The organism is Phenylobacterium sp., assembly GCF_036677185.1.
GTDB lineage: Bacteria > Pseudomonadota > Alphaproteobacteria > Caulobacterales > Caulobacteraceae > Phenylobacterium.
The window spans coordinates 1-226,176 of record NZ_JAKFEN010000015.1 but is presented as its reverse complement, the minus strand read 5'-3'; the positions used below and the strand labels follow the sequence as shown (position 1 = coordinate 226,176).

Genomic DNA, 226,176 nt, shown 5'->3' with positions numbered 1-226,176 from the left:
CACGGTGGAGACCTCCGACATCGAGGCCCTGACCCCCTGGCTCGACTGGGCCTTCGCTTCGACCCTCGAAGCGCTCCAGACCGCCTAAGCCCTAAACCCCCTCAGTCGCTTCGCGACAGCTCCCCCAGAGGGGGAGCATCCGGGCCCAAGATCCTCCCCCATTGGGGGAGGGGGACCGCGAAGCGGTGGAGGGGGCCTTCACCGATATCTCCGTAAGGACACCGCCCCATGCCCCGCGTACTGATCGCCGACAAACTCAGCCCCGCCGCCATCGAGATCTTCAAGCAGCGCGGCGTCGACGCCGACGTGAAAACCGGCCTCACCAAGGACGAACTGCTCAAGATCATCGGCGACTATGACGGCCTGGCCGTCCGCTCGGCCACCAAGGCCGACAAGGACGTCATCGCCGCCGCCGGAAACCTCAAGGTCATAGGCCGCGCCGGCATCGGCGTGGACAATGTCGACATCCCCGCGGCGACCTCCAAGGGGATCGTGGTGATGAACACCCCCTTCGGGAACTCGATCACCACCGCCGAGCACGCCATCGCCATGATGTTCGCGCTCGCCCGCCAACTCCCCGCCGCCGATGTCTCCACCCAGGCCGGCAAGTGGGAGAAGAACCGCTTCATGGGCGTGGAGCTCTACGCCAAGACGCTCGGCCTGATCGGGGCCGGCAATATCGGTGGCATCGTCGCCGACCGCGCCAACGGCCTGAAAATGAAGGTCGTGGCCTACGACCCGTTCCTCTCGGCTGAGCGCGCCGTGGAGATCGGGGTCGAGAAGGTCGAGCTGGAAGAGCTGCTGGCCCGCGCCGACATCATCACCCTGCATACCCCGCTCACCGACAAGACCCGCAACATCCTGTCGGCCGAGAACCTCGCGAAGACCAAGAAAGGCGTGCTGATCGTCAACTGCGCCCGTGGCGGCCTGGTGGACGAGGCGGCCCTGCGCAAGGGTCTGGACGACGGCCATATCGGCGGCGCGGCCTTCGACGTCTTCATCGAGGAGCCGGCCAAGGACAACGTGCTGTTCGGCGCGGCCAATTTCATCGCCACCCCGCACCTGGGCGCCTCGACCATGGAGGCCCAGGAGAACGTGGCCCTGCAGGTGGCCGAGCAGATGAGCGACTACCTGCTCACCGGCGCGGTCTCCAATGCGCTGAACTCGCCGTCGGTCACCGCCGACGAAGCGCCGAAGCTGAAGCCGTTCATCGCGCTGGCCGAACGCCTGGGCGCCTTCGCCGGCCAGATGGTCGATGTCGAGGTCAAGGCCGTGGACATCGCCTATGAGGGCGAGGTCGCCAACCTCAACACCCGCCCGCTCACCGCCGCGGCCCTGGCGGGCGCGCTGCGCCCGATGCTGGAGGACGTCAACATGGTCTCGGCCCCGGCCGTGGCCAAGGATCGGGGCATCACCGTCTCCGAGAGCAAGCAGGACGACAGCCCGATCTATGAGAGCCTGGTTCGGATCACCATCACCACCTCGCTGGGCAAGCGATCCTTCGCCGGTTCGGTCATGGCCGGAACGCCGCGGGTGATCGAGGTCAAGGGCATGGACCTGGACGCGCCGTTCGGCTCGACCATGCTCTATGTGAACAACCTCGATAAGCCGGGCTTCATCGGCGCGCTGGGCGCCCTGCTGGCCGATGCGGGCGTCAACATCGCCACCTTCAACCTGGGCCGGGTCTCGGCCGGCGAGGACGCCATCGCCCTCGTGGGTGTCGACCAGGATCCCACCGACAACCTGATCGCCAAGATCCGCGCCCTGCCCCACGTCAAGGAAGCCCGCACCCTGCGGTTCTAGGTCTGTTTTGCTTTTCCCTCCCCTTCATGGGGAGGGAAAAGGCGGTTAGCCCCCGGACAGCGCCCCGAAGATCAGCACCTCGTCGCCCTCGCCCACCACGGCGCGGACGTCCTGGGCGCGGTCGCCGTTCTTGAAGATGCGCATGTGGCGGCGGATGCGGTCCTGCTCATCGACCACGCGGAACTTCAGCCCCGGAAACCGGCGGTCGAGGTCGTCCAGCACCGCCTCGATGCTACCCCCCGCCGCCGTCAGCCGGCTGACCCCGTCCGTGTAGGAGGTGAGCTGGGAGGGGATGAAGACCGCGATCATGGCAGGGGCGCCGCGCTGACCGAATAGATTTCCGGCAGATGGGCGGCGATCGGCCGCCAGGCCTGGCCCTCGTCGTCGCTCATCCAGAGCTCGCCGCCGGTGGTCCCAAGATAGAGCCCCACCGAGGCGTCCCGGTCGGCGCAGAAGGCCTGGCGCTTGACGGTGAACCAGCCCTGTTCGGTGGGGAAGCCCCGATCCTGACGCTCCCAGCTCCGCCCCGCGTCGCGGGTCCGGTACACCGCCGGCTTGCCGCCCGGACTGGTGCGCGGCCAGACCTCGGTGCCGTCCATGGGGAAGACCCAGGCGGTGTCGGCGGCGCGCGGGTGGGGGACGATGGTGAAGCCGATGTCGCCGATCTCCTTGGGCATGGCCTCGCCGATCCGGTCCCAGCGCTCGGCGGGACGGTCCAGCCGGTAGATGCCGCAGTGATTCTGCTGCCAGAGGCGGTCGGGCATGGCCGGGGCGATGGCGATGTAGTGAGAGTCCTGGCCGTATTCCGGATAGGGATCGGGCATGAAATTGGCCTCCACCCCCTGGTTCAGCGGGGCCCAGTCGCCGCCTTGATCATGGCTCTCGAACACCCCGCCGCAGGAGGTGGCCAGGTACATGTGGCGCGGGTCGCGGGGGTCGATCTGGATCTGGTTCAGCAGCGTCCCGTCCGGGGTGCCCTCTCCCTCCGGACACCATTTCCAGTACATGGGATGGTCGTTGAAGCCGGCGACCCCGTCCCAGGTCGCGCCGCCGTCGGCGCTGCGGAACAGGCCGGGGGGCGAGGTCCCCGCCCACCAGACGCCGGGCTCGCTGGCATGGCCCGGTTCCAGCCAGAAGCTGTGGTCCACCGATCGCGCCGGCCCGTCCGCGCCCTCGACCTTCGGGAAGGCCGGCGGCCGCTCGGCCTCGGCCCAGGTCGCCCCGCCGTCGACGGAGCGGAAGATGGTCGGGCCCAGGTGGCCGGTGGACGCCGCCATCAGCAGGGTCTTGCCGTCGCGCGGGTCGAGCACCAGGTGGTTGACGATGTGGCCGAGGAAGATCGGGCCCTGCACGGACCAGGCCTTGCGGGCCGTGTCGCTGCGATAGATCCAGGCGCCCTTGCGGGTGCCCACGAGAAGCTGGGTGGCGGCCATGGCGTGCCCCTTTCTTCCAGGCCCCCAGGATTCGTCCGGGCGCGGCCGGGGTCAAGCCAACAGACTCCACCGCAAGGTGCTTGACTCTTTTGAGTCCAAAACTAGAACAAAGTAGGAACAGGAGAACAGAAGGCCATGTCCGGTTTTCGCGAGGTGCGGCTGGCCGCGCTCAAGGCGAAGATCGCCGCCCTCGAGGCGGGCGGACGGGCGGACTCTGAGTCCCTGCCGTTCGGCGATCCCCGGCTGGACGGCTGCTTCCTGGGCCAGGGCCTGCCGCTGGGCCAATGGCACGAATTCACCGGCGTGGGGATGGAGGTCGAGACCGGGGCCTCCCCTGCCGCCTTCGCCGCCCTTGTCGCCGCGCCCCTGGCCCGGCGGGGCGAGGCGGTCTGGGTGCTGCGGCGCGACGACCTGTTCGCGCCGGGCCTGTCGGGGTTGGGTTTTCCGGCGCAGCGGCTGATCCAGGTCTGCGCCCGCGACGAGGCCGAGGCCCTGGCCGTGGCCGAGGACGCGCTCGCCACCGCCGGCGTCACCACGGTCTTCGCCGAGGTGGAGGCCGTGGACCTCACCGCCGGGCGGCGGCTGCAACTGGCCTGCGAGAAACACGGCGCCACGGGGTTCGTGATCCGCCGCCGGCCCTATGGGGGGCTTGGCCGGCAGACGGCGAGCGGCACGGCGGCGGCCTCCCGCTGGAAGATCGCGCCCGCGGCCAGCGAGCCCGCGCCGGGCGAATTCGGCCTGGGCCCGCCGCGTTGGCGGGTCGAACTGGAACGGTGCCGGGGCGGGCGGCCCGGCGCCTGGCTGATGGAGGCGCAAGCCGCTTTTACCTGGGAGGCCCAAGATGGCCCGCATCCTCTGCGCCTGGTCGCCGAACTGGGCGATCGCCAACTGGCGCCGGCGGAATCCGTCCGACTCTCAGCCTAGCCCGTTCGGCCTGATCGAGACGGTGAAGGCCGTACGGCGGCTGTCGGCGGTGGACAAGGCCGCCGCGGCCGCGGGCCTGTTCCCCGGTCAGAAGGCCACCGACGCCGCGGCCCTGGTCCCCAACCTGGTCACCGCGGAGGCGGAGACCGAGGCCGACGCCGCGGCGCTGACCGCCCTGGTCGACTGGTCGGTGCGGTTCTCCCATGCGGTGGCGGCCGCTCCGCCCGACGGCCTGTTCCTGGACATCACCGGGGTCGACCATCTGTGGGGCGGCGAGGCCGAACTGGTCGCCGACTTCCGCACCCGCCTGGCCCGCAACGACCTCTTCTTCCGCTGCGCCGTGGCCGACACTCCGGGCGCGGCCTGGGCGCTCGCCCACTACGGCAAGGGCGCGGAGATCATCGCCCCGCCGAACGGACAGGCCGACCTGCTGGCCTATCTGCCGCCCGCGGCCCTGCGCCTGGAGCCCGAGGCCGCCGCCCAGATCGAGCGGCTGGGCCTGCGCTACCTGTTCCAGATCATCGGACTGCCGCGCGCGCCCTTCGCCCGGCGGTTCGGCAAGCAGGCCCTGCTGCGGCTGGACCAGGCCATGGGCCGCGCCGAGGAGGCGCTGACCTTCCGCCGCCCGCCCAATCCCTGGTTCGCGCGGCTGGCCTTCTTCGAACCGATCAGCGTGCTGGAGGACCTGCAGCGGGTGAGCCGCGACGTGGCCGCCAAGCTCTGCGCGCGGCTGGAGCTGGAGAGCCGTGGCGCCAAGCGCTTCGAGCTCACCTTCCACCGGCTGGACGGCAAGGCCTATCCGCTGACCATCGGCCTCTCCATCCCCGGCCGCGACCCGGCCCGGATCGCCAAGCTGTTCGCGCCCAAGCTGGAGACCGTCGATCCGGGCTTCGGGATCGAGGTGGTGACGATCACCGCCGAGGCGGTCGAGGTTCTTTCCGGCCGCCAGGCGCGGCTGGACGCCGCCCGCGAGGCCGCTCTGGAGGAAGGCCTGGCGCCTCTGGTGGACCGTCTCGTCAACCGCCTGGGCGAGGACCGGGTCTGGAAGAGCGCCCCGGTGGAGAGCCACGTCCCCGAGCAGAGCGCCCGGCCCGACGCCCCGCTCGGCGCCACGGTGGGATGGAACCCTGAGACTCCGCGACCCCTACGCCTCTTCCGCCGCCCCGAGCCCCTGGACCTCGTCCTGGCGCTCACCCCCGACGACCCGCCCCGCCAGTTCCAATGGCGCAAGCAGACCCACCGCGTGCGCCACGCCGAGGGACCCGAGCGCATCGGCGCCGAATGGTGGCGCGGCGAGATCGACGAGGTGCGGACCGATCAGGTCCGCGACTATTACCGGGTTGAGGACCAGGAGGGCGGCCGCTTCTGGGTCTATCGCGAGGGGCTCTACGAGGCCGGCGTCCCGGCGAAGTGGTTCCTGCACGGACTGTTCGGATGACCCGCTACGCCGAACTCCAGGCCACCACCAACTTCTCGTTCCTGCGCGGGGCGTCGCATCCGGACGAGCTGGTCTTCACCGCCGCCGGCCTGGGCATGGAGGCCATCGGGATCGTCGACCGCAACTCCCTGGCCGGGGTCGTCCGGGCCTGGTCGGAGATGCGGCGGCTGAAGGGCGCGGTCCGCGCCCTTACCGGCTGCCGCCTGGATTTCGCCGACGGGTCGCCGTCCCTGCTCTGCTATCCCTCCGACCGCGAGGCCTATGGCCGCCTGACCCGGCTGCTCACCGTCGGCCAGCGCCGTTCGGAGAAGGGCGCGTGCGAGCTGCACTGGGAGGACTTCGCCCAGCATTCGCAGGGCCAGCTGGTCCTGGTCGTCCCCCCCGCCCGCCTGGACGAGGCCTTCGAATGCGAGCTGAAGCGGATCGCCGGAGAGCTGCGCGGCGATGTTTGGCTGGCCGCCTCGCGGCCCTATGGCGCCCGCGACCTGCACCGGCTGTCGAAGCTGGCCGCACTCGCCGAGCGTTCGGGCGCGGCGATGGTCGCCACCAACGACGTGCTCTACCACGCTCCCGAACGCCGCCCGCTGCAGGATGTGGTCACCTGCATCCGCGAGACCTGCACCATCCATGACGCAGGCCTGAAGCTGGAGGCCAACGCCGAGCGGCACCTGAAGTCCCCCGCCGAGATGGCGCGCCTCTTCGCCCGCTTCCCCGGCGCGGTGGAGCGCGGCCTGGAGGTCGTCGAACGGATCGGCTTCGATCTCTCCCAGCTCAAATACGAATATCCCGACGAGCCGGTGCCGCCGGGCAAGACCGCCATCCAGCACTTGCGCGACCTGACCTGGGAAGGCGCCAAGACCCGCTTCGAGAAGGGCATGGGGGAGAAGGAGCGCCGGACGATCCAGCACGAACTGGACCTGATCGAGAAGCTCGACTTCGCCAACTATTTCCTCACCGTCCACGACATCGTCGCCTGGGCGCGCGAGCAGGAGATCCTCTGCCAGGGCCGGGGCTCGGCGGCCAATTCCTGCGTCTGCTTCTGCCTGGGCGTGACGGCGGTCGACCCGACCAAGGAGGACCAGGATCTGCTGTTCTCGCGCTTCATCTCCGAGAAGCGGGGCGAGCCGCCCGACATCGACGTGGATTTCGAGCACGAGCGGCGCGAGGAGGTGATGCAATACGTCTATCGCCGCTATGGCCGCCACCGCGCCGCCATCGTGGCCACCGTCATCCATTACCGCCCGCGCATGGCCATCCGCCAGGTGGGCAAGGCGCTGGGCCTGACCGAGGATGTCACCGCGGCCCTGGCCGGCACCATCTGGGGGAGCTGGGGGGAGGAGGTGCCGGACGGCCATGTGCGCCAGGCGGGGCTCGACCCGACCAATCCGGAGGTCCGCCGGGCGGTGAGCCTGGCCACCCAGCTGCTCAAGTTCCCGCGCCACCTGTCGCAGCACGTGGGCGGCTATGTCCTGACTAAGCGGCGGCTGGACGAGACCGTCCCCATCGGCAACGCCGCCATGGACGACCGCACCTTCATCGAGTGGGACAAGGACGACATCGACGCTCTGGGCCTGATGAAGGTCGATGTCCTGGCGCTCGGCATGCTGACCGCGCTGAAGCGGGGCTTCGAGATGATCCCGGCGGACGATGTCGGCCGCAAGATCACCGACATCTCCCACATCCCCCAGGAGGTCCCCGAGGTCTATGACATGCTGTGCAAGGCCGATTCCGTGGGCGTGTTCCAGGTGGAGAGCCGGGCCCAGATGTCGATGCTGCCCAGGCTCAAGCCCCGCAAGTTCTACGACCTGGTGGTGGAGGTGGCGATCGTCCGGCCGGGCCCGATCCAGGGCGACATGGTCCACCCCTATCTGAAGCGCCGCAACGATCCGACCCTGATCGACTATCCGCGCCCGGCCCCGCCCCATCCCCAGGACGAGCTCAAGGCCATACTGGGCAAGACCCACGGCGTGCCGCTGTTCCAGGAACAGGCCATGCGCATCGCCATCGAGGCCGCCAAGTTCTCGGACGACGACGCCGACGGCCTGCGCCGCTCCATGGCCACCTTCCGCCACCACGGCAATGTCGGGGAATACGAGGCCAAGTTCATCAACGGGATGGAGTCGCGCGGCTACGACCCGGAGTTCGTCCGCCGCTGCTTCAAGCAGATCGAGGGCTTCGGCTCCTACGGCTTCCCGGAGAGCCACGCGATCAGCTTCGCCCTCTTGGTCTACGCCTCGGCCTGGGTGAAGTGGCGCTGGCCCGACGCCTTCTGCGCCGCCCTGCTGAACAGCCAGCCCATGGGCTTCTACCAGCCGGCCCAGCTGGTCCGCGACGCGCGCGAGCATGGGGTGGAGATACGCTCCCCCGACGTGCTGGAGAGCGGCTGGGACTGCACCCTGGAGCCGGCGGCCAAGCCCGGCCGGCTGCGCGCCGTGCGGCTGGGCCTGCGCCAGGTCAAGGGGTTCAGCAAGGAAGAGGCCGAGCGACTGATCGCAGCGCGCCAGGCCGGGGTGCGCACCCTCGACGACTTCGCCGTCCGGGCCGGGCTCTCGCGGCGGTCGCTGGAGCTGCTGGCCGAGGCCGACGCCTTCGCCGGCCTCGGGCTCTCGCGCCGCCAGGCCCTGTGGGCGGTGAAGGGCCTTGCCGACGAGACCGGCAGCCTGAAAACCGCGCCCCTGCTGGCCGCCATGGGGGTTAAGGAGCGCCAGGTGGAGCTGCCCCTGATGCACCTGCCCCAGGAGGTGATGGAGGACTACCGGACCACCAGCCTCTCCCTGAAGGCCCATCCCATCGGCTTCTTCCGCGAGACCCTGAAGAGCTACGGCGCCATCCCCTGCAAGGATCTGGCCCGGACCTCCGACCGGCGGCTGGTGACGGTGGGCGGGCTGGTCCTGGTGCGCCAGCGGCCGGGCACCGCCAAGGGCGTCACCTTCCTGACCCTCGAGGACGAGACCGGCATCGCCAATATCGTGGTCTGGAAGGACGCCTTCGACGCCAATCGCCGCCTGGTGATGAGCGCCTCGTTCCTTGTGGTCCACGGCCAGGTGCAGAGCGAGAGCAATGTGGTCCACATCGTCGCCCGTCGTTTCACCGACCTCTCCGACCGCCTGGCCCAGATGCGGGACGACGACGGCCCGGCCCCCAGGCTCCACGACCGCGTCACCGGCGCCCTGGTCCGTAGCCGCGACTTCCACTGAGGCTTGACCCGGAAGCGTTGCAGGCAAATCCTCCCGCACAACCAACGGGCGGGGGGAAACGCCATGCTTCGGTGCTGCGCGACGGTCTTGGGCGCCTTGATGCTGGCCGGGTCGGCCCAGGCGCAGGTCAAGGTTACGGTCGAGAGCGGGGTGCTGGCGGGGACGTCCGGCGAGACCGCTGAGGTCTTCCGCAACATCCCCTTCGCCGCCCCGCCGGTGGGCAAGCTGCGCTGGGCGCCGCCCGCGCCGCCCGTGGCCTGGACCGGAGAGCGCGACGCCACCGCCAACGGCCCGTCCTGCATGCAGCCGATGAATGCCGACGGCTCGCCCAATGTCGGCGGCGCCAACGGGCCGATGAGCGAGGATTGTCTTCAGCTCAACATCTTCACACCCAAGGCCGCGAAGAAGGCTCCGGTCATGGTCTGGATCCATGGCGGCGGTCACCGTACCGGCGCCGGCTGGGTCTATGACGGCTCGAACTTCGCCCGCGACGGGGTCGTGCTGGTCTCGATCAACTACCGCCTGGGGCCGCTGGGCTATTTCGCCCATCCGTCCCTGACCCGCGAGGCCGGCGCCGAGCCCACCGGCAACTATGGCCTGATGGACCAGATCGCGGCCCTGGAATGGGTCCAGCGCAATATCGCGGCCTTCGGGGGCGATCCGAAGAACGTCACCGTGTTCGGCGAGAGCGCCGGGGGCATGAGCACGCTGGCCTTGCTCTCCACACCCAAGGCCAAGCCGCTGTTCAAAAAGGCCATCGTCCAGTCGGGGGGCGGCTGGTTCCCGGTCTCGACCCTGGCGGACGAGGAGGCCAAGGGCGCCAGGGCCGCCGAAAGCCTGCGCCTGGCCGGCGCCGACGCGAGCGTGGGTGACCTGCGCAAGCTGCCGGCCGCCACCCTGATCGCCAAGGTTGGTGGCGACTACGGCCCCTTCGTCGACGGCAAGCTGCTGGCCGAGACCCCCAGCCAGGCCTTCGCCGCCGGCCGCGCCGCCGACGTGCCGCTGATCATCGGCGCCAATTCGGGCGAGGATTCGCTGCTGGGCCCGTGGAAGCCGGAGATGGCCGCCATGATCCCGACCGCAGCGCGGACGGTCTATGCGGAGGAGGCCGCGGCCGGCGACGAGGCCCTCGGCCGCGCCATCTTCACCGATCGGATCATGGTGGGCCCGGCCCGCTGGGTGGCGGCCAAGGCCGCGGGCGGCAAGCCCGCCTGGCTCTACCACTTCTCCTATGTCGGGAACCGGTTCCGGCCGGTGATGACCCGGGCCTTCCACGCCGCCGAGATCCAGTACGTCTTCGAATACTGGGGCCGTCGCACGCCGATGAGCGTGGTCAGCGACGAGGACCGCGCCATGGCCACCCTCATGCACGCCTGCTGGGTCGCCTTCGCCAAGGGCGGGGCTCCGAAGTGCGGGACCCAGCCCTGGCCGGCCTACACGCCCAAGGGCGACCAGCTCATGGAATTCGGGGCCGGGAACGGCGTGCGCGCCGGCTTCCGCAAGAGCCGGCTGGACGCCCAGGAGGCCGTGACCCTGCCGACCCTGGCCCTGCCGGCGAACTGAATCGGCCCGCGCGGCGTTCCACGGACTTCTGAAGCTTCGGAGTCCGCGTCATGGCCACTCGTCCGACCTGGCAGGGCTATCTGCGCCTGTCCCTGGTGAGCTGCCCCGTGGCCCTACACACCGCCACTTCGCGCAGCGGCGATGTCTCCTTCAGCATGCTGCACAAGGAGACCCACAACCGTATCCGCATGATCCCCACCGATCCGGAGACCGGGCCGGTGGCGCGCGCCGACATCGTCAAGGGCTACGAGATCGAGAAGGGCCGCTACGTCGTGGTCACCGACGAGGAGATCAGGAACGTCCGGCTGGAGACCACCCGCACCATCGACATCGAGCGCTTCGTCGACGAGTCGGAGATCGACCGGCTCTATTGGAACGACCCCTATTTCCTGGCCCCTGACGGCGACATGGCCGTCGAGGCCTACAGCGTGATCCGCGAGGCCATGGAAGGAGCCGCCAAGGTGGCCCTGGCCCGGGTGGTCATGCACCAGCGCGAGCGGGTCCTGGCCCTGGAGCCGCGCGACCGCGGGATCCTCGCCTATACGATCCGCTCGAAGAACGAGGTCCGCGACCCGAAGGAGGTCTTCGGCCACATCCCCGGTGTGAAGCCCGACGCCAAGATGGTGGCCATCGCCGAGAAGATCATCGAGCAGCTGGAAGGCCCCTTCGATCCGTCGGAGTTCAACGACCGCTACGAGGACGCCCTGCGGCGGCTGATCAAGGAGAAGGAAAAGAACCACGGTCGGGTCGCCAAGGTCGAGGAACCCAGGGAGGCCGAGGTCATCGATCTCATGGAGGCTCTGCGCCGCAGCCTGGGCGAGGGCGGCGGATCGCGCCGAAGGCCCCCGGCCCGCAGGGTTCCCGCCAAGGCCTCCCCGGCCCGCAAGCCGGCGGCCAAGAAGCGGGCCTGACACGCAAACGCCCCCGCCTCTCGCCGCGACGCAGCTAAACCGCGGTGTTTCAGCCCAGGCGCTTGATCGCCGTCTCCAGCGGTCGCTCGCTGTCGGCGTAGTCCGCCCAGGCGGCTATCGTCTTCAGCAGGCCGGGCGCGGTGCGGATCGTGAAGCGCTTCGGGTCGAGCCCCGCCTTCACCTGGCTCCAGGTCAGGGGGAAGGACACCGTCGCCCCCTCCCGCGCCCGAGGCGACAGCGGCGCCACGGCCGTGGAGAGCCGGTCATTGCGCAGATAGTCGAGGAAGATCCGGCCGCCGCGCAGCGTCTTGGACATCTTGACCACGTACCTGTCCGGTGCGTCGGCGGCCGTGTGTTCGCAAAGGGTGCGGGCGAAGGCCTTGGCGGTCGGCCAGTCGAGCTTGCCCCTGGGCTTGGCCAGGGGCGTGACCACGTGCAGGCCCTTGCCGCCGGTGGTCTTGCAGAAGGCGACCAAGCCCAGCGCCTCCAGCCGGTCGCGCACGTCGCGGGCCGCGGCGACCACGTCGTCGAATGTGACGTCGGGCCCGGGATCCAGGTCGAAGATCAGCCGGCCGGGGACCTCCGGCTCATGCGGCCGGCAGTTCCAGGGATGGTATTCGGTCGCCCCGGTCTGGGCGAAGGCGATCAGGCCCTCGATGCGGTCGATCTGCTGGTAGGGCTTGTGGTCGCCCAGCACCTTGACCTGCTCGATCAGGTTCGAGGCGCCCTTGCCCACATGGCGCTGGAAGAACTGCTCGCCGCCGATTCCGTCGGGGGTGCGGATCACCGAGCAGGGCCGGCCCTCGATATGCGGCATCATCCAGGGCCCGACGGCCTCCAGATAGTGGGCGAGATCGAGCTTGGTCACCGGCCGGGGATCGTCGGCGGAGTTGGGCCACAGCGCCTTGTCGGGGCTGGAGATCCGCACCCCCAGAACCATCGCCTCGCCCATCCTGACGCCTCCCCTCGTGGGCTTGGGCTGCGCCAGTTCGGCCTTCTCCGCCGGAACGGGAACCTCGGCCTCCACCTCCCGCGCCGGCTTGTCGGCGCGCAGGCCCTTGAAGGCGGCCTGGCGGACATTGCCGTCGCCCGTGAAGCCCGCGAACTCGATCTCCGCCACCAGCTCCGGCTTGACCCAGTGGATGTTGGCGTCCTTCCGCGGGGCGCCCGGTCCGGCGAACGGGCTCTTCCCGCTGGCGACCGCTTCCAGGGCCGGTAGGAGGCGGGCGACCACGTCGCGGCCGAAGCCCGTGCCGACCCGGCCCACATGGACCAGCTTGCCGCCACGGTTGACCCCCACCAGCAGCGAGCGGAGCTGGCCCTTCTCGCCGGTCCAGCCGCCGATCACCACCTCATGGCCCGCCCGGCACTTGGCCTTGGTCCAGGCCTCGCCGCGGCCGGAGCGGTAGGGGGCGTCCAGGCGCTTGGAGACGATCCCCTCAAGGCTCATGCGGCAGGCCGACCGCAGCACCGCGTCGCCGGACCTCTCGAAGTGGTCGACATAGCGCAGCCGCGGACCGCGGTCGGAGAGCAGGGTCTTCAGCGCCGCCTTGCGGTCGCGCAGGGCCAGCGGGCGTAGGTCCCTGCCGTTCGCGAACAGCAGGTCGAAGGCGAAATAGATCAGGTCGCCTGTGTCGCCGTCAGACAGGGCCGCCTGCAGGCCGTGGAAGCTGGGCGCGCCGTCGTGGTCCAAGGCCACGGCCTCGCCGTCCAGCATGCAGTCGGGCAGCTCGGCCGCCGCCGCCGCGATGGCCTTGAACTTTGCCGTCCAGTCCAGGCCCTTGCGGGTGCGGATCACCGCCTCGCCGCCCGCCACCCGCACCTGCAGCCGGTAGCCGTCGAACTTCACCTCGTGGCCCCATCCCGGACCCTGTGGCGGGCGGTCGACGGACTTGCAGAATTGCGGCTCGATGAAGGACGGCATGGACCCGGCCTCAAGCTTCGGCGCGGGCGCGGCCTTCAACGGCGTGGCGGTCGCCTTCGTCTTGCGCGGCTTCATGAACGGCTTGGGCGCCTTGCCCTCGCCCGCCGCGATAGCCTCCATGTCGCGGCCGGAAGCCACGGAGCTGGTGTTGTCTTCCAGCAAGGCGTCGGCGTCGCCTTCCTTGGCGAACGGGTCCCGATGCTTGATCAGCAGCCAGTTGTTACGCTTGCCGCCCTCGCGGTCGTTCTTCATCCGCACCAGGACGAAACCGCCGTGCAGGCGCTCGCCCTCCAGTACGATCTTCAGGTCGCCCTTCTTCAGGCCCTCATGCGCGTCGGTCCCCGGCTCGGGCGCCCAATAGCCGCGGTCCCAAAGCATGACCGAGCCGCCGCCGTACTCGCCCTTGGGGATGACGCCCTCGAAGTCGCCATAGTCGAGCGGGTGGTCCTCGACCTCGACCGCCAGCCTACGGTCGCGTGGGTCGAGCGAGGGTCCCCTGGTCACGGCCCAGGACTTGAAGACCCCGTCCAGTTCCAGTCTGAAGTCGTAGTGGAGGCGGGTCGCCGCGTGCTTCTGGATCACGTAGCGCAGGCGCTCCGAAGGTGCGGTCGCCTGCTTCCCGCTCGGCTCCGAGGTCCTGGAGAAGTCTCTCATCGACTGATAGCGGGCGAGCTTGTTCGCCATAGTGTCGACCTTCGGCTGGCTTGCGCGGTTCTTCTTCCCCGGCGAGCGCCTTGACGAAGGCGTCCCGCCAGGCCGTGACGTCGTCGCGTTGAACGCCCTCGTTGAGAGCGCCCCAGCGGCGGATTCGCTCCGCCAGCCCCATGCTCAGGGCCCGCTTCAGGGCGTCGGCGATTTCTTCGGGGCTGTTGGGATTGACGATCAGGGCCTCGCCCATCTGGTTGGCGGCGCCGGCGAACTTCGACAGCACCAGCACGCCGGGATCGTCCGGATCCTGGGCGGCGACGAATTCCTTGGCCACCAGGTTCATGCCGTCGCGCATGGGGGTGACCAGGCCGACCTTGGCGGCGCGATAGACCCCCGCCAGCTCGTCGCGGCGATAGTTTCGGTTCACATAGCGGACCGGATTCCAGTCGATGTCGGCATATTCGCCGTTGATCCGGCCCGACAGGGCGTCCAGCCGCGCGCGGATCTCCTGGTAGGAATCGACACCCTCGCGGCTCACCGGGGCGATCTGCAGCATCAGCACCTCGCGGCGCAGGTGCGGATTGTCGGCCAGCAGGCGCTCGAAGCCCAGGAACCGTTCCTCCAGGCCCTTGGAATAGTCCAGGCGGTCGACGCCCACGATCATCTTGCGGAAGGCCGTGTGGGCCGCCATCACCCCGAAGGTGCGCTCGGCCCGCTGGCCCGCCACCATCTCGGCGAATTCGACCGCGTCGATGCCGATGGGGAAGTCGCCCACCTGGACGGTCTTGCCGAACGCCCGCAGCCTCGTCTCGTCGACGATGTCGCCGCCCGCCTCGCTCAGCACGTATTCCTCGAAGGCCTGGCGGTATTCCGGCGTCTGGAAGCCGACCACGTCGTAGTCGAACAGGGCCTCCACCAGCTTCCTGTGGCGCGGCAGGGTCGCCACCAGCTGGTGGGCGGGCCATGGGATGTGCAGGAAGAATCCGATCCGGTTCTCGATCCCCAGCGCCCGCAGCTCTCGGCCGAGCGGGATCAGGTGGTAATCGTGGATCCAGATCAGGTCACCCTCCTCGATGAGGGGGCGCAGGGTCTCGGCGAACCGGCGGTTCACCCGCTGATAGCCCTCGTCGAACGAGCGGTCGTAGGCGGTCAGGTCCTGGCGGTAGTGGAACAGCGGCCAGAGCGTCTTGTTGGCGTAGCCGTTGTAATATTCGCTGACGTCGGCTTCCTCGAGATCGACCGTGGCCACCGTCACACCGTCCGCGATCTGCATCGAGAGCTGGCCGGTGAATTCCGGCGCGGTCTTGCCGCTCCAGCCGAACCACAGGCCGGAATATTCGCGCAGGGCCGCCGAGAGCGCCATGGCCAGGCCGCCCACGCTCTCGTCGCCCTTGCCGCTGGGCGGGTTGACCCGATTGGAGACCACGATCAGGCGGTTCATGACGCGGCCTCCAGCCAGACCAGGGCGGCCTCGACGTCGACCAGTTGGTAGCGCGCCACCGTGCGGCGCCGGGGCCCCACGAGGACTCCGTAGCCGCCCAGGGTATTGACGGCGAAGAAGCCGTGCTCGTCGGTCAGGTCGTCGCCCAGGAAGACCGGTACGGCGCCGGTGAAGGGCGGTTCGGTCATGAAGGCGCGAATGGAGTCGCCCTTGCTGGCGCCGGGGGTGCGCAGCTCCACCACCATGTCGCCGGGCTGGCACGCCAAGCCGGTCTCGTCGGCGATCGCCTGGGCCAGGTCGCGGGCCGCCTGGGCCAGGTGCGGCGCCTGGCGATAGTGCAGGGCGAGGCTGAGCGCCTTGTCCTCGATAAGCAGGTTCGGGTCGCGGACGGCGAACTCGGCGAGCCGCGCCGCGGCCTGGCCCAGGGCCGGATGCGCCGCGGCCTGGCCCACCACGCCGCGGGCGTCGCGGCGGACCAGGCCGTGGATGGCGGCGACGGTGGTCACCCGGCCTTCCAGGATGTGGTCGATATCCTCCAGCGAGCGGCCGCTGACCACGGCTAGGCGGCCGTCCAGTCCCAGCAGCAGGCGCTCGATCAGGTTGGTGCGGCGCGGATCGGGGCGCACGTCCTCAGGACGCTCGGCGATGGTCGCCAGGGTGCCATCCAGGTCCAGGAACAGGGCCGTACCCGCGAGCGTCAGGCGCGCCGGGGGGGCTTCGAGCCCGATCTGCAATTCCGCGATGCTCATGAATTCCTTTGGATGCGCCCACCGGCAAGGAAACGCTCGCCAGCGTGGATCGATCCATTTCCTCCCGTTCCAGGTGGTGAACTACGGACCAGGGCTTGACGTTGCGTCCCCGAACACGGCTATGCGCATTTCGAGCGCAATCTCTCGAAAAGGTGACTTCGATGGCCGAGCAGCCTCTCGCCGATGTGATCGTCCTGTTCGGCGGCACGGGCGACCTCGCCCAGAAGATGCTGTTCCCGTCGTTGTACTTCCTGGACGCCGACGGATTCCTCGCCGAAGGCTTCCGGGTCATCGCCACCGCGCGCGCCGAAATGAGCCCCGAGGCCTTCAAGGCCTTGGTCAAGGAGGCGGTGGGCGACCGCGCGGGCCCCTCGGGACTCGATGACAAGGTCTGGGCCCGGTTCGAGGCTCGGCTGGACTATGTGGGCGCCGACGCCACCACCCCGGACGGCGCCGCGGAGCTGAAGGCCGTCATCGGCCCGGCCAAGACCCCGATCTTCTATCTGGCCGTTTCGCCCAGCATCTATGGTCGCGTCTGCGCCGCCCTGGCGGCCGCGGGCCTGGCCACGCCCCAGACCCGTATCGTGCTGGAAAAGCCCATCGGCCGCGACCTGGCCAGCTCCAAGGTGATCAACGGCGCGGTGGCCCAGGTCTTCGCCGAGGAGAGCATCTTCCGGATCGACCACTATCTCGGCAAGGAGACGGTGCAGAACCTGCTGGCCCTGCGCTTCGCCAATGTCCTGTTCGAGCCGCTATGGAACAACCTGACCATCGACCACGTGCAGATCACCGTGGCCGAGACGGAAGGCGTGGGCGATCGCTGGCCCTATTACGACGAGTACGGCGCCCTGCGCGACATGGTGCAGAACCACATGCTGCAGCTCCTGTGCCTGGTGGCCATGGAGCCGCCGTCGGACATGGAGCCGGACTCGGTCCGCGACGAGAAGGTCAAGGTGCTGCGCTCCCTGCGCCCGGTGACCCGCGCCGACGTCCAGGCGGTCAGCGTGCGCGGCCAGTACACGGCCGGGGTGGTGGGCGGCGAGAGCGCCGCGGGCTACGCGACCGAGCGCGGCCAGCCGTCGGAGACCGACACCTTCGTCGCCCTGCGGGCCGATATCGACAACTGGCGCTGGGCCGGGGTGCCGTTCTTCCTGCGCACCGGAAAGCGGCTCCCCGAGCGACGCACCCAGATCGCCATCCAGTTCAAGGCGGTGCCGCATTCGATCTTCGACGCCGCGGCCGAGGCCGACCTGCAGGCCAACCGGCTGGTCATCGACCTGCAGCCCGACGAGGACATCGAACTGCTGATGATGAACAAGGCGCCGGGCCTCTCGGAGGGCGGCATGCGGCTGCAGTCCCTGCCGCTCTCGCTGTCCCTGGCCAAGGCCTATTCCGGCCCCAACGCCCGCCGCCGCATCGCCTATGAGCGGTTGATCCTGGACGTGATCGCCGGCAACCGCACGCTGTTCGTCCGCCGCGACGAGGTGGAGCGGGCCTGGGAATGGATCGACGGCGTGGCCGACGCCTGGCGGGAATCCGGCATGGCGCCGAAGCCCTATGCGGCCGGATCCTGGGGCCCCTCGGGCGCCTTCGCTCTGATCGAGCGCTCGGAGCGGGCCTGGTACGATTGAGCCGCCCGCGAGCCCGGTGCGCGAAAAGGATTCATCGCACCGAGGCCCAGGGTTTCGACAGCATGGTCGCGCAGTTGATCAGCCCCACCAGGGAATAGGTCTGCGGATAGTTGCCCCACAGCTCGCCGCCGTCGAAGGCGATGTCCTCCGACAGCAGCCCCGCCGCCGTGCGGCGGCCCAGCATCTCGGTGAACAGCGCGCGGGCCTCGGCCGCGCGGCCCGACAGATGCAACACCTCGATGAGCCAGAAAGTGCAGATGTTGAAGGCGGTCTTGGGTTCGCCGAAGTCGTCGGGTTGGGCGTAGCGCAGCATGAAGGACCCCCGGCGCAGACCCGTCTCCACCGCCGCTATGGTGGCGGCCATGCGCGGGTCGTCGGGGCTGACGAAGCGGACATCGACCAGTTGCAGCAGGCTGGCGTCCAGCTCGTCGCCGCCGAAGGTCGCGGCGAACCGGCCGAGCTCGGCGTTCCAGGCGCGGGTCTCGATGGTCAGGCGCACCTTGGCGGCCCGTTCGTTCCAGAAATCGGCCCGTTCCAGCAAGCCGAGCTTGGCCGCCGCGTTGCCCAGCCGGTCGCAGGCCGCCCAGCACATCACCGCCGAATAGGTGTGCACCGCCTCGCGGCCGCGGAACTCCCAGAGGCTGGCGTCGGGCTTGTCGTGCAGTTCGAAGGCCCGGTCGCCCACCGGCTCCAGGCTGCAGAAATCGTCGACCGTGGCCGGCCGGAACAGCCGCTCGTCGAAGAAGGCCTGCACCGTGGAGAGCACGATCTGTCCGTAGACGTCATGCTGCAGGTGTTCGTGCGCCTGGTTGCCCAGCCGCACCGGGCCCATGCCGCGATAGCCCGGCAGGTGCTCGGCGAAACGCTCGGTAAGAGAAGGCTCCAGCCCCACGCCGTAGAGCGGCTGGACGTGGCCGCCCTTGGAGCGGTCGACGATGTTGCGCAGGTAGCCGAGATAGTTCTCCAGCATGTCGGCGGCGCCCAGCCGGTTCAGGGCCTGGACCACGTAATAGGCGTCCCGCAGCCAGCAGTAGCGGTAGTCCCAGTTGCGGCCCTGCTGGCCGTCATGGGGCGGGTGCTCGGGGATCGAGGTGGTCAGGGCCGCGACGATGGCGCCGGTCTCCTCGTGGGCGCAGAGCTTCAGCGTGATCGCCGCGCGGATCACCGCCTCCTGCCACTCCAGCGGCACCGAGAGCGTCCGCACCCAGCCGCGCCAATAGTCGGTGGTCTCCTTCAGCATCCGCTCGGCGGTGGTGGCGAGGTCGGAATCGAAGCCCTCGTCGGGGCCGAGGAACATGGCGATCGGCTCTTCCAGCCGAAACAGCCGCTCGTGTTCGATATGCCCCACCGGGGCGTCGGTGGTCATCCGCAGGGTCATCTCCCCGCCCACATAGCGGATGTGGTTGGAGCCGGAGGTCCGCGCGAGCGGCGTCTGGCCCCAGTTGACCGTCGGACGCAGGCGCACCCGGATACTGGCCGTGCCGGTCAGCGGCCGCACGATGCGGATGAAGGCCATCGGCCGGTAGACCCGTCCGAACTGGCGATAGCGCGGGCAGAAGTCGATCACCTGGACCACGGCGCCCGACTTGTCGGTGATCTCGGTCGAGAGGATCGGGGTGTTGCGCAGGTAGCTCTGGCGGACGCTGGCCTGGTGCTCCAGCTCCACCGCCCAGAGTCCCTGGGCCTCGGGGTCCTCGTCAGGATCGCGCCCGCCCAGCAGGGCCGAGAACATCGGATCCCCGTCGACCCGCGGCGCGCAGGCCCAGACGAACCGCCCGGCGCGGTCGATCAAGGCGCTTGCCGCGCAGTTGCCGATAGGGAACAGGTCGAGGGTCTGGGTCATTGGTCAGGAATCCGCGAGCGGCATGAACGGTTCAAGGGAGACACCATGCGTGCGTGGTTTGATAGTCTGCGATCCGAATCGTCTCGTGCTACCTGTGCGTCATGACACCGGTTACCATCCCCAAGGAGCCTAGGATGATCCGCGACCGCCGAGCCCGCATTGTCGCGACCCTCGGCCCCGCCAGTCGGGGGGTGGCGAAGATCGCCGAACTCGCCCGCGCCGGCGCCGATGTGTTCCGGGTCAATTTCAGCCACGGCGCCCATGGCGACCACGCCCGGACCATCGCCGACGTCCGCGCGGCCGAGGCCGTGGTCGGCCGGCCGCTGGCGGTGCTGGCCGATTTGCAAGGCCCGAAGATCCGCCTGGGCGAGTTCGCGGACAGGACGGTGCGGCTGAAGCCCGGCCAGGACTTCCGCCTCGATCTGTCCGACGTCCCCGGCGACGCCAGCCGCGTGGGCGTGCCCCTGGCCGAGGTGTTCGCCGCCCTGCGGCCGGACGCCGACATCCTGCTGGATGACGGCAAGGTGCGGCTGAAGGTCCGCCGCTGCGGGCGCGACTTCGCCGATACGGTGGTGGTCTCGGGCGACAGCCTTTCCGACCACAAGGGCCTCAACCTGCCGGGCCTGGCCATCCCGATCCCGGCCCTGACCCCCAAGGACCGCGAGGACCTCGCCTTCGCGCTCAATGAGGGCGTTGACTGGGTGGCGCTCTCCTTCGTCCAGCGAGCCTCCGACATGGCCGAGTTGCGCCAGATCGTCCAGGGCCGCGCCAGCGTGCTGGCCAAGATCGAAAAGCCCGCCGCGCTGGAGGCCCTCGATGAGATCCTCGACCTCTGCCAGGCGGTGATGGTGGCCCGCGGCGACCTGGGGGTGGAGCTCAATCCCGAGGACGTGCCGGTGGTGCAGAAGGCCCTGATCCGGGCGGCGCGCACCCGCGGCATCCCGGTGATCGTGGCCACCCAGATGCTGGAATCGATGATCCACTCGCCGACGCCAACGCGCGCCGAGGCCTCCGACGTGGCCGGCGCGGTCTATGAGGGCGCCGACGCGGTCATGCTCTCGGCCGAGAGCGCGGTGGGCGACTATCCGGTGGAAGCCGTGACCATCATGGACCGCATCCTGACCCGGGTGGAGCATGACCCGCGCTGGAGCGAGCTGATGCGGGCCGAGTATCCGGTGGAGGACGCCGACGCCGACGCCCTGGTGGCCGCCGCCCGCCGCGCCGCGGAGGCCGCCTCCACCGCCTGCCTGGTCACCTTCACCACAACCGGCCAGACTGCGCTCAGGATGGCGCGCGAACGGCCGCTGCAGCCGATCCTGGCCTTGACCCCGTACGTGGCGGCGGCGCGCAAGCTGGCCCTGGTCTGGGGCGTGGAGTCCAAGGTGACCGAGTCGATCCTTGATCCCGAGGATCTCACCAAGGCGGCGGTGGAGCAGGCCGTGGCGATGGGCCTGGCCGGCCCGGGCCAGCGGGTGCTGATCCTGGCGGGCCTGCCCATGGGCTCGCCCGGCGCGGCCAATATCCTGCGGCTCGCCCATACCCCGCGCCGCTAGCGCACCCTGACGGGCACGCCCGCGCCGCCGCGGGCGTGGACCTCGATGCGAGGGCCGACGCGCTCGAAGCCCAGATCGATCCTGGCGTCGCCGACCCTAAGGCCCTCGATCCAGAACCGATCGATGCCGATCGGCAGGTGCGGGTCGCGGACATCGACCTCGCCCTTGGCGCCGTCGATGTGGATGCCCAGACACGCCTGGACCATCATGAACACCGAACCCGCCGCCCAGGCCTGGGGCAGGCAGGCCACGGGGTAGGCCACCGGCGGCTCGCCGGCCATGCGTGGGAAGCCGCAGAACAGCTCGGGCAGGCGCATCTCGTAGTTGGCGGCCGTTTCGAACAGGCTCGAGGTCAGGGACACCACCCCCTCGCGCTCGCCGTAGAGCGACAGCCCCATGGCGCAGAGCGCGGTGTCGTGCGGCCAGACCGATCCGTTGTGATAGCTCATCGGGTTGAAGCGCGGCTGGCCGGTGCCGAGCGTCCGCACCCCCCAGCCGGAATCGAACGCCGCCGACAGGATCCGCTTGGTCACCCGGCGCGCCCGGTCGGGGGACGGCAGGCCGGAGAACAGCAGGTGGCCGGGGTTGGAGGACAGCACCTCGCAGAGCGCGCCCTCGCCGTCGATGGCGATGCCATAATAGCCCTGGTCCTCCATCCAGAACAGCCGCTCGACCGCCTCGCGGATCTGCTCGGCGCGGGCCGCCCAGCGCTCGGCGCTCGGGATGTCGTCCTTGCGGCGGGCGAAGCCGGCCATGGTCCGGAAGGCGCTGAAGGCGTAGCCCTGCACCTCCACCAGGGCGATCGGACCGTCGGGAAACCGGCCGTCCTTGTGGAAGACGCTGTCCTCCGAATCCTTCCAGCCTTGGTTGGAGAGGCCGGAGTCCTGGCCGCGCTTGTAGTCGATCAGCCCGTCGGCGTTGGTGTCGCCATAGTGCTCCATCCAGGCGGTCGCCGCCTTCAGGGCCGGCCACAGATCGTCGATCAGGGCGAAGTCGCCGGTGCGCTCGGCATAGGCGCCGGCCAGGGCCACGAACAGCGGCGTGGTGTCGACCCCGCCGTAATAGCGGCCGAATGGCACCTCGCCCAAGGCCGGCATCTCGCCCTTGCGGGTTTCGTGCATGATCTTGCCCGGGGCGGAGTCGCGGAACGAGGAGACTTCCTCGGCCTGGTGGGCGGCGAGGTAGGTCAGCACCCCCTTGGCCAGGCCGGGCTCGAACCACAGGATCTGCCAGGCGGTGATGATCGCGTCGCGACCGAAGGCGGTCGAGAACCAGGGGATGCCGGCATAGGGATAGGGACCGGTCTCCATGCGCGTGGTGAGCAGGGCGAGGTCGGCCTTGGACTTCTCCAGCCACTCGTTGAACAGTCGCCCGGAGGTCCGCAGCCGCGCCCCGTGCCGCCGCCGGGCTCGCATGTCCCAGCGCGCGCGGGCCGCGGCGTCGCGGAAGCGCTCCTTGCTGGGGATATGGCCGCCGTCCGATCCGATCTCCAGATAGAGCTCCAGCCGGCCCTCAGGCTGGAGGGAGTACATGTAGTCGGCCCGGTGCGGTCCCAGCCGCCCGGGCGGGTCGGAGAAGGTGATGACGCTGGTCCGCTCGACGGCGTCCAGCCCCTCGTAGCGGTAGCGCACCGAGCGGCCGTCCACCTCGGCCGCCCGCTGGTAGCCCCGCTTGGGGCGTTTCATGCCGCGCACCTCGAACATGTCGTGGAAGTCCGCGCCGAACTCCAGCGACAGGGGCAGCAGCACGACGTCGCGGCTGTAGTTGAAGCAACTGATCCGTTCGTACAGCCGCTCCGCCCACAGGAACCGCTTGCGCTCCACGTGCAGCACGCCCGGCGGACCCATGGGACCGCCGGGATAGGGCAGGGCCTGGTTGGCGCCGTTGGAGGTGAAGAAGACGTTGTCCTGGGCGATCGCCGCCGACAGCAGGGACGGCGGCTGCCCGGCCAGCAGCAGCCGGAACCGCGACAGGATGCGGGTGTCGTTGTGGAACAGGCCGTCGCCGGCGCCCAGGATGTCGCCAAAGGCGTCGCACACCACGAAGGTGTCCTTGTCCTTCAGCGCGAACATCCGGTGCGGGACGCGGGGCTCGCGGGTTTCGCCGTGCTCGACGGGCGCGTCCGGGGCCGGCGCGAGGTCGTCCATATGCCTCTGTCCTCAGCCGTTCGCGTTCCGACCATTTTCCGACGAAGTGGCCACCGGTTCGTCGAAGAAAATGGTCAAGCTCAAAGACTCAGCGAAATTCGATCCAAGCGGATCGAATTTCGCTCCGGCGCGACGTTCGGCGGAGCGGAGGTCCTGGCGTCCGCATAGAGATCGAGATACCGCCGGGCCATGGCCGTCGCCGAGAACCGATGCTCGAATCTGCGCCTCACCTCGCGGCGGTTCAAGCCCATGGCGCGCGTCACCGCCGTCACGGCCTGATCCTCGTCATGGACGATGTAGCCGGTGACTCCGTCCTCGATCACCTCGGGCACCGAGCCGCAGGCATAGGCCACCACCGGCGTCCCGCAGGCCATGGCCTCGATCATCACCAGGCCGAAGGGTTCTGGCCAGTCGATGGGGAACAGCAGGGCCGCGGCCCCGCCCAGGAAGGCCGACTTCTCCGCGTCGCCGATCTCGCCGATGTATTCGACCAGGGGCTCGGACAGGATCAGCGGCTCGATCTTTTCCTGGTAGTAGCGCAGGTCGGCGGCGTCGACCTTGGCGGCGATCTTCAGGCGCATGCCCAGCCGCTTGGCGATGGCGATGGCGCGATCGGGACGTTTTTCCGGGGAGATCCGTCCGAGGAAGGCCAGGTAGTCGCCGGGCTCGTAGCTCGGCTGGTAGAGTTCGGCGCTCATGCCGTGGTGAACCGTACCCGCCCAGTTGGCGAAGGGGATCGGCCGCCTCTGGTCGTCGGAGATCGAGACCAGTGGGAACTGCCGCCAGCGCCGGTAGACGTCGGGCAGGTCCTTCAGGTCCAGGCGACCGTGCAGGGTGGTGAGCGTCTTGCCTGGCGTGGCCTCGAAGAACGGGAAGTGCATCATGTCGGTGTGGAAGTGGATGACGTCGAACTCCGCCGCGCGCCGGCGCACTTCGGTGAGCTGGGTGATGTGGGCGGCGAGGTCCGACTTCAGGGTCGCCGGGTCCAGGCGGATCGCCTGGTCGCGGACCGACACCAGCCGCGCCTTGGTCTGGGCCTCGGCGCTGGCGAACAGGGTGACCTCGTGACCCAGCTCCACCAGGGCGTCGGTCAGGTGCGCCACCACCCGCTCCGTGCCGCCATAGAACTTCGGCGGGACGGCCTCATAGAGCGGCGGAACCTGAGCGATCCTCATGGTGTGCTCCTGGCGATGTGGGCAAGCCCCCTCAACAGGCCGCGCGGTTTGGAGGCGGGCCATAGGCATAGCTCCCAACCTGGGGGGATTGTTCCGCATTGCGGCGCCGAATTCTCGCCCGACAGGCGAATTGCGGCGGCGTTTGTCGCCCACAGGCGTTAAGGGCGGAGCATGATCGAGACCTTCCCGACTTCCGCCGCCCTCGCCGCCGCCGCGACCGCCGCCTGCCATGCGGCCCTGATCTCGGCCATCGACCACCGCGGCGGCGCCAGCCTGGTGGCCACCGGCGGCCGTTCGCCCGCCCCGGTCTATGACCAACTCTGCCGGTCGCGGCTGGATTGGAGCCGGGTGGCCGTCACCTTGTCGGACGACCGTTTCGTGCCCTCGACCTCGCCGGACTCCAACGAACGCCTGGTGCGCGAGCGGCTGCTGGTCGAGGCCGCCGCCGCGGCGCGCTTCGTGTCGCTCTCGCGGCCGGCCGACAGCCCCCAGGCCGCGGCCGACCTGGCCGAGCCCGAGATCGTGGCCCTGGGCTCCTACGACGTGCTGCTGCTGGGCATGGGCGAGGACGGCCACGTGGCCTCGCTGATCCCCGGCAGCCCGGTGCTCGAGGCCGGCATGGATCCGGCCGGGGACCGCCTGCTGCTGGGGGTTCCGGCCGGAGTCGGCTCGCCGCCGGTGGCGCGGATCACCATGACGATGCCCGCCCTGCTGCGCGCGCGTGCGACCCTGATCCTGATCTCGGGCGAGACGAAGCGGGCGATCGTCGAGGACGGCGCCGGTCTTCCCGTGCACGCCCTGCTGGAACAGGCTAAAGCGCCGATGCGCATCCTCTGGACGCCGTGAGTTCGAGAGCCCCCATGTCCCTCCATCCCGTCACCGCCGCCGTCACCGAACGCATCATCGAGCGCAGCCGCGAAGCGCGCGCCGACTATCTGGCCCGCATGGAGGCCGCCCGTCACCAGGGCCCCGGCCGCGCCAAGCTCTCCTGCGCGAACTGGGCCCACGCCTTCGCCGCCTCGCCGGACGAGGACAAGCAGCGGATGCGCAACCCCACCGCGCCCAACGTGGCCATCGTCTCGGCCTATAATGACATGCTCTCGGCCCACCAGCCGATGGAGCGCTTCCCCGCTCTGATCAAGGCCGGGGCGGAGGAGGTGGGCGCCACGGCCCAGTTCGCCGGCGGGGTGCCCGCCATGTGCGATGGGGTGACGCAAGGCCGCCCCGGGATGGAGCTGTCGCTGTTCTCCCGCGACGTCATCGCCATGTCGACGGCCGTCGCCCTGACCCACGACGCCTTCGACGCCGCCCTGCTGCTGGGCATCTGCGACAAGATCGTGCCCGGCCTGACCATCGGCGCCCTGGCCTTCGGCCACCTGCCGGTGATCTTCGTGCCCGGCGGACCCATGAGCAGCGGCCTCTCGAACGCCGAGAAGGCCCGTGTGCGCGGCCTGTTCGCCGAGGGCAAGGCCACCCGCGACGAGCTGCTCGAGGTCGAGATGAAGTCCTACCACGGACCGGGCACCTGCACCTTCTATGGCACGGCCAACTCCAACCAGATGATGATGGAGATGATGGGCCTGCACCTGCCGGGTTCGGCCTTCATCCATCCCAACACGCCCCTGCGCGACGCCCTGGTGGCCTACGCTCCCAAGCGCGCCGTCGAGATCGCCCAGGGGACCAACGCCTACACGCCGATGGCCGCGGTGGTGGACGCCAAGGCCATCGTCAACGCCCTGGCGGGCTTGCTGGCCACCGGCGGCTCGACCAACCACACCCTGCATCTGGTCGCCATGGCTCGGGCCGCGGGCGTGCTGATCGACTGGTCGGACTTCGACGAGCTCTCGGCTGTGACACCGCTGCTGGCGCGGGTCTATCCGAACGGCAGCGAGGACGTGAACGCCTTCCACGCCGCCGGCGGCATGGCCTTCGTGGTGCGCGAACTGCTGGACGCCGGCCTGGCGCATGACGATGTGGCCACCGTCGCCGGGCCCGGCCTGCGCCGCTACCAGCAGGAACCCTTCCTGGAGCATGGTGAACTGGTCTGGCGCGACGGGACCGCCCAGAGCCTGAACCCCGACATCCTGCGCCCGGTCTCTGACCCCTTCCAGCCGGAGGGCGGCCTACGCCTGCTGAAGGGGGGGCTCGGCCGGGCGGTCATCAAGACCTCGGCGGTCAAGCCCGAAAACCTGGTGGTCGAGGCGCCGGCCCTGGTGTTCGACGACCAGGACGATCTGCTGGCCGCCCACAAACGCGGCGAGCTCAATCGCGATTTCATCGCCGTGGTCCGCTTCCAGGGCCCGCGCGCCAACGGCATGCCGGAACTGCACAGCCTGACCCCGGTGCTGGGCGTGCTGCAGGACAAGGGCTTCAAGGTGGCCCTGGTCACCGACGGGCGGATGTCGGGCGCCTCGGGCAAGGTGCCGGCCGCCATCCACGTGACCCCCGAGGCCGCGATGGGCGGCGTGCTGGCCAATGTGCGGGACGGCGACGTCATCCGGCTAAACGGCCACACCGGCGAACTTGAGATCCTGGTCGATCCGCCGGAGCTCTCGGCCCGCGCCGCCGCGCCCACCCCGCCCGCCGGATTCGGCTATGGCCGCGAGCTGTTCGGCTGGATGCGCCGGGCCGCAGGCCCCGCCGAGGCCGGCGCCTGCGCCCTGTTCGGAGACGCCGCGTGAAGACCGTCTATACCGGCCTGGTCGGCGATGTCGGCGGCACCAACGCCCGCCTGGCCCTGGTCGACAACACCGGCCGCATTCGCAATCCGAAGACCTATCCGGCGGCGGAGTACGGCGCCCTCAGCGAGGTGATCGCCGAATATCTGGAGACCACCGCCGGTCGCCAGCGGCCCGACAAGGCGGTGCTGGCCGTGGCCGGACCCGTGGTCGACGGCGAGATCGAGTTCACCAACCTCGACTGGCGGGTCTCGGAGGGCGAGCTGATCGGGACCTTCGAGTTCCATGCCGCCAAGCTGATCAACGACTTCGCCGCCCAGGCCCTGGCCGCCCCGGTGATGGACGCCGACGATCTGCGGGTGATCGGCCCGGCGCTGAAGGGCGCGGAGGGCGCGCCGGTGGTGGTGCTGGGGGCCGGCACCGGCTTCGGTGTCTCCATGGTGGTGCGCACCGAGCGCGGCGACATCCCGATCTCCAGCGAGGGCGGGCACGCCGGCTTCGCCCCCTATGACGGGATCGAGGCCGCCATCTGGGCCAGCCTGCGCCGCACCCACGGGCGGGTCTCCATCGAGCGCATCCTGTCGGGCCCGGGGCTCCATGCCCTCTATCGCGGCCTGGCCGACGTGCGTGGCGTGGCCGCCGATCTGCGGGACGAGAAGGCCGTGCTGGCCGCCGGCCAGTCGGGCGGCGACCTGCTGGCCGAGGAGACCCTGGACCGCTTCTGTGAGATCCTCGGCTCGGTGGCCGGGGACCTAGCGCTCACCTGCGGCGCGCGCGGCGGGGTCTATGTCTCGGGCGGCATCGCCCCGCGCATGGCCGATCGCCTGGCCTCGGGCGGTTTCCGCCGCCGGTTCGAGGACAAGGGCCGGCTTTCGGACTATACCCGCGATATCCCGACCTCGTTGATCGTGCATCCCTATGCGGCCTTGGTCGGGGCGGCTCGCGTCCTGGAACAACTGGAAGGAAACCGCCTTTGACCCTCGCCGAGATCCTGAAGTTGGCGCCCGTGGTGCCGGTCCTGATCATCGAGGAGGAGGCGCACGCCGTGCCCCTCGCCAAGGCCCTGGTGGCGGGCGGGCTCTACGCCCTGGAGGTCACCCTGCGCACCCCGGTGGCCCTGGACTGCGTGCGGCGTATCGCCGGCGAGGTCCCCGAGGCCGTTGTCGGAGTCGGCACCGTGACCACGGCCGCGATGCGCCAGGCCGCGGCCGACAACGGCGCCCGGTTCGGGGTCAGCCCCGGGTTGATCGAGGGCGAGGGCGCCGACGGCCCCCTGCCGCTGCTGCCGGGCATCGCCACGGCCACCGAGCTGATGTGGGGCCTGCGGGCCGGCTTCACCCACTTCAAGCTCTTCCCGGCCAATATCGTCGGTGGCGTGGGCGCCTTGAAGGCCTTCGCCAGCCCCTTCCCGCAGGCGACCTTCTGCCCGACCGGCGGGGTCGACCTGAACAACGCCCCGGACTACCTGGCCCAGCCCAACGTGATCTGCGTGGGCGGTAGCTGGGTCGCGCCCCGGGCCGCGGTCCTGGCCGGCGACTGGGGCCGCATCACCGCCCTGGCCAAGGCAGCCTCCCAGCTCGGCAAGACGCCGGTTGCGGTCACTTAGAGCGCCTTGTCGAGCGGCTTCAGGACCGTTATCGACCCTGGAAGTTCCCCGCCCGGCGTTCCTGCACCGCTCGAACCCCTTCGGCGAAGTCCTCGGTGGCCCGCAGGATAGTCTGCTCGGCGTGTTCGTGATTGGTCCGGGCGCGGACTGCGGCGGCCAGTTCTCCGCGCAGGGTCTTGCGAGTGGCGATCACCGCCAGCGGCGCGTTCTCGGCGATCTCCCCGGCCAGGCGCTGGGCGGCGGCCAGCAGGCGCTCCTGTGGAACCACCTCGTCCACCAGGCCCCAGGCCAGGCCCTCCTCGGCGGGCACACGGCGGCCGGTGAGGAACATCAGGCTCGCACGCTGCTCGCCGACCAGCCGGGGCAGGGTGTGGGTCAGGCCGAAGCCCGGATGGAAGCCCAGCTTGACGAAATTGGCGGAGAACTTGGCCTCCGGCGCGGCCACCCGGAAGTCGGCCACCAGGGCCAGGCCCAGGCCTGCGCCGACTGCGGCGCCCTGCACCGCGGCGACGATCGGGGTCTCCACCGAGAACAGCCGCACCGCCTGGTCATAGAGGGCGCTGATCCCGCCCATGCCGTTGTTGGCGATGCCGTCGGACGAGACCAGGTCGGCGCCGGCGCAGAAGGCCTTGCCGGCCGAGGCCAGCACGATGGCGCGGATGTTGTTGTCGCGGTCGGCGTCCTCCAGGGCGTCGGCCAGGTCGCGCATCAGCCCCACCGAGACGTGGTTGTAAGGCGGCCGGTCGATGGTGACCGTGGCCACATGGCCTTCGGTGGTCACGGTCAGGCTGTCGCCGTAAGCGGTCTTCATCGTCTGGTCCCCAACAGGTTGCGGGCCACCACCCATTTGTGGACTTCGGTGGGGCCGTCGTAGATTCGCATGGTCCGCAGCTTGGCGGCCATCAGTTGCAGCGGCAGTTCCTTGGTCATGCCCATGGCCCCGAAGGTCTGCATGGCCCGGTCGACCACCTCCCACGCCATCTCGGTGGCGTAGGCCTTGATCATCGAGATCTCCTGGCGGACGTCGCGGCCCTGGTCCAGCTTCCAGGCGCAGTCATAGGTCATCAGCCGCGCGGCGTGGATGCGGGTGGCGGCGTCGGCCACCCAGAACTGGATCGCCTGGCGCTCCGACAGCGGCAGGCCGAAGGTCTTCCGCTGCGGGGCATATTCGCAGATCATGTCCAGGGCGCGCTGGGCCATGCCGATCGACCACGACGCCATCTCGATCCGCCGGGTGCCCAGCCGGAGCTGCATCGGCGCGAAGCCGTTCCCCTCCTGGCCCAGCAGCTTCCAGCCCTCGACCCGGCAGTCGTCGAGCGCGATCTCATAGGTCGCCGCCCCGCCGATCATCGGGATCCTGCGCAGGACGTTGAAGCCCGGTGTCCCCTTGTCGACCAGGAAGGCGCTCATGCCGCCGCGGGCGCCCTTTTCCTTGTTGCTCACCGCCATGACGATGGTGAAGTCGGCGTCCTCGGCCCGGCTGATCCAGATCTTGCGGCCGCGCAGGATCCAGTCCTCGCCGTCGCGCTCGGCGGTGGTCAGCATGCCGGCCGGATCGGCCCCGGCCCCGGGTTCGGAGATGCCGATGGCGCTGATCGTCTCGCCGCGTACATAGGGGGCCAGATAGGCTTCGCGCTGGCGCTCGTTCACCGTGGCCATCAGCATGCGCAGGTTCGGGCTGTCGGGCGGCAGGGTGTAGGGGGTGACCGTGCGGCCCAGCTCCTCATTGACCCCGACCATGGCCACGGCGGGCAGGTCGACCCCGCCCACGTCCTCCGGAGCGTCGAGGCCCCAGAGGCCGAGCGAGCGGGACACTTCGTCCAGCCGCTTGTGCTCCGCCGGGCCGATGCCGAGCCCGCCGCCCGAGGCTTCGCGCGCCAGGACGCCGGCCTCCAGGGGCATGAGCTCGTCCTTGACGAACCGCGCCACCAGCTCCTTGAGCATCCGGTGTTCGTCGGAAAGTGCGAAGTCCATGGCGTCCTCTCGGAGTTCTATGTGCGCCGCCGTGCGTAACGGCAGTCAAGCCAGTGTTTGAGCCGCAGCCCGTAGGGTCTCCACATGTTCGTCCAGCCGGGCGTCCAGCCGCGCGACGGGACCTCCGAGGCCGATGGCGAATCGCCGGCCGAACGGCGCGACGGGCAGCAGGACCGCCACCAGGCCGACCCCGTCGGTGACCAGGTTGCGGGTGTAGACATAGCCCTGGCGTCGTATCGCCGAGATGTCCTTCATGACCTCGGCCAGGGCGATCCGGTCGCCGTCCTCGGCGATGTTGATCCGGCGGATCAGAAGGTCGATATCGCCGTCCGGCAGCGCGCTCAGCAGCAGCTGGCCGACGCCGCTGCGCGCCAGGGGCCGAACGATGCCGGGCGACGGCGTGTAGTGCAGTGGCTCGGTCGAATGGACCACATGCACATACTGGGCGAAGAGATCGCTCTGGGTGCCGAGGATCACCGTCTCTCCCGTCCGGTTGCGCAGCTCCTCCATCATCGGAAGCATGTCGATCTCGCCGAACAGGGTGGCCGGGACCCAGCTGCCAAGAACGGCGATCCTCATGGTCGGGAGATAGGTTCGGCTGCGGCGGTCGTACTCAAGATATCCAAGTAGAACGAGACTCTTGAGCAGGGTGGCGCCGCTGGATACCGGATACGATAGATGATCGCAGATCTCCTTGAGCGAAAGCGGCCGGCGGACCCGGTCGAAATACTCCATGATTTCTATGACGCGTCGGGCCGATTTCACTGTGGAAGCGGTCATGTGTCGAGGGTCCCGGAAGATTTCCACATATATGGAACCGTCCTGCGGCGATGTGAAATTGTTGTTGGCGCCCGTAACGGCGCCTAGGGCAGGCGAGGCTAGTGTGGCGCGCTCGCTTTGCGCCATGATGGCCGGGATCGGCACGCCTCGGGAGGGCGCTTGATGGAACCTAAGACCTTGGCGGCCGCCGCGACGGGCCCTCTCAAGGGAATCCGTATCCTGGATCTCACCAGCGTGGTGTTCGGGGCCTACGCCACACAGATGCTGGGCGACCAGGGCGCCGAGGTGATCAAGCTTGAGGACCCGGGTTCGGGCCGCGGCGACGGCGGCGATATCATGCGCTGGGCCGGCCACGTGCCGAAGGGCGCTCCGCGCGACCTTGGCCCCATCTTCCTGACCATCAACCGCAACAAGCGCTCGGTCCTGTTGGACATGAAGGACCCCGAGGCCCGGCCGCTGCTGGAGGCCCTGATCAAGAGCTGCGACGTGTTCGCCACCTCCATCCGCTATGATGGGCTCAAGCGCCTGGGCCTAGCCTATGAGGACGTGAAGGCCCTGCGCCCCGACGTGGTCTATGTCCACGCCGCAGGCTACGGCTCGGAAGGGCCCTATGCCGGGGAGCCGGCCTATGACGACCTGATCCAGTCCGCCTCGGGAATGGCCGACCTGCTGCCGCGCACCGACGGCAATCCCACCCCGCGCATCCTGCCCAGCCTCATCGCCGACAAGGTCTCCGGCCTGTTCATGTCCCAGGCGATCACCGCGGGCCTGCTGCACCGCGAACGCACCGGCGAGGGCCAGTTCATCGAGGTGCCGATGCTGGAATGCATCACCAGCTTCACCCTGGTGGAGCACCTCTATGACCACACCTTCGAGCCGCCCACCGGCCAGTGGGCCTATCAGCGGGTGGCCAATCCCAACCGCAAGCCCTACCAGACCAAGGACGGCTACATCGGCCTGCTGCCGTACACGGACAAACAGTGGGACCAGTTCTTCGCCGCCGCCGGCATGGCCGAGACCTTCGGCAAGGACCCGCGCTTCTCCGACTATTCGACCCGGGGCAAGCACATCCACGAGCTCTACGCCCTGGTGGGCGAGGTCACTCAGACCAAGACCACCGACGAGTGGCTGGCCCTGCTGAAGCCGCTGTCGATCCCGGTGGTGAAGACCGCCCGGCTGGACGACCTGCCCGACGATCCGCACCTCAAGGCCGTGGGCTTCTTCGAGCGTTACGAGCACCCCCATTCGGGCCCCTACAACGCCATGAAGCCGCCGGTGAAGTTCACCGGCTCGCCCAGCAACATCCGCCGCCACGCCCCACGTCTCGGCGAGAACACCGAGGAAGTTCGCGCCGAGCTGGGGCTCAAGACCGACTGATGTGATCCGCCAGGGCCTCCGCGAGCGCCACGGGATTGTCTTCCTGGACGTTGTGGCCGGCGTCCGGGATCACGCACCAGCGGCCATCGGGGAAACGGCTGGCGAAGGTCGCGGCGGTGTCGTCGGTGACGATCCGGCTGCGCGCGCCGCGCACCACCAAGACCGGACAGGCGACGGTTGGAGCCAGGCCTTCCAGGTCGGCGAGCTTACCGAGGATGTGCGGGAAGTCCGGCGGGCGGCGGCGGTCCTGCCGTAGCCCGAAGCCGTCCGGCCCGGCCTTCATCAGGGCCTGGTAGCGGTAGAGCATCAGGTCGGGATCGGTCTGCGGGCTCACCGCCAGGGCCCTGGTGACCATCTCCTCGACGCTGGCCGTGCTGGTGATCGCGCCCATGAAGCCGCGCAGGCTGGCGCTGGCGGCGAAGTCCACGTGATCGACGACATCGACGAAGGTCAGGCTCGCCACCCGCCCGCCCAGGGCCGCCGCGGAATGCCCCGCCACACAGCCGCCCAGGGACATGCCCACCAGATGCGGCCGCGCCACGCCCAGATGTTCCGCCAGGGCCAGGACGTCGCCGACCGAGGCGGCGATCCGGTAGTCGTCAGCCCAGCCGCTGTCCCCATGGCCGCGCAGATCCATGGCCACGCAGCGCAGGCGCGGCCGGAGCGCCGAGCAGACCAGGTCCCAGGTGCGGGCGCTCAGCGATCCGCCGTGCAGGAAGATCGCCGTGGGGCCCTCGCCGCCCCAGTCGAGATAGGAGAGCTCGAGATCGCCGTTGCGCGCCCGGCCCACGGCGGGCGGATCTCCGACGGCGATGCCGCGGGCGGCGCCCAGCTTGCGCAACAGGTCGTGGTCCATCCGGCGCCCTCCGCCTCGCGGCAGGCAGGACGCCGGATGTCACCTAGCGGCAGTCAATCAGGCCGCCTTTCAATCAGGCCGGCGCGAACACCGGGACGGGCGGGCCGCCCTCGGTCTCCTGGAACCTGACCTTCACCTTCTGGCCGATGGAGAGCCCGTCGGGCGCTACGTCGACGAAGTTGGTCATCACCGCCGGGCCCTCATTGAGCGTCACATAGCCGATGGCGTAGGGGCCGGTCGGGGAGCGGTGCATGACGCTGTAGGTGTAGATCACCCCCTCGCCGGGGCTCTCCTCCCAGACCGTGTCCTCCGAGAAGCAGAACGGGCAGACCGCGCGGGGATACCAATGGGCCTGACCGCAGCCGTTGCAGCGCTTGATGAGGAACCGGCCCTCGGCCGCCGCGTCCCAGAAGGGCTTGCTCTCGATGGTCACCGCCGGGGCGGGGATCTTGCGGGTCATGACGGCGGGCGCTTCTTGAACGTCGCTCATGTCTAAGCCTCCCGTTCCATGATGAGGGTCGCCGCCCCGTGGCGGACGCCGAGCGAGCCGCCCGTGCCGTGGGCGAGCGCGATGTCGCAGTTGGGCACCTGGACCTTGGGGTGGGCCTCGCCGCGGAGCTGGCGCACCGCCTCGATCACCTTGGTGATGCCGCCGCGGTTGGTCGGGTGGTTGTTGCAGAGCCCGCCGCCGTCGGTGTTGAAGGGCAGCTTGCCGACGCCCGAGATCAGGTTGCCGTCGGAAACGAACTTCCCGCCCTCGCCCTTCTTGCAGAAGCCGAGGTCCTCCAGCTGCATCAGCACCGTGATCGTGAAGCTGTCATAGATCGAGGCGTACTTGATGTCGGCCGGCGTCACGCCCGCCTCGCCGAAGGCGATGGGGCCGGACCAGACCGCGCCGGAATGGGTGAGGTCCAGATCGCGCCCGCCCATGGGGCCCTTGGGGGACTCGCCGGCGCCCATGATCTTCACCCTGGGCCGGTTCAGGCTCTTGGCGATCTCGGGGGCGACGACGATCAGGGCGCCGCCGCCGTCGGTGACCACGCAGCAGTCCAGCAGGTGCAGCGGGTCGGAGATCATGCGCGAGTTCACCACCTGCTCGACCGTGACCACGTCCTTCAGGAAGGCGTGCTCGTTCCACTGGGCGTGATGGCTGGCGGCCACCTTGATCCAGGCGAGCTGTTCCGAGGTCGTGCCGTACTCGTGCATGTGGCGCATGGCGCACATGCCATAGGTGTTGTGGGTCGAGCCGCCGTAGATGCTCTCGTAGCCGGCCTCGGGCGGGCCGTCGGAGAGCTGGCCGGGCTTGCCGCCGCCGCCGCCCCAGCCGCCCTTGTTCTGGCGCGGACGGCCGGCCAGGGTGATCAGCGCCACCTTGCACTTGCCTTCGGCGATCGCCTGGGCCGCGTGGCCCACATGCAGCAGGTAGGACGAGCCGCCGGTCTCGGTGGAGTCCATGTGCCGGACGTTGCGCAGGCCCATATAGTCGATCATCGACATGGCCCCGAAGCCGGGCGCGTCACCGGCGCAGAAATAGCCGTCGATGTCGTCCTTGGTCAGGCCGGCGTCGGCCAGGGCGCCCTTGGCGCACTCGGCGTGAAGCTGCGGTGTCGACTTGTCGGGCGCGTCACGGAGCGGATGCTCGTACGCCCCCATGATGTAGGCCTTGCCTCTTATGCTCATGCGTTTCCCCGGAAATATCTTTGAAGAATGGATTTGGCTTATCGCAGCGCAGCAAGGGCGACAATCGCGATCGCCACCCCCTCGTCATCCTCCGGTCGTCTGAAAGACGAGCCGGGGGACCCAAGCCGAGTCGCCGAACTTGCCACGGCGCTTGGGTCCCCCGGATCTCGCTTCGCGAACCTGGAGGATGACGAAGGTGGGGTGAGCTACGCCAGGGTTTTCAGCTTCGCGATCCGTTCGTCCCGCAGCGCCGTGCGGCGGACCTTGCCGGCGTCGTCGCGCAGGGGCTCGTCGATGAACTCGTAGGTGCGGGGCTGCTTGTAGGTGACCAGGCGTGACGCCAGGTGGGCTCGGATGCTCTCCTCGTCGCGGGGCCCCTTGGTCTGGACGATGGCGTGGATCTTGTTCCCCAGGTCGTCGTCGGGGATGCCGATCACCGCGCAGGACTGCACGTCGGGGTGCTCCTCGAGAGCCGCCTCGATCTCGGCAGGATAGACGTTGGAGCCGCCCACCAGGATCATGTCGGTGCGCCGGTCGGCCAGGTAGAGATAGCCGTCCTCGTCGAACCAGCCGATGTCGCCCAGGCTCTCCCAGCCGCCTGGCAGGGTCTTGGCCGTGGCGCCAAGGTACTTGTAGGTCGGCGGCGCCCCTTCCGGCGGGCGCATATAGATCTCGCCCACCTCGCGCGGCGGCAGGGGCTGGCCGTCCTCGCCCACCGCCATCATCTCGCCGGCGGTGACCTTGCCCACCGAGCCGCGATGCTCCAGCCACTCGGCGCCGGAGATGATGGTCACCGCCTGGGCCTCGGTGCCGGCATAGAGCTCCATCACCGTCTCGGGGCCGACCCAGTGGATGAAGGCCTCCTTCAGCCAGGCGGGGCAGGGGGCGGCCAGGTGCCAGAGGGTCTCCAGGGACGAGAGGTCGTAGCGGTCGCGCACCGCCTGCGGCAGGTGCCAGATGCGGTTCATCATGGTGGGGACCAGATAGACCCAGGTGGCCCGGTGCTTCTCGATGGCGGCCAGGGTCGCCTCGGCCTCGAACCTCGGCAGCAGCACCATGTGCGCGCCCATGGCGAAGGCGGCCATCATCATGCCGAAGCCGGCGTTGTGGTAGAGCGGCGCAGGCAGCAGGGCGATGGAATCCGCCTTCAGCCGCCAGCCGCCGACCTCGGGAATGTCCTTGGTGCTGACCCCCGGCTGGCCGGCCAGGATCAGCTTTGGCCGTCCCGTGGAGCCGCCGCTGGTGGGCGCCTTGGAGACCGGCGCGGTGACGTCGGGCAGGTCGCTGTCGTCGTCGGAGAGCGCCAGCAGGTCGGAGACCGACAGCAGCGGCCGGTCGATCTGGTGCTCGAACTCGGCGATCACCACGGGGGTCTTGGCCAGCTCCATGATCGCTTCCAGCTCAGCCTTGGGCAGGCGGAAGGCCACGGGCTGGGGCGTCGCGCCCACCTTCCACATGGCCCAGCAGGCCACGGCGAAATCGGTGGAATTGGGCAGACCCAGGGTCACCAGGTCGCCCAGCTTCACCCCGTGGGCGAGCAGGCCGCGCGCCGCGCGGTTGGTGAGCCTGTGGAACTCCAGATAGGTGAGGGTGACATCCCCGCAGCTCACCGCCGGGGCGTCGGGCTTCAGCTCGGCCAGCAGTTTCAGCTTGGCGCCGAGCGAGATCATCTCGTCAGACATATGGGTTCCGTCCCTGGAAATGGATCGGGCTCTGGCGGCCCGCTGATCTTGAATGGGATGCGCCGCCGAAATGCCGGAGGCGGGCGTGACGAGTTTCCTTCGCGGCAGGCTTGGATGGCAAGCGTCGATTGCGGCGCCGGCCAATTCGGGCTTTAGGACGTCGTACAAGCGTTTGAGTGGGAGATGGTCATGTCCGTGGAAGAGCTGCTCACCCAGGAGTTCGGCACGCTGGAGCAGGTGGTCCGCGCGCAGGCCAAGGAGCGCGGCGCCAAGCCCGCCCTGGTCGACGCCAATCGCACCATCTCCTACGCCGAGCTGGACGAGCTGATGGACCGCATCGCCGCGGCCCTGCAGCGCGAAGGGGTGAAGACCGGCGACGTGGTCGCCGCCTGCGCCACTACCTCGGCAGAGTATGGGGCTGCCTTCTTCGGCGTCCTGCGGGCAGGAGCGATCGTCGCGCCCCTGGCCCCGTCCTCCACCCCGGAGAGCCTGGTGATGATGCTCCAGGATAGCGGCGCCAAGGTCTTCTTTCTGGACGCCGGCGTCGCCAAACAACTCGAGGGGGTCGCCGACCAGATCACCGCCCAGCGGGTGGCGCTCGACGGCTCATCGGCAGGCGTCGCCTTCGAGGCCTGGCTGGCCCCGAAGGGCGCGACGCCGGCCCCGGTCAGCGTCGATCCCGACCAGGGCTTCAACATCATCTATTCGTCGGGCACCACCGGGGCTCCCAAGGGCATCGTCCAGCCGCACCGCATGCGCTGGGGCCAGATCCGCCGCGGGGTCTATCCGGCCGACGCCGTGACCATGATCTCCACCCCGCTCTATTCGAACACCACCCTGGTCTCCTACCTGCCGACCATCTCCAACGGCGGCACGGCGGTGCTGATGCCCAAGTTCGACGCCGAGCAGTTCCTGAAGCTGGCCGAGAAGCACCGCGCCACCCACGCCATGCTGGTGCCGGTCCAGTACCGCCGGATCATGGAGCGGGCCGATTTCGACAGCTACGACCTGTCCAGCTTCAAGATGAAGTTCTCGACCAGCGCGCCCTTCTCCCCGGAGATCAAGGCCGACGTCCTGAAGCGCTGGCCTGGCGGGCTGATCGAATATTACGGCATGACCGAGGGCGGCGGCTCCTGCGGCCTGGTCGCCCACGAATATCCCGACAAGCTGCACACGGTGGGCAAGCCCTTGCCGGGCCACGACATCCGGCTGATCGACGAGGACGGTAAGGAAGTGGCGCAAGGCGAGATCGGCGAGGTGGTGGGCCGTTCCGGCGCCATGATGGTCGGCTACCACAACCAGCCGGGCAAGACCTCCGAGGCCGAGTGGTGGTCCCCCGACGGCCTGCGCTTCATCCGCACCGGCGATGTCGGCCGCTTCGACGAGGACGGCTTCCTGACCCTCATGGACCGCAAGAAGGACATGATCATCTCCGGCGGCTTCAACGTCTATCCCAGCGATCTGGAGGCCGAGATCGTCAAGCACGACGGCGTGCTGGAGGCCGCAGTGGTGGGCGTGCCGTCCGACAAGTGGGGCGAGACCCCGGTGGCCTTCGTGGCGCTGAAGCCCGGCCAGTCCCTGACCGCCGAAGCCCTGAAGACCTGGGTCAACGACAAGCTGGGCAAGACCCAGCGCCTCGCCGACCTGCAGCTCGTCGACCACCTGCCGCGCAGCCATATCGGCAAGGTGCTGAAGCGCGATCTGCGCGACGCCTATAAGGGGTCGGCCTCGTGAGCTCGGTGGCCGATCTCTGCGACGAGCACGAGGAGACCATCGAGGTCTGCGAGATCCAGTTCCGCGACTTCGGCGGAAACACCGCCTTCGCCGGCCCCATCCGCACGGTCCGCTGCTACGAGGACAACAGCGTGGTGAAGGCCCTGCTGGCCGAGCCCGGCGAGGGCTGCGTCCTGGTGGTCGACGGCGGCGGCTCCCTGCGCCGGGCCCTGGTGGGCGACATGCTGGCCGGCGACGCGGTGAAGAACGGCTGGGCCGGGATCGTGGTCTTCGGCGCCGTGCGCGACAGCGTGGTCCTGTCCACCCTCGACATCGGCATCAAGGCGCTGGGGACCATCCCCATGCGCGGGATCAAGCGCGGCGAGGGGGTGGTCGACACCCCGGTGGCCTTCGGCGGCGTGGTCTTCGTGCCCGGCGACATGCTGCACGCCGACGAGGACGGGATCGCCGTGCTGGCCGCCGATTCCGGCGACTGAACGCCTGCCAAAACGCCCGCTTGATCTGGCGGGGCCGGATGAGTAGGTTCCGCGCCTCGCTCAGCGGGCCCTTTCAACGGGGCCCGATGTCGTCTCTGGAGAGGTGGCTGAGTGGTCGAAAGCACCGCACTCGAAATGCGGCGTACCTGGAAGGGTACCGTGGGTTCGAATCCCACCCTCTCCGCCATCCTGTTTCGCGCCTCAGGCTAGCCATAGCGCGGGTGCGCGGGGGCATTTGTCGATGTCTGGATCGATCGAAAGTTCCCAGCCGGCGGCCCGTCCTTCGTCAAGTGCTTGATCGTGTTCCGCCAGCAAGAGCAAGAACGCGCCCAACGACGACCCAGCGGCCCAACGCGGGCGCGCGAACTCGTCTTCATGATCGAAGAAATAGACACCGGGCGTGGATTCGCCGACGGTGAGATCCAACCCGTATAGGCTGCCGCAGCCGTCCCAGAATAGTGGAACTGCCTGCGCGTGAAGCAGGCGCGTGACAAGGCTGTCGTCGGTCCGCCAGCCAACGTGGTCGTTCCATATCGGCGAAACCGCCAGAAAATCAGCAACCTGATAGATGCGCTCCTTGTAGAATTCCTCCAGATCGGCGGGCATGACACCGCCGATCAAGTCATTCACGTGCTCGATGATGCGAGCTGAGTGATCCTGCCGGTGGCGTTTGAGGACACCGCGGTCATCCAGAACCTGGCAGGCTTCGGACGGTGGGATTTTCACCGTGGTCCTCCGAGTCGTGGGGCCGGCGGGGGTTTTGGGACGCCCGCCCGAAGAATGTAGGGCTCGATCAGTTTGTCGACCTTGATGATGTGGGCAAGTATCTCTGCTTGGCTCGGAATTCGCCCCCCTAGGCCGCGAATGAACGCTGACGTCGCTTGCGTCGCGAGATTGTGGGCTTCAGCTTCCAGCGCAACCAGGTTCGCCAGCCGGTTCGGATCGGCCTTCGGGAACAGGTGACGAAACCGGAGGTCAACACGGTGGTGAACCTGACCCTCCCAGTCGCTTGCACGACGTCCGCTCGCGCGAGCGTACCTGGCCCGTCCCGCATCGCGAAGAGTGGTGACCTCGTTGTCCACTGAACGAGGGTTGGGGCGCTGGGTTGCACTGGGACGAGGCTTAGGCCCCCTTGGCGCAAAGCCGGCCTCTCGCTCGAAAAAGCTCAACGGAGTTCGCTTGAGTTGGGAACTGGCCGCCCGGCCAGCCATCAAGAGACCGGCGCCTTCAGCAAGCAGAACGGCCCCCGCAGGAGCGAGCGCAGGGATTGCCATCCAACTGTTGCGCTGAGATTCTTTTAGAACGACTTCCTTGAAGGCTGCCTGCTCCCGCCGAAGCTTCGTCATTTCGTCTTCTTGCGCTGACGGTCGGGCGGCTCTTGCGGTGGGCGCCGGCGGCGGTGCGGCTGGGATCGCTCGGTAGGCAACCGGAGTGGCCAGGGCTCGTGCAGGAGTCCAGCTCGTCGGGGTCCGATCGGCCGGTGCAAGGACGGCTAGAGTGCTGGCAGCCGGGTAGCCGTGCGCGGAGCCACCGCGCTGTTGCAGCGTCCGAACCCCTAATGTCACGACATCGGCAGGTCTCGGTGCGAAGGGAAATTCACCTGAGGCCCCGCAGGTCGCCTAGGTGGCCCGACCCGCCAGCTCTGTTTCAAGGTTTCTCGCCGCGACTTCGCGACGCCTACGATCCATCCATTCCGCAATGCTTTCAGCGCGCACGCCGTCGCGCGCCGGCTGGAACCCAGCCATGCCGATCTCTCCTCACACTGTTCAAGTGATTTGGTGTGCGGCTTGGTCCAGGCCGTGCGGACGTCCCCACCTCAAGCTCTACCTTACATCAAGCAGGGCTGGCTGTCGAGAACAAAGAGAGAACATTTCGCTCGCGGGGACCGGCTTGTTACAACACCTGCTTAGCCCGCAACACCCCGCCCCGTACGCCAAGCCAACCCCAGCGCCGCGACCGTCGCCACCGCCGCCAGGAACAGTGGCAATCCCGGCAGGACCTCGTGCCGCACCGCCCAGGCGAAGCTGAGCCCAAAGAGGCTCGGACCCACCACGGACGCCAATCCCATCAGCGCCTGGTTAGCCCCTTGGAGCTGGCCCTGTTCGCTTGGCCCCACGCGGCGGGTCATCAGGCCTTGCAGGCCCGGCGTCAGCAGGCCGGCCAGGCAGGAGATCGGCAAGCAGGCCATGTAGATCAGGCTGGTGGGCGCCAGACCGTACCAGATGAAGGCGACGACGCTGACGCTGGCGCCGATCAGCATGGCGCCGCGCTCCCCGAGGCGGGCGACCACCGGGCCGACCAGGAAGCTCTGCACCGCCACCCCCAGGACCCCGCCGGCCATCATGTAGAGGCCGGTGACCACGGGCGACCAGCCGTAGCGATAGCTGGTGTAGAGCACGAAGATGCTGGGCCAGACCATCTGGGCCAGCTGGTTGAGGAAGTGGATCCCGGCCAGGCCGAACAGCTCGTGATGCGAGCGCAGCAGCTTGAGGGAGCCGATGGGATTGGCCTTGCGCCAGTCGAACCGCGCCACCCGTTTTTCCGGCGGCAGGGACTCCGGCAGCACCAGGGCTCCGTAGAGCACATTGGCCAGGGTGAGCGCGGCGGCGGCCAGGAAGGGCAGGCGCAGGTTGACCTCGCCCAGCAGGCCGCCGATCGCCGGCCCCGCCAGGAAGCCGAAGGAGAAGGCCGCGCCCATCCAACCGAAGGCCCGCGCCCGGCCCTCCGGCGGGGTGACGTCGGCCACATAGGCGTTCGCGGTGGAGAAGGCGCCCGAGGTCGCCCCGCTGATCATCCGCCCGACCAGCAGCCAGGTCAGACTTGGGGCCAGGGCCATGAGCAGGAAGTCGACACCGAGGCCGCAGAGCGAGACCAGCAGCACCGGCCGGCGTCCCAACCGGTCGGAGACCAGGCCCAGGATCGGACCGGCGAACAGGCTCATCACGCCGCCGACCGTGGCGAACACCACGTTCCATTCCGAGGCCGCCGCGGTGTCGCCACCGGTGAACTGCTTCAGCAGGGCCGGCATGATCGGGATCATCAGGCCGAACGACATGGCCGTGGTGATCGCGCTGACGAAGATGAAGCCGAAGGCCGCGCGTCCGGCGGCCGGCGGCGCCCCTAGCGCGACATCCACGGTTTCGATTTGGCCGAGGATTGGGCCGCGGCGGCCTGTTCGCGCTGGAACTTGCCGCCCCGAGGCGGCTTGGGCTTGGCGGCGATGGCGGCCTTTTTCAGCCGCAAGGCCTTCTGGATCGGGGTCTCGGAGGGCGGTGCGTCGTCGGCCATGGTCATCGTCCTCGTGCTAGGGGGAGTCTAACGCCTGGGCGCCGCCTCTGTCCGACGAAAAGCGCGCGCGGCCGGATTCCAGCCACGCTGTGATTTCATTCCGGAAAACATGGTTAACGAGGTGGCGTCATGCGCAGGGACACCAAGCGTGGCAATAAATTTCCGTTGCCGGACGAAATCGACTGTGTTTCGCTCGAAATTGTTAAGGGTCGTTAAGCATCCCGAGGGGCGAAAAGCGTCGGGATACTGCGTGGTCTGTGTCCTCAGGAGGGGCGTATGAGGAAGCTTGTGTTGTCCGCGGTCATGGCGCTGGCCATGGGCGGGATTTCGACGCCGGCGTCGTCGGCGACGATCGTGTTGAACAATCTGGGGGGCGTGGATTCCGGCAGCCAGGCGTTGTTCGGTTTCACCGCCGCGGCCGAGTTCTGGTCCAAGCGCCTCACCAACGACGTCACCATCAATCTGGATGTGCGCTTCCAGTCCCTGGGTCCCGGCATACTGGGCCAGGCCGGCAGCCGGTCGTTCGTGGTCGACACCGAGACCATCCAAAGCCAACTCGCCGCGGTCGGCACGACCTCCCTCGACGCCATCGCGGTGGCCAATCTGCCGACCCTGACTCCGGGCGACTACGGGGTGGGCGCGCTGAGCGTGATCACGCCGGGCGACCTCGGCGGCGGCCTGGGCTCCGACGCGCTCACGCGGGTGCTGGACGCCGATGGCAGCGCCAACAATTCCTTCCTCGACGCCAACAGCGCCAATCTGAAGGCCCTGGGCTTCACCGGGTTTGGCGACGTCGCCGACGGCACGATCCAGTTCAGCAGCGACTTTAATTTCGACTTCGACCCGTCGAACGGGATCGCCAACAACGCCATCGACTTCATCAGCGTCGCGGTCCACGAGATCGGCCACGTCCTGGGCTTCGTGAGCGGCGTCGACATCTATGACGTCCTGGGCTTCCCGGATGGCCCCCTGCTGGGCGACCCAGACCTGGGCATGCTGCCGCTGGACGACTTCGCCATTGGCTCGGTGCTGGATCTCTACCGCTACAGCGCCGCCAACAGCGGCGCGGTGCTCGACTGGTCGGTGGGCGGCTCGCCGTTCTTCTCCATCGACGGCAAGACCATCTATGGCGGCGGCTATTTCTCGACGGGCGCGTACAATGGCGACGGCCGCCAGGCCTCGCACTGGAAGGACAATCTGGTCGGCATGCCGCAGCTGGGCGCCCTGGACCCCACGGTGTCCTATGGCCAGGCGGGCAAGGTGACGTCGCTGGACCTGGCGGCTTTCGACGCCATCGGCTGGAACATCGACTATGATGTGCTGAACTCGACCAGGTCCTTCACCACCCGCGACATCTATTATGCGGCCATTCCGGAACCCACCACATGGGCGCTGACGATCACCGGCTTCTTCCTGATCGGCGGCGCCTTGCGCAGGACCCGGCGGCTCCCGGCCTTCGCGCAGACCTAACGGGGCGGCGCCTGGTGCTGCTGGCCGCGGTCCTCGGGATCGCGGCCAGCAGCCCGGCCTTCGCCCAGACCTCCGACTACCTGTTCGAGGCGGTCGATCCCTATCCGCGCCGCCAGGTGGGTGTGGTGTTGCGGGTGCGCATCCGCGACGCCGCCGGCCGGCCGCAGCACGGCGCCGCCATCCTGGGCGCCAGCCTCGACAAGTCGCCGGACGGCCAGCCGGGCGCCTATGCCCCGGTCACCGTCCTGCCGACCGCCGACTACGGGGTCTATGGCTTCAAGACCGACCTCAACACCGACGGGCGCTACCTGCTGACGCTCCGCGCGAAGCTGATGGGGGTGGCCCAGCCGGTCACCGGCACGGTGCTCTTCACCACGCCCGCGCCGAAGCCGCCGCCGCCGCTGGTGGCGCCGGCCAAGGCGCCGGTCCGTAAGCCCCGGACTTAACCGTTTCGTATTCGGAATGGGCCATGGTGCCGCTCGAACGGGAGCAAGGGTTCTGACCTCATGGTCGACTTCCAGATCGTCCGCTGGCGGGAGCTGACGCCGGCCGACCGCCAGGCCTGGACGACCTTTCGCGCCGCGCAGTCCTTCCTCTCCAGCCCCTATTTCGACCTCGGCTGGTTCGACGCGGTGGACCGCGCGCGGGGCGACCTGTTCGTCTCGCGCGGAACCCGTCGCGGCGGCGCGGTCGCGTTCCTGCCCTTCCATCCCGGCGTGTTCGGCGTCGCGCGTCCAGCGGGCGGTACGTTCTGTGACTGGCATGGGTTCGTCGCCGAGCCCGGTCTGGCGCTGGACGTCGGCGCGGCCCTGGCGCGCGGGCCGGCGGGCTACCGGTTCGAGGGCGCTCCGGCCGCCGATCCGGGCCTCGCCGTCCATGCCGACGACCGCGATGTCTCGCACATGGTCGATATCGCCGACGGCTTCGAAGCCTATGCCCGGCCGCAGGGCCGCGCCGCGCCCAAGGCGCTTTCGAACCACCGTGGCGCCATGCGCAAGCTGGAGGCCGACGGCCGTCGGGTCGAGTTCGTGATCGACGACCGCTCGCCGGAGACCCTGGCCACCCTCATGGCGCTGAAGTCGGCGCAGTATCGCCGCTCACGCCATCCCGACGCCCTCTCTTGGTCCTGGAGCCGTCGCCTGATCGCGGCCCTGCCGGAATCGACGCCGGAGTCCTTCGGCGGCCTGCTGTCGTCCATGCGCGTCGACGGCGAGCTGGCGGCGGCCCATCTGGGCCTGCGCAGCGGCGGCGCGCTGCACTACTGGCTGACCACCTATGAGCCCAGGTTCGCCAACTATGCGCCGGGCAATGTCCTGGCCCTGGAGGTGGTGCGCGGCAAGTCGGCCGACGGCGTGCGCGAGGTCGACCTCGGACCGGGCGACTATCCGTGGAAGCGGCAACTGGGCAACGGCGGGACGGAGCTGGTCCGGGGCCTGGCCTATGCGGCCTCGCCTATCGGACGCGCCACAGGCGCCATGGCGCGCGCCGGCCGTCAATGGGCCGCCCTGCCGGTGGGGCCGGCCGCCAGCCTGCCGCGGCGGGTGGTGGGCCGGCTCGAGCGCACGGCCGCCCAGTGGGCGGCCGCTCCGGTCTAGCTCGGATAGGGCACGGACTGGTTGACCACCGTGCGCACGCGGCCCGTCTGTTTCTTCGGACGGTTCACCGCCACCTGGATCGGATTGTCGATCGCGTAGTGGAAGGCGGTGGCGAAGGCGAGGGCGAGAGCCACGCCCATGCCCCACAGGGTCCATTGGACGGGTTCGCTCAGGCCGAACCGGGCGATGAGCTGGTTGACCACCCCGAACCAGGCGATGCGCACCACTTCGTTCGTGATGAAGACCGAGAAAGAGATCACCGCGGCCTTCTCCACCAGCCAGGACTTGCGACGCACCGGGATCGCGCCCGACGCCATGATCATGGCGCAGATCAGGGCGAGCGAGATCAGGCTGAACTCTCCGAAGGCCTGCACCCCGATGAAGCCGGCCAGGGCGACCAGGCCCAGGCCCACGGCGATCTTTTCCGGCACGTAGACCTTCTGGGCGAAGCGGGCGAGCGCCATGCCCAGCATGAACAGGGGCAGGGCCCGGAAGACGCCGAACTTCAGGGGCATCTGGTAGACCGGGTAGTCTAGGATCGCCCAGGTCGCCAGGTTGCAGGCCGTGAAGGCCGCGATCCCCAAGCCGAGCATGACGAACGGGTTGAACCGGGACATGCCGCGCAGCAGCAGCGGGAACATCAGATAGCAGCCGAGCAGGGCCGACAGCGACCAGCTGGGCGCGTTCCAGCCGCGCCCGCCGGGGACGCCGTAGGACTGGACGAGGAAGAACTGGGCCGGAAGCTCCTTCCAGTCGAACCATTCCGGATTACGCGGCATGACGCCGAGCAGGCCGCTCAGCACGACCAGGGAGATCAGGGTCACCTGCATGATGAGGTGGGCCGGCACGACCCGCAGGAAGCGCTTCTTGAAGAAGTCGGAGAGCGACATGCCGCCGGCCAGCACCCGCTCGCCATAGACGCGCGCCAGGACGTAGCCGGAGTCGATCAGGAAGAAGTCGGTGAGCAGGTAGCCCCGCTCGAAGAACGGGATGAAATCGGACGTCGGGCTGGGACCGGCGAGTTCGTAATGGTGCAGGATCATCAAGGTCGCGACGACGATGCGCATGGCGTCGAGCCAGCCGCCCCGCTCGATCGGCGGGACGCTCGTCCGCGTCTCAATCCCAAACCACGACATCGCCCACCTCCTGCGGTCCATCGGGAGGCGGGATTGCAAGGGCCAAGCCATCCCAAAACGGGACAGTTTCAGGCATGGGCGGGGGTCCAGGTCATGGGGTGCGGTGGGCCCGCCCGCTGCGGCTCCGGCGCCTTGGCTCGGGCCGGAGCGGGTCCCAGGATCCGGGCCATGGCGGCGACGGCGAACACCCAGGAGAGGTTGTTGTGCACCAGGATGATGCTCTCCGACATGGTCTGCAGGCTGTAGACCGCCAGGAACAGGGTCGCCCAATAGCCGTCGCCCAGCCTCTGGTGGCGCACCACGGCGGTCAGCAGGCTGATGGCGAAGATCGCCGCGAAGATGCCGACCCCGACCAGGCCGAGCTGGATCAGCAGGTCCAGCCAGCCGTTGTGGGCGCTAGGGACCCGCCATTGCAGGGCGTCGCGGATCCAGTTGGCGATGTCGGATTGCCGGCCCCAGAAGGCCGCATAGCCGTAGCCCAGCATGGGCTCGGCCTCGCTGGCGCGCAGCACCGCGTTCCATATGTCGGTTCGGCCGGTGAAGGTCGCGTCCTTGCCGAGCGCCGCATAGAACATGGTCGGGGCGAACATGTAGAGGCCGGCCAGGGCCGCCATGCCGGTCACCCCCAGCCAGATCGCCACCACCGAAGCCGCTCGCCCCAGGCGCATGAAGGCGAACACCGTGGCCCCGCCCAGCACGATCAGCAGGCTGAGGAACGAGGTCGCCGACCGGGTCATGACGATCAAGCCGATGAACAGCACCAAGGCGCCGCCCCACAGCAGTCGCCGACGCGGATTGGTCAGGAAGGCCGCCACGGCCGCGAGTGAGGCGTAGACCATCATCGCCCCCATCTCGTTCTTCTCGTACCAGAGCCCGCGCCAGGTCCCGGCGTTGATGTCCTGGCTGACCCCCATCTTCGGCACGGCCAGGCAGACGAAATAGCTGCCCAGGGCCAGTAACAGCATGGTCAGGGCCACGAGTTCGGCGAACCGCCGCCCGCCCAGGCTGGAGGCGAGATAGAGCCCCATCAGGGTGGTGGCGGCGAGCGCGATGGCCCGGCGCAGGGTGACGTCCGGCTCGATGGACCATAGGACCGAGGCGCCGGCCCAGCCCACCAGGGCGAGGAAGGCCAGGGCAGGGCCCCAGAACTTGAACAGCTGCGGCAAGCGGAAGGCCGCCAGGGCCGCGATCAGGGCGTAGACCGGCAGCCACATCAGCCGAAGGATCGGAACTTCGTCGCCGCCGGTCTGCAGGGGATCGAACAGGGGGCCGATCAGGGCGCCGGACATCAGCGCCACCACCAGGACTGTCAGGCTCGCCTCGACCAGCCGAACGACCGTCAGCCGCTCATAGGGTTCGGCGAGCTGGTCGGGGCTGATCACGCCGCCGCTGCTTGCTGTCGCTCGCCGTTGACGATCAAGTCGACGGCCTCGTTGACCGGCAGGATCTCGATGCCATGGTCGGCGATGCGCTGCAGCACCCACTCCAGGCGCTCGGGCAGGACGCCGAAATCGAGCGGGGCCGCGCCGACGTCATGGGTGAAGAATGTGATCCAGCCGCCGCTCGCCTTGGCCCGGGCGATCGAAGCCTCGATCTCGTCAGGCCGCCAGCGGCGATGCTCCAGGACGATGGAATGGACCATGGCCAGGTCGATCATGCCCGTATTGACCCGGCGCGAGATGCCGCGCGCGCTCTTGAAGGCGCCGCCCAGCAGAGTCTTGGTGCGCGGCGAGACGTCGCCATAGGGATAGGCGTAGCTGTCGATGGCGATGTCGCCCAGGTGCTTGCGCAGGAAGGCTGCGTTACGCTCGATCTCGTGCAACAGCGTCCCGCTGTCGGTCTTCGAGGCGAAGCCGTGGGAATAGCTGTGGCAGCCGATCTCGTGCCCGGCGGCGGCCACGGCCTTGAGGTCGGTCAGGTCGAAATACTCGATGCCATCCTCGGTGATCCCGCAGAAGCGGCCGGCGACGTAGTAGGTCGCCCGCACCCCGAACTTCGCCATGATCGGGCCGGCCACGGTCCAGGCGCTCTTGGGGAAGTCGTCATAGGTGATGCTGGCGATCGCCCGCGGGGCGCGCGAGCGCACGGTGTTGACCGGCAGGCGGCGGGTCAGGACGTTGTTGACCTTGCGATAGATGCCCATCGATCCGGAATCCAAGCTGCGGCGGCGCAGCCGGAATCCTGACAGTTCAATCCTAACAAACGCCTGCTAGAGCCGAGCGGCGTGCCACGCCAGGTGGTCGTCGATGAAGCTGGTCATGAAGAAGTAGGAGTGGTCGTAGCCCTCCCGCCGTCTCAGGGTCAGCTTCTGGCCCGCCTTGGCGGCGGCGGCCTCCAGCAGTTCGGGCTTGAGCTGCGACTCCAGGAAGCTGTCGGCCAGGCCCTGGTCGACCAGGATGTCGTCGAACCGGCCGTGCGCGGCGCCGGCCTCCAGCAACAGGGCCGCGTCGTGCTCGCACCAAGCCGCTTCGTCCTCGCCCAGATAGGCGCCGAAGGCCTTGTGGCCCCAGTCGCAGCGGGTCGGCGAGCAGATCGGGGCGAAGGCCGACACCGACTTGAACAGCTCCGGATGGCGCAGGGCGAGGGTGAGCGCCCCGTGCCCGCCCATGGAATGGCCGAACACGCCCAGCCGCGCCGGATCGACCGGGCAGCTCTCGCTCACCACCTCGATCAGGTCGCGGGTGACATAGGTCTCCATGCGGAAGTGCGGCGTCCAGGGCGCCTCCGTCGCGTCCAGGTAGAAGCCCGCGCCCTGGCCCAGGTCGTAGGCGGGATCGTCGGCGACGCCCTCGCCGCGGGGGCTGGTGTCGGGCGCCACGACGGCGAGCCCCAGCCGGGCGGCCGCGGCATAGGCTCCGGCCTTGGTGGTGAAGTTGTCCTCGGTGCAGGTCAGGCCCGACAACCAGATCACCCAGGGGACGGGGCCCTCGACGGGCGGCAGGAAGACGCTGAACCGCATGGGCGTGCCGGTGGCGGCGCTGGCGTGGCGGCGATAGCTGAGCGTCCCGCCATGGACGCGGTGCTGTTGCAGGATTTCCAGGCTCATGGGGTCTTCTAACCTGGATTCCTCGCGGGGGGCCGCCTCGGCGCGCAAAATCTCGCCGTGGGGCCTTCGCGGCCGTTCGATTCCGTGTCCCCCTGTCGCCTCAGGTTTCGAGGGGGTCTCCATGAGGACGTTTCTGCCAGCCCTGGCGCTCGCCGGTCTGCTCGCCGCCACCGCGCCGGCGGCGCTCGCCCAGGGTTATTCCGCCGGCAAGGTCACGGCGCTGAAGGGCCAGGCGATGGCCGGCGTGGAATCGCGCGCCAAGCTCGCCCAGGTAATGAACGATCAGATCTTCTCGTACGGCGAACTGGCCTTCCAGGAGGTCGAGACCTCGAAATACGTCACTGGCGTGCTGGAGAAGAACGGCTTCGCCATCCAGCGCGGCGTTGCGGGCCTACCCACCGGGTGGACGGCGACCTGGACCAACGGGAAGGGTGGTCCGGTCATCGCGCTGGGCAGCGATATCGACGGCATTCCCAAGGCTTCGCAGAAGCCCGGCGTGCCCTGGCACGAGCCGTTGGTCGAGGGCGCTCCTGGCCATGGCGAGGGCCACAATTCCGGCCAGGCGCTCAATGTCGTCGCCGCCCTGACGGTCAAGGAGATCATGGAGAAGGAGGGGATCGCCGGGACCCTGGTCCTCTGGCCCGGCGTCGCCGAGGAGCTGCTGGGCGGCAAGGCCTACATGGTCCGCGACGGGGTGTTCAAAGACGTCGACGCCGCGGTCTTCACCCACGTTGGAAACAACCTGCAGACCGCCTGGGGCCAGCCTCAGGGCACCGGCTTGGTCTCGGTGGAATATACCTTCAGCGGCTCGGCGGCCCATGCGGCCGGGGCGCCTTGGCGCGGCAAGAGCGCGCTCGACGCCGTCGAGCTGATGAACATGGGCTGGAACATGCGCCGCGAGCATCTGCGGCCGGAGCAGCGCTCGCACTATGTGATCACCGACGGCGGCGACCAGCCCAATGTCGTCCCATCGGTGGCCACGGTCTGGTACTATTTCCGCGAGCAGAACTTCGCCGACATCCGCAAGAGCTTCGAGATCGGCAACACCATCGCCGAGGCCGCGGCCAAGATGACCGACACCACCGTCGAGCGGCGGGTGGTCGGCACGGCCGCCCCGCAGCACTTCAACAAGCCCCTGGCCGAGGCCGCCAAGGCCAATATCGACAAGGTCGGCCTGCCCAAGTGGACGCCCCAGGAGCAGGCCTTCGCCAGGGCGGTGCAGAAGAACCTGGGCGCCAAGGAAAAGGGACTCGCCACCGAACTGGAAGTGCTGAAGACCCCGGTCGAGAAGCCCGAGAGCGGCGGGTCGGACGACATCGGCGACATCTCGTGGACCGTGCCGACCGTCTCGATCTACTACCCGTCCAACATCCCGGAACTGCCGGGGCACCACTGGTCCAACGCCATCTCCATGGCGACGCCGGTGGCGCACAAGGGGGTGGTCGCGGGATCGAAGGTGGTGGCCATGACCCTGCTGGACATCCTGACCCGGCCGGCCCTGCGCACCGCCGCCGGCGACTATTTCAACAAGGTCCAGACCAAGGACCAGAAGTACCAGCCGATGCTCTCGGCCACGGACAAGCCGCCGATCGAGATCAATACCGGGACCATGGCCCGGTTCCGGCCGGACATGGCCAAGTTCTATTACGACCCCGAGAAATACCCGACCTACCTGGACCAGCTCGGAATCAAGTGGCCGCCCACAGAGCTGACACCGCCGAAGGGGAACTAGGCTTGGAGAAAATGGCCGGGGGCGCGGAAACCTCCGCCGCCCCCTGGCCGAGTCAGGCCGCGACCGGGGGAAGGTCCTGCGAAGCGGCCACCGCCGGGTGGACAACCCGCCCACCGGCGATATTCAGTCCGGCGGCGAAGCCGGGGTCCTCGGCGAAGGCGCGTTCCATCCCCTTGTCGGCCAGGGCCAGGACATAGGGGGTGGTCGCCGCGCCGAGCGCGTAGGTCGAGGTGAGCGGGGCGGCGCCCGGCATGTTGGCCACGCAGTAGTGGACCACCCCGTCGACAACGTAGGTCGGCTCGTCATGGGTGGTGGGGTGTGAGGTCTCGAAGCAGCCGCCCTGGTCGATGGCGACGTCCACCAGCACCGAACCCTTGCGCATGAGCTTCAGGTCCTCGCGCTTGATCAGCTTGGGGGCCGAGGCGCCGGCCACCAGCACGCAACCGATGATCAGGTCCGCCGTGGGCAGCAGTTCCAGCAGGGCGCCGCGCGACGACAGCACCGTGCGGGCGCGGCCCTCGAAGTGGGCGTCCAGCGCAGCGAGGCGTTCCGGCGAGATGTCCATGATGGTCACGTCGGCGCGCATGCCGACGGCGATCTCCGCGGCGTTGAAGCCCGAAACCCCGCCGCCCAGGATGATCACCTTGGCCGGGGCCACGCCGGGCACGCCGCCCATCAGCAGGCCGCGTCCGCCGGCCGGGGCCAGCAGATAGGCCGCGCCGACCTGGGCGGCCATGCGCCCCGCCACCTGGCTCATGGGGGTGAGCAGCGGCAGGTCGCCCTTGCGGCCCAGAATGGTCTCGTAGGCGATGGCCGTGCAGCCCGAAGCCATCAGGCCCCGGGTCTGCTCAGGATCGGGCGCCAGGTGCAGGTAGGTGAACAGGGTGTGGCGCGGGGTGAGGTGCGCGATCTCCTGAGCCTGCGGCTCCTTCACCTTCACGACCAGGTCGGCGGCGGCGAAGACGGCGGCGGCGTCGGAGACGATCTTGCCACCCGCGGCGGCGTAGTCGGCGTCGCTGAGGCCCACCCCGGCGCCCGCGCCCGACTGCACGAAGACCTCATGGCCGTGGGCGGTCAGGGTGGCGACGACAGCGGGGACGAGGCCCACGCGGCGTTCGAGAGGCTTGATCTCGGTGACGGTGCCGATGCGCATGCGTTTTTCCTCCGCTCTATAGTGCGAAGGCTAGTCGAAGGTTGCGGATGAAACCTTGAAATTTGACGCGCCGCAGATCACTGATTTGCAAGTTCCATGTTCGAAAGGCGCATGAATCGGTGAAATCTTCAGCTCACGACCTCGATATCACCGATAAGCGCCTGCTGACCCATTTGCAGGCGCACGGTCGGGCGACCAATGTGGAGCTCGCCGAGGCGGCGCGCCTCTCGGAGTCCGCCTGCTTCCGCCGGGTCCGGGCCCTGGAGGCGGAGGGCGTGATCACCGGCTATGCGGCGACGGTCGATCCGCGCGCCGTGGGTCTGGGCCTGTCGGTCTTCGTGTCCATCACCCTGGCCAGCCAGGCCCAGGACGTGCTGGCCGCCTTCGAGGCCGCGGTGGTCGAGGCGCCCGAGATCATGGAATGCCACCTGATGACCGGTCAGGCCGACTATGTCCTGCGGGTGGTCGCCGCCGACATGGACGACCTGGAGCGGGTGCACGCCACCCGCCTGACCCGCCTGCCCGGGGTGGCGCGGATCAACTCGTCCATCGCCCTGCGCACGGTGGTCCGGCGCACGGCCCTACCGCTCCGCTAGGGCCAATTTTCGCCATGGGCCGAGGGCAGCTTCCCGCCGCACCAAGGAGTTCCCCCATGCGCGTCACCGCTCTCATCGCCCTGGCCCTCGCCGCCTGCGCCTCGACCGCGCTCGCCGCCCCCGGGCGCTTCATCCACCCGGCCGACACCAGCAAGGACGACCGGATCGATAAGGCCGAATGGGTCGCCTACAAGCTGTCGGCCGCCGAGTTCGCCAAGGCCGACAAGGACGGCGACGGCAAGATCGACGGGCCTGAATTCGTGGCCTGGGACACCGCGCAGAAGGCCAAGCACGCGGGGCGCTGACAATCCCCGCTCATCCCGGCGAAGGCCGGGACCCAGGTGAAGTCCACCAAGCGCTCAGGATGAATCTGGGTCCCGGCCTTCGCCGGGATGAGCGGAAGTTGGACGCCCCTATCCCAGCGCCTGGTCCAGATCGGCGATCAGGTCGTCGGCGTCCTCGATGCCCACCGACAGTCGGATCAGGCCGTCGGCGATGCCGATGCGGGCGCGGGTCTCCGCCGGAATCGAGGCGTGGGTCATGATCGCCGGATGCTCGATCAGGCTCTCCACCCCGCCCAGGCTTTCGGCCAGGGTGAACAGCCGGGTGCGCTCCAGCATCCGCACGGTCCCGGCCAGGTCGCGGTCGAGCACCGCCGAGATCATGCCGCCGAAGCCGCCGGTCATCTGGCGCTTGGCCAGCTCATGCTGCGGATGGCTCGGCAGGCCCGGATAGACCACCTGAGCCACGTCGGACCGCGCCTCCAGCCAGCGGGCGATCTTCAGGCCGGTCTCGCAGTGGCGCTGCATGCGCAGGGCCAAGGTCTTCACCCCGCGCAGCGCCAGGAACGAATCGAAGGGCGAGGCCACCGCGCCGACGGCGTTCTGCAGAAAGCCCACCTGGTCGGCGAGATCCTTGTTGCTCCCCACGATCAGGCAGCCGCCGACGATGTCGGAATGGCCCGAGAGGTACTTGGTGGTGGAATGCATCACCACGTCGAAGCCGAACTCCAGCGGCCGCTGGCAGTAGGGGCTGGCGAAGGTGTTGTCGGCCGCGGCCAGCAAGCCGTGTTTCTTGGCCAGGGTGGCGATGGCATCGAGGTCGGCCAGGCGCAGCATCGGGTTGGTGGGCGTCTCCACCCAGATCAGCTTGGTGTTGGGCCGGATCGCCGCCTCGACGGCGGCCAGGTCGGCCAGGTCGACGAAGCTGAATTCCAACCCGGCCGAGCGCTTGCGCACCTTGTCGAACAGCCGAAACGAGCCGCCATAGAGGTCCTCGCTGGCGATCACGTGGTCGCCGGCGTCGAGCACCTCCAGGAACGTCGAGATCGCCGCTAGGCCCGAGGCGAAGGCGTAGCCCCGCGTCCCGCTCTCCAGGTCGGCCACCGCGCGTTCGAAGGCGAAGCGAGTGGGGTTCTGGCTGCGGGAATATTCGAAACCCTTGTGCTCGCCCGGGCTGGTCTGGGCGTAGGTCGAGGTGGCGTAGATCGGCGGCATCACCGCCCCGGTGGTGGGGTCGTGGAACTGGCCGCCATGGATCGCGCGGGTGGCGAACTCCAGCCGGTTCTTGCCCTTGGTTTCTTCGGTCACGCCGCGCGCCTGAGATAGTTGATGAGATCGATGCGGGTGATCAGCCCGAGGAATTCGCGGCCGTCCAGCACGATGGCCACCTGGTCCTTCTCGAACACCGGCAGCAGGGCGTCCAGCGAGTCGCCGGCCTGCAGGGTGTTGAGCTTGGCGGTCATGGCCGTGGCCACGTCCTGGGCGAAGCGGCGGTCTGGCTTGCTGTCCTCCACCGCGTCCAGCAGGTCGCTCTCGTCGATCAGGCCAATCAGCCGGCCATCGTCGAGCACCGGGAGCTGGCTGACATCGGCCTGGCGCATTCGGTTATAGGCGGTGAGCAAGGTGTCCTGCGGGCCCACGGTGATCGCCCCTCCGTCGGAGGGCGCGCGGGCGATCAGGTCGCGCAGGTCGCCGTGCAGGTGGCGCTCGGTCAGGCCCTGCTCGGCCAGCCAGGAGTCGTTGTAGACCTTCGACAGGTAGCGCGAGCCGGTGTCGCAGACGAGGGTCACCACCCGCTTGGGCTCGGTCTGTTCGCGGCAATAGCGCAGGGCCGCGGCCAGCAGGGTGCCCGACGAGGAGCCGGCCAGGACGCCGGCCTTGGCCAGCAACTCGCGGGCGGCGGCGATGCTCTCGGAGTCGGTGATGGAATAGGCCTTCGCCACCAGCTTGAGATCGCAATTGTCGGGGATGAAGTCCTCGCCGATGCCCTCGACCACCCAGGAGCCGGGTTCGATGGTCTTGCCGGTATTGATCAGCGGCGCGAGGATCGAGCCCAGCGGATCGGCCAGCACCATCTTGGTCTTGGGCGAGGCCTTGGCGAAGTAGCGGCCGAGGCCCGTGAGCGTGCCGCCGGAACCCACGCCCACCACCACGGCGTCCAGGTCGCCTTCCATCTGCTCCAGGATCTCGGGACCGGTGGTGGTCTCGTGGGCCTTGGGATTGGCCGGGTTGGAGAACTGGTTGATGAAGAAGCCGCCCGGAATGTCTGCGGCCAGGCGCAGGGCCATGTCCTGGTAGTATTCCGGGTGCCCCTTGCCGACGTCGGAGCGGGTGATGCGAACGTCCACGCCCATGGCCCGCAGGTGCTGGATCTTCTCGCGGCTCATCTTGTCGGGGACCACCAGCAGGATGCGGTAGCCCTTCAGGACCCCCACCTGGGCCAGGCCCAGCCCGGTGTTGCCCGCGGTGGCCTCGACGATCGTCCCGCCCGGCTTCAGGTTACCGTCGGCCTCGGCGGCCTCGATCATCGAGAGCGCGATGCGGTCCTTGATGGAGCCGCCGGGATTGGCATTCTCCAGCTTGACGAACAGGCGGCAGGGCCCGGTGTCGAAGCCGGTCAATTCCAGCATCGGGGTGTTGCCGATCAGGTCCAGGGCGGACCCGACCGGTGGGGAAAGCGGCGGATGGGCGTTCATTGGGTTCTCGTCGTCGAAGGGGGACAGACGGGGAAACGCCCAAGGGTCCGTTTCCGCGCCATCCGTCCGGGCGCATGGGAGATTTTACCCCAATAGCCCGCTTCGACCGCCACAGGAACCGCGCCCGTCGAACGAGATCGCGCGAAATCGCGCCCGTACCTACTCGCTCACCGGATCCCTAGCGCCAGGCGTTCCGGAATCGACATCGCTATGGAACTGCCAGCGAATATTGCTGAAGCGCGGATCGCCGGCCAATGCGCCATTCAGCCGCGTCAACATCTCGGGGTAGATGTCGTCGCTATTCTTTTTGAACAGACCGAAACCGGGGAAGTATCTGGTTATCAGGATAAAATCTCCAAGATCGGAGATCTGCATCCAGACTCGGTCTGTCTTGACCTTAATTTCGAAATCCCAGCCATGCTCGTGCTGGTGTTCGGGGGGCGACACATCATAGCCCAGATGCTGAAGCATGACCGCGACGGCCTCAGCGACCCCGCGCCCGCCGAACTGCACGATCTCACCGTCTTCCTCGATCATATCGTCGGGGAAGTCCGCGCTGAACTCCGCGCAAGGTCTGATCCTCATTGTTGGCCCTCCGCCGGTTCGTGTATCAACCCGCCGACGCCGGCCGGAAGCCCGCCGACGCGTGCCTTGAGCGGAGCTGGACTTCCAAACCAGATGCGACCCGGTAGGCCGTATTTCTCGAAGCCCAGCGCCTTGCCCTTCCAACGCTCGCCGCCGACCCTCGCCGGCAACGTCGTGCCTTTGAAGTCCGGATCGATGCGGAAGTGACGCTCGTAAAAGTCACCGCGAGTCATGCCATCGGGCTTGAGAACGTTAAAAGGTCCATCGCTGATTTTGCGTGGAAGCGGGCCGCCGCCCAACCAAAGGGGGAGCCTATAACTTCGCGGTACGAAGTGGTGTCCCATCCCCACATATGGCTCCGCGAGATATGCAGCCCCTTCGGGATTGAAGCCCTGAGCGAGGTACTTCGCACTTGTGGCCTTGGACACTGCGCCAAGCCGGCTAGCGGTTTTGGGAAGCGGACCGCCGATCGCCAGGGTTCCAACATCAAAAGCCAACTCGCCCTGGTTCTGGCCGATATCGAAGTTGCGACGAATTTCCGCGGAAAACGCAGGGGCTGGCGGCGTCGCCGTTGGATCGAGATCGATGCGCATCCGGTGCGCCTTATCTCGAACGTCGCGCGCCACGCCCTGCGGGTCTGAAACGCCTTTCTTCACGTACTCACCAATCTCGCGGCCGACAGCGATCAGTTGCTCCCTCGCCGATTCACCAGGCGGACTCATCAAGCTGTCGAAGGGGCTGGCTAAGCGGTGCAAGAAGGCCGCGCCGTCATAGAGGCCCTCGGCCGCGTGCCAACCGCCCCTTAGCGCGCCGGTCACATTGCCGACTTCGCGCGCCAACTCGCCGCCGACGGCTTTCGCCGTAGGGTGATCGAGCCAGCCGGTGCGGCTCGGCTGCTCGCGGCGAGGGCCAGTCGCCGTTTGGCTCACGGGGGCCGGCGGCTTGGTCGCCACCGGGCCCACAGTGCTTGGCCGTTGTGACTTCGCACCGACCGGGCCGGATCTAGCCCCTGGCGCCGGCTCCTCAGCCATCAGCTTGGCGCCGTATCGCATGACATCGCCACGCGTCTTCAGAACGAGGTCTTCGCCGGCTCTGATCGCATTGCCAAAGGCCAGGTGCGCCCTTGCCACCGCTTCTTGGCCATCATGCTGCTTTTCTCGCCACCTGCGTTCCAAGAACTCCGCCATGGTCTCGCGCCCAGCCATGCAATCTCCTCTTGATGACCCAGAAGCCCGTGTGGATTGCGGCCTGCCACTGAGGCGTCTCCACGGCAATGAAATCTCTACCATAGAGCGAGCGGCAACTCGAACAAAAGTAGAACATTTTCCGGACGGGCTGGCGACTTGTCGTCGGCGGGCTCCGAGCGTCGGCCGTCGCTCAGGGGACTCGACAAGCCCGCGCCCCTCGGTTGAATTGCCCGCGCACAAGTTCCGGGGTCCCCATGATTGTTCGCCGTCTGCTCGCCGCAGCCCTCGTCGCCGCGCTGTCCGCGCCGGCCTTCGCCCAGGCCCCGCCGGCTCCGACGCCGCCGCCGGTTCCCACCGAGGCGGGCAAGGCCGAGAGCGAGCCCCGGCCGAACACCTCGGAACTGAACAGGCCCGTGGCCACGCCGTCGCTCGAGAAGGCCGCCGACAAGCCCAAGTGGGACGTCAACGCGCCGCCCGGACCGACCCGCGAGGTTCCCATCGACGTGACCTCTGGCACCTGGCTGAGCCTGGATGTCAGCCCCGACGGCCGCGAGGTGATCTTCGATCTGCTGGGCGATCTCTATGTGATCCCGATCGGCGGCGGCGAGGCCCGCGCGCTGACCACCGGCATGGCCTGGGACATGCACCCGGCCTATTCGCCCAACGGTCGCTGGATCGCCTTCACCTCGGATCGGGGCGGCGGCGACAATATCTGGATCGTCGACCGCGACGGGTCGAACCCGCGCCAGGTGACCAAGGAGACCTTCCGCCTGCTGAGCCAGCCCGACTGGACGCCGGACTCCGAATACATCGTGGCGCGCAAGCACTTCACCTCGACCCGCTCGCTGGGGGCCGGCGAAATGTGGCTCTACCACCGCTCGGGCGGCGAGGGCCTGCAGCTGACCAAGAAGCGCACCGAGCAGAAGGATTCCGGCGAACCGGCCTTCAGCCCCGATGGCCGCTATCTCTATTTCAGCGATGACGCCACGCCCGGCGGGATCTTCGAATATTCCAAGGACGTCAACGGCCAGATCTATGTGATCCAGCGCCTGGACCGCGAGAAGGGCGAGGTCGAGCCCTTCGTCACTGGCCCCGGCGGCTCGATCCGCCCGACCCCCTCGCCGGACGGCAAGGCCTTGGCCTTCATCCGGCGGGTCCGGTACAAATCCACGCTCTTTGTCCTGGACCTGGCCTCGGGCCGCGAGACCGCGATCTTCGACGGCCTCGACCGCGATATGCAGGAGACCTGGGCCGTCCACGGGGTCTATCCGTCCATGGCCTGGACCCCCGACAACAGGGCCCTGGTGGTCTGGGCGGGTGGCAAGATCAAGCGGGTCGAGGTGGCCTCCAAGGCCGTGACCGAGATCCCGTTCCACGTGAAGGCCAGCCGCTCCATCCAGGAGGCCGTGCGCTTCCCGGTGGAGGTGGCGCCCAAGGACTTCAAGGTGAAGATGCTGCGCTGGACCGAGGTCAATCCGGCCGGTGACAAGGTCGTCTACCAGGCGCTCGGCCACCTCTGGATCAAGGACCTGAAGTCGGGCGCCGCGCCGCGCCGCCTGACCCGCCAGAGCGACCATTTCGAGTTCTATCCGGCCTGGAGCCGCGACGGCCGATCCATCGTCTACACCACCTGGAACGACCAGGACTTCGCCACGATCCGGGTGGTCCCGGCGGGCGGCGGCGAGGGGCGCGTGGTCTCGGGCCAGCCCGGCCACTATCTGGAGCCGGCCTTCAGCCCCGACGGCGCGACCATCGTCTATCGCGCGGTCTCGGACGGCTTCCTGACCTCGGCCATGTGGGGCCGCGAGCCCGGCCTCTACGCCATATCCGCCAAGGGCGGCGGCAAGCCGGCCCTGGTGTCGAAGGGCGGGGTGCAGCCGCAGTTCGGCGCGACGAGCGACCGCGTATTCTTCATGACCTTCGAGGCGGAGAACAAGCGCGCGCTCAAGTCGGCCAAGCTGGACGGCTCGGAGGAGCGCAGCCACCTGCTGAGCGAGTTCGCCGCCGAGTACGCCATCAGTCCCGACGAGAAGTGGGTGGCCTGGACCGAGCGGTTCAACGCCTATGTCATGCCCTTCGCGCGCACCGGCAAGTCGGTGGACATCTCCCCCAAGGCCGCGGCCCTGCCGGTCACCAAGGTGACCCAGGACGCCGGCTACTTCCTGCATTGGTCGGGCGACGCCCGGAAGCTCTGGTGGTCGGAAGGCCCCGAGCTCTTCTCCCGCGACCTGAAGGACGCCTTCGCCTTCGTCGACGGCGCGCCCAAGGAGCTGCCCAAGCCGGCCGAGCACGGGACCGACATCTCGTTCACCCAGGCCTATGCGGCGCCGAGCGGCCGCACGGCGCTCACCGGCGCCCGCATCGTCACCATGAAGGGCGACGAGGTGATCGAGGACGGCGTGATCGTGCTGAACGGCAATCGCATCGAGGCCGTCGGCCCGCGCGGCTCGGTGAGCGTCCCGGCCGGCGCGAAGGTGATCGACGTGGCCGGCAAGACCATCATGCCCGGCATCATCGACGTGCACTGGCACGGCTCCATGGGCAGCGACCAGATCATCCCGCAGCAGAGCTGGGTGAACTATGTCTCCCTGGCCTTCGGGGTCACCACCATCCACGACCCGTCGAACGATTCGGGCGAGATCTTCGCCCACTCCGAGCTGGCCAAGGCCGGCGCGGTGGCGGGGCCGCGGATCTTCTCCACCGGCACCATCCTCTATGGGGCCAAGGCGCCGTTCACCGCCCAGATCGACAGCCTGGACGACGCCCGCTCGACCCTGCGGCGGATGGCGGCCATCGGGGCGTTCAGCGTCAAGAGCTACAACCAGCCCCGCCGCGAGCAGCGCCAGCAGATCCTGGCCGCCGCCCGCGAGCTGAAGATGATGGTGGTGCCGGAGGGCGGCTCGCTGTTCGAGCACGACATGACCTTTGTGGTCGACGGCCATACCGGGGTGGAGCACTCGATCCCGCCGGCGGCCATCTATGACGACGTGCTGCAGCTCTGGCCGGCCACCAAGGTGGGCTATACCCCCACCCTGATCGTCGCCTACGGGGGTCCGTTCGGGGAGAACTACTGGTACGCCCACACCGATGTCTGGGCCGATCCGCGGCTCTCGAAATATGTGCCCCGCCGTATCCTCGACGCGCGCGCGCGTCGCCCGGTCAAGGCGCCGGAGGAGGAGTACAACCACATCAACATCGCCCGGATGGTGAAGGCCCTCGCCGACAAGGGCGTCTCGGTCCAGCTCGGCGCGCACGGCCAGCGCGAGGGCCTGGGCGCGCATTGGGAGATGTGGATGATGGCCCAGGGCGGGATGACCCCGATGCAGGTGTTGAAGGCCGCCACCCTCGGCGGCGCGGCCTATCTCGGAATGGACCGCGACCTGGGCTCCCTGGAGCCCGGCAAGCTGGCCGATCTGCTGGTGCTGGACGCCGACCCGCTGGCGGACATCCGCAACTCGACCTCGATCCGTTACACGGTCGCCAACGGCCGGGTCTACGACGCCATGTCGATGGAAGAGCTGGGCGGCAAGGCCAAGAAGCCGTTCTGGTTCGAGTTGCCAGGCGCGGAGGGCTGGGGCGTCGGCTCCGCCGCCGCGGCCAGCCACCAGGACGACTAGGTGGCCAAGACGACCCCCGCGACGCTCGCGCTGGACAAGGCGGGCGTTGTCTATGGCCTGGCGACCTACGACTACGATCCCGAGGCGCCCAGGGTCGGGCTGCAGGCCGCCGAGAGCTTGGGGGTCGCGCCGGAGCGTGTCCTGAAGACCCTGATGACCCTCGTGGATGGCAGGCCGGTCTGCGCGGTCCTGGCCTCGGACCAGGAGGTGGCCATGAAGAAGCTGGCCGCCGCGGTCGGCGGCAAGTCGGCCGGCATGATGAAGCCCGCGGACGCCGAGCGGATCACCGGCTACCGGGTGGGCGGGGTCAGCCCCTTCGGCCAGAAGAAACCGGTCCCCACGGTGGTGGACGCCGCCGCCATGGTCCACGCAAAGGTCTATGTGAACGGCGGCCAGCGGGGCCTGCAGGTGGAGCTCTCGCCCGCCGACCTAGCAACCGCCCTGGGCGCAAAGGTCGCGCCCCTGACCTGATTGCGGGCGCCTTCACGCATCGGTTGCGATTTGGGCGCAGGTTTCGTTGGCGGGCGCCCTCTGAGCCGGATAGGTTACCATTGATAATTTGGCGCCCGCGAGGCGAGATGAGCGTGACGGTGTCGCAGGGTGTGCGCCCTGCTTGCGAATGGGCGGCATGACCCCGGCGCGGCTCGCCCGGCGGGGGACCTATCATGTCGGCAACGTGCGCGGTCAGCTGCTGGCCGCGGCGCGCGACATCCTGGCCGAAAGCGGTCGCGCCGCGCTCAGCCTGCGCGCCATCGCCGAGCGGGCGGGGGTCGCGCCCGGCACGGTCTACTACCACTACGTCGACAAGGCCGCCCTGTTGGCGGGCCTGGCGGTCGATGGATTCCGGCAACTGGCCCTGGCCATGCGCGAGGCCTATGAGGCCGACCCGACGGGCGGGGGCCTGCGCACCACGGGTGGCGCCTATCTCGCCTTCCTGCGGGAGAGGCGGGAGCTCTACGAACTGATGTATGAGGCGCGCGACTCGGGTCGGGCCGACGTCGCCGATGCCGAGGCCGAGGCCATCGCCGTGTCCCGCGGCGCGATCATGGCCGACTTCCAGGGCCTCTATCCCGAAGACATCGCTCACGACATGGCCGAGGCGATCTGGGCCTGGGGGCGCGGCATCGCCGCCGTCGGGCTGGCGCGCGGCGCGGACGGCGCCGAGCGGGGCGACGAGGCGGTCCAGGCCGCGGTGCGGGGTCTGACGGCGCTCATCGCCCGCGCGTGACGAAAGACACACCTCGCGCAGGAAAGCCGGACGCGGCGCATTTCCCTCTATTCGAACGGCGTTCGAGACCGCCAGCCTCAATCCATTAAGCACTCGCGACGGGCGGCATAACGCCCGCGTCTGGCTGGGAGGTAACATTGCTGCATCAACCCCTGCGTCTTCGCAGTCTTTTCGTCATGGGCGCGTCTGTCGCCGCCCTCACCGCCGCGGCCGCGCCGGCCATGGCTCAGGACACCGCCTTCACCATCGAAGAGCTGGTGGTCACCGCCGAAAAGCGGGAACAGAGCCTGCAGGACGTGCCGGTGGCCGTCACCGCCTACACCAGTGAAAAGCGCGACCTGCTCGGGGTCGCCACCGTCGAGGATCTGGCGCGGGTCACGCCCAGCGTCGCCTACACCAACAATGACCGCCTCTCGATCCGCGGCTTCGGACGCCTGACCAACGCGATCGGCACCGACCCCTCGGTAGCGCTCTATTCCGACGGTATTTTCTCCAACTCTATGGCCGACAGTTCGACGCCGTCGCTGTTCATCGAGCGGACCGAGATCCTACGGGGCCCGCAGGGCACCCTCTACGGCCGCAACTCCATCGGCGGCGCGCTCAACATCATCGGCAAGCGGCCGAGCGACGAATTCAACGGCGAAGTCCGCGCGGCGATCGGCAACTATGGCAGCTGGCGCACCGACGCCCTGGTCACCGGCCCGGTCACCGAAGGTCTGCGCTTCCTGCTCGGCGGGTCGCTGGAGCGCCGCGACAAGGGCTTCATCAAGAATATCGGCCCGGCCGGCGACACCAGCGGTGTCGAGCGCTACGTCATCGAGGCCCAGGTCGAGGCCGACCTCGGCGAGAACATCACCGCGCGTCTGCGCTATACGAAGTTCGACTGGGACGACAGCTACGGGGTCGGCAACGTCCACGAGGCGGTCATTTCGCCCTACGACACCGTGTCAGTCACGGGCCTGGGCAATGCGGCGCTCTACTACAACCCGACGCTGGGCTACGGCACGGCGAACATCACTGGGTCCGACCCGTTCAAGATCGACACCAACCAGACGATGGAGGGCAAGCTCTCCAACCACAACCGTCTGCACTTCGACCTGACCTGGGACCTCGGCGACATCAGCGTGAAGTACCTCGCCGGGTACCAGGCCTATGTCTACAACACCAACGGCGACGAGGACCGTTCGTCGCGGAGCGGCAATTTCAGCATCAATGCGGCGACCCCGTTCGGCGCCTACACCGCCACGGGCGTCTCGCCCAACGAGCGCTTCTTCTATCAGGAGAAGCAGAAGTGGTGGTCGAACGAGATCAACATCTCGTCCAACACCGATGACCCGCTGCAATGGATCGTCGGCGCCTTCCAGTACCACCAGGTCTATTCGCAGCCGCAGGGCCTGCGCGTGCTGGGCGATCCGTCGATGCTGTCGCCGATCAACCTGGCCACCGGCGGCCTGGCGGCCCCGAACCCGAACGGCAACTTCCTGTTGGTGGACGGGACCCTCGAGGTCGACTCTTTCGCCGCCTTCGGCCAGATCGACTGGGCGTTCACCGACACCCTCACCCTGACCGCCGGCCTGCGCTGGACCAAGGATGAGAAGACCGGCACCGACTTCGCCCGCTATGTGTCGCGGACCAACACCACGACCACCATCCTTCGCTCGGTCGGCATTCCGCTGGCGGCGGCTCAAGGCATGGCGGTGGATTTCACCACCTTCGTGGTCTGTGGCGGCCCGACCATCGCCACCTGCGCGGCCAACCCGCTCTATTCCAACCTGCGGCAGGACCCGAACGGCGGCCTGGTTCGTGACCTGGCGGCCGATTACGACGCCTGGACGGGAACGTTGGGCCTGCAGTGGCAGCCGGACGACGACACCAACGCCTATGCCCGCTACAGCCGCGGCTACAAGTCGGGCGGTTGGCTGGCCTCCAACGGCCTGACGCCGTTCCCCTACGCCGACCCCGAGTATGTCGACAACTACGAGCTCGGCTTGAAGAAGACCTTCGGCGGCCGCTTCCAGCTCAACGCGGCGGTGTTCTACGCCGACTACAAGGGCTTCCAGGCGCCGCTCACCGTGGTTCTCAATGCGACCACCGGCTCCACCGGCTCGCAATTCCTGAACCTCGACGCCCGCAACTACGGCCTGGAACTCGAGGCCCAGTGGGCGCCGCTCGACAACCTGTCGATCTTCGGCAGCTATTCCTACATCAACGCCGAGATCGAGAAAGGCTGCTGCTTCGTCGACGCCAACGACCCGCGGGCTCTCCAGCCCGGGGCCAAGCCGAGCGGCCCGGCCCTGCCCAACGGCAGCCAGCCGCAGACCCTTGTCGGCAACCGCCTGCCCATGACCGGCGAGAACAAGCTGAACCTCGGTGCGAACTACACCTTCGACTTCGCGGCCGGCAGCCTGACCCTGGGCGGCACCTACACCTATACCGACGACATGCAGACCACCGTCTTCATGCAACCCAACTCGACCGCGCCGTCGAACGAGATCGTCGACTTCCGCGCTTTGTGGAAGGACGGCGATAGCCGCTTCACGATCATCGGCTATGTGAAGAACGCCTTCGACGAGACGGCCTATCAGAGCTCCACGACCACCGCCGTCACCGCGGCCAACACCTTCCGCCGCACGGTGAAGCTGAACTTCCCGCGCACCTTCGGCATGGAGTTCCAGTACCGCTTCTAGGGGCTTCTGGACCCGCACAATGGAGGGCGCCGCGGGAAACCGCGGCGCCCTCTTTCGTTTCATAGTCTGGATGGATCATGCGCCGGACGCGGGGCGGCGCCAGTCTCCAGGCGTAGTCGGCGGGGCATGTCCTCGCCGCATGCGGCGCCTTCCGGCGTCGTTGCCTGCGAGTCCAGCCGCCACAGAACCCTCCCCGGTCCGCGGCGGCTGGACGTCGCTTAGGCCTAGCTGTCGAGGGTCGCGCGCAGCATCCAGGCATGCTTCTCGTGGGCCGTCAGCCGGTCGGTGAGCAGGCCCGCGGTGACTTCGTCGCCGGCCTCCTGGGCGGCGGGCAAGGTCGCATAGAGCGTGCCGATCAGGGCCTCGTGGCTGGAGATCAGGTCCTTGACCATTCCCTCGGCCTTGTTGGCCGGGTCGCCGTCCTTGATCGCCGACAGCTTGCCGAACGATGCGTAGCCTTGCGGGGCCAGTTCGCCCAGGGCGCGGATGCGTTCGGCCACCGCGTCGATGGCGGTCCACATCTCGGTGTACTGGTCCATGAACAGGGTGTGGAGCTGGGCGAAGTTCGAGCCCCGTACGTTCCAGTGATAGCCGTGGGTCTTCAGATAGACCGCGTAGGAATCGGCCAGCAGCCTGGCCAGGCCGTCGGCGGCCGCCTTGCGGGCGGCGGGGTTGGGTCCGGCGTGGGTCATGTCTTCAAATCTCCGTGGCTGTCAGGCGGTTGCGGAACGCCGCCGCGTCGGTTCTGCGGCCGATCCGTTCCCAGATCCTCTCATGCACTGCGAAGGCGACAGTCTGGAAGAGGGGTTCGATCAGGCCGATGGCCAGGGCCGCCCGCCAGTTCTGCGTCAGGGCGAAGGCGACCCCGATCGCCACCGTCATGTGCATCAGGCTGTAGCTCAAGGTCTTCTTGGCGGCGTGCATGGCGGGCATCCAGTTAAGAATAGTTCTCAATATAGCTCAAGGACGCCTTATTGGAAGCCTCTCCGCGATCAGTTTTTCTTCCGCCCGAGGTCGTTTGCTGATCGCCCGAAGTCGCTTGGCGCCAGGGGCATTTTGGTTATCGTCGTTCACATGACCGCCCGACAGAGGCGGCCCAGCATGGCGTCCTGCGGACGTCACGCAGGAGAACCTAGAAACGGACCATCGCAAGCGATGGTCTGGGGAGGAGCGACCCATGAAGTTCACTTGGTTCAACCTGATGCCGTGGCCGTATCTGCCGGACGATTTCCGGGAGAAAAACCGCTCCGTCTGGGTCGATATCGACCAGAAGCTGTTCGATCCGGCCAAGAGCCACGAGGTCTACAACACCTATATGGACCTGCTGGAGTACGCCGATACCCTCGGCTTCGATGGCGTCGGGGTGAACGAGCACCACCAGAACGGCTACGGCATCATGCCCAGCCCCAATATCATCGCAGCGGGCCTGGCCCGGCGGACCAAGGACGCGGCCATCGTGGTCCTGGGCAACTCCATCGCGCTCTACAATCCGCCGATCCGTGTGGCCGAGGAGTTCGCCATGCTGGACTGCATCTCGGGCGGGCGGCTGGTGGCCGGGTTCCCGGTCGGGACCTCCATGGACACCAATTACTGCTACGGCCAAATCCCGTCCCTGACGCGGGAGAAGTACCAGGAAGCCCACGACCTGATCATCAAGGCCTGGACCACGCGGGAGCCCTTCGCCTGGAACGGCCGCTACAACAAGCTGCGGCACGTCAATATCTGGCCGCGCCCGATCCAGGACAAGCCGCACCCGCCCGTCCACATTCCCGGCGGCGGGTCGGTGGAGACCTACGACTTCTGCATCGACAACACCTATTCCTATTCCTACCTCAGCTTCTCCGGCTATCTGCGCGCCCAGGCGCTGATGAACGGCTACTGGAAGCGGGTCGAGGAGCGGGGCGTCGACAAGAGCCCCTATCGGGCCGGCTTCGCCCAGACGATCCTGGTGGCCGACACCGACGAAGAGGCCGAGCGGCTCTATTCCGAGCACGTCAGCTACTTCTACAATCGCTGCCTGCACGTCTATCCGGGCTTCGCCGACGCGCCCGGCTACCGGACGATTAAGACCATCCAGACCGGCGCGCTGAGCCAGTACGCCCCGCCGCGCGGCAGCTATACCCAGCTCACCTGGAAGGAGCTGACCGAGCAAGGCCACGTGATCGCCGGCTCACCGGAGACTGTCCGCCAGCGGATGGAAGAACTGATCAAGGGCCTCAACGTCGGCAACATCTTCTGCCTGATGCATGTGGGGAACATGCCGGCCGACAAGTGCATGTATTCCACCAAGCTGTTCGCCGAGAAGGTGATGCCCAAGCTTCGGAACATGTTCCCCGACTGGGATCACGACAACCGCTTCTGGACCAGCCCGCTGGACAAGCGCGTGACCGCCGGCCGCCTGCCGAAGGAGGCGCCCACCGGCGCCGACCTCGCCAAGACCTACGCGTAAGGGACAGCGATCATGGAACTGAAGACCGTCCGGACCCGCCACGTCCCCGTCCGCTACCTGGAAGGCGGCTCCGGCCCCGACCTGGTGTTCCTGCATGGCGCGGGCGGGGTCACGGCCGAGGACCCGTTCCTGGGCGCGCTGGCGCGGACGCATCACGTCTACGCTCCCCTGATCCCGGGCTATGGCGACAGCGAGGAATGCCCTGAGATCCGCGACATGCTGGATTTCACCCTGCATGGCTGGGACGTGGTCGAGGCCTTGGGCCTGAAGGATCCGATCCTCGTGGGCCACTCCATGGGCGGCATGATCGCCGCCGAGATGGCCGCCCTCGCGCCCAACGACGTGTCGCGCCTGGCCCTGATCTGTCCGGCGGGCCTGTGGGACGACGACCATCCGATCACGGATCTCTTCTCGCTGATGCCCTACGAGATGCCGCAGATGCTGTTCCACGACGTGGAGGCCGGCGCAGCCATGCTGACCGCCGGCCGCGATGTCGAGGACCCGAACTTCCTGCAGACCTATCTGGTGACCAATGCGCGCCAGCTGGGCATGGCCGGCCGTATCCTGTTCCCAATCCCCGAGCGGGGGCTTTCCCAGCGGCTTTACCGGATCAAGGCCAAGACGGTGGTGGTCTGGGGCGATAGCGACAGGCTGATCCCGCCCTTCTACGCCCACGGCTTCAAGAAGGCGATTACCGGCGCCGAGCTGGTCTCGATCCCCGAGGCCGGCCACATGGTGATCCTGGAGAAGACCGGCGCGGTGGTGGAGGCGGTGGGCCGGCTGGGCTGAGCCGTCGCACTGCTTGCCGTTGCGTCAATTGCGGCGCTCAATGACGGCCGGGGGATGCAAGGGAGAAGCCAATGAGCGTCTACCGTGTCACCGAGATCATCGGCACGAGCGAAACCGGCTGGGAGGACGCGGCCAAGCAGGCCCTGGCCGCGGCGGCGGGGTCCTTGCGCGAGCTGCGCGTCGCGGAGGTGACCAAGCTCGACATCGCTCTGGGCGCCGACGGGAAGATCGAGTCCTTCCGCACCAAGCTCAGCGTCAGCTTCAAGTACGACCCGAGTTAGGGCTCCCGGCGCGAGACTTCGCTGGGGACTCAAGGCTAAGCTGAGCCGGGCGGCGAACGCTGCGGGAGGGACTCTTTGCACCATCTGGCGTTGCTCGCGCTCGCGGGCCTGATCCTCTGCGCCTGCGGGCCAAAGCCCGGGCCGCCGGCCGACCCCGCCAGCCTCGCCCCGACCGACGTTCGGCTGGCGGGCCTGTACGAGGACTCGTGCAAGGCCTGCCACGTCAATCCGCAGTCGGGCGCGCCCCTCGCCCACGACGCCAAGGCCTGGGCTCCGCGCTGGAAGCAGGGGGAGGAGGTGCTGATGGACCACGTGATCCAGGGCTACAAGGCCATGCCCGCCACCGGGCAATGCGCCGCCTGCACGCCCGACGACTTCCAGGCCCTGACCCGGTTCATGGCGGGCAAGTCGTGATCTCGCGGCGCGCGACCTTGGCTGCCGGCGCCGCCGGCGTTGTGGCCGTGGGGGCGGGCGGGGTCTTCCTGGCGACCCGCGACAAGCCCGAGCCGCCGTCCCCACCGAGCCTGGACGCCGACAAGCGCCTGCTGTGGCGCAACTGGTCGGGGATCGAGCACGCCTATCCCGCCGCCCGCCTGGCCCCCAAATCCGAGGCCGAGGTCGCCCAGGCGCTCAAGACCGCCGTCGCGCCAGTGCGCGCCGTCGGGGCCGGCCATTCCTTCACCGCCCTCGTGCCTACCTCGGGCAGCCTGATGACCCTCGACGGCCTGGCCGGCGTCGAGCGCTGGGAAGGCGAGGAAGCCGTGGTCTGGGCCGGTACCCGCCTGGGCGCCCTCGGCCCGGCCCTGGCCGAGCGCGGCCGGGCGATGGCCAACCTGCCCGACATCAACAAGCAGTCCCTGGGCGGCTGCCTGGGCACCGCCACCCACGGCACGGGCAAGGCGCTGAAGGCCATCCACGGCGACGTCACCGCTCTACGCCTGGCCACCGTCTCGGGCGAGGTCCTGGACTGCGACGCCAATCAGAACGCGGACGTCTTTCAGGCCGCCAAGGTCTCGCTGGGCGCTCTAGGCGTCATCACCCGGGCGCGGCTCGCCACCACCTCCAACCGCCGCCTGCATCGCCGGGTCTGGATCGAGCCGTTCGAAGCGATGATCGAGGGGGCCGAGGCGCGCTGGGACAGGCATCGCAACTTCGAGTTCTTCGCCGTGCCGTTCACCGACCTGGCCGCCGGGATCAGCCATGACGAGACCGACGCCGCGGCCACACCGCGGGCGGCGTCGACCGACGACGCTTTCCTCGATGTGCTGAAGCAGCTCCGCAACCTGACCCGGTTCTCCACTCCGTTACGCAAGGCCGCCGCCAAGGCCTTGTTGGGGTCCGTCGAGCCGGAGGAGGCGATCGACGAAGGTTGGAAACTGCTCTCCACCGAGCGGCCCGTGCGGTTCAATGAGATGGAGTTCCACCTGCCGGTCGCCAACCATCTGGCGGCGCTGAAGGAGGTGGTGTCCGCCATCGAGGCCCATCGCCGCGACGTCTTCTTCCCCATCGAAGCGCGCCGCATCGCGGCCGACGAGGCCTGGCTCTCGCCGTTCCAGGGCGGGCCGCGCGGCTCAATCGCCATACATTGTCATTACAAGGACGAGTACGCCTTCCTGTTCAGCCTGATCCAGCCGATCCTGCGCAAGCACGGCGGCCGGCCGCACTGGGGCAAGCTGCACAGCCTGAAGGCCGCAGACCTCGCCGCCCTCTATCCGAACTGGAACGACTTCCTGGAGGTCCGCCGTCGACTCGACCCGGAAGGGCGGCTGCTGAATCCGTACTTGAAGGGCCTGTTCGGGGTTTAGGATCTCTTGGCCCTTGCCAAGCGCGGGGGCGGGGTTGACGCTCGATCCAAGGCAAATCCGCCGGGAGGAACCCGCCATGCAACGCGTCGAGGCCGTCGAATATACCGACGCCGTCTGCTCCACCGCCTGGGGCGCCGAGCCGCTGCTGCGGTTGCTGGACTGGCGGTTCGGCGACCACATCGCCTGGCGCAAGGTGATGGGCGGTCTGGTGGGGAACGCCGCGACCGGCAAGGAGGGATGGGATCGGGTCAGCGCCGCCGAGCCGATGCGGGCCTATTGGAAGCGGGTCTGGCATCTCACGGGCATGCCCTATCCCAACCCCATGCGCCTGATGCTGCAGTCAACGGACCCCATGGGCCAGGCGGTGAAGGCCGCCGAGCTGCAGGGCCAGGACGTGGCCCACGCGGTGCTGCGCCGGTTCCGCGAGCAGATCTTCATCTTCGGCCTGGGGCCGCAGACCCCCGACGAGTTCGATGCGGCGACGCTAGGGGTCCCCGGCCTCGACCATGCCCGCTGGCGCGCCGACCAGGCCCGGGCCGAGGTCGCCTCCGCCTATCGCGCCGACTGGGAGGAGACCCGCGCGCCGAACGACTATGTGCGCAACCTCAAGCACGACAGCCCGATGAACGGTGAGCTGAAGCACTCCGAGGGCCACGACCGCTACGCCCTGCCCACGGTGATATTCAAGGGGCCGGGCGGCGAGCACACGGTGGCGGGCTGGGTTCCCTATGAGGACTACGAAGCGGGCCTGGAGGCCGCCTCGCCCGGCGTGACCGCCAAGCCGCGTCCCGATCCGACGCCGGCGCAGGCCTTCGCCCGCTGGGGCATGCTGACGGCCAAGGAGCTGGCCGTGCTGTGCGGCGAGCAGGCCAAGCCGCCGGCCGGGATCGTCACCCACGACTGGGGCGACGGTGTCGTCTACTTCACCGCCGCCGAGGCCCAGGCCCGGGGACTGGCCGTCCCCGCCTAGATCCGCTCGATGATCGCGGCCGGGGCCATGCCGCCGGCCGCGCAGAGGGTGGCCATGCCGACCGTCAGGTCGCGGCGTTCCATTTCGTCCAGCAGGGTGCCCAGGATCATGGCCCCGGTGGCCCCGATCGGGTGGCCGAGCGCGATGGCCCCGCCATTGACATTGACGATGTCCGGATTGACGTCGAGGTCGCGCATGAACTTCAGCGGCACCACGGCGAAGGCCTCGTTGATCTCGACGAGCTGGATGTCCTTCATCGACATGCCGGCCTTGCGCAGCGCCTTGCGGGCCGCCGGGCCGGGGGCGTTCAGCATCAGCTCCGGGGAATCGCCGGCCGTGGCGATGGAGACGATCCGCGCCCGCGGCTTCAGGCCGTGCGCGCGAGCGTAGTCCGGCGAGGCGATGACCACCGCCCCGGCGCCGTCCACCACGCCCGACGAATTGCCGGCATGGTGCACGTGGTTGATCTTCAGATCCGGATAGGTGGCTTCCACCAGCCGGCGGAAGGAGAGGCCTTCCTCGTCCAGCGGCATGTCGTAGAGGGCGGCGAAAGCGGCCTTGAGCTGGCCCAGGCCTTCCAGCGTCGTCTGGGGCCGCGGATATTCCTCGTTGTCGAGGGCCAGCGAACCGTCGTCGTTGTAGACCGGGATCAGGCTCTTGGAGAAATAGCCGTTGGCCATGGCATGGGCCGCGCGCCGCTGGCTCTCCACCGCCAGCTTGTCCACGTCATCGCGGGTGAAGCCCTCCAGAGTCGCCACCACGTCGCCGCACACGCCCTGGTGAGGCTGCGGGTGGATCGCGCGCAGGTGGGTGTTCAGCGAGTCCAGGGTCGGGCCGGCCTGCCGCTTCAGGGTCGAGCCGTGCGACATGCTCTCCACGCCGCCGGCGATCACCAGGTCCTGGGCGCCGGACATGACGCCCATGGCCGCCAGGTTCACCGCCGTCAGGCCCGAGCCGCAGAAGCGATCCAGGCTCATGCCGGGCGCCTCCACCGAATAGCCGGCGTCCAGCGCCGCCATCCGGGCGATGCAGGAGCCCTGCTTACCGCTCTGGGTGCCGCAGCCGGCGATGACGTCGTCCACGTCGGCGGTGTTCAGCCCGTTCCGCTCGGCCAGCGCCTTCAGCACCGTCGAGAGGATCCGCTGCGGGTGGACATTCGCCAGCCCGCCCTTGTCCACCTTGCCCACGCCCCGCGGCGTGCGCGCCGTATCGATGATCCAGGCCTCGCCCATCGGAATATCCTCGCCTTGTCGCACCGCCTCGCGGGCGGAATTCGCCAGGACATTGGCCCCCCGTACGCCACGGCAGGCCAGCGAAAAATCGTCACCAAACGAGGCGCCTTGTCTCAGGCGCCAACCGCTAGTCGTTTAAGGTTGAACGAGATTCGTTCGCGGGGTCGCGTTGTCCGGGGGATCTAGTCGTCAAGGCGACCCACGGCGTCGCGATCACGGTCGTATCGGCTGGTGAACGAAAACGGCGGCAGCCAGGATTCGCGGCGAATGGTCCAGCTTTCGTAGGTCGGCGTCAGTTGGTCGGGGGAGTCCAAGGCTCCCAGGTGCACTTCGATCTCGTTTCCGCTGCGGGCGAAGACCGACGAGCCGCAGCGGGGACAGAAGTGGCGGCCCAGGTAGTCGTGGGTCTCGCCGTCGATCTTGACGGCGTCCTGAGAGAACACCGCGGCGGCGTAGAAGAGCGCTCCGTGATGCTTGCGGCAGTCGAGGCAGTGACAGATGCCGACCCGGTCCGGGCGTCCCGACGCCACAAGCCGGACGTCGCCGCACACGCAGCCGCCCGAGAACTTGTCCATGCCGCGCCTCCTCAGTGGCCCAGACGTCACCCTGGCCGGATAGGTCCCCGCCGCCTAGCCTCGCCGGGCAAGTGGTCAAGACGAAGAAGGGCCGCCCCATCGGGACGGCCCTGCCGCGTTTCTGCTTCTGAAGCCTGAGTGGCCTAGAAGATTTCGAACAGACCGGCCGCGCCCATCCCGCCGCCGACACACATGGTGACGACGCCATACTTGGCGCCGCGACGCTTGCCTTCGTGCAGGATGTGGCCGGTCGCACGGGCGCCGGTCATGCCATAGGGGTGGCCGATGGAGATGGCGCCGCCCGAGACATTGTACTTTTCGGGATCGATGCCGAGGTGGTCACGGCAGTAGAGGCATTGCGAGGCGAAGGCCTCGTTCAGCTCCCACATGTCGATGTCGTCGATCTTCAGGCCGTTGCGCTCCAGCAGCTTGGGGATCGCGAACACCGGGCCGATGCCCATTTCTTCCGGGCCGCAGCCGGCCACGGCCATGCCGCGATAGGCGCCCAGCGGGGTCAGGCCGCGACGCTCGGCTTCCTTGCGCTCCATCAGCACCACGGCGGCGGCGCCGTCGGAGAGCTGGCTGGCGTTGCCGGCGGTGATGAACCGGCCTTCCTTGACGTACTGGCCGCCCTTGAACACGGGGGCCAGCTTCTGCAGGTCGGCCAGGGTGGTCTGGGGCCGGTTGCCCTCGTCCTGGGTCAGGCGGACTTCCTTTTCGGAGAACTCGCCGGTCTCCTTGTTCTGCACCATCATGATCGAGGTCAGCGGCGCGATCTCGGCGTTGAAATAGCCGGCGGCCTGGGCCGCGGCGGTGCGCTGCTGGGACTGGTAGGCGTACTCGTCCTGGGCTTCGCGGCTGACATTGTAGCGATCGGCCACGATCTCGGCGGTCTCGAGCATCGAGGTGTGGATTTCCGGAACGTGCTCGTTCAGCCACTTATCGCTGGTGCGGTAGCGGTTCATCTTGTCGTTCTGAACCAGGCTGATGCTTTCCAACCCGCCGCCGACGGCGACGCTCGCCCCGTCGTTGATGATGTACTTGGCGGCCGTGGCGATGCCCATCAGGCCCGAAGAGCACTGGCGGTCGAGGGTCATGCCCGAGACGGTGTTCGGAAGGCCCGCGCGCAGGGCGGCCTGGCGGGCGATGTTGTTGCCGGTCGAGCCCTGCTGCAGGGCGGCGCCCATGACCACGTCGTCGATTTCGCCCGGATCGACGCCGGCGCGGGCCACCGCCTCGGCGATCACGTGGCCGCCGAGTTCGGCGCCGGAAGTGTTGTTGAACGCGCCGCGATAGGCCTTGCCGATCGGGGTGCGGGCGGTGGAGACGATGACGGCTTCACGCATGAAGGTGTGTTCCTAGGAGTTGGGAGGAAGGTGTCCTGCTCTACCGCCCGGCGCGAGGCCGGGCGGCTGTCTCTGGATGATGTTCCGCCTTAGAGGTCGGCGAACTTCTTGTTTTCGGAAACGAGCTTTTCCAGCAGCGGTGCGGGCTTGAACTGGTCGCCCATCTTGGCCTGGAATTCCTGCATCTTGGCCAGCACCTTGGCGGGGCCGATCTGGTCGCCATAGTGCATCGGACCGCCGCGATAGACCGGCCAGCCGTAGCCGTTCTGCCAGACCACGTCGATGTCGGAGGCGCGGATGGCCTTGCCCTCTTCGAGGATCTTCACCCCCTCGTTGATCATCGGATAGATGCAGCGCTCCAGGATCTCCTCGTCGCTGATCTTGCGCGGGTTGGCGCCCGACTTGACGATGAAGTCGTTGATCACCTTTTCGGTGAAAGGGCTGGGCTTGGCGTTGCGGTTCTCGTCGTAGTCGTAATAGCCGGCGCCGGTCTTCTGGCCGCGGCGGTCGGCTTCGCAGAGCACGTCGCGGATGCTCTCGCCGTTGGACTTCTCCTTCACCCAGCCGATGTCCAGGCCGGCCAGGTCACTCATGGCGAAGGGGCCCATGGGGAAGCCGAAGTCGTAGAGCACGCGGTCCACGTCCCAGGGCATGGCGCCTTCCATGACCAGCTTCTGCGCCTCGCGCTGGCGCTGGCCCAGGATGCGGTTGCCGACGAAGCCGGGGCAGACCCCGACCAGGACGGCGACCTTGCCGATCTGCTTGGCCAGCTTCATCGAGGTGGCGATGACGCTGTCGGAGGTGTGGTCGGCGCGGACGATCTCCAGCAGCTTCATCACATTGGCCGGCGAGAAGAAGTGCAGGCCGATGACGCTCTCCGGCCGCTTGGTCACCGAGGCGATCTCGTCGATGTTCAGGCCCGAGGTGTTGGTGGCCAGGATCGCGCCCGGCTTACAGATGGCGTCCAGCTTGGCGAAGATGTCCTTCTTGATGTCCATGCGCTCGAACACCGCCTCGATCACCAGGTCGACGTCGCCGAAGGAGTCCTCCATCGACAGCGAGCCGGTGATCAGGGCGCAGCGGTCCTCGACCTGCTGGGCGGTGATGCCGCCGCGCGAGGCGGTGCGCTCGTAGTTCTTGCGGATGGTGGCCAGGCCCCGGTCCAGCGGCTCCTGCTTCTGCTCGACGATCACCACCGGAATGCCGGCGTTGGCGAAGTTCATGGCGATGCCGCCGCCCATGGTGCCGGCGCCGATGATCCCGACCTTCTTGATGGGGATCAGCGGGGTGTCGTCCGGCACGTCGGGGATCTTGTTGGCGGTGCGTTCGGCGAAGAACGAGTAGCGCTGGGCCGCCGATTGCGGGCCGCTCATCAGCTCGCCGAACAGCTTGCGCTCGACCTTCAGCCCCTCGTCGAAGGGCAGGTTCACCGCCGCCTCGATGGTCTGGATGTTGTATTCCGGGGCGAGGAAACCGCGGAACTTGCGCGCATTGGCCTTGCGGAACTCGGCGAAGATCTCGGGCTTGCCGCGGGCGGCCTCGACCTTTTCGTTCTGGTCGCGGATGCGGGTCAGCGGGCGGTTCTCGGCCAGCACCTTCTTGGCGAAGGCCAGGGCGCCTTCGCGCAGCTTGCCTTCCTCCACCAGCTCGTCGGCGAGGCCGCCGGCCAGGGCTTCCTTGGCCGGGACGTGACGGCCGGAGGTCATCATCTCCAGGGCGCGCTCGGGGCCGACCACGCGGGGCAGTCGCTGGGTGCCGCCGGCGCCGGGCAGCAGGCCCAGGTTCACTTCTGGCAGGCCGAACTTCGCGGACGGAACCGCAACCCGATAGTGGGCGCACAGGGCCACTTCCAGGCCGCCGCCCAGGACGGTGCCGTGGATGGCGGCGATCACCGGCTTGGGCGAGTTCTCCATCATGCCTTGAACGTCGAACAGGCTGGGACCGGCCATGGCGCCGCCGAACTCGGTGATGTCGGCGCCGGCGATGAAGGTGCGGCCTTCGCAGATCAGCACGATGGCCTTGGCCGCGTCATTCGCGCCGGCCGCCTTGAAGCCCTCGAACAGGCCCTCGCGGACCTTGGCCGACAGGGCGTTCACGGGCGGGGAGTTGAGCGTGATGACGGCGACGTCGCCTTCCAGCGAAAGGTCGGTCACCGAATTGATCTCGGCCATGGGGCGCATCCTCGACTGATGGAAGGGGCGGCTCGTAATAGCTGGCCGCGCTCGGATTCAAACGGTTGTTTATAGGCCTGATCGGGCGCGCGCGAGTCAAAAATCCGTTGGGTTTGCGAGCTCCGAACTCGGGTCTATGAGCGTTGGGAACGATCACCTTAGGGAAAGGCGCCACATGGCTCAGGGACTGTTTTCGTTGGAGGGCCGCGTGGCCCTCGTCACCGGCGGCTCGCGCGGCATCGGCAAGATGATCGCCAAGGGCTTCATCGACCAGGGCGCCAAGGTCTACATCTCCTCGCGCAAGCCCGGCGCCTGCGACGAGACGGCGGCCGAGCTCGGCGCCCAATGCATCTCCTTGCCGCAGGACGTCTCGACGGTGGAGGGCTGCCAGGCGCTGGCCAAGCGGTTCACCGACCTGGAGCCCAAGCTCGACATCCTGGTCAACAACGCCGGCGCCGCCTGGGGCGCGCCCTTCGACGAGTTCCCGGAGAGCGGCTGGGACAAGGTGATGGACCTGAACCTCAAGTCGCCCTTCTTCCTGACCCAGGCCCTGCACAAGACGCTGAAGGCCGCGGCCAGCCACGACCAGCCGGCCAAGGTGATCAACATCTGCTCGATCGACGGCATCCGCCTCAATCCGCAGGAGACCTATTCCTACCACGCCTCGAAGTCGGGCCTGATCTACCTGACCCGCCGCATGGCCGCCGAGCTGATCAAGGACTCCATCAACGTCACCGGCATCGCGCCCGGCGCCTTCGCCTCGGAGATGAACCGGGTGGCGCGCGACCAGGGCGACGAGATCGCCAAGCGCATCCCCTCGCGCCGCATCGGTCGCGACGACGATATGGCCGCGGCCGCCATCTACCTGGCCAGCCGGGCCGGCGATTACGTGGTGGGCGAGACCATCGCGGTGGACGGCGGGGTCGCCATGGCGACGACCGGCGGGCTCTGACGGCCACGCTTTGGGCGGTTTTGCGTTATGACCTGACGATCCTTCTCTGAGCGTCGTCCCGATTGACCGAAGCCGCCCCACCACCGCCCGTCAGAAAAGCCCCGTCGCGGGCCTATGCCCGATGGGCTGTCGGGGTGCTGGTCGTGGCCGTCATCCTGGCCCTGGCCGCCGCCTACGCCGCGCGCCGGGCCCTGGCCCGCGAGGCCCTGGTCGGCTGGCTGGAGGCCCGTGGCGTGCCGGCCTCGGTGGAGTTCCGCGACTTCGAGCTGGGGGCCTTCGCCGCGCGCCTGCGGCTGGGGCCCGAGCGCGACGCCGATGTCACGGCCGAGCTGGCCGAGGTCCGCTACGGCTTCACCGGCTTCTGGTCGGGCGAACCCTTCGGCGTGCGGATCACCTCGGTGGTCCTGCACCGGCCGGTGATCAAGGCCAGCCTCAAGGGGGGCAAGCTCAGCCTGGGCTCGCTCGATCCCGTCATCGAGGAACTCACCCGCCGCCCGCCGCGGCCCGACGTCCGCCAGCCTGAGATCCGGGTTCGCGAGGGCGTTCTGCGACTGGCCACCGACTACGGCCCCGTCCAGGCCCGCCTCAACGCCCAGCTCGCCGACGGCCGACTCATGGCCCTCGAGGGAAAGGTCGGAGCGACCGCCCTCCGCGGCCGGGGTCTCTCTCTGCTGACCGGCCCCGGCGACGTGAAGCTTGTCACCACCCGCGACCGCCTCGACCTGGCGCTCAACCTGCCGGTCCGGCGCGTCGAGGCCAAGGGTCTCTCGGCCAGCGACGCCGAGCTCAAGGCCTCGCTCCGCGCGCCCTATCCTGATCTCGACCGCCGGCGGGCCGACGGCGAGGTGAGCGCCCGGATCGACCTGGCGGGACGGCGGATCGTCTCCGGCGGGACGGCGTTGCAGACCCCCCGTCTCGAGGTCGTGTTCGGCGGTCGCCTCAGCGGCGCGCTGCAGACCCTGGTCCTGCGGGGCGACGCGGAAACCCGATTGATCGCCAAGGCCGCGGAGGCTCCCGGAGCCAAGGCGCGCAACCTCGACCTCAACCTGCACGCCCACGAAATAAAATGGACCCGGTCCGGCGGCGAGGCGGTCTCCGCCAACCTGTTCGCCGAGGCCAGGGCGGCGGCCATCGACTCCGGCGAGACACGGCTCTCGCGGGCCGTGGCCAAGTTCCAGGGGCCGGGGCGTCTCGCGGCAGGCGTCGTCGGGATGGAACTGGAGGGCGGATTGACGGCCGACGGCGCCTGGACCGGCCTCGGCGCGCCCCGCGCCGATGATCCGGCCCAGACGGCGGCCCTCAAGAAGGCGTTTCGCGGCTTCCAGTTGGAGGCCGGCCAGGTCTCCCTGCGGATCAAGGGCCAGGACGTGGCGGTCGCCCTCGGCGCCCCGGCGACCATGACCACCAACACCGGCGGTCGGGCGATCCTGGCCGCCCATGGCGGGCCGCTCTACGCCGCCGGCCAGGGCGCGTTCCGGCTCAATGTCGGCGGCGGCGGCCTGCCCAAGGCCGAGCTGCTCGTGCCGCGCTATCGCCTGACCCCGACCGGCCTGGTGGCGACAACCGGCCTCAGGGCCAGCGGCGATTTCGGGCCGGTCGAGGCCGGAACCCTCGACACCGCCGGTGAGCTGCGCGTGGCGGGCGGGGCGACCAGCTTCGTCGCCAGCCGCTGCACAGCGGTCACCGCCCGGCGGCTCGAGCTCGGCGAGAACGACATCGAAGCCATCGACGGCAAGGTCTGTCCGACAGGCGCGCCGCTGCTCACCCTGGCCAAGAGCGGCTGGCGGCTGCGCGGCCAGGCCCAGGGCCTGAGCGCCCGGGCGCCCTTCCTGGAGGCCAGGATCTCCGAGGCGGCCAGCGACCTCGACTTCCGGGGCGTGGGCGAAGCCCTGACGGGCCGCGCCCTGATCACCGCCGCGCGGATCGATGACACGGCTGTGGAGACAAGGTTCCAGCCGGTGCGCGCCACGGGCGAAGCCTCGACGGCCGATGGCGGGTGGACCGGCGGGTTCATCGTCACCGATCTCGCTCGTCGCCGGCTCGGCCAGGCCCAGCTTCGCCACGCGGCCGACGGCCACGGCGGCCTCGACTTCGACACCGGCCTGCTGGCCTTCGAGGAGGGCGGGCTGCAGCCGGTCAACCTCTCGCCCATGGCCACCATGGTCGCCTCGCCCGCCACCGGACGTGCGCGGTTCCAGGGCCAGATCGCCTGGACGCCCGAAACCTCGTCGAGCCACGGGACCCTGAGCGTCGAGCGGATGGACTTCGTAAGCCCGCTCGGACCGTTGAGCGGCCTGACCGGCCAGGTCGCGTTCAACAGCCTGATCCCGCTGACGGCCGCGCCGGGCCAGAGCCTCAAGGCGGAAAGCGTCGCGACACTGGTCCCGCTGACCGACGTGGAGGCGCGGTTCGGGCTGCAGGGCGAGGCCTTGACCGTCGAGGGCGCGAAGCTGGCGGTCGGCGGCGGGACCCTGATCTTCGAGCCCTTCACCCTGCCGTTCAAGCCGGGCGCGACCTGGACGGGCGTGGTCAATTTCAAGGGCGTGCAGGTGTCGGACCTGATTGAGGCCTCGCCCTTCGGCGACCGTGTCGACCTCGACGCCCGGCTGAGCGGTCGCGTGCCCTTCGAGGTGACGCCGGAGGGGGTGCGGGTCTCGAACGGCAAGCTGGCGGCGGTCCAGCCCGGCCGGGTGTCCATCCGGCGCGAGGCCCTGATCCCGGTCGCACAGGAGGGCGGCGCCGCCACGGTCGAAGCGCCGGGTGCGCCCCCCGGCGCGGCCGAGGGGATGGCCGACGCGCTCAACGCCGCGACCGCGCCCGGCCAGGTCAACGCCTTCAGCGAATTCGCCTACCAGGCCATGGAGCACCTGGCCTTCGACTCTCTGGACGCCGAGGTGAACAGCCTGCCGAACGGCCGCCTGGGCGTCCTGCTGCATGTGAAGGGCGAGCACACCCCGCCGAAGAAGCAGGAAATCCGGCTGTCGATCATCGACCTGATCACCCGGCGGTTCCTCAACAAGGCCCTGCCGCTGCCGTCGGGCACCAAGGTGGACTTGACGCTGGACACGTCCTTGAACCTGGATCAGCTGTTGAAGGACTTCGCCGACTATCAGTCGCTGCGCGGTTCACAAGCCGTTCAGCCGTGAAGCGCCACCTTCGCCGTGAAATTGGAGACGATGGAATGATAAGAGCCCCAGCCGCCGCGGCCGCCCTGATCGGCGTCTTCCTCCTGGGGGCCTGCGCCACCGTCAGGGTGGAGGTGGCGCCCATCACCATCTACGCCAAGCTTGACGCCGACGTCCGGCTGCGCCTCGACGACGACGTCAAGGCGCTGATCAAGCAGAACCCGAACCTGTTCTAGGAAATGACCATGACCTTCAATCAATGGCTGGCGCCGGTCGCCGTGGCGGTCGGAAGCATCACCTGCGCGGGCGGCGCCTATGCCGACGTCGCCGCCTCCAAGGCTGTCGTGGACGCCGCCAAGGCCGCCGGAATCGTGGGCGAGCAGAACGACGGCTATCTGGGTTTCGTGAAGCCTGGCGACGCGGCGACCAAGGCCGCCGTGGCCGAGATCAACGCCGGCCGCCGGCAGGTCTACGCCCAGGCCGCCGCCAAGAACGGCGTCACCGTCGAAGCCGCTGGAGCCTCCGCCTTCAAGACCGTTGTCCAGGAACGCCTGAAGCCCGGCGAATCCTACCAGGACGCTGCTGGGAACTGGGCGCGGAAGTAGGACTGGGCCTCAAAGATGCTCCCCCTCTGGGGGAGCTGTCAGCGAAGCTGACTGAGGGGGACTTTGACTCATCCCGCCGTGGATGAAGCCCCCTCCGTCTCGACGCTGCGCATCGATCCACCTCCCCCAAATCGCGCTGCGCGCTGGGGGAGGATCTAGGCCGCCCTACCGCGCCTTCTCCGCCGCTACCCAGGCGTCGATGCGGCGCTCCAGCATGTCCAGGGGCAGGGGGCCGGCCAGCAGCACCGCGTCGTGGAAGCGGCGGATGTCGAACTTCTCCCCCAGTTCGGCCTTCGCCTTTTCGCGCAAGGCGACGATCTTCATCTCGCCGGTCTTGTAGGCCAGCGCCTGGGCCGGCCAGGAGACGTAGCGGGCCAGCTCCACCTCGATATTGAGCGGCGACAGGGCCGAGTTCTCGGCGAAGCACTTGCGGGCCTCGTCCAGGGTCCAGCCCTTCCAGTGGATGCCGGTGTCGGCCACCAGCCGGCAGGCGCGCCACATCTCGTAGCTGAGCCGCCCGAACCGCTCATAGGCGTCGCGATAGATGCCCATCTCCCCGCCCAGCTTCTCGGAATAGAGGCCCCAGCCCTCGGTGAAGGCGGTGACGCCGGCCTCGCGGCGGAAGGTCGGCACGCCCTCGGCTTCCTGGCCCAGCGCGATCTGCAGGTGGTGGCCGGGAACCGCCTCATGCAGGGTCAGGGCCGGAAGTTCGTAGAGCCCGCGCTGGTCCAGGCTGGCGGTGTTGACCATGTAGCCCCCGGCGACCCCCAGCTTGGGATTGCCCTGGAAATAGCGCCCAGTGGTGTAGTTGGCTTCGATGTCGGCGGGCACCGGCCGCACGCCGTAGGTCAGGCGGGGCAGGGTGGCGAACCAGGCCGGCAGCTTGTCGTCGATCCGCTTGGCGATTTCCGAGGCTTTTTCCAGCAGATCCTGGCGTGAGGTCGCGTAGAATCGCGGGTCCTTGCGCAGGAAGGCCTGGAACTCCGGGAAGCTGCCCTTGAAGCCGGTCTCGGCGATGACCCCATCCATCTCCTTGCGGATGCGGGCGACCTCGTCGAGGCCGTTCTGGTGGATCTGGTCGGGGGTGAGCTTGGTGGTGGTGTGGTCCTGCACGAGCCACGCGTAATAGCGCTCGCCGTCTGGCAACGCGCGGGCCCCCAGCGCCTTGCGGCTCTTGGGCAGGTACTCTTTTTCCAGGAATACGACGAAGCCGGCCTGAGCCGGCCGGACCTTGTCGCGGACGATGGCGGTGGCCTCGGCCAGCAAGGCGTCGCGCTGCGCCTGCGGGATGGAGGCGGGCAGGGCCTTCAGCGGACTGAGCATTGGATCGGTCTCAAGCGAGGCCGCGGCCTGTTCCCGGGCGAAGGCCAGCACCTTCTCGGTGGTGGAGACCGGCTGGGTGAAGCCGCTCTTGGCGCCGCGCCGGGCATTGTCGATCTCGACGGCGTAATAGGCCGGCACGGCGTTCAGCCGGTCGATCCAGGCCTTGCCGTCGGCCAGGCTGCGCATCGGTGTCGAGGACGCGAGATAGCCCATCGTCCAGTGGAAGCCGCCGTCCGAATTGAACGGCATCCGCGCCTCGTCGAAGGCCAGGCTCGACAGCCGCCGCTCGACCAGCCAGGTGAGGAACTCGCGGTTGATCCTGGCCTCGCCCGACAGCTCGCCCGGGTCGATGGCCGCCAGCCGCGCCTTGAAGCCCGAGAGCGTCACCTTGCGCGCCGCGTCGGCCTTGGGGCTGTCGTCGGGCAGGCGGGAGAGGGCGGCTCGGTCACCCTGGCCAGCGGCCTCGATGGGATCGTCGGTCAGGCGGAAGGCCTCATAGTCGGCGACCACCCTGTTGAGGGCCGTATCGTCGGCCAGGGCCGGGCTCGCGGCGAGGGTCAGGGCGAGGACGGCGAGCGCGCGGCGCATGAGGTCACCTTCAAGGTTGGAGCGGCGCCAAGCTGGAGCAGGCAGCGGCCGGCGCCAAGGGCATTTTCGGCTAACGTCATTCGCCCAAGAGCGAAGAATCACCCCACTTCATGTCGTTCGCGATTAAGGCCATGCTCGCCGCGCCAAACCCGGGGGTCCCGTCATGAGTTTCGTCACACGCCGCAGAGCCATGGAGGCCCCGCAGCACGAGGGCGGCCATAAGCTGAAGGCCACCCTGGGCTGGCCCCACCTGATGGCGCTCGGCATCGGCGCGATCATCGGCACCGGCATCTACACCCTGACTGGCGTGGCGGCGGGCCTGGCCGGCCCGGCGGTGATCCTGTCCTTCGCGGTGGCCGGCGCGGTCTGCGCCTGCGCGGCGCTCTGCTACGCCGAGATGGCCACCCTCATGCCCCAGGCGGGCAGCGCCTATACCTATTCCTATGTCACCCTGGGCGAGATGGCCGCCTGGGTGATCGGCTGGAGCCTGATCCTCGAATACACCCTGGTCTGCAGCGCCGTGGCCGTGGGCTGGGCGGGGTACGCCTCAGGCCTGATCCAGCAGGCGGGCTGGCCGGTGCCGGCCTATCTGCTTTCGGGACCGGAAGCCGGCGGCCTGGTCAACCTGCCGGCGGTGTTCATCGCCCTGCTGGTCACCAGCCTGCTGCTGGTGGGCACCCGCGAGAGCGCCACGGTCAACTTCATCCTGGTCTGCGTGAAGCTGGTGGCCCTGGCGGCCTTCGTGGTCATCACCCTGCCCAGCTTCGACGCCAGCCATTTCACCCCCTTCGCGCCGTTCGGCTTCGGCGCTCAGGACGTCGACGGGACGAAGTTCGGGGTGATGGGCGCCGCGGCGATCATCTTCTTCGCCTTCTATGGGTTCGACGCGATCTCCACCGCCGCCGAGGAGGCCAAGAACCCCCGCCGCGACCTGACCATCGGCATCGTCGGCTCGATGGTGGCCTGCACCCTGATCTATATGATCGTCGCAGCCGTCGCCCTGGGCGCCTCGCCCTACGACGTCTTCTCCAAGAGCGAGGAGCCGCTGGCCTTTATCCTGCGCGAGCTGAACCGGCCCTTGGCCGCCTCGCTGATCGCCGGCGCCGCGGTGATCGCCATGCCGACCGTCATCATGGTGTTCATGTTCGGCCAGAGCCGGGTGTTCTTCGCCATGGCCCGCGACGGACTGCTGCCGCGCGGCCTGTCCAGGGTGAACGCCCGCGGCGTGCCCTCGGCGGTGACGATCCTGACCGGGGTCATCGCCGCGATCATCGCCGGCGCCCTGCCGCTGTCGCAGATCGCCGCCCTGGCCAACGCCGGAACCTTGGCGGCCTTCATCGCCACCATCCTGGCCGTGATGGTCCTGCGCCGCCGTGCGCCGACCCTGGAGCGGCTGTTCAAGACCCCGGCGATCTGGCTGATCGGCCCCCTGGGCCTGGTCGGCTGCGTCTATCTGTTCTCCAGCCTGACCGCGAAGACGATCACCTTCTTCTTCATCTGGAACGCCGTCGGCGTGGTGGTCTACCTGCTCTACGGCCGGGCCAGGAGCCGGCTCGCCTAGTCTCTTTTCCTCCCACATCGCGTAGCGAATGGGGGAGGGGGACCGCGCCGCAGGCGTGGTGGAGGGGGCGAGGCTGGGCTCGGCGCTTGAGGCCGCCCCCTCCACCGCCCATCGGCGGTCCCCCTCCCCCGTAAACGGGTGAGGAAAAGAGGGAGCTCGTCGGCCTAGGCCTCGGGCGCTGCGAACTGCTCCAGGGTGTCCTCCATCGCCTCTTCCCAGGGGCGGAGCTGGACGCCGAACACGCGCTGCAGCCGGCTGGAGTCGAGCACGCAGTTGAGCGCGCGCTTCGCCGGGGTCGGGAAGGCGCTGGTGGGCACGGGCTCGATCGGCGGCGGCTCGCGGCCGGGGAAGGCCGCGGCGAAGATGGTCTTGCCCATGTCGTAGCGGCTGGCCACGCCGTCGTTGACCACGTGCAGCAGGCCCCATTCCGGGGCGCCGGCCGGGGCGCGGGCCAGGCGGTCGGCCTGGGAGAGGATGAAGGCCGCCAGGTCGCCGCTGGCGGTCGGCCGGGCCTTCTGGTCGTCCACCAGACGCATCGGGGTTCCGGCCTGGGAGGCCTTCAGGAACCACTGCAGGAAATTCTGGCCATAGGCGGAGAACAGCCAGGACACCCGCGCCACCAGGGCCCGGTCGCAGCCTCCAAGCACCGCCTGCTCGCCGGCCAACTTCGACGCGCCATAGACGTGCAGGGGATTGGTCGCGTCGTCCTCCACATAGGCGCCGGCCTTCTCGCCATCGAACACCATGTCGGTGGAGATCTGGATCAGCGGCAGGCCGCGCGCCTGGCAGGCCCTGGCCATGGCCTCCGGCGCCCGGGCGTTGACCGCATAGGCCAGGTCAGGCTCGCTCTCGGCCTTGTCGACGGCGGTGTAGGCCGCGGCGTTCAGCACCAGGTCGATCGCGCCGGCGGTCTCGATCGCGCGCGTCACAGTGGCCGGATCAGTCAGGTCGACCTGGGCCCGTGACAGGGCGACCACCTCGATGGGGCCCTCCTGGCGGTCCAGCATCTCTCGCGCGAGTTGGCCGGTGGCGCCGAATTGCAGGATGCGGGTCATGCGAAACTCACCTTGGTCATGGCCGTCTTCCTAAGCGACCGCGCCGAACTTGCCACCCCCGTTTCGGCCGCGACGCTTTTTCGTCTGGCCTGCGGACGACCGCCTTGTAAACTTGCCGCGCCGTCTCCCCAGGCGATCATGCCAAGGAACGTCGCACCCTTATTCTGGGGATGCGATCAGGGTGAGCGGTGGCGCGTATTCTTCCGCGCCTTGGGGAGCGACGTGGATACTTCGGACAAGCGCGCCGCGCCGGCCGCGAGCGGCGGCCCGCACAGGGGGATGCAGGACCTCACCACCGGTCCGATCGGCAAGACCCTGATCCTGTTCGCCCTGCCGGTGCTGGGCTCCAACATCCTGCAGTCGCTGAACGGCACGGCCAACGCCATCTGGGTGAGCCACATCCTGGGCGAGGCGGCGCTGACCGCCACGGTCAACGCCAACAACATCTTCTTCCTCATGCTGGGGGCGGTGTTCGGCATCTCGATGGCCGCCAACCTGCTGATCTCGCAGTCGGTGGGGGCCAAGGACCTGGACATGGTCAAGCGGGTCGTGGGCTCGTCCACCAGCTTCTTCCTGGTGCTGTCCCTGGCCGTGGGCGCCGCCGGTTACATGCTGACGCCGGCGGTCCTGCGGATCATGCAGACGCCGCCGGACGCCACCCAGGACGCGATCACCTATCTGCGGGTGATCTTCCTGGCCATGCCGTTCATGTACTTCTTCTCGTTCGTGATGATGGCCCAGCGCGGCGCGGGCGACTCGCGCACTCCGTTCTATTTCTCGCTGGTGGCGGTCGGTCTGGACGTGATCCTCAACCCGCTGTTGATGATCGGCGTCGGCCCCTTGCCGCGCATGGGGATCGCCGGCTCGGCCACCGCCACCCTGATCAGCCAGACGCTCACCCTCATCGCGATGATCGTCTATCTCTACCGCACCAAGTCGGTGCTGATCCTGCGCCCCGGTGAATGGACCCTGCTGAAGCCGCAGTTCGAGATCATCAAGACCCTGGTGGTGAAGGGCTTCCCCATGGCCCTGCAGATGCTGGTCATCTCGGGCGCGGCGGTGGTGATGATCTCCTTCGTCAACGGCTACGGCTCGCAGACGGCGGCCGGCTACGGAGCGGCGATCCAACTCTGGACCTATATCCAGATGCCGGCCATGGCGCTGGGCGCGGCGGTCTCCTCCATGGCCGCCCAGAACGTCGGGGCGGGCCGCATGGACCGGGTGAACCAGGTTGCGGGCCGCGGCGTGCTGATCGCCGCGGTCATGACCGGCGCCCCCGTGCTGCTGATCTATCTGGTCGAGCCCTATGTGCTGCGGCTGTTCCTGCCGGCGACCAGCCCGTCCCTGCCGATCGCCATGCACATCAACGCCTATGTTCTGTGGGGTTTCATCCCCTTCGGCATGGCCTTCGTCCTGAACGGCGTCATCCGCGCCACCGGCTCGGTCTGGCCGCCGCTGCTGGGCCTGCTGGTCTCCATGTGGGTGGTGCGCATCCCCTTCGCCCAGGCGCTGGAGCCCTATCTGGGCGCCGACGCGATCTGGTGGAGCTTCCCGCTGGGCTCGATGACCTCCCTGCTCCTGGCGGCGGGCTATTACAGCTTCGGCGGCTGGCGCAAGGCCAGGCTGATGGGGGGCATCCCGCGCGGCGCGGCGCCCGACACCGGCCTCGGTCCCCCGTCCCTGGCCGAGGAGAGCGAGGCGGTCGAGGCCGCCAGTCACCTGCAGGACGAGCCTAGGCCTCCGTCAGAGCTGAATAGATCAAGGTCCGAAGCTCCCGCCGAATAGGATAGGTGCTGGAGGGCAGGACCTGGGTCATGAACACCACCTGGATGTCCTCGACCGGGTCGATCCAGAAGGCCGTCGAGGCGGCTCCCCCCCAGTAGTATTCGCCGGGACTGGAGGTCAGCATGGCTGCGACCGGGTCGAAAGTGACCGCGAAGCCGAGGCCGAATCCGACGCCGGCGTTGGTGGCCTCCGAGAACAGCGACCGCGAGAGCTTGGTCAGGTCCTGGCCGCCCGGCAGATGGTTGGACGCCATCAGCTTAAGCGTCCTGGGCGCGATCAGGCGCTGGCCGTCCAGGGCGCCGCCCGCTCCCAGCATCCTGCAGAAGGCCATGTAATCCTTGGCGGTGGAGACAAGCCCGCCGCCGCCGGAATGGAAGTCGGGCGCCTTGAGATAGGGGCTGGTCTCCGGATCGTCCTGCAGGTCCAGGCCGCCGGCGGGGGTGGCGTTGTAGCAGGCCGCGAAGCGGGGCCGCTGGTCCTCACGGACGTGGAAACCCGTGTCGCCCATGCCCAGGGGATCGAAGATCCGCTGCTGCAGGAAGGCCTGGAACGGCTGGCCCGAGATGCGCTCGATCAGCACGCCCAGCACATCGGTGGAGACGGAATAGTTCCAGGCCTCCCCCGGGGAGAACTCCAGGGGCAGCTTGGCCAAATGGCTCACGAACGCTTCCATGTCGCCGTCGCCGGTGGTCCCGCCGATCTTGAGCTTGCGATAGGCGGCGTCGACATTGGTGCGGTTCTGGAAGCCGTAGGTCAGGCCCGAGGTGTGGCGCAGCAGGTCGACCATCTGCATGGGTCGCGTCGGCGGCGTGGTCATGAACTGCGGCGTCACCCCGGCGGCGAAGACGCCGAGGTTCTTCCATTCCGGGATGAACTTCGCCACCGGATCGTCCAGGGCGACCAGGCCCTCCTCGACCAGCATCATGAAGGCGACGCTCGTGATCGGCTTGGTCATCGAATAGATTCGGAAGACCGTGTCGGTGGCGATCGGCTTGCCGCGCTCGCGATCGGCCATGCCCACCAGACCCTCATGGACCAGTTCGCCGCGCCGGGAAATCTGCACCTGCGCGCCGGGAAGACGGCCGGAGTCGATATAGCGGGTCTGCAGGAAGCGATCGAGCTTCGCCAGGCGCTCGCTGGAAAAGCCAAGCTTCTCGGGCCGGGTCATGCGGTTTCTCTCCGTGGATGTCTCGCCTCCACCGTGCCGGGTCGGAGGCCCTTGTTTCAACAGCAAGTTCGCGGCGAGCCTCAAAGGGGGCAGGGCGCGCCCTAGAAAAATCGTCGCCGCCTACGAAGCGGACGTTGCGTCATGCAAACAGGCGTTTGATACTATCCTCAGGCGCGACGACCTAAGAGGCTGTCACGGCGCGATATTTCCGGATGGCGGCGACCGTAGCCATACCGACTATTTGAAAAATACCCGCGCAAGGCGGGCATATGGGAGGCCCTAGATGGCTTGGGACTTTGAAACCGACCCCGAATTCCAGAAAAAACTCGACTGGATCGAGGACTTCATGCGCGAGGAGGTCGAACCCCTCAGCCACCTGGGCATGGCCGCCCACGGCCCGCTCGGCCGCGAGAAGTTCATCAAGCCGCTGCAGCAGAAGGTGAAGGACCAGGGCCTGTGGGCCTGCCACCTGGGCCCCGAGCTGGGCGGTCAGGGCTATGGCCAGCTCAAGCTGGGCCTCATGAACGAGAAGCTGGGTCGCAACGGCATGGCGCCCACCGTGTTCGGCTGCCAGGCGCCCGACACGGGCAATGCCGAGATCATCGCCCACTACGGCACCGAGAAGCAGAAGGAGCAGTACCTCTGGCCGCTGCTGAACGGCGAGATCCGCTCGGCCTTCTCCATGTCCGAGCCCACCGGCGGCTCCGACCCGCTGACCTTCAAGACCCGCGCCGTGCTGGACGGCGATGAGTGGGTGATCAACGGCGAGAAGTGGTTCTCCACCAACGCCCGCTGGTCGAAGGTGCTGGTGCTCTATGCGGTGACCGATCCCGACGCCAAGGACCCCTATCGCCGGACCTCGATCTTCCTGGTCCCCACCGACACTCCCGGCGTGGAGATCATCCGCAATGTCGGCGTGGGCGGCGGCGGCGAGATCGGCGGCGGATCGGAGGGCTATGTCCGCTACAACGACGTGCGCCTGCCTTATGACGCCCTGCTGGGTGATCGCGGCGCGGCCTTCGTCATCGCCCAGGTCCGTCTGGGCGGCGGCCGGGTCCACCACGCCATGCGCACGGTGGGCGCCTGCAAGCACGCTCTGGACCTGATGTGCCAGCGGGCGGTCTCGCGCAACACCCGCGACGGCAAGCTCGCCGACCTGCAGATGGTCCAGGCCGACATCGCTGATTCGTGGATCGCCCTGGAGAGTTTCCGCCTGCTGGTGCTGCGCACCGCCTGGCTGATCGACAAGCACAAGGACTACAACCTGGTGCGCAAGGACATCGCCGCCATCAAGGTGATGATGCCCAAGGTCTATAACGACATCGCCATGAAGGCCGCCCACCTGCACGGGGCGCTGGGGGTCTCCAACGAGATGCCGTTCATGCACATGGTCACCAGTTCGCTGGTCATGGGCATCGCCGATGGCCCCACCGAGGTCCACAAGGTGACGCTGGCCAAGCAGGTGCTGAAGGACTACCGGCCCGACAACGACCTCTTCCCGAAATACCACATCCCCCGCCTGCGCGAGGCGGCCGAGGAGAAGTACGGGGCCGAGCTGGCCGAGATCAAGGAAGGCTACGCCAAGCTGCGCCGCGAAAACGCGCCGGCCTAGCGTTTGCTCACGCGCCTTGCTTTCCGCGGGGCGCGCCTTGGCTCTAGTGTGGGGCGGCCCCGGGTTTTCGGGGCCGCCCTTCCTATTTGATTTCCAGATTCCAGAGACCGCATGTCCAATATTCCAGTTCCCGTCTGGCCCGTGATGTCCATCGCCCAGGCCCACGCCGCCCTGACCGCCCCCGGCGCTCGTTTCGAGATCGAGGCGAAGCCGATCCGGGGCGTGGTGACGCGGACCTGGAAGAACGCCCCGCCCACCCTGCGCGACGTGTTCGTCAACGGCCGCGCGTTCAAGGACCGCGAATTCCTGGTCTATGAGAACGACCGCGCGACCTTCGAGGCCTTCGCCCGCGCGACCCTGACCTTGGCCCACCGCCTGGCGGCCGACGGCGTGAAGAAGGGCGACCGGGTCGCCGTCGTCATGCGCAACCTGCCGGAATGGCCGGTGGCCTTCTGGGCAGGGATCCTGATCGGCGCCATCGTCACCCCGCTGAACGCCTGGTGGACCGGGCCGGAGCTGGAATACGGCCTGGCCGATTCCGGGACGAAGGTCGCCATCGTCGATGACGAGCGCCTGGCGCGCATCCAGGAGTCCCTGCCGAACCTGCCGGCCCTCGAGAAGATCTACGTCCCGCGGCTGGCGGACGGCCCGACCGATCCCATGGTCGTTCGCCTGGAGGACGTGATCGGGCCGGTGAATTCCTGGGGCGCCCTGCCCGACCTTCCCCTGCCCGATGTGGCCCTGGAGCCGGAGGACGACGCCACCATCCTCTACACCTCGGGCACCACCGGAAAGCCCAAGGGCGCGCTGGGCACCCACCGCAACATGACCTCCAACATAATGGCCGGCGGCATCTCGGCGGCGCGCAACTTCCTGCGCGCCGGCCAGCCCCTGCCGGAGTCCGATCCGCACAAGCTGCCGCAGCGCTGCTCCCTGCTGGTGGTGCCGCTGTTCCACGCCACCGGCCTGTCGGCCAACCTATCGCCGAGCCTGAACGCCGGCGGCAAGATCGTCCTGATGCGCCGCTGGGAGCCCGAGCAGGCCATGCAGCTGATCGAGCGCGAGAAGGTCAACGCCACGGGCGGGGTGCCGACTATCGCCTGGCAGCTCATCGAGCATCCGGCGCGGTCGAAATACGACCTCTCGTCCCTGCAGTCGGTTTCCTATGGCGGCGCGCCATCCGCGCCGGAACTCGTGCGCAAGATCGTCGAGGTCTTCCCGGCCTCTCAGCCCGGCAACGGGTGGGGCATGACCGAGACCACCGCCACCTTCACCAGCCACCTGGGCAAGGACTACGAGAACCGCCCCGACAGCGCCGGCCCCGCCGCCCCGGTGGGCGAGATGCACGTCCGCGACCCGGCCGACGGGGTCAGCATCCTGCCGGAGGGCTCGGTGGGCGAGCTCTGGTGCAAGGGCCCGCAGGTGGTGAAGGGCTATTGGAACAAGCCGGAGGCCACCGCCGAGACCTTCCAGGACGGCTGGCTGCGCACCGGCGACCTGGCGCGGATCGATGAGGAGGGCTTCCTGTTCATCATCGACCGGGCCAAGGACATGCTGATCCGCGGCGGCGAAAACATCTACTGCGTCGAGGTGGAGAATGTGCTGTACGACCACCCGGACGTGATGGACGCCGCCCTGGTCGGCATCCCCCACAAGACGTTGGGAGAGGAGCCCGCGGCCGTGGTGCACCTGAAGCCGGGCGGAACGGCGGATGAAGCGGAGCTGCGGGCCTTCGTGCGCGAGCGGCTGGCGGGCTTCAAGGTGCCGGTGAAGGTCGTGTTCTGGCCCGAAACCCTGCCGCGCAACGCCAATGGGAAGATCGTGAAGACCGAACTGAAGAAGATCTTCGAGACGGTCGCATGAGCGACCGCAAACCCCTGATCCTGGGTATCGGCGGCACCATCCGGTCGGGTTCTTCCACGGAGCGGGCCCTGCAGTGCGCGCTGCGCGCCGTCGAGGCCCGGGGCGGGGAGACCCGCCTGCTGGGCGGTGAGTTCCTGGCCAAGCTGCCGATCTTCAATCCCGCGACCCTCGAGCCCACGGCCGAGCAGCAGATCCTCGCCGACGCCGTGCGCGCCGCCGATGGGGTGATCGTCGCCAGCCCGGGCTATCACGGCTCGATCTCCGGAGTGATCAAGAACGCCCTCGACAGCCTCGAGGTCCTTCGCGACGACGCGCGGCCGTATTTCACCGACCGGGCGGTGGGGGCGATCATCACCGCCGACGGCTGGCAGGCGGCGGGCACCACTTTGACCACGCTGCGATCGATCATACATGCGCTCAGGGGCTGGCCGACGCCGTTCGGCGCGGCCCTGAACGCGACGTCGAACCTGTTCGACGCCGACGGGGCCTGCCTCGAGGCGAAGGACGCCTGGCAACTCAGCACCGTCGGCGAGCAGGTCTTCGACTTCGCCCAGATGAAGGTCGGCAAATGACAGGTCCCCGCCTGGTGACACCCTCCAACGGTTCCGGCTCTGGCGAGGCGGCGCACGAATCCGCGATCTCGCCGATCGAGGACATCATCGAGGACGCCCGCAACGGCCGCCCCTACATCCTGGTCGACGCCGAGGATCGGGAGAACGAGGGCGATGTCATCATCCCGGCCCAGTTCGCCACCCCAGACCAGATCAACTTCATGGCCAAGCACGCTCGCGGCTTGATCTGCCTCTCCATCACCGCCGAGCGCGCGCGCACCCTGCGCCTGCCGCCCATGGCCATGGACAACCAGTCGGGCCACGGCACGGCCTTCACCGTCTCGGTGGAGGCCCGCGAAGGGGTGACCACCGGCATCTCGGCCCACGACCGGGCCCACACCATCGCCGTGGCGGTCGACCCGACCAAGGGCGCCGATGACATCGTTTCGCCGGGCCACGTCTTCCCGCTGGTGGCCAAGGACGGCGGGGTCCTGGTCCGCGCCGGCCACACCGAGGCCGCCGTCGATATCAGCCGCATGGCCGGCCTCAACCCGGCGGGCGTGATCTGCGAGATCATGAAGGACGACGGGTCGATGGCGCGGCTGCCCGACCTGATCGGCTTCGCCCAGCTGCATGGCCTGAAGATCGGCACCATCGCCGACCTGATCGCCTATCGCCGCCGCACCGAGCGCCAGGTGGAGCGGGTGTTGGAGACGCCGTTCGACTCGACCTTTGGCGGCCGGTTCCGGATGGTCATCTACCGCAACATCATCGACAAGACCGAGCACGTGGTCCTGACCAAGGGCAAGATCGATCCCGACAAGCCGACCCTGGTGCGCATGCATCGGGTCGACTTCGCCGCCGACATGCTGGGTCACAAGGAACAACGCCGCGACTATGTCCCTCGCGCGCTCAAGGCCATCGCTGACTATGACGGGGCCGGGGTGGCGGTGTTCATCCGCGACTCCAATCCGTCGTGGCTGTCCGAACGCTACGGGGCCGAGCCGGGCGCCGACCACGGGGCCAACGTCCTGCGCGACTACGGCGTGGGGGCCCAGATCTTGCTCGACCTCGGCGTGCGCGACATGGAGCTGTTGTCGAACTCCGCCACCGTTCTGCCGGGCTCCGGCGGCTACGGCCTGAAGATCGTCGGCCGGCGCCCGCTCTAGCCCAGCAATCTCAGCAGCCGCTGGCCCAGGGTCGGCGGCTGGGCGCGGAACACCCAGTGCGGCCAGACCTGTTCGGAATGCAGGCGCCGCGCCATGACCAGCTCCTCCACCGCCTCGGTGGCCCCGATGCACGAGGGTGTGTCGGCGTCGTCATAGGCGACGTAGCCGCCTGGGGTCATGAACGGCCAGACCGCGTCCTGAGCATATTTCACGCCGGAATAGATATCGCAGTCGATATGGGCCAGGCCGAAGCTCGGCCTGGTCTTGGCGATACCCGGGAAGGTGTCCTGGAACAGGCCTTTGACCACCACCAGGTTCTTGAGGCCCAGCGCGTCGCGCCGCGCGACAAGGGCCTCGTAGGAGCTGTCGCCGAAGTCGCCCTTGCCGTGCAGGTCGCGGGCGGCGTCGGTCGCCGGCATGCCCTCATAGGTGTCCAGCGCATAGACCTTGGCCCCCGGCGCCACGTCGTTGAGCACCCGGGCCATGAACAGCGCATTGCCGCCGCGGTACGAGCCGAACTCGATGACGTCCTTGCCCGCCAGGCCCTCGAAGAACGAGGTCAGGATGAGGAACAGGTTCATCCGCTTGGCGTCGAGCATCACCGACCAGCCGTCGGCGGCCTCCAGGCTCGCCTGGTAGAGCGGATGGTGCGCGATCAGGTCGGCCACCCCTGCATGCATCAGGCCCCAGCCGCGCTGGTAGCCGTCGCGCGCGCTGCGCCCGCCCTTGAGGGTCGCCGGCGTGCCGATCTCAGGTAGCGGAATGAGGCCCATCTCGCCTTGCTATGGGCCGTCGTCTTTTGGCGCAACCCCCGAAGGGGCGTCAGGCGGTGGCGCTGCGCAGGGTGACGCTGGCGCAGCGTTTCGCGCGCGAGGCCCGCTGCAGATCCTCCAGCCGCTTGGAAAGCCGGGTGGCCTGGGCGGTGGGCGCGCGGTTCAGGGAGATCGGCGTGTAGTAGCTCGCCACCGCCTCGCCGCCGCGCATCTGGCGTTGGGCCGCGGCATAGGCTCGCTGGGTGCGGGCCACCTCAAGCGCGAGCTGGCCGCAGGTCAGCCGGCGATAGTCGGGGACGGCGGCGGTCGCGGAGGTGAGCGGCGCCGGCGGAGGCGCCGACGCGCAAGCGCCGACCAGCAGCGCCACGGTCGTGGACAGGATCGCCCCCCGCATTTCAGCCCTCCCTGAAGGGTCTTCGTTGGGAGGAGCTTGCCCCGTCTTCGGGCGAGCCTCAAGCGCCACCACGCCCAAGAGGAATTCCCGCATTACTGTACAGCTCAGTCATAAAATTTTTGAATATGGTTAACAAAATTCCGAGGAACCAACCTCAACGCCCCGCGTTGTGGGCCATTCACGCCGCAGTGTGGTTAATGAGGTCATTTTTTATACAGCGAAGTATATTGCATATCGTGACCAAGAAACTTGGTTGACACGGCCTGATTGAGGCGACTTCTTGTGGCGCGTCGGGGGATTGGCGATTCAACGCCCAAGCCTGGAGTGAGATACATCATGACGATGAAGCTAAGCTTGTTGGCCGTGGCTGCAGGTCTATCGATTGCAACTTCCGCGAACGCCCTGACGGTCATCTCCTCACCGATCGACACGCCGCCGCCGGCCGGCCAGTCCGTGGTCTATGATTTCGATGGCTATGTGGCGCCGGGCTTCTCGCTCATCCTGAGCGGTCTGGCCGGGGTCTTCGACGGTTCGTTGGGTCTCGTCCCCGGAGTCGCAGCGCCTCCGCCTGGCACGACCACCGACTATCTGGCCATCCAAACGGGCGGCTCGGCGACCTTGAATACGCCGCTGATCAGTGCGCTCAGCGTCTACATCGGCTCGCCGGACTCCTACAACAGCATCCGGTTCATCGGCCTGGATGGCTATGACGTGACCCTCACCGGCGCGGCCCTGGCCGACGGCTCGTTCGGCGGCAACCAGGCGATCGGCCGGCGGATGACCTACAATTTCGGATCTGACCGGGTCACCCAGGTCATCTTCTCGTCCAGCGGGAACTCGTTCGAACTGGACAATATCGCGGTCGCCTCGATCGTCCCCGAGCCGGCGACCTGGGCGATGATGATCACCGGCTTCGGCCTGCTGGGCGGCGCAGCCCGCCGACGGCGCGCCAACTCCGCCGTCTTCGCCTAGGACTTCAGCGCCGCGCTGACGACAGAGGGTCGTCGCGCGGCGCGCCTGGCAGTGGCGCAGCCGCAGGCCGTTGACCACGCGCCGCTTCGGGTGCGAGCGACGACGGACAGGAAGATCGCCCCATCCTGGACCCGGACCTCGATATGGGAGGCGTCCAGGCGCCTGGCCCGCTCCAGCCGCTCGCGGCCTCAAATGTCCCTATGCGTCGGCGTGTCCTTCCCGGTTGTCGGTGCCCAGTTGTCGGTGATTGAACCGTGTCGCGGCCACGCGGTTCGGTCCGGCAGGCCTGCGCGGCGCGGAGTCGCGAACGACTTCGTTGATTGTCGTTTTCTTGGACTTCGAACGCGCCTATAGGAGGTGCTGCTCTATGCACCGCCCGGCCGAAAGGCCGGGCGCCGTCATTTTAGGAATACCGTCATGACCGACATCCTGATGCCGAAGGCGACCGCTGTCTGGCTGGTGGACAACACTTCGCTGACCTTCGAGCAGATCGCCGATTTCTGCGGCCTGCACCCGCTGGAAGTCAAAGGCATCGCCGACGGCGAGGTGGCGCGCGACATCCGCGGCGCCGACCCGATCGCCAACGGCCAGCTCAACCGCGAAGAACTGGACGCCGCCCAGAAGAGCGACAAGTACCGCATGAAGGCCCAGAAGAGCCGGCACGCCGAACTGCTGAAGCCGGTGAAGAAGGCCCCGCGCTACACCCCGGTGTCGCGCCGCCAGGACCGTCCGGACGCCATCGCCTGGTTTATCCGCAACCATCCGGAAGTGGCCGACAGCCAGATCGCGCGCCTACTGGGCACCACCAAGGCCACCATCGACCAGGTGCGCAACCGTCAGCACTGGAACGCCGCCAACATCAAGCCGGTCGATCCGGTGACGCTCGGCCTTTCGACCCAGATGGAACTGGACGCGGTGGTCCGCAAGGCGGCCGACAAGAAGGCCAAGGACGACGCCAAGCGCGGCATCGTCGAGCCCGAGGGCGCGACCCTGGCGCCGGCTTCGGAGACCGGCGTGCTGGTGGAGGACGACGACCATCACGTCGCCGAGCAACCGCACTTCGACGACGAAGACGCCGATGACGAGGACTAGGACCGGCGAACCGGGCGACACGGCCCAATAGGTTCGTCCGGCGATTGGCTCAGACAACCCTGTCGACCGCCTCCGGGGACCTTCGAGGGGCGGTCGACCAGGGTCGCCTGGCGTCCGGCCCCCCTCGGACGAGGAAGAGATGGGGCGAGCCGAGACCCTCGCGGGTCGCGGCCGCAAAGCGTCAGTGGGCGCGAGCGCCCAGGGCTTGGATCTCTTCCTTCAGCTTGAGCTTTTGTCGCTTGAGTTCCTGTAGCTTCACGGCGTCGGCGGCGGGCCTGTTCATCTCGTCTTGGATCGCCCTCTCAAGATTTTGGTGACGGGATCCGAGTTCGCGGATGCGGGCTTCAACGGCCATGTCGTGTCGTCTCCTGCATGAACCTAGGCGCCTGAGTGAACACCCGCTGGCCTGCTCTGTCAGATCACATATGTTTGCGATCCGACATCCACCGGCGGCCCCCGGCCGCGGAGACCTGACCCTATGAGCAGCAGCGCACGCCTGGTTGTCGGCGTCTCGGGCGCCAGCGGCGCGGCCTACGGCTTGCGGGTGCTCGACGCCTGCCGCGAACTCGGGGTCGAAAGCCACCTGATCTTCTCCCGCGCCGCCGCCCTCACCCTCGCCCAGGAGACCACCCTGACCGTCGCCGACGTCCAGGCCCGCGCCGACGTGGTCCACAAGGTCGGGGATGTGGGCGCCTCGGTGGCCTCCGGCTCATTCCCGACGCTGGGCATGATCATCGCGCCCTGCTCGGTGCGCACCATGAGCGAGATCGCCACCGGCGTGACCTCCTCCCTGCTGACCCGCGCCGCCGACGTGACGCTGAAGGAGCGCCGGCCCCTGGTGCTGATGGTCCGCGAGACGCCCCTGCACCTGGGCCATCTGCGCACCATGGTCCGGCTGGCGGAGATGGGGGCGATCATCGCCCCGCCCATGCCGGCCTTTTACGCCAAGCCTGCCAGCCTTGAAGAGATGGTCGACCAGTCCGTCGGCCGGGCGCTGGACCTCTTTGGCCTGTCCTGGAAGCCGGTGAAACGCTGGGGCCAGGACGTCGGGCCGCTGCAGGGCGAGGGCTGATGTCGCTCTGGGACTGGACGCTGGAAGTATATTCCCTGGCCGGCGTGCCGGAGGCGACGCTGGACCTGCAGGACCGGCATGGCCAGAACACCTCCTTCCTGTTGTGGGCGATCTGGGCCGAGGGGCCTTCGGCAGAGGCGCTCGCCGACGGCGCGGCGGCGGCCAAGGCCTGGGACGCGACAGTGCTGAAGCCTATCCGCCAGGTGCGCCGCGCGCTCAAACCGGCCTTCCCGCCGGTGGACGATGGCGCGCGGGAGGCCCTGCGCGAGGACGTCAAGGCCGCCGAACTGCGCGCCGAGCGGGTGCTGATGGAAACCCTAGAGACCCTGGCGCCGGCCTCGAGCGGCGGACATCCGGCCCTGGAGAGCCTGCGCGCGGCCTCAGCAGCCTGGGGGAGCCCGGCTCCGGACGAGGCCCTGGCTCGCCTGGCGCGCGCCCTCGTCTAGACGAGGGCCGCCAGGGTGCGCATCATCTGAGTCGGGCGGCGAGGCGTAGCGTATGAACGACGACGATATCGACGATGCGGAGGCGAGGTTCCGCGCCCACCTGGGCTCGGTGATCCAGGAACATTCCGACCTGGACGCCGCGGTGGAGGCCCTTGCCCTGCAGCCGGTCCCCGACATGATGGTGATCGCCCGGCTGAAGCGGAAGAAGCTGGCCTTGAAGGACGAGATCTCCCGCCTGCGCAACCAGCTTATCCCCGACATCATCGCCTGAGGCGTGACGACCGCCAGCTAGCCCATCTTGAAGGCGCAGACCTTGTTTCCGTCGAGGTCGCGGAAATAGGCGCCGTAGAAAGTCTCGCCCCGCAGGCCGGGCGGGCCGTCGCAAGTTGCGCCCTGGGCCAGGGCCGCGGCGTGGACGGCGTCGACCATTTCCCGAGACTCCGCCGCGAGCGCGACCATCGTGCCGTTACCGGGCGTGGCGGGCTGCTTGTCATAGGGTTCGCACAGCGCCAGGCCGCCGGCGCCGAACTTCCCGTAGAACAGGATGCGGCCTCCATCATAGCCGCGCCGAACGCCCATCGGCGCCAGGACGGCGTCGTAGAAGGTCTTGGCCTTCTCCAGGTCGTTGCTGCCGATTGTGGTGTAGCCGATCATGGTCGTTCTCCCTTTAGAGGGCCGACCTTAGCCGCGTGACGCGAACGTCAGGAAAGCGGAATCGACTAGCGCGGCGCCTGGCGCGGTTCGATGATCCCACGCCGTTCGCGCTTGCGAATGAACATGGCCGCGTCGGCCTCGGCGACCAGCGCCTCGGGATCGATCTCCGAAGAGATCTCGCGCACCCCATAGGAGATGTGCAGGGGCGCCGACCAGTCGCCGAACTGGATGGGAGAGCCCTCGATGGCGTCGGCCAGGGCCTCGGCCTTGGCCTCGGCGGTGGGCTTGTCGGCCTGGACCAGGATCACGGCGAACTCGTCGCCGCCCATGCGGCCCACGATGTCGCTCTCGCGCACATGGGCCAGCAGTCGCTCGGCCACGGCGCGCAGGGCCGCGTCACCGGCGGCATGGCCGAAGCGGTCGTTGACGTGCTTGAAGCCGTCCAGGTCGAAATAGACCACGCTGGCGGGCGAGCCGTAGCGCTGGGAGAAGGTTCGGATGCGCGACAGCTCGCGTACGAAGGCCCGGCGGTTGAGCAGCGGGGTCAGGGCGTCGCGGTCGGCCAGGTTCTCGACCTCGGCCAGCTTGGCCTTCAGGCGGGTGACCTCGCCACGCAGCTCGTCGATCTCGGTCAGCAGGGTCTTCACCGCCCCCTGGACGGCCGGCGTCAGATCGCCCTCGGCCAGGCCCAGGAAGGCGGTCTTGTCGGTGGGCCCGGTGGCCGCCGCGGTCGCCTGGGCGCCGGCGCGCACCAGGGCGCTCTTGCGGATGGCCGAGAAGGATTCGGAGCGGGCGCCGGTGATCTTCATGGGGCTTTCATCGAACGAGAATCGCTGAAGTCCTAGCGAGTTAAGAATCCTGAACGTCCTTGGTTGCGGGCGCAAGACCGGCGCCTATACTCCGCGCCTTTCCGCCGCAGGGGCATCCAAGGATATGAGCGCAACGACCGCGCCGGTCGCCATCATCATGGGCAGCCGGTCCGACTGGCCCACCATGAAGGGCGCCGCCGAGAGCCTCGACGCCCTGGGCGTGGCCTATGAGGCCAAGGTGGTCTCCGCCCACCGCACGCCCGACCGAATGTATGAATTCGCCAAGGGGGCCAAGGCGGCGGGCTTCAAGGTCATCATCGCCGGGGCCGGGGGCGCGGCACACCTGCCAGGCATGACCGCCTCCATGACCGAACTGCCGGTGCTGGGCGTGCCCGTGGAGTCCAAGGCGCTCAAGGGAATGGATAGCCTGCTCTCCATCGTCCAGATGCCCGCCGGCATCGCCGTGGCGACCCTGGCGATCGGCGAGGCCGGGGCCCGTAACGCCGGCCTGCTGGCCGCCCAGATCCTGGCCCTGTCCGATCCGGCCCTGGCCGAGCGGCTGGTCGCCTATCGCGCTCAGCACACGGCCGGCGTCGCCGAAACCGTCGAGGACGTCTGAGCATGGCTGCCTCCCTGCCGATGCCGCCGGGATCGACGCTCGGCATACTGGGCGGGGGACAGCTTGGCCGGATGCTGGCCCAGGCCGCCGCGCGGCTCGGCTTCGACGTGGCGATCCTGGAGCGCGAAACCGACGCCCCGGCCGGGCGGGTGGCCGCCCACGCCATCGTCGGCGCCTATGACGACCCTTCCGCCCTGAAGGCCCTGGCCGATCTGGCCGACATCGTCACCTTCGAGTTCGAGAACGTGCCGGCGGCTTCGGTCGAGGCTCTGATGGCGCTCGGCGTCGAGGTCGCGCCCGGACCGCAGGCCCTGGCCGTGGCCCAGGATAGGGTGGACGAGAAGAGCTTCCTCAACGCCAATGGCGTGGCGACCGTGGCTTTCGCCGCCGCCGACAGCGCCGAGAGCTGCGTCGAGGCCGCCGGCCGGATCGGGGCCCCCTGCCTGATGAAGACCCGCCGCGAGGGCTACGACGGCAAGGGCCAGGTCTGGGTCGAGCACGCCGCCGGCGCGGCGCAGGCCTTCGAGGACCTGGGCGGCCGGCCGGTGATCCTGGAGGCGCCCGCCGACTTCGTGCGCGAGCTCTCGATCATCGCCGCCCGCGGTCGCGACGGCGCCATCGCGGTCTATCCCCTGGCCGAGAACCATCACGAGAAGGGCGTCCTGCGCCGCAGTGTCGCCCCGGCCCGCGCCAGCGCCGCCACCACCGCCCAGGCCGAGCGGATCGCCGCCAAGATCCTCACCGGCCTGGCCTATGTCGGCGTGATCGGCATCGAGCTGTTCGAGATGAAGGACGGGTCGCTGCTGGTCAACGAGATCGCGCCCCGGGTGCACAATACCGGCCACTGGACCCAGGACGGCTGCGAGGTCGACCAGTTCGAACAGCATATCCGCGCCGTCGCCGGCTGGCCGCTGGGGCCCACGACGGCCCGAGCCCAGGTGGAGATGCTGAACCTGCTTGGCGACGAGGTCGACGGCTGGGCGAGGTACGCCGCCGAACCCGAGACCCGCGTCCACCTCTACGGCAAGCGCGAGGCCAAGCCCGGCCGCAAGATGGGCCACGTGAACCGGCTGAGAGGGCCGGTCTAGGCTTCGTTCGGGATGGCCGAGAGGGCCTCTTCCAGCTCCAGGAAGCTGGGCTGGGCGCCCGAGGGGACGCTGCCGCGGCCGATCTCGACGGAGATCTGGGCGGCGTTGCCGTGCAGGTGGGCCACCAGCACCGACTGGATGATCTTGTAGAAGGAGCCCTCTTCCTCGATGACCTCCTTCAGGCGCACCGCCATGGGGCCGACCAGGCCGTAGGCCAGGAACACGCCGAGGAAGGTGCCGACCAGGGCCGAGCCGATCATCTCGCCCAAGACTTCCGGCGGCTCGGTGATCGCGCCCATGGTCTTGATGACGCCCAGCACGGCGGCGACGATGCCCAGGGCGGGCAGGGCGTCGGCCAGGTTGGTCAGGGCGCCGGCGGGGCCGAGCGCCTCGTGGTGGTGCTTCTCGAGCTGCTTTTCCATGGCGTCCTCGACCTGGTGCGGGTCCTCGAGGTTCATGGTCATCATGCGCAGCGTGTCGCAGATGAAGTCGACGGCGAAGTGGTCCTTCATCACCCGCGGGAAGCGCGAGAAGATCGAGGAGTCCTTCGGGTTCTCGATGTGGCTTTCCAGGGCGATGACGCCCTTGGACTTCATGGTCTTGGTCAGCAGGAACAGCAGCGACAGCAGGTCGCGATAGTCGCTGGCCTTCCATTTCGGCCCGGCGAACACCTTGCCGAAGCCCGAGAGCGTGCCCTTGATGACCGGCATGGAGTTGGAGATCAGGAAGGCCGCGACGCCGGCGCCGCCGATCGCCATCATCTCATGGGGCAGGGCGTGCAGGATGACGCCCAGATTGCCGCCTGAGATGATGTAGCTGCCGAACACCAGGCCGAACAGCAACACGATGCCGATAATCTGAAACATGGTGGTGTTCGGTCCCCGGGATGTCAGCCGGAAGCATCACCATTAATGCTTAATGTCGCGTGAGCATTTCGGGGTTTGCGCAAGGGATCGGCGCGCCTTAACAGCGCACCATGCCCAAGCCAGCTTCCGCCATGGACGGCCTGCCCAAGGGATCGTTCGCGATCATCTTCGGCGTCTCGCTTGTCACCGCCATGGGCAATACAGGGATGATCTCGGTCCTGCCGGCCATCGGCCGCTCGATCGGCATTCCCGACCCGATGGTGGCGGCGATCTTCTCGCTCTCGGCGCTGCTCTGGGCGTTTTCCTCGCCCTGGTGGGCCAGGGCCTCGGACGCCCATGGCCGCAAGCCGCTGATGTTGATCGGCCTGACCGGCTTCATGATGTCGATGATCGCCTGCGGCCTGGTGGTCAGCGCCGGGCTCTACAAGCTCGCCACGCCCATGGTGATCTTCGTCTGCTTCCTGTTCGCGCGCGCGCTGTTCGGGCTGTTCGGCGCGGCCTCGAACCCCGCGACCCAGGCCTATCTGGCCGAACACACCCCGCCGGAGAAACGCACCCAGTCGATGTCGAGCCTGGCCGGCGCCTTCGGCCTCGGCACCGTCATAGGGCCGTTCATCGCCCCGCTGTTCGTGTTGCCCTTCACCGGGGGCCTTGCGGGCCCGCTGTTCGGCTTCGCGGTGCTGGCCGGCCTGATGCTGCTGGTGGTCTGGAAGCGGCTGCCGGAAAGCCAGAACATGCCGGTCGCGCCGGTGAAGGTTGCGCCCGTCAAGGGCGGCCCGGTGGTGAAGGACAAGCCCATGTGGCGCGACCCGCGCGTCACCCCCTTCCTGATCTACGGCTTCATCGTCGCGGTCTGCCAGACGGCCCAGGGCCAGACCCTGGGCTTCCTGATCATCGACCAGCTCGACCTGTCGCCCATGAAGGCCCAGGGTTTCATCGCCATCGCCATGATGTTCGGCGCGGTGGCCGGCCTGCTCGCCCAGTGGGGCATCATCCGCATGTTCGAGATGACCCCGCGCCAGCTCCTGCGTTGGGGCGTGGGCGTCGCGGCCGTGGGCAATGTCATCGTGGCCTTCCAGCCGACCTATGCCGCGGTGGTGGCGGGCTACGCCATCTCCAGCCTGGGCTTCGGACTGGCGCGGCCGGGCTTCACGGCGGGCTCCTCCCTGGCGGTCGACATGCACGAACAGGCCCGGGTGGCCGGCGCCATCGCCGCGGTGAACGGGGTCAATGTGGTGCTCGCCCCGGCCTTCGTCTGGCTCTACCAGGCCGTGGCGCCCGCGCCCTTCATCCTGTGCGCCGTGCTGATGGTGGCCATGCTGATCTACGCCTTCCAGAACCAGCAGCTGAAGAACGCCGCCCCCTCGCCCACCACCCGCGCCGACGCGGCCAAGGCCACCCTGGAAAAGGGCGACGAAGGCGGCGGCTAGCCCGCGGGGGACAGGGCGCCGACCTCGACGTTCAACCGCCGCACCATGTCCATCGACAGATAGCCGTCAGCGGTGATCCCGCGGGCCTTCTGCCAGGCGCGCAGGGCCGTGCGGGTGTTGACGCCTACTACTCCGTCCGGCTCGCCCGGACTGAAGCCCAGTCGCGCCAGAGCCGTCTGGGCGGCGATGCGGTCGCCGATGCCGAGCGGGATCTCCATGGGCCAGGCTCGCGCCAGCGGGCCGCCGCCGGCGAACCGATCGGCCAGCACTCCGATCCCCAGGGCATAGGCTGTGGAGTTGTTGTACTTGCGGATCGCGAAATGGTTGGGGAACAGCAGGAAGATCGGCCCCTCCGCCCCCGAGGGCGCAGCCAGCATGGCCTTGGCCATGGTGTCGGCGGACGACCACCCCCGGCCGTCGGCGGGCTTCAGGCCCAAGCCCGCCCACCAGTTCGGCGTCTCGCGCGGGCCCTCGGTCAGGCTGTAGTCGAAGCCCGGTGGGGCGATCACCTCGCGGGCCCAGCCCTCGCCGCGCGTCCAGCCGCCCTTGGCCAGCAGGTTGGCCGCCGAGGCCAGGGCGTCATTGCTTGAGCCCCAGATGTCGCGCCGCCCGTCGCCGTCGCCGTCCACGGCGGTGGCCAGGTAGTTGGAGGGAAGGAACTGGGTCTGGCCCATGGCTCCGGCCCAGGACCCCTTCAGCCGGCCGCGGTCGGCCTCGCCCGACTCGATGATCTTGAGCGCCGCGATCAGTTCGCCCTCGGCGAAGGCCCGGCGGCGGCCGTGGAAGGCCAGGCTGGCCATGCAGCGGATCACGTCGAAGTCGCCCTGGATCGCCCCGAAGCCGCTCTCCATGGCCCAGACGGCGATCAGGATGTCGCGCGGCACGCCGAAGCGCTGCTCGACCTCGCCCCAGAACGGCAGCTCGGCCCGGTAGCGCTGGCCGCGCGCGATGCGGTCGTCGCTGACCGTGCCCTTGATGTAGTCGCCCACGGGCTTGGAGAATTCCGGTTGGGCGGAATCCAGGCTGATCACCCGCGGATTGGGCGTCAGGCCGGCAAGTTCGCGGTCCAGCAGGGCAGGCGCCAGGCCCGCGGCCAGGGCGCGGTTGCGGAACTGGCCGCGCCACTCGTCGAAACTGGCGTCGCCCGAAGACGTGGGAGCGGGCGGTGCGGAAGGCAGATCCGGTCGCGGCGGGTGCGGCTCGGGCGTCGGGAAGGGTGAGCCGGTCACCGGCTTGAATTCGGTGGAGGTGTCGGCGCAACCGGCCACGAGCAGGAGGAGGAAGAGGCGACGGTCCATGGGCCAAGCCTAGCGGCGCCCGCGCTCTTCCCCAATCACAAGGCCGTCAGCCGTTGACTCAAAAGCCGTCCGCCCGTATACGCGCCCGCTCTGTAGATAACCCCGGTGCTTTCCAAGCCGGCGCCCGAGATAGGTCCATGAAGGTCAGAAGCTCGCTCAAGACGCTCAAGACTCGCCACCGCGATTGCAAGCTGGTGCGTCGCAAGGGCGTGATTTTCGTCATCAACAAGACGAACCCCCGCTTCAAGGCCAAGCAAGGCTGAGGCGCCGGAGCCCCTTAGGGGCTCCTCTCCAAAAAGCTGATCGCGATGGCCGCCGAAACCGGTTCCCACTTTCAGCCATCGCGATCAAGGATGGCTGTGAGAGCCGTCCTCTGGGACATCGGCAATGTCATCGTGCGCTGGGACCCGCGCACGCTCTACGCCAAGTTTTTCAAGGAACCGGCCGAATGCGACCGGTTCCTTTCGCATGTCTGCACCATGGAATGGCATATCGCCCACGACCTGGGTGTGACCTTCGCGGACAACCGCGCGCCGCTGCTGGAGCGCTTCCCCGATTACGCCGACGCCATCCACGCCTGGGAGACCCGGTGGTGGGATATGTTCTCCGGGCCGATCGCCGAGACCGAGGCCGCCATCGAGGCGCTGCATGCGGCCGGCGTGCCGCAGTTCGCGCTCTCGAACATGTCGCACGAGGTCTTCGACGGCATTACGGCCATGAGCCCGGCCTTTGAGCGCCTGAGCGGCTATGTCATCTCCGCCGAGATCGCCAAGATGAAGCCCGACCCGTCGATCTACGCCCTGGCTTGCGAGCGGTTCGGCTTCGCGCCGGGCGACTTCCTCTTCGTCGACGACAGCGCGCGCAATATCGATGGGGCGCGGGCCCTGGGCTTCGACGCCCACCATTTCACCGATCCGGCGGCCCTGCGCCCGGCGCTGGAAGCCCGCGGGCTGCTCTAGCCGTTCCGCACGAGCTCGAAGAACTCCTGCCGCGTGCGCGCATCGTCGCGCACCTCGCCCGTCAGATGGCTGGTGGTCAGGCGCGAGCCTGGCGTGTTCACCCCCCGCATGGTCATACAGCTGTGCTCGGAGACGATCACCACCCCCACGCCCTTGGGCTTGAGGACACTGTCGATGGCGCCGGCGATGTCGGCGGTCAGCTTCTCCTGGATCTGCAGGCGCCGGGCGAAGCCGTGGACCACCCGGGCCAGCTTGGAGATCCCCACCACCCGGTCGCGCGGCAGGTAGCCCACATGGGCCCTGCCCAGGAACGGCAGCATGTGGTGCTCGCAGAAGCTCACCACCCGGATGTCCTTCAGCACCACCAGCTCGTCATAACCCCCGACCTCCTCGAAGGTCCGGGCCAGATAGTCGGTGGGATCGGTCTCGTAGCCGGAGAACAGCTCCTTGTAAGACCGCGCCACCCGCGCCGGGGTCTCCAGCAGGCCTTCGCGGTCGGGATCGTCGCCGGCCCATTCGATCAAGGTGCGGACGGCCGCCTCGGCCTCCGACTGGGTGGGCCGGCGCCGGGGCCCGCCGTGGGATTCGGTCATGGGAAAACTCCGCCTGCGTGCGTCATGAACGGCTTCCCCGCGGCGAAGGTTCAGCAGGCGGATGACAGGCGCGGGCCGCGCCGCTAGGGTCCCGCGCTTTCCGACCTCCCCGACTTGTGAGACGCTTTGCCCATGTCCGACGACAACGCCCACGGCGACATCCTGAACCAGGCCGCCCAGGGCCAGCTGAAGAGCATCATCGAGCGCATCGAGCGCCTGGAGCAGGAGAAGTCCGAGATCTCCGAGCAGATCAAGGAGGTCTTCGCCGAGGCCAAGGGCAACGGCTTCGACGTCAAGATCCTCCGCAAGGTCGTTCGTATCCGCAAGCAGGACCGGGCCAAGCGCTTGGAGGAAGAGGCCATCCTCGACCTCTATCTCGCGGCCATGGGAGAGATTTGAAGCGAACCCCGCCAGACCGGAAGGCGCAGGCCAAGCGGGCCGCGCTGAACGCCTTGAAGCGCGTCCGTCGCCAGGCGGACCGCGCGGAGGTCAAGCTCTCCGACTGGGAGGGCGAATTCCTGGGTTCGGTGGAAGAGCGGGTGAAGACCTATGGCCGCGCCTTCGCCGACCCAGAGAAGGGCGGCCCGGGCGAGGCCTTCTCGGCCCTGCAGGCGGTGAAGCTCAAGGAGATCGCCGCCAAGGCCAAGGGCGAGAAGAAGGACATGACCCGCAAGCCGTTCAAGCGGCGGGTGAAGCCCTATTCGGAGGATTGAATTCCGTCAGTTGCTCCCTTCTGGGGGAGCTGTCTGCGAGGCTGACTGAGGGGGACTTCGACCCGCTTTCGAGCGCTTCAACCCCCTGTCTGTTGTGGCGGCGCTAGTTTGACGGTGTCGTCCGGGACGTCCGCCTGACGCGCCACCGCCGCCAGAAGGGGAGGAACTGATCTGCCCGGAAACGAAAAAGCCGCCGCGGGCGGGCCGCGACGGCTTCGGTTCGTTGGACGAAGTTCGCCGATCAGGCGGCGACGAGATTCTTGGCTTCCGCCGCGGCCTTCATCGACTTCTGCAGCTTCTCGAAGGCCCGGACCTCGATCTGACGCACCCGTTCGCGGCTGACGCCGTACTCGGAGGCCAGCTCTTCCAGCGTGGTCGGATTGTCCTTCAACCGGCGCTCGGTCAGGATATGACGCTCGCGGTCGGTGAGTTCGGTCATCGCCGCCTCGAGCAGGCTCATGCGGATGGTCCGCTCCTGGTTCTCGGCGACATAGGTCTCCTGGCTGACGGCGGTCTCGTCCTCCAGCCAGTCCTGCCACTCGCTTTCGCCGTCCACGCGCAGGGGCGCGTTCAGCGAGGCGTCGGGGCCCGACAGCCGGCGGTTCATCGAGATCACCTCGGAGTCGAGCACGCCCAGCTTGGTGGCGATCTCGCTGACCTGTTCGGGACGCAGGTCGCCCTCCTGGAAGGCGCTGATCTGGCTCTTGGCCTTGCGCAGATTGAAGAACAGCTTCTTCTGCGCCGCGGTCGTGCCCATCTTCACCAGCGACCACGAGCGCAGGATGTACTCCTGGATCGAGGCGCGGATCCACCACATGGCGTAGGTGGCCAGGCGGAAGCCCTTGTCGGGCTCGAACTTCTTCACCGCCTGCATTAGGCCGACATTGCCCTCGGAGATCACTTCCCCGATCGGCAGGCCGTAGCCGCGATAGCCCATGGCGATCTTGGCCACCAGGCGCAGGTGGCTGGTGACGAGCCGATGGGCGGCTTCGGAATCCTCATGCTCTTTCCAGGCCTTGGCGAGCATGAACTCCTCGTCCTTGGCCAGCATGGGAAACTTGCGAATTTCAGTCAGATACCGGCTGAGGCCGCCTTCCGGCGACATCACGGCAAGCGCATTGGCTGCGGCCATGGAAGATCCCCTCATATTTAGCGGACTTTCGGGTCGCTCAGCGCAAGCGCGCGCGAAACCGTCCGCCCCTCCAATCCTTAGATAGGAATTGGTCGTCACGGGCGTAAGGCCATGGCCTGGGAGAAACCAACGGCCCGGAATAATCCGACTGCTCAACTCAGGTATTTCTAGACCCCGATGGCGGCGGCATCAAGGCGAACGCCTCGCAAGCTTTCTCACAGCGCTGAGAGAAGCGCTTCCAGCGCGGCCATGTCGGGGGGCAGGGCGCTCTCGAATTTCAGGGTTTCCCCCGTCACCGGATGAACGAAGCCCAGGATCGCCGCGTGCAGGGCCTGGCGCATCAAACCGGCTTGCGCCATGGCCTCGCGGACCGGGGCGGCCGGCGGGCCGGAGCCGTAGGTCGGGTCGCCCAGGCAGGGGGCGCCCTTGGACGCCATGTGCACACGGATCTGGTGGGTGCGGCCGGTCTCCAGCCGACAGGAGACCCGCGCGGCGAGGGGCTTGCCCTCCGGGCCGAAGGCGCGCTCGACGGCGTAGTGGGTGATCGCCTCGCGACCGCCGGTCTTCAGTATCGCCATCTTCTTGCGGTCGCTGCTGGAGCGGCCCAGTCGGGTGATGATGGTGTCCTTGGCCGGCTTCGGTGCGCCCCGCACCAGGGCGACATAGGCCCGCTTGATATCGTGGGCGGCGAACAGGGCCGAGAGCCCCTGATGGGCGGCGTCGGTCTTGGCGGCGACCAGGATCCCCGAGGTCTCCTTGTCGATGCGGTGGACGATGCCGGGCCGGGCGACACCGCCAATACCCGACAGGCTCGCGCCGCAATGGGCCAGCAGGGCGTTGACCAGGGTGCCGGTCTCATTGCCCGGCGCCGGGTGGGCGGCCATGCCGGCCGGCTTGTCCACCACGATCAGATAGGCGTCCTCATAGAGCACGCTGAGCGGGATCGCCTCCGGCTGCGGGTCGGCCGGCAGAGGGGCGGGGATCAGCAGGCGATAGTCGCCGGGCTGGGCCTTGGACGAGGCGTCGGTGAGGATCGCGCCGTCGCGACTGACCTGGCCCTGGGCCAGCAGGGCCTGGATGCGGGCGCGCGACAGGTCGGGCAGGGCCTCGGCCAGGGTCTTGTCGAGGCGTCCGCCGGCCTCGGTCAGGGTCACCAGGCGCGTCGAGGCGTCGTCGAAGGCGATTTCCTCGTCTTCGGGATCGACGGTGGGGATCGTCACCCTTGCAGGTGTCCGCCCGAACTCAGGCCCTTGGAGAGACTGTTGGCCCAGCTCGACAGCAGGAACATCTCGCCGGTGCCGGCCGCGGCGGGGCCCGGTCCGATGTCACGGATCAGGTGGTCGTGCATGGCCTGGCTCACCGTCTCAGCGGTGGCGGCGGTGTCGCGGGTCAGCAGTTCGGCATATTCGGCGTTGTCGGCCTCGACGTCGCCGCTCAGGTCGCCCAGCCGCTCCAGCACCACCGGATAGGCCGAGGGGGTGCGCGCGGCGTTGAGCGCGGCGGCCAGGATCAGGCCGTCCAGCTGCACGGCCTTGTGCAGGGACACGCCGTTGAAGATCAGGAACACGGGGGTCTGGCCGACCGTGTCGAACAGGATGGCGAAGAGCTGGCCCTCGACCGGCAGCATCCAGCCGTCGAACAACAGGCCTGAGCCGCCCATCTTGAATTCCAGCAGGCCCTCCGGGCCGCGGCGGATCATTCCGTAGTCGTGGAAAATCTTCCCCGGCATGGCGATGGAGGGCCGGGTGCTGCGCCAGAAGCCCTCATAGGTCGCGGCGCGCCGTTCGGTGACCATGCGCACCAGGTCGAGGCCCGGCAGCGGCAGGCCCACATGGGCGCCGTTGGTCTTGGCCAGCACCGCGTGGCCGTTGGTGGGCTCCAGGCCGAATACCCGGGCCAGGCCGTCGATGTCGCGGTCCCAGTCCAGCATGGTGAAGCCGTCGCGCTTGGTGGCCACCAGCTTGGTGAGGTTTTCCAGGTTGTGCGCCGATGGCGTCACGGCTCCGGAGGCCCAGCGGCCCACAAGCGACTTGTCAACGCCAAGGTCCGCGGCGAGACGCCCCCGACTCATGGAGAGCGCCTTCAAGACCAGGTCCAGTTTCTCAGAGAAGGGCGTGGAGACGTGCATGACGTTCCTATGATTCCACACCTGCGCCGAAATGCAACTCGCCATGCAACTGTTGCGCAACCGTGTGCAACCCGTTGCGTGATTGTTGTGCGTCCGTTGCGCAGGGGTTGAATTTCGAGGCTGCAACCGTTGCGCACGCCGTCGCGCGCCGCTGCACCTGCGCGTTGTCGTCGCACCCTTCTACATATCGTCTCAACGAAACGGCGGCGCAGACCGTCGGGATCGGAAGGAAACAGTCGATGAGGTACTTGCCCTTGGCCCTGGCGTTCGCCTGCCTCGCGGGCGCGTTGACCGCAATCAATGTCGCGCCTGCCCAGGCCGAGCTTACTTCCGTTTCCAACGATGCTTCGAAAACCTTTCCCGCGTGGTTCCACGCGGGTCCAGCCGAAATCAGGACTGCGGACCCGGCCAAGACGCCGGGGTGACGCCTTCGGGCCTAGAGCAGTTCTGCGGTGATCCGGTACCCCACGACGGATCATCTTCACCGGAGGCGACGGCGGCGTCTAGCGCCACCGCGGGCGTCGTCGTCGTCCTCCGCGTGTCTCGATCGAACCGATCGGGGCGGTATTCGAGAGCGCCGATGTCCTGGGGGGTGTCGGCGCGGAGCGGATCGACGGCGCGCCATGCGCCGTTCGCACGGGCGCCGCTCGTGACCGACCCCGACATCCAACACCGAGTCAGCCTTCGGTTCGCCGGAGTCTGGTCCGGGGAACCCAGGCCATGGGGGTGGCTGTCGGGTTCCCCGGATTTTCTATTTGGTCGCGTCTTCCTCGCGGCCGGTGATCGAGCCCTCGGTGAACAGGTATTCCCTGAGTTGGGCGCCGAACTCCCCGTCGTTTCGCCGGATCCATTCCAGCGCCATCGAGGCGTGCTCGATCTCCTCGCGGGCGTTGTGCAGCAGGATCTTCTTCAGCTCGGGATCGTCGCAGTCGTCGGCCCGTTGGCGGTACCAGTCCACCGCCTCCAGCTCCTCGATCAGGGAGGAGATGGCGTAGTGCATGTTGAGGGTCTGGCGAGACAGTTTCTCGCGCGGGATGTGTAGGCCTTCGCTGGACATGTGGGCGTCATCCTCCTCCACTAGGTTCGATTTGGAGCTTAGCCGGAACGCGCGGGGGATGAACGGGATGCGGATCGATCGACGTCGGGTGCTTACCCTGTTGGGTTTCGGCGCGGCGGCGACGCCCGCCATGGCGCAGGGCGCCTATTCGGGCGCTGTGGAATTCAAGCACGGGGTGGCCTCGGGCGATCCGTTGGCCGACCGGGTGATTCTGTGGACCCGGATCACGCCGGTCGATCCCGCCGCCGGCGAGATCGCCTATCGCTGGAGGCTGAACCCCATCGACCGCCGGGCGGGCGGAGCCAAGTCCGGGGAGGGCAGGACCGGACCGGGCCGCGACTGGACGGTCAAGGTCGATGTGACCGGTCTGGACGCGGGCCGCGCCTACACGTTCGAGTTCGAGGCCAATGGCGCGACCTCACCCATGGGCCGCACGCGCACCCTGCCCAGCGGACCGACCAAGGACGTGGTCCTGGCCGTGGCCTCCTGCACTCTCTACCCGAACGGCTACTTCAACGCCTATGAGGCCATAGCCAAGCTGCCGCGGGTCGACGCCGTGCTGCACCTTGGCGACTACATCTACGAGTATGGCGGACCCGGCTCCTACGGCATGAACTCCGCGGTGGCCGGGGAGCGGCCGCACGATCCGCCGCACGAGATCCTCAGCCTGGCCGACTACCGGACCCGTCACGCGCAGTACAAGTCCGACCCATTGAGCCAGGCGGCCCACGCCCGCGCGCCCTGGATCGTGGTCTGGGACGACCACGAGACGGCCAACGACAGCTTCTCCACCGGCGCCCAGAACCACAGCCCCGACAGCGAGGGCGATTGGGCCGAGCGCAAGGCGCGGGCGGTGAAGGTCTATTACGAGTGGATGCCGATCCGCGAGCCGGCCGACGGCGGCCCGGCCATCCATCGCAGCTTCCAGTTCGGCGACCTGGCCAGCCTGTTCATGCTGGAGACCCGCCTGACCGCCCGCGTGAAGCAACTCAACTACGACAGGGACCTGCCGGAGCCGGGCGGCCCGGCCGAGGTGGCCGCCTTCAAGGCCAAGCTCGCCGATCCGGCCCGGATGATGATGAGCCCGGCCCAGGAGGCCTGGCTCGGCGCCGGGCTGAAGGACTCGGTGAAGGCCGGACGCGCCTGGCAGATCCTCGGCAACGAGGTGGTGATGGGCCGGCTGATGGCCCCCAGCCTCAAGAAGGAGCTGGGCGAGGCCAAGCTGGCCGAGGTGATGGCCAAGGAGACCCCCAACGGCCGCACCCGGCTCCAGCGGCTGGAGCGGCTGGCGGGGCTCGGCCTGCCCTACGGCCTCGACATGTGGGACGGCTATCCCGCCGCCCGCGAGCGGCTCTATGGCCTGGTCAAGGACGCCGGGGCTCACGCCATCGTCGTCTCGGGCGACAGCCACGCCTTCTGGGCCAATGAATTATCCGACGACGCCGGGGTCCGCAGGGCCGTGGAATTCGGGACCACCGGAATAACCAGTCCCGGCGGCGGCGACGCCATCAAGACCTTCCCCGTCGGCGAGGTGTTCGCCGCGGCCAATCCGGAGGTGGTGTTCTGTGACCAGGCGGCCAAGGGCTTCGTCCTGCTGACCCTGACCCGCGACGAGGCCAAGGCTGAGCTGATGGCGGTCTCCACCATCCTGGCCAAGACCTACGAGACCAAGGTGCTGAAGACCTTCCGGGTGACGCGCGAGGCCAGCGGGGTCTCGGCCCTGAGCGAAACCTAGCGCCGCTCCAAGGCCAGCTTCAGCCCGAAGGCGATGAACACCCCGCCGGTCACCCGGTCCAGCCAGCGCACGACCGCGGCCTGTCTCAAGACCCGGGCGAGGGGCTGGGTGGCGGCGATCAGCAACCCCAGCCAGATCACGCCCAGCAGGACGTGGATCGCGGTGAGCAGCAGCATGAACGGGGCGGCTGAGACCCCCTGCGGCAGGAACTGGGGCAGGAACGAGACGTAGAAGACCCCCATCTTCGGATTGAGCAGGTTCGAGAGGAAGCCACGCCGCATCCAGGCGGTGTCGCCGCTCGAAGGGGCCGGCGCGGCGCCCACCTCGAACCGGTCCCGGGGCTTGAGGATCAGGCCGATCCCGAGCCAGAGCAGATAGGCCGCGCCGATCCACTTGAGGACGGTGAAGGCCAGGGTCGAGGCCGCCAGCACGGCTCCGAGCCCGAACGCCACCAGGCCGCCCCAGACGAAGCAGCCCGCCAAAATCCCGACCATCGCCAGGACGGCGCGCTTGGGCCCTTCCGCCGCCGCGGTGCGCAGGATGAGCGCGGTGTCGAGGCCAGGGGTCAGGGTCAACAGGCCCGCGGCCAGGGTGAAGGCGACCAGGGCTTCGACGACGCTCACGGACGCTCCTTCAGCTTGCCGTTCTCGACCACCCGGTAGAAGCAGGTGCGCGCGCCGGTGTGGCAGGCCCCGCCGTCGCCCTCGGGCGTGACCTTGAGCAGGATGGTGTCCTGGTCGCAGTCGATGCGGATCTCCTCGACCAGCTGGATCTGGCCGCTGGTGGCGCCCTTGTGCCAGAGCTCGTTGCGGGAGCGGCTGAAATAGTGGGCCTCGCCGGTGGCCAGGGTGCGCTCTAGGGCCTTGGCGTTCATATAGGCGAGCATCAGCACCTCGCCGGTCTCGGCGTGGACGGCGATGGCGGGGATCAGCCCGGCGGCGTCGAACCGGGGGGCGAGGACGTCGCCCTTTTCGAGGATGTCCTTGGTGCTGGCGGTGGGGAATAGGGGCTGGGTCATGCCTTGCTATAGCCCTGGTTGCGGGCGAGGGGGAGGCGAACCGTTCGAGCGCGCGAGAGAAGCATGACCGCCAGCCGTAGAACCGTGATCGTCGCCGCCGCGGCCCTGGCGCTTCCGAGCCTGGTTTCCGCCGCGCCGAAGAAGCCTAAGCCGCCCAAGCCCTGCACGGCGCGGGTCGCCTATGCGGGTCCGCCGCTGCGCGCCCAGCTGGGCGCCTGGCAATTCGACGCGGCGGCCCGGGCGGGAAGCTCGCGGCTGGCGCCGGTGACCAGCGACAAGCTCGAGGCGGCCTTCGAACAGGCGGCCGGCAAGATGCAGACCAAGGCGCTGACCGCCGCCCTGGCGACCGCCGATGGGGCGATCTGGACCCAGACCCTGGCGGGAAAGCCCGGCGAGCCCCTGCCTAGCCGCTTCTTCTGGGCCAGCGTCGGCAAGGCCTATACCGCTACGGCGATCCTGCAGATGGTGGAGGAGGGCAAGCTCAGCCTGGAGGCGACGCTGAACCGCTGGGCGCCGGAGGCGCCGAACGCCGCCTGGATCACCGTGGAGGACCTGCTGGGCCACACCGGCGGGCTCTACAGCTTCCAGAACGACCCGGTCCTGCGCGCCGAGCCGGGCTACAAGCCGCCCGAGCGGCTGCTCGCGGCGGCCAACGCCCAGCCGGCTGGTTTCTGCCCGGGCGCGGCCTGGAGCTACAGCAACACCGGCTATGTCCACCTCGGCCGGATCATCGAGGCGGTGGACGCCAGGCCCTATCACGAGGCCCTGCGCGGTCGGATCGTTGAACGGCTGGACCTGCGCGAGACCGACATCCTGGCGCCGCGCGAGGTCCTGGCGGGGATGGCCCCGCTGGCGCCGACCGGACCGTCCGGCGGGACCGATGACGACGTCACCACGCCCTATGCGGCAGGCGCGGTGGCGGCCTCGGCGGGTGACGCGGTGAAGTTCTGGCGGGCGCTGATGTCCAACAGGCTGCACGGGGCCGAGCAGACCCGGCGGCGGTTCATGCGGCTCTATCCGATGACCGGCGTCGGGCCGTCGCACTACGGCCTGGGGGTGATGGTCAGCGACCTGGCCGCCGCGGATCCGCGCGCCAGCGACACCTGGCTCGGCCATGCCGGCGGCCTGCCCGGCGCGAAGGCCGTCGTCGCCTATTCCCTGGAGAAGCAGGCCTATGTGGCCGTGGCGCTCACGGGCGAAGGCTCGCCCGAGGCCACGGCCAACCTGCTGCTGTCGACCCTTCCGAAGAAGGTCTAGCGGTTCACGAAGTCCAGGAAGCGCTGGCGCAGGGTCGCGTCGGTCTTGAACACCCCGGTGAACTGGGTGGTGATGGTGGTCACGTGGCGGTGGTGGACGCCGCGGGTGGTCATGCACTGGTGGGCCGCGTCGATCAGCACGGCGACGCCGGCGGGACGCAGGCTGTCGGTGATGGCGTCGGCGATCTGCTGGGTCATGGTCTCCTGGGTCTGGAGACGGCGGGCGAAGATCTCGACCACCTTGGCCAGCTTGGAGATGCCCACCACCCGGTTCGTCGGCATGTAGGCCACATAGGCCTTGCCCAGGAACGGGGCCATGTGGTGCTCGCAATGGCTCTCCACCTCGATCTCGCGCAGCATGACGATGTCGTCATAGCCCTGCACGTCCTCGAAGGTGCGCGACAGCTCCTTGGCCGGATCGAGGTTGTAGCCCTCGAACCATTCGCCATAGGCGTCGACCACCCGCTTGGGGGTGTCGATCACGCCTTCGCGGCGCGGGTCGTCGCCGGCCCACGCGATCAGCGTGCGCACGGCCTCCATAGCCTCTTCGCGCGTCGGGCGCTTCACGGCTTCAAGATCAAGATCGGCGCCGCCGATCAGGGTTCGGTCGCGACTAGGAGCGTCCATGTGTGAGCGGTTCTTTCCCGGGCCTGAGTTGCGCCGGGACGATGGTCCCGGAAATGACGCGTGTCACCCATAGGTCAGGACGTGAGAAGGGCCGCTATCGCCCCATGGCCTCCCGTCCGAGCGCTCTGTATATGGGGCCAAGGCCCAGTCCGGCAATCGTCACGCAGCGTCACCTTGAAAAAGAGTCCTATGACCCTCGCTCTCTACGACACCATGGCCCGCGAAAAGCGGACCTTTGTCCCCAAGGATCCGAGCCGGGTGACGATGTATGTCTGCGGGCCGACGGTCTACAACTACGCCCACATCGGCAACGCCCGGCCGGTGGTGGTGTTCGACGTGCTGTTCCGGCTGCTGCGCCGCCTCTATGGCGAGGATTCGGTGGTCTATGCGGCCAACGTCACGGACGTGGACGACAAGATCAACAAGAAGGCCGCCGAGGAAGGCGTGCCGATCGACACGATCACCGATCGCTACCTGGCGATCTATAACGAGGACATGGCGGTCCTGGGCGCCCTGCGCCCGACCGAGCAGCCGCGCGCCACCCAGACCATGGACGCCATCATCGCCATGATCGGCCGCCTGGTTCAGAACGGCGCGGCCTACGCCGCCGAAGGCCATGTCCTGTTTAACACCCAGGCCTATGCCGACTACGGCAAGCTCTCGCGCCAGCCGATGGACGACATGATCGCCGGCGCCCGGGTGGACGTGGCTCCCTACAAGCAGCACCCCGCCGACTTCGTGCTGTGGAAGCCGTCCAAGGAGAACGAACCGGTCTGGGAGAGCCCCTGGGGGCCCGGCCGTCCCGGCTGGCACATCGAGTGCTCGGCCATGATCGAGCAGAGCCTGGGCCTGCCCATCGACATCCATGGCGGCGGCATCGACCTGCTCTTCCCGCACCATGAGAACGAGATGGCCCAGGGCCTGTGCGCCGGTCACGACCACAGCGTCGGCTACGCCAACTACTGGATGCACAACGGCTTCCTGAACTTCGGCGACGAGAAGATGTCGAAGAGCCTGGGCAATGTGGTCCTGGTTCATGAGCTGGTGAAGCAGGCGCCCGGAGAGGCCCTGCGCTGGGCCCTTCTGGTCGGCCACTACCGCGCGCCGCTGGAATGGACCGGCGAGCTGATCGAACAGGCGAAGAAGGCCCTCGACCGGCTCTATGGCGCCGTCCAGGACGCCAACCGCTTCCTGGGCGACACCGCCACGGCGCCCGAGGCCAAGGGCTATGATGCGGGGGTCAATCCCGACACCGAGCGGTTCATGGCGGCGCTGAACGACGACCTGAACACGCCGGCGGCCTTCGCGGCCTTGTTCGAGCTGGCCGACCGCCTGCGTCTGGCCATCCGCGACGCGGCCGAGGGCGAGGCGCGCTACCACCGCCAGGTGCTGCTGGAGGCGGCCAACCTGATCGGCTTCCTGGCCGGCGATCCCGAGGCCTGGTTCCAGGGTGGCGTCGACGAGGGCATGAAGGATCGCATCGACGGCCTGATCGCCCAGCGCATCGAAGCCCGCGCCGCCAAGGATTGGGCCGCCGCCGACCGCATCCGCGACGAGCTTACGGCGTTGAATGTAGAGGTGATGGACGGGCCGACGGGGGCGACCTGGCGGATCAAGGAGCCGAGCTAGCGACGGCCGATATCCCATAGCCCCTAGTGACAAGCGTAGGGCGCCATTTGTTCTCGTTTTGTTCTAGACAATCTGAGGTTGCTTCGATAGCTTCAGATTGCGGCCTGGCGGCTCCGACCCAGCGGCGTGCGGAGCGCTCCGGCCAGTTTCATCAAGACGAGAAGGGATCGGTGTGGCCGGGCAGCAATTTGCGCGAAGCAATTACGACGATGAAACCACCGCAGAGTGGATGGCGCGGCGGCAGAGGATCGTCGATGAGCGCAACGGAGTGCGGCGGGCTGAGCCTGCGCAAGCAGCACGGCCTGCCGACGACCTGACTGACCTTCGTCGTGAGCAGGAGGCGTTTCGGAAAGTCGTTCACGCGGAAAGCCAAAAGGACAGTTGGATGGCGATCCCGGCGCTTGCTCCGGCGGCTGTGATCCTCGCGGCGGAAGGGGCCGGGGCCCTGGCCTTGCGGCCCCTGGTTCGCGAGGCGCGGAAAATCCCGCATCGATTTGTAGAGCGTGATCTATTTCTACGAGTCGGGGACAATTGGGCGACGCGTGCAGGGCGGCGGGCTCACGACGCGCTTGAGGATCGCTTGGCGAGCAAGCCCGGGTGGGATTATGAACCCACGCTGACCGGCGAGAGCGGACGGATGCTCAAGCCTGACGTGGGGCGCCCGCGCGCAATCCACTATCCAACAGGCGGCGCCTCATGGAGCTGAAACCGAACACGCCGAGCGGCAGGGCCGCGGCCGCCAGAGCTGCGAAGAAATATGAAACCGAGACGGGCAACAAGACGCGCTCGATCTACTATGATCCCAAGGATTTCTTGTGAGTTCGAAATCCTACCTCGGCGCGTTGGACAGCGTGCTTCGACCCGCCGGTTTCGCCCGCACCGGGCGAAACTGGATCCGGTTTCGTGACGGCTTCGAAGACTGTGTGAACTTGCAAGTCAGCTCGAGAGCGGGGACCACCGCGAACATTTCGTCCAAGGATCTGGCAACCGACGCGATATGGAAGGAGGCCGTTCCGCCTGGTTCGCCTGGATTATATTATCATACGACGGTTCGTATCGGGCAGCTCATGGATCGAACCGACCATTGGTGGCGGCGGGATCCCAACGGACCTGAAGAACTGTCGCAGGCGATCTTGACCTACGCCCTTCCGTATCTCGACAGTCGACGGTCCTTGGAAAATCAGGCCCTTGGCTTCGGGCGATATGACACAAGTGGGTTCAACGCCCGCCTTCGAATTGGCCTCGCCATCACCCTGCATAGGATGGACGAGCACGACGAAGCCTGTGCGGCGCTCGCAAATCCTCCCAAGCGCCTGCTGCCATCCTGGCTCACTCAGATCGAAGCGGTGAGGCGGCGGCTAGGCTGCGGCGACTGACATCTGCTGGCGTATGGCGTGGCTATACACGCACCTGAAACATCGAACCGATTGCGCGTGTCCGCCGGAAGGCTCTAGGAGGTGCGGAGCCTGGTTGGATTGCTCTGTGTGGTCTCGACAATCTGGCCGCCCTATATTCGAGGCGGGCGGAGAATGGGCGACCAAGGAGCAGGCCTGATGCCTGGATTGAACCAGAACAGACCCAAGACCTTCACCCCAGCCGCGGGGTTCACGTTCAATGTCACGCCCAAGGCGGCGGGACCCAGCGGCGTGCGGGTGGAGCATCGGATCGGGGTGCAGGCGCCGGCCGAGGTGATCTGGGACCTGATCTACGACCTTGAGGGCTGGGCCGACTGGAATCCGCTCTATGTGAAGGCCGAGGGCCAGGTGCGGATCGGCTCGGAGCTCACCCTGACCATGGCGCTCGAGGGCGAGCCCCTACAGGTCATCAAGCCGGTGGTCCTGGAATGGGTGCCCAACGACCAGCTCCATTGGAAGCTCAAGATGATGGGCGGGCTGGTGAACAATACCCGCTTCATCGAGATCGAGATCCTGGATGTGGCCAGCTGCATCGTTTCCAACGGCGAGCTGTTCGGCGGCCTGCTGGGTCCTCGCGTGGTCAAGCGCATCGGCCGCAAGGTCCATCACGGCTTCCAGGCCATGAACGAGGCGCTGAAGGCCCAGGCCGAGGCGCGGTGGCGCGCCCAGGGCGGGGCGCCTACATCAGCCACATGATCGACGACCTCTATTCGGCGAAATTGCTCAAGCTGGCCGCCAACCTGCCGCACGCGGGGCGCCTGGCCGCGCCCCACGCCAGCTCGGAGAAGATATCCAAGCTGTGCGGCAGCCGGGTGGTGGTCGACGTGGTGCTGGAGGGCGACGTCGTCAGCGATTTCGCCCAGGAGGTAAAGGCCTGCGCGCTGGGCCAGGCCTCGGCCTCGGTGCTGGGCGCCAACGTCATGGGCGCGAGTCTGGCGGAGCTGGAGTTGGCCCGCCAGGACTTCCGGGCTATGCTGAAGGAAGGCGGACCTCCGCCTGCAGGACGCTTTTCGGATCTCTCGATGCTCGCCCCGGTCAAGGACTATCCCGCCCGACATGCCTCGACGCTGCTGGCGTTCGAGGCCGTCGTCGACGCTGTCCGAAAGGCCACGGCCCGAACTAGCCCCGCCGGCGCGGCTTGATCGCCGACCTAGCACGGCGTAATCGCTGCGATTGAATCGCACGACCGCGAGCCGGCATGACCCTCTATGAAACCTGCGTCAGGGGCGCGCTCCGCGCCTACAAGCTGACGCTCTCGCCCCTGATCGGGCGCCAATGCCGGTTTCTTCCGACCTGTTCGGAATATGCGGCGGACGCCCTGATCGGTCACGGCCCCTGGCGCGGCTCCTGGCTCGCGGCCCGGCGGCTGTGTCGCTGTCATCCCTGGGGAGGCTCGGGCTACGACCCGGTCCCCCAACCGCGAGACAAGACCCCCAAAGGACCGGGGTCGGCCGCGCGGAACTGGATATGTGAATCATGATCGACCTGGTTTTCCCCGACGGCTCCCAACGCCAATACGACGACGGCGTCACGGGCCGTGACGTCGCCGCCTCCATCGCCAAGTCGCTGGAGAAGCGCGCCCTGCTGATCAAGCTGGACGGCGCCCTCTACGACCTCGACCGGCCCCTGCCCGCGGGCGGCGCCTTCGAGATCCTGACGCGCGAGAGCCCCGAGGCCCTGGACACCATCCGCCACGACGCCAGCCACGTGATGGCCGAGGCGGTGCAGGAACTGTTCCCCGGCACGCAGGTGACCATCGGCCCGGCCATCGAGGACGGCTTCTATTACGACTTCGCCCGCGAGACGCCGTTCAGCCTGGACGACCTGGCGACGATCGAGCAGCGCATGAAGGAGATCGTCGATCGCGACGAGAAGATCGTGCGCGAGGTCTGGGACCGCGACGAGGCCATCAAGCACTTCAAGGCGATCGGCGAGGCTTACAAGGCCGAGATCATCTCCGACCTGCCGGCCGGTGAGGAGATCAGCGTCTATCGCCAGGGCCAATGGAAGGACCTGTGCCTGGGCCCGCACCTGCCGTCCACGAAGCATGTGGGCAAAGCCTTCAAGCTGACCAAGCTGGCCGGCGCCTATTGGCGTGGCGACCACCGCAACGCCCAGCTCCAGCGGATCTACGGCACGGCCTGGGCCAGCGAGGCCGACCTGGCCGCCCACCTCCTGCGCCTGGAGGAGGCCGAGAAGCGCGACCACCGCAAGATCGGCCGCGCCATGGACCTCTTCCACCTGCAGGAAGAGGCCAAGGGGATGATCTTCTGGCACCCCAAGGGCTGGACCTTCTACCGCACGGTGGAGGCCTATATGCGCCGCCGCCTGGACGCCGACGGCTATGTGGAGGTCAAGGCGCCCCAGATCATGGACCGGAACCTCTGGGAGAAGTCCGGCCACTGGGAGAAGTTCGGCGCGGCGATGTTCACGTGTGAAACGACGGAAGGCGAGGAGCTGGCCGTTAAACCGATGAACTGTCCGGGACACGTGCAGATTTTCAACTTCGGCCAGAAATCCTATCGCGACCTGCCGCTGCGGATGGCGGAGTTCGGCGCGTGCCACCGCTACGAGCCCTCCGGGGCCCTGCACGGCATCATGCGCCTGCGCGCCTTCACCCAGGACGACGCCCACATCTTCTGCCGCGAGGAGCAGATCGAGGAGGAGACGACGAAGTTCGTCCGCCTGCTGAACTCGGTCTATGCCGACTTCGGCCTGGAACTGCACAGCGTGAAGCTGGCCCTGCGGCCCGACCTGCGCGCCGGGTCCGACGAGGTCTGGGACATCGCCGAGGAGAAGCTGGACCGCGCGGCGCGCCAGGCGATCAACATGCCGATCGAACGCTTGCCCGGCGAAGGCGCCTTCTACGGCCCGAAGCTGGAGTTCCACCTGCGCGACGCCATCGGCCGGACCTGGCAGTGCGGCACGCTGCAACTCGACTTCGTCCTGCCCGAGCGGCTGGAGGCGGAGTACATCGCCGAGGACGGTTCCAAGCAGCGGCCGGTGATGCTCCACCGAGCCATCTGCGGCTCCATGGAGCGGTTCATGGGGGTGGTGATCGAGAACTATGCGGGGTCGTTCCCGCTGTGGCTGGCGCCCACCCAGGTGGTCGTCGCCACAATTACGTCAGACGCCAATGATTATGCCTTGCAGGTCGCTCAAGAATTGAGCGCGGCGGGCCTGCGCGTCGAAACCGACCTGCGGAACGAAAAGATCAACTACAAGGTGCGTGAGCACAGCCTCGCCAAGACGCCGGTCATCGCCGTCGTCGGCCGGCGCGAGGCCGAGGAGGGCAAGGTGGCTTTGAGGCGCCTCGGATCGGACGGGCAGCAGATCCTGTCTCTGGCTGACGCGGTGAAGGTGCTTGCCTTGGACGCCGACGCGCCTGATGTTGCTCGACACGCCATGGGCCAGACCGCTGCGGCTCGCGGCGCGGTCGGGGCCAGGGAGGCTGGATGAACGGCATAGCCGCACCGATCGTCGCCTACGAGCCCTCGCCGACGCAGGACTTCCTGAAGCCCCGCCGCAAGGTGTCGGTGGTGATGGTCGTCTACATGACTGGCGAGGCCCTCGAGCAGAGCCTGCATTGCGTCCTGGCCGATCCCCTGGTCGATGAACTCGTGGTCGTCGACAACGGGTCGACCCGGATGGAGGCGGCGCGCCTGAAGGGCCTGGCCGAACGCGACGGCCGGGTTCGTCTGGTCAGCGGCCACGGCAATGTGGGTTTCGCGCGCGGGGCCAATCTGGGGGCCAACCAGGCGCACGGCGACGTGCTGGTGTTCCTCAATCCGGACGCCTTCCTGCAGCCCGGCGCCATCGCCGAACTGATCCGCGCCATCGAGGGCCGGCCGGCGCCCTGCATCGTCGGCGGCCGGGTGCTGAACGCAGACCGCACCGAGCAGCGCGGCGCCCGGCGCGGCGATATCACGCTCACCAGCGCCCTGCTCAGCCTCTCGCACCTGGCCCAGCACGTGCCGGCCTGGCGCCGCTACGAGGTGCACTGGGAGAACGAGGCCGCGCCCGACGCTGTGGCGGCGGTGCCGACCATCTCCGGCGCCTGCTTCTGCATGCGTCGTGAGGATTTCGCCGCCCTGCGGGGGTTCGACGAAGGCTATTTCCTGCACGTCGAGGACGTGGACCTGTGCTGGCGCGTGCGCGAGGCAGGGGGCGAGGTGCTCTTCCAGCCCAAGGCCGAGGTGATCCACCTGGGCCACACCAGCCACGCCAGCCCGCTGAAGGTGGAGTTCCACAAGGGCGTGGGCCTGGCCCGCTACTTCCGCAAACGCGCCGTCAGCCTCACCGACCGGGTGACCGCCTGGCTGCTGTCGCCGCTGATCGTCTGCACGGCCGTTGTGCGCCCGGTGATGTGGCGCGTCCGCGGACGGGCGGCCTAAAAATCCGCTCATCCCGGCGAAGGCCGGGACCCAGGCTCATCTACCGAACTCGGGGTATCGCCACCACTCATCGCCCTATGATCTGGGCCCCGGCCTTCGCCGGGGTGAGCGGTGATTCTTGGTTTACTGCGGAAACACGCCCGCGCGGCTGACCGAGGCGGCGGGCGGCTTGCCGAGGATTCCCGACATCCACTTGGCGGTCTCGATCAGCTTGCCGATGTCGTAGCGGGTCTCGAACCCGGCGCGTTCCAGCATGTAGACCAAATCCTCGGTGCCGATATTGCCGGTGGCGTCCGGCGCGAACGGGCAGCCGCCCAGGCCACCGCAGCTGGCGTCCAGGATATCGACCCCGGCCTCGACCCCGGCATAGGCGTTGGCCAGCCCCGTATTGCGAGTGTCGTGGAAATGCAGGCGCAGGGGGATGTCGCCAGTCACCTTGCGCACCGCCTCGATTCGGGCGCGGACCATCCAGGGATCGGCCACGCCGATCGTGTCGGCCAGTGCGATCTCGTCGACCTTGGCGGCGGCGGCCTCGGCGGCGAGCGCCACCACCTGGTCCTGCGGCACCTCCCCGTCGAAGGGGCAGCCGAAGGCCGTGGAGAACGTGACCGAGATCGGCGGACCGCCCTCGGCGGCCTTGCGTTGGGCGATCGTGTGCATGGCGGCGATCTGTTCGGCCACCGAGGCGCCCTGGTTGCGGATGCCGAAGCCGTCCGAGCAGCAGACGACCACATTGGCCTCGTCGCAGGCGGCGGCCACGGCGCGTTCCCAGCCACGCATGTTCAGCACCAGGCCGATGCGCGAGAGGGCGGATTCATGAACCACGCGCGCCATCACCTCCTCGGCGCCAGCCATCTGCGGCACGCGCTTGGGATTGACGAAGGACACCACCTCCATGCGCTTGGCGCCGGCGGCGTCCAGGCGGGCGATGAACTCGAGCTTCTGTTCGGTGTTGAGCACCGTGCTCTCGTTCTGCAGCCCGTCGCGCGGGCCGACCTCGACGATCTCTATAAAGCGGCTCATGGACTCACAGATGGGATCGGAGCGTAGAGCCGTAAAGACGTCTCGTCGCCGTTGGAATAGTCCAGGCCGTCGATCTTGGCGATTTCCCGGGCCCTGACCCGGCTGGCCTTCAAGGCGGCCTCGAAGGCGGCCTGCTCGCGGCCCTCGATCACCGCCGGGCGCTGCTCGGCCAGGGCCTCCACGGCCTGATCGACTCCGCCCAGGTCGGTGGGGGTGCCCAGGGCGAAGACCAGGCTAGGCTCGGCGTAGCCGGCCACGGCCACCGGCGCCGGGGCGATGCCCTGGCGCGGCAGCAGGCGGGCGTCGGACAGGGCCTGTTCCGTGCGGGCCGACAGCCAGAGCGGCGCCAGCCGAGGCGCGAAAAGCGCGGCGAAGGCGCCGTGGCCGAGAACGGTCAGCACACCGGCCGCGGCGATGGCCTTGCCCGCCTGGCCGCGCCACAGCAGCCAGGCGCCGCAGACCCCGGCCCCGGCCAGCAGCAGGGCGGTGAGGACGGCGGCGGGCCAGTCCGTCGGATCGCCGTAGAGGGTGGTCAGGTAGACGACCCCGATCGCCAGCACGCCTCCGGCCAGCACCGACAGTGCGATCCCCGTCCAGCGGACCACGGACCCGAGCGGCGCGCGCAACACCGCGGCGGCCATCAGCCAGGCGAGGGCCCCATAGGTCGGCAGGGTGTAGTGCACCAGCTTGGTCGGGGTGGCCTCGAACACGATCCAGGCCGGGATCAGCCAGCAGAGGGCGAACTTGACGCCGGGTTCGCCGCGCTGGCGCCAGCCAAGCGCCAGGGCCGCCGGCAGCAGCAGGGCGCCCGGGAAGATCAGGAACGGGGTCAGCAGGGTGTGGTAGCCGGGCGGGGCGCCATGGCTCTCCTGGCCGCCGACGAGCTTCGGCGCGAAGTCGGCGCCGAAGGCGGTGGTCCAGAAGCCGCCGTCGGTGGCGACCGTCACCGCGCCGGCCCAGGGCCCGACGACGGCGGCCAGTATGATCAGGCCCCAGACCCAGCCCAGGTCCTTCAGCCACCGCCACTTGCGGTCCCAGAGGCTGAGCGACAGGGCGCACAGCACCACCACCATCAGCCCCACCGGGCCCTTGACCAGGATCGCGCCCGACAGACCCAGCCAGAACAGCAGCCGGGTGACGCGGCCTGCCTTTCCGCCCTCGCGGCCGGCGGCGTAGATCCGCGCCAGGGCGGCCATGGCCAGGGTCGTGGTTCCCGCCAACACCGCGTCGGTCTTGGCGATGAAAGCCTCGGTGGAGAGCAGGAAGGTCGAGCCCAGGATCGCCCCGGCGAGCAGGCCTGTCGGGCCGCCGAAGAAGACGCTCGCCCCCCAGGCGCAGGCCGCCGCCGCCAGCATGGCGCCCAGCAGCGAGGGCAGGCGATAGGCCCAGATCTCGCGGGCCTCGGCCTCCGAGAAGGCCGCCACGCTGGCGGCCTGCAGCCAGTGGATGCCCACGGGCTTCTTGAAGCGCGGCTCGTCCTGGAACCGGATGACGATGAACTCGCCGGTCTCCAGCATCTGGGCGGTGGCCTGGGCGAAGCGGCTCTCGTCGCGGTCCAGCGGCGGCATGGCGAAGACGCCGGGCAGGCCGGCCAGGAAGGCGATCAGGGCGGCGATGGCGGGACCCCGCCAGCCGCGGCCGTACCTCTCAAGGACCGCTTCGAGACTCATGGCCGCGTTGATAGCACGATCCTTTCGCGCGCCGACTTTTCCGCTATGGAGAGACATGGCCGACATCAAGCCCGACATTTCCGTGGTCGTCCCCGTCTTCGACGAGGAGGGCGCGGCCCCGGAACTCGCCCGCGAGATCGCCCAGGCCTTCGCCGGCCGAAGTTTCGAGATCGTCTTCGTCGACGACCGCAGCCGCGACGCGACCCGCGCGGCCCTGATGGCGCTGAAGCCCTCGATCCCGCAGCTGCGGGTGCTGACCCACGGCGCCAATTCAGGCCAGAGCCGTTCGATTCGCACCGGCGTCCTGGCGGCGCGCGGCGACGTCATCGTCACCCTGGACGGCGATGGCCAGAACGATCCGGCCGATGGTCCGCAACTGGTCGACGCCCTGCTGGCCGGTCCCGCCGACCTCGTCCTGGTGGGCGGCGAGCGGGTCAAGCGCCAGGACAGCCAGGCCAAGAAGCTCGCCTCGCGGTTCGGCAACGGCGTGCGCAAATCGCTGCTCAAGGACACCGCCAACGACACCGGTTGCGGGCTGAAGGCCTTCCGCCGCGAGGCATTCCTGCGGCTCCCCTATTTCGACCACATCCACCGCTACCTGCCGGCCTTGATGATGCGCGAGGGCTACCGGGTCGAGTTCCGGCCGGTGAACCATCGCCACCGCCAGACGGGGGTGTCGAAATACACCAATCTCGGCCGGCTCTGGGCCTCGCTCTCCGACCTGCTGGGCGTCATGTGGCTGCAGTCCCGCGCGCGCCTGCCGGGGGCGGTGGAGGAGCTGTAGCGGCGCCAGCTTGCCGCGCGGGCCGAAACAGCGGAATTTCGGGACTGTCCCAATCGGGGAGGGATCACCGATGTTCGCCGCCTTGCCGCTGCTGGCCCTGCCGGTGCTCGCCTACAATCTGGTCGCCCTGACCCTGGCGGGCGGGTTCTCGTCGGTGGAGGCCAATATCCGCATGGCCGAGCCGCTGTTCAACATCGCCATGACATCGACGGCGCAATGGCCGGTGAACCTGGGCGACATCCTGATCGCCGCGGGCCTGATCGTGCTGTTCATCGAACTGCTGAAGTCCACCACCAGCCGGCGGACGGCCATCGTCAACCACGCCTTGTCGATGCTGCTGTTCGTGGCCTGCCTGGTGGAGTTCCTGCTGGCCCCGGCCTTCGCGACCTCGACCTTCTTCCTGCTGACCCTGATGGTGCTGCTGGACGTGCTGGCCGGGTTCATCGTCACCATCGTCACCGCCCGCCGCGACGTGGGCTTCGGCGTCGATCCCGACTAGGTGAGCGCCGAGAAGATCAGGGTGACCACGGCGACGTCGAGGAAGCGGATGGCGAGCGCGATCATGAAACGTCCGGTCCAGGCGGGATTCACCAGTGGTTAAGCAAGACCGGCGCCAGGACGGGCGGGACTGATGGCGCTGTTCTTCGACGCCGCCTGGTTCGAGGAAAGGCTGGCCGAACGCGGCCTGACGCGGCGTGTCATGGCCGCCGCCGCCGGCATGGGCGAAGCCGAGCTGGCCCTGGTCTTTAAGGACCAGAGGGAACTTTCCGCCGAGGAGGTGGGCATTTTCGCCGACCTGCTGGGCGTGCCGGCCGCCGAGGTGGCGCGCAATGCTGGGGTCTCGACGCCCGTGCCCGGCCAGGAGGACCTGACCGGGCGGGTCGCGGCCCTGGAGCGGCGGGTCGCGAGCCTGGAGGCGGAGCTGGCCCGGCTGAAGGGGCGATGAGGCCCGCGCCGATGGATCATCAACAATAGTCGTCATCCTCCGGTCGTCGGAACGACGATCCGGGGGACCCAAGCGGCGGTACGAGTTCTGCAACTCAGCTTGGGTCCCCCGGATCAGGCTGCGGCTGACCGGAGGATGACGAGCTTTTGAGTCAGGCGGTGGTCAGCGCTTTCTGCATGAAGACGCGCGGAAAGATCGGCGCCGCGCCGTCGATCTGTCCGAACACCGAGAATCCGAGCCGCTCGTAGAACGGCCGCGCCTGGAAGGCGTAGGTGTCCAGCCACATCTGGCGGCAGCCGCGGCCGGTCGCCTCGGCCTCCGCCCGCGCCATCAGCTCGGAGCCCAGTCCCCGGCCGCGCGTGCTTTCGGGTACGACCAAGAGGCCGACATAGAACGAACCCCAGAGTGACAGCCCCCAGAGTCCGCCCAGCACCTCGCCGCTGTCCGGTTGGGTGATGGTGAGCGCGAACGGAACGCCTTGGGCGTCACCGACTGCCTTCTGGTTGAAGGCGAGCAACGGCGCCCAGATGGGCATGTAGGCGTCGTCAGGCCGGTCGGCCTGTTGGATGACAAGGTTCATGATGATGTCCTGAACGGCGACCTCGAGGGCCGCTTGGAGGGGATTGACGAGTCGAACGACATCGCGCGGGCGCTTGGCGCCTCGCTTGCGGCCTCAGCCCACGACGTCAGCGGCGAGGCGCGGCGTCAGACGGCGACGAATCCCTTCATGGGTGCGACCCTATCAGATCTCGGTCTTGGTCACGCCGCCCTTGCGGGCGCGGCGGTCGGCGGGGCCGGACCATTCGGTCTTGGTGTAGACGCTGCGCGCCGCGCCCAGGGTCTCGGGACCGCCTCGCAGGCCGCGCTTCTGGCCGTCCTGGCCCATCAGATGGGCGTTGAAAGTCGAGGCTCCTTCGGCCGCGCCGCCGGGCGGCGGCGTCGGGGCCGGATCGTAGATCGCCGGCACGCTGCGGTCCTCGATGTCCGGGGTGTCCTCGCGGTCGGACGTGTGCGGCCGCTGGGCGCGGCGCACCAGGTTGGATCGGCGAATGGGATCGATGGGCGAACTCATGACGGCCTGCAGTCTAGGGCCCACGGGTTAAGCTAGCGTTTGGCGAGCTTCTCGATCTGGGCCTGCATCTCTTCCATCTGTTTTTTCAGCACGTTCAGCGTCTCGTCGGCGGCCGCGGGCGGCGCGTCCGGCTTGGCCGCGGGCGCGACCTCCTCGCCGCGAGCGGCATAGGCGAACGGCGAGAACATCTTCATCGCCCGGTCGAACATGGCCAGGTTCTGGCGGATGGTTTCGTCATAGGCCCCCATGCCGGTTCCGATCGGCAGGGCCGAGAACTGAGTGCGCAGGCGCTCCTGCTGTTCGGCGAAGGTGGCCAGGGACAGCTCCAGATAGCTGGGCAGGAAGGCCTGCATGGAGTTGCCGTAGAACCCGATCAGCTGGCGCAGGAACTGGATCGGCAACAGGTTCTGCCCGTCGCGCCCCTCTTCCTCGAAGATGATCTGGGTCAGGACCGTCCGCGTGATCTCCTCGCCGGTCTTGGCGTCATAGACCACGAAATCGACGCCTTGCTTCACCATCTCCGAGAGGTGGTCCAGCGTGACGTACGAGGAAGAGGCGGTGTTGTAGAGCCGCCGGTTCGCATATTTCTTGATGACGACACGTGTGTCGTCGGCCTTCCCATGTTGGGTGTCGACCATATCAAACCCTTTGCCGGGCTCCCTCCCCACGAGGCGCGCCGCACTCTTGCACCGCAGTATCGCGGATGCGAGGGCGTTGGGAAAGCGGGCGCGCCAATCAGGCGAGCGATTTCACCCCCTTGCCCATCATCCGACGTTTACCGATAGATAGAACCGCTTATCCAGAAGGAGCCTCGCCATGACCGACGTCGTCATCGTCTCGGCCGCCCGCACGCCGGTCGGATCGTTCAATGGGGCGCTTTCCAGCCTGCCCGCCCATGAACTGGGCAAGATCGCCATCCTCGCCGCCCTGGAGCGCGCCGGCGTCGCGGCGGCCGATGTGGACGAGGTCATCATGGGTCAGGTGCTGCAGGCCGGCATGGGGCAAGGCCCCGCCCGCCAGGCCGCGGTCAACGCCGGCATCCCCGTGGAGAGCCCGGCCTGGAGCCTGAACCAGCTGTGCGGCTCGGGCCTGCGGGCCGTGGCGCTCGGCGCCCAGCAGATCGCCGACGGCTCGGTGGAAATCGTCATCGCCGGCGGCCAGGAAAGCATGAGCCAGGCGCCCCACGCCGCCCACCTGCGCACCGGGACCAAGATGGGCGACGTCTCGTTCACCGACACCATGACCAAGGACGGCCTGATCGACGCCTTCCACGGCTACCACATGGGCCAGACCGCCGAGAACATCGCCGCCCGCTGGCAGATCACCCGCGAAGACCAGGACCAGTTCGCCGTCGCCAGCCAGAACAAGGCCGAGGCAGCCCAGAAGGCCGGCAAGTTCACCGGCGAGATCGCGCCGGTCACCATCAAGGGCCGCAAGGGCGACACGGTGGTCGATCAGGACGAATATATCCGCCACGGCGCGACCCTGGAGAGCGTTTCGGGCCTGCGCCCGGCCTTCAACAAGGAAGGCTCGGTCACCGCGGCCAACGCCTCGGGCCTCAATGACGGGGCCGCGGCCCTGGTGCTGATGAGCGCCGACGAGGCCAAGAAGCGCGGCCTGAAGCCGCTGGCCCGCATCGCCTCCTGGGCCTCGGCCGGGGTGGACCCCGAGATCATGGGCACCGGCCCCATCCCCGCCAGCCGCAAGGCGCTGGAAAAGGCGGGCTGGGCGATCGGCGACCTCGACCTCATCGAGTCCAACGAAGCCTTCGCCGCCCAGTCGATCTGCGTGGTGCGCGACCTGGGCCTCGATCCGGCGAAAGTGAATGTGAACGGGGGCGCCATCGCCATCGGCCATCCCATCGGCGCCTCGGGCGCCCGGATCCTGACCACGCTCGTCCACGAGATGAAGCGCTCGGGAGCCAAGAAGGGCCTGGCGACGTTGTGTGTCGGCGGGGGCATGGGCGTGGCCATGTGCGTCGAAGCGGTTTGACCTGAGCGCCGGATCAACCGACGCCGATTCTAGAAAGCGGGAGGCGACTATGGCCAGAGTGGCGTTCGTCACGGGCGGGACACGCGGCATCGGCAGGGCGATCTGCGAACGGCTCAAGGCCGATGGCATGAAGGTCGCCGCCGGCTATTCCGGCAATGAGGAGGCGGCCGTCGCCTGCGCCAAGGAACTTGGCGTCATGGTCGTGAAGGGCAATGTCGGGGTGTTCGACGACTGCAGGCGCGCGGTCGAGGACGTCAGCGCCGAGCTCGGCCCCATCGACATCCTGGTCAACAACGCCGGCATCACCCGCGACGGGGTGTTCCACAAGATGTCGCCGGAACAGTGGTCGGACGTGGTCCGGGTCAACATGGACTCGGTGTTCAACATGACCCGCCAGGTGATCGAGGGGATGCGCGAGCGCTCCTGGGGCCGGATCATCAACATCTCGTCGATCAACGGCCAGAAGGGCCAGATGGGCCAGACCAACTACTCCGCCGCCAAGGCCGGGGTGATCGGCTTCACCAAGGCGCTCGCCCTGGAGAACGCCCGCAAGGGCGTCACCGTGAACTGCATCGCTCCCGGCTATATCGACACCGAGATGGTGCAGGCGGTGCCTGAGAACGTGCTGGCCAGCATCATCGCCCAGATCCCGGTCGGACGCCTGGGCAAGGGCGAGGAAATCGCCGACATGGTGGCCTTCCTGGCCGGCGAACACGCCGGCTACGTGACGGGTTCGACCCTCTCGCTCAATGGCGGCCAGTACATGGCGGGCTAAAGCTTGGCGGTCCTAGTCCAAAAAGAGCCGCAGTCGCGGAGCATCTGCTTCCCGTGATGGCGAGCGATAGACCGGCGCATGCGTACCTGCCCTTCGTCGTCGCGGCGCTCGCCGCGGCGGGAAGCCTTGCGTGCGCCTCGCCCGCCCTGGCCGGACCCGAGGTTCTGCGCCAGGGCCTGTTCGGCGATCGGCCGTCTTCTGGCCGCAGCGTCAGTCCGCCTGTGGCGCGGTATGTCAGCCAGGACGGCGACGGCTTCGTCCTGGACCGCAGCCAGCCCCGCGCCTTCCTGAAATTCGACGACAGTCCCGAGGTCTGGGCCCTGCACCCGCAGCCCGCTCCGCGCGGCGACGTGATCTACAAGAACGACCTGGGCGAGCCGATGCTGCGGGCCACCCGCCTGGGCGGCCTCACCGTCTTCACACCGGAGCGGCCCGGCGGCTCGCCCGCGGCCCTGTCCGGCGGCGGCCCAACCCTGCGCCTGCCCGCCCTGGGGCCGCAGGCCCTGCTGGAGCGCCTGGCCCAGGCCAGCGCCAAGGCCACCCGCGCGGCGCGGCGCCTGATCCCCTTCGAGGCCGACGCGTCGCCGGCCTCCTCGGCGGTGGTCGCTGACGCCGCCATGGTCGCGGCCGAGGCCGTGGTGCGCATGTCGCGCCGCCCGGATGGCAAGGGCCTGCTGTCGCGCCTGAAGAAGGTGAAGCTGGTCGAAGGCCGCAAGCCGTCGGCCGTGCTGCACGGGAACGAAATGCGCATCACCGTTTCGCCGGCCGACGGGCTGGCCGGTCGTCCGTCGTCGGACAAGATCATGATGGCGGCGGGATCGCGATAGCGCGACCGCCGGTCACATTTCGTCTTACGTCGGCGCGCGCAGCGCCTAAGGTCGACCGGGAAACGGGCGACGGGAGCGGGTCAGGGTTGGGGAAGTCCGAGACGTCGCCGATCATGGCCGGTCCGCCGTTCCGGGCGCTCGCCGACGGCCTGCCCCCCACCGTCGCCGGGTGATCCCGCGATGCTGACCCTGCTCGCCTTCGCCATGGTGGCGAGCTTCATGACCCTGATCATGACCGGCCGGGTCTCGGCCCTGGTGGCGCTGATCGTCACCCCTGTCGCCTTCGGCCTGCTGGCGGGGTTCGGGACCGAACTGGGGCCGATGATGCTGGAGGGGGTCAGGAGCCTGGCCCCCACCGGGGTCATGCTGGCCTTCGCCATCCTCTATTTCGGCCTGATGACCGATGCGGGCCTGTTCGATCCCCTGGTCCGGCTGATCGTGCGCCTGGTGCACGGCGACCCGGTGCGGATCGTAGTCGGCTCGGCCGTCCTCGCCCTGCTGGTCTCCATGGATGGCGACGGCTCGACCACCTACCTGATCTGCTGCACGGCGATGATTCCGCTTTATCGTCGGATGGGTCTCAACCCGCTGATCCTGGCCTGCCTGCTGATGCTGGCCTGCGGGGTGACCAACATCACGCCCTGGGGCGGACCGACCGCGCGGGCGGCCAGCGCCCTCGGCCTGGAACCCGCCGCCATCTTCGTCCCGATGATCCCGGCCATGCTGGCCGGGGCGGCCTTCGTCCTGGTCGTGGCCTGGATGCTGGGGCGCGGTGAGCGTCGGCGCCTGCAGCATCTCTCCGCCGACGGTCGGATCCATGCTCCGGGCGACGCCGAGCTGGCCGAGGATCTGGTCCGCGCCAACGACCTGACCGAGCGGCCAAGGCTGATCTGGCTGAACGCCGCGCTGACGCTCGGCCTGCTCGCCGCCCTGGTGGCCGGTCTGCTCCCCCTGCCGGTGCTGTTCATGATCGCCAGCGCGCTCGCCCTGCTGCTGAACTATCCGTCCCTGGACGCCCAGAAAGCGCGGATCGCCGCTCACGCCCCGAACATCCTGCCGGTGATCGTGCTGATCTTCGCCGCGGGCATATTCACCGGCGTCCTGAACGGCACGGGCATGACGCAGGCCATGGCCGCCAGCGTGGTGGGCGCCGTCCCGCCTGGCCTCGGCCCCTACATGGCGCCGATCACCGCCTTGATCTCGATGCCCTTCACCTTCTTCATCTCCAACGACGCCTTCTTCTTCGGCATCCTGCCGATCCTCAGCCAGGCGGCCGGCGCCTATGGGATCGCGCCCGAGGAGATGGCGCGGGCGGCGCTCACCAGCCAGGCCGTGCACCTGCTCTCGCCCCTGGTGCCTTCGACCTATCTGCTGGTGGGGTTGGTGCGGGTCGAACTCGCCCAGCATCAGAGGTTCACCCTGCCCTGGGCGGCGGCGCTGAGCCTGGTCCTGCTTGCCGCGGCGATCACGACGGGCGTGACGCCATTTTCACGCTAGGCTGACCCGATGGTCGCACGCTCCCGCCTGATCTTGGTCCTTGTCGCCGGCCTCGCCAGCCTGGCGGTGACCGGTTGCAAGGCCGCCGCCCCGGCGCGCGACCCGCAGGCCCATCCCGGACAACTGGTGCGGTTGGCCGATGGCCGGCGGCTGAACCTGCGCTGTTCGGGCAAGGGCGGCCCCACCGTCCTGCTGGAAAGCGGTTTCGCGGCGACCTCGCTCGCCTGGTGGAAGGTCCAGCCGAAGATCGCCAAGACCCACCGCGTCTGTTCCTATGACCGCGCCGGCTACGGCTTCAGCGACGAAGGTCCCGCGCCGCGCGACGGCGCGGCCACGGCGCGCGACCTCGACCACGCCCTGAGGGTCGCCAAGATCCGGGGACCCTTCATCCTGGTCGGCCACTCCGCCGGCGGGCTCTATGTGCGCCTGTTCGCCGACCGCCAGCCGCGCGACGTGGTGGGCATGGTGCTGGTCGACACCTCCGTCGAATTCCAGGAGCAGAGGTTCGCCGCGGCTTTCGGAGCGGGCGCCGGCAGCCTGGAGGGCATCCGCCAGCGCGCCGTCCGCTGCCTTGAGGCCGCCGAGCGCAAGGCCTTGCCGTCCGACGATCCCGCCCTGGTCCGCTGCACGCCCAAGCCCCGCGACGGCGAGGCCGCCGAGGCCGCCGATGCGCGCATGGCCGAGGCGGTGAACCCCGCCAACTGGCGCACCCAGATCTCCGAACTCGACAGCCTGTGGACCACGACCTCGCGGGCGGTGGCGGCCGGCCGCGGCGCCTATGGCGACATGCCGTTGATCGTGCTGACGGCGGGCGACGCTTATGGTGACGCGCCCGAACCCGGAAGGGCGATGGTCCGGGCTTTCTGGACGGGCCTGCACCGGGAGGTGGCGGCGCGTTCGACCCGCGGCGCGCAGCGGTCGGTGGCGAACGCCTCGCACATGATGATGTTCGACCAGCCCGACGCCGTGGTGGAGGCCGTCGCCGAGGTGTCGGCGATGTCCAAGGCCGGACGCCCTTAGAATTCCTCCGCTTGCGGCCGCACTGCGCGACCCTCTAGGATTCCGGCAACAGATAGGGGAGGGCGCTTGATGGCCTTCAAGCTCAACGTCAACGGCAAGTCGCTGTCGGCCGATGTGGACGGCGACACGCCGCTGCTGTGGGTGCTGCGCGACAGCCTCGGCATCCTGGGGCCCAAGTACGGATGCGGGATCGGCCAGTGCGGCGCCTGCACCGTGCATGTGGACGGCGCGCCGGTGCGCTCCTGCTCCTTGCCGGTCGAGAGCGTCGGCGCCGGCAAGGTGGTGACCATCGAAGGCATCGGCGCCGACCCGGTGGGCAAGAAGGTGCAGGCCGCCTGGAGCGCGCTGGACGTGGCCCAATGCGGTTACTGCCAGCCCGGCCAGATCATGTCGGCCACCGCCCTGCTGAAGGGCAAGGCCAAGCCCAGCGACGAGGACATCGACGCGGCGATGAGCGGCAACATCTGTCGCTGCGCCACCTACACCCGCATCCGGGCGGCCATCAAACAGGCCTCCGGCCAGAAGGCGGGAGCCTAGTCATGGCCGACGGAACCTTCCTCCCCTCCGCCTCGCGGCGCGACGTCCTCAGGACTGGCATGGCGGCCGGCGGCGGCCTGCTGCTGGGCTTCGCCGTGGCCGGCAAGGGCGCGGCCCAGGCCGCGAGCGCCAAGCTCAACACCTATGTCTCCATCGCCCCCGACGGGGCGGTGTCGATCATGGCCAAGAACCCGGAGATCGGTCAGGGCATCAAGACCTCGCTGCCGATGATCATCGCCGAGGAGCTGGACGTCGACTGGAGCCAGGTGAAGAGCGTCCAGGCGCCGTCCGATCCCGCGCTCTACGGTCGCCAGTTCGCCGGCGGCAGCGCCGCGACGCCGCTGCACTGGGACGAGCTGCGCCGGGTGGGCGCCGCGGGCCGCGCCATGCTGGTGGCCGCCGCGGCCCAGGGCTGGGGCGTGCCGGCCTCTGAGTGCACGACCGCCTCGGGCGTGGTGCATCACAAGGCCTCGGGCCGCAAGGCGACCTACGGCTCGCTGGCCGCCAAGGCCGCGACCCTGCCGGCCCCGGACCTGAAGACCCTGACCCTCAAGGATCCCAAGGACTACAGAATCATCGGGCGTTCGATCGCTCAGGTGGACACGCCTTCCATCGTCACCGGCAAGCCGCTGTTCGGCATCGACGTGGTCGTGCCCGGCATGCTGTTCGCCACCTTCGAGAAGGCCCCGGTGTTCGGCGCCAAGGTGGCCAGCGCGAATCTCGAGGCCGCCAAGGCGGTCAAGGGCGTGCGCCACGCCTTCGTGGTCGAGGGCGGAACGGCGCTGGACGGCCTCCTGCCCGGGGTGGCGGTGGTGGCCGACAGCTGGTGGGCCGCGCGCAAGGGGCGCGACAGGTTGGACATCAAGTGGGCGGCGCACCCGACCTCGGGCCAGTCCTCGGCCGGTTTCGCGGCCAAGGCCGTGGAACTCTCCAAGGGCGCGCCGCTGCGCACCGAGCGCAATGACGGCGACGTCGACGGCGCCCTGAAGGGCGCGGTCAAGACGGTGGAGGCGGCCTACGCCTATCCCTTCATCTCGCACGCCAATCTGGAGCCGCAGAACTGCACGGCCCAGGTCAAGGACGGCAAGGTGGAGATCTGGGCGCCGACCCAGAACCCGCAGCCCGGCCGTGAGCTGGTCGCCAAGGCGCTCGGCGTCACCAATGACGACGTCCACATCCACATGATCCGCTGCGGCGGCGGGTTCGGGCGGCGTCTGAACAACGACTACATGGTCGAGGCCGCCTTCATCGCCAAGCAGGTCGGCGCGCCGGTCAAGCTCTTGTGGACGCGCGAAGACGACATGCGCCACGACTTCTACCGCCCGGCCGGCTGGCACTTCCTGCAGGGCGGCGTCGACGCCAAGGGCGATATCGTCGGCTGGAAGAACCATTTCGTGTCGCTGGGCGAGAACGGCCAGTTCGCGCGCTCGGCCGGCATGGCGGCGCACGAGTTCCCGGCCCGCTTCGTGCCCAACTATCGCTACGACCTGTCCCTGATGCCCTGCGGCGTGCCGACCGGTCCCCTGCGGGCGCCGGGCTCCAACGCCATCGCCTTCGTGGTGCAGTCCTTCATCGACGAACTGGCCCATGCGGCCGGCGCCGATCCGGTGGCCTTCCGCCTGAAGCTGCTGGGCGACAAGGGCATGGTCGGGACCTTGGGGCGCGACGCCTATGACGCCGGGCGCATGGCCGGGGTGCTGAAGCTGGTGGCCGAGAAGTCCGGCTGGGGCCGCAAGCTGCCCGCGGGTTCGGGCCTGGGCGTCGCCTTCCACTTCAGCCACCTGGGTTATTTCGCCGAAGTGGTGGAGGTCAAGGTGGCCGGCGATGGCGCCGTGGAGTTGGTCAAGGTCTGGGTGGGGGTCGATGTGGGCCGCCAGATCATCAATCCGTTCGGGGCGCTGAACCAGATCGAAGGCTCGGTCCTGGACGGCCTCTCCGGAGCCATGACCCAGCAGATCGTCATCGAGAATGGCGCGGCCGTGCAGGCCAATTTCAATGACTATCCGCTGATGCGGATCGACGCCGCGCCGCCGATCGAGACCCACTTCATCAAGTCGGACAACTCGCCGACCGGGCTCGGCGAACCGGCCATGCCGCCAGTGATCCCGGCCCTGTGCAATGCGATCTTCGCGGCGACGGGAAAGCGCATTCGCCAGCTGCCCATCGACACGGGGCTGCTCAAGAGCGTCTAGAGAGCCATAGACGGAGGCGCATGCGAGCGGGCAGTATCCAATCAAACAAGCGTTTGATGGGATGGATCCGTGAAGAAGCTTCTGATCGCCAATCGTGGCGAGATCGCCGTCCGGATCGCCCGCACCGCCGCCGAGATGGGGATCGCCACCATGGCGGTCTATTCGCAGGACGACGCGGCCTCGCTGCACACTCGCAAGGCCGACGAGGCCTTGGCGCTCAAGGGCTCCGGACCGGCGGCCTATCTCGACGGGGCGCAGATCCTGGCGGCGGCCAAGGCGGCGGGCTGCGACGCCATCCATCCCGGCTACGGCTTCCTGTCGGAGAACGCCGCCTTCGCCCGCGCCTGCGCCGAGGCGGGCATGACCTTCGTCGGGCCGTCCCCCGAGACCCTGGAGTTGTTCGGCGATAAGGGCGCCGCCCGCGCCCTGGCGGCCCGCTGCGACGTGCCGATCCTGCCCGGCACCTCCGGCGCCACAACCCTGGCCGAAGCCCAGACCTTCCTCGCCGGCCTGGGCGAGGGCGGGGCGGTGATGGTCAAGGCGGTGTCCGGTGGCGGCGGGCGCGGCATGCGTCCGGCGCGATCTGCCGCGGAACTGGCCGAAGCCTTCGAGCGCTGCGCCTCGGAGGCCCAGGCGGCGTTCGGCGACGGCTCGCTCTATGTCGAGGCCTTCATGGCCCGCGCCCGCCACATCGAGGTGCAGATCGTCGGCGATGGCCAGGTGGTCTCCCACCTCTGGGACCGCGAGTGCAGCCTGCAGCGCCAGCGCCAGAAGGTCATCGAGATCGCCCCGGCCGACACCTTGCCCATGGAGACCCGCGAGCGGCTGTTCGAGGCCGCCGTGGTCCTGGGTCGGGCGGCCCGCTACCGCAACCTCGGCACCGTGGAGTTCCTGGTGGAGGGCGAGCGCATCGTCTTCATCGAGGCCAATCCGCGCCTGCAGGTCGAGCACACGGTGACCGAGGAGGTCACTGGCCTCGACCTCGTCCGTATACAGATCGAAGTGGCGCGCGGCCGCTCCCTGGCCGACCTTGGCCTGACCCAGGCGCAGGTCCCCAACCCGCGTGGCGTGGCGGTCCAGGCGCGGGTCAATCTCGAGACCATGTCCGCCGACGGCTCGGCCAAGCCGTCCGGCGGCCTGCTCACGGCGTTCGAGCCGCCCTCGGGTCCGGGGGTCCGCGTCGACGGGTTCGGCTACGCCGGCTACCGCACCAGCGCCCGGTTCGACAGCCTGCTGGCCAAGCTGATCGTCCATGTCGGCTCCGGCGGCCTGCCGGTCGCCGTGGCCAAGGCGCGCCGGGCGCTCTCAGAATTCAAGATTGTCGGCGCGGCCACCAATATCGGCTTCCTTCAGAGCCTGCTGGCGCACCCCGCCGTCGCCGCGGGCGAGGTCCACACGCGGCTCATCGAAGAGGCGATGGGCGAGCTCGCCGCTGCGTCCGAGGCGCCCAGGCTCTATTTCGAAGCCGCCGCGGGAGTGGTCCAGGCCAAGCGCGCCGGGGCGGCGGTGGACGCCAGCGACCCCCTGGCGGTCTTGCACCACGGCAAGGCCGAGGCCATTGTCGAGGACGAGGAGGAGGAGCGGGAAGGCCCCGAGGGAACCCAGGCCCTGCGCGCGCCGCTCCAGGGCACGGTGATCAGCCTATCGGTGGCGGTGGGCGACACGGTGCTGGCCGGCCAGCCGCTGTTCGTCATGGAAGCCATGAAGATGGAGCACGTCATCGCCGCGGACGTCTCCGGCGTGGTGCGCGAAATCACGGTCGCCGAGGGCGACACGGTGTTTGAGGACCACCCCCTGGCCTTCCTGGAGCCTGTGGAGATCGAGGGCGGCGGCCGGGTGGAGGAGGAGGTCGTCGACCTCGACTTCATTCGCCCCGACCTGGCCGAGGTGCTGGACCGCCACGCGCGGACCCTGGACGCCGCCCGGCCCGAGGCGACGGCTCGGCGGCGCAAGACCAAGCAGCGGACCACGCGCGAGAATGTCGAGGACCTGCTCGATCCCGGCAGCTTCACGGAATACGGCTCGCTGGTGGTGGCCGCGCGGCGGCGTCGCAACACCCTGGAAGAACTGATCGCCCAGACCCCGGCCGACGGCATGATCATGGGCCTGGGCTCGGTCAATGGCGCGATCTTCCCGGAGGACAGGGCCCGGGTCGCGGTCATGGCCTATGACTACACGGTGCTGGCCGGCACCCAGGGCGGGCACAACCACGAGAAGCTCGACCGGATGAGCGAGATCGCCCTGCGCTGGCGGGTGCCGACGGTGTTCTTCACCGAGGGTGGCGGCGGCCGGCCGGGCGACACCGAGGGCGGCGGCTTCGTCCGCGGGTTCGAGTTCTGGGGCCGGCTCTCCGGCGCCGTGCCGCTGGTGGGGATCAGTTCCGGCCGCTGCTTCGCCGGCAACGCCGCCATCCTCGGCTGCTGCGACGTGATCATCGCCACCAAGGATTCGGCGCTGGGCATGGGCGGACCGGCCATGGTGGAGGGCGGCGGTCTCGGCGTGTTCCGGCCCGAGGAGATCGGCCCGATCAAGGTCATGCAGGCCAACGGCACCATCGACGTCCTGGCCGAGGACGAGGCCGACGCCGTGCGGCTGGCCAAGCAGTACATCTCCTATTTCCAGGGGCCGCTGGCGGAGTGGTCCTGCGCCGACCAGCGCCTGCTGCGCCGCTCGATTCCGGAGAACCGCCTGCGGGTCTACGACGTCCGCAAGGTCATCGAGCTGATCGCCGACACCGGCTCGGTGCTGGAGCTGCGGCCCAGGTTCGGCCTGGCCATGGTGACCGCTTTCATCCGCATCGAGGGACGCCCGGTCGGGGTCTTCGCCAACAATCCGCACCATATCGGCGGGGCCATCGATTCCGACGCCTCGGACAAGGCCGCGCGCTTCCTGCAGCTCTGCGAGGCCTTCGACATCCCGGTCCTGTCCCTGTCGGACACGCCCGGCAACATGGTCGGCCCCGAGGCGGAGAAGACCGGCCTGATCCGCCACTGCTCGCGGCTGTTCGTGATCGGGGCCAACCTTACCGTGCCGCTGTTCTCGGTGATCCTGCGCAAGAGCTACGGCCTGGGCGCCATCGCCATGACCGGCGGCAGCTATCAGGCGGCGATGTTCTGCGTCTCCTGGCCAACCGGCGAGTTCGGCGGCATGGGCCTGGAGGGTTCGGTCAAGCTGGGCTACCGCAACGAGTTGGCGGCTATCACCGACCCCGCCGCCCGGAAGGCCAAGTTCGACGAGATGGTCGCCGCGGCCTATGCGCGGGGCAAGGCCATGTCCCAGGCCACCAGCCCGTCCCTCGACGACGTCATCGACCCCGCCGACACACGCCGCTGGATCGTCTCGGGCCTGAAGGCCCTGCCGCCCGTACCTGCAAGGACGGAGAAGAAGCTGCGCTGGATCGACAGCTGGTGAGTCTATTTCCCTCCCCTTTATGGGGAGGGACAGGCGGCGAAGCCGCCAGGGTGGGGAGGTCCGGCAATCTGCGCGGAAGCTTCAGAAAGCCCCACCCTCGACCGCTGCGCGGTCTGCCCTCCCCATGTAGGGGAGGGAAAAGGCAGTCAGTGCGGGACGTAGGTTCGCAGGACGTCCTCGATGATCCGCTCCAGCTGGCCGAGCGTGTTGCAGGTCTTCGCCACGTGGCAGAAGCGTTCGTAGCGGTGCATGACGCTGTCGCCCTGGCTCCAGTAGCTCTCCGGCTCGGGATTGAGCCAGATAACCGAGCGGGCGCGCTTGTGGATCGTGGCCATCAGGTCCATGCGCGGGTCGGCGTAGTTCGACCGGCCGTCGCCCAGGAAGATCACCGTGGTGTGGCGGTCCACGTGGTCCAGATGGTTCTCGCAGAAGTCCTCCAGAGACTTGCCATAGTCGGTCTGCTGGAAGCCGATCTTGCGCAGGACCTGGAAGATCGCCTGGTCCACGTGCTCGTCGTCGAGGATGTCGTTGACGCTGATCAGCCGGCCCGAGAAGGCGTAGGCCTCCAGCCGGTCGACCACTTCGTTCAGCGAATAGAGGAAGCTCAGCAGGAACTGGGCCGCCGCCGCCACCGACTTGGACACGTCGCAGATGCAGACGATCGACGGCTTATCGATCTTCTCGGTCTTCCAGAGGATCTCGAAGGGCATGCCGCCATAGGGCATGGATTTCCGCAGGGTCTTGCGGATGTCCATGTGGCCCTTGCGAGCCCGGTTGCGGCGGCGCGAATAGCGGTCGGCCAGGCGCTTGGCCATCTTCCTGACCAGGGCCTGCATCATCGCCTGGTCGACCGGATCGATGCCGCCTTCGGCGTTGAGCGCCTTCCGGGCCAGCAGCTCCTCGCGCAGCATCCGGCCTGAGCCCGAGGCGTAGAGGTCGTGCTGGCGCTCCACATAGCGCGTCGCCTCGGCCGCCAGCCGGCGCTTGCCGGCCTCCAGCCGGTCGGCGGCGTCGCCGCCGCCTTCCAGGCGCCGGGCGGCTGAGATGATCGCCTCGATTTCGGCCAGGCCCATCTCTTCCAGCAACCGGCGGCTCATCCGCGAGCGCTGGGTGGTCAGTCGGATCTGCGAGACCTGGGCGCGTTCGGCGGCCTCCTCCATGGCCTGGGCCAGGCCCGTGGCGTCGCCCTGCATGATCATCCGCGTCAGTTCGGACTCCGCAGCCTCGGGCGGCAGGCCGTCCATCGGGTCGCCGTCACCGTGATCGGGGGGCGGCTGCGCCGGCGTCAGGGCGTCGCGGGCGAAGAAGGTGTCGAACACGTCGTCGAACCGGACCACCTCGTCGGCGGTCTTGGCGAGCGTCGCGCAGAGCGCGTCTTTGAACAGCTCGCGATCGGAAAAGCCCACCGTGGCCACGGTCCGATGGGCGTCGATGGCCTCGGCCGGCGAGACCTTCACATCCGCCGCGCGCAGGGCCCGAAAGAAGTCCTCCATGGCGTCCTGCATGGCCCTATCCCACCGGGCGGCGGATCAGCTCGACGATCTGCGGCTCCACCGCGGCGATGTCCTGCTCGAACTTGAGCAGCACGTTGAGGGTGTCGCGCACCACCTCGCCGTCGAGGCTGGAGGCGTTGAGCAGGATCAGCGCCCGGGCCCAGTCCACGGTTTCGGAAATCGAGGGCGACTTGCGCAGATCGAGGGTCCGCAGGGACTGGACGAAATCCACCAGCTGGGCGGCCAGGGTCGCCTCGATATCCGGCACCCGGCTGGCGACGATCCGCCGCTCCAGGGCCGCGTCGGGCAGGGGGATGTGCAGGTGCAGGCAGCGGCGCTTGAGCGCGTCGCCCAGGTCGCGGACATTGTTGGAGGTCAGGAACACCAGCGGCGGCGTCTTGGCGACCATCACCCCCAGCTCGGGGATGGAGACCTGGTAGGCCGACAGCACCTCCAAAAGGAAGGCCTCGAAGGCCTCGTCCGATTTGTCGATCTCGTCGATCAGCAGGACGCAGCCATTGTCCTCGCGCAGCGCCTTCATCAGCGGGCGCGGCTCCAGGAAAGGCTCGGAGAAGAAGAGGTCGCCCATGCCGTGCAGCCGCTCCATGGCCGCGTCCATGTCCTTGGCGTCGGCGAGCTGCTCGCCCATCCGGTCCTTGAGGATCTGGGTGTAGAGGAGCTGTTTGCCGTACTTCCACTCATACAAGGCCTTGGACTCGTCCAGGCCCTCGTAGCACTGCATGCGGATCAGCGGCAGGCCGAGCAGGGTGGCGGTCGAGAGCGCCAGCTCGGTCTTGCCGACCCCGGCCGAACCCTCGACCAGGATGGGTTTCTGCAGGTGCACGGACATGTAGAGGGCCGTGGCGATACGCTTGGAGGCGATGTAGCCGACATCGGCCAGCCCCTGGATCAGGGCGTCCACCGAGGCCAGGTGGTCGGTGGACGCGGCGGGGACCGCCACGGTCGGGGAAATGGTCAAAACCTGAAACTCTCAAATATGGCGCGTAACCACGCCGGGATGTCTTTCAATCCGCCGAGTGTGCCAAGCGTGCCGGGGGCGGCGCAACCCCAATCCCCTGAAGGCGCTTGCAGCTATGCTTTACCGGGACTTCATACCCTCGTCCTAGGCTGAGGCCCATGCGATTCCCCGCGGTCCTCATCGCCGGGCTGCTGGCCGCCACGCCCGCCGCGGCCGGCGACCTGGCCGTCAGCCTGAAGACCGCCGCCGGCAAGCCGGTGGCGGACGCCGTGGTGATGGTTTCGCCGCAATCCGGGAGCGCCGCGCCGAGGGCGGGCGGGCCGTATCGCATGGCCCAGCAGGGCATGCGGTTCAGCCCCTTCGTCCTGATCGTGCCGGTAGGCGCCGACGTGGCCTTCCCCAACTTCGACCCGGTGCTGCACCACGTCTATTCCTTCTCGCCGCCCAAGCCGTTCGAGCTGAAGCTGTACGGCCGCGACCAGACCCGCCATGTCCGTTTCGACAAGGCCGGGGTGGTGGCCGTGGGCTGCAACATCCATGACGCCATGTCGGGTTTCATCCGGGTGGTCGACACCCCGTACGCCGCGAAGACCGACGCCGCGGGCGCCGCGCTGCTGACCGGCCTGCCGCCGGGCGGGGCGAGGCTCACCGTCTGGCATCCGTATCTCAAGGCCGCGCGCAACGAGACAGTCCAGGCCGTGACGATCCCGGCCGCCGGCGCGGGGCGCCAGGCCTTGGTGGTCGAGCTGCGGACCCCGCCCAAGCGGCACGGATCCTACTGACATGGCCAGGCTGGAGCCGATCGCGCGACGCCTGGCCGGATTCCGGCGCCTGCGCACCAAGCTGACCGTGCTCTATGCCGGCCTGTTCGGCGTGGCCCTGCTGCTGGTCTCCGGCGCGATCTACTCGGCCATCTCCGGCGCCGCTCAACGCCAGGTCCGCGATGAACTGACCGCCTCCGGCGCCGTGTTCGACCGGATCTGGTCGCTGCGTACGGAACAACTCCAGCAGGGTGCGGCCCTGCTGTCGCGCGATTTCGGCTTCCGCGAGGCCGTGGCCACGGGCGACGGCGCCACCATCGTCTCGGCCATGGAGAACCTGCGCCAACGGCTACAACTCGACCTGGCCTTCATCGTCGGCGTCGACGGGACGATCACCGCCGCCGATCCCAGGGGCCTGAACCCCAGCGCCGACGCCCTGGTGGAGGCCATGTACGAGCAGGAGAGCCCAAGCGGGGTCTTCGTGCTGGACGGCATGCCCTACCAGATGGTCGCCGCCCCGATCCTGTCGCCCGACCTGATCGGCTGGGTGGCGTTCGCCGCTCGACTGGACCAGCGCGAGATGGCGGCCCTGGAAAAGCTGTCGGCCATCCCGCTCGACGCCAGCGTCATGCACCGGGCTGGCAGGGCCTGGAAATCAGAGCTGGCGGTCAGCGATCCGGCGAGGCTGGGCGGCTTCATCGACGGAGCCCTCACCGCGAAATCCAAGGCGCCGCGGACCCTGGCGACGACGGAGGGCGCGTCGCTGGCCCTGGTCAAGCCGCTGCGAACCCTGACCGGCAGGGATGGGGCCGTGCTGGTGCTCAGCTACCCCCTGGCGCGGGCGCTGGCGCCCTACAAGCCCCTGCTGACCACCATCGGCGGGGTCGGACTTCTGGGCCTGATCCTGGTGGTGGCCGGCAGTTGGGGCTTGGCGCGTAGCGTCACGCGACCGATCTCGGCGCTCGCGGTCGCCGCCAACCGGCTTCGCGAGGGGCAAGACAGTAATGTCCCGGTCGAGAGCCACGACGAGATCGGCCACCTGGCCGAGAGCTTCAACGTCATGGCCACCGAGATCCGCGAGCGCGAGCGACGGATCACTCAGCTAGCCCTGCACGATCCCGAGACCCATCTGCCCAACCGCTTGTCGCTGGAACAGGCCATCGAGGGCCTGGCCGTCGCCGAGGGCGGAAATCTCTACGTGGCTCTGTTGGGAGTCGACCGCTTCGCCCATGTGCGCGGCGCCATCGGTTACGCCCTGGCCGCCCAGGCGATGCGCGAGGTCGGCGAGCGGCTGGCCGGCCTTCAGCCCCGCGCCTTCGTCGCCCGGATCTCCACCGACGTTCTCGGCATGGCCTTTGAGGCGGCCGACGACGGCGCGGCCCAGGTCATGATGGCCAGCCTGCTGCGCGAGCTGGAGCAGCCCCTGCAGATCGGCGGCGACGCCATAGACGTGGCCCTGAGCGTCGGGCTCTCGGCCTTCGCCCTAGGCGAACCGTGCGGCGCGGTCATCGAGCGGGCCAATATCGGCCTGGACCAGGCGCGGGCCGCCCGCAAGAAGGTCGCCTTCTTCGACGCAGAGGCCTATGGCGACCCGTCCTCCAACCTGGCTCTGATGAGCGGCATGCTCTGGGCGCTGCGTTCGGGCCATATCGAGCTCTACCACCAGCCGAAATACGACCTGCGCGCCCGTGGCGTGAACGGGGTCGAGGGCCTGGTCCGCTGGCGCCACCCGACCCGCGGCATGCTGCGGCCCGACCTGTTCATCCCCATGGCCGAGGAGACCGGCCACATCCGCACCCTCACCGACTGGGTGCTGAAACAGGCTATCGCCGACCAGACCCGGTTGGGCCGCGCCGGGCACGACATCGAGATGTCTGTCAACATCTCCGGCCGCCTGCTGGGGGACGCCGACTTCGCCGACTTCGTCGACCGCACGGTGGGCCAGGCCTCCGGCAAGTTGTGCTTCGAGATCACCGAGACGGCGGTCATCGAGAACCCCGACATGGCGCTCGAAATCCTCGACCGCTTCCGGGCGGCCGGGATCAGCATCTCGATCGACGACTTCGGCTCGGGCTTGTCGTCCCTGGCCTATCTGAAGCAGATCAAGGGCCACGAGCTGAAGATCGACCGTTCGCTGATCACCGACCTGACCGAGAGCCAGCGCGACGCCCTGATCGTCCGCTCGACCATCGATTTGGCCCATAGCCTGGGCCTCAAGGTGACCGCCGAAGGGGTCGAGACCGCCAACGCCTTCCAGCTGCTGGCGGCCATGGGGTGCGACAGCGTGCAGGGCTACCTGATCGCCAAACCCATGCCGTTCAACGAACTCTTGATGTTTCTCAACGAAGATCGCGACACGAAACGCAGCTACGGCTGACGGGGGTGGATGTGTCGATTCGAGGGGCGGCTCTGACAGCGCTCTTCCTCATGCTCGGCGCCGGAACGGCGCGGGCCGAGCCCGACCTGTTCTCCAAAGAGACCTTTTCCGGCCTTATGGAGCTGCGGCTGACGGCGGCCGACGGCGAGCGCTCCTGGCTCGAGGGCGGTTTCGGCAAGACCGCCGCCTCGGGCGGCGGATCGGACTGGGCCGTGCGGCCGGATCTCTCGCAGGCGCTGATCGAATGGAAGCCGCGGCTCTCCTTCGCGCTCGGCGCCGTGGTGACCGCCCAGCTCCAGCCGGACGTCGATCCCGCCCTCGACCTGGGCGAGGCCTATCTGACGTGGCGCGCCGCGCCCCACCGCCTGGCGCGGCTGTCGGCCCGGGCCGGGCTCTTCTATCCTCCCGTCAGCCATGAGCACGAGGGCGTCGGCTGGACCACCCCCGACACGCTCACCGCCTCGGCCATCGGCAGCTGGATCGCCGAGGAGGTGAAGGTGGCCGGGCTGGAGCTCACCGCCACCCGCGCGATCGGCGATCACGAGCTGGCGGCCAGCGGGGCGGCCTTCGGCGGCGCCGACACATCCGGCGCGCTCCTGAGCTTCCGTGGCTGGGCGCTGCACGGCGTCCGGACCGGCGCCTCGACCGACTTCCCGCTGCCGGCGCTAAGCCCCTTCATGCGCACCCGACAGGCGCCGATCACCACGCCGGTCGCCGAGCTGGACAACCGCGCCGGCTACTATGGCCGCCTGGTTTGGCGCCCGCCGATCCCGGTGGAGGTCTCGGCGATCCATTTCGACAACGCCGGCGATCGCACCTCGGCGGAGGCCCAGCAATGGGCCTGGGAGACCCGGTTCACGACGCTTGGCCTGGTGTGGGACCCGGACGAGGCGACCACGATCCGCGCTCAGGTGCTGAGCGGCGAGACCCTGATGGGTTTCCGCTACCAGGCCCGGCACCGCTGGATCGACATGGGCTACGCCTCGGCCCATGTCTCGGCCACACGCCGGTTCGGCCCCCATGCGCTCACCGTCCGGCTCGAGGGCTTCGAGACCAACGACCGCACCCTGCAGGCCATCGACAACAACGACGAGACCGGCTGGGCGCTTACAGCGGCCTGGCGCCACCAACTTTCGCCCCACGCCGACCTGCTGTTCGAGGGCCTGCATGTGAGCTCCGACCGGCCCTCGCGCGCCTATGGCGGCGTGGCCGCCCGGCAGGACCAGACGGTGGTGCAGTCGGCCCTGAGGCTGTCGTTCTAACCCTGTCCTATCCCAGGCCGTAGGGCCGGTAAGGCCCGGCGATGAGCTGTTCGAACACGCCCATGCCGGTCTGCGGGGCTTCACCCGGCAGGCTCATGGTCACCCGGCTGAGCGCCTGGATGTGGATGTTCTCGGGCGCGGCCATGTCGACGGTCGCCAGGTCGATGTCCTCGCGTTCCACCACCAGCTCGCCCTTGTAGCCCCCGTGCCGCCAGGCCGGATGGCCGTAGCCAATGCCGCGCATCAGGAAGGTCAGGAACGGCTGGAACCGGATGCTGGCCGAGCCCTGGGCCAGGGGTACGTTGAGCGTCCCGCCCTTGGCGTGGCGCGTCCCGGCGATCAGGGCCACGTCCTCCATCACCGCGTGCTCGGTCTCGTGGAAGCCGTCGGGCCCGGCGCCGTCGGGGGCGATCACCGCCCGGGTGTTCCAGGCCTTGCCGTCCGGGTCGGCGTTGATGTGGAAGAAGACGCTGCGGTCGGCGAAGTTGAGCGGCGTCCACTGCCAGAAGAAGCCGCCGATGGTCTGGGGCACGGGCGGCTGCGGATCGGGGGCGCCCACCGGTCGCACGCCCCACGAGCGGTCGCGGGTGCCCACCGTGCCGGCGGCGAGATCCTTGCGCACCCCGTCGATCTCGATCCAGCCGGTCGCGCGCACGTTCTGGGTCAGGCGGGTATAGTCCATGAAGGCGCGCGGTCCGTTGCGGCGGATGAAGCGCGGCTCCTCGATGGGGAAGGTACGGCCCTCGAAGACGATCTCGGCGGCGAAACCGTTGGACGGCTCGACCGTGACCTTCAGCTTCTGCAGCGGCTCCAGCACCTCGATGCGGATTGGGCCGCAGGTGAGGTCCATGCGTTCCATGTGCAGCACGCGGCTGGCGTGCAGGCAGTATTCCACCCCGTCGCGAACCACGGCGAAATGGGCGTCGGCGATGTTCAGGTGCGGATAGACTCCGAAGGCGGCGGCGAAGAACTCCGTCCCGTCCGGGTCGTAGCCGTTGAAGAAATAGCGGTCGTAGAAATTGCGGTCGGTGCCGGAGAAGGCGATCGGCTCGGGCGTCTGGTGGATCGGAAAATCGTCGGCCTTGGTCAGCATGGGGCGTCCTCCGGAGCTGCGATCTGTGTTCTTTGTCTTGGCGACCGCTCGCGCGGCAGGGCGGCGCGTGAACGACGATAACAAGACGGGCGAGGATGCGCTTCTCTGACGCCACGTAAGTTCGCGCAGAATCTTCGCACCAAGGGAGAACGACGCCGATGAGCAGCAAGACCCTTCGTATACCGGACGATCACGCCGCCGTTCTGGTCGATCCCACCGCCTATGCCGACGGCCGTATCCACGACACCTATGCCTGGCTGCGCGCCAACAACCCCCTGGGCCGGGCCGAGATCGAGGGGGTCGACCCCTTCTGGGTCGCCTCCAAGCACGCCGACATCCTGGAGATCAGCCGCCAGAACGCCCTTTTCGCCAATGGCGTGAGGTCGCCGACCCTGGTCGGCCAGGCGGTGGACGCCAAGGTCCGCGAGATGACCGGCGGCAGCCCGCACCTGCTGCGCACCCTGATCCACATGGATGCCCCCGACCACATGAAGTACCGGGTCCTGACCCAGGCCTGGTTCCTGCCGCAGAACCTGCGCAGCATGGAAGACCGCATCCGCAAGATCGCCCGCGCCGCCGTCGACAAGATGGCCGCCCAAGGCGGCAAGTGCGATTTCGTCAGCGCGGTGGCCCTGCACTATCCCCTGCACGTGATCATGGAGATCATGGGCGTGCCGGAGGAGGACGAGGGCCGGATGCTGATGCTCACCCAGGAGCTGTTCGGCGCCGCCGATCCGGAGCTGGGCCGCAAGCCGAAGGACGAAAGCCCCACCGCCCAGATCGAGACTGGGGTGCTCACCGACTTCATCGCCTATTTCACCCGGTTCTCGGAGGGCAAGCGGGCCAAGCCGGGCGACGACCTGGGCAGCCTGATCGCCAACTCCCAGATCGACGGCCAGCCGATCAGCCATTTCGAGGCGATGAGCTACTACATCATCGTCGCCACCGCCGGCCACGACACCACTTCGTCCTCCACCGCCGGCGCCATCTGGGGCCTGGCCGAGAATCCCGGCGAGTTCGCCAAGCTCAAGACCGACCCGTCGCTGATCCCGGGCCTGGTGGACGAGAGCATCCGCTGGATCACACCGGTGAAGACCTTCATGCGCACCGCCACCGAGGACACCGAACTGGCCGGCCGCTCCCTGTCGAAGGACGACTGGCTGATGCTCTGCTACGCCTCGGGCAACCGCGACGAGGATGTGTTCGACGACCCCAACGCCTTCCGCGTCGACCGCAAGCCCAACAAGCACCTGGCCTTCGGCTACGGCGCCCACCTGTGCCTGGGCCAGCACCTGGCCAAGATGGAGATGCGCATCCTCTGGGAGGAGATGCTGCCGCGCCTGAAGAGCATCGAGCTGGCCGGCGAGCCCAAGCAGTCCCTGGCCGTGTTCGTCAACGGCCCCAAGACCCTGCCCATCGCCTTCGAGATGGCCTGAGCCGCATGGCTTCGCCGCTGGAGCCGCGGTTGGCGGCCTATATCGCCGGGCGCATGCCGGACGCCGCGGAGGTGGCGGTCGACGGCCTGACCCGGATCTCCGGCGGCGCCTCGCGTGAGACGTATCGGTTCCGCCTGAGCTGGCGCGACGGGGAAGGGACGGCGCGGGAACGCAAGCTGATCCTGCGCCGCGACCCGCCCGCCTCGCTGATCGACACTGAGCGGCGGATCGAGTTCGAGGCCTATAGGGCCTTCTACGGCTCAGCCGTGCCGGTGCCCGAGATGCTGTGGCTGGAGGAGGCCGACGGGGCCCTCGACCACCCGTTCTTCGTCGCCGAGGAGATCGCCGGCTTCCAGGCCTCGCCCGGCCTGTTGTGGGCCGAGCCCTATGTGGCGACCCTGGAGGCCTTGGCGCAACGCAAGTGGACGATCCTGGGCGAGATCGCCAAGGCCGATCCCGCCGCGGTGGGCCTGGACCAGGTGATGGAGCCGGTGGCGCCCGACGCCTGCTGGGACCGGGAGCTCTCCTACTGGGAAGGCGTGCTGGACGAGGACGAGGCCGAGCCCCTGCCGATCATCCGCGCGGCGATCCGCTGGCTGCGCGCCAATCCCCCGCCGCCGGCCCGCAAGGTGGGCGTGGTGCACGGCGACTATCGCACCGGCAACTTCCTCTATGACGAACAGGGGGGCATCCACGGGATCCTCGACTGGGAGATGGCCCATCTGGGCGACCCGCTGGAGGACCTGGGCTGGAGCCTCAACCCGGTCTGGTCGTTTGGCCGTGGCCTGGCGGGCGGCCTGGTCCCGCGCGACCGGGCCATCGCCATCTGGGAAGCCGCCAGCGGCATGACCGCCGACCCCGCCGCTCTCCATTGGTGGGAGCTGTTCAACTGCGTGAAGGGCCAGGCGATCTGGGTCTCCTCCGCCCGCGCCTGGATCGACGGCGGCAACCGCGAGCCGATCATGGCCTATCCGCCCTGGGCCCTGCAGAACGCCCAGGATCGCGCGGCGCTGAAAGTGATGGGACGGCTATGAAACCCGATGTCGCCGCCGTCCTGGCCGAGACCGCCGCCCTGCTGGTCCGCAACGCCGCGCCCGACGTTCCCCCGGCCGAGCGGGCCGGCGCGCTCGGCCTATCCGCCGCCTTGCTGGGCTTCGCCGCCCAGGCCTGGGATGGGGCGGCCCACAACCTGGTCCAGGAGAACCGCGCCATCCGCGCCCTGCTGGGCGAGGCGGGGTCGGATGAAGACCTGCGCCTCTCCGCCCTCTCCGCGGAGAACGACCGTCTGCGCGCGGCCCTGATCGCCCTGCACATCGCGGTCGAAGGCAAGGACCCCGCCAAGGAAGCCGCCATCTGGGCCGAGCTCGTGGCGTCGACCGAGCGCCGGATGGTGGTCGGGTCGCCGGTCTAGGCGGCCAACAGCCGAGCAGCGATGCGCTTCACCGCGGCCTTGCTCTCGGCGCTCACCGTCACATTGGTCAGGATCGCGACGCCGCTGCGCGCGGCGGGATCCAGATAGGCGGCGGTGAACACGCCCGGGTCGCCGCCCCAGTGGTTGATCTTCACGCCGTCGCCGAGCTTCGACTCCATCCAACCCAGGCCCTGTCCAGTCAGCCAGTCGGGCAAGCCCGGCGGAGTCTTCATGTCGAGCATTTGCGCCATGCCCTGTTCGTCGATGATCCGGGTTCCCCGCGCCACGCCTCCGTTGGCCGAGGCGGCCACGAACTGCATCAGATCGGTGATCGAAGCGCGGATCATCCCGACCGGCCAATCCGGAAAACCGACCGGCTCGACCGACGTCAGCACACCCTCGACGAGGTCGTACGGCGTGGCGCGCAGGGCCTCGGGGGTTCCCGCGATGGTCCAGCTCGTATGGCGCATGCCGAGCGGCGCGAAGATCGCCTCGCGGGTCTGCTCGCGCATGTCCTGCCCGCCGATACGGCCGGCGAGATAGCCGAGCAGGCCGTAGCCGACGTTGCTGTAGTCCCAGGCAGCGCCGGGCGCCGCCTTGGAGAAGCACTCCTCGCGGGAATAGGTCCGTCCGCCTGGCGCGAGATAGTCCTTGAGCATGTCGCCCAGGGCGAGGGTGGCGTCGACGCCGCGCTGCCGGAAATCGATCTCGTAGTACTTGACGTCCGAGATGCTGGAAACGTGCGTCAGCAGGTGTCGGAAGGTGATCGGCGCATCGGGGCGATGCGGGTTGGCCAGCGGGAAGTCGAGGTGCGGCGCCACGGGTTCGTCCAGCGCCAGCCGGCCCAGCTCGGCGAGCCGCATCACGGCGGTCGCGGTCACCGCCTTGGTGATCGAGGCGATGTGAAACATCGTGTCGGAGGTTACCGGCCGGCGCCGAGCCAGGTCGGCGAAGCCGTAGCCGCGCGCCAGGCGCACAGTCCCGTTCCTCGCCAGGCCCAACGCCAAGCCAGGTATGCCGGCCTTGGCCATCTCGCCCGCGACAAAGAGGTCGAGGTCGTCCTTTGCCAAGGCGGGCGACGCGAGGGCGGCGAGTCCGGCGATCAGGACGCCACGCCGGCCCACCCGCAAAGCATTGGAGGATTGAGAGTCTGACACGCGTTCCGCCTCAGGTGAGATCAACTTGCGTCCAAATACGTAGGTGCCTACATATATGTCAAGGCGAGGCGTGCGCGAGGAGAAGCCGATGGACTACACGCGAGGTGCGGGCGGGGCGGCTATCGGCGCGCGGCTGCGGCGGGTCTCGGAGTGGATCGACGGCGACGCCACCCGGGTCTACGCCGCGCTGGGGATCGACTTCGAGCAGCGTTGGTTCGGCGTGCTCAACCAGCTCGCGCAACATGGCCCGGCGAGCGTCGGGGAACTGGCCTCGGCTCTACGGATCACCCACGTCTCGGTGAGCCAGACGCGTCAGTCCCTAGAAAAGGCCGGCATCGTGGCCTCGGAAGCCGATCCTGCCGACGCCCGTCGGCGACGGCTGACGCTCACCGAGGACGGCGCCCGGCTGATCGAACGTCTGACGCCGCTGTGGCGGGCCTTCGAGGAGGCGGCCCTGGAGCTGAACGCTGAGGCCGGCGACGTCGCCACGGCGCTGGACCGCCTCGACGACGCCCTGGCCCGGAAATCCCTGTTCGACCGCATTATCGCGATCATGCCGTCACCGGCGACAGGAACGTCCGCTCCTCCGACAGGATGAGCCGCTTCTCCTGGGCCATGGCGAAGTTCGCGGCCCCGGCGGGGTCGGTCTTCAGCCGGGCGCGATAGGCCTCGTAGGCCGCCAGGCTTTGGAATGAGATCAGCGCATGGGCGATGTTGTTGGTCCCCTCATGCGGCAGCCAGTAGCCCAGCAGGTCACCGCCGCAGGCCGGGATGATGGTCAGCCAGTTTCGGGCATAGGCTTCGAAGGCGTCGCGCTGGAACGGGTCGATGACGTAGCGGATGGCGCAGGTGACGGTCATGGGGGCCTCAATGGGTTGGAGCCTCGTTCCTAGCGCGCCGCTCGGCGCCCATGCTTCGATCAGGATCGAAACGTCATCGCTCGCCCAGGGCCCACGCCGGGCGTAGCCTGGCGTCATGAAACTCGGCCCCGACATCGCGCGCATCGCCTCCCTGCTGGGCGATCCGGCTCGCGCCAACATCATGACCGCCTTGATGGGCGGCCAGTCGCTCACCGCCGGCGAGCTGGCGCGCGAGGCGGGCGTCACACCCCAGACCGCCAGTTCGCATCTCGCCAAGCTGGAGGCCGGCGGCCTAGTCAGCGTCCGCCGCCAGGGCCGCTACGGCTATTTCGCCCTGGCCGGCGCCGAGGTGGCCGGGGTGCTGGAATCCCTGACCGGCCTGGCGGCCCACGCCGGTCACCTGCGCGTGCGCACCGGACCCAAGGAGCCCGCCCTGCGCCAGGCGCGGGTCTGCTACGACCATCTGGCCGGGGACCTCGCGGTGGCCATGCTGGACGCCCTGGTGGCCAAGGGCGTGATCGCCGACGCCGAGGGCTCCCTGGTGCTCACCCATGACGGCGCGGGCTTCATCCGCGCCTTCGGCGTCGAGGTGGAGTGCCTCTCAGCCTCGTCGCGCCGCCCGCTCTGCAAGGCCTGCCTGGACTGGAGCGTGCGCCGCAGCCACCTGGCCGGCTCGCTGGGGGCGGCGATCCTCACCCGCGTCTACGAGCGCGGCTGGGCGCGGCGAGTGGAGGGCACGCGGGTGGTGGCCTTCAGCGCGCCGGGCCGGACGGCCTTCGCCAAGGCTTTCGACCTGGCTCCCGCCACGTAAGGCGTCGACAAGCGCGTCCCGGTCGGCTTTGCTGCGGCGCTCCCTATTTCGGGAGCCAAGCTCAACAGCAATTTTGATTGGGGATGATTTCACATGCCGAGGATGGCGCCTGAACCCACGCCGGAGACCCAGCATTTCTGGGACGGAACCGCCCGGGGCGAACTGCTCCTGCAGCGTAACAAGCAGACCGGCGAGGCCTATTTCCCGCCGCGCCCGTTTTGCCCGAAGACCGGCTCGCGAGATGTTGAGGTCTTCAAGGCCTCCGGCCGCGCGACCCTCTATTCCTATGTGATCAACGCCCGACCGCGCCCCGACATGGGGACCGAGCCGCACTCCATCGCCGTGGTGCAGCTGGAGGAAGGCCCGCGGATGATGACCAATATCGTGGGCTGCCCCCAGACCCCCGAGGCCCTGGTCCTCGACATGCCGCTCGAGGTCGTCTTCGAGAAGATCAGCGACACCATCTCGTTGCCCCTGTTCCAACCGGCCAAGGGCTGAGGCGAGACCCATGAAGCAGAATTCCGTCGCGGTCGTCGGGGCCGCCGAAACCACCAAGATGGGCAAGATTCCGGACGTCTCCGTGATCGGCCTGCACGCGGACGCCGCGCTGAACGCCATGAAGGACGCGGGCCTGAACCCGTCCGACATCGACGGCGTGGCCTGCGCCGGCATCTCGCCGGTCGAGCTCGCCCACTATCTGGGCATCACGCCCACCTATGCCGACGGCACCAGCGTCGGCGGCTGCTCCTTCATGCTGCACGTCCGCCATGCGGCCGCGGCGATCAATGAGGGCCTGTGCAAGACCGTGCTGATCACCCACGGAGAATCGGGCCGCTCGCGGGTCGGCGCCGGGGGCTTCGGCCGCTCGCCGTCCAGCCTGATGGGCCAGTTCGAGATGCCCTATGGCGTCACCAGCCCGCCCACCATGTTCACCATCCCGGTGCTTCGCTACATGAAGACCTACGGGGTGACCGAGCAGGACCTGGCCATGGTCGCCGTGGTCCAGCGGGAATGGGCCGCGCTCAATCCGCGCTCCAGCTTCAAGGACCCGATCAGCGTCGACGATGTGCTGAACTCGCCGATGATCGCCTGGCCGTTCCGCATGCTGATGTGCTGCCTGGTCACCGATGGCGGCGGGGCGCTGATCCTCACCAGCGCCGACCGGGCCAAGGACTTCCCGACCAAGCCGGTCTACGTCCTGGGCACGGGCGAGAGCGTCGAGACCCCGCTGGTCAGCCAGATGGAGGACTTCACCACCTCCAAGGCCTTCCGGGTCTCCGGCAAGAAGGCCTTCGACGAGGCGGGCATCAAGCATTCCGACGTCGACCACCTGATGATCTACGACGCCTTCGCCCACCTGCCGCTCTACGGCCTGGAGGACCTGGGCTTCTGCAAGCCCGGCGAGGCCAAGGACTTCATCAATGGCCGCAACACCGCCATCGGCGGCAAGCTGCCGCTCAACACCAACGGTGGCGGGCTCTCCTACATGCACTCGGGCATGTACGGCATGTACGCATTGCAGGAGTCGGTGCGCCAATTGCGCGGCGTCGCGCCGGCTCAGGTGAAGGACGCCAAGATCAGCGTCTGCCACGGGGTCGGAGGGATGTTCGCGGCCTCCGGGACGATCATCTTCTCGAACGAAAAAGGCTAGGTTTTCCGTCTCTTACCGCACCCAATGCTGCGCAGCATGGGGTGCAGCATTTTCGCCCTCTCCGGCCTGGCCGGGGAGGGCGATTTCGGGGGTGTCAGGCGTCGTAATCCAGCTTCGGATACCAGGCCTTGCTTCCAGCCGCGCTCCTTCTTCCACGCGATCAGGCGCGCGATGGGCGAGCGGGCGACGACCACCAGGGAGATACGTTGGTCGACGTCGGCGGCGGCGCCTTCCCAGGGACGCAGAGGGTTCGACGCGCCATGCTATATCGCCAAATCATGGGGCGGATCACAGGCTTGAGAACGGGCGCGGCCCTGATCTTCACGATCGGACTGGCCCTGCTGCTGCAGGTCGCGACGGCGCGGGCCCAGACGCCGCGCGCGCCGGACCTGATCCTGACCGGGACCCTGACCGGCGCGGCGCACGAGACCTATACGGAGGTTCCATTCAAGGTCCCGGCTGGCGTCGAGCGGATCACCGTCGAGTTTGCCTATACGGGCAAGGCCGAGCGTTCGGTCATCGACCTGGGCCTGCGCGATCCTGAGCGGTTCCGCGGCTGGAGCGGGGGCAACAAGTCCGGCTTCACCCTGGCCGAGAGCGACGCCACGCCGTCCTACCTGCCGGGACCGCTCAAGCCCGGGACCTGGCGGCTGGTGCTGGGCGCGCCGAACATCCGCAAGGCCGCGCGCGCCGACTATATGGCGAAGATCTGGTTCGACCGGAAAGGCCAGGCGTTCGCGGGCTTCTCGCCCGCGCCCCTGGCCGGCGGCGCGCGCTGGTGGCGCGGCGACCTGCACATGCACACGGGCCATTCCGATGGCTTTTGCCTGTCGCGCAAGGGGGTCAAGGTCCCGTGCCCGGTGTTCAAGACCGCCGAGGCCGCCGTCGCACGAGGCCTGGATTTCATCGCCATCACCGACCACAACGCCACCTCGCACTTCGAGGCCATGCGCGAGCTGGCGCCCTATTTCGACGATCTGCTGCTGATCCCCGGCCGGGAGGTCACCACCTTCCATGGCCATGCCAACCTGTTCGGTCCCACGGCCTTCGTCGACTTCCAGCTGGGAAGCGCCCATGCGCCCTCAATGCGTACGGTGCTCGATCAGGCGAAGGCGGCTGGCGGGATCGTGTCGATCAACCATCCCGGCCTGCCCTCGGGCGAGGCCTGCATGGGCTGCGGTTGGACCGCCAAGGACACCGACTTCTCGCGCATCGCGGCGATCGAGGTGGTGAACGGCGGCCTCGCCGAGGGCCCGTTGTCGGGCGTCGGCTTCTGGGAGGCGCAGCTGAACGCCGGCCATCGGATCACCGCGGTCGGCGGCTCGGACAACCACGACGCCACCCTGCCGCCGGACAAGGCGCCGGCCATCGGCGTGCCGACCACCGTGGTTCGCGCGCCGGAGCTGAGCCAGGCCGCGATCCTGGCGGCGATCGGCCGGGGCCATGTGTTCCTCGACCTCGCCGGGACCCGCGACCGGCTGCTGGAGGTCCGCGCCGCCTCGGGCGGGGCTGAAGCCCAGATGGGCGACGCCCTGGCCGCCCCGGCCGGCGCCAAGGTGCGGATCGAGGTCCATGCCGTGGGCGTCGATGGCGGATCGTTGTCGCTGGCGGGGACCACCGGCGCGGCGCCGACCGACCTGAAACTCGCCGGGCGCGACGTGACGAAGAGCTTCGAGTTTGTCGCGGATGGCCGCGCCTCGTGGCTGCGCGTGGACGTCCGCGGCGCCGACGGACGGCTGCTCCTGCTGGGCAATCCGATCTACCTCAACCCCGCGCCCTAGCGGCTGTTCGACGCGCCCCGAGAGTCTGAAACTCTTCTTAACCTTATGGGGTTTATGCCAATCCCAACGTACTTCGTCGGGAACACAATGGGGCTGAATCCAGAATCCCGCGCCCGCTTCAATCTCGAGCGCGCCTCGGTGCTGCTGCTCGAGGATTCGACCATGGGCATGAGCATCCTGGTCCAGATTCTCACGGGTTTCGGCGTCAAGACGCTTCACCGCTGCGAGAGCGTGGAAGAGGCGCAGACCACGGTCCAGAAGGTCGAGCTCGACCTGGTGATCGCCGACGCCCTGGGGGCCGGCGGCGAGGGTTATGATTTCATCAAATGGCTGCGCCAGAGCCGTATCGAGCCCAACTGCTTCGCCCCGGTCCTGCTGACCGCCGGCCACACGCCGCGCGACGCGGTGTCCAAGGCGCGCGACTGCGGCGCCCATTTCATCATGGCCAAGCCCCTGACCCCGATCACGGTCCTGGAGCGCATCCTCTGGATCTCCAAGGAGGGCCGGCGCTTCGTCGAATGCGACACCTATATGGGCCCCGATCGGCGCTTCAAGAACGAGGGCGTGCCGCCCGGAACGGTCGGCCGCCGCCGCGACGACCTGCCCCCCGTGGTCGGCGAAGCGGAGACCCCCAACATGGAACAGGACGTCATCGACGGCCTCATGAAGACGCGACGGGTGGAGCTGTGAGCGCTGTCCGAATCCACATCCCGCCGGTTCGGCTGGCCAAGCTGCTGCGCACGCCGGGCGGCCTGCCGGTCGCCGAGGCCGTTCAGCGGGCCGGCGCCGGCCTGGAGAGCCTCAAGGGCGAGTGCCTCACCGAACTGAAGTCGGTGCTGGACGCCGCGGAGGGCTGCGCCGCCCGCGCCGGGGCCGCCTACGACCCGGCCCTGCTGGACGAGCTCTACGCCATCGTGGCCACCCCGATCGGCATTCCCAGCGTCTGTGGCCTGGCCTCGGTGGACACCGCCCTGATCAGCCTCTCGGACCTGCTGGACTATCTGAAGGGCCAGGAACGCTGGGACGCCAACGCCGTGGCGGTCCATCTGCGCGCCTTCCGCCTATTGCTGCACACCGAGGGCGCGGCTGACGCCGCCGGCACTCAGGCGATCCTCGCCGGCCTGCGCAAGGTCAGCCAGCGCTACGCCCGGCCCGAGGCCGCGGCGGAGTAGGGCTCCCGTAAACCGTTCACCCCCCGCGCAAGCGGGAATGGTCAGAACTTGGAGAAGTGGCCGGCGGCCCTACGGATTCAGCCGGTCAGTGAGGGTCCATAGGCCGTCGACCACCGACTTCAGGGACGCCGGATCCTCGGCGTCCTTGGTCCACAGCAGGCGCAGGGCGCTGACATGGACCCCGATGCTGGTCCAGTCGGCGCGGTTGTGCGTACGCTGACGATCCACCAGTTCGCACAGGCTGTAGCAGGCGTCGCAGAGCACGCGCTTGTTGAACAGGCCGGCGATGTCGAGGATGGTCGAGCCTTCCTCATAGACGCTGTCGAGGGAGGCCGTGCGCTCCTTGCACATGACTTCCAGGCGGCCGATCATGCCGCTCAGCGACTTCATGGCGTCGCCGGCATGGGCGGCAAGTTCGCGCTGGGCGCGCTCGCTGGCCAGGCCCGCGGTCATGCCGCCCGGGCGGGCGACCTGCTCGGTGAGGCGATACTTGACCTTGACGAACTCTGGGTCGCTCACAGCTGCACCTTCGCGGGTCTCATCAACATGTCGATATCCGACTGATCGAGGTTCGGGTCCTTGGCGGCGCCGACATGGGTCGACAGGTCGTCCTTGCGGCGGCCCTTGACGCCGAGCGGAGGCCCGAGATTCTTGAAGCGGCGGTCCGGGCCCACATAGCCCTCGGCCACCACCATCTGGCGCTCGTCCTTGGCCACCCAGAAGACGCGCTGCAGCAGCACTTCGGGCGTGAACGGCTTTGAGACCACGAAGTTCGCCCCGGAATCGCGGCTCTTCTCGACCACGGTCCGGGCGGCGTGGCCGGTCAGCATGATGACCGGCGTGAACTTGGCCGCGTCCGGCGCCTCGCGCCGCAGCCATTGGACGAAGTCGTAGCCGTCCATGTCGGGCATGGTCGAGTCGATGACGATCAGGTCCAGTTCCTGGGTCTTGACCACGTGCATGGCCTCGGCGCCCGAACCGCACTTGAACTGCTTGCGGACCCCGAAGCCGCGGAACATCGCCGTCAGGGCCTCGAGGGCCTGGGGATTGTCGTCGACCAGCAGGACCACCGAGCGGTCCAGGTTGATGCGGATCTGCGAGTCGAGGGCCATGGGGGATTGGCCTTGCTAAAAGAGGTCCAGGTCGCCGGCGTCGGCCTTGATGCGCGAGGGAGCCTCGCGCGTCGACTGGGCCAGCCGGTTGGCGAGGTCGCCCAGGGTGACGCCGGCCACGGCGTCGGTCAGGTCGTAGTCGCCGCTTTCGGCCTGGGCCGAGAGCTTGCGGGTGAAGGTGGCGAGCGCCGCCAGGTGCTGGGTCAGCACGTCGACGGTCTGGGCCTCTTCCAACGCGATGGCCAGCGGCTCGCCGCGGCTGGCGCGCACGAGCAGGGTGACAAGCGTCTCCAGCCGATCGCATAGCTCGCCGGCATGCTCCAGCTCGACGGCGATGGACGCCAGGACCTCGGGGGTCTGGATGGCGGCGGCGGTTCGCGTCATCAAAACAGCTCCACGGACCCTTCGTCCTCGACCGGCTCGGGCTTAATCCGCACAGGATCGCGCAGACGGGTTAGCTCGGCGTTATCAGTGACGGTTCTTTGTTGCGCCCGTCCGGTGGTCGGCCAGTACTGGACCCGCCGGGCCTGCAGCCCGCCAAGACTGGAGCCCACCACCGGAATCCCTTCGTCGCGAAGGAATTTCTCGGCGAAGGCGGCGTTCGAGGCGCCCACGTCGGACAGCCCGCCGAACATCCGCGCGCCACCGAAAAGTTTTGCCTCCAGCCGCTCGCGCCGCGCGCCGGAGCGCAAAAGCTCGTTGATCAGCAGCTCCATGGCGTAGGCGCCATAGCGGCGGCTCTCGTTGTCGATGCCGTCGGCCTTGCCCTCCGGGAGCAGGAAATGGTTCATCCCGCCCACCCCGGTCTTGCCGTCGCGCATGCACACGGCCACGCACGAACCGAGGATCGTGGTCAGCAGGACATCGGGATCGCAGGATATGGCGTGCTCACCTTGCACGACATGGATCCGCTTACCTGGCCGCTTGGAAACGTTTTCGACGATCATGTGAGGGGGCCAAACACCGCTTCGATTTTTTCTTTTAGGGTCTGGGTGGTGAATGGTTTCACCAGGTAGTTGTTGACGCCGAACTGTACGGCCCGCTGCACCAGCTCGCGGTCGGCGCGCCCGGTCAGCATGATCACGGCGGTCTTGGACGTCGGACCATGGGCGCGGATGGCGCGCAGCAGGCCCAGCCCGTCCAGCTTGGGCATGTTGAAATCGGTGATCACCAGGTTCACCGGGGCGCTCAGCAGGTTGCGCAGGGCCTCTTCCCCATCGGGAGCTTCGCGCGTCTGGGTGATGCCCAGGGCATGCAGGCTCGTGCGGATCAGCGAGCGCATGGTCTGTTGATCATCGACGATCAGGGTCTTGATCGAGACGGCGGCGGGCATCAGGACGCGCTCCTCTGGGATTCTGCGGCCGCGCAGAGGTTTAGTATGGCGGGGCCCATCCGCGACAGGCCCACTTGTTTGTCGACCGCCCCGAGCTCGAAGGCGACACGGGGCATGCCGTAGACGACGCAGGAGGGTTCGTCCTGCCCGAGGGTGCGGGCGCCGGCCTTCTTCATGGCCAGCAGGCCCTGGGCGCCGTCGCGGCCCATGCCCGTGAGGATGACCCCGACCGAGCGGCGGTTAAGCTTGGCGATCGACTCGAACAGCACGTCGACCGACGGGCGGTGGCCGTTTACCGGCTCGCTCTCGCGCAGCCGGATCACCGGGTGCGAGGAGGAGGCGATCTCCATATGCGCGTCGCCGCCGGGGGCGATGTAGACGTGGCCCGGCTGCAGGCGGTCGCCGTCCTGGGCCTCGGTCACATGGGCGCCGGAGATGCGGTCCAGCCGCGCGGCGAAGCTCTTGGTGAAGGTGGCCGGCATGTGCTGGGTGATCACGGTCGGCGGGCAGGTCTCGGGGAAATTGCCAAGGATGGTCATCAGGGCCTCGACCCCGCCAGTCGAGGAGCCCACCGCCAGGATCACGTCCGACGCGCGATAGGAGGCGTCGCGTTCCACCGGCGCGGTCGGGCCGCCATAGGGCTTCACCCGGGCCTTGGCTGCCGTCTTCACCTTGGTGGTGAGGTCTGCGAACGCCTGCTGGACGGTGACGCCGCCCACCGGCTTGGCCACGCAGTCCACCGCGCCCAGCTCCAGCGCCTGCAGGGTGATCTCGGCGCCCGACTGGGTCAGGGTCGAGACCATCACGACCGGCGTCGGCCGCAAGCGCATGATCTTTTCCAGGAAATCGAGGCCGTTCATGTGCGGCATCTCGATGTCCAGGGTCACCACGTCGGGATTGAGCTTCTTGATCTGCTCACGCGCCTCGATGGCGTCGTTGGCGAAGCCCAGGACCTCGATGTCGGGGTCGCGGCGCAGCGCCGCCCCGATCAGGCCGCGCATGGTGGCGCTGTCGTCGACCACGAGAACTCCGATGGTCATCGGCCAGCCCTCAGCGAATAGGTGGTGAGGCCCGTGGTCTCGAAGATGCCGGTGGCGGGCCCGGTGACCCGTTCGGAATGGCCGATATAGAGGGTGCCGCCCGGCTCCAGCATGGGCGCGAACCGCGTCCAGATGCGTTCCTGGGTGGGTTCGTCGAAATAGATCACCACGTTGCGGCAGAAGATGGCGTCGAACTTGCCGCGCATCGGCCAATCGCCGATCAGGTTGAGTTCGCGGAACGAGACCAGGCGGCGCAGCTCGTCGGCCACTTCCCAGCCGCCGTCGGCCTTCTTGAACCATTTGCGGCGCAGTTCTAGCGGCACGGGCGCCACGGCGTCCTCGCGGTAGATGCCGGTCTTGCCCTCTGCGACCATGTTGGGGTCGATGTCGGTGGCCAGAATCTTCACGTCCAGACTGGCCGCCTCGGGCAGGGCCGCCAGGACCGTGATGGCCATTGAATAGGGTTCCTGGCCGTTGGAGCAGGCCGCCGACCACAGGCGGATGCGCCCGCCCTTGCGCGCCTTGTCGATCAGTTTCGGCATGACCACGTCGCGCAGGTGGTCGAAATGGTGCGGCTCGCGGAAATACCGGGTCACGTTGGTGGTGAGCGCGGCCATCATGGCCTGGCGCTCGTCGACGCCCTGGGCGCCCTCGACCAGGGCGCAATAGTCGCGGAACGAGCGCAGGCCGAGCGAGCGCAGGCGCTTGGCCAGGCGCGAATAGACCAGCGCCGCCTTGCCTTCGGCCAGGGCGATGCCGGCGTGGCTGTGCAGGATCTGGGCGATCTTGTTGAAGTCGTCCGTCGTGAACAGGAACTCGCCCTCGACGAGTCCCGATCCGCCCCTGCGGGTGTCAGGCGAGGTGCTCATGCGGCCTCCGCCTCGGTCTCGGGCAGCACGCGGTCGAGCGAGATCAGGCTGACCATGCGCCCGTCGATGGCGAACAGGCCTTTCACGAAGGTCTTGACCTGGTCGCAGGCGACGTCCGGCGTCGGCTGCACCATGTCGTCGCTCATATTGATGATGTCGCTGACCGCCTCGACCAGCAGGCCGAGCGTGCGACCGCCGACGCTGACCACCATGATCACGTGGCGGGCGGTAGGTTCTGTGGTGGCCAGGCCCAGGCGCGCGCCCAGGTCGACGATCGGCAGCACGGCGCCGCGCAGGTTGATGACGCCCTTCATATAGGACGGGGTGCGGGGCAGGGGCGTGCAGGCGGTCCAGCCGCGGATCTCGCGCACCTGCATGATGTCGACGCAGAATTCCTGGTCGCCGATGCGGAAGGCGATCAGTTCGCGCCGGGCGCCGGCGGTATGGCTCAGGGTGTCGATCATGCTCATCCAGCCATTCGCTTCTCGGCGCGCGGCGCGGGTTTCCGTCGGTGTTGGGTGGTGACGAGCGCATCGACGTCGAGGATCAGGGCGACGCGGCCGTCGCCGAGGATGGTGGCCGCGGCGATGCCGTCGATCTGCTGATAATTGGCTTCCAGGCTCTTGATCACCACCTGGCGCTGGCCTTGGATCGCCTCGACCAGCAGGGCGGCCTTGCCGCCGCCTTCACTCTCCACCAGGACGGCGACGCCCTGGCCGGGGGGCAGGGCGGTCTCACGGAAGCCGAGCGCCACGCCGACGTCGATCAGCGGCACGAAGGTCTCGCGGATGCGGATCACCGCGTCCTTGCCGCCCACGAAATGGACGTCCTCGGCGCGGGGGGTCAGGCTCTCGATGATCGCCGACAGCGGGGCGACCAGGGTCTGTTCGGCGGCTGTCACCACCATGCCGTCCAGGACCGCCAGCGTCAGCGGCAGGGACATGGTGAACTTCGAACCCTTGCCGGGCTCGGAGGAGATGGTGATGCGTCCGCCCAGGCCCTGGATGGAGCGACGAACCACGTCCATGCCGACGCCGCGGCCGGAGATGTCGGAAATGGTCTCGGCCGTGGAGAAGCCGGGCTGGAAGATCAGGTTGTCGATCTCTTCGTCCGACAGCACCGCGTCCTCGGCGATCAGGCCGCGTTCGACCGCGATTCCGCGGACCCGGGGACGGTTGATGCCGCGGCCGTCGTCCTGCAGCTCGATGACGATGCGGCCGCCGCGATGCAGGGCGCGCAGGCGCACCACGCCCTCGGCCGGCTTGCCGGCGGCGATGCGGCCTTCCGGATCTTCCAGGCCGTGATCGATGGCGTTGCGCAGCATGTGGGTGATCGGGTCGGTCAGCCGCTCGATCACGGTCTTGTCGACCTCGGTGCCCTCGCCTTCCATGACCAGCTTGACCCGCTTGCCGGTCATGTCGGCCACTTCGCGGGCCAGGCGCGGCATACGCTGGAACACGCTCTTCACGGGCTGGGCGCGGATGGCCATCACGCTGTCCTGGATCTCCCGGGTCAGCAGTTCGAGGTCTTCGAGGCCCAGCGCGACATTGGACGAGCGGGCCAGACCGCTCTCCATCACCTGCTGGGACAGCATGGCCTGCTGGATGACCAGCTCGCCCACGGCGTTGATCAGGCGGTCCACCCGGTCGAGATCGACGCGGATGGTGGCGGTGGGCGTGATGGCCTGGCTGCTGCCGGCGGACGGCGCGGCCTTGGCGATGGGCTCGGCCTTGGGCGCGGGCGCGGCCGGGGCGATCGGCGCCTGGGCCTTGGCGATCAGGGCGGCGACGTCGAGGTCGGCGGCAGGCTCGGAGGCGGCGACCGGCTCCGGAGCGGTTTCGGCCGTGGGCGCTTCGCCGGACACGCGGGCCAGCAGGGCGGCGATATCCAAGGGGGCGTCGGCGCTGGCCGCGGCCAGGGCGTCGTCGGACAGGTCGGACGAGGGCGGCGGCGGAGCGGCCTGGCCGTCCACCGGCTCGATGGTTAGGACGCAGTCGTCCTCGACGAATTCGAAGACCTCGCGGATCGTGGCCTCGTCGGCCTCGGTGGTCAGCAGGACGGTCCAGTGGAGATAGGCCGTCTCGGCCGAGAGCTGGTCCAGCGGCGGCAGGGCGTCGGCGTCCAGCTTGACGTCCATCTCGCCCAGCCGGGCCAGTTCGCGCAACACCAGGCCGGATTCGTTGGCCTTGGCGTACATCTCCGACTTCGGCGCGAAGCCGATGCGCCAGGCCCGCGCGCCGGAGGCGGGCTCGGGCGCGAGGTCGGCCATGGGTTCGAAGGCGGCCGGCGCCTCGTCCATGGCGGGAGGATCGAAGGCCGGGGCGTCGTCGCCCTCGATGGCCACCGTCATCGGCACGAAGCCGAAGTCCTCGTCGCCGCCGAGATCGTCGTCGTCCAGCCCCTCGCCGCCGATCAAGGCCTTCATCTCGGAGAGGATGGGGGCGGAGCGGCCCTCGTCGACGGCGCCGCCGTCACGGGCGGCGGCCACATGGTCGGCCAGGACGTCGAAGGCCCGCAGCAGGGTCTTGGCGACCTCGTCGGTCAGCTCCATCTTCCCCGACCGCAGGTCGTCCATCACCGTCTCGAAGACGTGGGCGAACCGAATCAGATCCTCGAGGCCGAACGCGCCTGCGCCGCCCTTCACGGAGTGGACGGCGCGGAAAACGGCGTTGATCGTCTCACCGTCGGCGTCGCCCGCCTCCATGGCAAGCAGACCCTGCTCGGCGTCGGTCAGGAGTTCGTCGCACTCCTGAAAGAAGGTCTGCTTGATGCTCTCGAACGGATCCAACGGAACGCTCCGACAGGTGGCTTGGACTAGGCGGCGACGCGGCGGACGGCTTCGACCAGCTTGACCGGATTGAACGGCTTCACGATCCAACCCGTGGCGCCGGCCGCGCGGGCCCGCTCCTTCTTGGCCGCATCGCTTTCCGTGGTCAGGACCAGGATCGGGGTGGCGCGGTGATCCGGATTGGCGCGAACGCCCTCGATCACACCGAAGCCGTCGAGCCGGGGCATGTTGATGTCGGTGATCACCACGTCGGCGCCGTTGGCCTTGAGGACCTCGAGGCCTTCGATGCCGTCAACGGCTTGGATCACGGTGTAGCCGGCCTGAACCAGGGCGTGGTTCAGCATTTCGCGCATCGTGCGGCTGTCGTCGATGGTCAGTACGGTCTTGCTCACGAGAGTCCCCCTTCGGGCTGGAATTGCAGCTCGGGGCCGCCAAACGCAGCCAACTGCTCTGAAAAGCCTGAAGACGGTTGATCCACCGTTAAGCAAACCCCGTCTTCGACCCAGATTTTTCGCGCCGACATCAAAACCTGCAGGCAAAGCCCGCCCAGGCGCGTGACCTGGGAGGCGTCCAGCGCCATCGGGCGGCCTCGCAGGGCCATCAGTTCGGCGCGCAGCGGCTCGGCCGCCTGCAGGTCGAGGACCGGTGGCAGACTGACTTGGGCCGTAGCGGCTAACTCAGACATCATACGCTTCCCTCTCAGACCGCTGACATGCGGCGACCTAGAACTCTTCCCAACCGTCCAAGCTCGGCTCGACCCTGCGCGCCGCCGAGCCTTGACGGCTCGTCCGCCGCATTTGCGGGGCGGGCGCGTGGGCGCGGGGCGCGACGGCCTGCGGCTGGCCGATGCGGAACCGGGCTATGGATCCCGCCAGGGCCTCGGCTTCCGTGGCGAGCGAATGACTGGCGGCGGTCGACTGCTCGACCATGGCGGCATTCTGCTGGGTAACCTGATCCATTTGGTTAACAGCGGTATTGACCTGTTGCAGGCCGACGGCCTGTTCCTGGGCGCTGGCGGCGATCTCGGTGACCAGGCTGTCGATCTCGGCAACGCGGCCGACGATGCGGTCCAGGGCCTGGCCGGTCTCGCCCACCAGACGCACGCCCTGGCCGACCTGCTGGGTCGAGGCCGAGATGAGCGTCTTGATCTCCTTGGCCGCCTCCGCCGAGCGCTGGGCGAGCGCCCGGACCTCGGAGGCGACGACCGCGAAGCCCTTGCCGGCGTCGCCGGCGCGAGCGGCTTCGACGCCCGCGTTCAGGGCCAGCAGGTTGGTCTGGAAGGCGATCTCGTCGATCACCCCGATGATCTGGCTGATCTGCTGCGCCGACTTCTCGATCTCGCTCATGGCCGAGACGGCGTGACGCACCACCTCGCCGGAGGTCTGGGCGTCGCCGCGCGCGGCCAGCACCACGTCGGAGCAGGCCTTGGCGCCGCCGGCGGTCTTGCGGACCGTGGCCGTGATCTCGTCGAGGGCCGCGGCGGTTTCTTCCAGACTGGCCGCCTGCTGCTCGGTGCGTCGCGACAGGTCGTCGGCGGCGGTGGAGATTTCGCCCGCGCCAGTGCGGATGCCGCCGACATTGGTGACCACCACCGTCATGGCCTCCTGGAGCTGGCCGATGGCGGCGTTGAAGTCGCTCTGCAGCTTGACGTAGTCGGTCGGGAAGGCGCCGCCGATGCGATGGGTCAGGTCGCCCTGGCTCAGATGGTCCAGCCCCTCGGCCAGGCCCTGGACGACCAGGGCCTGATCCCGCGCCGAGGCGGCGCGGGCGGCCTCATGGCGGTTGCGTTCGTCCTCGGCGGCCTTGCGCTCCTGGGCGGTCTGGCCCTCGAGGCGCAGCTTCTCCAGGCCGGCGGTCTTGAACACCGCGACGGCGTCGGCCATCTGGCCGACCTCGTCCTTGCGGCCCACGGCGGGAATGGCGGCCTCGAAGTCTCCCTGGGCCAGCCGGCGCATCGCGGCGGTCATGGCCGTCACCGGCCGGGCGATGGTGCGGGTCAGGAGCCCGCCCAGGGCCACGGCGATCGTCATGGCGAGGGCGAGGCCCAGCATCAGCCAGGTGTAGGCGCTGCGGCTCGAGGCCACCTGCTGGGTCTGCAGGACGGCCAGCTTGGCCGTCTCGGCCTCCACCACCGCGTCCATGGCGTCTTCGGCCGGCGTGATCACCGTGTCGGCCAGGCCGTCCGGACCGACCATCTCGATCGCGCGGGGCAGGGTGGCGGGGTCGGCGCTCAGCGCCATGCCGGCGCGGACCACGTCGGTGAACCACTTGTCCGCGGCGACCTCCGCCTCATCGATCTTGGCGGCGAGCTCGGGGGTGTCGGCCAGCAGCGGCCGGACGGCGGCGAGGCGCTTCTTGAAATTGGCCCGGTGCTTGTCGATGCGCTCGGCGTAGTACGGGTTCTTCGACAGCAGGTAGCCGCGATAGCTGTTCTCCTGGCGGGTCAGATAGAACTTCGCCTCGCCCAGCGCGGCGAGGGCCTCCTGGCCTTCCCGGGTCTCAAGCCGCGCGGCGTCCAGAGCGCGCAGGTTCATCAGCATGGCGCCGCCCATGCCGGCCATGGCTACGGCCACGGCGGCGAACCCTATCGTCAGCTTTCGTGAGATCTTCAGATTGTTGAACGACACGGGCTTTCCTGGGTGCTCGGGTTTTGGGATGGCGCGCGGCAAGCATCGCCAGGTTTCGGAATGGACGTGGGGTCGGCGCGGAGTCGGGCGGGGCGTTGGCCGGGGATTGCAGGTCGCAGAATCTCGCCCAGACCTAGGGTCGAGCCGTTCTTTCGACGCAATACTGTCAAGTATTCCCCCAATTACTTTGACGGTGTGCCGAATTATTGCCCGACAAAGCCCCCGCTCGCCGATCATCGAAACATCGTCAGCGCCTTGGTTAACGAGCGCGTCTTGAAGAAAGAGTTACCGGAAGGGAAAACCGTCGTTCGGTGGAATCGGAGTTCATCAATGAAAGCCGACATTTGCCGATATCATGCGACAATCTGGCGCTGACCCTCGCCGCGCCCGGAGGGCTGAATGCGCCAGGTTTTGAGGTTGAGTTACACAGTCTAGGGTGGTCCTGGCCGAAGACTGCACAACGCTAGCCAAGTTCAGAGAACCCGTTCTTCAAATCCTCCGCCGCAATTGGCGACCGCTGGGCTTCCGCGAGGTCATACTTGCCCCGGCGCGCGCGCGGTGCTGGCCTTGGGCGCGAGACCGTTCGGAGGACGCCATGGACCTGAAGCTGACGCCGGAGATGGAGGCCTTTCGCGACGAAGTGCGGAGTTTCCTTCAGACACACAAGGATCGCTACGCTCCGAACGCTGGCGCCGAACGGCCGCGCGAGGCGGCCTTGGAATGGCAGGCCCTACTGATCGACCACGGCTATGCGGCGCGGACCATTCCCCGCGAATACGGCGGCTATGGCGCCGAGCCCGACATCTTGAAGTCCCGCATCATCTCCGAGGAGTTCACCGCCGCGGGCGCGCCGCGCGGCTTCGCTAACCAGGGCATCTCCATGCTGGTCCCGACCCTGCTGGAGGTCGGCTCCGAAGAGCAGAGAAAGAAGTGGATCGCGCCGACCCTGCGCGGCGAGGTGGTCTGGTGCCAGGGCTATTCCGAACCGGGCGCCGGCTCGGACCTCGCCAGCCTGCAGACCAAGGCCACGGAGGACGGCGAGGACTTCCTGATCTCGGGATCAAAAATCTGGACGAGCACCGCGGCCCAGGCCGACATGATCTTCTGCCTGGTGCGCACCGAGCCCCAGGCGCCCAAGCATGACGGCATCTCCTATGTGCTGTTTTCGATGAAGACGCCGGGGATCGAGGTCCGGCCGCTGAAGACCATGACCGGGTCGGCGGAGTTCAACGAAGTGTTCTTCACCGACGTCCGGGTCCCGCAGAGCGCGGTGGTCGGCGGCCGGGGGCGGGGCTGGTTCGTGGCCAATGCGACGCTGAAGCACGAACGGGGAATGCTGGGCGATCCCAACGCCACCGAGGCGCGGTTCCACAGCCTGATCGAGCTGATGAAGACCGAGACGGTGGACGGCCGGCGGCTGATCGACGATCCGGTGATGTGCGACCGGCTGATGCAGCTGCAGGCGCGAGTCTTGTCGATGAAATTCAACGGTTTGCGACTGCTGACCGCCTCGATGACCGGGGAGTCGGCCGGCATGGCGGCCCTGGTGGTCAAGCTGCAGGGCTGCGAGCTGAACCATCAGATCGCGGCTTTGGCGATCGACGCCCTGGGCGAGCTGGGGGTGCTCTACGAGGACGGACCCTACCTTCGGTCGAAGGGGAGTTGGCAGAGAAGCTATATGTTCGATCTGGGTTTGATCATCGGCGGCGGCACCGCCCAGATCCAGAAGAACATCATTTCCGAACGGGGTCTGGGCATGCCGCGCGAACCCAAGCTGGCGAGCGTCTAGGTCATGGATTTCTCGATCACCCAAGACCAGAAGATGATGGCCGACAGCCTGTCGCGCACCCTGGCCGACAGCGTTCCCCTCGAGCGTGTGCGCCGCTATGCGGGCGACCCCGCCGACGCCGGCTCCGACATCTGGAGCGCCATCGCCGACTTCGGCCTGGCTGGGGTGGTGACGCCCGAGGCCCATGGCGGGCTTGGCCTCACCCTGCTGGACGCGGCCCTGGCGGCCCAGGCCCTGGGTCGGGCCGTGACGCCGGGCCCCTTCCTGGGCGGGGTCGCCGCGGCCATCGCGCTCAACGAGGCTGGCTCGACCGATCAGCAGACCCGCTGGTCGCCGAAGCTCGCCTCCGGCGAAGTCACGGCGGGCCTGGCGATCTCCGAGCCGGTGGCCGGGGCGCGGGACGGGGCGGGGGTCACGGCGACGGGGGGCAAGCTCACCGGCAAGGCGCTGTTCGTCACCGACGCCCTGACAGCCGACCTGTTCGTGGTCGCCGACCGTGGCGGGAACCTGCATCTGGTGAAGGGCGACGCGGCCGGCCTGACGCGGGCGGCCATGATCACCATCGACCAGACGCGCAGGGTGGGAGAACTCACGTTCCACGAGACGCCGGCCGAGCCGCTGGGCGGACCCAAGACCCTGGCCCGGCTGCGCGACGCGGCCTGGGTGCTGCTTGCCGCCGATACGCTCGGCGCCTGCGAGGTCATGATCGAGAAGGCCGTCGACTATGCCAAGGAGCGGCGCCAGTTCGGCCGGGTGATCGGCTCCTTCCAGGCGGTGAAGCACATGTGCGCCGAGATGGCCGCGGAGCTGGAACCCTGCCGGGCGCTCGTCTGGTACGCCGCCTACGCCTTCGATGAGGCCAAGGATGAGTCGTCGCTGACCGCCGCCCACGCCAAGGCCCACACCTCCGAGATCGGCCGCTTCGTCGCTCGCACGGCCACCGAGGTGCACGGCGGCATGGGGATCACCGACCTGCTGGGGCTGCACTTCTGGTTCAAGCGGGTGGGGCTGAACCGCCAATTGCTGGGCGGCCCGGAGCGGGTCCGCCGCCTGGCCGCGCAGGTCCAGGGCCTGGCCGCCTAGGCGCAACCTTGGCTGACGATGCGCAGTTGAACGACGTGCGGGAGCGCGTAGCGTTCGCCGTTCCACCCGCCGTGAGGTCACATGGTCGAGCGCATCCTGATCCAGACCACCATCCCGCCGATCGAGGACGATTGGCACATCGGCCGGTTCTCGATGTTGACGGACCATCTGCGCGGGTTGAAGGGCGCGGACGGGGCGGCGCTCTACGAGGTCACGGCCCGCGACCGGGCGGCGGGCCTCGAGGGTTTCGACCCGCTGCTCGTCGAAATCGACCAAAGCGACTTCGACCAGCTCTGGCTGTTCGCGGTGGACTCCGGGGACGGCCTGACCGGCGGCGAGTGCGCGGCGATCAGCCGGTTCCGCGCCAAGGGCGGCGGCCTGATGGTCACCCGCGACCACATGGACCTGGGCTCCTCGGTCTGCACCCTGGGCGGGGTGGGCAAGGCGCACCATTTCCACAGCCAGAACCCCGAGCCGGACGAGGCCCGCCACAAGCCCGACGACATCGACACGCCGGAGATCCGCTGGCCCAACTATCACTCCGGGGCCAATGGCGACTTCCAGGCGATCACGCCGGAGGGGGCGGTCCATCCGGTGTTGCACGACCCCGAGGCGCCCGGCGGCGCGCTGGAATTCCTGCCTGCCCACCCCCACGAGGGGGCGGTCAGCGCGCCGGCCGACGAGCCGTCCTCGCGGGTGATCGCCACCGGGGTCAGCCAGACCACGGGCGCGCGGTTCAATCTCGCCGTGGCCTTCGAGCCCCAGGCCGGCGGCGCGGGCGCGGCCATCGCCCAGTCCACCTTCCATCACTTCTGCGACTACAACTGGGACCCTCGCGCCGGCTGCCCCAGCTTCGTCAGCGAGCCGCCGTCCGACCGGATCGTTACCGACCCGCGAGGCCTTGCCGCGGCCCATCGCTATGTCGCCAACCTGGCCGAGTGGCTGAGCTGATGCCCTGCACCCACGGCGCATTCCTGAAGGTGGTGACCCCGTCGGCCGACGGCTGCGAGGAGTGCCTGGCCGTCGGCAGCGGCTGGGTCCACCTGCGCCTCTGCCGGACCTGCGGCCATGTGGGCTGCTGCGACGACTCGCCGAACAAGCATGCCACCAAACACTTCCGCGCCACTCGGCACCCGATCATCGAGACCTACGACCCGCCGGAAGGCTGGGGCTGGTGCTATATCGACGAACAGATGCTGGACCTGGAAGGCATGACCACGCCGCATCCGGCGGGGTGGCGGTATTGAGGTTCCTTCTCCCCTTGCGGGAGAAGGACGCTTACCCCGCCCTCAGCCCGTCCCGCATGTCCGGATGCACCAGCTCCAGCAGCTCCGGACGCTTGGTGATGTAGGCGCGGAAGAAGCTGCAGGTGGGCTTCACCCAGAGCTTGCTGTCGCGCGCATAGGCCAGGCCCGCCTCGATTAGGCGCTTGCCGACGCCCTGGCCGGCGAAGGCGTCCGGGACCACGGTGTGCGGGAAGACGATGGCGCCCGGCTCCAGGCGGTATTCGGCGAAGGCCACCTCGTCGCCCAGGCGGATCTCAAACCGTTTGTCGGTGCGGACGACGTCGGGCAGGTCGGGCATGAGCGCTCCTCATTCTATTCCTCCCCAATTTATGGGGGAGGGGGACCATCCGCCAGGATGGTGGAGGGGGCGGGACCGGGCTCTGAGCTTGAGGCCGCCCCCTCCACCGCCTATCGGCGGTCCCCTTCCTCCGTCAACGGGGGAGGAACACGGTGCGCATCCAATCTTTGACACCGGTGTCAGGAGTTCTAGGGTGAGCGTGGGAGGACGACCCATGGACCACCTCAATCGGCGCGCCCTGTTCGCCGCGGCGGGGCTGCTGCTGCCCGGCGGTGGGTTCGCGGCGACCGCCTCGCCCACGGCGCGCACGACCCACGGACCTGTGCGCGGCTATGCCGACGGGACGATCAAGGTGTTCAAGGGCGTGCGCTACGGCGCCGACACCAGCCCCCGGCGCTTCCGCCCGCCCGTGACGCCCACGCCCTGGACCAAGACCCTTGAGAGCGTCGCCTTCGGCCCGGCCTCCCCCCAGGCCGGCAAGGCCGACGAGCCGCAGAGTGAGGACTGCCTATTCCTCAATATCTGGACGCCAGGCCTACGGGACGGGGTCAAGCGGCCGGTGATGGTCTATCTGCACGGCGGCGCCTATGCGTCGGGCTCCGGGAGCTCGCCGCTCTATGACGGGGCGCGGCTCTGCCGGCGCGGCGACGTGGTGGTGGTGACGATCAACCACCGGCTCAACGTGTTCGGCTACGGCTTCCTCGCCAGGCTGGCGGGGCCTGAGTTCGCGGACTCGGGCAACGCCGGAATGCTGGACATCGTGCTGGCCCTGAAATGGGTGGCCGACAATATCGCCGCGTTCGGCGGCGATCCGGGCCGGGTGATGGTGTTCGGCCAGTCCGGCGGCGGCGCGAAGATCGCCACCATGATGGCCATGCCGGTCGCCAAGGGGCTGTTCCATTCGGCGGCGACCATGAGCGGCCAGCAGGTGACCGCGTCCGGGCCGCTGCACGCCACCGAGCGGATGGAGCTGTTCCTCAAGACGCTCGGCCTGACGCCCGACCGCGCCGCCGAGGCCGCGACCCTGCCGACCGACCGGTTGATCGAGGGCCTGGCCGCGGCCGATCCCTTCACGCCGGGGCGGCTCTATTTCGGGCCGGTGGTGGATCAGCGCAGCCTGGCGCGCCACCCGTTCTATCCAGACGCCCATCCGCAGGGCCTGAAGGTCCCGATGATCCTGGGCAACACCCACGACGAAACCCGCGCCTTCCTGGCGGGCTCCAAGCCCGATCCCTTCGCCATGCGCTGGGAGGAGCTCGCTGGCCGTATAGCGCCGGAGATGCGGGTCGACATCGATCCGGACCATGTGGTCGCAACCTATCGGCGGCTCTATCCGACCTATTCGCCCACCGACGTGTTCTTCGCCGCCACCACGGCGGGGCGGTCCTGGCGCGGCCAGGTGATCGAAGCCGAGGAACGGGCGCGGGCCGGTGCGCCAGGCTGGGTCTATCAGCTCGATCTGAGGACCAGCGCCCAGGGCGGACGGCTGGGGGCGCCACATGCCGCTGACATCGCGCTGGCCTTCGACAACATCGCCGCGAGCGGGTCGCCCTATGCCGCAATCCCGGCTCACCAGAGGGTCGCCGACCAGATGAGCGAGGCCTTCATCGCCCTGGCGCGGACGGGCGATCCCAACATCGCGGCCCTGCCGCCCTGGCCGCGCTACGAGCTGGATCGGCGGGCGACCATGGTCTTCGACATCGAGACCCGGGTGGTCGACGATCCCCGCGGCGACGAGCGGCGGCTGTTCGAGGCCGTGCCCTACATCCAGCCGGGGACGTAGGCGCGGCGGACTTTAGCTCCTCCTCTCCACCCGCCTTCGGGGGGAGAGGGTAGGGTGAGGGGGGCCTTGCCGCTGCGCTGAGTTGGCTGAGCGGCCGGAGAGCGCCGCTGCGCGTCGCAACCCCTCACCCTACCCTCTCCCCTCGAGCGGGGAGAGGACGAAGCTGAGCCGGTCGCGCGGTTTTCGCAGGCGCCTCCATCTCCGGCAGCCGCAGCAGGTAGCCGTTCATCCCCAGGGCCTGGGCGGTGAGGCAGGCGGCGGCGGGGAAGGGCGGGCGGGGCTCGCCGGCCAGCAGCCAGGCGAGGTGGGCTTCCAGCCGGGCATAGTCCTCGGCCTGGGCGGCGGCGAACAGGGCCAGGATGAGCTGCTCGTCGCGGGTGATGCGCATGGAGCCCGGAGCCGCCAGGGTGATCTTGCGCCGGCCGCCCCGGGCCAGTTCGCGGACGAAGACGGTGAGCGCCGCGAGGGCCTCGACCCCGACCGGTCCACAAGCGTCGTCGAACTGCTGCCGGACCAGCCGGCAGTCCCCCGCTCCGATAGCGAGCGCCCGGAACGCCCAGAGCAGCATGTGCTCGCCCTGGCAGAGTTCGTCGAGGCGGGCGGCTGCGGTCGACTCGGGTGCGGGCATTGCGGCGTCCTCATGTGGTCGCCGACCGTATTGCTATTAAGAATGACTCGCAAGAAGACTTTCGCGGGGAGGCGCGGAAGGCGGCTTGACGGCCTGGGGGGTGATCGGCGCAGATGTTTCAAACAGCCGTTTGAGGAAGCGCCGCCATGATCAAGACCCGCATCACCGAGCTTCTCGGCGTCCAGTATCCGATCATCCAGGCGCCCATGGGCTGGATCGCGCGGTCGAAGTTGGCGTCGGCGGTGTCCAACGCCGGGGGGCTTGGGATCATCGAGACCTCGTCGGGCGAACTCGACGCCGTGCGCGAAGAGGTCAAGAAGATGCGCCAACTCACCACCAAGCCGTTCGGGGTCAATATCGCCCAAGCCTATGTGCGCGACGCCGACATCGTCTCCTTCGTGGTCGACCAGGGGGTGAAGTTCGTCACCACCTCGGCCGGCGATCCGAACCGCTATTGCAGCCAGCTCAAGGAGGCGGGCCTGACCGTCTTCCACGTGGTGCCGTCGCTGGCCGCGGCCCTGAAGGCCATCGACGCCGGGGTCGATGGGCTAGTGGTGGAGGGCGCCGAGGGCGGCGGCTTCAAGAACGCCCGCGACGTGTCGAGCATGGTGCTGCTGCCCCTGGTCTGTTCGAAGGTGGGCGTGCCGGTGATCGCGGCGGGCGGCATGGTCGACGGCCGCACCATGGCCGCGGCTTTCGCGCTTGGGGCCGAGGGCGTGCAGATGGGCACTCGGATGGTTTCGGCCGCCGAGAGCCCGGTGCACCAGAACTGGAAGGACGCCATCGTCGCGGCCAAGGAGACCGACACGGTGTTCCTGAACCGCTTCGGGCCCGGAGCCGCCCTGCGGGCGCTGCGCACCGAGCGCACCTCGCGGCTGGAGCGCGACCCTGGCGAAAACGGGGTGATGTCGGAGTTCAAGAACACCCAGGCGCTCTATTTCGGCGGCGACATGGAGGCGTCCATCGCGCTGTCGGGCCAGGTCGCGGGGCGGATCGACGAGGTCAAGCCGGTGGCCCAGGTGATCAAGGAGACGGTCGCCGAGTTCGAGGCGATCATGGCCGAGATGGCGGGGAAGTACGGGATGGTCGGAGCCTAACCTCTTTTCCCTCCTCTTTATGGGGAGGGAAAGGCGGCGAAGCCGTCAGGGTGGGGAAGTCCGGCCGTCTGCGCGGAAGCTTCAGAAAGCCCCACCCTCGACCGCTGCGTGGTCTGCCCTCCCCATAAAGAGGAGGGAAAAGATTAGGCCGCTGCGGACCTCATCGCATGTTCGGGCTCGTAGCTTTCTTCGTCCCAGAGCGCGTCCAGGGCCGACCAGCGCTGGGCGGCGTCGCGCAGGCGGGCGTCGTCGCGGACATTGACCACCTGGCCTTCTTGCTCGTCCCAGACCACGGTGAGGTCGGCCAGGCGATGGGCGTCGTCGCCAAGGCGGCCCTTCCCCTGCAGTTCCTCGATCATCCCGGCGCTGAGCCGCAGCTTCAGGCGTCCGCCGGAGAGCCGCACGGCGATGTCGGCGTGGGTGATGACCTGGTCGATCATGGCGGCGCTGGCCGGCTGGGTCGGACGCCGGGCGTCGAACAGGAACAGCGGCTCGGCATCGCGACCGGAAACGGGGCGGCGGGGGGCGGGGCGGAAGCGGGTCACGTTGCGGCTGGTCATCGAAGTCACCTTTCGTCTCGGCATGATCTTGATAGGATGCCGATGCGTCAGAAGCGGACGCATGTTTTCGGGAGCCGGCGATGCGGCATGAGAAGGCGGCGCGGCTGTTGGAGCTGGCCCGGATGCTGGCCTCGTCGGCCGAGGGCCTGACCCTCGACGAGATGGCCGACCAGATGGGGGTGGGACGGCGCACGGCCGAGCGGATGCGCGACGCGGTGCGCGACGCCTTCCCCCAGTTGGAGGAGGTGGACGACCCGCCCACCAAGCGCTTCCGCATCCCTTCGGGCCTGGACGGCATCTTCCAGGCGCCGACCGCCGACGAGTTCGCGGCGCTGCGGGCGGCGGCCGAGCAGTACCGGCAGGCGGGGTCGAAAACCCGGGCCGGGGCGTTGCTGTCTCTGGAGCAAAAGGTCCTCTCCGCGATCCGCGCGGGCGCGCGCCGTAAGCTCGCGCCGGACCTGGAGGCTCTCTTGGAGGCCGAGACCATGGCTATCCATGCCGGGCCTCGTCCCTTCGAGGACGAGATCGTGCTCGGCGCGGTGCGCGAAGCTATCAAGTCCTTGAGACGACTAAGGTTCCGCTATGCGGGCGGATCGTCGCCCGGACGGCTGCGAGAGGTGACGCCTTTCGGGCTGATGTTCGGGCGGTCGAACTATCTGGTGGGGGCCGAGGGGGACTCCGTGGAGCCGCGCACCTGGCGGCTGGACCGGGTCCGCGAGATCGCGGTCAGCGAGGCGGCGGGATCGCGGCCGCCGGAGTTTTCCCTGCGCGAGTTCATGAACCGCAGCTTCGGCATCTATCAGGACGAGGTGGAGCAGGTGGAGCTGCGGGTTCGGCCGCATGGCGCCGAGGAGGCCATGGGCTGGCGTTTCCATCCGACCCAGTCGCTGGAGCCGCTGGCGGATGGCGGGGTGATGGTGCGCTTCACCGCGGGCGGGATGCGCGAACTGGCCTGGCACCTGTTCACCTGGGGCGACAAGGTCGAGATCCTCGGGCCGGAGCGGCTGAAGGCGATGATGCGCGAGGAACTGGCCGTGGCCGTGGCGGCGCACGGGATGGGATAACTCTCACCCGCTCATCCCGGCGAAGGCCGGGACCCAGATTCATCCGGTGCGCTTGGTGGGTTTCACCTGGGTCCCGGCCTTCGCCGGGATGAGCGGAATAGGGTTGGGCTCACGTCGTTTTCAGCGCCGCGAGCACTGCGTCGGGCCGGATGGGCAGGTGGCGGACCCTGGCGCCGACGGCGGCGAAGATGGCGTTGCCAATGGCGGGGCCGACCACCGTCGTCGCCGGTTCGCCCAGGCCGACCGGGGGCTCGGGGCTTTCCACGAAATCGATGTGCAGCTCGGGCACGTCGGCCATGCGCAGCGGCGTATAGCTGTCGAGATTGGTCTCGGCGATCTGGCCGTTGGCGAAGGTCGCGCCCTCGAACAGGGCCAGGCTCATGCCCCAGAGCGCGGCGCCCTCCATCTGGGCCAGGGCCCCGTCGGGATGGACGACGGCCCCGGCGTCGACGGCCAAATGCAGGCTCTCGACCTTGACCTCGCCGCTCTTGCGGTCGACCCGCACCCGGGCGGCGCAGGCGATCCAGGTGGGCATGTCGCGTTCCTGGCCGAAGGTGGTGGCCAGGCCGATGCCGGTGTCCTTGGGCAGCTTGCCGCCAAAGCCGGCGCTCTTGGCGACCCGGGCCAGGACGGCGGCCTGGCGCTTGGCGCCGCCGACCGCGCTGGGCGGGGCGCCGGCGTTGCGGCCGGCGCCGTCCAGCAGCTTCAGCCGGAAGGCCAGGGGATCGGCCTTCTGGGCGTGGGCGGCCTCGTCCATGAAGCTTTCCACCGCCCAGTTGGTCCAGCCGGGGCCTACCGAGCGCAGCCAGCCCGGCCGGAAGGCGCGGTTGGCCAGGTCGTTGGAGACCGCGCGCACCCGGTGGGCGCCCACCGTGTACCAATGGTTGGCGCCGTTGATCGCGAAGGGATCGTAGGCGGCCCCGTCGACACCCTTGGGCATGAAGAAGGGCGCCATCACCAGGGTGGGCCAGCCGGCGCAGGCGTGGTGCTCCATGGCGCTCACCGCGCCGCCGTCGCCGAAGGCCATGCGGACCTTCTGGATGCTCGGGGAACGGAAGGAGTCGAACAGGGTGTCGTCGGCGCGGGTGAAGACCAGCTTGACCGGCTTGCCGAGCGCTTTGGCGGCCAGGGCCGCGGGCACCGCATAGTCGCCGTTCAGCCGCCGCCCGAAGCCGCCGCCCAGCAGGTAGGTGCGCATGACGATCTTGTCTTCGGGCCGGCCGAGCGCCTTGGCGAGCGTCGGCAGGATCAGCGACTGCCACTGATTGCCGGTATGGATCTCGAAGACGCCGTCCTTCTCGAAGGCCAGCGCATTGACCGGCTCCATCTGGAAATGGAGCACGCTGGCGGTGGTGTAGGTCGCCTCCAGGGTCGACTTGGCCGCGCCGAAGGCGGCGTCGACGCCGGCGTCGTTCAGCACCATGGCGCCGGCCTTGGGGTCGGCGATCAGCTTGGCGGCGTGGGCCTGGAGGTCGGCCTCGGAGATCTTGGCCGTGTCGCCGTTGGCCCAGGTCACCTTGACCAGCTCGGCGGCGCGGTCGGCGGCCACGAAGCTGTCGGCCACGACCACCACCCAGCCGGGGACCGTGCCGGAGGGATCGTCCAGGGTCAGGCTCCGTTGGTAGCCGGGCACCGCCTTGGCGGCGCTGTCGTCCACCGAGACCACCTTGGACTCGTTGCGGGTCGGCGGGATCTTCGGCCTGGCGTAGACCATGCCGGGAACCACGGCGTCGAGGCCGTAGAGGCCCTTGCCGTTGGTCTTGTCGGGGATGTCTCGGGCCTGGGTCTCGCGCCCGATCAGCCGCCGCTCGGAGGGCGGCTTGATGGGCATGGCCTTGAGCTCGGCCTCGGTGAAGGCCGCCTTCAGTCCGCCCTTGGCGACGATGTCGCCATAGGAGACCGACTTGTCACCGGCGGTGACCATGCCCTTGCGAGCGACGCAGGCCTTGGGGTCGGCGCCCAGCAGCTTGGCGCCGGCCTCGATGAGGGCGATGCGGCCGGCGGCGCCGGCCTGGCTCATCAGGGGATAGCTCTGCCAGACCGACCAGGAGCCGCCGGTGACCATGTAGCCCCACTTGGGATCGCTATCGACGCTGACGATGCGGACCTTGTCCCAATCGGCCTCGAGCTCGTCGGCGACGATGCGGGCGATGGCGGTGCCCACATGCTGGCCCATCTCGGCGCGGATGACGTTGACGGTGACGATCCCCTGGGGGTCGATGGAATACCAGACGGTCGGCTCGAAGCCGGCCTCGGCGGCCGCGCCCGGCGTGACGAAACCGAACACGGCGCCGGCGGCGGTGGCGGCGATCATGAAGCCGCGGCGGGAGGGGGCGAGGAGCTTGTTCATGCCCGCGCTCCCGTCTTGGCGGCGGCCAGCTTGATGGCCTTCTTGATGCGCACATAGGCCATGCAACGGCAGAGGTTGCCGTTCATGGCCGCGTCGATCTCGGCGTCTGTGGGCTTGGGCGTGGCGGCCAGCAGCGCGGCGGCCTGCATGATCTGGCCGGATTGGCAGTAACCGCACTGGGGGGCCTGGGTCGCGATCCAGGCGGTCTGCAGCGGGTGGGCGCCCTTGGGATCGAGGCCCTCGATGGTGACGACCTTGGCGCCGGCCACGGCGCTGACCCGGGTGACGCAGGCGCGGATGGCCTGGCCATCGACATGCACCGTGCAGGCCCCGCAGGCGCCGATCCCGCAGCCGAACTTCGTGCCCTTGAGCCCCAGGTCGTCGCGGATCGCCCACAGCAGGGGCGCGTCCTCCGGGCCTGAACTTGTCACCGTCCGGCCGTTCAGTTGGAACGTCGCCATGGCCGCACTCCCCAGGTTCCTTTTCCGCAGGCTGCGCCCTTTTTCGAGCGGCTGTCCATACGCATCGGCGGAGCTTTCGCACCTATTCCCGCGTTCCGCCGATGGGCCTAAACCGGGGCGACGCAGCCGGGAGCGAAATCTTGCGCCAGCCGATCCTGAAGCCCCGCGCCGACGGGCTGATCGAGAGCGACCAGGCGGTGACCTTGCCGATCATGGCTCCGCGCCTGCAGGGGGAGCTTCACGCGGAAGGGTGGGCCGACCTGGCCCTGTGGGGCGAGGGTGACCTGGGGCGATTGCGGTTCTCGGCCCTGAACGGGCCGTTCGTCTATTTCCCCAATGGCCTGACCGATGCGCGGACCGGTGGCGTGTTCGCCGCCCAGGAGGCGCCGGTGATGGTGATCCGGGGCGCGACCTATCGCGGGTTCACGCCCGCCAAGCGCTGCGCCAACTGGGACCGCAGCACCCATCCCAAGGCGCGGGTCCGGCGCGAGAAGACCCGGCGGCGGATCGACCTGCAGTGGGGGGTGGTGCTGATCGAGCAACGCGGCGAGGACCTGGTGGTCTCCGCCGGCGCCGACCTGGCCGAGGCCGACCGGGCGCTGCATTTCGCCATCGACACCATCGTGGGCGAGGCCCTGGCCTATGCCGCGCATTGCGACCTCATGCCGGAGGCCGATCCAGTGATGCGCAGCATGGTCATGCAGGGGACCCATGCGGGGCTTTCCAGCGTCCGGCGCGACGAGCGCGGCCGCTTCGACGGCCTGGCGGCGGGCCTGCACTATTCGACCCCGGCCCGGACCTATTACCGCGACGGCTACTGGACCCTGCAACTGTTGCTGGGCTTGGCCCCGAGCATCGTCCACGAGGAGATCGAGATCCTGGCCTCAGGCCTGCAGCCCGATGGCGAGGCGCCCTCCGGGGTGATCGTCTCGGGGACCGAGCAGGCGCGGGCCTGGGAGGAGCTGCGCACCACCGCTTTCGGGATGGACTGGATCCACACCCGCTCGACCGACTGGTGGAGCGACCATTTCGACAGCCCGCTCTTCTTCGTCCTGGCGATCGGCGACTATGTGCGCACCACGGGCGACCTGGAGCCGGCCGAGCGCCACTGGCCGCTGGTGAGGGCGGTGTTCGACCGCTATCGCGAACTCTCCGAGATGGGACTGCCGGTGAAGCCGCGCCACGACCGCGACTGGGCCGACAACGTCTATCGCGGCGGGTTCGTGGCCTACGACCTGGGCCTGTGGGTCGGCGCGCTGGACGTGATCGCCAAGCTAGGGGCCAAGCTCGACCCGGCGCTGGGCAAGGCCGCCGAGGCCCTGGCCGTCGAGACGCGCGCGGCGCTGGAGACCCACCTGTGGCGCCGCGAAGGCTGGCATGCGGACTATCACGCCCCCGAGGGCCTGGCCGAGGTGGAGCCGACCCTGGAAGACCACCTCACCCTCGATAGCCTGACCTTGCTGCGCTACGACGCGGTCTCCGACGCGCGGGCGCTGCAGGTGCTGGAGGCCGTGCGCCGCCGGCTGGAGACCCGCCACAACCGCGACCAAGGCTTCGGCGACTGGGGCATGATGTGCGTCTATCCGCCGTTCAAGCACCGGGCCGACGTGCGTTCGAAATCGGCCTTCGCCTTCCGCTACCACAATGGCTCGGACTGGCCGTGGCTGGATGGGGTCTATGCCGAGGAGCGGTTACGGCGCGGGCTCCCGGGATGGCGCTATCCCCTGGTCGCCTGGTGGGAGCATTGCCTGAGGGAGGGCTGGCTGGGGGCGGTGGAATACTTCTCCCCGCCCTGGGGCCGCGGCTCGCTGCTGCAGGGCTGGTCGGGACTTCCGGCGGCCGTGGCGTTGAAGCACCAGGAAATCGTGCTGGCCGGGGACGCCGATTAGCGGAAGCAGCCTACCGCCTGTCCGACCCAGGTCTTCAGCACGTCCTTCTTGGCCAGGGGCGTGGCGCCGTGGCGGACCAGGATCAGGTCGAGGTCGGGGACCAGCACCGTGTACTGGCCGTCATAGCCGTTGGCGGAAAACGAGCCGGGCCCGCCGACGTCCAGCCACCAGTGGGCGCCGTAGCGGTTCTCCTCGCCCGGCTGCTGGAAGGTGGGAGTGCGGGCATAGTCGACCCAGCCGTCGGGCAGCAGCCGGCGGCCCTGCCAGACGCCGTCGCGCAGATAGAGCAGGCCGAAGCGGGCGAAGTCGCGGGCGGTGGCGAAGCAATAGGACGAGCCGATGAAGGTCCCCGCGCCGTCGAACTTGGGGATCGGGCTCTTCATGCCCAGGGGGTCGAACAGGGCCCGGCGCATGAAGGCGTGGAAGTCCTCGCCCGTGGCGCCGACCGCACGGGCGACGATGCGCGAGACGATGTTGGTCGTGCCGCTGGCGTAGGACCAGAAGCTTCCCGGAGCGTGCTCCAGCGGCATCGACGCCGCGAAGTGGGCCATGTCGGGACGTCCGCTGCGCTGGAGCATCTCGATCACGTCGGAGGGGTGTTCGGGTACGTAGTCCTCGACGAACTTCAGCCCGCTGGACATGCGCAGGAGCTGGTCGAGGGTGATGGCGCCGCGCGGATCACCGGGCGCGCGCCACTCGGGGACGTCGGCGAGGGCGTGAATGTCGAGCCGCCCCTGGCCCACCAGGATCCCGACCAGGGCCTGGGTGATGCTCTTGGCCTTGGACCAGGACGGATAGGTGTGGTCGGGGCCGTGGCGTGGGCCGTAGCGCTCGAAGACCAGCCGCCCGCCCTGGACGATGGCCAGGGCGTGGGTCTCGCCCATGTCGTCGGTGTCGAAGGCCTGGGCGAGCAGGGCTTCGAAGCGGAGGCGGTCGAGATCGGCGGGCAGGTCGCCCTGCGGCCAAGCCTCGGTGGGCCAAGGGACATCGGCGGGCTGGGCAGGGAGAGGTATGAGGCTCATGGCGCCAGACTGGCTGCTGGCGTGGCGGTTGTCATCCAGGACGCACGCGACCGGCGGTGAGGAACCAGAAGATGGCCCCGGCGATCGCCAGGGCCATGGCCGAAAGGGTGATCGCCGGGCCGCCGAACTGGGTCAGCATCAGCCCGCCATTGGCCCCGCCCAGGGCCTGGCCGAGGGAGACGGCCGAGCCGTTGATCGCCAGGGCGAGGACCGCGGCGGTGGGCAGGGCCTCCACCAGCCGGCTCTGCAGCACCGGCATGATCGCGAACAGCGAGGTCGCCGTGACCAGGATGGCCAGGCAGACCATAGCATTGGTGGCGAGCCCCGCCGGGGCGCCGCCGATGAGCTCGAGGGTGTGGAGGCCGGCGCCGCAGGCCAGGGTCAGGAAGGCCAGGCCCACGGAGAGCCCGCCCTTGCCCCGGTCGGCGCTGCGGCCGCCCAGCCATAGGCCGAGGAAGCTGCCCACCCCGATCATCAGCTGGAAGGCCCCGACCCCGGCGCCGGTGACGCCGGTCTGCAGGCGGATGATCGGGGCCAGATAGGTGTTGATGGTCATGTTGGCGCCGAAAGCCAGGAAGGCGGCGGTCCATAGCGGCAGGGCCGTGGCGATGGCGAGCTTGCCGCCCTTGATCGGCGCCGGCGGCGTGACGCGAGGGGTGAACAGGGCCACGGCGGTGAAGGCGACCAGCGCCAGGAAGGCCGACAGCAGGAAGGTGGCGCGCCAGCCGAAGGCCGAGCCCACCACACTGCCCATCGGAATGCCCAGCAGGAAGGCGATGGTCATGCCGCCGGTGACCGTGGCCATGGCCGAGCCGCGCTTCTCCGGCGGAACCAGGCTGGCGGCCATGGTCGAGGCGCCGGGGCCGGCCAGGGCCGCGATGGCGCCCAGCACGGCGCGTAAACTGAGGAGTTGGCCGAAGTTCGCCGCGAAACCGCAGAGCAGGCTGAAGACGATCGAGGCGGCCAGGGCCAGCAGCAGGATCGACTTGCGCTCTCGCCGCCCCAGCATCATGGCCAGCGGCGGCCCGGTCAGGGCCGCGGTCAGGACATAGACCGTCTGCAACTGGCCCACCGTACCGGTGGCGACGCCCAGGTCGGCGGCCATGGGTTCCAGGACGCCGGCGAAAATGAAGGCGCTGGATCCGAAGGAGAATGTTGAAAGGGCTAGAATAAATACGCGCGGGTCCATGCGGCGAAGCTTCGACGTCAAACCCGGCGAAGTCGACCGAGTTCTTCTGATCGATACGCCAGGAAAGTCTGCCGCATAAGGCGATGTTAACCATAACCGAACCACCCTGCATTGTTGCGTGCAACCGGGGAGGCGACGGCATGCGAATCCAGAGGGCCATCAATCTGCTGGCCGTCGCCGTGTTCGCGGGCCTGTTGGCGAGCGCCGCCGCCAGCTTCTACGCCATCCAGCAACTTCGGGTCGGCGGCCCGCTCTATGACCGCATCGTGCTGGGCAAGGACCTGGTCGCCGACATCCTGCCGCCGCCGGCCTATGTGATCGAGGCCTATCTGGTGACTCGCCTGGCCCTGGACGCTCCGGCGACCGTGGGCGAGGCCAAGGCGCGGATCGCCAAGCTGCATGAGGAGTACGACCAGCGGCACGCCTTCTGGACCGACGCGCCCCTGCCGGCGGACCTGAAGCGCGACATGGTCGAGACCTCGCATGCCGAGGTGCAACGGTTCTGGGCCGAGGTCGAGGGCGACTTCCTGCCCGCGCTGGAACGCGGCGACACGGACGCCGCACGAGCCTCCATGGGTGAGGTGGCCGCCGCCTACACCGCCCATCGCGAGGTGGTCGATCGGATGGTCGCCGCCGCCAATGACATGAACAAGGCCACCGAGGCCCAGGCCGCCCGCGACCGCACCTGGCTGATGGGTCTCGCCGGCCTCATGGCCCTGGTCTCGGCGGGCATGCTGATGATCGGCGTCTGGGTGGCGCGGGTCGGGCTGGTCACGCCGATCGGCCGCATGACCAAGGTCATGAGTCGGGTCGCCGCGGGCGAGGCCGTGGAGACTCCCTACAAGCAGCGCACCGACGAGATCGGCGAGATGGCCCAGGCCGTCGAGGTGTTCCGCCAGGCCGCCGACGAACGCGAGGCGCTGCTGGCCCGCGAGGCCGGCGAGCGGACCCAGGCGGCCGAGGCCCGCGAGGGCGCGGCCGCCGAGCGCGAGACCGAGAACGGCCGGCGCGACCAGGTCATGACCCAGCTGGGCAGGGGCCTGGAACGACTGTCGGCCGGCGATCTCAGCCTGCGGCTGACGGAGGCCTTCCCGCCCGACTATGAAAAGATCCGGCGCGACTTCAACGCCGCCATGGAGGAATTGGCGCGGACGCTGGGCGTGATCTCGGAAGCCACGGCCGAGGTCCGCGCCGGCGCCAGCGGCATCTCCACGGCGACGGAGAGCCTGGCCCAGCGCACGGAGCAACAGGCCGCGGCGCTGGAAGAGACGGCCGCGGCGCTCGACCAGATCACCAGCACGGTCGGCAAGACCGCCGAGAGCGCCGAAGCGGCTCGGCGAGCCGTCGGCGAGGCGACGCAGGCGGCGCAGGAGTCCGATGGCGTGGTCGCCGAGGCCATGGGCGCCATGACCCGGATCGAGCAGTCGTCCCACGAAATCGGCCAGATCATCGGGGTGATCGACGAGATCGCCTTCCAGACCAACCTGTTGGCGCTGAACGCCGGGGTGGAGGCCGCCCGGGCCGGCGAGGCGGGGCGCGGCTTCGCAGTCGTCGCCTCCGAGGTCCGCGCCCTGGCGCAGAGGTCGGCCGAGGCCGCCAAGGAGATCAAGGCCCTGGTCTCGACCTCGAACGCCGAGGTGGAGAACGGCGTGCGCCTGGTGGGCGGGGCGGGAGAGGCCCTGACGCTGATCGCCGCGAAGGTGGGGGAGATCCACGACCTGGTGGTCGCCATGGCCGCCTCGGCGCGCGAGCAGGCCACCGGCATCGGTCAGGTGAATAGCGCCGTCGCCGACATGGATCGCGGCGTCCAACAGAACGCGGCCATGGTGCAGGAGGCGACCTCGGCCAGCCACGGCCTGACCGGCCAGGCCGAGGAGCTCAGCCAGATGGTGCGGCGCTTCCGGCTGGGCGGCGTGCAGGAAGGCTCCGTGCGTGATCTCGAGGCCCGGCTGGCTGACAGCTTTCCCGCCGCTCGCGCGGGTTAACGGGTCTCAGCACTCCACCAGATTGACAGCGAGGCCGCCCAGCGAGGTCTCCTTGTAGATCTCGCTCATGTCCTGGCCCGTGCGCTTCATGGTGGCGATGACCTTGTCCAGGGAGACGGTGTGCTGGCCATCGCCCAGCAGGGCCAGGCGCGAGGCGTCGATGGCCTTCACCGCGCCCATGGCGTTGCGCTCGATGCAGGGAATCTGGACCAGGCCGCCGATAGGATCGCAGGTGAGGCCCAGATTGTGCTCCATGCCGATCTCGGCGGCGTTCTCGATCTGGGTGTTGGAACCGCCGAGCGCCGCCGTCAGGCCCGCGGCGGCCATGGAGCAGGCCACGCCCACCTCGCCCTGGCAGCCGACCTCGGCGCCGGAGATCGAGGCGTTCTGCTTATAGAGCGCGCCGATGGCCGCGGCGGTCAGCAGGAAGGTGCGCCGCCCCTCGGTCGAGCCTCGATAGAACCGGTCATAATAGCGCAGCACCGCCGGCAGCAGGCCCGCCGCGCCGTTGGTGGGGGCGGTGACCACCCTCCCGCCCGAGGCGTTCTCCTCGTTGACGGCGAGCGCCCAGAGATTGACCCAGTCAAGGGCGGCCAGCGGGTCGGAGATGTTGCGCTCCACCTTGGCCATCAGGTCGTTGCGGATCTGGGCGGCGCGGCGGCGGACCTTCAGCCCGCCGGGCAGGCAGCCTTCCTGGCGCATGCCGCGCTCGATACAGGCCTCCATGGCGGTGAAGATGGCGTCGAGGCCGTCATTGACCTCCTCGGGCGAGCGCAGGGCGGTCTCGTTGGCGAACATCAGCCCGGCGATGGTCAGGCCGGCCCGCTCCGCCTGCTCCAGGAGCTCGGCGCCCGAGCCGAAGGGATAGGGCACGGGCGCGGCGCGGGCCGGCGGGCCGTTGGCGGCGATCTCGTCCTCGTCCAGCACGAAGCCGCCGCCGATCGAGAAATAGGTGCGCTCCAGGATCAGGGTCCCATCGGCGGCGAAGGCCCGGAAGGCGACGGCGTTGGGATGCTGCGGCAGGCGGGTGCGACCGGCCCAAACCAGGTCGCGGGCCTCGTCGAAGCCGATCTCGGGACCTGTCCCGCCCAGCCTCAGGCGGCCGGTGGCGCGGATCGTCTCCAGGGCGGCGTCGGCGGCGTCGGGATCTATGGTGGCGGGGCGGAAGCCGGCCAGGCCCAGGATCACCGCCCGGTCCGTCGCGTGGCCTTTGCCGGTCAGGGCCAGGGAAGCGTAGAGCGTGGCCTCCAACCGAGCGACGCCCGCCAGCAGGGCCAGCTCCGCCAGCCGCGCCGTGAACCGCGCTCCGGCCGTCATCGGCCCCATGGTGTGGGAACTGGAGGGGCCGACGCCCAGCTTGAACAGGTCGAACGCGCTCGTTGTCATAGGCGGTGTTGGTACGTCATCGCGCGAACCGCGCCAAGGCGGGGCGCCGCGCCGTCGCCAAATCTGCAGGTGGCAGTAGCGCGGGAGCGGAAAACCCATCATCACATGGCGTCCGCCCACCCCTTCCCGAGAGAGGTCCAATGACCGACCGCCCCGGCCCGCCGCTCGCGTTCCGTCCGCCGATGACCCCCGCCCTGGTCGTCCGCCGCGCGGTGCTGGAGCAGAACCTGGCGGCCATGCAGGCCCTGTGCGACGCCGCGGGCGTCAAACTTCGGGCGCACGGCAAGATGCACAAATGCTCGACCCTGGGCCGGCGGCAGGTGGAGCTGGGGGCGGTCGGCCTCTGCTGCCAGACCGTGGGGGAGGCCGAGGTCTACGCCGCGGCCGGGGTCGGCGACCTGCTGGTGACCTCGCCGCCGGCCCCTTGGGGCGCGGCGCGGATCGCCGCCGTCGCCAAGGGCGGGGTGAAGATCGCGGTGGTGGCCGACGATGCAGGCCAGATCGACCGGCTGTCGGCCGCGGCCGTGGCGGCGGACACCATCGTGGGGTTGGTCGTCGATATCGACCTGGGCACCCATCGCACCGGGGTCCCGCCGGAGGACGTCTTGGCGCTCGTCCGCCACGCCAACGCCGCGCCGGGACTGCTCTATCGCGGCGTCCAGGCCTATCTCGGCCACCTGCAGCATCTGACGGATCTCGACCAGCGCAGGGCTGCCTGCGAGGTCACGCGTCAGCGACTAGGTGGGCTGGTGGGCGAGCTCACCGAGGCGGGACTGGCGCCGCAACTGGTCACCGGCGGCGGCACGGGCACCTATGCAGCGGACCTGGCCTCCGGGGTGTTCAATGAGATCCAGGCCGGGTCCTACGCCTTCATGGACGTGGAGTACGAGGACTGCCCCTCGCCCGACGGCGGACCCTGGGCCTTCGCGTCCTCGCTGTTCCTGGCGGCCACGGTCGTCTCGGCGCGCCACAAGACCCACGTGGTCTGCGATGCGGGCCTGAAGGCCCATTCCGTGGACGGACCGCCGGCGCGGATCGCGGCCGGCGCGCCGCAGGGCGCTCGCTGGCGGCCGATGGGCGACGAGCACGGGGCGATCTTCCATCCCGCCCTGACCCAGGCGCCGAAGAGCGGCGGCGACTTCGACCGCGCGGTGACCGCGACCGACGCCGACGAGGCCATCCCCTGGCCGGCCGACGCGCCCCAGGTCGGCGACCTGGTCTGGCTGCAGCCCGGCCACATCGACCCGACCGTCAATCTGCACGACGCGCTGTTCGTGGTGGACGAGCTGGGCGGCGTCGAGGTCTGGCCCATCGACGCGCGGCGCACGGCGCGGGTCTAGGGGCTTGCCCGAAGCACCGGCCTGCCCTTTTGTGCGCCGACAAAGAAGACCCGTGAGGACCCCATGAAGACCCGCGCCGCCGTCGCCTTCGAGGCCAAGAAACCGCTCGAGATCGTCGAGGTGGACCTGGAGGGGCCCAAGGCCTTCGAGGTGCTGGTGGAGATCAAGGCGACGGGCATCTGCCACACCGACGCCTACACGCTGGATGGGCTGGATTCGGAAGGCATCTTCCCCTCGATCCTCGGCCACGAGGGCGCTGGCGTGGTGCTGGAGGTCGGACCGGGGGTGACCAGCGTGAAGCCGGGGGACCACGTGATCCCGCTCTACACGCCCGAATGCCGCCAGTGCAAAAGCTGCCTGTCGCGCAAGACCAACCTGTGCACCGCGATCCGCGCCACCCAAGGCAAGGGCATGATGCCGGACGGCACCAGCCGGTTCTCCTACAAGGGCCAGCAGATCGCCCACTACATGGGCTGCTCGACCTTCGCCAACCACACGGTGCTGCCCGAGATCGCCCTGGCCAAGATCCGGTCCGACGCGCCGTTCGACAAGGCCTGCTACATCGGTTGCGGGGTGACCACCGGGGTGGGCGCCGTGGTCAATACGGCCGGCGTCGAGCCCGGCGCCAATGTGGTGGTGTTCGGCCTGGGCGGCATCGGGCTCAATGTCATCCAGGGCGCCAGGATGGTGGGCGCCAACATGATCGTCGGCGTCGACATCAACCCCGACCGCGAGGAATGGGGCCGCAAGTTCGGCATGACCCACTTCGTCAATCCCAAGACCATCGACGGCGACGTGGTCGCCCACCTGGTCGCGCTGACCGACGGCGGGGCGGACTACACCTTCGACTGCACCGGCAACACCACGGTGATGCGCCAGGCCCTGGAGGCCTGCCATCGCGGCTGGGGCGAGAGCATCATCATTGGGGTGGCCGAGGCCGGCAAGGAGATCGCCACCCGGCCGTTCCAACTGGTCACCGGCCGGGTCTGGAAGGGCACCGCGTTCGGCGGCGCGCGTGGCCGCACCGACGTGCCGAAGATCGTCGACTGGTACATGGACGGCAAGATCCAGATCGACCCGATGATCACCCACGTCATGCCGCTGGAAGACATCAACCGGGCCTTCGACCTGATGCACGCCGGCGAAAGCATCCGCAGCGTGGTGGTGTTCTGACCCTTCAATTTCCGAGGCCGTAACGCCGGCGTAACGAGCTGGCGCTTTTCGGCATCACGTCATGCCTTTTTTGAATGATACCGGTGTCAAAGGTAAAATCCTCTGCTAATGATACCGGTGTCAGGCGCGTTGGAGCGAGTCTGGCGAACGGGTCCCAGCCGCGCAGATGATGCAGCGGGGCCAGAGGAAACGGGAGGGAACCCATGCCGATGCTGTTCGGAAACACCACTTCGCGCACCCTGCGCCTGACCGGCGCCTCGGCGATCGCCATGGCCGCGGCGCTCGGCGCCTCGCAGGTCCAGGCCCAGGACAAGGAAAGCACGGTCGACGAAATCGTGGTCACCGGCTTCCGCGCCAGCCTGGCCAGCGCCATCTCGGTCAAGAAGGCCGAGAACGACATCGTCGACGTCATCAACGCCGAGGACATCGCCGACTTCCCTGACCTGAACCTGGCCGAATCCCTGCAGCGGATCCCGGGCGTGGCCATCGATCGCGATGGCGGCGAGGGCCGCTCGATCACGGTGCGCGGGCTCTCCAACGACTTCACCCGGGTGCGGGTCAACGGGCTGGAGGCGCTGGCCACGACCGGCGGCAAGGACGGGTCGGGCGGCGCGAACCGCGGCCGCGGCTTCGACTTCCAGATCTTTGCCTCGGAGCTGTTCAACCGCATCACGGTGCGTAAGTCGCAGTCAGCCGAGACCGAGGAAGGCTCGCTGGGCGCGACGGTCGACCTGACCACGGCCAAGCCCTTCGACTACGGCGACTTCAACATGGCCGCCGGCGCCCAGTACGGCTACAACGACCTCTCCCAGGAATACGACCCGCGGGCCACCTTCCTGATCAGCGACACCTGGTTCGATGGCAAGCTGGGGGCGTTGTTCTCACTGGCCTACGCCACCCGCAACACCCTGGAGGAAGGCTCCTCCACCGGTCGCTGGGAAAGCCCGGCCACGCCGTCCAACTCCTCGGGCTGCTTCCAGACGCCAGGCCCTTGCAATGTTCCGGTCGGGACCTATTCCACGGTCAACCAGGCCTGGCACCCGCGCATCCCGCGCTATGGCCGGATGACCTATGACTGGGAGCGGATGGGGGCGACCCTGGCGGTGCAGTTCAAGCCGACCGACGCCACCACCATCACCGTGGACGGCCTGCTGGCCATCCTCGACGGCACCCGCCGCGAAAACTATCTGGAGGTCATCTCCTTCAGCCGGGCGGGGCAGGGCAACCCCCAGACCGATGTGCGCAACGCCGTCATCGACTCCAAGGGGCACCTGACCTCGGCGACCTTCGACGACGTCGATATCCGCACCGAGGACCGCTATGACGAGCTGTCGACCGAGTTCAACCAGGCCTCGATCACCATCGCCCACGAGTTCAATGAGCGCTTCCGCGGGACCTTCATCTACGGCCAGTCGAAGTCGATCCAGCGCAACCCGGTCCAGACCACGATCTCGTTCGACCGCTACGACAGCGACAACTATTCCTACGACTACACCGACCAGAAGCTGCCGGTGTTCAACTACGGCTTCGACGTCACGGATGCGGCCAACTGGCGGTTCGGTACGACCAATGCGCTAGGCGACGCCTCGCTGATCCGCATGCGGCCGAACAAGACCATCAACGATCTGCAGAACGTCCGCGTCGACCTGACCTTCGATCTGACCGACCAGATCAAACTGAAGGGCGGCCTGCTCTTCAAGGACTACAATTTCGACACCAAGGAACAGCGCCGCTTTGTCACCGGCGGAATCACCGAAGGCGCCGTGGCGCTGCCGCCCGGCGTCACCCTCGCCAGTCTCTCGAAGCTGGTCACCGGATTCGGGCGCAATCTGGATCTCGGCGCGGGCGGCACGCCGACCTCGTGGCTGTCGCCGGACCTGGAGAAGGTGGCCGCGGCGCTCGGCATCAACTGCGACTGCGTCAACCAGTACGGCGACTTCCGGCTGTCGCCGAACAACCAGCGCGGCGCCAACCGCTCCGTGCGCGAGAAGGACCTGTCGCTCTACATTCAGGCCGACTTCGACACCGAGATCGCCGGCATGCCGCTGCGCGGCAATGTGGGCGTGCGCCGGGCCAAGACCGACCAGATCTCGCGCGGCTTCGTCGGGACCAGTTTCGTCACTGTGGTGCGCGACTATGCCGACACCCTGCCGTCGCTGAACCTGGTCCTGGAGCCCCGCGACAACATCTTCATCCGCTTCGGCGCCTCGAAGGTTATGTCGCGGCCGCAGCTTCCGAACCTGACGCCGGGGGGGACGATCACCAACGCGGCCCAGACGCTGAATATCGGCAACCCCTTTCTGGAACCGATCCGCGCCAACACCTACGACCTGTCGTTCGAGTGGTATCCGGATTCCGAGACCCAGCTCACCCTCGGCCTCTTCCGCAAGGATCTGAAGAGCTACATCCAGTCGGCGGCCTCGACCATGCCGTTCCGTGAGACCGGCCTGCCGGCCAGCATCCTGTCGAACAACAACACGCTCGACACCATCTTCACCGTCACCCAGCAGCTGAACACTGACGGGGGCAAGCTGGAAGGCTACGAGATCAGCCTGCAGCGGCCCTTCACCTTTCTGCCGGCGCCGTTCGACAAGTTCGGGGGCATCGTCAACTACACCCACGTGAAGTCGAACATCGAGTACATGACCAACGTCGCCACGGGCGCCACCGTCGTGCAGCCGCTCGTCGGGCTGTCGCCGAGCTCGTGGAACACCACCCTGTACTATGAGGCCGATCGCCTGACGGGCCGGGTCTCGGCCTCGTATCGGGAGGGCTATCTCTCGACCGTGCCGGGCGGCAACGGCAACGACGTGCGCGGCAAGCACAAGACCCTGAACGTCGACATGGCCGCCACCTTCAAGCTGACCGATCAGGTGACCTTCACCTTCGAGGGGATCAACCTGACCGACGAGTTCGACGACCGCTGGATCTCGTCGACCCGCGAGAGCTCGGAGGAATACGTGCACACCGGCCGCCAGTACTATGTCGGCGTCCGCTACAAGTTCTAGGAGAGCCTGAGATGACGGCGGTCACGCGCCGGGGGGCGTTTGGAACCCTCGCGATCGGCGCGGCGACCGCCGCTCTCCCAGCCCTGGCCGCGCCTGCGCAGCGACCCTGGGCTCAAGGGCCCGAGGGGCAGCGCAAGGCTGATCTCGGGGACGGGACCTATCTCAATCCGATCCTGGCCGGCGATCACCCCGACCCTTCGATCCTGAAGGACGGCGCCGACTACTACATGACTTTCTCGACCTTCGACGCCTATCCGGGCCTGGTCATCTGGCGCTCCCGCGACCTGGTGAACTGGACCCCGGTGACCGCGGCGTTGAAGACCAATATCGGCTCGGTCTGGGCCCCGGAGCTGATCAAGCACCAGGGGCGGTTCTACATCTATATCCCGGCCCGCTTCCCCGATCGGCGCTCGACCTATGTGATCACCGCCGATCGCATCGAGGGGCCCTGGAGCGAGCCGGTCGACCTCGACCTGCCCAAGCACATCGATCCCGGCCATGCGGTAGGCGAGGACGGCGCCCGCTACCTGTTCCTGTCCGGCGGCGACCGGGTTCGATTGAGCGACGACGGGCTCTCCACGGTCGGAGCGGTGGAGCACGTCTACGACCCCTGGCGCTATCCGGTTGAATGGGACGTGGAGGGCTTCGCGCCCGAGGGCCCCAAGGTGATGCGGCGGGGCGACTGGTTCTACATGATCACCGCCGTGGGCGGCACGGCGGGCCCGCCCACTGGGCACATGGTGATCGTCGCGCGATCGAGGTCGATCCACGGCCCCTGGGAGAACGATCCGAACAATCCCGTCGTGCGCACCCGCAGCGCCGCCGAGACATGGTGGTCGCGCGGCCACGCCACCCTGGTGGAGGGTCCTCGCGGCGACTGGTGGATGGTCTATCACGGCTATGAGAACGGCTTCTGGACCCTGGGCCGCCAGTGCCTGCTGGACCCGATCGAATGGACCGCCGACGGCTGGTTCCGGGCCAGGGGCGGCGACCTGTCGAAGCCCATCCGCATGCCGGGCGGCGAGCGCGTGGCGCACGGCATGGCGCTGTCGGACGATTTCTCGGCCGATCGGCTGGGGGTGCAGTGGAGCTTCCAGGCGCCGGGGCCGAACGAGACGGCGCGGGTGAGCCGCCGGGGCGGCGCCCTGTTCCTGGCGGCCAGCGGGACCTCGCCGCGTGACTCCGCGCCGCTGGTCTGCATCGCCGGCGACGTCGCCTACGAGATCGAGGTGGAGATCGAGATCGCGCCTGGCGGCACCGCTGGAGTGGTCCTGCACTATGACCGCCAGCTCTATTGCGGCCTGGGTTTCGACGAGAAGGCCTTCGTCACCCACCAGTACGGGCAGGAGCGGGGACGGCCGGCCAATCCCCACGGACGACGCATGTTCATCCGCATGCGGAACGACCGCCATGTCGTCAGCTTTCACACCAGCGGCGACGGTCGGACCTGGAGCAAGTTCGATCGCCAGATGGAGGTCTCCGGCTATCACCACAATGTGCGCGGCGGGTTCCTGGCCCTGCGGCCGGGGCTCTATTCCGCGGGGTCCGGCGAGGCGCGGTTCCGCAATTTCACCTATCGGGCCCTGTGAGACGCCGGGACCTACTGGCCGCCGGCGGTGCGCTCGCCGCCACGCCGACCTTCGCCAAGGCCGCCCAGACGCAGCTCGCCTTCCCCGGCGCCCTGGGCTGGGCCTCAGCGACGCCTGGCGGCCGAGGCGGGGCGATCCTCAAGGTGACGACCCTGGCGGCCGAGGGACCGGGTTCCCTGGCCGAGGCCTTGGCGGCCAAGGGACCACGCGTCGTGGTGTTCGAGGTGGGCGGGGTGATCGACCTGGGCGCCAAGAGCCTCAAGGTGCGCCAGCCGTTCCTGACCCTCGCCGGCCAGACCGCCCCCGCGCCGGGGATCACCCTGATCCGCGGCGGCCTGACAATCGCCACCCATGACGTGGTCATCCGCCACATTCGCGTCCGGCCGGGAGAGGCCGGGGCCGCCAAGCAGAGCGGCTGGGAATGCGACGGGCTCTCGACCGACCGCGCCCATGACGTGATCGTCGACCACTGCTCGTTCTCCTGGGCGACGGACGAGGGGTTGTCGGCCTCCGGCCCCCGGTTCGAGGGGGCCACGCCGGACGACTGGCGCGCGGCGACCTCGCACCGGATCACCTTCTCCAACAACATCGTCGCCGAGGGCTTGTCGAACGCCACCCATTCGAAGGGCGAGCACTCCAAGGGCTCGCTGGTCCACGACAACGTCACCGACGTGCTGATCGCGGGCAATCTCTACGCCCACAACCGCGAGCGAAACCCGCTGTTCAAGGGCGGCTCGCGCGGAGCGGCGGTCAACAACCTGATCTACGACCCGGGGCGGCGGGCGGCGCACTTCAACCTACACGCCGCCGAATGGGGCGAGCATCCCCACCAGGAGGCGCGCATCGCCCTGGTGGGAAACGTGCTGCGCGCCGGGCCGTCGACGGCCGACGGGGTAGCGATGATGATGGTCGGCGGCCAGGGGCCGATCGGCCTGTACATGGCCGACAACCTGGCGCTCGGCCGCGACGGCGCGGACTTGCCGCAACTCGCGAGCTTTGGCGGCTCGACTGTCGTCCCGACGATCCTGGCGCGGCCGGGGGACTGGCCGGCGGGGCTCGTCGCCAGGCCGGCGCGGGAGGCGGAGGCGGCCGTCCTGCGCGAGGCCGGCGCCCGGCCCTGGGATCGCGACGCCATCGACGCGCGCATCGTGGCCGAGGTCGCGGCCCGCACGGGCGCCATCCGCGACAGCGAACAGGCGGTGGGCGGCTATCCCGCGCCGGCGCCGGCGCGGCGGGCCTTCGATCCGGCCGCCTGGGACCTGGCGACCATGGAGCCGCTCAGCTCAGCCAGGTCTTGAGCTGGCGGGCGACGTCGTCCGAGGTGAAATAGACCGTGTGATAGATGTCCTCGCCCGAGCCGACCGGAAGGACGGCGGCGTCGGCGAGGCGGGACTGGCGGGTCCCGAACTGGGTCATCGCCTTGGTGTGGACCACCAGGTCGTTGTCGCCCTGGAACAGGCGGTTGGTGATCCTGTCCAGCAGGGCCTGGGCGAGCTCCTTGGAGATGCCCTTCTTCGGCTCGAAACGCGGGACGAAGTTCGACGTGACCGCGTGGTAGGTCGCCAGCCGGTCAAGGCCGCCGGCCGCGCCGTTGAGCTTGCCGATCAGGGCGCCGTCCGGCTCCATGGCCGCTAGGCCCGGGACCCGCCGGTCGGTGATCGCCACTTCCGAGAAGCTCTGCAGGAAGCGACCGAGGGTCTTGATTCCGAAATCCACCAGCGGATTGACCGCGACCCCGGCGCCGGAGGCGAAGGCCGCGGCCCGCGCGCCGGCCAGGATAATGTTGGTGTAGAGGTCGACCATGGCCTCCCAGTTCTCGGGCTCGGCCAGGTTGGTGCCGCCATTGGTGCAGCCGACGAACACCGCCTTGCCGAGCTTGATGTCCGGACGTTCCTGGGCGAGCAGGGTCTCGGCCAGCTCCCGATAGACCAGGCCGCCGCGGCTGTAGGCCACCGCGTCCAGGGCCGAATTCGGCGGCACGCCATGGGCGATCAGGGCGTCGAGGATCGCCCGCGCATTCTGTTCGGGCGTGTCGGCCAGGGTCTTGTGGTCGAAGCTCAGCACGGCGTCATAGGCGCCCCGCGCATGCGTCAGGAACGCCCGACCGTCCGGTGACTTGGCGAGCTGGGTGAAGCTGCCGGCGGTGGACGAGAAGGTGCCGTGGACCATCAGCAGGATCTTGGCGGGCTGGGCCTTGGCGAGCGGCGGGATCGCACGGCCCGGGACCCAGGTGTCGGGGCCGCCGGCCATGCCGATCAGGCCGGTGGGCATGTCGCCCTCGATCTTCCTGACCGCCACGTCGATGATCTTGCCGGCGGCGAACTTCAGGACATAGGCGCGAACCGGGTCGACCATCTTGTCGACCAGCCAGTTGAAGATCGGACCGCGCCGCAGGTCCGACAGCCCGAAGCCCAGGGCGCCGCCCTCGCGGGGACGGGCGAGGGTGAAGGTGAGCGTGCGCGCGCCGTCCGCGGACAGGGCGACGCCGGGCTGGCGATCCGGATACCCCCAGGCGAAGACCCCGCCCTGGCCCTCCAGCAGCACCACGGCGCTTTCCCCCGCCGCCACGTCGGCCTTGATCTTCGGCGACTCCGCCGAGGCCGCCAGGCCCACCCCGGCGCCTGGTTTGCCGCGCAGGTCCATCTCGGCGGCGACTTCGAAGCCGGCCAGCGCCAGGGCTCCGGTGAGCGCCTGGCGCTCCGGCTCGACGGCCGCGGCCAGGGCCGCGTCGGCGGGAACCCTCCGGACCTGGATGCGCTCGGCGGTCTCGACGACCACGCCACCGCCTAGGTCGACTTGCGCCATGACCCGCCCTCCGACTGTTGCGGGCGCCATCATCCACCTGTCGCGCCCGGCTGTTAAGCTAGAATCCGCAATCCATCCGCGCGATGGTTAACATGGCACGGTCCGGTTGACTTTGAGTGAGACCGGGCGGCAAGCTTGGGCTTCAGCTTGAGGGCTTGCGCGATGAGCAGTGAGCTTGGCGTCAGGACGGACTATCCGATCCCCGCGTCGCGGCGGTTCCGCGTCTACGCCTTCGACCCCCTGGCCTCGACCTCGCTCGACACCGCCCTGGTCAATGACGCCGTCATCAGCCTGCCCTGGGAAGAGCCCTGGGAGGAGCCGCTCGGCAAGGGCCCCAGCGGCGAGTATCTGGAGGTGGTCGACTACGACCCGTCGAGCGGGCTGTTCTACGAGCCCCTCGATCCGACCGCGGCGATCCTGCTGGCCCAGGACGGCCTGCCGCCCTCCGAGAGCCGCCCCCAGTTCCATCAGCAGATGGTCTACGCCGTGGCCATGAAGACCATCCGCCATTTCGAGCGAGCGCTGGGTCGCAAGGTCTTGTGGTCGCGTCGGCGGGGCGAGCCAAATGACGGCTTCGTGCGCAAGCTGCGCATCCATCCCCACGCCCTGCGCGAGCGCAACGCCTATTACAGCCCCGACAAGAAGGCCCTGCTGTTCGGCTACTTCAAGGCCTCGCAGACTGCCGCGGGCCTGCCGGACGGCTGGGTGTTCACCTGCCTCTCGCACGACATCATCGCCCACGAGACCACCCACGCCATCCTGGATGGCGTGCATCGCCGGTTCATCGAGCCGACCAGCCTGGACACCCTGGCCTTCCACGAGGCCTTCGCCGACATCGTGGCCCTGCTTCAGCACTTCACCATGACCGAGGCGGTGGAACAGCAGCTGGCCCAGGTCCGCGGCCGCCTGCGCAGCCGCAACCTGCTGACCGGCCTGGCCCATCAGTTCGGCGACGCCACCGGCCGCATGGGCGCCTTGCGTGAGGCCATCGACATCGAGGGGACCGGCGACGGAACCGGGGACAAGCCGCCGAAGCGCTACGCTGACTCCGAGGAGCCTCACGAGCGCGGCTCGTTCCTGGTGGCGGCGATCTTCGACGCCTTCGTCACCATGTTCGAACGGCGCACCGCCGACCTGATGCGGCTGGCCCAGACCACGGCGCTGGGCGAGGAGCTGCATCCGGACATGGTCAAGCGGCTGGCCGCCGAGGCGATGAAGGCCGCTGACCACCTGCTGCGCATCTGTGTCCGGGCGCTGGACTATGTACCGCCCATCGACATCCGGTTCGGCGAGTTCCTGCGGGCCATGATCACCGCCGACGCCGACCTGATCCCCGACGACAGGCTGCACTACCGCCTGGCCATCGCCGAGGCGTTCCGCCGGCGGGGCATCTTTCCGAAGGGCTGCCTGTCGATGGCGCCCGACAGCCTGCTATGGGAAACACCGGACGCCTGGGACGCCAGCCTCGCCGGGATCTATTTCGGCGACCTGGTTCCGGACCTCGATCTCCAGACCCTCTACAGCCGCGAAGCGATATGGGACCAGGCCCAGAAGAACCAACTCGCAGTCTGGCGGTGGCTGACCCATACCGACGACATGACGCCGGAATGGGAGCGGATGCTGGGAATCCGCCTCGGCCCCGACGCGCCGATGACCATTGAGCGGTCGCCCAAGACCGGCGCCCCGAAGGTCGAGGTCCATTCCGTGCGCATCGCCCGCCGGGCCGGTCCCGACGGCCAGGACATCCGCCAGTTGGTCGTGGAGATCACCCAGACCCGGCGCGGCTTCTTCGATCCCGAGGCCCAGGCCAGGGCCGATCGCGGCGAGGGCGATCCAAAGGCGCGGGATTTCACCTATCGGGGCGGCGCCACCCTGCTGGTCGACCTGCGCGCCAGCCTGATCCGATATGACGCGGTGATGAAGCTCAGCGAAGGGAAGATCCGCTACGCTGTCCGCAAGCGGATAGACGACGATCGGCGGCTGCAGGCGCAACGCGACTACCTGCGCGGCGGGGCCGATCGCGACCTGGGCTTCGTCTATTTCGGCGAACGGGACGGACAGGAGCCCTTCGCCATGCTGCATCGGGGCTAGCGTCATGGCCAAGACCACCGCCACCGTCCGGATGTACAAGGGCCTGCTGGGCGACTGCTTCCTGATCCGCCTGAAATCGGGCCAGTCGGTGAGCCACATCCTGATCGATTGCGGCATCCTGCAGAACATCCCGGGCGACAAGGCCAAGATGCAGGCGGTGGCCGCTGACATCGTGGCGGAGACGGGCGGGCGGCTGGACCTGCTGGTCGTGACCCACGAACACCACGACCACATCTCGGGCTTCGCCCACGCCAAGGCTGTGTTCCTGGAAGGCGGACTGAAGATCGACAATCTCTGGATGGCCTGGACGGAGAAGGAGGGCGATCCGCAGGCCGACGCCCTGAACCTCAAGTTCAACAAGGCCAAGCAGGCGGTCGCCATGGCGGTCGACCGCGCGAGCGCCCTGGCGGCGGCGGGCGTCCCCGGCGCCGACGATATCGTGGGCGGGCTGGAGGCCTTCATCGGTCCGGTGGACCCGCCAGGGGGCGTGCTGGGGGCGGCCGAGCGGCTGACCGGCAAGGTGGTGATGCGCAAGCTGAAGGAGGTGGCGCGCGGGGGCGGCGGAAAGGTGGAGTTTCTCGAGCCCGGTGACGTGAAGGTCACGCCTGGGGCCGCCAACCTGAAGGCCTATGTCCTGGGCCCGCCGCGCACCGAGAAGCGCCTCTATCACGACCTCCCGTCCCACCACCCCGGCAAGGAGAAGGAGACCTATCTCGATCGCTTCAGCGCCGCCGACCAGCTGCTGAGCGCGGCGGAGGGGGCGTGGGAGGACGGCGAGCCCGAGCGGCCCTTCGCGCCCCGCCATGGCCTGACGCCCGAACGGGTCCAGGCCGGGTCCCGGCCGGGACACGAGATGGAGGAGATCGAACAGGACGTCGACTGGCTGAAGACAACCTACTACGCCGCGCCCAACTGGCGGCGGGTGGACGCCGAATGGCTGGGCATGGCCGGCGCCCTGGCGCTGAAGCTCGATTCCGACACCAACAACACCAGCCTGGTCCTGGCCTTCGAGGCGCCCGGCGGAGAGGTGCTGTTGTTCGCCGCCGACGCCCAGGTGGGCAACTGGCTCTCGTGGCATGACCAGACCTACGGTCCGGCCGCCACCGCCGCCGCCGACCTGCTGTCGCGCACGGTGTTCTACAAGGTCGGCCACCATTGCAGCCACAACGCCACCCTGCGCAAGGACGGCCTGGAGTTGATGGCGAGCCCCGACCTCGTCGCCATGATCCCGGTGGTGGAAAGCATCGCGCGGGAGCAGGGGACCAAGGGCTGGAACATGCCCTTCCCCCCGCTGCTGGAGCGGCTGTTGGTAAAGACCAAGGGCCGGGTGCTGCGCGGCGACCAGCCGACAGACGAGTCGGTCTTCAAGAAGAAACGCGTGCGGACAGGTCCGGGCGACCTCTGGGTGGAATACGACGCCCTGGTCTGAAGCGCCTCAGCCGTCCTTCGCCACCAGCCGCGCCAGGGTCGAGCCCTCGGTGACTTGGTCGCCGACCGAGACGGCGAGCGATTCGACTTCCCCGTCATAGGGGGCGGTCAGCGCGTGCTCCATCTTCATGGCTTCGAGGGTCAACAGGGGTTGGCCGCGGGTGACCTTGTCGCCGACCGCGACGCTGACGGCCACCACCTTGCCCGGCATGGGCGCGCGGACGCCGCCGTCGCCGGCGGCGTGGGCGGCGTCCTTCACCGGCGGGCGGCGGGTGAGAACGAAGGCCTCGCCGGCGTCGAACACCACCACCTCGCCGTCGTCGGTGAGCAAGACATTGTCGGTCAGCTCCTCCACCGAGAGCGAGCCGTCGAGACCTTGGCCGTCCAGATAGAGCCGCACGGTGTCGCGGGGCGCGGCGTTGGCCCGGAAGCCGATCAGCTCATGCCAGGGGGAGGCGGGCTCGTTGGTCAGCCGATCCTCGCCCATGATCACCGCCGTGGCGGCCGCGGCCAGGGCGGCCTCGGAGGGCGCGGGCTGGGCGGCGAGCGCGTCCAGCCGGGCCTCGATGAAGCCCGTGTCGACCTCGCCGGCGATGAAGTCCGGGTGGTCCAGGCAGCGGGCGAGGAAGCCGGCGTTGGTCTTGACTGGCCAGACCTCCACCTCGCTGCAGGCCTGGGCCAGCAGGTCGGACGCCCCCTCGCGGGTGGCGGCATGGGCGATCAGCTTGGCGATCATCGGGTCATAGAAGGGCGAAACCTCGCCGCCCTCCTCGACCCCGGTGTCGACCCGGATCAGGTCGTCGGGCAGGTGGAAGTGCTCCAGGGTCCCGATGGAGGGCAGGAAGCCGCCGGCCGGGTTCTCGGCATAGAGCCGGGCTTCCACGGCGTGGCCGGTGAGCTTGATCTGGTCCTGGGTGAGGGGCAGGGGCTCGCCGCTGGCGACGCGGATCTGCCATTCCACCAGGTCGACCCCGGTGACGGCCTCGGTGACCGGGTGCTCCACCTGTAGGCGGGTGTTCATCTCCATGAACCAGATGCGGTCGGGCTTCAGGCCCTCGCTGGCGTCGGCGATGAACTCCACGGTGCCGGCGCCCACATAGCCGACGGCCTGGGCGGCCTTGACGGCCGCGGAGGTGACGGCGGCGCGGGCCGCGTCGCTCATGCCGGGAGCAGGGGCCTCCTCGATGACCTTCTGGTGGCGGCGCTGCAGGGAGCAGTCGCGCTCATAGAGATGGACGACGGCGCCATGGGCGTCGCCGAATACCTGGACCTCGATGTGACGGGGCCTGGTGACATAGGTCTCCAGCAGCACCCGGTCGTCGCCGAACGAGGCGGAAGCTTCGCGCTTGCACGAGGTCAGGGCGGTGGCGAAGTCCTGGGCCTTCTCGACCTTGCGCATGCCCTTGCCGCCGCCGCCGGCCACCGCCTTGATCAGCACCGGATAGCCGATGCGGTCGGCCTGCGACTTCAGGTGCGCCTCGTCCTGGTTCTCGCCGAGATAGCCCGGGGTGACCGGCACGCCGGCGGCGTCCATCAGCGACTTGGCCGCGTCCTTCAGGCCCATGGCGCGGATCGCCGAGGGCGGCGGGCCGATCCAGATCAGGCCCGCGGCGACCACGGCCTCGGCGAACTCGGCGTTCTCCGACAGGAAGCCGTAGCCGGGGTGGATCGCCTCGGCTCCGGTGGCCTTGGCCGCGGCGATGATCTTCTCGCCCACCAGATAGCTTTCGCGGGCGGCGGCCGGGCCGATCAGCACGGCCTGGTCGGCCTCGCGCGCATGGGGCGCGTCGGCGTCGGGCTCGGAGTAGACCGCCACGGTGGCGATCCCCATATCGCGGGCGGTGCGGAAGATCCGGCGGGCGATCTCGCCCCGGTTGGCGACCAGAATGCTCTTGATCATGGTCACATCCGGAAGACGCCGAACCGGGTTTCCGGAATCGGCGCGTTGAGGGCGGCGGAGATGGAGAGGCCGAGCACGTCGCGGGTCTGGGCGGGGTCGATGATCCCGTCGTCCCACAGGCGGCCGGTGGCGAAGTAGGGGTCGCCTTCGGTCTCGTACTTGTCGCGGACGGGGGCCTTGAACGCCTCCTCCTCGGCGGGGGTCCACTTGCCGGCGTCGCGGTGGACGGTGGCGAGCACGCTGGCGGCCTGCTCCCCGCCCATGACCGAGATGCGGCTGTTGGGCCAGGTCCACAGGAAGCGCGGGGAATAGGCGCGGCCGCACATGCCGTAATTGCCGGCCCCGAAGGAGCCGCCGATCAGGACGGTGAACTTGGGAACTTCCGCGCTGGCGACGGCGGTGACCAGCTTGGCGCCGTCCTTGGCGATGCCCCCGGCCTCGTACTTGCCGCCGACCATGAAGCCCGAGATGTTCTGCAGGAAGACCAACGGGATCTTCCGCTTGCAGGCCAGCTCGATGAAGTGGGCGCCCTTGAGCGCGCTCTCCGAGAACAGCACGCCGTTGTTGGCCAGGATCGCCACCGGCTGGCCCCAGATGCGGGCGAAGCCGGTGACCAGGGTCGTGCCGTAGAGCGCCTTGAACTCGTCGAAGTCCGAGCCGTCGACGATGCGGGCGATCACCTCGCGCACGTCGTAGGGCGCGCGCACGTCTGTGGGGACGATGCCGTACAGCTCCTCGGGGTCGTAGGCCGGCTCGCGGGGCTCGGCGAGGTCGAGGTCCACGACCTTCTTCGAGTTCAGGTTGGCGACGATGGAACGCACGATGGTGAGCGCGTGCTCGTCGTCCTCGGCCACATGGTCGACCACGCCGGAGCGGCGGCCGTGGGTGTCGGCGCCGCCCAGTTCCTCGGCGGAGATGACCTCGCCGGTGGCGGCTTTCACCAGCGGCGGACCGCCCAGGAAGATGGTGCCTTGGCCACGGACGATCACCGTTTCGTCGGACATGGCCGGGACATAGGCGCCGCCGGCGGTGCAAGAGCCCATGACGCAGGCGATCTGGGCGATGCCCGCCGCGCTCATCCGCGCCTGGTTGTAGAAGATGCGGCCGAAGTGGTCCCGGTCAGGGAAGACCTCGGCCTGGTGGGGCAGGTTCGCCCCGCCGCTGTCGACCAGATAGACGCAGGGCAGGTGGTTCTGCAGGGCCACTTCCTGGGCCCGCAGATGCTTCTTCACGGTGATGGGGAAGTAGGCGCCGCCCTTCACCGTGGCGTCATTGGCGACGATCATCACCTCGCGGCCCGAGACCCGTCCGATGCCGGTGATGACGCCCGCGCCGGGCGCCTCGTTGTGATAGAGGCCGTGCGCCGCCAGCGGCGCGACCTCAAGGAACGGCGAACCGGGGTCCAGCAGGCGTTCGACCCGTTCGCGAGGCAGTAGCTTGCCGCGCGAGGCGTGGCGATGGCGCGAGGCTTCCGGTCCGCCCAGGGCCGCGTGGGCCGCGCGCTCGCGGAGCTGCGCCACCAAGGCCCGGTTGTGGGCGTCGTTGGTCTGGAACGCCGCTCCGGTGCGGTCGATGGCGGTGGCGAGTTTGGTCATGCGCCCAGCAGTTCCCGGCCGATGAGGAAGCGGCGGATCTCGTTGGTCCCCGCGCCGATGTCGTAGAGCTTGGCGTCGCGGACCAGGCGTTCGACGGGGAACTCCTTGGTGTAGCCGGCGCCGCCCAGGGCCTGGACGGCCTCCAGGCTGACCTTCACCGCGTTCTCCGAGGCCAGCAGGATGGCGCCGGCCGCGTCGAACCGGGTGGTGAGCCCAGCATCGCAGGCCTTGGCCACGGCGTAGACATAGGTCCGGGCCGAGTTCAACGCGACGTACATGTCGGCGATCTTGCCCTGCATGAGCTGGAACGAGCCGATCGGCTTTCCGAATTGCTTGCGCTCGCGGACATAGGGCAGGACCACGTCGAGGCAGGCCTGCATGATGCCCAGCGGCCCGGCCGCCAGCACGGCGCGCTCGTAGTCCAGACCGCTCATCAGCACGCCCGCGCCGCCGTTCAGCGGGCCCATGACGGCCTCCTCCGGAACCTCGCAGTCCTCGAACACCAGCTCGGCGGTGTCCGACCCGCGCATGCCCATCTTGTCGAGCTTGGGCGAGACGCTGAAGCCCTTCATGCCCTTCTCGATCAGGAAGGCGGTGACGCCGCGGCTGCCCTCGTCGGGGGAGGTCTTGGCGTAGACCACCAGGGTGTCGGCGTGCGGGGCGTTGGTGATCCAGAACTTGGTTCCGTTGAGCACGTAGCGGTCGCCGCGATGCTCGGCGCGAAGCTTCATTGAGATCACGTCGGAGCCGGAGCCGACCTCGCTCATGGCCAGCGCCCCCACATGCTCCCCGCTGATCAGCTTGGGCAGGTAGCGGCGCTTCTGTTCGGGCGACGCCCAGCGGCGGATCTGGTTCACGCAGAGATTGGAGTGGGCGCCATAGGACAGGCCCACCGAGGCCGAGGCGCGGCTGACCTCCTCCATGGCCACCACGTGCTCGAGATAGCCCAGGCCGAGGCCGCCGTACTCCTCCTCCACGGTGATCCCGTGCAGGCCGAGCTCCCCCATCTGCGGCCACAGCTCGCGGGGGAAGGTGTTGGTCGCGTCGATCTGCGCCGCCATGGGGGCGATGCGGTCGGCGGCGAAGCGGGCGGTGGTTTCGCGGATCGCCTCGGCGGTCTCGCCGAGGCCGAACTGGAAGTTGGGGCCGGACATGTTCGATCTGCCTTCTTGAGGGCGGTCTGTACGCAACCTCGCAAAACTAGCGGCTTGTGAACAATCCACAAAATTGAACGATCATGATCGACATGATAGATATCACCTATCATGGATCGCTACCTGCTCCGCTACTTCCTGGCCATTGTCGAAACCGGGAATTTCAGCCGGGCCGCGGCGCGGGAGAACGTGGCCCAGCCGACCCTCTCGGCGGGGATCGCCAAGCTGGAGGGCCAGCTCCAAGCGCGGCTGTTCGACCGAACCAACCGCCGGGTCCACCTCACCGAGGCCGGCAGCCGGTTCCTGGTCCACGCCCGGCGCATCGAGCATGAGTTCAACCTGGCCCAGGCGGCGGTCTCCGGCGCGGCGCGGCCGGAACAGCTGCGGGTCGCGGTTCTGTCGACCATCCCGACAGCGTTGCTGGAACAGACCCTGGCGCGGCGCGGCGGCGGCGAACAGATCGAGTTGTTGGAGGGCTCCGAACGCGAGGTGCTGAGCCTGCTGGACCGCGGCCGGGTGGACGCGGCCTTGACCATCCTGCGGCCGGCCTCCGACCGGTTCGGCGCGGAGCGGCTGTGCGAGGAGGGCTACAGCCTGGCCTTGCCGGCCGGCCATCGCCTGGCCCAGGCCGGCAGCCTGCGCGGCGAGGAGCTGGCCGACGAGGTGATGATGGTCCGTCGCCACTGCGAGGTTCTGGCCGAGACCAGCCGCTATTTCATCGAGCGCAACGTGCGCCCCTTCTTCAGCTATCGGGGCGTCAGCGATGATCGGGTGCTGGGCCTGGTGCGAGCCGGGTTGGGGATCACCGTCATGCCCGACGGCCACCGCGATCCCGGCGTCGCCCGCGTGCGTCTGGAAGGCTTCACGCCGCGTCGTATCCTGGGCCTGGCCTATGCCGAACCGACGGCGCGCTATCGCACCAGCGGCTTCGTCCAGGCCGCGCGGGAAGTGTTCGCCGACTAGGCTTCAGTTCCACCGCGAGCAGAGCACGTCGGCGAGATAGATCCGCCCGCCGACCGTCTCGGCGGCGCTGTTCTTGGCGCTGACATAGCCGGCCGCCTTGCAGAAGGTCTCGGCCTCGCGGGCCACGCAGGCGGCGCTGCCGCCCTGGCGGTCGCAGGCGTCGATGCGGCGTCCGCGCGACTGCGGCGCGGGGAAGAACTCTGCGGCCATGCCCTTCAGGGACCGTCCGTACCCGCCGCCCTGGCCTGGATCGGGAATGGGCTCGGGTAGGGGCACGGCCCCGCCGGAGGCCTGGCGGATGGAGCCGACGCCGCTGAGGCCGAAGTGCTGCAGCACATTGGGGGTGTCGCCGGTGAGCACCTTGCAGCGCCCGCGGAAGAAGCGCTGCTCGCAGACCTCCCACGAACTGCCGCCGCGCACCCGGATGCTGCGTGGCGTCCACGACGCCGGGACGATGGGCATGTCGCGCAGCACGGTCAGGCTGCGGCCCTGATAGCCGGGGTTCTGGAACAGTTGGGCGTTGGGCGCCATCCGATCCTGCGCCAAGGCGGGCGCGGACGCGCCGAGCACGAGTATCGAAGTCAGAAGAATTCGGCGCAGCATCGCAACCTCCCCGGAGCCCAGGCATAAACGCTGGTGCGCCGATGTTGTTCCCGCTTTGGTTGAGGGCGTGAGCGCGTTAGGCCTTCAAGTCGCCGAGTCGGACGGTCATGTAGCGGGCGTCGGGGCCGTAGGCGGCCACCTTGGCGGCGAGGGGCGCCGGCAGGTGGGGCGGGTCGGCATAGCCCATCCTGGCCCAGAAACCGCCGGCGCCCTGCACCGCGATCAAGTCGCCGCGGACCAGGCCCAGCGCCAGGGCGGCGTCGGCGGCCATTCGCACCAGGGCGCGGCCGAGACCCAGGCCGCGGGCGGCTTCGCCGATGGCCAGGTCGTGGATGAACCAGTTGTCGCCGGGCGGCGGCGCGCCCAAGGCCGTGCCGATGGCGGGCGGCGCGGCGGCCGGCCAAGGGTGGCTGAGGATGTAGGCCGTCAGCCCGCCATCGCCGCCGAACGCTCCCCAGCAGCAGGTGGGGGCGACCGTCAGCCGGCTGGCCAGGATCTCCGCGGGCTCGCGATAGAGCGGCAGATAGGCCGCGTTCTGTAGCGCCGCGCAGGCCGGGATGTCGGCCGCGGACAGCGGCCGCAGGTTGGTCTTCACCCCGCCCGCTCCAGCCGCATCAGGCCGATGTCGATGTCCATGTGAACCTGGCGGGTATAGATCATCTTGCCTGTCGCGGGATCGATGGCGAGGCCGGAATAGGAAGTGGCGCTCGGCGCCTCCGCCGCGACGCTGACCGGGCCGCCATCGACCCTTGAGGTCATGATCACCGGGGTGCGGCCCCTGGGCATGTCCAGCCAGAACTGCCGGTCACCCTGGACGATCCAGGCGTTGGTGGGGGAACTCGGGCTGTCGCTCAGCCTTTGGGCGCCGGTCCCGTCGGCGGCCAGCTTCCAGATGCCGGGCGTGTCCTGCTTCATGGCCAGCAGGCCCGACGGGGAGACCCGGACGGCCGTCCAGCCCGGCCCGGTGATGGGCGTGAGGTCTCCGGGCTTGCGGGTGTCCAGACGCCAGAGGCGGCGAACGCCCCCGCGCTTGGCCGCCAGCACCAGGGTCTGGCCGTTGGCTTCCCAGCTCAGCGAGGAGATCTCGTAGTCGCCGCTCAGCAGGATGCGCGGCGGCCCGCCGCCGGCGGCGATCTCGTAGACCCCGTAGCGGCCGTGGCTGGCCGCCACGAAGACCAGGCGGCGGCCGTCGGGCGACCAGCGCAGATCGTCCATGTGGGTGGTCTGGAAGAAGGTCATCTTCTGGGCGGGTTGGCCCGGCGCACGGGTCCAGACCGAACGCCCGGCGCGGGTGTCGGCGACGAAGGCGAGCACGCCGGTGGGCGAGATGTCGCCGGCCCACTGGACGCCGGCCTCCTTGGTGATCAGCTCGCCGCCGACCTCCGCCAGATTGGCGCGGACATCGACCAACTCCATGGCCAGCGTCCCGTCGGCGCCCGTCGAAAGCTTGCGGACCTCGCGCAGGCCCGAGCCCAGCCGGACGGGTTCGCCGCCGTCGCTCGCCACGCTCCAGACCCCGAAATCGCCGCTGCGGTTCGAGGCGAAGAACAGGGACCCGCCGCTGGACGACCAGGTGAGGCCGGCGACCTCGGCCCCGTCGTGGGTGATCCGGCGGGCGGTCCCGCCGCCGATGTCCTGCACATAGATGTCCGATACCCCGATCGTCGCCAGGCGGATGAAGGCCAGGCTGCGGCCGTCGGGCGAGATCACCAGATCGCGGTCGCCTCGCATCCAGGCCGGCGGCGAGGTGACGGCCGTCACGGGCCCGCCCTCGGCGGCCACGGAATAGATCCGCCGCGCCGCGCTGCGCGCGGGGCGGTCGATGAAGTAGAGCCGCGCGCCGTCGGGCGACCAGACGATTTTCGAAATCTCGAAATTGCGGCATGCCGCCAGCCGCCGTTCGGGGCCGTTGGGCAGGGTCTTGATGAAGATCTGGCAGGGCGTGTCCGGGACGACGCGGACGAAGGCCAGACGGTCGCCGGTCGGCGACCAGGCCGGCGAGGTGTCGGCCATCGGCCCTCCCACCAGCAGGGCGGTGGAACCGTCGCGGATGTTGCGTACGAAGATGTCCTGCTCCTCGCCGTCTTGGCCCACGGTATAGGCGACCTGGCCGCCGGACGCCGAGAGGGCGGGTTGGGACTCGTAGGCGGGGGTGTCGGCGACGCTCTCGAAGCCGGCCACCCGCCAGGTTTCGGGCCGGTTCATCAGCCACCAGCCGCCGGTCGCGACCAGCGCCACGACCAGCCCGCCGAGCGCCAGCAGGGGCAGGTGGCCCAGCCGCCGCGCCTTGACCCCCGGCGCCCCCTCCGCCGGCCGCGCGGGCTGGATGTCCGAACTGTCGACCAGGTCGGCGGCGACCAGGCGGTAGCCGACGCGGGGCACCGTCTCGATGATGAACGAGCGCCGGTCGTCGCTCTCGGACAGCTTGCGCAGGCGCCCGATGCAGCGATGCAGGGAGTCGTCGGTGACCGACACGTCGCCCCAGCAATCGCGCAGCAATTCGTCGCGGGACACCACCGCGCCCATGCGGCGGGCGAGCGCCGCCAACACCTGCATCACGCGCGGTTCCAGGATGTCGATCACGTCGCCTCGGCGCACTTCGCGATAGGCCGGGCGCACCCGGAAAGCCCCGAGCTGGAAGTCGTGCTCGTTGGCCAGGTCCAGGCGGCGATGCGGCGCGAAGCTCTTGGCCTCGCCTGTCAGTTGGCTGCCGTCGTCGGCCATCATCGGGCTCCCATCGGGTAAAAATCCGAACTGCGCCCAAGTCTTCCGGGCCCATCACGCAGAGCCTCGATCTGCGCGGCGCATGGTCCGCGGCTTGGTTTCGAGGCGTTGATGTCACTCATCGATCGCACTCCGCAATTCGCGGTTCCGAGGTGGTTCCAGTGAACCGCCGCATTCCCCGTTCCCCGGACGATATCGAACAGTCGCTGCTCACCGCGATCTCCGATCCTATCCGGCATAAGATCATCGTGCACCTCAGCGTCCGGCCGCTCTGCGTCGGCAAGCTGGCCAGCCGGTTCCCGGTCGTTCGCGCCGCGATCTCGCGCCATCTGAGAGTCCTTCTCGATGCGGGCCTGGTCACCTGCCGGCGCACGGGCTCGCTCAACATCTACTCGGTGCGCCCCGAGCCGCTGGAGCGGCTGCGGACCTATTTCGGCCAGATCTCCTACGAGGCGGCTCGCGCGGTCGAAGGCGTCGACGGGGATCGGTGGCTGGACGCCGCCTAGATCCCAAGACCCGCACCTAAGGTCGCGTTGGTTTCATAGGAAACAATACACAATGTAAGAAACGTAACAACTGAGGCAATTTCGCGACAAGTCGAGTTGAAATCACTTCGCCGCTCGGTGGAGTGCTCGCGTATTCGCGCCCAAAGCGGAATCGATACAGTAAGCGTAAAAACAAATTCCAAAACCGACAGGTTGGAGAGACCGCCGCAACGGCGATCAACACTGTCATGTCCTGGGGGATATCCATGATCAATCGTAACAACCGCGGGCGCTTGCTCGCGTCGTCGATCCTGACCGGCGCCATCGGCCTGTTCGGGGCCGGAGCCGCCTTCGCTCAAGAGGCCGACGAGGTTCAGGAGGTCGTCGTCACCGGTTCGCGTATCGTCCGTCAGGACTTCGTGGCCGCCAGCCCGATCACGACGGTGACCGGCGACGCCGCCGTCGCCAACGCCGACATCACCCTCGACACCTATCTGAACACCCTGCCGCAGGTGAGCCCGGCGGGCACGATGACCTCGAACAACCCCGGCAACGCCGGCCAGGCGAACATCGACCTTCGCGGCCTGGGATCCATCCGCAACCTAGTGCTGGTGGACGGCCGCCGCCCGATGTTCTCGGCCAACACCCTGACGGTGGATGTGAACACCATCCCGCAGGCCATGATCGGCAGCATCGAGGTCATCTCGGGCGGCGCGGGCGCGACCTACGGCGCCGACGCCGTGTCGGGCGTTGTCAACCTGAAGCTCAAGGACAATTTCGAAGGCCTGGATGTTCGGGCCAGCTATTCCGACTCCACGGAATATCACGACGCCAAAGAGTACCAGTTCTCGGCCGTGCTCGGCGGCAATTTCTCCGACGGCAAGGGCAACGCGATCTTCGGCTTCGACCGCTCGGTCCGGGAAGGGGTCACCAAGGGCCAGCGTCCGTTCGCCGCCCTCGCCACCTCGACGACCGGCACACCGCCGGCCGGCGCCATCCGCTTCAATTCCGGCAACCCCATTCCGCTCTCGGCGGTCCAGGCCCTGTTCCAGAGCTACGGCGTGACCGGCGCGGTGGGCAACGCTTCGGGTTCGCTGGGCTTCAACCTTGACGGCAGCCTGTACTACGCCGGGGTGGCCAACAATCCGACCCTGCAGGTCCAGAACTTCAAGTATCCGATCGACGTCAATGTCAACACGCGCTTCTACCCGGACTTCTACAGCTACAACTTCGACGCCCCGAACCTGCTGACGCTTCCCATGGACCGTTACTCGTTCATGACCAAGATCAATTACGAGTTCGACAGCGGCGTGGAGGTCTTCGCCCAGGCCGGCTGGACCGAGTACACCGCCAACACGGCCCTGGCGCCCACCCCGATTCCCACGGTCAACACCGCCGCGCCCGGCACGGCGACCAACCAGCAGGTTTCCTCGGCCCTGGTCATGCCGGGCCAGAACGTTGGCAACAGCCTTGTCGTGCCGGTCACCAACCCGTTCATCCCGAACGACCTGAAGGTCCTGCTGGCCGCACGGACCGGCGACGACCCCAAGCTCGTCGGCTCGGGCGCCAACGAGGCCTTCCTGTTCGGCTTCCGGCCGTTGGGCTTCGGCGCGCGGACCTCGCAGTTCCAGAACACCGTCGTTCAGTACATGGGCGGCGTGAAGTTCCCGATCGGCGAGAACTGGAAGGGCGAGGGCTATGTCAGCCAGGGCCGCACGGAGATCGTCCGAACCCAGTTCGGCAACATCGACACCCAGCGTCTGAGCGACATCCTGGCTCATCCCGGCCAGAACCCGGCCGGCTCCGACGGCGCCTGCGCCACCCAGAACTTCTTCGGCGACCGGGGGCTGCAAGGCTCCTGCCGCACCTATCTGGAATCGCCGGTCACCCGCAGCGAGCTCTATGAGCAGACCATCGGTCAGTTCTTCATCAGCGGCGACCTGTTCGAGGCGCCGGCCGGCGTCGTTCCCGTCGTCCTGGGCGTCGAGCACCGGGAGCTGGAGTACAGCCTGCGATTCCTGTCGAACCCGGGTCCGTTCTCGGGCTTTAACGTCGGTGATCCAGAAGCCGGCGCCACGACGTTCAACGACATTTTCGCCGAGGCGCTTGTCCCGCTCGTCAAGGACCTGCCCTATGTGGAAAGCCTCGAACTCGGGCTCGGCGTCCGCTACTCGAAGGCGCAGTTCGAGAACCTGCTCACCGGCGACAAGACCGATACGCGCGGTTCGTGGACCTACAAGGCCGAGCTGAACTGGAAGGCCAACGATTGGGCCCGCATCCGCGCTTCGTATCAACGCGCGGTTCGTGAGCCCAGCTTCGCCGAACTGTTCGTGGGCACCAACGCCGCGCCGCAGATCATCGACCCCTGCTCGCCGTTCACCAACGCCTGGAAGAATTCGGGAACCGGTCCCGGCACGCTGCGCGCGCTCTGCGCGGCCCAGGGTGTTGGCGCTGCCGGCGCTCCCACCGCGCCAGGCTCGCAGGCCAACATCAATGTGTCAGGCAATATGGACCTCGACCCCGAGAGCGCCGACACCCTTACGGTCGGCATCGCGCTTTCCTCGCCGTGGGAGAACCAGTGGGCGAGCCGCCTGCGGGGCTCCATCGACTATTACAACATCAAGATCGCCGACCCGATCATCCTGTTCGACACCAACACGGCGCTGGCGGCCTGCTTCAACTATTTCGGCACGAACCCGGGCTATTCGAACAGCTATCTCTACTGCGCCGGCATCGCGCGGACCGGCGGCAACCTGACCGGCGCCAACGTCAACAACCCGCTCACAGTGGACGGGTCCTGGCCGTTCGAGAACGGTGGGATCATCAAGACCTCCGGCCTCGACTTCCAGATCGACTATGGCTTCGATTGGGAGTGGTTCGGCGCTCCGGACTGGATGGGCTCCATCCAGGCCAACCTGCTGCTGACCCATGTGCTGGAATACAAGCAGTCCGATCGGTCCGACCTGCCCGCCGTCGACTTCACGGGGACCATCTCCTACTTCGGCGCCGGCCTCGGCACGAGCTTCCCGGATTGGAAGGGGATGCTCAACGTCCGCTGGAAGTTCGGCGAGATCGGCGTGTCGGGCTATACGACCGACGCCTTCAGCCTCGGCGCCCGGGTCCGTTACATCGACGCCATGGAGAACCGCCAGTTCCGGCAGTACGAGGGCGAGACCTTCCTCGGCACGGCCGGCGTCCCCTCCAACGTCCCGGCGACCTACTATATCGACCTGGACGCCACCTGGGGCATCACCGACAACGTCGAGCTCAAGCTGGGTCTCAACAACGTGGCCGACCAGCAGCCGCGCCTGTACGCGCCGAACGTTCAGTCCGGCACCGACCCGTCCAGCTATGACGTGATCGGCCGCCGCGCCTTCGGACAGATCAAGCTCCGCTTCTAAGGTCCAAGAGGCCCTACTGCGGGGCGGCGGCCTCCCCTCCGCCGCCCCGTTCTTTTTGACGTCCGACGAGCCATTGGGAGGCACGACCTTGACCGCTCATGCAGAAACGCGCGCCCGGCGGACCCTGCGTCCGATCGAGGCGATCCTGGGCGCTGGGCTGCTCGCCGCGGTCCTCGACATCTCCAATCCGATCATCATCTGGGGCCTGAAGGGGGTTCCGGCCGAGCGCATCCTGCAGTCGGTGGCCAGCGGCCTGCTGGGCAAGGCGGCGTTCGCAGGCGGGGCGGCTACCGCGGTCCTGGGCATGGCGGCCCACACCCTGATCATGCTGGGGGCGGCGACCTTCTACTATCTCGCCAGCCGTAGGCTGCCGGTCATGAACCGCCATCCCTGGATCGCGGGCCCGGCCTTCGGGTTCGGCTTCTACTTCTTCATGAACTACCTAGTGGTGCCGCTGTCTCTAGCCGCCATGAAGCCGCCGCACGGCTGGTTCCCGGTGCTCAACCAGATGTTCTGCCACATGGTGCTGGTGGGTCTCTCCTTCTCGCTGATCATCAGCCAGGCGCGGAAGCCCGGCGACCCCGCCTAGCCGACCAGCGGCGTCGACAAGCTTGACAATTGTGTCGATCGGCAAGATATGTACTCCTCAATAGAGTAAATAAGCTTGACAGTGCAGTTTGTGGTTAGTAATTATTTACCAATACATCGATATCATCAAGTATTATTGATCGACGAACATTGTTGTCGGTGATATGACTCCCGGGCGTTTCTTGGAGGAAACACCCATGACTGCCGCCGTCGCCACGAAGGGGCGCTACGCCCAGATGAGCCTGGTCCAAGGGCTCGACAGTTCCGTCCTCAAGGTCTCCACCCCGGGGGCTTTCGTCGACAAGGACTTCAGCATCGTCAGCAAGTCGATCCTGGAGCTGATCCATAAGCAGACCGGCTGCAACTGCCTGTCCGGCCGCATCAAGGTCGTGATCGAGGACGATTTCGAGGACGTGATCCGCGTCGATCTCGGCCAACGCTTCGGCTGAGCGCGTCCGGCCCCGCCCTCGACCCGCGGAGGGCGGGGCCGGAACCTTCAATAGCAGGCAGGATCGCCATGACCCGCCCCGCCGTCGGACTGCTCTACAATCCGGTGAGCCCGCTGCTGATCGCCCAGGCCCCCGACCTGGTGGAGTATCTGGGCGTGATGCCGGACCGGCTCTGGTACGATTTCGGCCCGAGCGCGCCGGGCCGGCGCTTCCACCGCACCCTGGGCGCCATCGACGAGCTGCGACGTTGCGCCGAGGGCCGGCTGACCGCCGGGCACGGGATCGGGCTGTCCCTGCCCAGCGCCATGCCGCTGGATGAGGCCTTCGTCGACGCGGTGGCCGAACTCGCCGCCGACATCGGGTTTTCCTGGTTCAGCGAGCACCTCAGCGTCTTCATCACCCCCAAGGGCGCGGTGCCCAACGCCCAGGCGGGCCTGGGCCTGCCCATCGCCTATGACGACGAGGTCTACGGGATCGTGGCCGACAAGGCCGCGCGGCTGCGCCAGGCCCTGGGCTGCCCCATCGCGCTCGAGAACGGCGCCTTCTTCACCCCGGTCCCCGACCCCGATATGACCGAGCCTCAGTTCCTCAATCGCCTGCACGCCGAGGGTCGCTGCGAGACCCTGCTGGACCTGCACAACCTCTATGTGAACTGGCGCAACGGCGGCGAGGCGCCCGAGGCCTATATCGCCCAGCTCGACCCGGCCGCGGTGATCGAGATCCACCTGGGCGGCGGCGACGATTTCGCCGGCTTCTATATGGACAGCCATTCCAGCCTGACGCCGGAGCCGGTCTGGGAGACCGCCTTCGCCCATGTGGCGGGCTTCCCCAATCTGCGGGCCATCACCTACGAGTTCCAGGAGACCTATTACGAGGACCTGGCTGACGGCCTGATCCCGGAACTGGAGCGGATGCACGTGCTCGCCGAGACCTGGACGCCGCGCCGGAGGCTGGCCCATGCTGGCTGACTTCCAGCAGGCCCTGGCCGACCTCACCGCCTCGCCGGACCTGTGCATGGCGGTGAAGATCGATCCCTCGCTGCTGATGCGCCGCTACCAGCTCACCGATCGGGAGGCGAGCCGGCTGGAGGGCATCGTGCGCCATCCGGGCATGGCCTGTTCCTGCATGGTCTACCGGGCCAACCGGCTGGCGCCGCTGGCGCTCAATACGCCGCGACTGTGCAAGGCGCTTGGCGCCGACCTGCGGGCCGTAGCCTCCGACTATTGGGCTGACCATCCGCAGTCCAATGTGCATTTTTATGTCGAGGCCGACCGCTTCTGCCGCTTCGTCCGGCGCGAGATCGCGCGCGGCCGGTCGCTCGCGCCGGAGGTCGGTTCCGCCCTGGCGATCGAGAGCGCCCAGGTGACTGCGGCCCTGAGCGAGAGCCATACGGAGGCGGCGTGAACCGGCGCTAGGTCAGGGCGCGCGCCCAGGCCTTCTTCAGTTCGGCGGCGACGCCCGCCTGGGGCTCGTGCAGGTCGTGGCGGCGCAGAGAGCGGGCGCCGACGAACGAACCTCCTCGCCAGGCGACCTGGGCCTCGTGGCCGATGCCGCCCAGGAGGTCGACCATCAGAAAGCGGTCGGGAACGGTCGTCACGGCCTCGCCGAGATCGATGCGGAAGCCCTCGAGGGAGCGGTCGACGATGGTGCAGGAGACCAGTTCGTCGCCGGCCAGCAGGAGGAAGGCCGGCAGGCTGACGCTCTCGCGCGGACTGGCGCGACGATCGCCGGCGCGGGAAATCGACCGTCGTTCCAGTTCGCTGGCGTTATCGAGAACGAAATTCCGCACGCGTCTCTCCAAGTCGACGTAGTTAAGCACGCAGCCCTTACCCAAAGGTGTCAAAGCGTCGCAGCAGCGCCGCCGACGAGCGACCCCGTCGCCGGCGGGAGCCGCGGCCTTAACCCATATTACCGCGAATTATGTTTGCCGGCGGTCGTTGAGGCGACAGAAGAGGCCTGACGGACGGGCGCTGGAACGCCCGTCGCGCTGGAGCTTGCCTGGTGATCGTGTTCGCCGCCGCCGCGTCCTTGCTCGCGGGCGCCCCGGAACTGCCGCGCCTGCCGGAGATCCGGCGCGATCCTCAGGTCAGCTATGTCGACCGGACCGGCGCGGTGCTGGGCGTGCGCGGCGGCCGTTACGGCCCGCCCGTCGACCTCGCCAAGCTGCCGCCCTATGTCCCGGCCGCCTTCATCGCCATCGAGGACCGGCGGTTTTACGAGCACACCGGCTTCGATCCGATCGGCATCGGCCGGGCGATCATTGCGGGAGTGAACGAAGGGCGCGCGACCCAGGGCGCCTCGACCATCACCCAGCAGCTGGCGCGCAACCTGTTCCTGACCTCCGACCGCACGGTCGAGCGCAAGGCCATGGAGCTGCTCTACGCGGTCCAGCTGGAGCGCACCTACTCGAAGCGCCAGATCCTCGCCCTCTATCTGAGCCGGGTCTATTTCGGGTCCGGCGCCTATGGGCTGGAGGCGGCCTCGCAGCGCTATTTCAACAAGCCCGCCGCGCGCCTGACCATCCAGGAGGCGGCGACCCTGGCGGGGGTGCTGAAGTCGCCCACCAACTACAATCCGGCCGAACAGCCGCAACGCTCGGCCCAGCGGGCGGCCCTGGTGCTGAACGCCATGGTCGAGATCGGGGCCATCACCGCGGCCGACCGCGCCAAGGCGAGCGCCCGGCCATTGAAGGTCGCCCCCTCGGCGTCCACCGCCTCGGCCCAGTACTTCATCGACTGGCTGGACGGCCAGCGCCGCCAGCTGGTCGGCCAGCCCAAGCAGGACGTGGTGGTGGAGACCACCCTCGACCTCGGCCTGGAGAGCGTCGCGGCGGCGACCACCAGTTCCGTCCTGGCGCGCCACCAGGCCCAACAGGTGTCGCAGGCCGCCCTTGTCGCGGTGGACGGCCAGGGGCGGGTGCGGGCCATGGTCGGCGGCGTCGACTACGCCAAGGGTCCCTTCAACCGGGCGGCCACCGCCAAGCGGCAGGCCGGCTCGGCGTGGAAGCCGTTCGTCTATCTGGCCGCCCTGGAGGCCGGGCGGGTTCCCGACATGCCGGTGGTGGACGAGCCCCTGACCATCGGGGCCTGGTCGCCGCAGAACTACAGCGAGACCTATTTGGGTCCGATCACCCTGCAGGTGGCGCTGGCCCAGTCGATCAACACCGTGGCGGCGCGGCTGGCCGACGAGGTGGGCCGGCCCAATGTGGCGGCCGCGGCGCACCGGGTGGGCATCGTCTCGACGATCAACACCGATCCGGCCATGGCGCTGGGCACCACCCTGGTCTCGCCGCTGGAGATGGCCCAGGCCTATGCGACCTTCTCGAACGGCGGCAATCGCGTCTCGGCCTACGGCATCGAGCGGATCCGCACCACCGGCGGGACCGTGCTCTACCAGCGCAAGGCCGCGCCGCCGCAGCCCGTGGTGGCCAATCCGCCGCTGAGCGACCTGAACCTGATGCTGCGCGCCGTGATCACCTCGGGCACCGGAAATCGCGCGGCGATCCCTGGCTACGACCTGGCCGGCAAGACCGGCACCACCTCCGACTACAAGGACGCCTGGTTCGCCGGCTATACGGGCGGTTTCACCACCGTGGTCTGGATGGGCCGCGACGACGGGGCGCCCATGGGCCGGGTCGCCGGCGGCGGGCCGCCGGCCGAGCTGTGGCGCGGCTTCATGAGCGTGGCGCTGAAGCGGGTCCCGAAACAGGCGATCCCGGCCGGCCCACCGCCGGCCGCGCCGCTTCTCCCGCCGCCGGTCGCCGATCCGCTCGACGCCTCGGTCCCGTCCCCTGTCCCGACCGAGGTCGCGCCCCAGCCCGAGCGGGACCCGCCCTTCGGCGACCGCTGAACGCGCGGCCTATTGCCGGGTCATCTCCGCCCGCACCTGGGCCTTCACCTCGCCCTTGGGCATGTCCTGCGGGATTTCGAACACCACCTTGGCGATCTGGCCGGGATAGGTGAAGGGCGCGACGTAGTCGTCGGTGACCGGCGAGAGGCTGCGGCCCAGGTCCATCCCGATGGTGGAGATCATGTAGAGCAGGCGTCGGACCTTGCCCGTCGCCTCCACCTTCCCGTCGACGCTGAGCACGATGTCGCCGCCGCCCTCGGCGGTGCGGGTCACGGTGAGCGCGATCTCATGCGGACCGGGCGTCAGGGGCGTTTCGGCGGCGACCCGGCTGTGGTGGTGGAAGTCGTTGTAGTCGAACACCAGCCGCCCGTTCTTGACGATGAGGGCGAAGCCGCTGTTGAGGGTGCCTCGCGCGATCAGGGCGCCGTCGCCATGGCCTTTCGGGTGGTCGATGGTGACGCGGGTGGTCCAGCCTCGGGCGACCGGCGGGCAGGCCTCGCTGACCAGGTGCGAGACCGGCGGATAGTAGACGAAGCGGCGGCGCGAGGACGGCAGGCCCGGCCGCATGGAGGCGCGGAACAGGGCCATGGCGCTGCGGTCGTCCAGAGGCAGGACGCCGTGGGTGTCGGCCTCCGCCCACCAGAGGTCGACCAACTCCTTGAGCTTCTCCGGGTGGCTTGAGGCCAGGTCCTCATGCTCCGAGAAATCCTCGGCCAGGTGGTAGAGCTCCCAGCGGTCGTCGTCGAACGGCTTGCCCTGGTCGTGGTGGGTGACCGCCTTCCAGCCGTCCTTCCAAATGCCGCGATGGCCCAGCATCTCGAAATACTGCGGCCCACGATCGAGGCTTGCGCCCGCATCGGCGAAGGTCGGCGCCAGGCTGATCCCGTGGACCGGCATCTGCGGCACGCCGGCCACCACGTTCGGGGTCTCGAGGCCCAGGGCGTCCAGGATGGTCGGGGCGATGTCGATGACGTGGCAGAACTGGTCGCGGGTCTCGCCGCCGGCCTTCACGCGGTTGGGCCAGTGCATGATCAGCGGGTCGCGCACGCCGCCGCCGTGGGTGTTCTGCTTGTACCACTTCAGCGGCGTGTTGCCGGCCTGGGCCCAGCCCCAGGGGATGTTGCAGTGGCTGTTGGGGCCGCCGATGTCGTCCAGGCGTAGGACCGCCTCGTCGACGCTCTCGCGGATGCCGTTGAACCACTTCATCTCGTCGAGCACGCCGGTGGCGCCGCCCTCCTGGCTGGCGCCGTTGTCGGACATGACGATGAAGAGCGTGTTGTCGAACTGGTCGATGGACTTCAGGAAGGCGACCAGCCGGCCGATCTGGTCGTCGGTGTGCTCCAGCATGGCGGCGAAGGCCTCCTGCAGGCGGGCGGCGAAACGCTGCTCATTGGCCGAAAGCTCCGCCCACGGACGGACGCCGGGATTGTGCGGGGCGAGCTTGGTGTCCGGCGGGATGATTCCCAGTTCCTTCTGGCGGGCGAACCATTCCTCGCGGGCCACGTCCCAGCCGGCGTCGAACTTGCCGCGCCACTTGTCGAGATAGGCCTGCGGCGCCTGATGGGGCGAGTGCATGGCCCCGAAGGCCAGGTACAGGAAGAACGGCTTCTCAGGGACCAGGGAGACCTGGTCGCGGATCATGCCCGCCGAGCGGTCCACGATATCCTCGGAGACGTGGTAGCCGTCTTCCGGACCGCCGGGGGCGTCGATGAAGTGGTTGTCGTGGGTCAGTTCGGGGAAGAACTGGTCGGTCTCCCCCTGCAGGAAGCCGTAGTAGCGGTCGAAGCCCTTCTGCAGCGGCCAGTTGGCGTAGGGGCCGGCGGCCGAGCACTCGGCCATGGGCGCCAGGTGCCACTTGCCGGTGGCGTAGGTCCCATAGCCGTTGTCGCGCAGGATCTCGGCCAGGGTCGCGGCCGAGCGCGGGAGGGCGCCGCGCATGTTCGGATAGCCGGTGTCGAAGTTGGAGATCGCCCGCATGCCGACCGCATGGTGATTGCGCCCGGTGAGCAGGCAGGCCCGGGTCGGCGAGCAGAGCGCGGTGGTGTGGAAGCCGGTGAAACGCAGGCCGCCGGCGGCGAGGGCGTCGATGTTCGGCGTGGCCAGGGTCGAGCCGTAGCAGCCGAAGTGCGAGAAGCCGGTATCGTCCAGCACGACCAGCACCACATTGGGCGAGCCCGGCTTGATCTTGGACGCTGGCCACCAGGGCTGGGACTCCGGAATGGTGCGTCCGATGACGCCCTGGAAGTCTTCTCCAGCGGGGGTCTTCTTGGTCATGGCTTCAGGTCTCCGGGGGTCGGATCGGGCGCCAGCAGGCCGGCGGCGCCGTAGGCGGCGAGCTGTTCGATGAGGGCGGCCATGGCCGCGGGGGTCTGTCGGGCCTTCGGCGTGTCGCGGGCCCAGCGAGCCATGGCGAAGACGACGCTGTCGATCAGCCACCTCAGGCGCTGGTCCACGAAGGATGCGGCGATATGCGGCACGACCTGGGCCAGCCGTCGCTTGGTCCGGCGAATGCCGCTCAGCAGGGCGTCGTCGACCCCCTGCTCGCCCAACAGCCGGGGATGGAAAGTCACCTGGGCCAGGATACTGAGATAGTCCGCGCCCCAGGGCGCTTCGACCACCGCCAGGCCCAGCGGGGCGATGGTGGCCCGAACGATATCCAGTGGCGCGGCCTCCTGCGGCAGGGCGTCGATCAGGGCTTCGCGCCGGGCGTTGATGGGCGCCAGGCGGCGGTTCATGACCGCGGCCAGCACCCCGGCGCGTGAGCCGAAATGGTAGTGCACCGCAGAGCGGTTCTTCTGGCCGGACTCCGCGACGATATGGGTGAGCGCCACCTGCTCGACCCCGCGCTCGGCGAACAGCCGCTCGGCGACCGACAGCAGTTGGTCGACCGTGCCCTCGGCGACATCCTCGACCCGTGCGTTTCCCATGGCGGGCATTCTGCCGCTCCCGATTTAATACGACGTATTACTCGAGGCGAGGCGCGAGTCAATCCGGGCTTGAACGGCCGGGTCTAGGCGCGGTCGCGCTTGGGTGTGGTGAGCGAGAACGGCACGATCGAGCGCTCCGACCGCGAGACGGTGAAGCCGCGGTCCACCGGCGGGAAGGCGCGCTGCTGGCAGTCGTCGCGCTCGCAGATGCGGCAGCTCACCCCGATGCGCTCGGGCGGACCCTGCAGGTCGACCCCGTCGGAATAGACCAAGGCGTCGGCGTACTGCACCTCGCAGCCCAGGCCCAGCGCATAGCGGCGGTCGGGGGTCCCGTGGGCGCCGGAGCGCTTGAGGATCCCCCAGGCCAGGCAGAGATAGCGGGCGCCGTCCGGCATCTCGGCCACCTGGGTCAGGATGCGTCCGTCGCGGCCGAAGGCCTCGTGCACGTTCCACAGGGGGCAGGCGCCGCTGAAGCGGGCGAACTGGAAGCGGGTGGCGCTGTGGCGCTTGGTGATGTTCCCGGCCGGATCGACACGCACGAAATAGAACGGCACGCCGCGCGCGCCCGGCCTCTGCAGGGTGCTCAGCCGATGGCAGGTCTGCTCGAAGCTGGTCTGGAAGCGCAGCGACAGCAGGTCGATGTCGTGGCGCAGATCCTGGGCCGCGTGGCGGAAGGTCTCGTAGGGCAGCAGCAGGGCGCCGGCGGCGTAGTTGGTCAGGCTGATGCGGCAGATCTCCACCGCCGAGGGGCTGCGCAGTTCCGAGACCGCGAGCTCAGCCTCGATCAACTCGCCCAGCTCCACGGCCACGATGTGGCAGGCCATCTGGAACGAGCGGGTCTCCGCCGGTTGAGCGGCGTTGAGCATCAGCTCGCGGGTCGCCGCGTCGAAGCGGCGCATCAGGTCGCCGGCGGCGCTGCGGCGGACCCGGACCTTCAGGCGGTCGCGGAGATAGGTCTCCAGCGCGGTCTCGAGCGGCAGGTCGGGGCTGAAGCCGCAGCGGTCGTGCAGGGCCTCGGCCGCAAGGTCCAGGGCGTGGATGTAGTTGTTCTTGTAGTGGAAGAAGTCGCGGACCTCCTCGTAGGGCAGCAGGGCGCTCGCGGCGACCGTCTCGTCCAGGGCGATGGCCTCGTCGGTGGCGCTGAGGCGTTCGCCCGCCCGGCGGTGGGCGCGATGCAGGTCGAGATAGTGGCGCGCGAAGTTGGGGGCGTTGGTCACCACATGCTTCAGCTCGGCCAGGGAGGGCGCGGGCGCCTCGTCGGTCCATTCCGCGGTGGCCTCGCGCAGGTCGGCGATCAGCCGCTGGTCGTCGTCGGCGTCGAGGGACTGAGCGTCCACATCGAACACCCGCATCATGGCGATCAGCACCCGGGCGGTGACCGGACGCTGGTTGGCCTCGATCTGGGAGAGGTAGCTGATCGAGACGCCAAGCCTTGTGGCGCAAGGCTCAAGCTTCCATCCCCGGGCCTCGCGCAGGCGGCGGACCTTGGGGCCGACGAAGAGTTTCTGTTGCATTTGCAAGTTCGCAGAATGTGTTTTTGTGAAGTACGGATTTCACAATAGCGCCTCTATTCACGTGACGTCACCTCCGCAGGCGCCTATCGCGGCGATGCGCTCCATTTTCGGGACGCTTCAACCCGGGTCATCGCCGTGAACAAACCCGTTGGCAGCCTGGCGCCGGCCGGCTCCAAGCAGATCCTCGAGGAACTTGAGCGTCGTCGTTCGGAGGCGCGTTTGGGGGGCGGCGAGCGCCGGATTGCGTCGCAGCACGCGAAGGGCAAGCTGACGGCGCGCGAGCGTCTGGAGCTGTTG

General features: G+C 68.6%; 207 protein-coding genes, 1 tRNA gene and 1 pseudogene (1 of these 209 only partly in view). 115 read left to right on the top strand and 94 right to left on the bottom strand.

The genetic code is table 11. The features are described from left to right. Together V6M51_RS06530 and serA are read left to right on the top strand one after the other, a co-directional pair. Positions 1–88, top strand: partial view of a phosphoserine transaminase gene (locus V6M51_RS06530; protein WP_332765668.1) — the end only. It extends 1,082 nt beyond the left edge of the window; 88 of the gene's 1,170 nt are visible here — the last part of the coding sequence; its start codon lies beyond the left edge, outside the window; it ends in the stop codon at positions 86–88. Between the two features lie 140 nt (positions 89–228). Beyond that, positions 229–1,803, top strand: a complete 1,575-nt coding sequence (gene serA, locus V6M51_RS06525; protein ID WP_332765666.1) for a phosphoglycerate dehydrogenase — start codon at positions 229–231, stop codon at positions 1,801–1,803. A 45-nt stretch (positions 1,804–1,848) separates the two neighbouring features. On the opposite strand, the gene V6M51_RS06520 is transcribed toward serA, so the two are convergent. Next, positions 1,849–2,112, bottom strand: a complete 264-nt coding sequence (locus tag V6M51_RS06520) for a MoaD/ThiS family protein (RefSeq protein WP_332765664.1) — start codon at positions 2,110–2,112, stop codon at positions 1,849–1,851. Then, on the bottom strand, positions 2,109–3,236 hold the full coding sequence (locus V6M51_RS06515; RefSeq protein ID WP_332765662.1) for a WD40/YVTN/BNR-like repeat-containing protein: 1,128 nt from the start codon (positions 3,234–3,236) through the stop codon (positions 2,109–2,111). Before V6M51_RS06515 ends, V6M51_RS06520 begins: the two co-directional genes overlap by 4 nt. Positions 3,237–3,371: 135 nt before the next feature. Here V6M51_RS06515 and V6M51_RS06510 point away from each other — a divergent pair, with 135 nt between their 5' ends. The 5 genes from V6M51_RS06510 to ku all read left to right on the top strand — a co-directional run bounded on the left by V6M51_RS06510 (position 3,372) and on the right by ku (position 11,269). After that, positions 3,372–4,160: an ImuA family protein gene (locus tag V6M51_RS06510; RefSeq protein WP_332765660.1), complete on the top strand. Its 789-nt coding sequence runs from the start codon at positions 3,372–3,374 to the stop codon at positions 4,158–4,160. Next, positions 4,078–5,598, top strand: a complete 1,521-nt coding sequence (locus V6M51_RS06505; protein WP_332765659.1) for a DNA polymerase Y family protein — start codon at positions 4,078–4,080, stop codon at positions 5,596–5,598. The genes V6M51_RS06510 and V6M51_RS06505 overlap by 83 nt, the downstream gene beginning before the upstream one ends. Next, positions 5,595–8,795, top strand: a complete 3,201-nt coding sequence (locus V6M51_RS06500) for an error-prone DNA polymerase (protein WP_332765657.1) — start codon at positions 5,595–5,597, stop codon at positions 8,793–8,795. Before V6M51_RS06505 ends, V6M51_RS06500 begins: the two co-directional genes overlap by 4 nt. A 63-nt stretch (positions 8,796–8,858) precedes the next feature. Next, positions 8,859–10,358, top strand: a complete 1,500-nt coding sequence (locus V6M51_RS06495; protein WP_332765655.1) for a carboxylesterase/lipase family protein — start codon at positions 8,859–8,861, stop codon at positions 10,356–10,358. A gap of 50 nt (positions 10,359–10,408) precedes the next feature. Next, positions 10,409–11,269 carry a non-homologous end joining protein Ku gene (gene ku, locus V6M51_RS06490; RefSeq protein ID WP_332765653.1) on the top strand — a complete coding sequence of 287 codons (861 nt, stop codon included), beginning with the start codon at positions 10,409–10,411 and terminating at the stop codon, positions 11,267–11,269. 49 nt (positions 11,270–11,318) lie between these two features. Here the strand turns inward: ku and ligD are convergent, their stop codons facing one another. From ligD to otsB, 3 genes and pseudogenes are all read right to left on the bottom strand, one after another. After that, positions 11,319–13,877 (bottom strand): DNA ligase D, encoded by a 2,559-nt coding sequence (gene ligD, locus V6M51_RS06485; protein WP_442957840.1) that lies wholly within the window; start codon positions 13,875–13,877, stop codon positions 11,319–11,321. A 43-nt stretch (positions 13,878–13,920) separates the two neighbouring features. Next, positions 13,921–15,282 (bottom strand): annotated as a pseudogene (locus V6M51_RS06480) (alpha,alpha-trehalose-phosphate synthase (UDP-forming)); the annotation flags it as partial. After that, positions 15,279–16,031 (bottom strand): trehalose-phosphatase, encoded by a 753-nt coding sequence (otsB, locus tag V6M51_RS06475; protein ID WP_332765651.1) that lies wholly within the window; start codon positions 16,029–16,031, stop codon positions 15,279–15,281. The pseudogene V6M51_RS06480 and the gene otsB, both read right to left, overlap by 4 nt. Positions 16,032–16,192: 161 nt before the next feature. Here otsB and zwf point away from each other — a divergent pair, with 161 nt between their 5' ends. Next, complete coding sequence (gene zwf / locus V6M51_RS06470) at positions 16,193–17,662, top strand: glucose-6-phosphate dehydrogenase (RefSeq protein WP_332765649.1); 1,470 nt, start codon at positions 16,193–16,195, stop codon at positions 17,660–17,662. Between the two features lie 31 nt (positions 17,663–17,693). Here the strand turns inward: zwf and V6M51_RS06465 are convergent, their stop codons facing one another. Continuing rightward, the gene (locus V6M51_RS06465; protein WP_332765648.1) at positions 17,694–19,505 is read right to left on the bottom strand and encodes a glycoside hydrolase family 15 protein; all 1,812 of its coding nucleotides are present in this window, start codon (positions 19,503–19,505) and stop codon (positions 17,694–17,696) included. 134 nt (positions 19,506–19,639) lie between these two features. On the opposite strand from V6M51_RS06465, the gene pyk reads away from it, so the two are divergent. Further along, positions 19,640–21,058, top strand: coding sequence for a pyruvate kinase (gene pyk, locus V6M51_RS06460; RefSeq protein ID WP_332765646.1), 1,419 nt, complete (start codon positions 19,640–19,642; stop codon positions 21,056–21,058). Here pyk and V6M51_RS06455 read toward each other — a convergent pair. Further along, on the bottom strand, positions 21,055–23,205 hold the full coding sequence (locus V6M51_RS06455) for an amylo-alpha-1,6-glucosidase (RefSeq protein WP_332765644.1): 2,151 nt from the start codon (positions 23,203–23,205) through the stop codon (positions 21,055–21,057). The genes pyk and V6M51_RS06455 overlap by 4 nt on opposite strands. A gap of 80 nt (positions 23,206–23,285) precedes the next feature. Further along, positions 23,286–24,380, bottom strand: a complete 1,095-nt coding sequence (locus V6M51_RS06450; protein ID WP_332765642.1) for a glycosyltransferase family 4 protein — start codon at positions 24,378–24,380, stop codon at positions 23,286–23,288. A 171-nt stretch (positions 24,381–24,551) separates the two neighbouring features. Between V6M51_RS06450 and pgl the strand changes: the two genes are divergently transcribed. The 4 genes from pgl to eda are packed head-to-tail and all read left to right on the top strand — an operon-like array spanning position 24,552 to position 28,664. Further along, positions 24,552–25,226, top strand: coding sequence for a 6-phosphogluconolactonase (gene pgl / locus V6M51_RS06445; RefSeq protein WP_332765640.1), 675 nt, complete (start codon positions 24,552–24,554; stop codon positions 25,224–25,226). Positions 25,227–25,240: 14 nt separating this feature from the next. Next, positions 25,241–27,061: a phosphogluconate dehydratase gene (gene edd, locus V6M51_RS06440; RefSeq protein WP_332765638.1), complete on the top strand. Its 1,821-nt coding sequence runs from the start codon at positions 25,241–25,243 to the stop codon at positions 27,059–27,061. Next, entirely contained in the window at positions 27,058–28,035 is a 978-nt protein-coding gene (gene glk, locus V6M51_RS06435) for a glucokinase (RefSeq protein WP_332765637.1), read from the top strand. The genes edd and glk overlap by 4 nt, the downstream gene beginning before the upstream one ends. Then, positions 28,032–28,664 carry a bifunctional 4-hydroxy-2-oxoglutarate aldolase/2-dehydro-3-deoxy-phosphogluconate aldolase gene (gene eda / locus V6M51_RS06430; protein ID WP_332765635.1) on the top strand — a complete coding sequence of 211 codons (633 nt, stop codon included), beginning with the start codon at positions 28,032–28,034 and terminating at the stop codon, positions 28,662–28,664. The genes glk and eda overlap by 4 nt, the downstream gene beginning before the upstream one ends. Positions 28,665–28,692: 28 nt before the next feature. Here the strand turns inward: eda and V6M51_RS06425 are convergent, their stop codons facing one another. From V6M51_RS06425 to V6M51_RS06415, 3 genes are read right to left on the bottom strand one after another with little or no spacing between them, the layout of a single operon-like run. Further along, complete coding sequence (locus V6M51_RS06425; RefSeq protein WP_332765633.1) at positions 28,693–29,475, bottom strand: enoyl-CoA hydratase/isomerase family protein; 783 nt, start codon at positions 29,473–29,475, stop codon at positions 28,693–28,695. Continuing rightward, positions 29,472–30,638: an acyl-CoA dehydrogenase family protein gene (locus tag V6M51_RS06420; RefSeq protein WP_332765632.1), complete on the bottom strand. Its 1,167-nt coding sequence runs from the start codon at positions 30,636–30,638 to the stop codon at positions 29,472–29,474. The genes V6M51_RS06425 and V6M51_RS06420 overlap by 4 nt, the downstream gene beginning before the upstream one ends. A 45-nt stretch (positions 30,639–30,683) precedes the next feature. Next, positions 30,684–31,418 (bottom strand): IclR family transcriptional regulator, encoded by a 735-nt coding sequence (locus tag V6M51_RS06415; RefSeq protein ID WP_332765630.1) that lies wholly within the window; start codon positions 31,416–31,418, stop codon positions 30,684–30,686. 162 nt (positions 31,419–31,580) lie between these two features. On the opposite strand from V6M51_RS06415, the gene V6M51_RS06410 reads away from it, so the two are divergent. Further along, positions 31,581–32,795 carry a CaiB/BaiF CoA transferase family protein gene (locus V6M51_RS06410; RefSeq protein ID WP_332765628.1) on the top strand — a complete coding sequence of 405 codons (1,215 nt, stop codon included), beginning with the start codon at positions 31,581–31,583 and terminating at the stop codon, positions 32,793–32,795. On the opposite strand, the gene V6M51_RS06405 is transcribed toward V6M51_RS06410, so the two are convergent. The 4 genes from V6M51_RS06405 to V6M51_RS06390 form a co-directional block, all read right to left on the bottom strand. Next, the gene (locus V6M51_RS06405) at positions 32,782–33,651 is read right to left on the bottom strand and encodes an alpha/beta fold hydrolase (RefSeq protein WP_332765626.1); all 870 of its coding nucleotides are present in this window, start codon (positions 33,649–33,651) and stop codon (positions 32,782–32,784) included. The genes V6M51_RS06410 and V6M51_RS06405 overlap by 14 nt on opposite strands. Before the next feature lie 73 nt (positions 33,652–33,724). Further along, complete coding sequence (locus V6M51_RS06400; RefSeq protein WP_332765624.1) at positions 33,725–34,141, bottom strand: Zn-ribbon domain-containing OB-fold protein; 417 nt, start codon at positions 34,139–34,141, stop codon at positions 33,725–33,727. Between the two features lie 2 nt (positions 34,142–34,143). Further along, positions 34,144–35,331 (bottom strand): thiolase domain-containing protein, encoded by a 1,188-nt coding sequence (locus V6M51_RS06395; protein WP_332765623.1) that lies wholly within the window; start codon positions 35,329–35,331, stop codon positions 34,144–34,146. A 206-nt stretch (positions 35,332–35,537) separates the two neighbouring features. Further along, complete coding sequence (locus tag V6M51_RS06390; RefSeq protein WP_332765622.1) at positions 35,538–37,013, bottom strand: AMP-binding protein; 1,476 nt, start codon at positions 37,011–37,013, stop codon at positions 35,538–35,540. 189 nt (positions 37,014–37,202) lie between these two features. Here V6M51_RS06390 and V6M51_RS06385 point away from each other — a divergent pair, with 189 nt between their 5' ends. The 3 genes from V6M51_RS06385 (at position 37,203) to V6M51_RS06375 (ending at position 39,410) form a co-directional block, all read left to right on the top strand. Beyond that, positions 37,203–38,747, top strand: a complete 1,545-nt coding sequence (locus tag V6M51_RS06385; RefSeq protein ID WP_332765620.1) for a class I adenylate-forming enzyme family protein — start codon at positions 37,203–37,205, stop codon at positions 38,745–38,747. Beyond that, positions 38,744–39,223 carry a ribonuclease E activity regulator RraA gene (gene rraA / locus V6M51_RS06380; RefSeq protein ID WP_332765619.1) on the top strand — a complete coding sequence of 160 codons (480 nt, stop codon included), beginning with the start codon at positions 38,744–38,746 and terminating at the stop codon, positions 39,221–39,223. The genes V6M51_RS06385 and rraA overlap by 4 nt, the downstream gene beginning before the upstream one ends. A 97-nt stretch (positions 39,224–39,320) precedes the next feature. Beyond that, positions 39,321–39,410: transfer RNA gene (locus V6M51_RS06375), tRNA-Ser, on the top strand. 14 nt (positions 39,411–39,424) lie between these two features. Here the strand turns inward: V6M51_RS06375 and V6M51_RS06370 are convergent. The 3 genes from V6M51_RS06370 to V6M51_RS06360 all read right to left on the bottom strand — a co-directional run bounded on the left by V6M51_RS06370 (position 39,425) and on the right by V6M51_RS06360 (position 42,517). Next, positions 39,425–39,949, bottom strand: a complete 525-nt coding sequence (locus V6M51_RS06370; protein WP_332765618.1) for an SMI1/KNR4 family protein — start codon at positions 39,947–39,949, stop codon at positions 39,425–39,427. A gap of 1,180 nt (positions 39,950–41,129) precedes the next feature. After that, complete coding sequence (locus tag V6M51_RS06365; protein ID WP_332765616.1) at positions 41,130–42,359, bottom strand: TCR/Tet family MFS transporter; 1,230 nt, start codon at positions 42,357–42,359, stop codon at positions 41,130–41,132. Next, positions 42,344–42,517, bottom strand: coding sequence for a hypothetical protein (locus tag V6M51_RS06360; protein ID WP_332765614.1), 174 nt, complete (start codon positions 42,515–42,517; stop codon positions 42,344–42,346). The genes V6M51_RS06365 and V6M51_RS06360 overlap by 16 nt, the downstream gene beginning before the upstream one ends. Positions 42,518–42,787: 270 nt before the next feature. On the opposite strand from V6M51_RS06360, the gene V6M51_RS06355 reads away from it, so the two are divergent. The 3 genes from V6M51_RS06355 to V6M51_RS06345 are packed head-to-tail and all read left to right on the top strand — an operon-like array spanning position 42,788 to position 45,576. Continuing rightward, positions 42,788–43,981, top strand: coding sequence for an NF038122 family metalloprotease (locus tag V6M51_RS06355; RefSeq protein ID WP_332765612.1), 1,194 nt, complete (start codon positions 42,788–42,790; stop codon positions 43,979–43,981). Between the two features lie 14 nt (positions 43,982–43,995). Beyond that, on the top strand, positions 43,996–44,427 hold the full coding sequence (locus tag V6M51_RS06350; protein WP_332765611.1) for a hypothetical protein: 432 nt from the start codon (positions 43,996–43,998) through the stop codon (positions 44,425–44,427). A 60-nt stretch (positions 44,428–44,487) separates the two neighbouring features. Further along, a complete protein-coding gene (locus V6M51_RS06345) occupies positions 44,488–45,576 on the top strand; it encodes a GNAT family N-acetyltransferase (protein WP_332765609.1) in 1,089 nt (362 codons plus the stop codon). On the opposite strand, the gene V6M51_RS06340 is transcribed toward V6M51_RS06345, so the two are convergent. The 4 genes from V6M51_RS06340 to fghA form a co-directional block, all read right to left on the bottom strand. Next, on the bottom strand, positions 45,573–46,712 hold the full coding sequence (locus V6M51_RS06340) for an acyltransferase family protein (RefSeq protein ID WP_332765607.1): 1,140 nt from the start codon (positions 46,710–46,712) through the stop codon (positions 45,573–45,575). The two genes, V6M51_RS06345 and V6M51_RS06340, sit on opposite strands and share 4 nt — an antisense overlap. A 68-nt stretch (positions 46,713–46,780) precedes the next feature. After that, the gene (locus tag V6M51_RS06335; RefSeq protein ID WP_332765605.1) at positions 46,781–48,094 is read right to left on the bottom strand and encodes an O-antigen ligase family protein; all 1,314 of its coding nucleotides are present in this window, start codon (positions 48,092–48,094) and stop codon (positions 46,781–46,783) included. Next, positions 48,091–48,855: a polysaccharide deacetylase family protein gene (locus V6M51_RS06330; RefSeq protein ID WP_332765603.1), complete on the bottom strand. Its 765-nt coding sequence runs from the start codon at positions 48,853–48,855 to the stop codon at positions 48,091–48,093. The genes V6M51_RS06335 and V6M51_RS06330 overlap by 4 nt, the downstream gene beginning before the upstream one ends. 66 nt (positions 48,856–48,921) lie before the next feature. Further along, positions 48,922–49,758 carry an S-formylglutathione hydrolase gene (fghA, locus tag V6M51_RS06325; RefSeq protein WP_332765601.1) on the bottom strand — a complete coding sequence of 279 codons (837 nt, stop codon included), beginning with the start codon at positions 49,756–49,758 and terminating at the stop codon, positions 48,922–48,924. A gap of 121 nt (positions 49,759–49,879) precedes the next feature. On the opposite strand from fghA, the gene V6M51_RS06320 reads away from it, so the two are divergent. Beyond that, the gene (locus V6M51_RS06320) at positions 49,880–51,490 is read left to right on the top strand and encodes an amidohydrolase (protein WP_332765599.1); all 1,611 of its coding nucleotides are present in this window, start codon (positions 49,880–49,882) and stop codon (positions 51,488–51,490) included. Between the two features lie 52 nt (positions 51,491–51,542). On the opposite strand, the gene ald is transcribed toward V6M51_RS06320, so the two are convergent. Further along, a complete protein-coding gene (ald, locus tag V6M51_RS06315) occupies positions 51,543–52,643 on the bottom strand; it encodes an alanine dehydrogenase (protein WP_332765598.1) in 1,101 nt (366 codons plus the stop codon). A gap of 119 nt (positions 52,644–52,762) precedes the next feature. On the opposite strand from ald, the gene V6M51_RS06310 reads away from it, so the two are divergent. After that, positions 52,763–53,239, top strand: a complete 477-nt coding sequence (locus V6M51_RS06310; RefSeq protein WP_332765597.1) for an Lrp/AsnC family transcriptional regulator — start codon at positions 52,763–52,765, stop codon at positions 53,237–53,239. 56 nt (positions 53,240–53,295) lie between these two features. Then, positions 53,296–53,544, top strand: coding sequence for a hypothetical protein (locus tag V6M51_RS06305; RefSeq protein ID WP_332765595.1), 249 nt, complete (start codon positions 53,296–53,298; stop codon positions 53,542–53,544). A gap of 108 nt (positions 53,545–53,652) precedes the next feature. Here the strand turns inward: V6M51_RS06305 and V6M51_RS06300 are convergent, their stop codons facing one another. The 4 genes from V6M51_RS06300 to V6M51_RS06285 form a co-directional block, all read right to left on the bottom strand. Continuing rightward, a complete protein-coding gene (locus V6M51_RS06300; RefSeq protein ID WP_332765593.1) occupies positions 53,653–54,828 on the bottom strand; it encodes a cystathionine gamma-synthase in 1,176 nt (391 codons plus the stop codon). Continuing rightward, complete coding sequence (locus tag V6M51_RS06295) at positions 54,825–56,216, bottom strand: cystathionine beta-synthase (protein ID WP_332765592.1); 1,392 nt, start codon at positions 56,214–56,216, stop codon at positions 54,825–54,827. Before V6M51_RS06295 ends, V6M51_RS06300 begins: the two co-directional genes overlap by 4 nt. Before the next feature lie 159 nt (positions 56,217–56,375). Then, positions 56,376–56,801, bottom strand: coding sequence for a hypothetical protein (locus V6M51_RS06290; RefSeq protein WP_332765591.1), 426 nt, complete (start codon positions 56,799–56,801; stop codon positions 56,376–56,378). After that, positions 56,798–58,006 carry a hypothetical protein gene (locus V6M51_RS06285; protein ID WP_332765590.1) on the bottom strand — a complete coding sequence of 403 codons (1,209 nt, stop codon included), beginning with the start codon at positions 58,004–58,006 and terminating at the stop codon, positions 56,798–56,800. The genes V6M51_RS06290 and V6M51_RS06285 overlap by 4 nt, the downstream gene beginning before the upstream one ends. Positions 58,007–58,242: 236 nt before the next feature. Here V6M51_RS06285 and V6M51_RS06280 point away from each other — a divergent pair, with 236 nt between their 5' ends. The 4 genes from V6M51_RS06280 to V6M51_RS06265 all read left to right on the top strand — a co-directional run bounded on the left by V6M51_RS06280 (position 58,243) and on the right by V6M51_RS06265 (position 65,520). Next, entirely contained in the window at positions 58,243–61,605 is a 3,363-nt protein-coding gene (locus tag V6M51_RS06280) for an amidohydrolase family protein (protein WP_332765588.1), read from the top strand. Continuing rightward, the gene (gene ybaK / locus V6M51_RS06275) at positions 61,606–62,076 is read left to right on the top strand and encodes a Cys-tRNA(Pro) deacylase (RefSeq protein WP_332765586.1); all 471 of its coding nucleotides are present in this window, start codon (positions 61,606–61,608) and stop codon (positions 62,074–62,076) included. 157 nt (positions 62,077–62,233) lie between these two features. Next, positions 62,234–62,833 carry a TetR/AcrR family transcriptional regulator gene (locus tag V6M51_RS06270; RefSeq protein WP_332765584.1) on the top strand — a complete coding sequence of 200 codons (600 nt, stop codon included), beginning with the start codon at positions 62,234–62,236 and terminating at the stop codon, positions 62,831–62,833. A 137-nt stretch (positions 62,834–62,970) separates the two neighbouring features. Beyond that, on the top strand, positions 62,971–65,520 hold the full coding sequence (locus V6M51_RS06265; protein WP_332765582.1) for a TonB-dependent receptor: 2,550 nt from the start codon (positions 62,971–62,973) through the stop codon (positions 65,518–65,520). A 224-nt stretch (positions 65,521–65,744) separates the two neighbouring features. Here the strand turns inward: V6M51_RS06265 and V6M51_RS06260 are convergent, their stop codons facing one another. Together V6M51_RS06260 and V6M51_RS06255 are read right to left on the bottom strand one after the other, a co-directional pair. Continuing rightward, positions 65,745–66,212, bottom strand: coding sequence for a Dps family protein (locus V6M51_RS06260; RefSeq protein WP_332765580.1), 468 nt, complete (start codon positions 66,210–66,212; stop codon positions 65,745–65,747). 4 nt (positions 66,213–66,216) lie between these two features. After that, complete coding sequence (locus V6M51_RS06255; protein WP_332765578.1) at positions 66,217–66,444, bottom strand: DUF2061 domain-containing protein; 228 nt, start codon at positions 66,442–66,444, stop codon at positions 66,217–66,219. A 253-nt stretch (positions 66,445–66,697) separates the two neighbouring features. Between V6M51_RS06255 and V6M51_RS06250 the strand changes: the two genes are divergently transcribed. The 6 genes from V6M51_RS06250 to V6M51_RS06225 all read left to right on the top strand — a co-directional run bounded on the left by V6M51_RS06250 (position 66,698) and on the right by V6M51_RS06225 (position 71,814). After that, the gene (locus V6M51_RS06250) at positions 66,698–67,969 is read left to right on the top strand and encodes an LLM class flavin-dependent oxidoreductase (RefSeq protein ID WP_332765576.1); all 1,272 of its coding nucleotides are present in this window, start codon (positions 66,698–66,700) and stop codon (positions 67,967–67,969) included. 12 nt (positions 67,970–67,981) lie between these two features. After that, the gene (locus V6M51_RS06245; RefSeq protein WP_332765574.1) at positions 67,982–68,758 is read left to right on the top strand and encodes an alpha/beta fold hydrolase; all 777 of its coding nucleotides are present in this window, start codon (positions 67,982–67,984) and stop codon (positions 68,756–68,758) included. A 71-nt stretch (positions 68,759–68,829) separates the two neighbouring features. Further along, positions 68,830–69,039 carry a dodecin family protein gene (locus V6M51_RS06240; RefSeq protein ID WP_305673770.1) on the top strand — a complete coding sequence of 70 codons (210 nt, stop codon included), beginning with the start codon at positions 68,830–68,832 and terminating at the stop codon, positions 69,037–69,039. Between the two features lie 75 nt (positions 69,040–69,114). Next, entirely contained in the window at positions 69,115–69,453 is a 339-nt protein-coding gene (locus V6M51_RS06235; protein WP_332765572.1) for a c-type cytochrome, read from the top strand. Continuing rightward, positions 69,450–70,844 carry a D-arabinono-1,4-lactone oxidase gene (locus tag V6M51_RS06230; protein WP_332765571.1) on the top strand — a complete coding sequence of 465 codons (1,395 nt, stop codon included), beginning with the start codon at positions 69,450–69,452 and terminating at the stop codon, positions 70,842–70,844. The genes V6M51_RS06235 and V6M51_RS06230 overlap by 4 nt, the downstream gene beginning before the upstream one ends. 76 nt (positions 70,845–70,920) lie before the next feature. Continuing rightward, on the top strand, positions 70,921–71,814 hold the full coding sequence (locus V6M51_RS06225) for a DsbA family oxidoreductase (protein ID WP_332765569.1): 894 nt from the start codon (positions 70,921–70,923) through the stop codon (positions 71,812–71,814). Here V6M51_RS06225 and V6M51_RS06220 read toward each other — a convergent pair. From V6M51_RS06220 to V6M51_RS06205, 4 genes are all read right to left on the bottom strand, one after another. Beyond that, complete coding sequence (locus tag V6M51_RS06220) at positions 71,811–73,046, bottom strand: acetyl-CoA C-acetyltransferase (RefSeq protein WP_305673774.1); 1,236 nt, start codon at positions 73,044–73,046, stop codon at positions 71,811–71,813. The two genes, V6M51_RS06225 and V6M51_RS06220, sit on opposite strands and share 4 nt — an antisense overlap. A gap of 182 nt (positions 73,047–73,228) precedes the next feature. Beyond that, complete coding sequence (locus tag V6M51_RS06215) at positions 73,229–73,621, bottom strand: GFA family protein (protein ID WP_332765566.1); 393 nt, start codon at positions 73,619–73,621, stop codon at positions 73,229–73,231. Positions 73,622–73,764: 143 nt separating this feature from the next. Then, the gene (locus tag V6M51_RS06210) at positions 73,765–74,967 is read right to left on the bottom strand and encodes an acetyl-CoA C-acyltransferase (protein ID WP_332765564.1); all 1,203 of its coding nucleotides are present in this window, start codon (positions 74,965–74,967) and stop codon (positions 73,765–73,767) included. A gap of 89 nt (positions 74,968–75,056) precedes the next feature. Further along, positions 75,057–77,138 carry a 3-hydroxyacyl-CoA dehydrogenase NAD-binding domain-containing protein gene (locus V6M51_RS06205; protein WP_332765562.1) on the bottom strand — a complete coding sequence of 694 codons (2,082 nt, stop codon included), beginning with the start codon at positions 77,136–77,138 and terminating at the stop codon, positions 75,057–75,059. 208 nt (positions 77,139–77,346) lie between these two features. Here V6M51_RS06205 and V6M51_RS06200 point away from each other — a divergent pair, with 208 nt between their 5' ends. The 4 genes from V6M51_RS06200 (at position 77,347) to V6M51_RS06185 (ending at position 81,820) form a co-directional block, all read left to right on the top strand. After that, positions 77,347–78,090 carry an SDR family oxidoreductase gene (locus tag V6M51_RS06200; RefSeq protein WP_332765560.1) on the top strand — a complete coding sequence of 248 codons (744 nt, stop codon included), beginning with the start codon at positions 77,347–77,349 and terminating at the stop codon, positions 78,088–78,090. A 134-nt stretch (positions 78,091–78,224) separates the two neighbouring features. Continuing rightward, the gene (locus V6M51_RS06195; protein WP_332765558.1) at positions 78,225–81,236 is read left to right on the top strand and encodes an intermembrane phospholipid transport protein YdbH family protein; all 3,012 of its coding nucleotides are present in this window, start codon (positions 78,225–78,227) and stop codon (positions 81,234–81,236) included. A gap of 35 nt (positions 81,237–81,271) precedes the next feature. Then, a complete protein-coding gene (locus V6M51_RS06190) occupies positions 81,272–81,451 on the top strand; it encodes a YnbE family lipoprotein (protein ID WP_305677552.1) in 180 nt (59 codons plus the stop codon). Between the two features lie 9 nt (positions 81,452–81,460). Further along, positions 81,461–81,820 (top strand): YdbL family protein, encoded by a 360-nt coding sequence (locus V6M51_RS06185; protein ID WP_332765556.1) that lies wholly within the window; start codon positions 81,461–81,463, stop codon positions 81,818–81,820. Positions 81,821–81,985: 165 nt separating this feature from the next. Here the strand turns inward: V6M51_RS06185 and V6M51_RS06180 are convergent, their stop codons facing one another. Next, on the bottom strand, positions 81,986–83,731 hold the full coding sequence (locus V6M51_RS06180) for a DUF885 domain-containing protein (protein WP_332765555.1): 1,746 nt from the start codon (positions 83,729–83,731) through the stop codon (positions 81,986–81,988). Positions 83,732–83,894: 163 nt separating this feature from the next. On the opposite strand from V6M51_RS06180, the gene V6M51_RS06175 reads away from it, so the two are divergent. Further along, the gene (locus V6M51_RS06175; protein WP_332765554.1) at positions 83,895–85,292 is read left to right on the top strand and encodes an amino acid permease; all 1,398 of its coding nucleotides are present in this window, start codon (positions 83,895–83,897) and stop codon (positions 85,290–85,292) included. 164 nt (positions 85,293–85,456) lie between these two features. Here the strand turns inward: V6M51_RS06175 and rfbD are convergent, their stop codons facing one another. Further along, positions 85,457–86,347, bottom strand: a complete 891-nt coding sequence (gene rfbD / locus V6M51_RS06170) for a dTDP-4-dehydrorhamnose reductase (protein WP_332765552.1) — start codon at positions 86,345–86,347, stop codon at positions 85,457–85,459. A 222-nt stretch (positions 86,348–86,569) separates the two neighbouring features. Between rfbD and V6M51_RS06165 the strand changes: the two genes are divergently transcribed. Continuing rightward, positions 86,570–88,132: an MATE family efflux transporter gene (locus V6M51_RS06165; RefSeq protein ID WP_332765550.1), complete on the top strand. Its 1,563-nt coding sequence runs from the start codon at positions 86,570–86,572 to the stop codon at positions 88,130–88,132. On the opposite strand, the gene V6M51_RS06160 is transcribed toward V6M51_RS06165, so the two are convergent. Continuing rightward, a complete protein-coding gene (locus V6M51_RS06160) occupies positions 88,080–89,300 on the bottom strand; it encodes a serine hydrolase domain-containing protein (protein ID WP_332765548.1) in 1,221 nt (406 codons plus the stop codon). The genes V6M51_RS06165 and V6M51_RS06160 overlap by 53 nt on opposite strands. 283 nt (positions 89,301–89,583) lie before the next feature. Here V6M51_RS06160 and V6M51_RS06155 point away from each other — a divergent pair, with 283 nt between their 5' ends. The 4 genes from V6M51_RS06155 (at position 89,584) to ribB (ending at position 94,495) form a co-directional block, all read left to right on the top strand. Continuing rightward, a complete protein-coding gene (locus V6M51_RS06155) occupies positions 89,584–90,912 on the top strand; it encodes an acyl-CoA dehydrogenase family protein (protein WP_332765546.1) in 1,329 nt (442 codons plus the stop codon). Between the two features lie 111 nt (positions 90,913–91,023). Then, a complete protein-coding gene (locus V6M51_RS06150; protein WP_332765545.1) occupies positions 91,024–92,775 on the top strand; it encodes a class I adenylate-forming enzyme family protein in 1,752 nt (583 codons plus the stop codon). Next, positions 92,772–93,347, top strand: a complete 576-nt coding sequence (locus V6M51_RS06145; protein WP_332765543.1) for an NADPH-dependent FMN reductase — start codon at positions 92,772–92,774, stop codon at positions 93,345–93,347. Before V6M51_RS06150 ends, V6M51_RS06145 begins: the two co-directional genes overlap by 4 nt. Then, complete coding sequence (gene ribB / locus V6M51_RS06140) at positions 93,344–94,495, top strand: 3,4-dihydroxy-2-butanone-4-phosphate synthase (RefSeq protein ID WP_332765541.1); 1,152 nt, start codon at positions 93,344–93,346, stop codon at positions 94,493–94,495. The genes V6M51_RS06145 and ribB overlap by 4 nt, the downstream gene beginning before the upstream one ends. On the opposite strand, the gene V6M51_RS06135 is transcribed toward ribB, so the two are convergent. Next, complete coding sequence (locus V6M51_RS06135; protein WP_332765540.1) at positions 94,492–95,268, bottom strand: TylF/MycF/NovP-related O-methyltransferase; 777 nt, start codon at positions 95,266–95,268, stop codon at positions 94,492–94,494. The two genes, ribB and V6M51_RS06135, sit on opposite strands and share 4 nt — an antisense overlap. A 49-nt stretch (positions 95,269–95,317) precedes the next feature. Further along, the gene (locus V6M51_RS06130; protein ID WP_332765539.1) at positions 95,318–95,662 is read right to left on the bottom strand and encodes a hypothetical protein; all 345 of its coding nucleotides are present in this window, start codon (positions 95,660–95,662) and stop codon (positions 95,318–95,320) included. Positions 95,663–95,998: 336 nt separating this feature from the next. On the opposite strand from V6M51_RS06130, the gene V6M51_RS06125 reads away from it, so the two are divergent. Both V6M51_RS06125 and V6M51_RS06120 read left to right on the top strand, forming a co-directional pair. Beyond that, positions 95,999–96,634, top strand: coding sequence for a PEPxxWA-CTERM sorting domain-containing protein (locus V6M51_RS06125; protein ID WP_332765538.1), 636 nt, complete (start codon positions 95,999–96,001; stop codon positions 96,632–96,634). A gap of 417 nt (positions 96,635–97,051) precedes the next feature. Further along, complete coding sequence (locus V6M51_RS06120) at positions 97,052–97,726, top strand: DUF1013 domain-containing protein (RefSeq protein WP_332765537.1); 675 nt, start codon at positions 97,052–97,054, stop codon at positions 97,724–97,726. Between the two features lie 181 nt (positions 97,727–97,907). On the opposite strand, the gene V6M51_RS06115 is transcribed toward V6M51_RS06120, so the two are convergent. Further along, the gene (locus V6M51_RS06115; protein WP_254835657.1) at positions 97,908–98,081 is read right to left on the bottom strand and encodes a YdcH family protein; all 174 of its coding nucleotides are present in this window, start codon (positions 98,079–98,081) and stop codon (positions 97,908–97,910) included. Positions 98,082–98,204: 123 nt separating this feature from the next. Between V6M51_RS06115 and V6M51_RS06110 the strand changes: the two genes are divergently transcribed. Genes V6M51_RS06110 through V6M51_RS06100 form a run of 3 tightly spaced genes read left to right on the top strand, consistent with a single transcriptional unit; the run spans position 98,205 to position 99,515 of the window. Further along, positions 98,205–98,798, top strand: a complete 594-nt coding sequence (locus V6M51_RS06110) for a UbiX family flavin prenyltransferase (protein WP_332765536.1) — start codon at positions 98,205–98,207, stop codon at positions 98,796–98,798. After that, a complete protein-coding gene (locus V6M51_RS06105; protein WP_332765535.1) occupies positions 98,798–99,244 on the top strand; it encodes a TIGR02444 family protein in 447 nt (148 codons plus the stop codon). Before V6M51_RS06110 ends, V6M51_RS06105 begins: the two co-directional genes overlap by 1 nt. A 52-nt stretch (positions 99,245–99,296) precedes the next feature. Then, positions 99,297–99,515: a YdcH family protein gene (locus V6M51_RS06100; protein WP_332765534.1), complete on the top strand. Its 219-nt coding sequence runs from the start codon at positions 99,297–99,299 to the stop codon at positions 99,513–99,515. Between the two features lie 17 nt (positions 99,516–99,532). Here V6M51_RS06100 and V6M51_RS06095 read toward each other — a convergent pair whose 3' ends face one another. Continuing rightward, positions 99,533–99,898, bottom strand: coding sequence for a VOC family protein (locus tag V6M51_RS06095; protein WP_332765533.1), 366 nt, complete (start codon positions 99,896–99,898; stop codon positions 99,533–99,535). Between the two features lie 65 nt (positions 99,899–99,963). Beyond that, a complete protein-coding gene (locus V6M51_RS06090; RefSeq protein ID WP_332765531.1) occupies positions 99,964–100,707 on the bottom strand; it encodes a GGDEF domain-containing protein in 744 nt (247 codons plus the stop codon). Positions 100,708–100,831: 124 nt separating this feature from the next. On the opposite strand from V6M51_RS06090, the gene purE reads away from it, so the two are divergent. Together purE and V6M51_RS06080 are read left to right on the top strand one after the other, a co-directional pair. Further along, entirely contained in the window at positions 100,832–101,326 is a 495-nt protein-coding gene (gene purE, locus V6M51_RS06085) for a 5-(carboxyamino)imidazole ribonucleotide mutase (protein ID WP_332765529.1), read from the top strand. A 2-nt stretch (positions 101,327–101,328) separates the two neighbouring features. Continuing rightward, entirely contained in the window at positions 101,329–102,414 is a 1,086-nt protein-coding gene (locus V6M51_RS06080; protein ID WP_332765528.1) for a 5-(carboxyamino)imidazole ribonucleotide synthase, read from the top strand. On the opposite strand, the gene motA is transcribed toward V6M51_RS06080, so the two are convergent. Beyond that, positions 102,411–103,280, bottom strand: a complete 870-nt coding sequence (motA, locus tag V6M51_RS06075; RefSeq protein ID WP_332765526.1) for a flagellar motor stator protein MotA — start codon at positions 103,278–103,280, stop codon at positions 102,411–102,413. The genes V6M51_RS06080 and motA overlap by 4 nt on opposite strands. A gap of 110 nt (positions 103,281–103,390) precedes the next feature. On the opposite strand from motA, the gene V6M51_RS06070 reads away from it, so the two are divergent. Next, positions 103,391–104,710, top strand: coding sequence for an MFS transporter (locus V6M51_RS06070; RefSeq protein WP_332765524.1), 1,320 nt, complete (start codon positions 103,391–103,393; stop codon positions 104,708–104,710). Here V6M51_RS06070 and V6M51_RS06065 read toward each other — a convergent pair. After that, positions 104,707–106,008, bottom strand: a complete 1,302-nt coding sequence (locus V6M51_RS06065; RefSeq protein WP_332765522.1) for a lytic murein transglycosylase — start codon at positions 106,006–106,008, stop codon at positions 104,707–104,709. The genes V6M51_RS06070 and V6M51_RS06065 overlap by 4 nt on opposite strands. 137 nt (positions 106,009–106,145) lie before the next feature. Here V6M51_RS06065 and ykgO point away from each other — a divergent pair, with 137 nt between their 5' ends. Continuing rightward, on the top strand, positions 106,146–106,271 hold the full coding sequence (gene ykgO / locus V6M51_RS06060; RefSeq protein ID WP_254835668.1) for a type B 50S ribosomal protein L36: 126 nt from the start codon (positions 106,146–106,148) through the stop codon (positions 106,269–106,271). A gap of 90 nt (positions 106,272–106,361) precedes the next feature. Beyond that, positions 106,362–106,967 carry an HAD family hydrolase gene (locus tag V6M51_RS06055; protein WP_332765520.1) on the top strand — a complete coding sequence of 202 codons (606 nt, stop codon included), beginning with the start codon at positions 106,362–106,364 and terminating at the stop codon, positions 106,965–106,967. Here the strand turns inward: V6M51_RS06055 and folE (V6M51_RS06050) are convergent. Then, complete coding sequence (folE, locus tag V6M51_RS06050; RefSeq protein WP_332765519.1) at positions 106,964–107,560, bottom strand: GTP cyclohydrolase I FolE; 597 nt, start codon at positions 107,558–107,560, stop codon at positions 106,964–106,966. The genes V6M51_RS06055 and folE (V6M51_RS06050) overlap by 4 nt on opposite strands. A 132-nt stretch (positions 107,561–107,692) precedes the next feature. On the opposite strand from folE (V6M51_RS06050), the gene V6M51_RS06045 reads away from it, so the two are divergent. Together V6M51_RS06045 and V6M51_RS06040 are read left to right on the top strand one after the other, a co-directional pair. After that, a complete protein-coding gene (locus V6M51_RS06045; RefSeq protein ID WP_254835671.1) occupies positions 107,693–107,959 on the top strand; it encodes a DUF2312 domain-containing protein in 267 nt (88 codons plus the stop codon). Further along, the gene (locus V6M51_RS06040) at positions 107,956–108,273 is read left to right on the top strand and encodes a hypothetical protein (RefSeq protein ID WP_332765518.1); all 318 of its coding nucleotides are present in this window, start codon (positions 107,956–107,958) and stop codon (positions 108,271–108,273) included. Before V6M51_RS06045 ends, V6M51_RS06040 begins: the two co-directional genes overlap by 4 nt. Positions 108,274–108,514: 241 nt before the next feature. Here V6M51_RS06040 and rpoH read toward each other — a convergent pair whose 3' ends face one another. The 5 genes from rpoH to V6M51_RS06015 all read right to left on the bottom strand — a co-directional run bounded on the left by rpoH (position 108,515) and on the right by V6M51_RS06015 (position 112,590). Then, a complete protein-coding gene (gene rpoH, locus V6M51_RS06035; protein ID WP_442957654.1) occupies positions 108,515–109,420 on the bottom strand; it encodes an RNA polymerase sigma factor RpoH in 906 nt (301 codons plus the stop codon). A gap of 200 nt (positions 109,421–109,620) precedes the next feature. Then, complete coding sequence (locus tag V6M51_RS06030; RefSeq protein WP_332765878.1) at positions 109,621–110,589, bottom strand: RluA family pseudouridine synthase; 969 nt, start codon at positions 110,587–110,589, stop codon at positions 109,621–109,623. 32 nt (positions 110,590–110,621) lie between these two features. Next, on the bottom strand, positions 110,622–111,533 hold the full coding sequence (locus V6M51_RS06025) for a helix-turn-helix domain-containing protein (RefSeq protein ID WP_332765514.1): 912 nt from the start codon (positions 111,531–111,533) through the stop codon (positions 110,622–110,624). A 7-nt stretch (positions 111,534–111,540) separates the two neighbouring features. Then, entirely contained in the window at positions 111,541–111,873 is a 333-nt protein-coding gene (locus V6M51_RS06020; protein ID WP_332765512.1) for a hypothetical protein, read from the bottom strand. 411 nt (positions 111,874–112,284) lie between these two features. Next, a complete protein-coding gene (locus V6M51_RS06015) occupies positions 112,285–112,590 on the bottom strand; it encodes a ferritin family protein (protein ID WP_332765510.1) in 306 nt (101 codons plus the stop codon). Positions 112,591–112,657: 67 nt separating this feature from the next. On the opposite strand from V6M51_RS06015, the gene V6M51_RS06010 reads away from it, so the two are divergent. After that, positions 112,658–114,325: an alkaline phosphatase D family protein gene (locus V6M51_RS06010; RefSeq protein ID WP_332765508.1), complete on the top strand. Its 1,668-nt coding sequence runs from the start codon at positions 112,658–112,660 to the stop codon at positions 114,323–114,325. Here the strand turns inward: V6M51_RS06010 and V6M51_RS06005 are convergent. Next, a complete protein-coding gene (locus tag V6M51_RS06005; protein WP_332765506.1) occupies positions 114,322–114,948 on the bottom strand; it encodes a LysE family translocator in 627 nt (208 codons plus the stop codon). The genes V6M51_RS06010 and V6M51_RS06005 overlap by 4 nt on opposite strands. Continuing rightward, positions 114,945–115,343, bottom strand: a complete 399-nt coding sequence (gene hisI / locus V6M51_RS06000) for a phosphoribosyl-AMP cyclohydrolase (protein ID WP_332765504.1) — start codon at positions 115,341–115,343, stop codon at positions 114,945–114,947. The genes V6M51_RS06005 and hisI overlap by 4 nt, the downstream gene beginning before the upstream one ends. A gap of 63 nt (positions 115,344–115,406) precedes the next feature. On the opposite strand from hisI, the gene V6M51_RS05995 reads away from it, so the two are divergent. Further along, positions 115,407–116,600, top strand: a complete 1,194-nt coding sequence (locus V6M51_RS05995) for a serine hydrolase domain-containing protein (RefSeq protein ID WP_332765502.1) — start codon at positions 115,407–115,409, stop codon at positions 116,598–116,600. Here V6M51_RS05995 and folE (V6M51_RS05990) read toward each other — a convergent pair. Beyond that, entirely contained in the window at positions 116,597–117,226 is a 630-nt protein-coding gene (folE, locus tag V6M51_RS05990; RefSeq protein ID WP_305673404.1) for a GTP cyclohydrolase I FolE, read from the bottom strand. The genes V6M51_RS05995 and folE (V6M51_RS05990) overlap by 4 nt on opposite strands. Positions 117,227–117,415: 189 nt before the next feature. On the opposite strand from folE (V6M51_RS05990), the gene cysS reads away from it, so the two are divergent. From cysS to V6M51_RS05945, 9 genes are all read left to right on the top strand, one after another. Continuing rightward, positions 117,416–118,855 carry a cysteine--tRNA ligase gene (cysS, locus tag V6M51_RS05985; RefSeq protein WP_332765498.1) on the top strand — a complete coding sequence of 480 codons (1,440 nt, stop codon included), beginning with the start codon at positions 117,416–117,418 and terminating at the stop codon, positions 118,853–118,855. A 172-nt stretch (positions 118,856–119,027) separates the two neighbouring features. Then, positions 119,028–119,561 (top strand): hypothetical protein, encoded by a 534-nt coding sequence (locus V6M51_RS05980; RefSeq protein WP_332765497.1) that lies wholly within the window; start codon positions 119,028–119,030, stop codon positions 119,559–119,561. Continuing rightward, positions 119,552–119,674, top strand: coding sequence for a hypothetical protein (locus tag V6M51_RS05975; protein WP_332765495.1), 123 nt, complete (start codon positions 119,552–119,554; stop codon positions 119,672–119,674). The genes V6M51_RS05980 and V6M51_RS05975 overlap by 10 nt, the downstream gene beginning before the upstream one ends. Then, entirely contained in the window at positions 119,671–120,231 is a 561-nt protein-coding gene (locus tag V6M51_RS05970; RefSeq protein WP_332765493.1) for a DUF4304 domain-containing protein, read from the top strand. The genes V6M51_RS05975 and V6M51_RS05970 overlap by 4 nt, the downstream gene beginning before the upstream one ends. A gap of 177 nt (positions 120,232–120,408) precedes the next feature. After that, positions 120,409–120,966: an SRPBCC domain-containing protein gene (locus V6M51_RS05965; protein WP_332765491.1), complete on the top strand. Its 558-nt coding sequence runs from the start codon at positions 120,409–120,411 to the stop codon at positions 120,964–120,966. After that, positions 120,963–121,412: an iron-sulfur cluster assembly scaffold protein gene (locus V6M51_RS05960; RefSeq protein ID WP_332765489.1), complete on the top strand. Its 450-nt coding sequence runs from the start codon at positions 120,963–120,965 to the stop codon at positions 121,410–121,412. Before V6M51_RS05965 ends, V6M51_RS05960 begins: the two co-directional genes overlap by 4 nt. A 56-nt stretch (positions 121,413–121,468) precedes the next feature. After that, positions 121,469–121,750 (top strand): membrane protein insertion efficiency factor YidD, encoded by a 282-nt coding sequence (gene yidD / locus V6M51_RS05955; RefSeq protein WP_254835778.1) that lies wholly within the window; start codon positions 121,469–121,471, stop codon positions 121,748–121,750. Continuing rightward, positions 121,747–123,729, top strand: coding sequence for a threonine--tRNA ligase (gene thrS, locus V6M51_RS05950; RefSeq protein ID WP_332765487.1), 1,983 nt, complete (start codon positions 121,747–121,749; stop codon positions 123,727–123,729). The genes yidD and thrS overlap by 4 nt, the downstream gene beginning before the upstream one ends. Then, positions 123,726–124,664 carry a glycosyltransferase family 2 protein gene (locus V6M51_RS05945; protein ID WP_332765485.1) on the top strand — a complete coding sequence of 313 codons (939 nt, stop codon included), beginning with the start codon at positions 123,726–123,728 and terminating at the stop codon, positions 124,662–124,664. Before thrS ends, V6M51_RS05945 begins: the two co-directional genes overlap by 4 nt. A gap of 123 nt (positions 124,665–124,787) precedes the next feature. On the opposite strand, the gene V6M51_RS05940 is transcribed toward V6M51_RS05945, so the two are convergent. Further along, on the bottom strand, positions 124,788–125,687 hold the full coding sequence (locus V6M51_RS05940; protein WP_332765484.1) for a hydroxymethylglutaryl-CoA lyase: 900 nt from the start codon (positions 125,685–125,687) through the stop codon (positions 124,788–124,790). Next, on the bottom strand, positions 125,684–127,357 hold the full coding sequence (locus V6M51_RS05935; protein ID WP_332765483.1) for an ArnT family glycosyltransferase: 1,674 nt from the start codon (positions 127,355–127,357) through the stop codon (positions 125,684–125,686). The genes V6M51_RS05940 and V6M51_RS05935 overlap by 4 nt, the downstream gene beginning before the upstream one ends. 55 nt (positions 127,358–127,412) lie before the next feature. Here V6M51_RS05935 and V6M51_RS05930 point away from each other — a divergent pair, with 55 nt between their 5' ends. The 3 genes from V6M51_RS05930 to V6M51_RS05920 all read left to right on the top strand — a co-directional run bounded on the left by V6M51_RS05930 (position 127,413) and on the right by V6M51_RS05920 (position 129,087). Next, positions 127,413–128,141, top strand: a complete 729-nt coding sequence (locus V6M51_RS05930) for a glycosyltransferase family 2 protein (protein ID WP_332765481.1) — start codon at positions 127,413–127,415, stop codon at positions 128,139–128,141. A gap of 70 nt (positions 128,142–128,211) precedes the next feature. Then, on the top strand, positions 128,212–128,640 hold the full coding sequence (locus tag V6M51_RS05925) for a hypothetical protein (RefSeq protein WP_305675032.1): 429 nt from the start codon (positions 128,212–128,214) through the stop codon (positions 128,638–128,640). 132 nt (positions 128,641–128,772) lie between these two features. Then, positions 128,773–129,087, top strand: coding sequence for a helix-turn-helix domain-containing protein (locus V6M51_RS05920; RefSeq protein WP_332765479.1), 315 nt, complete (start codon positions 128,773–128,775; stop codon positions 129,085–129,087). Positions 129,088–129,238: 151 nt separating this feature from the next. Here V6M51_RS05920 and V6M51_RS05915 read toward each other — a convergent pair whose 3' ends face one another. The 3 genes from V6M51_RS05915 to phaR form a co-directional block, all read right to left on the bottom strand. After that, positions 129,239–129,667 (bottom strand): GNAT family N-acetyltransferase, encoded by a 429-nt coding sequence (locus V6M51_RS05915; protein WP_332765478.1) that lies wholly within the window; start codon positions 129,665–129,667, stop codon positions 129,239–129,241. A gap of 162 nt (positions 129,668–129,829) precedes the next feature. Next, a complete protein-coding gene (locus V6M51_RS05910) occupies positions 129,830–130,159 on the bottom strand; it encodes a hypothetical protein (RefSeq protein WP_332765477.1) in 330 nt (109 codons plus the stop codon). Between the two features lie 32 nt (positions 130,160–130,191). Continuing rightward, positions 130,192–130,797, bottom strand: a complete 606-nt coding sequence (gene phaR / locus V6M51_RS05905) for a polyhydroxyalkanoate synthesis repressor PhaR (protein WP_332765475.1) — start codon at positions 130,795–130,797, stop codon at positions 130,192–130,194. Between the two features lie 178 nt (positions 130,798–130,975). Here phaR and V6M51_RS05900 point away from each other — a divergent pair, with 178 nt between their 5' ends. The 8 genes from V6M51_RS05900 (at position 130,976) to V6M51_RS05865 (ending at position 142,410) form a co-directional block, all read left to right on the top strand. Then, the gene (locus tag V6M51_RS05900; protein WP_332765473.1) at positions 130,976–132,151 is read left to right on the top strand and encodes an acetyl-CoA C-acetyltransferase; all 1,176 of its coding nucleotides are present in this window, start codon (positions 130,976–130,978) and stop codon (positions 132,149–132,151) included. Between the two features lie 49 nt (positions 132,152–132,200). Next, complete coding sequence (locus tag V6M51_RS05895) at positions 132,201–132,926, top strand: beta-ketoacyl-ACP reductase (RefSeq protein WP_332765471.1); 726 nt, start codon at positions 132,201–132,203, stop codon at positions 132,924–132,926. 56 nt (positions 132,927–132,982) lie between these two features. Continuing rightward, a complete protein-coding gene (locus V6M51_RS05890) occupies positions 132,983–133,753 on the top strand; it encodes a DUF4908 domain-containing protein (protein WP_332765469.1) in 771 nt (256 codons plus the stop codon). Between the two features lie 180 nt (positions 133,754–133,933). Continuing rightward, positions 133,934–135,250 (top strand): CitMHS family transporter, encoded by a 1,317-nt coding sequence (locus V6M51_RS05885; protein ID WP_332765468.1) that lies wholly within the window; start codon positions 133,934–133,936, stop codon positions 135,248–135,250. Positions 135,251–135,259: 9 nt separating this feature from the next. Further along, positions 135,260–136,270 (top strand): alpha/beta fold hydrolase, encoded by a 1,011-nt coding sequence (locus tag V6M51_RS05880; protein ID WP_332765466.1) that lies wholly within the window; start codon positions 135,260–135,262, stop codon positions 136,268–136,270. A gap of 69 nt (positions 136,271–136,339) precedes the next feature. After that, on the top strand, positions 136,340–136,807 hold the full coding sequence (locus tag V6M51_RS05875) for a (2Fe-2S)-binding protein (RefSeq protein WP_332765465.1): 468 nt from the start codon (positions 136,340–136,342) through the stop codon (positions 136,805–136,807). 2 nt (positions 136,808–136,809) lie between these two features. Further along, positions 136,810–138,999 (top strand): xanthine dehydrogenase family protein molybdopterin-binding subunit, encoded by a 2,190-nt coding sequence (locus tag V6M51_RS05870; protein WP_332765464.1) that lies wholly within the window; start codon positions 136,810–136,812, stop codon positions 138,997–138,999. A gap of 69 nt (positions 139,000–139,068) precedes the next feature. Then, positions 139,069–142,410 carry a carboxyl transferase domain-containing protein gene (locus V6M51_RS05865; RefSeq protein WP_332765463.1) on the top strand — a complete coding sequence of 1,114 codons (3,342 nt, stop codon included), beginning with the start codon at positions 139,069–139,071 and terminating at the stop codon, positions 142,408–142,410. Between the two features lie 146 nt (positions 142,411–142,556). On the opposite strand, the gene V6M51_RS05860 is transcribed toward V6M51_RS05865, so the two are convergent. Continuing rightward, complete coding sequence (locus V6M51_RS05860; RefSeq protein ID WP_332765461.1) at positions 142,557–143,915, bottom strand: VWA domain-containing protein; 1,359 nt, start codon at positions 143,913–143,915, stop codon at positions 142,557–142,559. A gap of 4 nt (positions 143,916–143,919) precedes the next feature. Then, on the bottom strand, positions 143,920–144,882 hold the full coding sequence (locus V6M51_RS05855) for an AAA family ATPase (RefSeq protein ID WP_332765459.1): 963 nt from the start codon (positions 144,880–144,882) through the stop codon (positions 143,920–143,922). Positions 144,883–145,040: 158 nt separating this feature from the next. Between V6M51_RS05855 and V6M51_RS05850 the strand changes: the two genes are divergently transcribed. From V6M51_RS05850 to V6M51_RS05840, 3 genes are read left to right on the top strand one after another with little or no spacing between them, the layout of a single operon-like run. Further along, positions 145,041–145,664 carry a methylamine utilization protein gene (locus tag V6M51_RS05850; protein WP_332765458.1) on the top strand — a complete coding sequence of 208 codons (624 nt, stop codon included), beginning with the start codon at positions 145,041–145,043 and terminating at the stop codon, positions 145,662–145,664. Between the two features lies 1 nt (position 145,665). After that, positions 145,666–148,020 carry a putative bifunctional diguanylate cyclase/phosphodiesterase gene (locus tag V6M51_RS05845; protein ID WP_332765456.1) on the top strand — a complete coding sequence of 785 codons (2,355 nt, stop codon included), beginning with the start codon at positions 145,666–145,668 and terminating at the stop codon, positions 148,018–148,020. 50 nt (positions 148,021–148,070) lie between these two features. After that, positions 148,071–149,282 carry a hypothetical protein gene (locus V6M51_RS05840; RefSeq protein ID WP_332765455.1) on the top strand — a complete coding sequence of 404 codons (1,212 nt, stop codon included), beginning with the start codon at positions 148,071–148,073 and terminating at the stop codon, positions 149,280–149,282. Positions 149,283–149,289: 7 nt separating this feature from the next. Here V6M51_RS05840 and V6M51_RS05835 read toward each other — a convergent pair whose 3' ends face one another. After that, positions 149,290–150,375, bottom strand: coding sequence for a hypothetical protein (locus tag V6M51_RS05835; protein WP_332765454.1), 1,086 nt, complete (start codon positions 150,373–150,375; stop codon positions 149,290–149,292). Between the two features lie 158 nt (positions 150,376–150,533). Here V6M51_RS05835 and V6M51_RS05830 point away from each other — a divergent pair, with 158 nt between their 5' ends. From V6M51_RS05830 to V6M51_RS05820, 3 genes are read left to right on the top strand one after another with little or no spacing between them, the layout of a single operon-like run. Then, complete coding sequence (locus V6M51_RS05830) at positions 150,534–151,811, top strand: cytochrome P450 (RefSeq protein WP_332765452.1); 1,278 nt, start codon at positions 150,534–150,536, stop codon at positions 151,809–151,811. A gap of 5 nt (positions 151,812–151,816) precedes the next feature. Further along, positions 151,817–152,845: a phosphotransferase family protein gene (locus V6M51_RS05825; RefSeq protein WP_332765450.1), complete on the top strand. Its 1,029-nt coding sequence runs from the start codon at positions 151,817–151,819 to the stop codon at positions 152,843–152,845. Further along, on the top strand, positions 152,842–153,222 hold the full coding sequence (locus V6M51_RS05820) for a hypothetical protein (protein ID WP_332765448.1): 381 nt from the start codon (positions 152,842–152,844) through the stop codon (positions 153,220–153,222). Before V6M51_RS05825 ends, V6M51_RS05820 begins: the two co-directional genes overlap by 4 nt. Here V6M51_RS05820 and V6M51_RS05815 read toward each other — a convergent pair. Continuing rightward, entirely contained in the window at positions 153,219–154,379 is a 1,161-nt protein-coding gene (locus tag V6M51_RS05815) for a serine hydrolase domain-containing protein (RefSeq protein WP_332765447.1), read from the bottom strand. The two genes, V6M51_RS05820 and V6M51_RS05815, sit on opposite strands and share 4 nt — an antisense overlap. 88 nt (positions 154,380–154,467) lie before the next feature. Here V6M51_RS05815 and V6M51_RS05810 point away from each other — a divergent pair, with 88 nt between their 5' ends. After that, positions 154,468–154,977, top strand: a complete 510-nt coding sequence (locus V6M51_RS05810) for a MarR family winged helix-turn-helix transcriptional regulator (RefSeq protein ID WP_332765445.1) — start codon at positions 154,468–154,470, stop codon at positions 154,975–154,977. On the opposite strand, the gene V6M51_RS05805 is transcribed toward V6M51_RS05810, so the two are convergent. After that, positions 154,931–155,239, bottom strand: a complete 309-nt coding sequence (locus V6M51_RS05805) for an NIPSNAP family protein (protein WP_332765443.1) — start codon at positions 155,237–155,239, stop codon at positions 154,931–154,933. The two genes, V6M51_RS05810 and V6M51_RS05805, sit on opposite strands and share 47 nt — an antisense overlap. A gap of 115 nt (positions 155,240–155,354) precedes the next feature. Here V6M51_RS05805 and V6M51_RS05800 point away from each other — a divergent pair, with 115 nt between their 5' ends. From V6M51_RS05800 to V6M51_RS05790, 3 genes are all read left to right on the top strand, one after another. Beyond that, entirely contained in the window at positions 155,355–156,050 is a 696-nt protein-coding gene (locus V6M51_RS05800; protein WP_332765441.1) for an ArsR/SmtB family transcription factor, read from the top strand. A 93-nt stretch (positions 156,051–156,143) separates the two neighbouring features. Continuing rightward, positions 156,144–156,548 carry a Zn-ribbon domain-containing OB-fold protein gene (locus tag V6M51_RS05795; RefSeq protein ID WP_254835808.1) on the top strand — a complete coding sequence of 135 codons (405 nt, stop codon included), beginning with the start codon at positions 156,144–156,146 and terminating at the stop codon, positions 156,546–156,548. Between the two features lie 10 nt (positions 156,549–156,558). Further along, positions 156,559–157,701: a thiolase C-terminal domain-containing protein gene (locus V6M51_RS05790; RefSeq protein WP_332765440.1), complete on the top strand. Its 1,143-nt coding sequence runs from the start codon at positions 156,559–156,561 to the stop codon at positions 157,699–157,701. Here the strand turns inward: V6M51_RS05790 and V6M51_RS23850 are convergent. Continuing rightward, positions 157,698–157,946 (bottom strand): DUF899 family protein, encoded by a 249-nt coding sequence (locus V6M51_RS23850; RefSeq protein WP_442957841.1) that lies wholly within the window; start codon positions 157,944–157,946, stop codon positions 157,698–157,700. The genes V6M51_RS05790 and V6M51_RS23850 overlap by 4 nt on opposite strands. Positions 157,947–157,997: 51 nt before the next feature. Here V6M51_RS23850 and V6M51_RS05785 point away from each other — a divergent pair, with 51 nt between their 5' ends. The 3 genes from V6M51_RS05785 (at position 157,998) to V6M51_RS05775 (ending at position 160,654) form a co-directional block, all read left to right on the top strand. Next, positions 157,998–159,482 (top strand): CehA/McbA family metallohydrolase, encoded by a 1,485-nt coding sequence (locus tag V6M51_RS05785; protein WP_332765438.1) that lies wholly within the window; start codon positions 157,998–158,000, stop codon positions 159,480–159,482. Between the two features lie 87 nt (positions 159,483–159,569). Further along, complete coding sequence (locus V6M51_RS05780; RefSeq protein WP_332765436.1) at positions 159,570–160,172, top strand: response regulator; 603 nt, start codon at positions 159,570–159,572, stop codon at positions 160,170–160,172. Then, positions 160,169–160,654, top strand: coding sequence for a hypothetical protein (locus V6M51_RS05775; protein WP_332765434.1), 486 nt, complete (start codon positions 160,169–160,171; stop codon positions 160,652–160,654). The genes V6M51_RS05780 and V6M51_RS05775 overlap by 4 nt, the downstream gene beginning before the upstream one ends. Positions 160,655–160,723: 69 nt before the next feature. Here the strand turns inward: V6M51_RS05775 and V6M51_RS05770 are convergent, their stop codons facing one another. Genes V6M51_RS05770 through V6M51_RS05715 form a run of 12 tightly spaced genes read right to left on the bottom strand, consistent with a single transcriptional unit; the run spans position 160,724 to position 170,423 of the window. Beyond that, positions 160,724–161,173, bottom strand: a complete 450-nt coding sequence (locus tag V6M51_RS05770; RefSeq protein WP_332765433.1) for a hypothetical protein — start codon at positions 161,171–161,173, stop codon at positions 160,724–160,726. Then, positions 161,170–161,766: a response regulator gene (locus V6M51_RS05765; protein WP_305674996.1), complete on the bottom strand. Its 597-nt coding sequence runs from the start codon at positions 161,764–161,766 to the stop codon at positions 161,170–161,172. Before V6M51_RS05765 ends, V6M51_RS05770 begins: the two co-directional genes overlap by 4 nt. 15 nt (positions 161,767–161,781) lie before the next feature. Further along, positions 161,782–162,150, bottom strand: a complete 369-nt coding sequence (locus V6M51_RS05760; protein WP_305674995.1) for a hypothetical protein — start codon at positions 162,148–162,150, stop codon at positions 161,782–161,784. Then, a complete protein-coding gene (locus V6M51_RS05755; RefSeq protein WP_305674994.1) occupies positions 162,150–162,713 on the bottom strand; it encodes a chemotaxis protein CheD in 564 nt (187 codons plus the stop codon). The genes V6M51_RS05760 and V6M51_RS05755 overlap by 1 nt, the downstream gene beginning before the upstream one ends. Then, the gene (locus tag V6M51_RS05750) at positions 162,710–163,099 is read right to left on the bottom strand and encodes a response regulator (RefSeq protein ID WP_332765430.1); all 390 of its coding nucleotides are present in this window, start codon (positions 163,097–163,099) and stop codon (positions 162,710–162,712) included. The genes V6M51_RS05755 and V6M51_RS05750 overlap by 4 nt, the downstream gene beginning before the upstream one ends. Further along, entirely contained in the window at positions 163,099–164,139 is a 1,041-nt protein-coding gene (locus V6M51_RS05745) for a protein-glutamate methylesterase/protein-glutamine glutaminase (RefSeq protein WP_332765428.1), read from the bottom strand. The genes V6M51_RS05750 and V6M51_RS05745 overlap by 1 nt, the downstream gene beginning before the upstream one ends. Then, positions 164,136–165,008, bottom strand: a complete 873-nt coding sequence (locus tag V6M51_RS05740) for a CheR family methyltransferase (protein ID WP_332765426.1) — start codon at positions 165,006–165,008, stop codon at positions 164,136–164,138. The genes V6M51_RS05745 and V6M51_RS05740 overlap by 4 nt, the downstream gene beginning before the upstream one ends. After that, positions 165,005–165,472 carry a chemotaxis protein CheW gene (locus V6M51_RS05735; RefSeq protein ID WP_254837216.1) on the bottom strand — a complete coding sequence of 156 codons (468 nt, stop codon included), beginning with the start codon at positions 165,470–165,472 and terminating at the stop codon, positions 165,005–165,007. The genes V6M51_RS05740 and V6M51_RS05735 overlap by 4 nt, the downstream gene beginning before the upstream one ends. A gap of 2 nt (positions 165,473–165,474) precedes the next feature. Next, positions 165,475–167,796 (bottom strand): chemotaxis protein CheA, encoded by a 2,322-nt coding sequence (locus V6M51_RS05730; RefSeq protein ID WP_332765424.1) that lies wholly within the window; start codon positions 167,794–167,796, stop codon positions 165,475–165,477. 26 nt (positions 167,797–167,822) lie between these two features. Further along, positions 167,823–168,188: a response regulator gene (locus tag V6M51_RS05725; protein WP_254835821.1), complete on the bottom strand. Its 366-nt coding sequence runs from the start codon at positions 168,186–168,188 to the stop codon at positions 167,823–167,825. After that, complete coding sequence (locus V6M51_RS05720) at positions 168,185–168,481, bottom strand: STAS domain-containing protein (RefSeq protein WP_332765420.1); 297 nt, start codon at positions 168,479–168,481, stop codon at positions 168,185–168,187. The genes V6M51_RS05725 and V6M51_RS05720 overlap by 4 nt, the downstream gene beginning before the upstream one ends. Before the next feature lie 37 nt (positions 168,482–168,518). Continuing rightward, positions 168,519–170,423 (bottom strand): methyl-accepting chemotaxis protein, encoded by a 1,905-nt coding sequence (locus V6M51_RS05715; protein ID WP_332765418.1) that lies wholly within the window; start codon positions 170,421–170,423, stop codon positions 168,519–168,521. Positions 170,424–171,018: 595 nt separating this feature from the next. Here V6M51_RS05715 and V6M51_RS05710 point away from each other — a divergent pair. The 4 genes from V6M51_RS05710 to V6M51_RS05695 all read left to right on the top strand — a co-directional run bounded on the left by V6M51_RS05710 (position 171,019) and on the right by V6M51_RS05695 (position 174,542). Further along, positions 171,019–172,212, top strand: coding sequence for an acyl-CoA dehydrogenase family protein (locus V6M51_RS05710; protein WP_332765416.1), 1,194 nt, complete (start codon positions 171,019–171,021; stop codon positions 172,210–172,212). A gap of 3 nt (positions 172,213–172,215) precedes the next feature. After that, complete coding sequence (locus tag V6M51_RS05705) at positions 172,216–173,295, top strand: acyl-CoA dehydrogenase family protein (protein ID WP_332765414.1); 1,080 nt, start codon at positions 172,216–172,218, stop codon at positions 173,293–173,295. Between the two features lie 81 nt (positions 173,296–173,376). Further along, a complete protein-coding gene (locus tag V6M51_RS05700) occupies positions 173,377–174,246 on the top strand; it encodes a hypothetical protein (RefSeq protein ID WP_332765412.1) in 870 nt (289 codons plus the stop codon). Then, on the top strand, positions 174,246–174,542 hold the full coding sequence (locus tag V6M51_RS05695) for a UBP-type zinc finger domain-containing protein (RefSeq protein WP_332765410.1): 297 nt from the start codon (positions 174,246–174,248) through the stop codon (positions 174,540–174,542). The genes V6M51_RS05700 and V6M51_RS05695 overlap by 1 nt, the downstream gene beginning before the upstream one ends. A gap of 31 nt (positions 174,543–174,573) precedes the next feature. Here the strand turns inward: V6M51_RS05695 and V6M51_RS05690 are convergent, their stop codons facing one another. After that, positions 174,574–174,879 carry a GNAT family N-acetyltransferase gene (locus V6M51_RS05690; RefSeq protein WP_332765408.1) on the bottom strand — a complete coding sequence of 102 codons (306 nt, stop codon included), beginning with the start codon at positions 174,877–174,879 and terminating at the stop codon, positions 174,574–174,576. Positions 174,880–175,093: 214 nt separating this feature from the next. Here V6M51_RS05690 and V6M51_RS05685 point away from each other — a divergent pair, with 214 nt between their 5' ends. Continuing rightward, positions 175,094–176,662, top strand: a complete 1,569-nt coding sequence (locus V6M51_RS05685) for a carboxylesterase/lipase family protein (RefSeq protein ID WP_332765406.1) — start codon at positions 175,094–175,096, stop codon at positions 176,660–176,662. A 124-nt stretch (positions 176,663–176,786) separates the two neighbouring features. Here the strand turns inward: V6M51_RS05685 and V6M51_RS05680 are convergent, their stop codons facing one another. Continuing rightward, positions 176,787–177,290 carry a hypothetical protein gene (locus tag V6M51_RS05680; protein WP_332765404.1) on the bottom strand — a complete coding sequence of 168 codons (504 nt, stop codon included), beginning with the start codon at positions 177,288–177,290 and terminating at the stop codon, positions 176,787–176,789. Between the two features lie 146 nt (positions 177,291–177,436). Here V6M51_RS05680 and V6M51_RS05675 point away from each other — a divergent pair, with 146 nt between their 5' ends. Continuing rightward, positions 177,437–178,387 (top strand): NAD(P)H-dependent flavin oxidoreductase, encoded by a 951-nt coding sequence (locus V6M51_RS05675; RefSeq protein ID WP_332765402.1) that lies wholly within the window; start codon positions 177,437–177,439, stop codon positions 178,385–178,387. A 143-nt stretch (positions 178,388–178,530) separates the two neighbouring features. Here the strand turns inward: V6M51_RS05675 and V6M51_RS05670 are convergent, their stop codons facing one another. Then, positions 178,531–178,947, bottom strand: a complete 417-nt coding sequence (locus tag V6M51_RS05670) for a hypothetical protein (RefSeq protein ID WP_332765400.1) — start codon at positions 178,945–178,947, stop codon at positions 178,531–178,533. Between the two features lie 80 nt (positions 178,948–179,027). Here V6M51_RS05670 and V6M51_RS05665 point away from each other — a divergent pair, with 80 nt between their 5' ends. Then, positions 179,028–180,011 carry a helix-turn-helix transcriptional regulator gene (locus tag V6M51_RS05665; protein ID WP_332765398.1) on the top strand — a complete coding sequence of 328 codons (984 nt, stop codon included), beginning with the start codon at positions 179,028–179,030 and terminating at the stop codon, positions 180,009–180,011. A 109-nt stretch (positions 180,012–180,120) separates the two neighbouring features. Here the strand turns inward: V6M51_RS05665 and V6M51_RS05660 are convergent, their stop codons facing one another. Together V6M51_RS05660 and V6M51_RS05655 are read right to left on the bottom strand one after the other, a co-directional pair. Next, a complete protein-coding gene (locus tag V6M51_RS05660; RefSeq protein ID WP_332765397.1) occupies positions 180,121–182,361 on the bottom strand; it encodes a xanthine dehydrogenase family protein molybdopterin-binding subunit in 2,241 nt (746 codons plus the stop codon). Continuing rightward, a complete protein-coding gene (locus tag V6M51_RS05655) occupies positions 182,358–182,822 on the bottom strand; it encodes a (2Fe-2S)-binding protein (RefSeq protein ID WP_332765396.1) in 465 nt (154 codons plus the stop codon). The genes V6M51_RS05660 and V6M51_RS05655 overlap by 4 nt, the downstream gene beginning before the upstream one ends. A gap of 140 nt (positions 182,823–182,962) precedes the next feature. Here V6M51_RS05655 and V6M51_RS05650 point away from each other — a divergent pair, with 140 nt between their 5' ends. Next, positions 182,963–184,711, top strand: coding sequence for a hypothetical protein (locus V6M51_RS05650; RefSeq protein WP_332765395.1), 1,749 nt, complete (start codon positions 182,963–182,965; stop codon positions 184,709–184,711). Here V6M51_RS05650 and V6M51_RS05645 read toward each other — a convergent pair. Beyond that, positions 184,708–185,733 (bottom strand): serine hydrolase domain-containing protein, encoded by a 1,026-nt coding sequence (locus V6M51_RS05645; RefSeq protein ID WP_332765394.1) that lies wholly within the window; start codon positions 185,731–185,733, stop codon positions 184,708–184,710. The two genes, V6M51_RS05650 and V6M51_RS05645, sit on opposite strands and share 4 nt — an antisense overlap. Before the next feature lie 31 nt (positions 185,734–185,764). After that, the gene (locus V6M51_RS05640) at positions 185,765–186,922 is read right to left on the bottom strand and encodes an MFS transporter (protein WP_332765393.1); all 1,158 of its coding nucleotides are present in this window, start codon (positions 186,920–186,922) and stop codon (positions 185,765–185,767) included. A gap of 140 nt (positions 186,923–187,062) precedes the next feature. On the opposite strand from V6M51_RS05640, the gene V6M51_RS05635 reads away from it, so the two are divergent. Further along, the gene (locus V6M51_RS05635; protein WP_332765391.1) at positions 187,063–188,907 is read left to right on the top strand and encodes a methyl-accepting chemotaxis protein; all 1,845 of its coding nucleotides are present in this window, start codon (positions 187,063–187,065) and stop codon (positions 188,905–188,907) included. Positions 188,908–188,913: 6 nt separating this feature from the next. Here the strand turns inward: V6M51_RS05635 and V6M51_RS05630 are convergent, their stop codons facing one another. After that, on the bottom strand, positions 188,914–190,293 hold the full coding sequence (locus tag V6M51_RS05630; RefSeq protein WP_332765389.1) for an L-serine ammonia-lyase: 1,380 nt from the start codon (positions 190,291–190,293) through the stop codon (positions 188,914–188,916). 140 nt (positions 190,294–190,433) lie between these two features. Between V6M51_RS05630 and V6M51_RS05625 the strand changes: the two genes are divergently transcribed. The 5 genes from V6M51_RS05625 (at position 190,434) to V6M51_RS05605 (ending at position 198,701) form a co-directional block, all read left to right on the top strand. Further along, entirely contained in the window at positions 190,434–191,633 is a 1,200-nt protein-coding gene (locus V6M51_RS05625) for a DSD1 family PLP-dependent enzyme (protein ID WP_332765387.1), read from the top strand. Positions 191,634–191,696: 63 nt separating this feature from the next. Next, positions 191,697–192,806 carry an S-(hydroxymethyl)glutathione dehydrogenase/class III alcohol dehydrogenase gene (locus V6M51_RS05620; RefSeq protein ID WP_332765386.1) on the top strand — a complete coding sequence of 370 codons (1,110 nt, stop codon included), beginning with the start codon at positions 191,697–191,699 and terminating at the stop codon, positions 192,804–192,806. 203 nt (positions 192,807–193,009) lie between these two features. After that, the gene (locus V6M51_RS05615; protein WP_332765385.1) at positions 193,010–195,814 is read left to right on the top strand and encodes a TonB-dependent receptor; all 2,805 of its coding nucleotides are present in this window, start codon (positions 193,010–193,012) and stop codon (positions 195,812–195,814) included. An 11-nt stretch (positions 195,815–195,825) separates the two neighbouring features. Next, positions 195,826–197,403: a family 43 glycosylhydrolase gene (locus V6M51_RS05610; RefSeq protein ID WP_332765383.1), complete on the top strand. Its 1,578-nt coding sequence runs from the start codon at positions 195,826–195,828 to the stop codon at positions 197,401–197,403. Then, the gene (locus tag V6M51_RS05605; protein WP_332765381.1) at positions 197,400–198,701 is read left to right on the top strand and encodes a pectate lyase family protein; all 1,302 of its coding nucleotides are present in this window, start codon (positions 197,400–197,402) and stop codon (positions 198,699–198,701) included. Before V6M51_RS05610 ends, V6M51_RS05605 begins: the two co-directional genes overlap by 4 nt. Here the strand turns inward: V6M51_RS05605 and V6M51_RS05600 are convergent. Next, the gene (locus tag V6M51_RS05600) at positions 198,682–200,208 is read right to left on the bottom strand and encodes a DUF7379 domain-containing protein (RefSeq protein WP_332765379.1); all 1,527 of its coding nucleotides are present in this window, start codon (positions 200,206–200,208) and stop codon (positions 198,682–198,684) included. The genes V6M51_RS05605 and V6M51_RS05600 overlap by 20 nt on opposite strands. 162 nt (positions 200,209–200,370) lie before the next feature. On the opposite strand from V6M51_RS05600, the gene V6M51_RS05595 reads away from it, so the two are divergent. Then, on the top strand, positions 200,371–202,299 hold the full coding sequence (locus V6M51_RS05595; RefSeq protein WP_332765377.1) for a hypothetical protein: 1,929 nt from the start codon (positions 200,371–200,373) through the stop codon (positions 202,297–202,299). Positions 202,300–202,303: 4 nt separating this feature from the next. Next, positions 202,304–203,728, top strand: a complete 1,425-nt coding sequence (locus V6M51_RS05590) for an MBL fold metallo-hydrolase (RefSeq protein ID WP_332765376.1) — start codon at positions 202,304–202,306, stop codon at positions 203,726–203,728. 6 nt (positions 203,729–203,734) lie between these two features. On the opposite strand, the gene V6M51_RS05585 is transcribed toward V6M51_RS05590, so the two are convergent. From V6M51_RS05585 to V6M51_RS05575, 3 genes are read right to left on the bottom strand one after another with little or no spacing between them, the layout of a single operon-like run. Next, a complete protein-coding gene (locus tag V6M51_RS05585; protein ID WP_332765374.1) occupies positions 203,735–205,627 on the bottom strand; it encodes an acetyl/propionyl/methylcrotonyl-CoA carboxylase subunit alpha in 1,893 nt (630 codons plus the stop codon). A gap of 2 nt (positions 205,628–205,629) precedes the next feature. Continuing rightward, positions 205,630–207,222, bottom strand: coding sequence for a carboxyl transferase domain-containing protein (locus V6M51_RS05580; protein ID WP_332765373.1), 1,593 nt, complete (start codon positions 207,220–207,222; stop codon positions 205,630–205,632). Next, positions 207,219–208,376 (bottom strand): isovaleryl-CoA dehydrogenase, encoded by a 1,158-nt coding sequence (locus V6M51_RS05575; protein WP_332765372.1) that lies wholly within the window; start codon positions 208,374–208,376, stop codon positions 207,219–207,221. The genes V6M51_RS05580 and V6M51_RS05575 overlap by 4 nt, the downstream gene beginning before the upstream one ends. A gap of 111 nt (positions 208,377–208,487) precedes the next feature. Between V6M51_RS05575 and V6M51_RS05570 the strand changes: the two genes are divergently transcribed. Beyond that, entirely contained in the window at positions 208,488–209,339 is an 852-nt protein-coding gene (locus V6M51_RS05570; protein ID WP_332765371.1) for a LysR family transcriptional regulator, read from the top strand. Positions 209,340–209,342: 3 nt separating this feature from the next. Here the strand turns inward: V6M51_RS05570 and V6M51_RS05565 are convergent, their stop codons facing one another. The 3 genes from V6M51_RS05565 to V6M51_RS05555 form a co-directional block, all read right to left on the bottom strand. After that, positions 209,343–209,942, bottom strand: coding sequence for a beta/gamma crystallin-related protein (locus V6M51_RS05565; RefSeq protein ID WP_332765370.1), 600 nt, complete (start codon positions 209,940–209,942; stop codon positions 209,343–209,345). 76 nt (positions 209,943–210,018) lie between these two features. Continuing rightward, positions 210,019–210,537: a GNAT family N-acetyltransferase gene (locus V6M51_RS05560; RefSeq protein WP_332765369.1), complete on the bottom strand. Its 519-nt coding sequence runs from the start codon at positions 210,535–210,537 to the stop codon at positions 210,019–210,021. Continuing rightward, positions 210,534–212,666 (bottom strand): winged helix-turn-helix domain-containing protein, encoded by a 2,133-nt coding sequence (locus V6M51_RS05555; RefSeq protein WP_332765367.1) that lies wholly within the window; start codon positions 212,664–212,666, stop codon positions 210,534–210,536. Before V6M51_RS05555 ends, V6M51_RS05560 begins: the two co-directional genes overlap by 4 nt. 161 nt (positions 212,667–212,827) lie before the next feature. On the opposite strand from V6M51_RS05555, the gene V6M51_RS05550 reads away from it, so the two are divergent. The 6 genes from V6M51_RS05550 to V6M51_RS05525 all read left to right on the top strand — a co-directional run bounded on the left by V6M51_RS05550 (position 212,828) and on the right by V6M51_RS05525 (position 218,993). Beyond that, positions 212,828–213,172 carry an ArsR/SmtB family transcription factor gene (locus V6M51_RS05550; protein ID WP_332765365.1) on the top strand — a complete coding sequence of 115 codons (345 nt, stop codon included), beginning with the start codon at positions 212,828–212,830 and terminating at the stop codon, positions 213,170–213,172. Between the two features lie 245 nt (positions 213,173–213,417). Further along, positions 213,418–216,552: a TonB-dependent receptor domain-containing protein gene (locus tag V6M51_RS05545; protein WP_332765363.1), complete on the top strand. Its 3,135-nt coding sequence runs from the start codon at positions 213,418–213,420 to the stop codon at positions 216,550–216,552. 88 nt (positions 216,553–216,640) lie between these two features. Next, positions 216,641–217,141: a hypothetical protein gene (locus V6M51_RS05540; RefSeq protein ID WP_332765362.1), complete on the top strand. Its 501-nt coding sequence runs from the start codon at positions 216,641–216,643 to the stop codon at positions 217,139–217,141. Positions 217,142–217,337: 196 nt separating this feature from the next. After that, a complete protein-coding gene (locus V6M51_RS05535; RefSeq protein WP_332765360.1) occupies positions 217,338–217,589 on the top strand; it encodes a hypothetical protein in 252 nt (83 codons plus the stop codon). A 68-nt stretch (positions 217,590–217,657) separates the two neighbouring features. Then, positions 217,658–218,557 (top strand): DUF692 domain-containing protein, encoded by a 900-nt coding sequence (locus V6M51_RS05530; RefSeq protein ID WP_332765358.1) that lies wholly within the window; start codon positions 217,658–217,660, stop codon positions 218,555–218,557. Next, positions 218,547–218,993 (top strand): hypothetical protein, encoded by a 447-nt coding sequence (locus tag V6M51_RS05525; protein ID WP_332765356.1) that lies wholly within the window; start codon positions 218,547–218,549, stop codon positions 218,991–218,993. The genes V6M51_RS05530 and V6M51_RS05525 overlap by 11 nt, the downstream gene beginning before the upstream one ends. A 7-nt stretch (positions 218,994–219,000) precedes the next feature. On the opposite strand, the gene V6M51_RS05520 is transcribed toward V6M51_RS05525, so the two are convergent. Next, the gene (locus V6M51_RS05520; protein WP_332765354.1) at positions 219,001–219,378 is read right to left on the bottom strand and encodes a hypothetical protein; all 378 of its coding nucleotides are present in this window, start codon (positions 219,376–219,378) and stop codon (positions 219,001–219,003) included. Positions 219,379–219,590: 212 nt separating this feature from the next. Between V6M51_RS05520 and V6M51_RS05515 the strand changes: the two genes are divergently transcribed. Beyond that, positions 219,591–221,438, top strand: a complete 1,848-nt coding sequence (locus tag V6M51_RS05515) for a transglycosylase domain-containing protein (protein WP_332765352.1) — start codon at positions 219,591–219,593, stop codon at positions 221,436–221,438. 9 nt (positions 221,439–221,447) lie between these two features. On the opposite strand, the gene V6M51_RS05510 is transcribed toward V6M51_RS05515, so the two are convergent. The 3 genes from V6M51_RS05510 to V6M51_RS05500 form a co-directional block, all read right to left on the bottom strand. Next, on the bottom strand, positions 221,448–223,712 hold the full coding sequence (locus tag V6M51_RS05510; RefSeq protein WP_332765350.1) for an arylsulfatase: 2,265 nt from the start codon (positions 223,710–223,712) through the stop codon (positions 221,448–221,450). Then, positions 223,709–224,374 (bottom strand): TetR/AcrR family transcriptional regulator, encoded by a 666-nt coding sequence (locus V6M51_RS05505; protein ID WP_332765348.1) that lies wholly within the window; start codon positions 224,372–224,374, stop codon positions 223,709–223,711. The genes V6M51_RS05510 and V6M51_RS05505 overlap by 4 nt, the downstream gene beginning before the upstream one ends. A 74-nt stretch (positions 224,375–224,448) precedes the next feature. Beyond that, the gene (locus tag V6M51_RS05500; protein ID WP_332765346.1) at positions 224,449–225,879 is read right to left on the bottom strand and encodes a helix-turn-helix domain-containing protein; all 1,431 of its coding nucleotides are present in this window, start codon (positions 225,877–225,879) and stop codon (positions 224,449–224,451) included. A gap of 156 nt (positions 225,880–226,035) precedes the next feature. Here V6M51_RS05500 and V6M51_RS05495 point away from each other — a divergent pair. Next, a partial coding sequence (locus tag V6M51_RS05495) for a hypothetical protein (RefSeq protein WP_332765876.1) occupies positions 226,036–226,176 on the top strand: 141 nt, incomplete at its 3' end.

Coding starts and splice junctions, on each gene's coding strand:
- serA (WP_332765666.1), top strand. CDS start 229: ATGCCCCGCGTACTGATCGCCGACAAACTCAGCCCCGCCGCCATCGAG.
- V6M51_RS06520 (WP_332765664.1), bottom strand. CDS start 2,112: ATGATCGCGGTCTTCATCCCCTCCCAGCTCACCTCCTACACGGACGGG.
- V6M51_RS06515 (WP_332765662.1), bottom strand. CDS start 3,236: ATGGCCGCCACCCAGCTTCTCGTGGGCACCCGCAAGGGCGCCTGGATC.
- V6M51_RS06510 (WP_332765660.1), top strand. CDS start 3,372: ATGTCCGGTTTTCGCGAGGTGCGGCTGGCCGCGCTCAAGGCGAAGATC.
- V6M51_RS06505 (WP_332765659.1), top strand. CDS start 4,078: ATGGCCCGCATCCTCTGCGCCTGGTCGCCGAACTGGGCGATCGCCAAC.
- V6M51_RS06500 (WP_332765657.1), top strand. CDS start 5,595: ATGACCCGCTACGCCGAACTCCAGGCCACCACCAACTTCTCGTTCCTG.
- V6M51_RS06495 (WP_332765655.1), top strand. CDS start 8,859: ATGCTTCGGTGCTGCGCGACGGTCTTGGGCGCCTTGATGCTGGCCGGG.
- ku (WP_332765653.1), top strand. CDS start 10,409: ATGGCCACTCGTCCGACCTGGCAGGGCTATCTGCGCCTGTCCCTGGTG.
- ligD (WP_442957840.1), bottom strand. CDS start 13,877: ATGGCGAACAAGCTCGCCCGCTATCAGTCGATGAGAGACTTCTCCAGG.
- otsB (WP_332765651.1), bottom strand. CDS start 16,031: ATGAGCATCGCGGAATTGCAGATCGGGCTCGAAGCCCCCCCGGCGCGC.
- zwf (WP_332765649.1), top strand. CDS start 16,193: ATGGCCGAGCAGCCTCTCGCCGATGTGATCGTCCTGTTCGGCGGCACG.
- V6M51_RS06465 (WP_332765648.1), bottom strand. CDS start 19,505: ATGACCCAGACCCTCGACCTGTTCCCTATCGGCAACTGCGCGGCAAGC.
- pyk (WP_332765646.1), top strand. CDS start 19,640: ATGATCCGCGACCGCCGAGCCCGCATTGTCGCGACCCTCGGCCCCGCC.
- V6M51_RS06455 (WP_332765644.1), bottom strand. CDS start 23,205: ATGGACGACCTCGCGCCGGCCCCGGACGCGCCCGTCGAGCACGGCGAA.
- V6M51_RS06450 (WP_332765642.1), bottom strand. CDS start 24,380: ATGAGGATCGCTCAGGTTCCGCCGCTCTATGAGGCCGTCCCGCCGAAG.
- pgl (WP_332765640.1), top strand. CDS start 24,552: ATGATCGAGACCTTCCCGACTTCCGCCGCCCTCGCCGCCGCCGCGACC.
- edd (WP_332765638.1), top strand. CDS start 25,241: ATGTCCCTCCATCCCGTCACCGCCGCCGTCACCGAACGCATCATCGAG.
- V6M51_RS06425 (WP_332765633.1), bottom strand. CDS start 29,475: ATGAAGACCGCTTACGGCGACAGCCTGACCGTGACCACCGAAGGCCAT.
- V6M51_RS06420 (WP_332765632.1), bottom strand. CDS start 30,638: ATGGACTTCGCACTTTCCGACGAACACCGGATGCTCAAGGAGCTGGTG.
- V6M51_RS06415 (WP_332765630.1), bottom strand. CDS start 31,418: ATGACCGCTTCCACAGTGAAATCGGCCCGACGCGTCATAGAAATCATG.
- V6M51_RS06410 (WP_332765628.1), top strand. CDS start 31,581: ATGGAACCTAAGACCTTGGCGGCCGCCGCGACGGGCCCTCTCAAGGGA.
- V6M51_RS06405 (WP_332765626.1), bottom strand. CDS start 33,651: ATGGACCACGACCTGTTGCGCAAGCTGGGCGCCGCCCGCGGCATCGCC.
- V6M51_RS06400 (WP_332765624.1), bottom strand. CDS start 34,141: ATGAGCGACGTTCAAGAAGCGCCCGCCGTCATGACCCGCAAGATCCCC.
- V6M51_RS06395 (WP_332765623.1), bottom strand. CDS start 35,331: ATGAGCATAAGAGGCAAGGCCTACATCATGGGGGCGTACGAGCATCCG.
- V6M51_RS06390 (WP_332765622.1), bottom strand. CDS start 37,013: ATGTCTGACGAGATGATCTCGCTCGGCGCCAAGCTGAAACTGCTGGCC.
- V6M51_RS06385 (WP_332765620.1), top strand. CDS start 37,203: ATGTCCGTGGAAGAGCTGCTCACCCAGGAGTTCGGCACGCTGGAGCAG.
- V6M51_RS06360 (WP_332765614.1), bottom strand. CDS start 42,517: ATGACCATGGCCGACGACGCACCGCCCTCCGAGACCCCGATCCAGAAG.
- V6M51_RS06355 (WP_332765612.1), top strand. CDS start 42,788: ATGAGGAAGCTTGTGTTGTCCGCGGTCATGGCGCTGGCCATGGGCGGG.
- V6M51_RS06345 (WP_332765609.1), top strand. CDS start 44,488: ATGGTCGACTTCCAGATCGTCCGCTGGCGGGAGCTGACGCCGGCCGAC.
- V6M51_RS06340 (WP_332765607.1), bottom strand. CDS start 46,712: ATGTCGTGGTTTGGGATTGAGACGCGGACGAGCGTCCCGCCGATCGAG.
- V6M51_RS06330 (WP_332765603.1), bottom strand. CDS start 48,855: ATGGGCATCTATCGCAAGGTCAACAACGTCCTGACCCGCCGCCTGCCG.
- fghA (WP_332765601.1), bottom strand. CDS start 49,758: ATGAGCCTGGAAATCCTGCAACAGCACCGCGTCCATGGCGGGACGCTC.
- V6M51_RS06320 (WP_332765599.1), top strand. CDS start 49,880: ATGAGGACGTTTCTGCCAGCCCTGGCGCTCGCCGGTCTGCTCGCCGCC.
- ald (WP_332765598.1), bottom strand. CDS start 52,643: ATGCGCATCGGCACCGTCACCGAGATCAAGCCTCTCGAACGCCGCGTG.
- V6M51_RS06305 (WP_332765595.1), top strand. CDS start 53,296: ATGCGCGTCACCGCTCTCATCGCCCTGGCCCTCGCCGCCTGCGCCTCG.
- V6M51_RS06295 (WP_332765592.1), bottom strand. CDS start 56,216: ATGAACGCCCATCCGCCGCTTTCCCCACCGGTCGGGTCCGCCCTGGAC.
- V6M51_RS06290 (WP_332765591.1), bottom strand. CDS start 56,801: ATGAGGATCAGACCTTGCGCGGAGTTCAGCGCGGACTTCCCCGACGAT.
- V6M51_RS06285 (WP_332765590.1), bottom strand. CDS start 58,006: ATGGCTGGGCGCGAGACCATGGCGGAGTTCTTGGAACGCAGGTGGCGA.
- V6M51_RS06280 (WP_332765588.1), top strand. CDS start 58,243: ATGATTGTTCGCCGTCTGCTCGCCGCAGCCCTCGTCGCCGCGCTGTCC.
- V6M51_RS06270 (WP_332765584.1), top strand. CDS start 62,234: ATGACCCCGGCGCGGCTCGCCCGGCGGGGGACCTATCATGTCGGCAAC.
- V6M51_RS06260 (WP_332765580.1), bottom strand. CDS start 66,212: ATGACCCACGCCGGACCCAACCCCGCCGCCCGCAAGGCGGCCGCCGAC.
- V6M51_RS06255 (WP_332765578.1), bottom strand. CDS start 66,444: ATGCACGCCGCCAAGAAGACCTTGAGCTACAGCCTGATGCACATGACG.
- V6M51_RS06250 (WP_332765576.1), top strand. CDS start 66,698: ATGAAGTTCACTTGGTTCAACCTGATGCCGTGGCCGTATCTGCCGGAC.
- V6M51_RS06245 (WP_332765574.1), top strand. CDS start 67,982: ATGGAACTGAAGACCGTCCGGACCCGCCACGTCCCCGTCCGCTACCTG.
- V6M51_RS06240 (WP_305673770.1), top strand. CDS start 68,830: ATGAGCGTCTACCGTGTCACCGAGATCATCGGCACGAGCGAAACCGGC.
- V6M51_RS06225 (WP_332765569.1), top strand. CDS start 70,921: ATGCAACGCGTCGAGGCCGTCGAATATACCGACGCCGTCTGCTCCACC.
- V6M51_RS06220 (WP_305673774.1), bottom strand. CDS start 73,046: ATGGGCGAGGCCTGGATCATCGATACGGCGCGCACGCCGCGGGGCGTG.
- V6M51_RS06215 (WP_332765566.1), bottom strand. CDS start 73,621: ATGGACAAGTTCTCGGGCGGCTGCGTGTGCGGCGACGTCCGGCTTGTG.
- V6M51_RS06210 (WP_332765564.1), bottom strand. CDS start 74,967: ATGCGTGAAGCCGTCATCGTCTCCACCGCCCGCACCCCGATCGGCAAG.
- V6M51_RS06205 (WP_332765562.1), bottom strand. CDS start 77,138: ATGGCCGAGATCAATTCGGTGACCGACCTTTCGCTGGAAGGCGACGTC.
- V6M51_RS06190 (WP_305677552.1), top strand. CDS start 81,272: ATGATAAGAGCCCCAGCCGCCGCGGCCGCCCTGATCGGCGTCTTCCTC.
- V6M51_RS06185 (WP_332765556.1), top strand. CDS start 81,461: ATGACCTTCAATCAATGGCTGGCGCCGGTCGCCGTGGCGGTCGGAAGC.
- V6M51_RS06180 (WP_332765555.1), bottom strand. CDS start 83,731: ATGCGCCGCGCGCTCGCCGTCCTCGCCCTGACCCTCGCCGCGAGCCCG.
- V6M51_RS06175 (WP_332765554.1), top strand. CDS start 83,895: ATGAGTTTCGTCACACGCCGCAGAGCCATGGAGGCCCCGCAGCACGAG.
- rfbD (WP_332765552.1), bottom strand. CDS start 86,347: ATGACCCGCATCCTGCAATTCGGCGCCACCGGCCAACTCGCGCGAGAG.
- V6M51_RS06160 (WP_332765548.1), bottom strand. CDS start 89,300: ATGACCCGGCCCGAGAAGCTTGGCTTTTCCAGCGAGCGCCTGGCGAAG.
- V6M51_RS06155 (WP_332765546.1), top strand. CDS start 89,584: ATGGCTTGGGACTTTGAAACCGACCCCGAATTCCAGAAAAAACTCGAC.
- V6M51_RS06150 (WP_332765545.1), top strand. CDS start 91,024: ATGTCCAATATTCCAGTTCCCGTCTGGCCCGTGATGTCCATCGCCCAG.
- V6M51_RS06145 (WP_332765543.1), top strand. CDS start 92,772: ATGAGCGACCGCAAACCCCTGATCCTGGGTATCGGCGGCACCATCCGG.
- ribB (WP_332765541.1), top strand. CDS start 93,344: ATGACAGGTCCCCGCCTGGTGACACCCTCCAACGGTTCCGGCTCTGGC.
- V6M51_RS06135 (WP_332765540.1), bottom strand. CDS start 95,268: ATGGGCCTCATTCCGCTACCTGAGATCGGCACGCCGGCGACCCTCAAG.
- V6M51_RS06130 (WP_332765539.1), bottom strand. CDS start 95,662: ATGCGGGGGGCGATCCTGTCCACGACCGTGGCGCTGCTGGTCGGCGCT.
- V6M51_RS06125 (WP_332765538.1), top strand. CDS start 95,999: ATGACGATGAAGCTAAGCTTGTTGGCCGTGGCTGCAGGTCTATCGATT.
- V6M51_RS06120 (WP_332765537.1), top strand. CDS start 97,052: ATGACCGACATCCTGATGCCGAAGGCGACCGCTGTCTGGCTGGTGGAC.
- V6M51_RS06115 (WP_254835657.1), bottom strand. CDS start 98,081: ATGGCCGTTGAAGCCCGCATCCGCGAACTCGGATCCCGTCACCAAAAT.
- V6M51_RS06110 (WP_332765536.1), top strand. CDS start 98,205: ATGAGCAGCAGCGCACGCCTGGTTGTCGGCGTCTCGGGCGCCAGCGGC.
- V6M51_RS06105 (WP_332765535.1), top strand. CDS start 98,798: ATGTCGCTCTGGGACTGGACGCTGGAAGTATATTCCCTGGCCGGCGTG.
- V6M51_RS06100 (WP_332765534.1), top strand. CDS start 99,297: ATGAACGACGACGATATCGACGATGCGGAGGCGAGGTTCCGCGCCCAC.
- V6M51_RS06095 (WP_332765533.1), bottom strand. CDS start 99,898: ATGATCGGCTACACCACAATCGGCAGCAACGACCTGGAGAAGGCCAAG.
- V6M51_RS06090 (WP_332765531.1), bottom strand. CDS start 100,707: ATGAAGATCACCGGCGCCCGCTCCGAATCCTTCTCGGCCATCCGCAAG.
- purE (WP_332765529.1), top strand. CDS start 100,832: ATGAGCGCAACGACCGCGCCGGTCGCCATCATCATGGGCAGCCGGTCC.
- V6M51_RS06080 (WP_332765528.1), top strand. CDS start 101,329: ATGGCTGCCTCCCTGCCGATGCCGCCGGGATCGACGCTCGGCATACTG.
- motA (WP_332765526.1), bottom strand. CDS start 103,280: ATGTTTCAGATTATCGGCATCGTGTTGCTGTTCGGCCTGGTGTTCGGC.
- V6M51_RS06070 (WP_332765524.1), top strand. CDS start 103,391: ATGCCCAAGCCAGCTTCCGCCATGGACGGCCTGCCCAAGGGATCGTTC.
- V6M51_RS06065 (WP_332765522.1), bottom strand. CDS start 106,008: ATGGACCGTCGCCTCTTCCTCCTCCTGCTCGTGGCCGGTTGCGCCGAC.
- ykgO (WP_254835668.1), top strand. CDS start 106,146: ATGAAGGTCAGAAGCTCGCTCAAGACGCTCAAGACTCGCCACCGCGAT.
- V6M51_RS06055 (WP_332765520.1), top strand. CDS start 106,362: ATGGCTGTGAGAGCCGTCCTCTGGGACATCGGCAATGTCATCGTGCGC.
- folE (WP_332765519.1), bottom strand. CDS start 107,560: ATGACCGAATCCCACGGCGGGCCCCGGCGCCGGCCCACCCAGTCGGAG.
- V6M51_RS06045 (WP_254835671.1), top strand. CDS start 107,693: ATGTCCGACGACAACGCCCACGGCGACATCCTGAACCAGGCCGCCCAG.
- rpoH (WP_442957654.1), bottom strand. CDS start 109,420: ATGAGGGGATCTTCCATGGCCGCAGCCAATGCGCTTGCCGTGATGTCG.
- V6M51_RS06025 (WP_332765514.1), bottom strand. CDS start 111,533: ATGCACGTCTCCACGCCCTTCTCTGAGAAACTGGACCTGGTCTTGAAG.
- V6M51_RS06015 (WP_332765510.1), bottom strand. CDS start 112,590: ATGTCCAGCGAAGGCCTACACATCCCGCGCGAGAAACTGTCTCGCCAG.
- V6M51_RS06010 (WP_332765508.1), top strand. CDS start 112,658: ATGCGGATCGATCGACGTCGGGTGCTTACCCTGTTGGGTTTCGGCGCG.
- hisI (WP_332765504.1), bottom strand. CDS start 115,343: ATGACCCAGCCCCTATTCCCCACCGCCAGCACCAAGGACATCCTCGAA.
- V6M51_RS05995 (WP_332765502.1), top strand. CDS start 115,407: ATGACCGCCAGCCGTAGAACCGTGATCGTCGCCGCCGCGGCCCTGGCG.
- folE (WP_305673404.1), bottom strand. CDS start 117,226: ATGGACGCTCCTAGTCGCGACCGAACCCTGATCGGCGGCGCCGATCTT.
- cysS (WP_332765498.1), top strand. CDS start 117,416: ATGACCCTCGCTCTCTACGACACCATGGCCCGCGAAAAGCGGACCTTT.
- V6M51_RS05975 (WP_332765495.1), top strand. CDS start 119,552: ATGGAGCTGAAACCGAACACGCCGAGCGGCAGGGCCGCGGCCGCCAGA.
- V6M51_RS05965 (WP_332765491.1), top strand. CDS start 120,409: ATGCCTGGATTGAACCAGAACAGACCCAAGACCTTCACCCCAGCCGCG.
- V6M51_RS05960 (WP_332765489.1), top strand. CDS start 120,963: ATGATCGACGACCTCTATTCGGCGAAATTGCTCAAGCTGGCCGCCAAC.
- yidD (WP_254835778.1), top strand. CDS start 121,469: ATGACCCTCTATGAAACCTGCGTCAGGGGCGCGCTCCGCGCCTACAAG.
- thrS (WP_332765487.1), top strand. CDS start 121,747: ATGATCGACCTGGTTTTCCCCGACGGCTCCCAACGCCAATACGACGAC.
- V6M51_RS05945 (WP_332765485.1), top strand. CDS start 123,726: ATGAACGGCATAGCCGCACCGATCGTCGCCTACGAGCCCTCGCCGACG.
- V6M51_RS05940 (WP_332765484.1), bottom strand. CDS start 125,687: ATGAGCCGCTTTATAGAGATCGTCGAGGTCGGCCCGCGCGACGGGCTG.
- V6M51_RS05935 (WP_332765483.1), bottom strand. CDS start 127,357: ATGAGTCTCGAAGCGGTCCTTGAGAGGTACGGCCGCGGCTGGCGGGGT.
- V6M51_RS05930 (WP_332765481.1), top strand. CDS start 127,413: ATGGCCGACATCAAGCCCGACATTTCCGTGGTCGTCCCCGTCTTCGAC.
- V6M51_RS05925 (WP_305675032.1), top strand. CDS start 128,212: ATGTTCGCCGCCTTGCCGCTGCTGGCCCTGCCGGTGCTCGCCTACAAT.
- V6M51_RS05920 (WP_332765479.1), top strand. CDS start 128,773: ATGGCGCTGTTCTTCGACGCCGCCTGGTTCGAGGAAAGGCTGGCCGAA.
- V6M51_RS05915 (WP_332765478.1), bottom strand. CDS start 129,667: ATGAACCTTGTCATCCAACAGGCCGACCGGCCTGACGACGCCTACATG.
- V6M51_RS05910 (WP_332765477.1), bottom strand. CDS start 130,159: ATGAGTTCGCCCATCGATCCCATTCGCCGATCCAACCTGGTGCGCCGC.
- phaR (WP_332765475.1), bottom strand. CDS start 130,797: ATGGTCGACACCCAACATGGGAAGGCCGACGACACACGTGTCGTCATC.
- V6M51_RS05900 (WP_332765473.1), top strand. CDS start 130,976: ATGACCGACGTCGTCATCGTCTCGGCCGCCCGCACGCCGGTCGGATCG.
- V6M51_RS05895 (WP_332765471.1), top strand. CDS start 132,201: ATGGCCAGAGTGGCGTTCGTCACGGGCGGGACACGCGGCATCGGCAGG.
- V6M51_RS05890 (WP_332765469.1), top strand. CDS start 132,983: ATGGCGAGCGATAGACCGGCGCATGCGTACCTGCCCTTCGTCGTCGCG.
- V6M51_RS05885 (WP_332765468.1), top strand. CDS start 133,934: ATGCTGACCCTGCTCGCCTTCGCCATGGTGGCGAGCTTCATGACCCTG.
- V6M51_RS05880 (WP_332765466.1), top strand. CDS start 135,260: ATGGTCGCACGCTCCCGCCTGATCTTGGTCCTTGTCGCCGGCCTCGCC.
- V6M51_RS05875 (WP_332765465.1), top strand. CDS start 136,340: ATGGCCTTCAAGCTCAACGTCAACGGCAAGTCGCTGTCGGCCGATGTG.
- V6M51_RS05870 (WP_332765464.1), top strand. CDS start 136,810: ATGGCCGACGGAACCTTCCTCCCCTCCGCCTCGCGGCGCGACGTCCTC.
- V6M51_RS05860 (WP_332765461.1), bottom strand. CDS start 143,915: ATGCAGGACGCCATGGAGGACTTCTTTCGGGCCCTGCGCGCGGCGGAT.
- V6M51_RS05850 (WP_332765458.1), top strand. CDS start 145,041: ATGCGATTCCCCGCGGTCCTCATCGCCGGGCTGCTGGCCGCCACGCCC.
- V6M51_RS05845 (WP_332765456.1), top strand. CDS start 145,666: ATGGCCAGGCTGGAGCCGATCGCGCGACGCCTGGCCGGATTCCGGCGC.
- V6M51_RS05840 (WP_332765455.1), top strand. CDS start 148,071: ATGCTCGGCGCCGGAACGGCGCGGGCCGAGCCCGACCTGTTCTCCAAA.
- V6M51_RS05835 (WP_332765454.1), bottom strand. CDS start 150,375: ATGCTGACCAAGGCCGACGATTTTCCGATCCACCAGACGCCCGAGCCG.
- V6M51_RS05830 (WP_332765452.1), top strand. CDS start 150,534: ATGAGCAGCAAGACCCTTCGTATACCGGACGATCACGCCGCCGTTCTG.
- V6M51_RS05825 (WP_332765450.1), top strand. CDS start 151,817: ATGGCTTCGCCGCTGGAGCCGCGGTTGGCGGCCTATATCGCCGGGCGC.
- V6M51_RS05820 (WP_332765448.1), top strand. CDS start 152,842: ATGAAACCCGATGTCGCCGCCGTCCTGGCCGAGACCGCCGCCCTGCTG.
- V6M51_RS05810 (WP_332765445.1), top strand. CDS start 154,468: ATGGACTACACGCGAGGTGCGGGCGGGGCGGCTATCGGCGCGCGGCTG.
- V6M51_RS05805 (WP_332765443.1), bottom strand. CDS start 155,239: ATGACCGTCACCTGCGCCATCCGCTACGTCATCGACCCGTTCCAGCGC.
- V6M51_RS05800 (WP_332765441.1), top strand. CDS start 155,355: ATGAAACTCGGCCCCGACATCGCGCGCATCGCCTCCCTGCTGGGCGAT.
- V6M51_RS05795 (WP_254835808.1), top strand. CDS start 156,144: ATGCCGAGGATGGCGCCTGAACCCACGCCGGAGACCCAGCATTTCTGG.
- V6M51_RS05790 (WP_332765440.1), top strand. CDS start 156,559: ATGAAGCAGAATTCCGTCGCGGTCGTCGGGGCCGCCGAAACCACCAAG.
- V6M51_RS05780 (WP_332765436.1), top strand. CDS start 159,570: ATGGGGCTGAATCCAGAATCCCGCGCCCGCTTCAATCTCGAGCGCGCC.
- V6M51_RS05765 (WP_305674996.1), bottom strand. CDS start 161,766: ATGGCCCTCGACTCGCAGATCCGCATCAACCTGGACCGCTCGGTGGTC.
- V6M51_RS05760 (WP_305674995.1), bottom strand. CDS start 162,150: ATGACGCGAACCGCCGCCGCCATCCAGACCCCCGAGGTCCTGGCGTCC.
- V6M51_RS05755 (WP_305674994.1), bottom strand. CDS start 162,713: ATGATCGTCGAAAACGTTTCCAAGCGGCCAGGTAAGCGGATCCATGTC.
- V6M51_RS05750 (WP_332765430.1), bottom strand. CDS start 163,099: ATGCCCGCCGCCGTCTCGATCAAGACCCTGATCGTCGATGATCAACAG.
- V6M51_RS05745 (WP_332765428.1), bottom strand. CDS start 164,139: ATGACCATCGGAGTTCTCGTGGTCGACGACAGCGCCACCATGCGCGGC.
- V6M51_RS05740 (WP_332765426.1), bottom strand. CDS start 165,008: ATGAGCACCTCGCCTGACACCCGCAGGGGCGGATCGGGACTCGTCGAG.
- V6M51_RS05735 (WP_254837216.1), bottom strand. CDS start 165,472: ATGATCGACACCCTGAGCCATACCGCCGGCGCCCGGCGCGAACTGATC.
- V6M51_RS05720 (WP_332765420.1), bottom strand. CDS start 168,481: ATGTCTGAGTTAGCCGCTACGGCCCAAGTCAGTCTGCCACCGGTCCTC.
- V6M51_RS05710 (WP_332765416.1), top strand. CDS start 171,019: ATGGACCTGAAGCTGACGCCGGAGATGGAGGCCTTTCGCGACGAAGTG.
- V6M51_RS05705 (WP_332765414.1), top strand. CDS start 172,216: ATGGATTTCTCGATCACCCAAGACCAGAAGATGATGGCCGACAGCCTG.
- V6M51_RS05700 (WP_332765412.1), top strand. CDS start 173,377: ATGGTCGAGCGCATCCTGATCCAGACCACCATCCCGCCGATCGAGGAC.
- V6M51_RS05695 (WP_332765410.1), top strand. CDS start 174,246: ATGCCCTGCACCCACGGCGCATTCCTGAAGGTGGTGACCCCGTCGGCC.
- V6M51_RS05690 (WP_332765408.1), bottom strand. CDS start 174,879: ATGCCCGACCTGCCCGACGTCGTCCGCACCGACAAACGGTTTGAGATC.
- V6M51_RS05685 (WP_332765406.1), top strand. CDS start 175,094: ATGGACCACCTCAATCGGCGCGCCCTGTTCGCCGCGGCGGGGCTGCTG.
- V6M51_RS05680 (WP_332765404.1), bottom strand. CDS start 177,290: ATGCCCGCACCCGAGTCGACCGCAGCCGCCCGCCTCGACGAACTCTGC.
- V6M51_RS05675 (WP_332765402.1), top strand. CDS start 177,437: ATGATCAAGACCCGCATCACCGAGCTTCTCGGCGTCCAGTATCCGATC.
- V6M51_RS05670 (WP_332765400.1), bottom strand. CDS start 178,947: ATGACCAGCCGCAACGTGACCCGCTTCCGCCCCGCCCCCCGCCGCCCC.
- V6M51_RS05665 (WP_332765398.1), top strand. CDS start 179,028: ATGCGGCATGAGAAGGCGGCGCGGCTGTTGGAGCTGGCCCGGATGCTG.
- V6M51_RS05660 (WP_332765397.1), bottom strand. CDS start 182,361: ATGAACAAGCTCCTCGCCCCCTCCCGCCGCGGCTTCATGATCGCCGCC.
- V6M51_RS05655 (WP_332765396.1), bottom strand. CDS start 182,822: ATGGCGACGTTCCAACTGAACGGCCGGACGGTGACAAGTTCAGGCCCG.
- V6M51_RS05645 (WP_332765394.1), bottom strand. CDS start 185,733: ATGAGCCTCATACCTCTCCCTGCCCAGCCCGCCGATGTCCCTTGGCCC.
- V6M51_RS05640 (WP_332765393.1), bottom strand. CDS start 186,922: ATGGACCCGCGCGTATTTATTCTAGCCCTTTCAACATTCTCCTTCGGA.
- V6M51_RS05635 (WP_332765391.1), top strand. CDS start 187,063: ATGCGAATCCAGAGGGCCATCAATCTGCTGGCCGTCGCCGTGTTCGCG.
- V6M51_RS05630 (WP_332765389.1), bottom strand. CDS start 190,293: ATGACAACGAGCGCGTTCGACCTGTTCAAGCTGGGCGTCGGCCCCTCC.
- V6M51_RS05625 (WP_332765387.1), top strand. CDS start 190,434: ATGACCGACCGCCCCGGCCCGCCGCTCGCGTTCCGTCCGCCGATGACC.
- V6M51_RS05620 (WP_332765386.1), top strand. CDS start 191,697: ATGAAGACCCGCGCCGCCGTCGCCTTCGAGGCCAAGAAACCGCTCGAG.
- V6M51_RS05615 (WP_332765385.1), top strand. CDS start 193,010: ATGCCGATGCTGTTCGGAAACACCACTTCGCGCACCCTGCGCCTGACC.
- V6M51_RS05610 (WP_332765383.1), top strand. CDS start 195,826: ATGACGGCGGTCACGCGCCGGGGGGCGTTTGGAACCCTCGCGATCGGC.
- V6M51_RS05600 (WP_332765379.1), bottom strand. CDS start 200,208: ATGGCGCAAGTCGACCTAGGCGGTGGCGTGGTCGTCGAGACCGCCGAG.
- V6M51_RS05595 (WP_332765377.1), top strand. CDS start 200,371: ATGAGCAGTGAGCTTGGCGTCAGGACGGACTATCCGATCCCCGCGTCG.
- V6M51_RS05590 (WP_332765376.1), top strand. CDS start 202,304: ATGGCCAAGACCACCGCCACCGTCCGGATGTACAAGGGCCTGCTGGGC.
- V6M51_RS05585 (WP_332765374.1), bottom strand. CDS start 205,627: ATGATCAAGAGCATTCTGGTCGCCAACCGGGGCGAGATCGCCCGCCGG.
- V6M51_RS05580 (WP_332765373.1), bottom strand. CDS start 207,222: ATGACCAAACTCGCCACCGCCATCGACCGCACCGGAGCGGCGTTCCAG.
- V6M51_RS05575 (WP_332765372.1), bottom strand. CDS start 208,376: ATGTCCGGCCCCAACTTCCAGTTCGGCCTCGGCGAGACCGCCGAGGCG.
- V6M51_RS05570 (WP_332765371.1), top strand. CDS start 208,488: ATGGATCGCTACCTGCTCCGCTACTTCCTGGCCATTGTCGAAACCGGG.
- V6M51_RS05565 (WP_332765370.1), bottom strand. CDS start 209,942: ATGCTGCGCCGAATTCTTCTGACTTCGATACTCGTGCTCGGCGCGTCC.
- V6M51_RS05555 (WP_332765367.1), bottom strand. CDS start 212,666: ATGGCCGACGACGGCAGCCAACTGACAGGCGAGGCCAAGAGCTTCGCG.
- V6M51_RS05545 (WP_332765363.1), top strand. CDS start 213,418: ATGATCAATCGTAACAACCGCGGGCGCTTGCTCGCGTCGTCGATCCTG.
- V6M51_RS05535 (WP_332765360.1), top strand. CDS start 217,338: ATGACTGCCGCCGTCGCCACGAAGGGGCGCTACGCCCAGATGAGCCTG.
- V6M51_RS05530 (WP_332765358.1), top strand. CDS start 217,658: ATGACCCGCCCCGCCGTCGGACTGCTCTACAATCCGGTGAGCCCGCTG.
- V6M51_RS05525 (WP_332765356.1), top strand. CDS start 218,547: ATGCTGGCTGACTTCCAGCAGGCCCTGGCCGACCTCACCGCCTCGCCG.
- V6M51_RS05510 (WP_332765350.1), bottom strand. CDS start 223,712: ATGACCAAGAAGACCCCCGCTGGAGAAGACTTCCAGGGCGTCATCGGA.
- V6M51_RS05505 (WP_332765348.1), bottom strand. CDS start 224,374: ATGCCCGCCATGGGAAACGCACGGGTCGAGGATGTCGCCGAGGGCACG.
- V6M51_RS05500 (WP_332765346.1), bottom strand. CDS start 225,879: ATGCAACAGAAACTCTTCGTCGGCCCCAAGGTCCGCCGCCTGCGCGAG.